Here is a 230,686-nt window from a genome sequence, read left to right on the forward strand (position 1 = left end):
CAATGGCGAAGGGCTGGTGATGGCCGCGTTGGCGGGCTGCGGTATCGTCCAGTTGCCATCCTGGCTGGTCAAGCAGCAGTTGCAGGACGGCGCGTTGGTCGAGGTACTGCCGCAACTGGCGACGCCGGGGTTTGAGGTCACCCTGGCCTGGGTCAAAAGCCGGCAAAACCAGCCCAAGGTTCGCGTGGTGCTGGAGGCGCTGATTGCCGGATTGAGTGCGCTCGAATGACCAGTGGCTTTGCGGATGGCCACGAATGCGCGATTGGCTGACACAAGATTGATCCTGATCAGGTGACCTGCCTGGCAGTGCCTCTAACCTTATGCTTCCATCAAAGGCCAGGGAGGGCTCAATGAGTGCCTCGGGTCGCGTATTCTCAAGGAAGAGTCAGCTATGCGGTCATTGAAGATCCTGTTGTTATCGTCGGCGTTCAACGGTTTGACCCAACGCGCCTGGCTGGACTTGCGCCAGGCGGGTCACGCGCCCAGCGTGGTGCTGTTCACCGATGCCGCCACGGTGTGCGAGCAGGTTGAGGCGTCAGGCGCCGATGTGGTGATATGCCCGTTTCTGAAGGACCGTGTGCCACAGCAGCTGTGGAGCAACCCGGAACGCCCGGTCGTGATCATCCATCCGGGGATCGTCGGCGACCGCGGCGCCAGTGCGCTGGACTGGGCCATCACCCGGCAGGTCAGCCGCTGGGGCGTGACCGCCCTGCAGGCGGTGGAGGAAATGGACGCCGGGCCGATCTGGTCGACGCGTGAATTCGACATGCCGGCCGACGTGCGCAAATCCGAGCTGTACAACGGCCTGGTGAGTGACGCAGCCATCGATTGCATCCGCGACGTGGTGGCAAAATTCGCCCGGGGCTTCGTCCCGGCGCCGCTTGATTACACGCAGCCCAACGTCATCGGGCGATTGCAGCCCAACATGACCCAGGCTGACCGCAGCTTCAGTTGGTTCGATTGCGCACGCTTCATCAAACGCAACATCGACGCCGCTGATGGCCAGCCCGGTGTGCTGGCGAGCATCAGGGGCGGGCAGTATTACGTGTACGACGCGCACCTGGACTCACGCCACGGCACGCCGGGCGACATTCTGGCAGTACAGGACGACGCGGTGCTGGTGGCGGCCGGCGATCACAGCCTGTGGATCGGCTCGCTCAAACGCAAAGCCCAGCCCGGTGAGGAAACCTTCAAGTTGCCGGCCCGTCACGTGCTGGCCGAAAAACTCGCAGGCATTCCCGTGCTGGACAGCACCCTCGCCAGCCAAACGTGGAATGAGCAGGCCTATCAACCGATTCGCTACCGAGAGTCAGGGCCTGTCGGCGAACTGACGTTTGAGTTCTACAACGGCGCCATGAGCACCGAGCAATGCCAGCGTCTGGTGGCTGCACTGCGTTGGGCCAAGGCGCGAGACACCCAGGTGCTGTTGATCAAGGGCGGGCGTGGCAGCTTTTCCAACGGCGTGCACCTCAATGTGATTCAGGCCGCCACAGTGCCTGGGCTGCAAGCCTGGGCCAACATCCAGGCCATCGACGATGTTTGCAAGGAGCTGCTCACGGCCCGGCAGTTGGTGGTCAGCGGCCTGACCGGCAGTGCCGGAGCCGGCGGCGTCATGCTGGCGCTGGCGGCCGACATCGTTTTCGCCCGTGAGGGTGTGGTCCTCAACCCGCATTACAAAACCATGGGTTTGTATGGCTCCGAGTACTGGACCTACAGCCTGCCACGTGCCGTCGGCAGTGAAGTGGCGCAGCGGCTCACGCAAGAATGCCTGCCGATCAGTGCCGACCAGGCCCAGCACTATGGCATGGTTCAGGCCATCGGCCCACGGTGCCCACAGGCATTTGGCCTATGGCTCATGCAACAGGCCACCCGCGCGCTCGACGACGAGCACTACGTGCTGGCGCGCGCGCGCAAGGCAACGATGGACCTGGATCAGGTTGAACGCTGTCGCGAACACGAACTGGCACAGATGCAGCAAGACATGGTGCACAACCGCCAGCAGTTCGCCGAGAGGTGCCGCAACTTCGTGTTCAAACGCAAGGCGTGCCAGACCCCGCAACGCCTGATAGCGCCATGGGCAGTGGCGCGCAAGGTGGCGTTGGTTGGTTGAGGGGGTTGCAGGTTGTGATCAGAGGCTGTCGGGGTCGCCAAAAAACATCTGAATCCGCGAGCGCAACCAGCGCTCTCCCGGATCGTTGTCCTGCGAGCCACGCCAGGCCATGTGCAATTCGAACGAGCGTACGGGCAACGGCGGGTCTTCTGCGCGCAAACCGCCCGCTGAGGTCAGTGCCTCGGCGGCGTAGTCCGGCACGGTGGCCAGTATATCGGTGCCGGCCAGCAATGTGCCCAGGCCGTTGAACTGCGGCACGGCTAGGACCACGTGGCGTTTGCGGTCGAGTTTTTCCAGCTCTTCATCAATAAACCCGCTCAGGTCGCCGGCGAACGACACCAGGGCGTGGGGGCGGGCGCAAAAGTCATCCAGGCTTAGCGAGCCGGGCACGCTGTCGGCGCGCAGCAGTTTCGGCAGGCTGCGGCGCAGAACCTTGCGCTTGGCGTTGGCCGGCAGGTCGGCGGTGTAGCTTACGCCGATGGAAATTTCGCCGGAGGCCAGCAGACCCGGCATCAGGATGTAATTCACCCGGCGCACCACCAGCACGATGCCCGGCGCTTCGGCGCGCAGGCGTTTGAGCAACTGGGGGAGCAGGGCGAATTCGACATCGTCCGACAAACCGATGCGGAACACGGCCGTGCTGGTGGCCGGGTCGAACTCGGCGGCGCGGCTGACGGCGGTGGAAATCGAGTCCAGGGCCGGGGAGAGCAGGGCGAAAATCTCTACAGCGCGGGCGGACGGCTCCATGCTGCGCCCGGTGCGCACAAACAGCGGGTCATCGAACAGTCCACGCAGGCGCGACAACGCCGCACTGATGGCCGGCTGGCCAAGGAACAACTTCTCGGCGGCACGGGTCACACTGCGCTCATGCATCAAGGTTTCGAATACGATCAAGAGGTTAAGGTCGACACGACGCAGGTCGTTACGGTTCATCTTGTGTCCTGGAAGAGTCAGCGAGCTTGACGAGAGCGGCCACATGTAAACAATGACCGGCATGAATCTTACGGGGAAAGGCTGGTACTCTGCACCGGCTAATTGAGTTTTCCTACAAGATCTGGGGTCCATTCCTCAGTTGCGGAATCAATGGCAGGCATGTCGACTATTAACGGCGACCGGTGGTCTTACCTGGAAAGCCCAGATAGAGTTCATGGCATTAGAGGTTACTTTGACGAGGTTTGCGATGTCCCGCACGATCCGTTTTCACAAGTTTGGTCCGGCCGAGGTGCTCAAGTGCGAAGAGCATGTAGCCGCGCTGCCCGCACCGGGCGAAGTGCAGGTGCGTGTCGACGCGATTGGCATCAGCTGGTATGACATTTTGTGGCGCCAGAACCTGGCGTCTTCCCATGCACGTCTGCCGTCCGGCCTTGGCCACGAGATGGCCGGGGTGGTTGTAGCCCTCGGCGACGGCGTGGATGACTTGGCGGTGGGCGATAAAGTGGCCAGTTTTCCGGCCGAGAGCCCCAATGATTACCCGGTGTATGGCGAACAGATCGTCCTGCCCCGTTCGGCCTTGACCCGTTATCCGGACGTATTGAGCCCGATTGAAGCCAGCGTGCACTACACGCCGCTGCTGATTGCCTACTTTGCCTATGTGGACCTGGCGCGGGTCAAACCCGGCCAGTTTGCCCTGGTGACCGACGCCAGCCACTGCGCCGGCCCCTCGTTCGTACAACTGGGCAAAGCCCTGGGTGTGCGGGTGATTGCCGCGACCAAAGACAGCGCGGAGCGTGAGTACCTGCTGTCCCTCGGGGCAGAAAAGGTGATTGTCACCGAAGAACAGGACTTGCTCATGCAGGTCAACAAGTTCACCGATAACCGCGGCGTTGACGTGGTGTTCGATGGCTTGGGCGGCCCACAGATGTCGTTGCTCGGTGACGTACTGGCACCGCGTGGCAGCCTGGTGCTGTATGGCCTGCAAGGCGGCAACCAGACACCGTTTCCGGCGTGCGCAGCGTTTCAGAAGAACATTCAGTTCTTTGTGCATTGCATCGGCAACTTCACCGGCAAGCCGGAGCTGGGCATCATTCAGGACCAGGTGGCCTTGCAGCGTGCGCTGCGTGATATCAACCAACTGACGGCCGACCGCGTACTGGTGCCGTTGAAAACGACGGTGTTTCCATTCAATCAGTTCGTGGAAGCGCACCGCTATATGGACGAATGCCCGTGTCGCGAACGTGTTGCGTTGCAGGTTGAAGCTGTTTGAGGTGTAGGAATATTCGCAAATGAGTCATCCGAGCCCTGGGCGTATGAGACAAATGCGCCATTTAGCAGGGCTTAACCCGCGCGTTGCATGAAACGCGCGAGCGTCTGTCGGTCCTGTAAACGATACCTTTGCCCCTGCCGCCGCCCTGATTTTCAGCGCGGCGTCTTTGTGTGCGCGCTATTTACGCGGCAACGGATAATTATCTGAACTGGTTTTCGACCGGCTTCTGTATCTGTTAATCATTATTCCAGTCCTGATAATTGAGTCTTCACGTTCAACTCAAGGACTGAGTAATGATTGATACTCTGATACCCCAGCAGGCAGTGCCTGCAACTACCCACGATAATGCGGCAACTGCCTGGACCCGAGGATGCGGGTACTTTCCAGGCGAACCTCAATCGATAAACCAGCGGAGGTCAAAGTTAGAAGATTTTTATGTGTCAGATTCATCTTCTAGTTCAAGGATAAATGAGTGTAGGGGGCCGTCGGAGCATTCCTAGGATTGCCGCATTGACGGCCTGGACGCCTCACGCACGGCCTGTTGGCGCAATGGATGCTCCAACGGTACGTCGGTGCATATTCCATGTCGGTTAATTGCAGAGTGCTAGTGTTTATTTATCGCGAACACGGTAGCGCGGGCACCCCTTCTTACAGATGCAATAGACCGGGCAGTGCGTCTCGGTAGTTGCTTGAAACTGATATTTCAACTCAGGTAGTAGAGCTATGAGCGCTATTCACGAACAAGCTATGAATTATGTTTACCAGCAAGTACTGCAACGGCTCATCGGGCACTTCAATCGTGCAGAACGCACCGCACTTCAATTGTTGATACAGCGGATTGTCGTTGCCGCTGGCGGTATGGAGCAGGTGGGCGATTACAAGGTGCTGGTGGCCCATGGCGGCGGTGAAGTGAGCAGCTACACCCTGGCGCTGTTGCGTGCCGCGCAATTGAGCATCGCCGGCCGTGCCCCCAGGACGTTCCAACTGCGGGTGGCCACCTTGCGTCACAGCGGCATGACCCAAGGCACGCTCGACACGCTTCACCGCGGCTACAGCCAGTTGTTTTTTCACGACGACCCACGGGTTGAACTGCTGATGGTGGAAAATCACCAGGTGCTGCCTTTCAACCACCAGCGCCCGGCCTCCGCCACTGGGCGGGAGGTCAGCCAGCGCAACATGCTGATGATGGGGCATCTGTCCTCCGGTGACGTTCGCGCAACACTGTGCAACGAGACCTATCTGGCCTTGGGCGACTTCTACCAGCGCGTCACCGCCTGGGACGGTGGCGTGCATGCATTGGTCAGCGGCGATTGCGCGCGCAAGCAGGGCCAGTTGCTCGCCTGGCTGAAAAAGACCGCCCAGGCCGCGGGCGTTCAGGTTCCTGCGGGCAGGCCCGCGACGCTCAATGGGCTGTTCGCGCGCATGGATCAGTGGAGTGACGACATTTATCGCGACTTGTACGGTGAGCACTATGTGGCGAAGAGCGACACCAGCCCGGGTGGCCACCGCCACCTCGCGTACATCGGTATCGCCGACCTGCTGGATGGCATTGACCGCGGTTGCGCGCCGTTGCTCACCGAGTTCATGGCCTATAACCCGGACCCATTGGGCTTTCATCTGAGTCATCCGACCTTTGCCAACCCAATGCTGATGGCGCACCTGCGCGGCCTGCAAGCCGAGAGCCTGAGGGCGCTGGATTACGAAGCGGGCGTCGAAGGGTTCATGCTGCAGGCAGCGAATTACCTGCGTCGTCGACAGGTGTGCGAAGCATTGATCACCCAAACGGTCAGCCGCGAAGGACGCGCCGTGTCGGCCCAGCACGCCCAGCGGTTTTTTGGCCTGGATGAGGGTCAGTTGATCTGTCTGCTGTTTTCGCCCTTTATCCACCACGGTGAGCGGCTGGAAGGTTATTTGCGCCAGTGCCACTCGGGCATGCTGGTGGCGCTGCCGGAACTGCACAAAGTGCTGCAGGGCAAGCCCGCTGCCGAGATGCTGCAGCAATGGGTCACCGACGCCAGCGGGCTGCCGCTGCCGTTGCTCCAGCATCTGTACCGCAAGCGGCCAATGCCGGGCGGCCCTGGCAGTACCGCTCGCGGTTGCCGTCAGGAACGGTCGACGCCCACTGCCGACATGGCCTTGCAGCTGTCCGGGCGATGACCCTGCGTGGCGTGCGGCAGGCGGATTTCGCCTATCAGGCGGTGTATCGCTACATGATCAACCTGATTGACGAGGTCAGCAGCGATAGCCGGGTGAAGCTGCCGTCTCTGCGCCAGTTATCCCAACGCCTGAACGTGTCCATCTCCACCATCCAGTACGCTTACTCGCTGCTGGAGAAAGAGGGAAGGGTGTACTCAGTGGCCAAGTCAGGCTATTACGCCTGGCCGCTTGCCGGCAGCACATCGACGTGGCCAAGCGGGGATTTGCTCGAGCGCCTCTATGTGGCCGCGCGACGCCCGGGCATGGTCGTGCTCAGTGGCGATGAGCCTGCCTTGTTGGCGTCGCTGGACAGCACACTGTTGCGCCTGGAGCGGGAGCTGGTGCGCCAGTACCCGCACCACTTGCAGCCCTGGTCCCAGCCATGTGGGGTATGGGAGCTGCGCGCGGCGCTGGCGGCGCGTTACACGTCGTCGCCGACGCGCTGCTGGCACGCCGACGACGTGTATATCGGTGCCGACCTGCGCGGGGTGCTTGATATCCTCATCGAGGTGCTTGGCCTGCCCGGTTCTACGGTAATTATCGAGTCGCCCTGCGACTGGCTGATCCTGCGCCTGCTGCAGGATGCCGGCATCCGCCTGCTCGAATTGCCCTGGGCGCACGACGGCAGCCTCGACCTGGTGTCGCTTGAAGGCCTGCTGCGCGACGAGCGCGTGAGCCTGGTGCTGCTGTCATCGACGGTCAGCCAGCCTTCCGGCGTGGCGATGGCCCTGCGCGATCGCCTCAAGGTGGCGCAATTGCTCGACCAGCATGGGTGCTGGCTGTTGGAGAACGACACGTGCGGGGAATTGAGTTTCAAACCACCCCACACGGCCTTGCGCGATCTGGTGAACCCGGAGCGGCTGATGGTGTTTTCCGCCTTCGAGAAAATTCTCGGCCCAGAAGCGCCTTATGGCTACGTGCTGTCCCGGCACATGAGCAGCCAATTGCAGCGCCAGTTTCTGCTGCGCTCGTTCCGGTTGTCGTCAATTCGTCAACGCGCGATTGCCCGCCTGTATCAGAGCGGGCAGATTGATCAGCACCTGCGTACCCTGCGCCAGTTGCTGCGCGAGCAAGCCGGGGCAATGAGTCAGCTGCTCGAGCAGCATTTGGGCGATCAAGTGACTTATCGGATGCCCGCCGGCGGCGCGACCTTCTGGTTGGGTTCGACCCAGGCAGTGGATATGCGCCAGGTGTTCCAGTATTTGCTGGCCCGGCAGGTGGTGGTGGCGCCCGGCGAGTTGTTCAGTGTCGGCGGCCTGCACCATCAGCACATGCGTTTGAGCCATACCTTTCATGGGCAGCCCAACCTGGAAGTTGCGCTGGCGGCACTGGCTGATGCCCTGCGGCAGGCTCAAACAGGTTAGATGCGTGAAATTTCTCTGAGTTTTGTAGGATCGATACCGTCGCGTAGTAGTCCAACTCTCAGTAAACTGTCGTTTTTTCCAAATCCTTCTTTTCGAGGTTCATGCATGACTATCAGTCCTTTTGCGGGCAAGCCGGCGCCAGCTCAGTTGCTGGTGGATATCCCGCGACTGGTCACGGCCTACTACACAGGCCAGCCTGATGCAGCGATCTCCACCCAGCGCGTGGCGTTTGGCACCTCCGGCCACCGCGGCAGCTCGTTTGAGCTGAGCTTCAACGAGTGGCACGTGCTCGCCATCAGCCAGGCCATCTGCCTGTATCGCGAAGCCCAAGGTATCAATGGTCCTTTGTTCGTCGGCCTGGACACTCATGCGCTGTCGACACCGGCCGGTGCCAGTGCGCTGGAAGTCCTGGCGGCCAATGGCGTGCACGTGATGCTGGCCGAGGGCGATGAATACACGCCGACCCCGGCAATTTCCCACGCCATCATCTGCTATAACCGCGGCCGCACCACGGGCCTGGCCGACGGCATCGTGATCACGCCGTCGCACAACCCGCCGCAAAGCGGCGGCTACAAGTACAACCCGCCCAATGGCGGCCCAGCCGATACTCACGTCACCAAGTGGATCGAAGCCAAGGCCAACGAACTGCTGGCCAACAAACTCGCCGGGGTCAAGCGCATCACCCACGCCCAGGCGCTCAAGGCCGATACCACGCACCGCCACGATTACCTCAACAGCTACGTGGCCGACCTGGTCAACGTGATCGACATGGACGCCATCCGCAGCGCCGATTTGCGCCTGGGCGTCGATCCGCTGGGCGGCGCAGGGGTGCGCTACTGGTCGGCGATTGCCGAGCACTACCGCTTGAACCTGGACGTGGTGAACACTGAAGTCGATTCCACCTTCCGCTTCATGAGCGTCGACTGGGACGGCCAGATCCGTATGGACCCGTCCTCCAGCTATGCGATGCAAGGCTTGATCGGCCTCAAGGAGCGGTTCGACGTGGCCTTCGCGTGCGACCCGGACCACGATCGCCACGGCATCGTCACGCCGTCCGGCGGCCTGCTGGCGCCGAACAATTACCTGGCCGTGTCCATCGATTACCTGTTCCAGAACCGCCCGGACTGGCGCGCCGATGCCGCCGTGGGCAAGACCGTGGTCAGCAGTGGCTTGATCGACCGCGTGGCCGCGCGTATTGGCCGTCGTCTGTACGAAGTGCCCGTAGGCTTCAAATGGTTTGCCGATGGCCTGTTTGAAGGCTCCCTGGGTTTTGGCGGCGAAGAGAGCGCCGGTGCCTCGTTCCTGCGCAAGGACGGCACGGTGTGGAGCACCGACAAGGATGGCTTGATTCCGGCCCTGCTGGCGGCAGAAATGACCTCGCGCAAAGGCCAGGACCCAAGCCAGATCTACCGTGGCCTGACCGACGCACTGGGCGAGCCTTTCGCGATCCGCGTCGACGCCAAGGCCACCCCGGCGCAGAAAGCCTTGCTGGGCAAGCTGTCGCCGGAACAGGTCACGTCCACGCAATTGGCCGGGGAAAGCATCCAACAGATCCTCAGCCATGCGCCGGGCAACAACCAGGCGATTGGCGGTTTGAAGGTGATGACCGAAAACGGCTGGTTTGCCGCGCGCCCATCGGGCACCGAGGACATCTACAAGATCTACGCCGAGAGCTTTGTGGGCGAGGATCACCTCAAGCAACTGGTGGAAGAAGCGCAGGTGCTGGTCGACGGCGCAATCAGCCAGTAATCACGCCATACCCGATGTGGGAGGGGTTGTTCCCTCCCACATCTTCAGGTTAACGAACGTCACTTCAAGCCAGATCGACCAGCACGATCTCGCTGTCCTCAATCGCCGTCACCCGCAACAGTTGCTCATCCTCAACCGCCACGCCGTCTCGAGCTTGCGCACGCAAGCCATTGACTTCAATCACGCCCGTCGCCGGCACCAGGTACGCGCGGCGCCCGCTGTCCAGCCGATACTCCGCACTTTCGCCCGCTTTCAGGTTGGCCGCCACCAGGCGTGCATCAGCGCGGATGCGCAGGCTTTCGCTGTCACCGGCCTTGCCGCTGGCCAGGGTCACAAAGCCCTCGCGATCCCCTTGAGGAAAGGGCTTGGCGCCCCACGAAGGCGGCAAGCCGGCCTCGTTTGGAATAATCCAGATCTGGAAAATCTTGGTCGGCGTGGCCTCCAGGTTGTATTCGCTGTGGGCGATCCCGGTGCCGGCACTCATCACCTGCACATCGCCGGCCTCGGTACGGCCCTTGTTGCCAAGGTTGTCGGCGTGGCTGATGGCGCCTTCGCGCACGTAGGTGATGATTTCCATGTCGCGGTGCGGGTGCTGCGGGAAACCCGTGCCCGGCGCGATAATGTCGTCGTTCCATACCCGCAGGTTGCCCCAGTGCATGCGCTTGGGGTCGTGGTATTGGGCGAATGAAAAGTGGTGATGGGCGTCAAGCCAGCCATGATGGGCGCCGCCCAGCGTGTTGAAAGGTCGAAGTTCGAGCATGAGAGTCTCCTGATGATGGAGGCCATGATCCGCCAGTGCATGATCGATAAAAAGCGTAAAAATTGCCGTATTCTCATCCAATTATTCGATTGGTTACAGGCGTTTCAACTTTCACTTCATCGCCTAACCGCATGACGTCAAAGCAATTGGCTGGAACTGAGCGCCGATTCCGGCGACCATGGCGCCTTCGCCAAAACCAACCTCATCGCTGGAGTCCGCGTGCCGCAACAAACGCCTGATTTGCCCCCTGAGCTTCGACCTCTGGCAGAAATGCCGCTGCTGAAACGGCTGGCCGCCCGCTTGTTTGGCCACGGCCTGACGCGTTTACGTGCGCAGCATCGGTTTTCCTGGCTGCACGGCCAGGCTGACGGATTTCGCAGCGGGCACGAAGCCGGGGTGGAATATGGCTATCGCGAAGGCAAGGCTGACGGAATAGAAGAGGGCCGTCAGGTATTGCTGATCCGTGACTTCCGTCCCGATGAGCACAAGGCGCCAGGTGTGGATGACAGCCTGTTCGACGACTGGCGGCTGCCGCTCAGCGCCGACGTGAAGAAGCGCATGAAGGCGGATGTGGCGCGTTTACTGCCGGCCCATGCACAGCCGAGCAGCGCGCAATGGAAAATGATCTTCAGCGACACGCCTTCGACGTCGGTGATCGCCGGTGCCGGTGCTGGTAAGTCCACCTCCCTGGTGCTACGGATCCTGTTGCTCACCCATTACCTGGGCTTTGAACTGAGCTCGATGACCGTGGTGACGTTCACCCGCGAATCGCGCAAAGACTTCATCAACAAGCTCATGGAAATTCTCAACCTGTGGGGCCAACCCCTTGGCAGCAAAGAAGCCCAGGCCGTAGTGCGTACCTTCCACTCGCGCATCCTGCCGATGGTGCGCAGCTTGCCCGGCTTTGAACGGCTGCAGGCGTTCGAGAACCTCAGCAGTGGTGTCGAGGACGCGGACAGCAACCCATTCGACCTGCGCATCGGCGATGCCCAACGCCAACAGATGAATGCCTGCTACCACCGGCTGCACGGCCGGCACGAGCGTTTTCGTGAGCTGATTGCACCCTTGGCCCGTCATGGCCTGCAGCTCAAGGAGCTGGAGCGCGACCATCCGGATGTGCAAAAGCGTATCGCTGTGACCGAGTTGGCCGCCAAGCGTGATGAAGAACTTTGCGATGTCATCGAAGACCTGTGGTTTCGTGCGGGCGCCTGGCCGATCAAGGGCATTGAGCCGAGCCGTCAGACCTTTGAGATCAATGGCGCGCAGTTTCACTGTCACGGCTATATTCCGCAGCTGGACGCCTGGGTGATGCTGGGCTTCGATTCACGCGAAAACGCTCAGATCAGTCGGCCGAATTCGAAGCTTTCGGTGCGCGCCGAGTGGGCAGTAAAGCGCACACTGTTTCAAGCTTTCTGTCGTAAGCCTATGATTTGGCTAGATAGTTATGAGTCTTCCAAGCGTCTATTAAGCAGCTTGGCCGGCGATGCTACCGCAGGGCCGGGCTTCGATTACAAGGTCAAAGGTGAACTCGCCTCGGCGCCGCTGCTGGACAGCTTTGTGATGGCTGCCGGGTTCATCGAGAACCTCGGCCTGGACGTGCCGACTGCCGTGGGCCAGATGAGCTTTGCCAAGGACGATCCCGACAGGTTGTTTTTTGAAGCCCTGAGCATCTTCTGGAAAGCCCTGGAAGATCACCTGCTCGATCAATCGCCGCCGATCATGACCTACAACCGGATGTTTTCGTTGTTCGGCGAAAATACCCCGGAAAATCTCAAGCTGCTCAGCGATCCGTTGCTACGGCCGATGTCGCACTTGATGATCGACGAGTTTCAGGACGTGTCACCGCAGATCGTTTCGTGGATTCGCGCCAGCCTGCGCGAAATCCGCGCTCGCGGCCCGGCGATGCACGTAGGCCGCGGCGCACAGCGTTCATCCTTGCTGTGTGTGGGCGATGACTGGCAGTCGATTTATGGCTGGCGCGGCAGTTCACCCCAATACTTCATGGCGTTCAACACCGAATTCCCATCGCCGAGCACCACCCGCGTGATGCTGAGTGAGAACTACCGCAGCCACCAGCACATCATCGACGCCGCCGAGCATATTGTGCGCGCCGCCCCGGCAATCCCCGGCAAAAAAGCCAAGGCCAGTGGCGAACCCAAGGCGTTGGTACCCGTGACGGTGCTTGAGCGCGACGACGCTGCGTTGGCTCGGCAGTTGCTGACGCACTACCAAAGAGGCGAATCGGTGTTAATGCTTTATCGAAAAAGTAGCGATAAGTTATTGATTCAGGAACATATTCAGTCTGTAGTTAATGCTGATTCTAGCTTGCCGTTACCGGACCGCAGGCTGAGACAGCTGACTTATCACAGCGCCAAAGGGCTACAGGCCGATGCGGTATTTCTGCTGGGTGATTGTCAGCATGTGACCAGCTCGCCCTACAAGAATCAGGTCTACCGCATGGCTGGCCTGGGCAAGGACGGTGACAGCGAGCCGTATGACGCTGCCCAAAAAGACGAAGTGCTGCGCCTGGCCTATGTCGGTATCACCCGAGCGGTAAGCCATTGCTATTGGTACGTGGAAAAGCCGGAAGGCCAGGGCGTGAATGTGCCCAGGGCTTCGGAACGGGTGGATGGCAAGAAAGCGTTTTTTGACGATCAGCGCGGCCAGTGAGTGCAACGTGATGTGGGAAGGCGCCAGCCGTTCCCACATGAGCTATACGTCCCCGGATAACCTGAGGTCAGGCCCGCAAGGACAGCGGCGGCACAAAACACTCCAGCTCAGCTTCGACGGCTTCGATGATGCGCTCTACATCGGCGGCATTCATCACGGTGGCACAGGGAATGCCGGCAATCGCGATCAACGTTTCGCCGCTGCTGCGATCAAACAGGCGGGCGACCATGCTGCCGGGGGCGTCCATGCTGCCCTCAAACCCCATCGGATGAAAATGCCAGCGCATCAGCTGGCAAGCGTTGGGAAATGTCACTTTATTCATGTTGCCCACCTTCTTCATTGAGCGCTTCCTTTAGCTCGCGGCAGGGGCCATGACCGTCACTGGTCAGGGCATCGAAGAAGTTCAAAATAGCACCCGTTCGCAAGCGCAAGGTGACTTTTTTGGGCCCGTTGGGCAGTTCTTTTTCAATACCTTGATGTGGGTCATCTCCTACTACAAACTAGGCAAAAGGCCATTATTCAGAAGCGCCAATTGACCATTGAAGGCTGCCCTGAAATTCGGCACTCTCCAGGGTTTACCCGCAACCGAGCCGCCCATGCCGCAGACCGCTCCGGACGATGATTGCCAACACACCCAAGCCACGGGCGATCTGGTGCTGCGTCACCACCTGTGCTGGCGCCATCGCGATCTGGATGGCGTGATGTCCTATTACCATCCGGACATTCAGTACCACGACTTCTTCCAGAACCGCGTCATCGGCTACGCCGAACTGCGTGACTACCTGCAAGCCAGCATGCCGCGCGGCGCCGACGAAGCCATTGAGCACACCGACCGCATTCGTGCCGACGGCGACACCGCGTTCATCCAGTACCGCATCACCTTGCGGGGGGGCCAGGGCCTGGTGTCGTTTCGCACCAGCGAGGCCATCACTGTGCGTGACGGGCTGATCTGGCGGGTCAACGAATACGCGTCACTGGTGCACGAACAGCCAACCCGGGCAATGCGCCCCACGGTCAGCCGCCTGGGTTTGTCGCCCCAGCAATTGGGGCACATGGCCAATGACCTGCAACACTATTTCGAACTCAAGCAGCCCTACCTGGACCCGGAACTGGACCTGCAACGGGTTGCCAAGGAATGCGGCTACAGTCGCAATCAAATTTCCTACCTGTTGAACCAGGTGCTGGGGCAGAGCTTCTACCGCTACGTCAACCAGGCCCGGCTTCAACACTTGCTGGCCGCGCTGGATAACGCCGTACCGCCGATAAAGGTCGATGACCTGGCGTTCGCCGCCGGTTTCAATTCACTGTCGGCGTTCTACAGTGCCTTTCGCCAGCACACCGGCCAGTCGCCCAAGGCCTACGTCAAACAAATTTCTCTGCGTGCACGCGCGCAAGACAGCCCATAACAGCGCGCTCTAGGATCCAGCCTATCGAAACGAGGTAGGGGAGCTTGGCATGCCGGCATGGCGCAATATCAGTTTATGGATGGACCAGCTGGACGACCCGCTGCGGGCGCGGCCGGCCTTGGAGCATGACCTGGACGTCAACGTGGCCATCATCGGTGCCGGCTACACAGGCCTGTGGACGGCCTATTACCTGAAACGCCAGGCACCCGAGCTGAAAATTGCAATTATCGAAGCCCAAACCGCAGGTTTTGGCGCCTCTGGCCGCAACGGCGGCTGGCTGATGGGCAATTTGCTCGGCGAAGATCGCCTGCTCGCCGGGCTTGACCCGCAACAACGCCGCGCCTCCTTTGACCTGCTGCACGGCATTCCCGATGAAGTGGCGCGAGTGCTGGCCCGTGAGGGCATCGACTGCGACTACCGCAAGGGCGGCGCGCTGTACTGCGCCGCGCGCTACCCCGAGCAGGAAGGCAGCCTGCGCCGCTACCTCGAAAAACTCTACGCCCAAGGCCTGACAGCAGACGATTACCGCTGGCTGAGCCCGCAACAGCTGGCCGAACAGATCCGTATCGCCAAACCCTATGGCGGCATCTACGCGCCGCATGTGGCGACGATCAACCCGGCCAAACTGGTGCGTGGCCTGGCGCGCGTCGTGGAGAGCATGGGCGTCACCCTCTACGAAAACAGCCCGGTCACCCATTGGCAGTCCGGCAGCCTGCGCACCGCCAAGGCGGGTGTGCGGGCTGCTTGGGTGGTGCCGGCGGTGGAGGGCTATGCCACCACGCTGCCGCCGCTGGGTCGCTATCAGTTGCCGGTACAGAGCCTGATTGTCGCCACCGAGCCGCTGCCCGCCAGCACCTGGGATGAAATCGGCTTGAGCCACGGCCAGGCATTCGGCGAAAGCAGCCGCCAGGTCACTTACGGCCAGCGTTCGGCCGACAACCGCCTGGTGTTCGGCGCGCGGGGCGGCTATCAGTTCGCCGGTAAATTGCGCCACAACTTCGACCTGACCGACAGCGAAGTAGAACTGCGTCGCTACCTGTTTGGCGAACTTTTCCCACAGCTGAAGAAGGTTCGGATTACCCACTCGTGGGGCGGCAACCTCGGCATGTCACGTCACTTTCGACCGCACATGCTGTGTGACCACAAGACCGGCATCGCGCTGTCCGGTGGTTACGGCGGGGAGGGCGTAGGCGCCAGCAACCTGGGTGGCCGCACCCTGGCTGACTTGATCCTGGGCCTCGATACGCCGCTGACCACCCAGCCCTGGGTGATTCGCGAACGTGGCCTGGACGCGCTCAAGGCCTGGGAGCCCGAGCCGTGCCGCTGGCTGGGCTACAACGCGATCATTCGCAGTTTTGTCCATGAAGACCAGGTATTGGCCAACCCCAATACCGCGCCCTGGCGCCGCAAGTTGGCGACCGGCGTGGCCGGGTTCATGGAAGGTTTCATGCACTAAGACGTTTCACTCACACGGGAAAACCCATGAGCATCACTCACTTCAAAGACACGCTGAATGCCCACTTGCCGGACTCCTCACCGGTGGCCGTGCCCTTGGGCGAACCCATCGCCGTGGCCTCCACCTTGAGTGTGGAACGCAGCGACGGCGTCGAAACCGGCATCTGGGCGTGCACGCCAGGGCGCTGGCGTCGGCAGATCAAGTCCCAGGAGTTTTGCCACTTTATCCAGGGCCGCTGCACCTTCATGCCCGATAACGGTGAAGTCGTCCACATACAAGCCGGTGATGCACTGATGTTGCCGGCCAACAGCACCGGAGTCTGGGATATCCAGGAAACCGTGCGCAAGACCTATGTATTGATTCTGTAACGCTTTGATCCTTGATCGCCTGCCATAAAAACAGCCCTAAAACCGCCAGGAAATCGAACCATGAAAGCCATTGCCCTGTTGCCCTTGATGTTGGTGGCCACTATCAGCCAGGCCGCCGAGACGGTGAAGATTTACAACTGGTCGGACTACATCGCGCCGGACACCACCAAGCACTTCCAGCAAGAAACCGGCATCGGTTTCACTTACGACGTGTACGACAGCAACGAAACCCTCGACGGCAAGTTGATGACCGGCAAATCCGGGTATGACGTGGTGTTTCCGTCCAACCACTTCATGGCCCGGCAAATCCAGGGCGGCGCCCTGAAAAAGCTCGACAAGAGCCAGTTGCCGAACTGGAAAAACCTCAACCCGGTGCTGCTCAAGGCCCTGGAAAACAACGACCCGGGCAACCAGCACGGCTTCCCGTACCTGTGGGGCAGCACGGGCATCGGCTACAACATCGACAAGGTCAAGGCCGTGCTGGGCGACAACGCCCCGGTGGATTCCTGGGACCTGATCTTCAAGCCGGAGAATATGGCCAAGCTGCAAAAATGCGGCGTGGCGATCCTCGACAACGGCCCGGAACTGCTGCCGGCGGCGCTTAACTACCTGGGCCTGCCGCACCACAGCAAAAAGCCCGAGGACTACAAGAAAGCTGAAGACCTGCTGATGAAAGTGCGGCCGTACGTGGCGTACTTCCACTCATCGAAGTACACCGCTGACCTGGCCAATGGCGACATCTGCGTGGCCGTCGGCTTCTCCGGCGACATCCTGCAAGCCGAAAGCCGTGCCAAGGAAGCCAAGAACGGCGTGAACATCGGCTACAACATTCCCAAAGAAGGCGCCGCCATCTGGTTCGACATGGTCGCCATGCCGGCCGACGCGCCTGACGAAAAGGCCGGCTATGCGTTCATGAACTACCTGCTGCGCCCGGAAGTGATGGCCAGCATCACCAACTACGTGCACTACGCCAACGGCAACGCCGCCGCCGACAGCCTGGTGGACCCGGCGATCAAAGCCGACACCAAGGTGTACCCGAGCCCGGAAATGATGGGCAAGCTGTTTGCACTGGAAGCGATGCCGCTGAACATCGACCGGGTTCGTACACGGGTGTGGAACACCATTCGTACCGGGCGATAGGCTTAGCTGCTGTGGCGAGGGGTTGTTGTGAGAAGCGGGCTCCCTGTGTCGAGCGGGCTTGCTGTGGCGAGCGGGCTTGCCCCGCGTTGGGCTGCGAAGCGGCCCCAAAACCTGCCGCTGAGGACTGCCTGATACACCACATTCATCCTAACTGGGGCCGCTTCGCGCCCCAACGCGGGGCAAGCCCGCTCGCCACAACAAGCCTGCCCACCACAGTAACCCTGCTCACCACAGTAACCCTGCCAGCCACAACAACCCGGCTCATCACAATCGCGCATGCAGTCAGGGGTGTTCCAAATCGTGCCCCAGCGACTGGATAAACAGCGAAAACAGCTCCGGCTGTGACGAGATATCCAGCTTCGCGTACAGGTGTCGCCGGTGCACCTTCACGGTGTCCGGCGAGATCTTCAGGCGTTCGGCCATGGCCTTGGACGAGAACCCGCGCAGCACCAGGCGCGCCACTTCCAGCTCCCGCTCCGAGAGCACACCACTGCCGAAATGGCTCAGCGCATCCCGGATCTGGCTGTCCATCGCCGGCGCGCGTTGGGTACTTTGCTGCCAATGCTGGTGCATCAACGGCAACACCCAGGCTGCCAGCATCGTCATCAACCCGGTTTCCTCAACGCTGAACCGCCGCTGCATGCCCAGCGATAACGACAAGGTCCCTGTACCCGGCACTTGCAGGATGAACTGCACCTCGTCTTCCAGCACGTTGTCGTGAAAGTAGTTGAGGAAGTATTCACTCTGGCGGAAATGATCCGGCGCGACTTCCTCCAGGCGATACACACCACTGGCATAACCCTCGCGGCAGGCCTGGTAAAACGGGTCGAGCAAGTACAGGCCATTGAGGTACACCAGCATCGACGCCGGTTTACTGCTGGGCTGGGCGTCGTATTCTTCCAGGGCCTGGGGCGGGCCGTCGGCAGGATAGAAAATCGCCAGCGCGTTATCGAACGGCAGGCATTGGTGCAGCAACAGCACCAGCTGCTTCCAGAACCGCTCGGTGCCGATATGCGCGACGGTGCGGCCCAGGCCTGCGTGCATGCCGACCTCTCTGAACAGGCTCATCTCACAGGCTCCCACCCTCAAAATATCGGCCAAGGGTTCGGCTTTTAGCGCGTACCGTCAAGGGGAGTACGCCAATAGGGGAATTGGCCTGCCTACACGCAGCGTTTACTTTCTCGACCATCCAGTGGGAAACATATCCCGCAAACGCCAGACCTTTCGTTTCTGCCTCACATCAAAAACAACGACAGAGGATAACGATATGAGTGCTTCCCCCGCGCCAGACGGCGTGCTCAAACCCACGCTGAGCGTGTTCGATGTGGTCACCATCACCGTTTCTGCGGTGACGCCGGCCAGTTCCGTGTTTGTGATTGCCCCGTTTGCTATCCAGCAAGCGGGCAGTGGTGTGTTCCTGGCGTTTGTGATGGCCGGCTTGCTCGCCTTGATGTTCGCCTTCTGCTACGCGGAGCTGGGCCGCGCGCACAACAGTGCCGGTGGCGAATACGTCTACGCCAAGCGGGTGTTTGGCGGCATGGCCGGCTACGCGACCTTCCTGACCGTGCTGGTGATGCTGCTGTTTATCCCACCGGTGTTGGCCACTGGCGCGGCGACCTACCTGAACAATGCTCTGGGCACGCAGTTCGATTCGCAAACCGTCGCCCTGGTCATCGTGGTGTGCAGCTACGCGCTGGGCATCCTCAATATCAAGCTCAACGCCTGGATCACCGGCACCTGCCTGCTGCTGGAAATCGCCGCGTTGCTGGTGATTGTGTGCATCGGCTTCGGCAACCCGGTGCAGCCGGCCAGCGTGTTGTTCCAGCCGCAAATCGTCGAAAACGGCGTGCTGCACCTGGCGCCGTGGGGCTTGGTGATCGGCGCGGTCGGTATCGGCTTGTTTTCGTACAACGGTTACGGCCCCGCCGTGTTGTTGGCTGAAGACATGAAGTGTGGCGGCAAAGGCGTGCACAAGGCGGTGCTGTGGTCACTGGGGCTGGTGGTGGTGATCGAACTGGTGCCCATCACCGCGCTGTTGATCGGCGCGCCGTCGTTGAGTGCGATGATCAGCAGCCCGGACCCGATCGGCTACCTGCTGACCAGCCACGGCAATGAAACGCTGTCGCGGCTGGTCAGTGCGGGGATCTTCCTCTCAGTGTTCAACGCGATTGTCGCCATCGTCATCCAGATTGGCCGCGTGGTGTTCAGCAGCGGCCGCGATGCGCTGTGGACGCCGCGCATCAACACACTGTTCACGCGCATTCACCCGCGCTGGGATTCGCCGTGGCTGGCAACCTTGTTCCTGGCCATCCCGTCGGCGCTGTTGAGTTTCAGCTCCAACCTGGCGGACCTCACATCCTTCAGCGTGTTACTGATCATATTGGTGTACCTGGCGGTGGCCTTGTGCGCGCTGATGAGCCGGGTGCTGCTGCGTGATCGCGAGCATCCTTATCGCATGCCGTTATGGCCGCTGCCGGCGGTGTTGGCCGTGCTGGGCGCAGGTTACCTGCTGGTGACCTTGATCTACGCGGCGTCGGTGCGCGACATCATGATCATCATCGGCTTGCTCGCGCTGTCGGTCATTTTTTATTGCATCAGTGGCCGGTTGAGTCCGGCGTATCAAAAATTGTAAGGAGTGGGTATGCGTGCACGTCAATTGGGCATTACGTTGGGGCTGGGCACGCCCGGCGAATTGAATGCCATCACCGATGTGCCGGGCGTTCGGGTCGGCCACAGTACGCTCAAGGCGTGTATCGACGGCAAACAAGTGCGTACCGGTGTCACCGTGATCCAGCCGCGCGAAGGCGAGGCGCGTCAGCAACCGTGTTTTGCCGGGTACCACGTACTCAACGGCAATGGCGATGCCACCGGCCTTGAATGGATCAGCGAAGCGGGATTGCTGACCACGCCCGTGGCCATCACCAACACTCACAGCATCGGCGTGGTGCGTGACACCTTGATCGCCCTGGAGCGTGAGCGCCTGGCGGACCCGGCGGTGTATTGGTGCATGCCGGTGGTGATGGAAACCTACGACGGGCTGCTCAACGATATCTGGGGCCAGCACGTCAAGCCTGAGCATGTACGCCAGGCGCTGGATAACGCTGAGAGTGGCCCGGTGCAGGAAGGCGCAGTGGGCGGCGGCACCGGGATGATCTGCCATGAGTTCAAGGGCGGCATCGGCACCGCCTCGCGGCGGTTGCCGGCCGAGCAGGGCGGCTGGACCGTCGGCGCGCTGGTGCAGGCCAACCATGGCAAGCGCCAGGAGCTGCGGGTGGACGGTTACCCGGTTGGCCGTCACTTGCAGGGCATCGCATCCCCCTTCGCCGCGCGCGGCACGCCAGGCATGGGCTCCATCGTGGTGATCATCGCCACCGACGCGCCTTTACTGCCGCATCAGTGCCGACGGCTGGCGCAACGCGCGTCGATCGGCATCGCGCGCACCGGCGGCGGCACCGAGGACTCCAGCGGCGACCTGTTCCTGGCCTTCGCCACCGGCAACCGCGATCTGCCGCCAGCCGATTACGGGCGCGAAGGCTCGCCACTGAGCACGGCGTTGCAGATGGTCAACAACGATCACATCTCACCGCTGTTCACGGCCGCGGCAGAAGCGGTGGAGGAGGCGATCATCAATGCCCTGCTGGCCGGTGAGGACATGACCACAGAGCAGGGGGTCACGGTGCCAGGGTTGGCGGGTGAAACGTTGCTCGAGGCATTAACCAGGTCCGGCTGGAGTGTGTCCCGGTAATAGGGGGCAACTAATAATTAATAGTGTAAGTAGTGGCTCTTTAATGTCGCCAATGACACCGTGACAATATATTGGATCCATTATTCAAGTGCGCCGCTCAAGTTGAGCGGCTTTACTGCTATTTAATATTTAAATACCACTCGGGCCGGCGCTTTTGTGCAAACGCAGTTGTCCCCAATAAACACTGCCTGCGACTTCCTTAACTTGAATCCACGTCACATTTTCGCTGCGGAAATATTTGTAGACGAAAGATTTCAAGTTGTGTCAGTTTCGATACGCCTTCAAAAGAGGCGAGTGATAGGACGATCTCGCCCGCGGGGTTCCTATCGACCAAAGACTGATGCACTTGCAAACAAGGAAGTACGTTTATGTCAAAAGTAAAAGACAAAGCTATTGTTTCTGCCGCGCAAGCCAGCACTGCTTACTCGCAAATCGATAGCTTCAGCCATCTGTATGACCGTGGCGGCAACCTCACGGTGAATGGCAAACCGTCCTTTTCCGTGGACCAGGCAGCGGACCACCTGCTGCGCGATGGCGCCTCGTACAAGGATGTGAATCACAACGGCAAGATCGATCTGACCTACACCTTCCTCACCTCGGCTTCCTCGGCCACCCTGAACAAACATGGGATCTCCGGGTTCAGCCAGTTCAACGCCCAGCAGAAAGCACAGGCCGTACTGGCCATGCAATCCTGGTCGGATGTCGCCAACGTGAGCTTTACCGAAAGCGCCTCGGGCGGTGACACGCACATGACCTTCGGCAACTACAGCGGTGGCCAGGATGGCGCGGCTGCCTTCGCTTACCTGCCCGGCACCGGCGCAGGCTACGACGGCACCTCGTGGTACCTGACCAACAGCAGCTACACGCCGAACAAGACCCCGGACGTGAACAACTACGGCCGGCAGACCCTGACCCACGAAATCGGCCATACCCTGGGCCTGGCTCACCCTGGCGACTACAACGCCGGGACCGGCAACCCTTCGTACAAAGACGCGGACTATGGACAGGACACGCGTGGCTACAGCGTCATGAGTTACTGGAGCGAAAGCAACACCAACCAGAACTTCACCAAAGGCGGCGTCGAAGCTTACGCTTCAGGCCCGCTGATCGACGACATTGCCGCGATCCAGAAGCTCTACGGTGCCAACTACAGCACCCGCGCCGGCGACACCACCTACGGTTTCAACTCCAACACTGGGCGTGATTTCTACAGCGCTACTTCCAATGCCGACAAGCTGGTGTTCTCGGTATGGGACGGTGGTGGCAACGACACCCTGGACTTCTCCGGTTTCACCCAAAACCAGAAGATCAACCTCAATGAGGCCTCGTTCTCCGACGTTGGCGGCCTGGTGGGCAACGTGTCCATCGCCAAGGGCGTCACGGTCGAGAACGCCTTCGGCGGTTCGGGCAACGACCTGATCATTGGTAACAACGCAGCCAACCTCATCAAGGGCGGTGCCGGCAACGACATCATCTACGGCGGTGGCGGTGCGGACCAACTGTGGGGCGGCGCCGGCAACGATACCTTCGTGTACGGTGCCAGTTCCGATTCCAAGCCGGGTGCTGCTGACAAGATCTTCGACTTCACCTCGGGTTCGGACAAGATCGACCTGTCCGGCATCACCAAAGGTGCGGGCTTGAGCTTCGTCAACGCATTTACCGGGCATGCCGGCGATGCTGTACTCAGCTATGCCTCGGGTACCAACCTGGGCACCTTGGCCGTGGACTTCTCCGGGCACGGCGTGGCGGATTTCCTCGTCACCACCGTTGGCCAGGCTGCGGTCAGCGACATCGTAGCGTGATGTAAAGCGCGCGGCGCTCCGGCGCCGCGCTCTATGATGGAGCAGCACATGCCGCGTTTTTCTCATTTGATCGCCTGTGCTTCACAGGTGTTGTTCGTGTCGGCAGGAGCCCACGCAATGGCTAGCAGTCTTGTTTTACCCACCACCGCCCAGTTGGCCGGCCACTGGCAGTTGCACCAGCAGGATCAAGTGTGCGCGTTGGACCTGTTGGACCAGCCTAACGCGCTGGCCGGCGATGTGGCGTGCGCAGCGCAATGGCTGGGCGATAAACCGCTGACCTGGTTGCCAACCCCGGACGGCATCTGGCTGATGAACGCCCAGGGCACGGGCATTATCCATTTGAACCGTGAAAAAGACGGCGAATATAAAGGGCAGACGCCTTCAATCCCCGAAGTTGTCCTGCAACGAACACCTTAATTAACAGTTATAAGCATATAACCCGATTTTAATAGTTGGCCGCCCTACTGTGGGGCCTGGGCAACTAGTGCGCGTAATTCGCTTCAGGGAAGATCAGAAGATATGGCGAAGTCCCATGCGGTTGCGCCCTTATTCAGGGCGTTGGGTGAATACAAGAGTATTTTGATCAGCATCGGCTGTTTTACCGCATTGATTAACCTGTTGATGCTGGTGCCGTCGATTTACATGCTGCAAGTGTACGACCGTGTGTTGTCCTCCCAGAATGAAACCACCCTGGTGATGTTGACGTTGATGGTCGTCGGCTTCTTTGCGTTTATCGGCACGCTGGAAGTCGTTCGCAGTTTTATCGTGATCCGGATCGGCAGCCAGTTGGAGCGGCGCTTCAACTTGCGCGTCTACAAAGCCGCGTTTGAACGCAACCTGCAGCGCGGTCAGGGGCACGCCGGGCAATCCCTTGGCGACCTGACCGTGATCCGCCAATTCATCACGGGGCCTGCGCTGTTCGCGTTCTTTGATGCACCGTGGTTTCCCATCTACCTGTTCGTGATTTTCCTCTTCAACGTGTGGCTTGGCGTGCTGGCAACGGCGGGCGCGGTACTGCTGATCGCGCTGGCGTGCCTGAATGAATACCTGACCAAAAAACCGCTGGGCGAGGCGGGCGCGTTTTCCCAGCAATCGACCCAGTTGGCCACCAGCCATTTGCACAACGCCGAGACGATCCAGGCCATGGGCATGCTCGGCGCGTTGCGCAAGCGCTGGTTCGCGGTGCATTCGCAATTTCTTGGCTATCAGAACAAGGCCAGCGACACCGGCTCGGTGATCACCTCGCTGAGCAAGTCCTTTCGCCTGTGCCTGCAATCACTGGTGCTGGGCTTGGGCGCCTTTCTGGTGATCAAGGGCGACATGACGGCCGGGATGATGATCGCCGGTTCCATCCTCATGGGCCGCGTGCTCAGCCCCATCGACCAACTGATTGCGGTGTGGAAGCAGTGGAGTTCGGCCAAGTTGGCTTACCAGCGGCTTGACGAATTGCTGCGCGAATTCCCGCCGGAAGTCGAACACATGGCGCTGCCGGCGCCCAACGGCCAGGTCAGTTTCGAACAAGTCAGCGCGGGCCCGCCCGGGCGGCGCGTGCCGACCCTGCATCAGGTCAGTTTCAACCTCGGTGCGGGCGAAGTGCTTGGCGTGCTTGGCGCGTCGGGTTCGGGCAAATCCACCCTGGCCCGCGTGCTGGTGGGTGTGTGGCCAACCCTGGCCGGCACAGTGCGCCTGGACGGCGCCGATATCCATCGTTGGGACCGCGACGACCTCGGTCCCCATATCGGTTACTTGCCCCAGGACATCGAACTGTTCAGCGGCAGCATCGCCGACAACATTGCACGGTTTCGCGACGCCGACCCGGAACGGGTGGTGCAGGCCGCGCAACAAGCCGGTGTGCATGAGCTGATCCTGCGCCTGCCACAGGGTTACGACACGGTGCTGGGCGACAACGGCGGCGGCCTGTCCGGTGGCCAGAAGCAACGCGTGGCCCTGGCCCGCGCGCTCTACGGCGGGCCGCGCTTGATCGTACTGGATGAACCCAACTCCAATCTCGACACCGTCGGCGAAGCCGCGCTGGCCAGTGCCATCGTGCAGATGAAAGCCCAGGGCAGCAGCGTGGTGCTGGTGACGCACCGGTCCTCGGCGCTGGCCCAGGCCGATAAGTTGCTGGTGCTCAACGAAGGCCGTTTGCAGGCCTTCGGCCCCAGCCAGGAAGTGCTGCGCGCCTTGTCGGGCCAGCAGCAGGAAGCACCACGAGAAAAGGCCGGCGTGAGCCTCAGCCGTCAGTACCAAGCCGGAAGGAATCCAGGCGCATGAGCAGCCTTACATTTGAGCAACGAGATGCCGGTTTTTTCGTAAAAATGGGTTGGCTGCTGACCATCGTCGGCGCCGGCGGCTTCTTTCTCTGGGCCAGCCTGGCGCCTCTGGACCAAGGCATCCCGGTGCAAGGCACGGTGGTGGTGTCGGGCAAGCGCAAAGCCGTGCAAACCTTCAGCCCCGGCGTGGTCAGCCGGATTCTGGTGAAGGAGGGCGAGGCGGTCAAACAAGGCCAGCCGCTGTTTCGCCTCGACCAGACCCAGAACCAGGCCGACGTGCAATCCCTGCAAGCCCAGTACCGCATGGCCTGGGCCAGCGTGGCGCGCTGGCAGAGCGAGCGCGATAACCGCTCCAGCATCACCTTTCCGGCCGAGTTGAGCGCCAACCCCGATCCGGCGCTGGCCCTGGTGCTGGAAGGCCAACGCCAACTGTTCAGCAGCCGCCGCGAGGCATTTTCCCGCGAGCAAGCCGGGATTCGCGCGAATATCGACGGTGCCACTTCGCAACTCAATGGCATGCGCCGTGCCCGCAGCGACTTGTCCGCCCAGGCCCAATCCCTGCGCGACCAACTGGCCAACCTGCAACCCTTGGCCGACAACGGCTATATCCCGCGCAATCGCTTGCTCGATTACCAGCGCCAACTGTCCCAGGTACAACAGGACCTGGCGCAGAACGCCGGCGAAAGCGGCCGCGTGGAGCAGGGCATTCTTGAATCACGGCTCAAGTTGCAGCAGCACAGCGAGGAATATCAAAAGGAAGTGCGCAGCCAACTGGCCGACGCCCAACTGCGCAGCCTGACCCTGGAGCAGCAGCTCACCTCGGCCGGCTTCGACCTGCAGCACAGTGAAATCAACGCCCCGGCCGATGGCATTGCGGTCAACCTCAGCGTGCACACCGAAGGCGCCGTGGTGCGTGCCGGTGAAACCCTGTTGGAAATCGTGCCCCAGGGCACACGCCTGGAAGTCGAAGGGCGTTTGCCGGTGAACCTGGTGGACAAGGTTGGCACGCACTTGCCGGTGGATATCCTGTTCACCGCCTTCAACCAGAGCCGCACCCCGCGCGTGCCGGGCGAAGTCAGCCTGATTTCTGCCGACCAGATGCTTGATGAAAAAACCGGCCAGCCGTACTACGTGCTGCGCACCACGGTGAGCGAGGCCGCACTGGAAAAACTCCATGGCCTGGTGATCAAGCCGGGCATGCCTGCCGAGATGTTCGTGCGCACCGGCGAGCGCTCGTTGCTCAATTATCTGTTCAAGCCGCTGCTGGATCGCGCCGGCTCCGCGCTGACCGAGGAATGAGCATGAAACCTGTGTTCATTTCACTGCTGTTGATGTGTGGCTCTGCCCAGGCTGCCATGGGCCCGTTTGATGTGTATGAGCAAGCCTTGCGTAACGATCCGGTGTTTCTCGGCGCGATCAAGGAGCGCGACGCCGGCCTGGAAAACCGCACCATCGGCCGCGCCGGGCTGCTGCCCAAGCTGTCGTACAACTACAACAAGGGCCGCAACAACTCTGAGGCGCACCTGCCGGACGGGCGCGGCGGCAACTACCGCGACGACCGCAACTACAACAGTTATGGCTCGACCTTCAGCCTGCAACAGCCTTTGTTCGACTACGAAGCCTATGCCAACTACCGCAAGGGCGTGGCCCAGTCGTTGTTCGCCGATGAAAGCTTTCGCGACAAGAGCCAGGCGCTGCTGGTGCGGGTGCTGAGCTATTACACCCAGGCCCTGTTTGCCCAGGACCAGATCGACATCGCCCGCGCCAAAAAGAAGGCCTTCGAGCAGCAGTTCCAGCAAAACCAGCACCTGTTCCAGCAGGGCGAAGGCACGCGTACCGACATCCTCGAAGCCGAGTCGCGTTATGAACTGGCCACTGCCGAAGAGATCCAGGCGCTGGATGAGCAGGACGCGTCGCTGAGGGAGTTGGGCGCGTTGATCGGTGTGCAGAGCGTCAACATCCAGGATTTGGCGCCGCTGAACCAAAGTTTTGCCGCCTTCACCCTGACGCCGGCCAACTACGACACCTGGCATGAACTGGCGATCACCAATAATCCGACCCTCGCTTCCCAGCGCCAGGCCGTGGAAGTGGCGCGCTATGAAGTGGAGCGCAACCGCGCCGGGCACCTGCCCAAGATCACCGCGTATGCCAGCTCGCGCAAACAGGAGTCCGACAGCGGCAACACCTACAACCAGCGCTACGACACCAACACCATCGGCATTGAAGTCAGCGTGCCGCTGTATGCCGGTGGCGGTATTTCGGCCGCCACCCGCCAAGCCAGTCGCGGCATGGAGCAGGCCGAGTACGAGCTGGAAGGCAAGACGCGCGAAACCCTGATCGAGCTGCGCCGCCAGTTCAGCGCGTGCCTGTCCGGGGTGAGCAAATTGCGCGCGTATCAAAAGGCCCTGACCTCGGCCGAGGCGCTGGTGGTGTCGACCAAGCAGAGCATCCTCGGCGGCGAGCGGGTCAACCTGGATGCGTTGAACGCCGAGCAGCAGCTGTACAGCACCCGCCGCGACCTGGCCCAGGCGCGGTACGACTATTTGATGGCCTGGACCAAATTGCACTACTACGCGGGCAACTTGCGCGACACCGACCTGGCGAAAGTCGATGAGGCATTCGGCCCGGTGAAATGAGCAGTTATAAAAACAATAAGGATGGTTTAGATGATCACCGATTCATCACGCTTCAAACCCTTTACCGCAGGTTCCTTGCTCCTGTTGTCCGTTGCGGCACAGGCGCAATACACCGAGACCGGTTTACTGGGTAACCCCGCCAGCTGGCGTTCGGCCGAGTTCCAGAGTGACTGGGGCCTGGACCGCATGAAGGCGAATGAGGCCTACGCCGCTGGGATCAGCGGCAGCGGGGTAAAAATCGGCGCGCTGGACTCCGGGTTCGATACCGATCACCCGGAAGCCTCCAAAGACCGCTTCCACCCGGTCACGGCCACCGGCACTTACGTCAATGGCAGCGCGTTCAGTACCACCGGCGCGCTCAACCCCAACAACGACTCCCACGGCACCCACGTCACCGGCACCATGGGCGCGGCGCGTGATGGCGTGGGCATGCATGGCGTGGCGTACAACGCGCAAGTCTATGTGGGCAACACCAACGCCAACGACAGCTTCCTGTTTGGCCCCACCCCGGACCCCAAATACTTCAAGGCGGTGTACACCGCGTTGGTGGATTCCGGCGTGCGCGCCGTCAATAACAGCTGGGGCAGCCAGCCGCCGGACGTCAGCTACCAGACCCTGGACGGCCTGCACGCCGCCTACGCCCAGCATTACAACCAGGGCACCTGGCTGGATGCGGCAGCGGATGTGGCCAAGGCCGGCGTGATCAATGTGTTCAGCGCCGGCAACAGTGGTTACGCGAATGCCAGCGTGCGTTCGGCGCTGCCGTACTTCCAGCCGGAACTGGAAGGCCACTGGCTGGCCGTGTCGGGCCTGGACAAGGCGAATAACCAGAAATACAACAAGTGCGGCATCGCCAAATACTGGTGTATTTCCACCCCGGGCGCGCTGATCAACAGCACCGTTCCCGGCGGCGGTTATGGGGTCAAGTCCGGCACGTCGATGTCGGCGCCGCACGCCACCGGCGCCTTGGCGCTGGTGATGGAACGCTACCCGTACTTGAACAATGAGCAGGCGTTGCAGGTGCTGTTGACCACCGCCACGCAACTCGACGGCTCAATTACCCAGTCACCCAATACCACTGTGGGCTGGGGCGTGCCGGACCTGGGCCGGGCGATGCACGGGCCGGGGCAATTGCTCGGTTCGATGAACGTCAACCTGGCGGCCGGGCAGGGCGATGTGTGGAGCAACGGCATCACCGACCAGGCGTTGCTCCAGCGCCAAGCCGAAGACCGCGCCGAGCACGCAGCCTGGCAGCAAACCCTGATCGACAAGGGCTGGCAAAACGGCGTGGGCGCAACTGCCAGCCAGCAGGACCAGACCGACTACGCGGTCGGCACCGCCCGTGATCAAGCCGCCGCGAACCGCGTATATGAAGGCAGCCTGATCAAATCCGGCGCCGGCAGTTTGCTGCTCAGCGGCGACAGCACCTACCGCGGCGCGACCAGCGTCAATGGCGGCCTGCTGGCGGTAAACGGCTCGCTGACCTCGGCCGTGACGGTGAACGACAGCGGCACCCTCGGCGGCTCCGGGCGCATCGGCGCCTTGGCGGTGAACAACGGCGGCACCGTGGCACCGGGCAATTCGGTCGGCACCTTGCAGGTGGCGGGCGATGTGAACCTGGGGGCGGGCTCCACCTATGCTGTGGAACTGACCCCGACCAGCAGCGACCGCATTGTCGCTGGTGGCAAAGCCGTACTGGGCGGCGGCACCGTCACCCTGGCGCTGGAAAACAGCCCGACATTGCTGAGCCAGAGCCAGGTGCAAAGCCTGATCGGCCGTCAGTACACCATCCTGCAGGCGGCGGGCGGCATCCAGGGGCAGTTTGGTCAAGTGCTGCCCAACTACCTGTTCCTTGGCGGCACCCTCGACTATGCGGCCAACGGCGTGCAACTGGACGTGGGGCGCAACGGAGCGACCTTTGCCAGCGTTGCCGCCAACCGTAACCAGCGCGCTGTCGCCGCCGCTGCCGAGCAACTAGGCGCGGGCAACCCGGTGTATGAAAGCCTGTTGCAGTCCGACTCCGTCGCAACCGCTCGGCAAGGCTTGCAGCAACTGTCCGGCGAGGTTTACCCGGCGATTGGCGCGATGCTGATCAACGACAGCCTGCAACTGCGTGATGCTGTGGGTGAGCGGCTGCGCCATGTACCGGTGAGCGGCGAAAGTAACCTGTGGCTCAAAGCGCTCGGGGCTTGGGGCAAGGCTGACAGCCGCAGCGAAACCGCGGGTTCGACCACCTCGATCGGTGGCTTGCTGGCTGGTGTGGACGGTGCGTTGGACGAGCAGACCCGCGTGGGTGTGGTCGCAGGCTACAGCGACAGCTCCTTGAGCCTGGGCAGTGGCACACACTCATCGGCGTCCATCGACAGTTACCACTTCGGTGCGTATGCCGGGCGTGAACTGGGTGACTGGCGCGTGAGCGTCGGCGGCGCCTACAGCTGGCATCGCGGTGATGTGAAGCGCGACCTGCAATACGGCGACGTCAGCGGCAAGCAAAAGACCAAGTTGGATGCGCGCACGGCGCAGTTGTTCACCGAGGCGGCGTACCGCATTCACCTGCAACCGCTGGCGCTGGAGCCGTTCGCCAACCTGGCGTACGTACACCTGGACAGTGACTCATTCCACGAAAAAGGCGACGCCGCGGCCCTTGAGCGTGGCAGTGACCGGCGTGATGCGGTGCTCAGCACTTTGGGCCTGCGCGCGTTGAAAACCTTGCCGTTGAATGACCATCAGCAGCTGGAACTGTCCGGTTCGCTGGGCTGGCAGCACAGCCTCACGGCGGTGGAATCCGAAGAACACTTGGCGTTTGTTGCCGGCGGGCCGTCATTTGCCGTGCGCAGTTCGCCGTTGCTACGTGATGCGGCGCTGGTGGGCGTGCAGGCCAGCCTGGCGTTGAGCCCGACCACACGGGTCAACCTGGATTACAACGGCCAGTTGGGTGGCCGCGAGAAAACCCAGGGCGTGGGGCTGAGCCTCAACTGGCAGTTCTAGAGAACACCGCAGGTCAAAAACGGTGGGAGCTGGCACGCCAGCGCCCGCATTAGATAGGCGGCGCTGAAGAAAAGTGATTCACATACCGGCAATAAGAAAACTAAGGAAGGTCACCGTGAACAAACGCAAGTCAGGGTTAATCACCGCCACTCACACCGGCCCGGGCTACCCGCTCAAGGCCTTGAGCTGCGTGCCATACGGCGCGTTGCTGTGCTGCCTGGCAAGCCTGGGAACCGCCCAGGCCGCACCCTATGTGGAAGCGGGCAAGCTGGGCGACGCGGCCAGTTGGCGCAGCAATGAATTCAAGGCCGACTGGGGCCTGGGCGCGGTGCATGCAGATGCCGCCTACGCCGCGGGCTACACCGGCAAGGGCGTCAAGCTGGGGATCTTCGACCAGCCGGTGTACGCGCAGCACCCGGAATTCGACAGCCCCGGCAAGGTGGTGACCATTGTCACCGAGGGCATTCGCCAATACACCGACCCCTACATTCCGGTGAAGGCGGGCGATGCGTTCCGTTATGACGGCACGCCCTCCAAGGACTCCAACGGCAAGCTGGGCAACCACGGCACCCACGTCGGCGGCATTGCCGCGGGTAACCGCGATGGTGGGCCGATGCATGGCGTGGCGTTCAATGCGCAAATCCTCAGCGCCGAAAACGGCGACCCGGGCCCGGAAGACGGGATCATCCTCGGCAACGATGGCGCGGTGTACAAGGCCGGTTGGGATGGGCTGGTCGCCAATGGCGCGCGCATCATCAACAACAGCTGGGGCATCGGCATCGGTGACCAGTACGCCAAGGGCGGCCGCGATCCGGCATTCCCCAACTTCACGGTCAATGAAGCGCAGGCGCAGTTCAACGTTATCCGGCCGATACTCGGCACGCTGGCCGGCGGTGCTTATCAAGGCGCAATCGACGCGGCCCGCAGCGGCGTGCTGACCATCTTTGCCGCCGGTAACGACTACAACCGCAACAACCCGGATGCGATGTCGGGCCTGGCCTACTTCGTGCCGGACATTGCGCCAAACTGGCTGTCGGTGGCGGCCTTGCAGCAGAACCCGGACACCGCCAGCGCTGATCCTTATGTGATCAGTACGTTCTCGTCGCGCTGCGGGTATGCGGCAAGCTTTTGCGTGTCGGCGCCGGGCACCAAGATCTTCAGCTCGATCATCAACGGCACCGACCTTTCAAACCTCACCACCGACTGGGCCAATAAAAATGGCACTTCCATGGCCGCGCCCCACGTGGCCGGCGCTGCGGCGGTGTTGATGGAGCGCTTCCCGTACATGAGCGGCGATCAGGTCTCCACCGTGCTGAAAACCACCGCCACCGACCTCGGCGCGCCGGGCATCGACGCGCTGTACGGCTGGGGCATGATCAACCTGGGCAAGGCGATCAACGGCCCGGGCATGTTCATCACCGGCGAAGATATCCCGGCCGAGTTTCGCATCGACGGCGCGTACGGCAGCGGGCAGTTCGTGGCGGATTTGCCAGGGATCGGCGCCGTGGTGGATGCCGGCAAACCGACCCAGCGTCTGTGCACCGACGTGCACTGCGGGCTGGACGTGTGGAGCAACAACATCTCCGGCCACGGCGGCCTGACCAAGCAGGGCATCGGCGCGCTGGTGCTGACCGGCAACAACACCTACAGCGGCCCGACCCTGGTCAATCAGGGCTTGCTGGCGATCAATGGCTCGGTCACCTCCGACGTCACCGTCAGCCAGAGCGGCGTGGTCGGTGGCTCGGGGCATATCGGCTCGCTGTCCGCCAAAAGCGGCGGCACCGTGGCGCCGGGTAATTCCATCGGCACCTTGAATGTGGCCGGCAATGTCACCTTCGACGCGGGCTCGACCTACGCGGTCGAGTTGTCGCCGACCAGCAGCGATCGCATCGTCGCCGGTGGCACGGCCACGCTCAATGGCGGCACCGTGACCCTGGCCCTGGAAAACAGCCCGACACTGCTGACAAACGCGCAGGCCCAGAGCCTGATCGGTCGCCAGTACACCATCCTGCAAGCCGCGGGTGGGGTTACCGGTAGCTTCGGTACGGTACTGCCCAACTACCTGTTTATCGGTGGCACGTTGAACTATGCCGCCAACGGTGTGCAGTTGGATGTGGCGCGTACCAACAGCTTCGCCAGTGTGGCCGTTACGCCCAACCAGCGTGCTGTCGCCGCGGCGGCAGACCAGTTGGGCGCCGGCAACGCAGTGTATGAAAGCTTGTTGCTGGCGCCGACTGCGGCCTCGGCGCAAGGCGCGTTCCAGCAACTGTCCGGCGAAATCTACCCGGCGTTGCAGAGCGCGCTGGTCAACGACAGCCGCTACGTGCGTGAAGCGGTGGGCGAGCGCCTGCGCAATGGCGAGATGGGCGCTACCAGCGAAACCCTCGACAGCCGTGGCAACGTGTGGGTCAAGGCCCTGGGCGCCTGGGGCAAAACCGACAGCCGCAGCGACACGGCGGGCTACACCACTTCGCTGGGCGGCATGCTCGTCGGCGTTGACGGTGCGTTGGACGAGGCGACCCGTATCGGTTTGGTCGCCGGTTACAGCGACACCTCGTTGAACATGGGCAACGACACCCACTCACGTGCCTCGGTCGACAGCTACCACTTTGGCGCCTATGCCGGGCATGAGATCGGTGCCTTGCGCCTGAGCGGGGGAGCGACCTACAGCTGGCATCGCGCCGATGTGAAGCGCGACCTGCAGTATGGCGATGTGGCCGGCAAGCAGAAAGTCAAAGTGGACGCGAGCAGCACGCAGGTGTTTGGCGAGGCGGCTTACCGCGTCAATCTGCAACCGCTGGCCCTGGAGCCGTTCGCCAACCTGGCTTACGTGCACCTGGACACCGATGGCTTTACCGAAAAAGGCGATGCCGCCGCGCTCAAAGGCCACGACGACCGCCGCGATGTGGTGTTGAGCACCTTGGGCATGCGTGCATTGAAGACCTTCAATGTGAACGATCACCAGCAACTGGAGGTGTCCGGCACCCTGGGCTGGCAGCACAACCTGAGCAGCACTGATTCCGAGCAGCACCTGGCGTTCGCGTCGGGCAGCCCGTCGTTCGCGGTGGAAAGTGCGCCGATGGTGCGCGATGCCGCGCTGGTGGGCGCGCGGGTGAGCCTGGCCTTGAGCAAAGAGGCGCGGGTGAACTTTGACTACAACGGCCTGCTGGCCAGCAAGGACAAAGTGCACGGGGTGGGCTTGAGCCTCGACTGGGCGTTCTAAAGGTTTCATCACCTTTGCATGCGGGCCAGGTGTCAGGTGGGAGCACGCCAGCTTCCACCTGACACCTGGCCCACCGCTGAAAAGTGTTTTCGCTTTCTCTACAAATCCAACAACAGAGAGGCACTACCATGGGTATCTTTGACTATAAAAACCTTGGCACCGAGGGTTCCAAAACGTTGTTCGCCGATGCCATGGCGATCACGTTGTATTCCTATCACAACCTGGATAACGGCTTTGCCGTGGGTTACCAGCACAACGGGTTAGGCTTGGGTTTACCGGCCACGCTGGTCGGTGCGCTGCTCGGCAGCACGGATTCCCAGGGCGTGATCCCTGGCATCCCGTGGAACCCGGATTCGGAAAAAGCCGCCCTGGAGGCGGTGCAGAAAGCCGGTTGGACACCGATCAGCGCCAGTGCCCTAGGCTACGCCGGCAAGGTCGATGCACGTGGCACCTTCTTTGGGGAAAAAGCCGGCTACACCACGGCCCAGGTCGAGGTACTCGGCAAATACGACGACGCCGGCAAGCTGCTCGAAATCGGCATCGGTTTTCGTGGCACCTCGGGGCCACGGGAAACCCTGATCAGCGACTCGATCGGCGACTTGATCGGCGACTTGATCAGCGATCTGCTCGCGGCCCTGGGGCCCAAGGATTACGCGAAAAACTACGCCGGCGAAGCCTTCGGCGGCTTGCTCAAGAATGTTGCCGACTACGCCGGTGCCCATGGCCTGACCGGCAAGGACGTGGTGGTCAGCGGCCACAGCCTGGGCGGGCTGGCGGTCAACAGCATGGCGGACTTGAGCAACAACAAATGGGCGGGGTTCTACAAGGACGCCAACTATGTCGCCTATGCCTCGCCGACCCAGAGTGCCGGCGACAAGGTGCTCAATATTGGTTACGAAAACGACCCGGTGTTCCGCGCGCTGGACGGCTCGTCCTTCAACCTGTCGTCGCTGGGCGTGCACGACAAACCCCACGAGTCCACCACCGATAACATCGTCAGCTTCAACGACCACTACGCCTCGACGCTGTGGAATGTGATGCCGTTTTCCATCGTCAACCTGCCCACCTGGGTCTCGCATTTGCCGACGGCCTACGGCGATGGCATGACGCGCATCCTCGAGTCCGGCTTCTACGACCAGATGACCCGTGACTCCACGGTAATTGTTGCCAACCTGTCCGACCCGGCGCGGGCCAATACCTGGGTGCAGGACCTCAACCGCAATGCGGAGCCGCACAAGGGCAATACGTTCATCATCGGCAGCGACGGCAACGACCTGATCCAGGGCGGCAAGGGGGCGGACTTTATCGAGGGTGGCAAAGGCAACGACACGATCCGCGACGACAGCGGGCACAACACCTTTTTGTTCAGCGGCCACTTTGGCAATGACCGGGTGATTGGCTACCAGCCCACCGACAAACTGGTGTTCAAGGACGTGGAAGGGAGCACCGACCTGCGTGACCACGCGAAAGTGGTCGGCGCCGATACGGTGCTCACGTTTGGTGCCGACTCGGTGACGCTGGTCGGCGTGGGGCATGGCGGGCTGTGGACGGATGGCGTAGTGATCGGCTGATCACTCACGCAACCGATCAGTGCCAGTGCTGCCCCCGCCAGCCACCGCCCCAATAGGGCCGGTGGGGGTAGCCATAGCCATAGCCGTAATAGTGATGCGGGTAGTAGTAAGGGCGTGGCGCATAGCCCCAATGCCCGTAATAGACCGGTGGAGGTGGTTGCACCACGATCACCCGCGGTGGCTGGCGAATGATGATGGTGTCGGCAAACGCTGGCGCGCAGGCCAAGGCCGCCAGGGTCAGGGGAATCAGCAAAAGAGCGCGTACCGTGCGGGACATGAGTGCCATGGCCGTCGTTCCTCCGTTGTGCCGCGTTTGAAAATAAAAGCGGCTTATCGGTTAAACGCCCAGGCGGGGAAAATCCTTCGGTAAATAAATCTTCATTGATCAGCGGCGCAGCCTTGCGACGGATTACGCGCGCCTCACGCGTTTAATCAGCACCTGCGAGATGTTTCGCGCGTCATATGAGGAGCTGAGCATGTCCCGACTTCGATTGCTGCTATGCGCCTTGGTACTGCTGGGGTTGGGCGGGTGTGCGGTGTACCCGGCCTATCCGGGCCCATGCTGCTACCGGCCGTACTACCACTCGTACTATTACCATCCCTACTATCACCCGTATTACCACCCGTACTATCGGTACTGAACCTGCAACAAAAAGCCCCGCATCTGCGGGGCTTTTTTATCAGTTTTCCTTGCGTACCGTCGCTACGTCATCGGCCTTGACGCGCACATGCTTGCCAGCGATGTCGGTGAACTCGTAGAAGCCGTCGGCCGTCTTGGTTTTAGGACTGTCCTTGGTCAAATACTGCGTACCATTTTGCAATGTCACCACGGTTTGCGTTGAGCAACCGGCCAATAGCAGAAAAGTGAGTGCAACCAGCGGCAGACCCAAATTCTTCATGTTCATAACCCTTACCTTTAACCCTGAAAAGTCCCGCAGCCTATGGGTGCGGGCCGTAAATGTTACGCCATCAACTGAGCTATCTGATCCTTTTTATTAGAAAAGTTGCGTGCGCCATTTATCTATTACCGATTGCAACAACGGGTTCGCGACGGCACTCTGTATGCATAACCAGTATTTGATCAGCGCTCGACATGGCCAACCCCCTCGAAAATCCCTTGTATTACCTGCATAACTTCCGCCAAGTCCTGCAGTGGCTGGTGCAGCGCTATGCGGATTTGCTTGATGCGGACGAACAGCATTTCATTCAGCAATTTGACAGGTTGCCGCAAGCGTCGCAGGCGCTGTTGGTGCGCATGGTCATGCGCAAGGGCGTGCATTTTCGCGCAAGCAAGCTCAATTACCTTGAGATTGGTTGCACACGCTCGGCCGCCCTGGCGTTGATTGAGCAGGGTTGGGTCGATGATCAAGGCGCGCTGTGCGTTGAAGAGCTGTTCGCCGTGCTGCAAAAAGGCGAAGTCCTCGCTGCCTTCAAACCCTGGATTGATCAACCCAAAGCCAAGAAAACCGACTGGCTGGCATCACTGACGCAGCATTTTACGCAGCAGCGCAGCTTTGCCCAGTGGTGCCCGGACCTGAGCGATGCACTGTACAGCCTCACCGTGATGGACCTGTGCGACCGCTTGCGTCTGATGTTCTTTGGCAATCTGCACCAGGACTGGTCAGAGTTCGTGCTGGCCGACCTTGGCATCTACACCTACGAAAAAGTCGAGTTCTGCGCCGAGTCCCGCGGCCTGCGCACCCGTGACGACGTCGTCGGTTTTCTATTTCTGCATCAATGCCAGCAGGCCTTTGAAGCGGGTGAGGCACTGGACGGCGTACTCGCGCAAATCGCTACGCTGTGCACCGACAACCCGTGGCTGGAAAAGCGTCGCGCCAAGCTGTTGTTCCAGATCGGCCAGTACTGCGAACGCAGCGCCGAACTCGACCTGGCGCAACGCATTTACCGCCAATGCGCCTATCCCGGCGCCCGGTCACGCCTGATTCGCGTGCTGGAGCGCCAGGAGGATTACCCGCAAGCCATGGCCCTGGCGTGCGCCGCGCAACAGGCTGCGGAAAGCGCCGCCGAACAGCAACACCTGCTGCGCGTGCTGCCACGCCTGCGCCGCAAGCTGGGGGAGCCGGCGCTGCCCAAGGCCAAGCCGCGGCCCGTCACGCGTCTGGACCTGGCGCTGGAGGTGCCGCAGCCGCTGATGTCGGTGGAGTACTGCGTGCAGGCGCACCTCAGCGAGCCCGATGCACCGGTGCATTACGTCGAGAATGGCCTGATCAACTCCCTGTTCGGCCTGTTGTGCTGGGAGGCGATTTTTGCACCATTACCCGGCTCGTTTTTCCACCCGTTCCAGCGCGGGCCGGTGGACTTGCACAGTGAAGATTTCCATCAGCGCCGCGCGCCGTTGTTCGCGGCGTGTTTCGAGCAGCTTGGCGATGAGCGTTACAAGGCCACCATCCGCCAGCGTTACGTCGACAAATGGGGCATCCAGTCGCCCTTCGTGTTCTGGAACCTGCTCAGCGAAGACCTGCTGCAACAAGCACTGGACTGCTTGCCCGCCGAACACCTGCGCTACTGGTTTGAACGCCTGCTGCTGGACATCCGCGCCAACCGTGCCGGCATGCCGGACCTGATCCAGTTCTGGCCCGCCCAGAAGACTTACCGCATGATCGAGGTCAAGGGCCCCGGCGACCGCCTGCAGGATAACCAGCTGCGCTGGCTGGAGTTCTGTGGCGAGTATCAGATGCCGGTGACTGTCTGTTATGTGCGCTGGGCGCAGTCGGCTTGAGCTACAGCGTCGCGGTGCGCGCGCTGTGTGAATTCACGGCCAAGGTCGGCGACCTCGACCTGCGCTTCACGCCGTCGCCCAGCGCCCAGGAAGGTATCGTCGGCCACCGCACCGTGGCGTCTCGGCGCAGCGCGCACTACCAGAACGAAGTCGCGCTGGAAGGCGAATACCAACAGCTCAAAGTACGGGGCAGGGCGGACGGCTACGACCCGGACAGCAATCGCCTGGAAGAAGTGAAAACCTATCGCGGCGACCTCGACGCCCAGCCCGCCAACCACCGTCAATTGCATTGGGCGCAGGTCAAGGTGTACGGCTGGTTGATGTGCCAGAAGCTTGGCCTTGGTGAAATCGACCTGGCACTGGTGTACTTCGACATCGTCGGCGAGGGCGAGACCCTGTTCAACCAGCGCTTTGCAGCGGCCGACCTCGAACTGTTCTTCAACCAGCAGTGCGCGTTGTTCCTGGGCTGGGCCCAACAGGAAATGCAGCACCGCGACGCGCGCAACAGCGCCGCCCAGCGCCTGGCGTTCCCCCACGCTGACTTTCGCCCCGGCCAGCGCGCCCTGGCGGAATCGGTCTACAAAGCCGTGAGTACCGGCCGTTGCCTGATGGCGCAGGCGCCCACTGGCATCGGTAAAACCGTCGGCACGATCTTTCCGCTGCTCAAGGCCCTGGCGCCGCAGCAGGTGGACAAGGTGTTCTTCCTCACCGCCAAGACGCCGGGCCGCAAGCTGGCCCTGGACGCCGCCCAAGTCCTCTACGACAGCAGCCCCGATTTGCCGCTGCGCGTGCTCGAACTGGTGGCCCGGGACAAGGCCTGCGAACACCTGGACAAAGCCTGCCATGGCGATTCCTGCCCCTTGGCCAAAGGCTTTTACGATCGCCTGCCGGCCGCGCGCACGGCCGCGTCCAAGGTGCGCCTGCTGGATCAGCGCAACCTGCGCGACGTGGCGCTGGCTCATGATGTTTGCCCGTATTACCTGAGCCAGGAAATGGCGCGCTGGACCGACCTGGTGGTGGCTGACTACAACTACTATTTCGACTTTGGCGCCATGCTGTTCGGCCTGGCCCAGTTGAACCAATGGCGCGCCGCCGTGCTGGTGGACGAAGCCCACAACCTGGTAGAGCGTGCGCGTTCGATGTACAGCGCCAGCCTCGACCAATACAGCCTCAAGACCCTGCGCGACAGTGCACCCGAGCCGCTGAAGAAACCCTTGCAACGCCTGAATCGCGAATGGAACGCCCTGCATAAGGACCAGCTCGCGCCATACCAGGCCTACGCCACCAAACCCGAAAAACTGCTGCAGGCGCTGAGCCTCTGCGCCAGCGCCATGGGCGACTACTTCAACGATCACCCCGAAGCCCTCAGCGGCGAGCTGCAGGCGTTTTATTTCGAAGCGCTGCAATTTGCCAAAGTCGCCGAACTGTTCAACGAACACTTCATCTTTGATATCAGCAAACGTCAGTTCGGTGGCAAGCGCAGTGCTTCAACCCTGTGCCTGCGCAATGTGGTGCCGGCCGAATTCATTCGGCCCAGGCTGACCGCCGCGCGCAGCAGCGTGTTGTTTTCCGCGACCCTGAGCCCACGCCACTATTACGCCGACCTGCTCGGCCTGCCGGCCGATACTGCGTGGATCGACGTGGAATCGCCGTTCAAGGCCGAGCAATTGCAGGTGCGTATCGTCGATGCGATCTCCACGCGGTTTGTGCACCGCCAAGCCTCGCTGGCACCGATCGTGGAGCTCATCGCCGGGCAATTCGCGCAACGGCCCGGCAACTACTTGGCGTTTTTCTCAAGCTTCGATTACCTGCAACAGGTGGCGCAGTTAATGGCCGAGCGCCACCCGCAGGTGGCGTTGTGGTTGCAGTCACGCGGCATGGCCGAGGCCGAACGGCGGGGTTTTCTCAACCAGTTTACCCAGCACAGCCAGGGCATCGGCTTTGCCGTGCTGGGCGGTGCGTTTGGCGAAGGCATTGATTTGCCCGGCGCACGCTTGATTGGCGCCTTCATCGCCACCTTGGGTTTGCCGCAACTGAACCCGATCAACGAACAGATGAAAGCGCGCATGGCGTCGATTTTCGGCTCCGGTTACGACTACACCTACCTGTACCCCGGCATTCAGAAAGTGGTGCAGGCGGCGGGGCGCGTGATTCGCAGCCAGCAGGATGAGGGCGTGGTGATGTTGATTGACGACCGCTTTGGCGAAGCGCGGGTTCGCCAATTATTGCCGCGCTGGTGGGCGCCCGTCACTCAAGCGTGATGCCGCTCAGTTGTTCGCTCAGCGCCTAGCGTTTTTCGGCTTGCTGCGGATCGATGCCCAGGGGTGAATGCCGCTGCGCGGGGTGTGATCTTCGGTGGGTGTGGCGACTTCACAGTCCTCGCAATACAGGCCGCCCATTCCTTCAAGTTGCGGGCTGACGCCACACCACACCAGCGTGGTGGCGCCTTGTGCGGGGCTTTTGTAATGGCTGGCCGCGCGCGCAGTGCCGTGTTCATCCAGCGCGCCGACGAACGCCAAGTCCTTTTTGTCCAGATGCCGAACCAGGTCAGTAAGGATTTCGCCGGGGTGCACCGATTCAACGCCTTGTATGCCGTGCAGATTGCGCTGCGCCTTTTGCGCGTCACGCGCAGTGACGATCACCCGTGCTCCGGCACTTGCAAGTGCGCGAGTGGCCTCCAGGCCAATTCCGGAGTAACCGCCGGTGACGATGGCGGTCATACCGCGCAAGTTTTTAGCGGCCAACGCTTGCAGCGCGGTGGTACTGGCACCAAAACCACTGTTGAGGGGGGCTTGTTTGTGCGTCATAGCCGTTCTCCATTTGGGGTAGGGCTATGTTCTTCTTCGGCGGTCGGACGCGGAATGCCCTAAAGTCTGTGTTTCTATCGCGATCGTCCGGAGATTTTTCTTGTGGATACTCTCTCCGAGGTATTGGCCCGCTTGAAAAGCCACCGCACGTTGTTCGCGGGCTTGAAGGCCGGCGGCACGTGGGCGGTGAATTTTCCGGCGCCGCATGGCATCAAGTTCAATGCCGTGGTGGCGGGCAACTGTTGGCTGGAAGTGGAGGGCGAGCCGGTGCCCATCGCTTTGAGCGAGGGCGATTGTTTTTTACTGACACACAACCGTCCGTGGAGATTGTCCAGCAACCTTGCACGGGAGGGCGTTGACGCGCGCGACGTTTACCGCGGGGCGGTGGGCGGCATCGCCCGCGTGGGCGACGCGCAGGATTTGTTTCTGATTGGCGGGCTGTTCACCTACGGCGATGATGCGCGTTTGTTGCTCGATGGGTTGCCGCCAGTGGTGCGTATCAGCGCCAGGTCCGAACAGGCCGGCGTATTGCGCTGGTGCCTGGAGCGGCTGGCCCTGGAATATGCCGGGCCAAGACTCGGCGCGGCATTGATGACCGAGCATTTGGCGCAAATGATGCTGGTGCAAATCCTGCGCCTCTATCAATCTTCCCTGGGTGCCAGCACTCAAGGCTGGTTGGCGGCATTGACCGACCCTCGGCTGGCACCGGTACTTGCGCAAGTGCACGCCGAACCGGCGCGGCGTTGGACCTTGAGCGACATGGCCGGCATCGCCAATCAGTCCCGTTCGACGTTTGCCTCGCGCTTCAAGCAGCAGGTCGGAATGGCCCCTCAGGAGTACCTGACCCGCTGGCGCATGCACTTGGCGATAAAGGCCTTGAACACCTCCGGCAGCAGTGTGTCCAGCATCGGCCAGGCGTTGGGGTACCAGTCGGACAGCGCCTTCAGCAGCGTATTCAAACGTCAGATGAAGTGCACACCACGCGAATACCGCGAGCGCTCCCTCCATAACCTTCACACCATCGATCACAAGGAAGCCAGTGATGAGCGATATCCAGCATGACAAGGTTCAGGTCAACGGTATTGAGTTGAGCGTCCATATCGCCGGGCCCGAGCACGGCCAGCCGATCTGGCTGCTGCACGGGTTTCCGGAGTGCTGGCACTCCTGGCGCGAGCAGATTCGCGCGCTGGCCGGCGCCGGGTATCGGGTGTTCGCGCCCGACATGCGCGGCTACGGCGAATCGAGTTCGCCTGCCGAGGTCGCCGATTACGAGTTACTGACCTTGTGTGCCGATATTCAGCAGGCCATGGACCATTTCGGCCATCAACAGGTGGTGATGGTCGGCCACGACTGGGGCGCCGTGGTGGCCTGGCATCTGGCGTTACTGGAGCCTGCGCGGGTCGCCCGCTTGATCACGATGTCCGTACCGTTTGCCGGACGTGCGCGGCGCCCGGTGATCGAGATCATGCGCGAGCTGTACGCCGATCGCTTCAACTACATCCTGTATTTCCAGGCACCGGGCGTAGCCGAGCGGGAACTGGATGCTGACATCGAACGCACGTTGCGGCTGTTCATGCAGGATCAAGACGTGTTCCTGCAGAAAAAGCCAGCCAACGCCACCTTGTTCGATGGCGTCTCGGCCCCCGGCGCATTGCCGACGTGGTGTACTCAAGCGGACTTGGACGTTTACGTGCAAACCTTCAGCAAGCGCGGTTTTCGTGGCCCGCTGAACTGGTATCGCAACTTTGAGCGCAACTGGCAGCGCACCGAGTTCCTCGCCGGCCAGCCCGTGCTGCAACCCACATTATTCCTGATTGGCGACCGTGATCCGGTCGGCGTGTTTGAAGCCCACACCCTCAAGCGCATGCCCGACGCAGTGCCCAACCTGCACCAGCAGGTGTTGGCCAACTGCGGTCACTGGATCCAGAACGAACAGGCCGAGCGGGTCAACGCGTTGATGCTCGCGTTTCTAGGGAGAACCTGAAGGTCGCCCCATGGCCTGGGCGCTCCACCAGTTGGATGCTGCGCCCGTGCAATTGCAGGATACGGTGCACGATGCGCAGGCCCAGGCCGCCATCGCGGCGTGCGCCGCCGATGGTGAACGCGCGCAGGAACAAGCCTTCGCGCAGCTGCGCGTCGATGCCCGGGCCGCTGTCGCTGACGGTCACCGCCACACAAGTAGCCTCGGGTGCCAGGATCACTTCGACTTCACCGTTTACCGGCGTGTGCCGCAAGGCGTTGTCGAGCAGGTTGGTCAGCACACGTTCGATCAGGCCCAGGTCGGCCAGCACCGTTGGCACCTGTGGCGGCAGCGTGGCGGTGAGGGTAATGGAGCGGGCTTCGGCGGTGAGTGCGAATTTCTGGAAGATGTCTTGCACCAGGTCCGGCAGGGAAAAGCCTTCGATCACCGGCTGCACAAAACCATGTTCCAGGCGCACCAGCTCCAGCAGTGACTGGGCCAACCCGCCCACCTTGCGGCTTTGGTCGAGGGCGATGCCCAGGTAGCGGCGGCGCTCGTCGGGGCTGAGGCTGGCGTCCTTGAGGGACAGGGTTTCCAGATAGCCGTGCAGCGACGCCAACGGCGTGCGCAGGTCATGGGAGATGTTTGCGACCATTTCCCGGCGCTCCTGGTCCTGATGGGTGATGGCGCGCCATTGTTCGCCCAGGCGGTTTTCCATTTGCACGAAGGCATGGTCGAGTACTGCGATTTCATCGCCGCTGTCGAGTTCGGGGGTGTTGATTTGCGCAGGTTTAGGGGCGCCGTTGATGTCGAACCGGCCCACCTTGTCGGTGAGTTGGCGCAGCGGTCGGGTGATCCAGGCGAAGGCGATCAAGCCGGCCAACAGGCAGAGCAGGGCGACCAGGCCGATGGACCACAAGGCAATCTTCAACGCCATGCCGGTCGCGTCTTTGGCGTCGTACACATCATGGGCCTCGCCCAGCAGCACCACGTACAGAAAGCCGGTTTGCTGGCCGTTGGCCTTGAGCGGCGCCGCGCTGAATACCTTGCGCCCATCGACGCTGCGCGGGTCATCGCCGAGGATCGGCAGCATCGCGCCGCTGAGGAATCGGCGCACCGGTGCGAGGTCGACCTTGTCGCGCAGCAAATGCCCGCTGGGCGCGGCATTCCCGACCACACGCCCGTCATTATCGAGCAAGTACACCTCGACACTCGGGTTGACCAGCATCAACTGGCTGAACAGATTGCGCACCGCCTCGGGCTTGAGGCCGTCGGCGTCCATCAGTTGAGTGTCGCGGGCAATATGCGCCGCCAGGTCGCGCGACAGGCCTTGCACCACTTCCAGTTCATGCATGCGGTTGGAGCGCACCTGCAGCCATGCCGAGGTGCCGCTGCAAATCACCAGCAGCACGGCGAACACCACCGACAGGCGCTGGGTCAGGGTCAGTTTCATGACGCACTCTCGGCAAACTTGTAGCCCCGGCCCCACACCGTGAGGATGAGCACCGGGTTGGCCGGGTCGGTTTCGACTTTGGCGCGCAGGCGGTTGATGTGCGTGTTCACGGTGTGTTCATAGCCTTCGTGGCTGTAGCCCCACACCGCGTTGAGCAGGTCCATGCGCGAAAACACCTTGCCCGGCTGGCGGGCGAAGAAATACAGCAGGTCGAACTCGCGCGGCGTGAGGTCCAGGCGCTGGCCTTGCAGGGTCGCATCGCGGGTCAGCGGGTTGATGAACAGCTGGCCGAGGTCGAGGCTGCCGGCGTCCATCTTCAAGTTGCGCGCCATCGCATCCACGCGGCGCAGCAGCGCCTTGACCCGCGCGACCAGCTCGGGCATCGAAAACGGCTTGGCCAGGTAGTCGTCGGCGCCCAACTCCAGCCCCAGGATGCGGTGCAACTCGCTGGAACGCGCGCTGGTGATGATGATCGGGGTATAGCGCGTCATGGCGCGGGCACGCCGGCAGATTTCCAGGCCGTCGACGCCGGGCAGCATCAAGTCAAGGATCAACGCATCCCAGCCGCCTTGTTCGAGCAGGCGCAAACCTTCGTTGCCATCGGCGCTGTGCACCACCTCAAACTGCTCGTCGCGCAGGTGCAGGCAGATCAAGTCGGCGATATGGGCATCGTCCTCGACCACCAGGACACGTTTGGGCTGATCCATGCTGAAAACCTTCGCTTGTAGTTCGCGCATTGTGCGGGTTTTGCAACAGTGTAGTTATCACGAATTGTTTAACTCTGCGTGAGGATTTCGCGACCGCCCATGGCCCAGGATCACCTCAATGCAAAGGCGCCGGTTAGGACACGACAAGCTTTTACGGCGAGCCAGATCCCCGTGGCGAGCGGGCTTGCCCCGCGTCGGGCTACGCAGCGGCCCCCAAAAAACCGGGAGCGCTACGCACGCCAACGCGGCGCAAGCCCGCTCGCCACACCAACCCTGCAGCCACACGATCAGCGCCAGCCATCAATGAGGAAAATCCCATGTATTCACGCCGACAAATACTCCTCGCCAGCGGCGGCCTGGGTGTCGCCGTCCTGGCCGGCGGCCTGCTCAAACAGCTCAACCTGGTCACCGACGCCGAAGCCGCCGAAACCTTCGAGGTCAACCACACCGAGGCTCAGTGGCGCAGCCTGCTCAGCGCCGAGCAATTCGACATTCTGCGCGAGGAGGGCACCGAACGGCCTTACACCAGCCCGCTCAACGACGAGCACCGCACGGGCACTTTCGCCTGCGCCGGCTGCGCGCTGCCGCTGTTCTCCTCGGCCACCAAATTCGACAGCCACACCGGCTGGCCAAGCTTCTGGCAGCCACTGGACAACGCGGTCGCCAGCCACGTCGACACCTCCTTCGGCGTGGTGCGCAAGGAAATTCACTGCCGCCGCTGCGGTGGCCACCAAGGGCACGTATTCGACGATGGCCCTGCACCCACCGGCCTGCGCTATTGCATGAATGGCGCGGCCATGACGTTCACGGCGGCTTAAGCCGATGATTATCAATACTTATAAGGGACGAACCCATGTGGCTTCTGGTTCTCGCGTATCTGGGCGGCGTGCTGACCATTGTCAGTCCGTGCATCCTGCCTGTTCTGCCTTTTGTCTTCGCTCGCACCGGGCAGCCGTTTATGCGCAGTGGCTTGCCGCTGTTAGCGGGGATGGCGGTGACGTTCGCCCTGGTGGCCTCGCTGGCGGCAGTGGGCGGCGGCTGGGTGGTGCAAGTCAATCAATACGGGCGCTGGCTCGCGTTGCTGTGCGTTGCCCTGTTCGGACTCACGCTGTTGCTGCCGCAACTGTCGGAACGCCTGACGCGGCCACTGGTAGCCGCCGGCAGTCGCCTGTCCGAAGCCGCTGGGGCCGACACCAAACCGCGTCCGGGCGCCTCGTTCCTGATCGGCGTGGCCACCGGTTTGCTCTGGGCACCCTGCGCCGGGCCCATCCTCGGGTTGGTACTGACCGGCGCGGCGCTGCAGGGCGCCAGCATCGGCACTACCTTGCTGTTGCTGGCCTACGCCGCCGGTGCTGCGACGTCACTGGCGCTGGCGCTGCTGGTCGGCGGTAAAGTCTTTGGCTTGATGAAAAAGTCACTCGGCGCCGGCGAATGGTTGCGCCGCGGTCTGGGCGCGCTGATGTTGGCCGGGGTGGCCGCCATCGCGCTGGGCCTGGACACCGGCGTGCTGTCGCGTTTGTCGACAGCCTCCACCGGCGGCCTGGAACAACGCCTGGTGGACACGCTCAGCGCCAAGCCCGAACAGAAGAGCGGCGCGATGATGGCTGGCGGAGCCATGATGGCGGCGGCCAACCACAGCGATTCGCTGCCCATCGAAGGCGCGTTGCCGGCGCTGGACGGCGCGGTGCAATGGCTCAACAGCCCGCCACTGAGCGCCGAAGCGCTCAAAGGCAAAGTGGTGCTGGTGGATTTCTGGACTTACTCCTGCATCAACTGCCTGCGCAGCTTGCCCTACGTCAAAGCCTGGGCTGCGAAATACCACGACCAGGGCCTGGTGGTGATTGGCGTGCACGCCCCGGAATTCGCCTTTGAACGCGACGTGAGCAACGTCGCCAAGGCCATGAAGGATCTGGGCATCACCTACCCGGTGGCGATCGACAACAACTATAAAATCTGGCGCGCCTTCAACAACCAGTACTGGCCGGCGCACTACTTTGCCGATGCCAAGGGCCAGATTCGCTATCACCACTTTGGCGAAGGCGATTACGCCGAGTCCGAACGCGTCATTCAGCAATTGCTGCGTGAGGCCGGCGCGACCAATGTCGCCGGTGGCTTGATCGAAGCCGACGCCAAGGGCGTGCAGCAAGCGCCGGACATGAACGAGGTGCAATCGCCGGAAACCTACCTGGGCTTCCAGCGGGCGGAAAACTTCGTGACCACCGGCACCTTGGGCACCGACACAGTGGTGAATTACCCGGCAGCCGGCACCCTGGCGCTGAACAACTGGACCCTGGAAGGCCCATGGAATGTCGGCGGCCAGCAAGCCACCCTCGACCAGGCTGGCGGGCGCATCGTCTACCGCTTCCATGCCCGTGACCTGCACCTGGTGCTGGGCCCGGGTGCCGATGGCAAGCCGGTGCGTTTCAAGGTGACGATTGACGGCCAAGCGCCGGGCGATGCCCACGGCACGGATGTGGCGCTCGATGGCAGCGGCACGGTGACCGAGCAACGCCTTTATCAGCTAGTACGCCAGCCCGGCGCCGTTCAGGACCGCACCTTCAGCATCGAATTTCTCGACCCGCACGTGGCGGCATATGCCTTCACCTTCGGCTGACCCATCAATCTTCAAGTGAAAACCCAATCAATGTGGGAGCAGGCAAGCCAGCTCCCACACTCGACCGCGCTCTGGAGTGAGTTTTATGAGGCTTCTCAAAATTTTACCCGCACTGGCCTTCGCCACCTTCGTCGGCCAAAGCTCGGCCTTTTCTTTCGGCGCCGCCGATGACGCGGTGATGATCGCGCCGCCCACGCTCGACCTGCCGGCCGAGTCCGGCAACCTGCAAACCGCCGTGTTCGCCGGTGGCTGCTTCTGGGGCGAGCAAGGCGTGTTCCAGCATGTACAAGGCGTGAAAAATGCCGTGTCCGGCTATGACGGCGGCGCCGCCAACACCGCTCAGTACGAGTCGGTCAGCGAGGGCGACACCGGCCACGCCGAGTCGGTGTCGGTGACCTACGATCCGAGCAAGGTCAGCTACGGCAAGCTGCTGCAGATCTACTTCTCGGTGGCCCACAACCCCACCGAACTCAACCGCCAGGGCCCGGACAGTGGCACCCAGTACCGCTCGGAGATTTTCGCGCAGAATGCCGAGCAGCAAAAAGTCGCCCAGGCCTACATCGCACAGCTCGACGCCGCCAAGGCCTTCGACAAGCCGATCGTGACCAAAGTGGAGATGGGCAAGGCGTTTTACCCGGCCGAGTCCTATCACCAGGACTTCCTCACCGAGAACCCGTCGTACCCCTACATCGTGATCAACGACCTGCCGAAAGTGGCGCAGCTGAAAAAGCTGTTCCCGGACCAATACCGCGCAGAACCCGTACTGGTAAAAAACCAATAACCAACACAAAACCCATGTGGGAGCGGGCTTGCCCGCGATGGCGTCCGCTCAGTCACCACCCATGCAACTGAACCACCGCTATCGCGGGCAGGCCCGCTCCCACAGTTTTAACCCTTGGCGTTTGCCAGATAAGGCGCCAACCGCCGCCCCATCTCCTCACCCAACGCCTGCAACCCGCTCAGCGGCCGCACCATCACTTCAAACTCAACGATTTGCCCCAACTCATTAAAACGAATCAGGTCAATTCCCTTGAGTTGCTTGTCGCCCACCCGCGCGCTGAACTCCAGCACCACACTGAGCCCGTCGGCCGTGGCCAGTTCACGGTGGTATTTAAAGTCTTCAAACACCGTGATCACGGTGTTCAGAATCATCGACACCACGGGCGCGCCAGGGTAGGGCGTGTGGGCCATCGGGGAGCGGAAGACGGCATCAGGCGCCAGCAGCTCGGGCAGCGATTGCAGATCGCGCCCGGCCAGCATCGCGTGCCAGCGTTGCAACGTCGCCGCGGCGGCGGGGGTCAGTGTCAGTTCGGACATGCGCGGTACCTGTTCTTGGGAGGGGAAGGCCTTTCACCTGCCCAACATAAGAGCGGCACCTGAGCAGGGTCAATCACCCGAACTGACAGTTAAGTGACTGCAACTCACACCACTTCCAGGTACGAGCTATGAATCGCCCGTGCCAACTCGCGCACCGTGTCGATAAAGTCTGTCAGGCGGCTGTGTAAGCCGTCCTCCAGAATCTCGTCGATCCCGGTATAGCGCAGGCGCGCCTCGAACTCGGCCGCCAGGCGCTGCGCGGTGCGCCCATAACTGCCGGGCAAGTCCGCGAGGATATGGCTCAACTCCTCGATACACGCGTGCAGCGAACGCGGCACATCACTGCGCAGCAGCAGCAACTCCGACACCGAGCGCGCATTCAACGCATTCGGGTACAGCTCGGTGTAGGCCTCAAACGACGACAACGCCCGCAGCAGGGCGCTCCACTGGTAGTAGCCGCGCGCCGACAAGTCGCTGACTTCTTCCGACTCCTCGCCAAACATTTCATAGCGCGCGTCCAGCAAGCGCAAGGTGTTGTCCGCGCGCTCGACGAAGGTGCCCAGGCGAATAAATCGGTACGCGTCATTGCGCATGATGGTGCCGGACGTCGCGCCGCGGAACAGGTGCGAACGCTGCTTGACCCAGTCACAGAAGTGGCTGATGCCGTGCCGCGCCAGGCCACCGGCGGCGATGCTGCGCATTTCCAGCCAGGTGGCGTTGAGGTTTTCCCACATGTCGGCGGTAATGCGCCCGCGTACCGCGTGGGCGTTGCCCCGGGCGGCACGCAGGCAGTTGTAGATGCTCGCGGGGTTTTCTTCGTCGAGGGCGAAGAAGTGCAGCATGAGCGTCGCGTCCAGTTGTGTGTGACGCTCCAGGTAACTTTCCAGGGTGCCGCTGCTGAGCAACGCCATCGCCAGTTCGTCCAGCCCATCGCTGCGCCCGGCCTGGGGCATCAGCGACAGCGAGTAACTGACTTCGAGCATGCGCGCCAGGTTCTCGGCACGCTCCAGGTAACGCGACATCCAGTACAGATCTGCGGCGGTTCTACTCAACATACTCAGCCCTCCACCACCCAGGTGTCCTTGGTTCCGCCGCCTTGCGACGAGTTGACGATCAACGAGCCTTCCTTCAATGCCACGCGGGTCAGGCCGCCGGGCACCAGGCGGGTTTCCTTGCCCGAGAGCACGAACGGGCGCAGGTCGATATGCCGCGGCGCAATGCCGTTTTCGACGAAGGTGGGGCAGGTGGACAGGCTCAGGGTCGGTTGGGCGATGTAGGCGTGGGGACGTGCCTTGATGCGTTGGCGGAAATCCTCGATTTCGGCGGCGGTGGAGGCCGGGCCGACCAGCATGCCGTAGCCGCCCGAGCCCTGGGTTTCCTTGACCACCAGTTCCGGCAAGTGGGCGAGCACGTGGGACAGCTCATCCGGCTTGCGGCACTGGAAGGTTGGCACGTTTTGCAGGATCGGCTCTTCATCCAGATAAAAGCGGATCATCTCCGGCACGTACGGGTAAACAGACTTGTCATCGGCCACGCCGGTGCCAATCGCATTGGCCAGCACCACATTGCCGGCGCAATAGGCGGCGACCAGCCCCGGCACGCCGAGCATCGAATCGGGGTTGAAGGCCTTGGGGTCGAGGAAGGCGTCGTCGATACGCCGGTAAATCACATCCACCGGCTTGGGCCCGTCGGTGGTGCGCATGAACACCTTGAGGTCGTGCACGAACAGGTCGGCGCCTTCGACCAGTTCCACGCCCATTTCTCGGGCGAGGAAGGCGTGTTCGAAAAAGGCGCTGTTGAAGCGGCCCGGGGTCAGCACCACCACATTGGGGTTGTCGAGGCGGCTGGAGCTTTTCAGGGTCTTGAGCAGCAGGTTGGGGTAGTGGTCCACCGGCGCGATGCGCTGCTTGGCGAACACTTCCGGGAACAGGCGCATCATCATCTTGCGGTCTTCGAGCATGTAGCTCACGCCGCTGGGGGTGCGCAGGTTGTCTTCGAGCACGTAATAGGTGCCGTCGCCGTCGCGCACCAGGTCAACCCCGGAAATATGCGAATAGATGTCGCGGTGCAGGTCCAGCCCGACCATCGCCTTCTGATAACCCTCGTTGCCCAGCACCTGCTCGGCGGGAATGATCCCGGCTTTGATGATGCGTTGGTCGTGATAGATGTCGGCCAGGAACATGTTCAGCGCATTGACCCGCTGGATACAGCCGCGTTCGATCACGCTCCATTCAGTGGCGGGGATGCTGCGCGGAATGATGTCGAAGGGGATCAGGCGCTCGGTGTCCTGCTCGTCGCCGTAGAGGGTGAAGGTGATGCCGGCGCGGTGGAACAGCAAATCGGCTTCGCGGCGCCTTTGCGCCAGCAGTTCCGGCGGCGTGTTGGCCAGCCAGCGGGAGAAATCCTGATAATGCGCACGGCACACGCCCTGTGCGTCATTCATTTCATCAAAGAAAGATCGAGCCATTCCAGTACCTTGTCAGTGCCCAGGGATGCTTGGGTGGCACTGCCGCTTTAAAAAACGCATTTTTTTATGAGCCCGTGGCTGATCGTGCCAACAGGCCTGGTCCTTACTTTCTTATGGGGTCGGCTCTGGGTCGGGGGGTAACGAATGCTCCTGAATCCGGGCAGATGAATGGATAAAGCAATGCGTGTGCCGGAACTGGGCCTTGTGTCGATTTAATCCTGCGACGAGCCGGCTGATGGTGTTAGCGGGGCATGTTGTGGCGAGCGGGCTTGCCCCGCGTCGGGCTGCGCAGCGGCCCCAGAAAAACGCAGCAACGCCGCGCACTCCAACCCGGGGCAATTCCGCTCACTACAAGGGTGCAGGGCGTGTTCCACAATGGTGCATGAACAAACTTGAACTTCACTGCTCCCCGATTCTTCTAACGAGACTCGCAACCTTGTGGAGCACCGTCGTGCCCAGAATCATCTCCCCGAACACTCCCGAAGCAGCGCTGGACGATCACAGTGAACATAACGCCAAGATTTTTGGTTCGCCCAAGGACCGCCTTGACTTCTATCGCCGCGAAATCCAGTACGAAACCTCCATCCTGGCCAACCGCACCGACGCCTACCTGACGGCGCAATCGTTCCTGGTCATCGCCTTTGTCTCTGGCATGGGCAACCTGAACCCCGAATGGGGCAAGTTTTTCACCTTGATCGTGCCGGTGTTCCTGGCCTCACTGGGGGTGCTCAGTTCCCTGAATGCCTGGCCGGGGATCCGCGCCGCGTACGAAATCATCGACCACTGGCACTACAAACAAAGTGAATTGCTGCGCAGCGAGCCGGTAATGGGCTTGGCTTATGACGATTCGCCGCTGTTTTGCGAAACCGAGTCGTCGCACAAGGGCTATCGCAAGTCGCTGCTGTTCTCCATGCGCGCGCCGTGGCTGTTCATGGTGTTCTGGCTATTGCTGGGCGTCTACGCGTTCTACATCCAGATCGACAACCCTGTGTCTTGAGCACGCTGCTTAAATCGTCGGAACTTCATCGTCCTGCGCGGGACCTTACCTTTACGCAGGATGTGTTTTCCGAAACTGCGAAGAGGTGACCCCATGAACACAAGCAATGATCCGCAAGTCAGCAACCGCAACGACCCAGCCATCGATGGTGGAGAGCCGGCCCCCGGCACTGCCGCCGACGCGCCGAAAGACCCAAAACCTGCCAGCGACCCAAAAGCCAAGGAAAACGACTACAGCCCCGACTTCAAGCCTGAGCCCGAAGCCAAGCCTGAGACGGATGCCGATATCGATACCCAAGGCGGTTAGAGGAGACGGTCATGTCAGATCCAGACGACGAAGAACTCAATGACCCGGGCAACGAAGACCCGGGTTCATTGATGGATGATGCAGAAGTGCCGCTGAACGATCTGGATGACGCGGCAGATGTCGGTCATACCGAAAATCAGGACTGAGCTGCAATTTTTTGAGCTTTCACCTTGGCACGTCGTTCATACCAGACCAGCATCGGCTGGGTACTCAGGCCATGAACGACGATGCTCAAGGCGATCACCGACACCGTAAGGTTCACCGCCACCGCACTGCTGGTGCCGATCAAGCCGTGGTTGAGCGCATAAAACAGGTAGTAGATGCTGCCGATCCCGCGGATGCCGAACCAGCCCATCAAACCGCGCTGCCGATAGTCGATCAGGCTGCCCCAGGGCACCGCCAGCACACTCGCCGGCCGGATCACGCAAAACAACAGCGCCGCCACCGGCAGCGCGCGCCAGTCCCAATGGCTGACCAGAATGATCCCCAGCAACGTCACCAGGAAAACCTCCATCGAGCGCTCCACCAGGCTGCCGAATGACAACATGTCGCCCATCATCACACCGGCGGCGATCTGCGTGTCTTGCAGTTCACTGACATCACCTTGGAGCGCGCGCGCAGGTTCGACCTCCAGATGGCCCACCACCGGTAATGCCAAGTGCTCGGAGGGCGTCTGCGAATTGCCGGTGGACCTGAACTCTGCCTGGCGCAAGCCGAGCCCGGCGGCGAACACCGACAAAAAGCCGTAGCCGCCCACGGCCTCGGCTGCCACGTAGGCCAGGGCAATCAACGCCAGCGTCAGGTAATCGTTGGGTGACAAGGTGCTGTCTTCGTTGGTGATGCGCATCCACAAGGTCACGCGGCCAATGCCCCGGCCCATCCAGTAGCCGATCAGCAACCCGGCCGGTACGGCCCACAGCAGGTTTTTCAGCGCCCAACCGCCCAGCCAGTCACCGTCAAAGCCGCCGTGCTGCATGAATAACAGCGCAAAGATCACAAACGGAAACGCCGTGCCATCGTTCAGGCCGGCCTCGCCCGACAGGCCAAAACGCAGCGCGTCATAGTCCTGCGCATTGTTGACCTGAACCAGACCGGCCAGTACCGGGTCGGTCGGCGCGAGAATGGCACCGACCAACAGCGAAACGCCCCAGGAAAGGTCGAACAGGTAATGCAGCGCGAGGCCGCTGCCCAGGATAGTCAGCAACATCACCGGGCCAGCCATGCCAAACGCAATGCGCCAGGTGCGATGCCGCAAGGGCAGGCGCAGCTTCAGGCCGCTGACGAACAGCGAAAACAGCACCGCCACTTCGGTTAAGTGCTCCATCCAGCGTGCGGAGGCCTTGATGTCCATCTGCAGCAGGTCCATGCCCAGCGGGCCGATGGCGATGCCCAGCAACAGGCAGACTGCCGAGGTTGTCACCGGCATCCAGCGCAGGTAGGAGGAGGTGAGGGCGAGGGTCAGCAATACCGCGCCGAGTACGGCCAACCAAAGAATAAAAGTCATCGAACGTGCACCGTGGCCGTGGTTTGTAGCCGTTGGAGGACCACGACCCGGTACTGGTTCAAAGTTGTTGGGTCAGGTGTTGATCCACGAGTGATCGGCGCCGATGCTGATGTGGAACCGGTAGCGCAGCGGGTAGTGGTGGTGTTTGATTTTTTGTATCTGCTCACGCAGGTGATCCGGTGGCGCAAGCCCTTTGCTGGCGTAGACGCCAAGCACGTCGTTTTCAATGTCGACGATAGGCCCGGACGAGACGAGGCTGCCGTCGACCAGCTTGGACTCTTTGGCTAATCCATCCAAACCCAGGTCGTACAGGTCGGGCCGGTTCGACTTGAGGATGTCATTGAATAGATTCGGGCCAGCGGTCTCGAATATCTTGCGTTCATACGCGGTGAATTCGGGCGTGTAGTGCACCCGGCCATCGGCGGTTTTCGTGGCAGTAGGGCGGTTGGCCGCGAAGTACGCCTTGTTGGCCTTAAAGCGTTGGTTCATCTGCGTGATCATCGCTTCGATGACCGGGTTGCCAGGGCGTGTCGCGAAGTTACTGGTGTTATAGAACGGCGTGTAGTCGGTCAGGCTATGCACGACCGGCGCGCCGAGCAGAACATCGTCAGGGCCGGCGAGCAATGCGTCGGTGCCGATGTTTTTTTGAATGACGTCATCGGTGTCCAGATACACGCCGCCGTGCTTGTTCATGATGGGATAACGCGCAACGTCCGAGGCGGCCGCCAGGTTTTTGCCTTGTCCCTGCCGAAAGTAGTCGTACATTTCGCCGCGCCTGAGCTGCTTGAAGACTTCGTCCTCATGCAGGTTCACCACCTTCACGCCGGGAGCCTTGCTCTGCAGCGTGGTTTTTATGCGTTGAAACACCGCCGGGCTGTCGGCATCGACGTGAAGGATGGAGGTGTAGCCGGGCGCTTGAGTGGCGTTCCTGGCAACGTTGTCGGCCAGGTGCGACGGTATTTCCTGGCCGGCCCAAAAATAGTGCAGCGCCTTGGGCAGCGGTTTCACCTCGTTTGGTACCTTCAGCACCGACGGCGGGGAGACATCAATAAAGGTGTACTGATGCGCGTCGGCTTTTTTAGCTTTGCTGAACTCCTCAAGCGTTCCCCGTTGCCACTTGCCCTTGGCACTTCGCCAGAAATACCTCGCGGGCGTGTCATCGATACCGGTGGCGAGCGTGGTCTCTTTCCACGCGCCGGCCGAGCTGTCGAAGATGACGCTGTGTTCGGCGCCTTTGTGATTGAGCCTGAACGGCGTGGCTGCATGTTCGACGACTTGGATGTCATCCATCGGGACCACGTAAGTGCTGTCGCCAAACTTCCAGGGCGTGGGTGTGTCATGGGTGCCACCCAGCAGCCGGACGGACCTGGAGGTGGGTTCCCAGCCGGACGCGCCGAGGTCCCTGATAGCGATCTCTGGCCGCGTGCCATTGGGGTGCCGGATGACTCGCTGGCCCGCCTTCAACCGTGACTCATAGAGTGTGCCGTCGACCCTTACATATTCTTTTTTACTGCGGCCTACGTACACGTTGCCCTGCAAGCCCTTGGTCGAAAGCGCGTCGGGGGCTATGTGTCTGGCTTCATAACCGCGCAGGTTGGCATCCAGTGTGCGGGTCTCGCCACTGGCCGCCAGGCGCTTGGGCGTGAAGTCTTTGAGCGGGGGGCCAAAGGGGTATTTTTTCACCGCGTCGTATTGATGCCAGTGACCTTGGAACAGCACGGCATGACCTTCGACGGTCTGTTGCCCGACCTTGAACGTGCCGTTTGCCGCCAGGCCCTGTTGCCGTTCGGCGATTTTCACCAGGTCATCGCCGCCGAGGGCGTGCAGGCTGCTGGCGTCGTTTGAGTTGGAGCTGTCGACGACAAAGTTGTCCAGCGCTTTGCCGTACGCCTGTTTCGTGCGCGGATCAAAGGCGTACCAGTTTTGGGTTGCCTCATCGAATGTCGCCAGCGCTGGGGTGCTCTGCGCACGGTGAGAGGCCCTGAAGGTGCCTTGCGCGATATCGGGCTTTTTCGCCAACTCGAGCAGGTTGACACTGCGGTAAGACCCGCGCAGGTGCTTGAGGCCTTTATAGGCGGTGCCGGTCCAGCTGCGTACGCCATTGGCGACGCCGCGAGCCAGGTCATCCACTCCGCTCAGGGGGTTGAGCGAGCCGACCGCCGCACGCCCGATGATCTTGAACGTCTGGCCGAGTTTGGAAATGGCCGAAGCGCCGGCCAGTGCGCCTTTCGCGCCCTTGGCCGCAGCCCCCAGGCCCACCGCGAAACCAAAGATATCGAAGGCCAGATCGACGATACCTTCCTTCACGTTGCCGTCGATGAAATGCTTGATGGCTGACCTGAACGGGATCAGATTCAGCGCTACTTCCTCAACCACCTTATAGGTCGGCACTTCAGTGTCGAAGGTCGTCACGCCTCTGGCGCTGCGGTGCACCGCAGGCAGGTTGATGTCTTCGATCAGCGCATCGGCGATGTACCGGGTTCGGTCACTGGCGAAGCTATCAGGCACGGTGTGCGCACCTTGGCGCTCATCCAGCAGCGCCGATGAGTATTCACCCGCAGGCTTTACGGCATCGTAGCGTTTGCCGGGTGACGGATACCAACCGCCGGCCGGTGGGTACTCTTTGTAGGTCTGGCCCGGCCGCCGGGTCACCGTGCCCTTGAGGCGGTCGACTGCATAGGTCATGGTCTTGCCCTTGCGCTGGGTCTCGACCAGCAGCACTCCTTCTGCAACGCGGCGATCGTCTCGGCTGTATTCAATTTCCTTGCGCACGCTTATTTTGCCGAATTCCAGGTTTTGCCGGTCTTGCAGCGGCAGCCTGGCTATCAAGTGCTTGAGGTGCGCAGCGGTGGTCTTTTTTACGCGGTTGGCGTAGGACGCAAACGCTTGATCAAACGCATCCTGCGGACTCGGCAGGTCTTTAAGCGTTGCCAGAGCGGCGTTGATGCTGATCGCATTCGATGACGCTACCCAAGCCCCCGGCGCGCCATCGGTGGGCAAAGAGACGTTGCCCAACGTCACCGCGCTGACCACAGCGCGACCGGCCCGGCCCCAATCGTCGGACGAGTCGGGAGCGACGAGCAGGGCTCTGCCGTCGATAAACAGATCCAGCAGCGAGTAAGGCCCCGGAAAGTGCCGGCTGGCGGGCTGCGAGGTGATGCATTTTTCTTCAAACAGGTTCGGGGCCATTGCCGGCAAGGCGAGTTTCAGTTGCGCCAGCGCCAGGGCTTTTGTGGTCGGCATCTCGCCGATTTGCGTTTCGGCGGCCTCTTTCAACTCACTGACCTGGGCACTGAATCGCTGACGCACTTCGGCCATGGCCGCATCGGTGGTCGGGTAGTGCAGGCCATTGCCAACGGCCCAGTCCTTGATCGCTTCATGCTGGGCGGCATATTCAATGCGGCGCTCGTCATCGGTCACAGGTGCAACGCTGGCCTCCAGCATGACGCGCGCATAGCTCATCGCCGCTGTTGCCCCTGGCGCTTTTGCCTCGATGCGCGCGACCGCCGTGGCAAAGCTGACCCAGCTGTGGGTGCCCACGGCCACCTGATCGGGGATGTCCTTGACCAAAAGCGCCGGCGCCCGGCTGGCAAGCAAAAGGTGAGTCAGCACTGAGGCGGTGGCCGGGGAGGACGCTCCGCCGGTGGTCACCAGGTGTTCTTCCAACTCCCTGATGATGGTAGACGCGGACTTGCCGGCGTTTTCGGCGCAGAACAGCGTGTAACCTTCAATGCTCAGTGGCGTGTCTGGCCGCGCAGCGCCAAACGGATCGGTCACGCTGACACGCTCCACGTTCAATGCCGCCAGCAGCCAATCGGTGGCACTGCCCTTGATCGACCGTGCCTCGAAGCCGGCCTGGATGGCCTCGCCCAGTGCCTTGCCTCTGGGCGTGTTGAGCAACTCGTCGAGTAAGCGTCGCGGCTGGCTCAGCGTTGAGGGCGTGAGGGGCCTGTTGTCGAGCAGGTACTCCAGAACATTGTTAAACGGACGCACATCAATGTCGCCCAAGCCGCCTGCGTACAGGCCGGTACTCAACAGTCGCTGGTTGCGCTGATCCAGGGGGTGCGGCCAGCTCAGCGCACCGCCAAGGTTCCCATGCTTGGGGGTATAGGGCGGTGGCGTGGTGATCGCTTGGGCAAGGTTGTCCATGTCTTCGCGGCAGGTCGGCACATCCCAGCCGTTATCTTCCAGGAACTGCTTGAGGCTGACCTCGGCCCACGCCTGTGTGTGATCGCTGCGGTAAGTGCTGTCGGTGCCCAGTTGAAGGGTGTTTGCCTGTAACTCATCGGCGATGTCGGCATTTGATCGCGTGCCGTCTTTCAACTGCGCTGACAAGTACCGCAACGACGCTGCGGCCTGGTGCTGCGCATGCGTATCGTCGACTACGGATTTCTGGCTTTGCAGGGCACTTTCGCTGCGCGATTCGATCAAGCCGGGAAAGGCCACAGGGTCGAGCCCGGCGAAGCGGCGCTCGCGGCTGAGTGCGTCGGCACGCTGCTTTAGGGCCGTGCCCGAAAGGTGGGGCGGTTCTTGATAAAAATTGCCCACCAGTGCCAAGGGCGCGATGTGCTCGTTTGTAACGCCCGGCAGGGTGAAGGTCGCATCCGCCTGGCCGGCTGCAATGATACGTGCCGCCTGCAGAACCGGGCCGCTGATGGCGCCCCAGTGTCTGTCGTCGAGCCCCAGCGTGTGCAGCGTCTGCGCGGGATCCAGGTGGCGCTTGAGCGTGAAGCAAATCTGCCCGGACGTCGGGTTCAGGCTGATCGAGTGGCTGTCTATGCCCTGGTCATGGACCCACTGGGCCACATCCGGTGATCGCAAGGCGTTGGCCAGCTGCGCCCACCACTGGCCGAAGGTCGAATGCGGGGGAATGGGCCAGATTTTCTGGTCAGCATCGCGGGCGGCTACGCCGGTTATGCCGCGCAGTGCGGCGCCGTACTGAGCCGCCAGCTCGCGATCACCGTGGGCCCGGGTGCCTTCAATGGCTGGCTGAATGGGCGCGCCGGGCTCAGCGGTGAGCCTGGGCGGTGCAACGTTGCTGTCAGGAACCTGCGTTGGCTGCACGTGCGCAGCGTGGGGGGTGGAAATACGCGTCATAAAGTCTGTCACCTGGGCAGGGGAATACGCCACGGCACAGTGGCGTGGCATCCCCTTGTGGCAGTATTGCGTGCAGCGATTCCGGCGCCTGACGGCGATAATCTTTACCCCTCATTTCAACCTTCGTGCTGAGTTGTCAGGGGTGTCCGTTCGGCTACATCAACGGCTGACACCCCTTACAGGCTCAAGGGCGGCTGCGCGGCACCGTTACTGTTGTGCCCCAGGCGAATCCGTTCGGCATCGGCCAATTTCGTCAGGGCCGACTGCTGGGGCGCTTTCACGACGCCACCGGGCAGAACTTCAACCGCGCTTTCGACCACTCACTGGCCATGGAGCGCCCGGCGAGCAACCTGGCGCAGTGGCAAAAGAGCCTGGTGCAGTTCGCCGCCGACGCCGACCTGGTGCCGGACTCCTGAAATGCTGCCCGTACACGCCCCTCCATGTGGGAGCGGGCTTGCCCGCGAAGAGGGCGTATCAGCCGACCTCTTCAGTGAATGACACTGCGAATTCGCGGGCAAGCCCGCTCCCACAGTTGTATCGCAGCGCGTCAGGTGATTTCGATAGGCCTCACCAACCCACGGACTTGAACAGCTCAGGCACGCGGTCCAGGTGCGGGCTGGCGCAGATATGCGTGTGTTCGTGATGATCGTAGGCGCTGAGCAAGGTATCCCGGTCGACCTGATGATCACCTTTTTCGTCGAGGATTTTATCGATCGCGGCGCGCAGGCCTTCATCCCACTGGATCAGCGTGCCGTAGCAGTCAAAGGTCAACCAGAGTGGGCGAGGGGTGTTCTCAAGGGGCATGCGGCACCTGTACGGAAAGTGAGTGACCCTCGCAGCTTAGGAAACGTGGCCGTCAGTTGGAAATTAAATCAGCCTCTGCCACACGGTTGAATAGTCGATATGAAGGTCGCCGCCATATTTGATCTCGAACTCGCTGGTCAGTGGCGCGGGGCGATTGAGTTCGACACACCGCGGGCTGATCGAGTGTTTGCGCGACGAGATTTCAGATCCGCAGCATTCGCTCCAGTAGCAGGCGTTCCAGCGTGGCTGCGGGCAATGGCCGGCTGAACAAGTACCCTTGAATCTGATCACAGCCGGCGGCCTTCAGAAACGCCAGCTGATCCTGGGTTTCGACACCTTCGGCAACCACTTGCAGGCTCAGGCTATGGGCCAGTTCAATGATCGTGCGGGTAATGGCCGCGTCTTGCGGGTTGGTGGTGACCTCGCGAATAAACGCGATGTCGATCTTCAACGTGTCGATGGGAAACCGGCGCAGATACGCCAGGCTTGAATAACCGGTGCCGAAGTCATCGATGGAGATTTTCACGCCCATCGTGCGCAGCCGTTGCAGGCTGGCAATGGTGTGCTGGGTGTTTTCCATCAATGAGCCTTCGGTCAGTTCGACCTCCAGCCAGTGCGGCGCCACCCCGGTTTGCCTCAAGGTGCGTTCGATATCGGCAATCAGGTCGCCCTCGATCAATTGATGACCGGAAACGTTGACTGAAACCTCTACGGCGCCAATCAGACCGCGTTGCCACACGGCGATTTGCTGGCAAACCGTATCAATCACCCAGCGCCCGACCGGCACGATCAGGCCCAGGCTCTCGAGTATCGGCACAAATACCGCCGGTGAAACCGCGCCGTAGCCTGGCCGCTCCCAGCGCAGCAGCGCTTCGAGTGCGCATATCTGGCCACCGGCCAGCTCGACCTTGGGTTGGTAATGCACGCTGAATGCATTGGTTTCGACCGCCAGGCGCAGGGCGTTTTCCAGATCCTGGCGCGCCAGGTCGTGCACGCTCATGCCCGCCGGCTCTCCCGTTCGCTGCTGCAGTTGCTGCTCGAGCATCAGGTTGTGGACTTTCAAATGATCGCCGCGCGCCTTGAGCCGCAGCAGGTTGCGCACCCGCAGCCACAACTCGACACGCTCCACCGGTTTGCTGATGAACTCCTCGGCGCCGGTTTCCAGCCCGGTGACGCGCGCGCTGGGCTCACTGAGGGCCGACAACATGATGATCGGAATACTCGCCGTGGCTTCGTCGCCCTTCAAGTGGCTGGCCACCTCGTAGCCGTCCATGCCCGGCATCATGATGTCCAGCAGGATCAGGTCGGGCGGTTGCTGCGCCACCAACTGCAAGGCTTCTTCACCGCTGCTGGCACTCAGGGTCTGGTAGCCCTCGTGCTGCAGCAGGGTTTCCAGCAGCTTGCGAACCTGGGGTTCATCATCAACGATCAATAGCGTTGCGGGTTGGCTGGCCATGGAGAGGACTCATAGGAGTGGGCTGATATGTTGTTGCAGCAAGGTGTCGATGGTCTGGTAAAGCTCTTTGTAGCGCAGCGGCTTGATGATGTAGGCGTCGCAGCCGGCCAGTCGGGTCTTTTCGCGGTCTTCCTTCATGGCCATGGCGGTCAGGGCGATCACCGGAATGTGCGCGGTGCCGGGGTCTTGCTTGAGCAGTCGGGTGGCGGCAAGGCCGTCCATGCCCGGCAACTGGATATCCATCAGGATCAGCGCCGGCTGTTTTTCACGCGCCAGCGTCAGCCCGGTTTCTGCATCCGCCGCCCACAGCACGCTGTGGCCGGCATTGACCAGCAACAGCCGAGCCAGGCGCATGTTCGCCTCGTTGTCTTCGACGATCAGGATTTCGGCCATGCGGCCTCCGAGGCACGGTGCAGTGGCAGCCACACCACAAAGCGGGTGCCCAGGCCCACGCGGCTGGCGACGGCGACGCTGCCGCCATGCAGGTCGGTCAATTGCTTGACCATCGCCAGCCCCAAACCCGTGCCTTCAAATTTACGCGCCAGGCTGCTGTCGATCTGGCTGAACGCCTTGAAGAGCTTGCTCATGTCGTCCTCGGCAATGCCGATGCCGGTGTCGCTGACGCTCAGTTCGAGGAACTGCGCGTGGGGGCTGGGCTGCAGGGCGAAGCCATGGGTCGGCCAGTCGCCAGGGATCTGCCCGACCTGGGCGCGACTGACCTCGCGCACCGCCAGGGTCACGGAGGCGCCGTGTTCGCTGAACTTCACCGCATTGGCCAGCAGGTTGTAGATGATCTGCTTGGTTTTGCGCAGGTCCAGTTCCAGGGTGCCGAAATCGCCGTCGCTTTCCAGTTTCAACTGGATGCGTTGCAGGGCGGCTTTTTCGCGCACGATCAACAGGCTGTTGGCCAGCAAGCCGGCGAGCTCCACGGCCTCAAGCTCCAGGTCCATCATCCCGGCCTCGACCTTGGACAGGTCGAGAATGTCGTTGATCAGTGACAGCAGGTGCTGGCCGCTGGTGAAAATATCGCCGATGTATTCACGCTGCACCTCACTCATGTCGCCGACCAGGCCATCCTTGAGCGCCTCGGAAAAGCCGATCACCGCGTTCAACGGCGTGCGCAACTCGTGGGACATGGTGGCGAGGAACTCGGACTTCATGTGGTTGGCGTGTTCCAGTTCCAGGTTCTTTTCTTCCAAGGCGCGTTCGAAGCCTTTGCGCTCGGCTTCTTCCTGCTTGCGCGCGGTGTTGTCGGTACCGATCAGCAAGTAGCCGATGATGGTGTCGTGGCGGTTGCGCAGGGCCGTCACCGAGACCATGGCCGACAGGCGACTGCCGTCCTTGCGGATGTAGGTCAGCTCGTAAATGTCTTCGATGCCGCGCGAGGCTTTGAACACCAGGGCTTCGAAGCCTGGCGTGATCGGTGTGTCGAGCTCCAGGCTGAGGGCGGCGGCGCGGGTGATGAGTTCGGCGGGGTCGGAAATGTCGGCGGGGGTAATGCGGTTCAGCACGTCGTCGGCGGCGTAGCCGAGCATGCGTTCGGCGCCGACGTTGAAGATCTGGATCACGCCTTTTTCGTCGGTGGCGATACTTGAAAAATACGCGCTGTTGAAGATCGCGTCTTGCAGGGCGCCGGTCTTGAGTAGGGTTTTCTGGCGTTTGAATTCGACGATTTTTTCGGCCCGCGATTGCGGTTCGAGGGGTCGTTCGGTCGGGTTTTTATCCATCGCGGTGGCGTTCCATGAACTTCAGGCCCGCCATCATTGACAGCGCGATGGCGCAGAGCATGCTCACTAAGATCGCACGAGGGCGACGAGGAGGAGATGAGGTCTTTGGACGATAGCAGAGATTAAGGCGTTTTGATGCTTGGCAGCTTTGACTTGGCGGGTTTTGGAGGGATTGTTGGGCGGGGGCATATCCGTTGCTGCGCTCAGGGCGGCTGGCGGTTGCGCTCTTACAGCGGGTCACTTTTGGCAAATTCCCGAAATGCCGGAGCACAGCAACACACGTCTATCTGATGCACAAAGCTCCAAATGTGGGAGCGGGCTTGCCCGCGAAGGCGGTGGGTCAGCCAGCTCATGTGACACTGGCACACCGCATTCGCGAGCAAGCCCGCTCCCACAAGTTGACCGAGTGCAGCCAGCCAGTACCGCAGTGCTTTGCCTTTCTGTGGGAGCTGGCTTGCCCGCGAATGCGGTGGGTCAGCCAGCTCATGTGTCACTGGCACACCGCCTTCGCGGGCGAGCCCGCTCCCACAAGTTGACCGAGTGCAGCCCGCCAGTACCGCAGTGCTTTGCTTTTCTGTGGGAGCTGGCTTGCCTGCGAATGCGGTGGGTCAGCCAGCTCATGTGTCACTGGCACACCGCCTTCGCGGGCAAGCCCGCTCCCACAAGTTGACCGCGTTCAGCCGCCATTGGGAATACCAGATGTAAACGACAACGCCTGCGTTGGAGGTCATGACGCATCCTGATTTCTTCCAATGACTGCTGGCAGAACGCACGGGCGCAGGGTTTTATTCCGCTGGCGTATAAATTTCATTTCATGCACCTGCCGATGTGCGGGTTTCGCGCTTGTGTGCTTGGTGAAACGTTTAATCAATCGATAAACGGCGCGCGCAAGCGCTTGCGTAAGGAAATGTAACTGGACTAGAGTCGGCAGCACTCGACTACAAAAATAATAATTCCAGGAGCTCATCCATGAGCCTTGAACCCTTGCTTGAGATGCAGGGCATCAGCAAAACCTTCAACGGTTTGCGCGTGCTCAAGAATGTCGGCCTGAAGGTCTACCCCGGTGAAATCCACGCGTTGATGGGGGAGAACGGCGCCGGCAAATCCACCCTGATGAAAATCCTCTCCGGCGCCTACCAGGCCGATCCCGGCGGTGAAATCCGCATCGACGGCCAGCCCGTCGCCACCTTCGACCCCGCCACTGCCAAGACCCTCGGCATCGCCGTGATCTACCAGGAACTGAGCCTGTGCCCCAACCTGAGCGTGGCCGAGAATATCTACCTGGGCCGCGAACTGCGGCGCGGCTGGACCATCGACCGCAAGGGCATGCAAGCCGGCTGCGTCGAGGTGCTGCAACGCCTGGGCGCCGAGTTCAAACCCACCACGCCGGTGAGCAGCCTGTCGATTGCCGAGCGCCAGCTGGTGGAAATCGCCCGTGCGCTGCATGCCCACGCCAGGATCCTGGTGATGGACGAGCCGACCACGCCGCTGTCATCGCGTGAGACCGACCGCCTGTTTGCCTTGATCAAACAGCTGCGCAGCCAGGGCCTGGCGATTATCTACATCAGCCACCGCATGGCCGAGATCTATGAGTTGTCGGACCGCGTCTCGGTGCTGCGCGACGGCCAGTACATCGGCGAGCTGACGCGCGAAGCGCTGTCGGCCGAAGTGCTGGTGAAAATGATGGTCGGCCGCGATCTTTCCGGGTTCTACAAGAAGGAACACGCCGCCTATAACCCCGGCAACGTGGTGATGCGCGTGCGTGACATGGCCGATGGCAAGCGTGTGCGCCAGTGCAGTTTCGACCTGCATGCCGGCGAGGTATTGGGCATTGCCGGGCTGGTTGGGGCAGGGCGCACGGAGCTGGCGCGGCTGATCTTTGCGGCCGACCCGCGCACCAGCGGCACACTTGAAGTGGTGGGCAAGACCGTCACCCAACTGCGTAACCCGGCTGACGCGATCCGCGCCGGCGTGGTGTACCTCACCGAGGACCGCAAGGCCCAGGGCCTGTTCCTCGACATGAGCGTGGCCGACAACATCAACGTCTGCGCCTGTGTGCCGGACGCGCATGCCGGTGGCGTGCTGGATCGCGGCCATGCTGCCCAGCGTTCAAATGACGCGATAAAGTCGCTGTCGATTCGCGTGGCGTCGGGCAAGGTCAATGTCGGCGCCTTGAGCGGCGGCAATCAGCAGAAAGTGCTGCTGGCGCGGCTGCTGGAGGTCAAGCCGCATGTGCTGATCCTCGACGAACCGACACGGGGCGTGGACATCGGCTCCAAGTCCGAGATCTACCGCATCATCAATCAGCTTGCGCTGGCCGGTGTTGGCATTGTGGTGATCTCCAGTGAGTTGCCGGAAATCATCGGCACGTGCGACCGCGTGTTGATCATGCGCGAAGGCCAGTTGGTGGCCGAAGTCGGCGGGGCATCCGGCCACGTCATTTCTCAGGAACGTATTATTGACCTCGCCACCGGTGGCGATCAGGTGGCTGCCCATGGCTGATTCAAACAACCACACACTTGCCCTTGCGCCCGTCGGTAAAGCGGAACGCGTTCGCGAGCTGATGCGCACGGTCGGCATGCTGCCGGTGCTGATATTGCTGCTGGTCGGGTTTGCCCTGGCCAGTGAAAACTTCCTCACCGTGCAAAACCTGTCGATCATCACCCAGCAGGCTTCGGTGAATGTGGTGCTGGCGGCGGGCATGACCTTTGTGATTCTGACGGCGGGCATCGACTTGTCCGTCGGCGCCATTCTCGCGGCGTCCGCCGTGGTCGCGTTGCAGGCCTCAATGTCGCCACAGTTCGGCATGTTCGGGATTGCTGCCGGCATCGGTTTCGGTCTGTTGCTGGGCCTGGTCAACGGCGGGCTGATCGCCTTCATGCGCCTGCCGCCGTTTATCGTCACCCTCGGCGCACTGACCGCCATGCGCGGCCTGGCGCGGTTGCTGGCAGATGACAAAACCGTGTTCAACCCCGACCTGCCGTTTGCGTTTATCGGCAATGACTCGGTGCTGGGCGTGCCGTGGCTGGTGATCATTGCCGTCGCTGTGGTGGCGCTGTCGTGGTTCATCCTGCGCCGCACGGTCATGGGCGTGCAGATCTACTCCGTCGGCGGCAACCCGGAAGCGGCGCGCTTGTCGGGGATCAAGGTGTGGAAAGTGCTGCTGTTCGTCTACGCCATGTCCGGTGCACTGGCCGGGCTGGGCGCGGTGATGAGCGCCTCGCGCCTGTTCGCCGCCAATGGCCTGCAACTGGGGCAATCCTATGAGCTGGACGCGATTGCTGCGGTGATTCTCGGCGGCACCAGTTTTACCGGCGGCGTCGGCACCATCGGCGGCACGCTGATCGGGGCGCTGATTATCGCGGTGCTCACCAACGGCCTGGTGCTGCTGGGTGTGTCGGATATCTGGCAGTACATCATCAAGGGCATTGTGATCATCGGCGCGGTGGCGCTGGATCGCTATCGCCAGTCCGGCGCACGGACCTGATTTCACTCCAACAACAATCACAAGAGAGTCCCGCATGAACTTCAAACGCCTCTTTCCTGTTATGGCCTTGGCTGCCCTGATCTCCCACACCGTAGAAGCCCGCGAACTCAAGGCCCTCGGCATCAGCATGGGCTCGCTCGGCAACCCGTATTTCGTGACCCTGGCCGATGGCGCCACGGCGCGGGCCAAAGAGCTGAACCCCAACGTCAAAGTGACGTCGGTGTCGGCCGACTATGACCTGAGCAAGCAGTTCTCGCAGATCGACAACTTCATTTCGTCCAAGGTCGACCTGATCCTGCTCAACGCCGTCGACCCATCGGCCATGGCCTCGGCCATCAAGAAAGCCCGGGATGCCGGCATTGTCGTGGTGGCGGTGGATGTGGACGCCAAGGGCGTGAACGCCACCGTGCAAACCGACAACGTCGAAGCCGGCAAACTGGCGTGCCAGTTCCTGGTGGACAAGCTTGCGGGCAAGGGCAATGTGATCATCCAGAATGGCCCGCAAGTCACCGCCGTAACCGACCGCGTCAAAGGCTGCAAGGCTGCATTGGCCGGTGCGCCGGACATCAAGGTGCTGTCCGATGACCAGGACGGCAAAGGCTCGCGCGAAGGCGGCTTGAACGTGATGCAGGGTTACCTCACGCGCTTCCCGAAAATCGACGGCCTGTTCGCGATCAACGACCCGCAAGCCATCGGCAGCGACCTGGCGGCCAAGCAGCTTAAACGCAGCGGCATCCTCATCACTTCGGTGGACGGTGCGCCAGACATCGAAAATGCGCTGAAGACCGACACGCAAATCCAGGCCTCGGCCAGCCAGGACCCTTGGGCCATGGCGCAAACAGCGGTGAATGTGGGCAACGACATTCTCAATGACAAGGCCCCGGCCGCAGCGGTTACCCTGCTCACGCCAAAACTGATTACCCGCGACAACGTGGCTACGTACAGCGGTTGGTCGAGTAAACATTGAGTCATTGAGCAAAGGGGAACGCGTCGTGGTCACCATGGATGACGTGGCAAGCAGGGCGGGGGTGTCGACGTCGACCGTGTCCCACGTGTTGAACGGCACCCGCAAAGTCAGCGAAGCCACGGTGCAAGCGGTGCAGCGCGCAATTCAGGACTTGGGCTACATCCCCAATACCCTGGCGCGCTCGCTGGCCCGTTCCAGCACCAGCACGATTGGCGTGGCGATCTCGGCGCTGTCCAACCATTACTTCAGTGAAACCGTGCACGCGATTGAAACCGAGTGCGCCAAGCACGGCTACATGATGCTGTTTGTCGACCCCCACGACGACCCGGAGCAGGAGCTGCGGGTGGTCACGGCGTTGCATCATCGGCGGGTTGACGGGATTTTGCTGGCCCCGTCCACTGATTCCAGGGCCCTTAAGTATTTGCAGGCAAATGAAATGCCCACGGTGCTGGTGGACCGCATGATGAGTACGCAGTTTGACCAGATCGGGGTGGAGAATACCCAGTCCACCCAGGCCCTGGTCGCGCACTTGATTGAACACGGGCACCGCCGCATCGGCTTTATTGCCGGGCGCGCGGGGCTGGGCACTACCGATGAGCGCGTGGCGGGTTACCGGGCTGCGTTGCAGGCGGCAGGCGTGGCGTTTGATCCGCAGTTGCTGGTCAACGGTGGCTCCAACAGTCAGCCGGCGCGCGCTGCGACTGCGCAGTTGCTGGCCCTGAGCGCGCCGCCTACGGCGATCATGGCGGGCAATAACCTGATGACATTGGGCGCCATGCATGCCCTGCGTGACGCACAGATTGAGGTGCCGGGGCAGATCGCGCTGGTGGGTTTTGATGATTTTGACTGGGCGGATTTTTTCGTGCCGCGCCTGACCTTGATTGCCCAGCCGGTCAAGGAGCTGGGCGTACGCGCGGTGCAGATGCTGCTGCAACGCATGGCCTCGCCGGCCGCGCCGGTACAAAGCGTACGCCTGGCGCCGAGCCTGCAATACCGTAATTCATGTGGCTGTATTTGATTGGAATGACCCACGTATGAGCAGTCCTGTTTCCCTCGGTATTGATCTGGGCACCTCCGAACTCAAGGCGATCCTGATGGACGTCGACGGCGCCGTGCTGGCCCACGCCGGTGTGCGCTTGAGTGTTTCGCGACGTCACAGCGGCTGGTCCGAACAGGCCCCGCAAGACTGGTGGCAGGCCTGTTTGCAGGCGCTTGAGCAGTTGCGTGCGCACGCGGCTTTCAGTCGCGTGGTGTGCATCGGGTTGTCGGGGCAGATGCACGGCGCCGTGTTGCTCGGGGATGACGACCGCGTGTTGTACCCGGCGATCCTGTGGGACGACTCGCGTGCTGTCGCCGACGCTGAGCAACTCGGGCCCGGCTTCGCCGAAGTCACTGGCAGCCTGCCCATGGCCGGGCTGACCGCGCCGAAACTGCTGTGGCTGCAACAGCATGAACCCGAGGTGTTCAAGGCCATTGACTGCGTGCTCTCGCCCAAGGATTACCTGCGTTTACGCCTGAGTGGCGAGCGCATCAGCGAGATGTCCGATGCGGCCGGCACACTGTGGCTGGACGTGGCGCAGCGCGAATGGTTCGCGCCGATGCTGGGTGCCACGGGGCTTGCGCCTGCGCAGATGCCCAGCTTGGTGGAAGGCGGTGCGCCGGCGGGTTACGTGACGGCAAGCGGGCTGGGTTTGTCGCCCGGCGTGGTGATTGCCGGTGGCGGCGGCGATAACCCGGTGGCGGCCGTCGGCATCGGCGCAATCAATGCCGGCGACGGTTTCATCACCCTGGGCACCAGCGCGGCCATCGTCGCTATCACCGATCACGCCGCCGGCAACCCGGCCAGCGCCGTGCACAGCTTCTGCCACGCGCTGCCTGATCGCTGGTACACGATGGGCGCCATGCTGGCCGGTGCCAGTTGCTTGCGCTGGGTGACGCGCCTGACCGGTATGCCGGACGAACAAACGCTGCTGGACCAGGTGCAGGCGCAGTTGCCGATGGGCCAGCCGGTACCATTGGACACACCCCTGTTTTTGCCCTATCTGGCCGGTGAACGCACGCCGCATAACGACCCGTTGCTGCGCGGCGGCTTCATGAACCTGGGCCACGATTGCACCCCGGCGATGCTCGGTTACGCCGTGATGGAAGGCGTGGGGTTTGGCTTGCTCGACGCCTTGCGCGCCGTGCAATCGGCCGGCGCCAGCGTCGGCGCCTGCGCTCTGGTGGGCGGCGGCGCGCGCAGCGAGTACTGGGCGCAGTTGTTGGCGAACATCCTGCAGCGCGAGATCTTTACCTTGCAGGGCAGCGAATTGAGCGCGTGTATTGGGGCGGCGAAGCTGGGGTTTGTGGCGATCGGGCAGGGCGCGTCGTTGTTGCAAGCGGGCCTGCCGGTCAAGGCGCGGTATTGGCCTGATGCGACGCAACAGCCGGTGTTGGAAGCGCGTTATCGCAAGTTCCAAGGGTTGCTGGTGGCGGCGAAGGCGCTGCACGACTGATCAGGCTTGTTGTGGATAGCGGGGCTGTTGTGGCAAACGGGCTTGTTGTGGCGAGCGGGCTTGCCCCGCGTTGGGCTGCGCAGCAGCCCCAAACCCGTCACCGCGCTTTTCCAGGTGAATTGAGTCGGCAGGTTTCGGGGCCGCTTCGCGCCCCAACGCGGGGCAAGCCCGCTCGCCACAGGAATCCCGTCCACCACAGAAAGCCCGCTTGCCAAGCGAATCTGCAGCGTCACAACCACGCCGCGTCCCACAACGGATAATCGCCAATATGCTCGACCAGCCCGGCTCGTAGAGGGTTGGCGATCACGTAGCGGGCTATTTTCCTTACGTCTTCCTCGGCCCGAATAGCATGGTCGTGATAGCCGCGCTGCCAGAATCTTTCCCGGCTGCCTCGGGCTCGATTGATACTCAGCGTACTGCGCGATTTGGTCTGGCGCATCACATCGGGCAGGGTCGAGTTATGCAGGTCGAACAACCAATGAAAGTGATCCGGCATGATCACCCACGCCAGTGAGTTGACCTGGCCCGCGTCGTGGGTTCGTTTGAATTCTGCTACCAATAATCGTCCCAGCTCAAAACTGTTGAACAAGGGTTGGCGCTGATGCACCACGACGGTAACCAAATAAGCACGCCCTGATTCTGAGTAGCGACCGCGGCGTAACCGGTGAGAGTTGGGCTGACGAGACAATCCGTTGCTCCTTGCATGGATAAGAAGCTGTGACGCTAGCAGTGCCAGTGGATTGACCGTGTTGAGTTCGGTGTCCCTATATTTCCAGTGGGCACGGGCTTGTTGTGGACAGCGGGGCTGTTGTGGCGAGCGGGCTTACTGTGGCGAGCGGGCTTGCCCCGCGTTGGGCTGCGCAGCAGCCCCAAACCCGTCACCGCGTTTTTCCAGATTAATTGAGTCGGCAGGTTTCAGGGCCGCTTCGCGCCCCAACGCGGGGCAAGCCCGCTCGCCACAACCAGACCGCTCGCCACAGAAAGCCCACTGACGACAACAGTCCATCGGCTTACAGCGCATCCCATTGCGGTGCAAACGGGGGCTGCACAAAGCGTTGGTCTTTGGGCAGGCGCGCGATGGCTTGCATATCCTGCTCATCGAGTGTGACGTGCAGCGAATCGAGGTTGGCTTGCTGGCTTTGCGGACGCTGGGCTTTGGGAATCGCCGCCACGCCTTGTTGGCGTAACCAGGCCAGGGCGACTTGTGCTGCGCTGGCGCCGTGCTTGGCGCCGATTTGTGTCAATACCGGGTCAGTGGCCGCGCGACCCTGTGCCAACGGTGCATACGCAACCATCGGGATGCGTTTGCCGCGCAGGTAGTTGAGCAGGCGGCTCTGGTCGAGGAACGGGTGGTATTCCACCTGTACCGCGGCAATCGGCGTGCCCAGCACATCGATCGCCTTGCGCAGCATCGGCATGTTGAAGTTGCACACACCGATGTGCTTCACGCGGCCACTGTCGCGCAGGGCCAACAAAGCGTTCATCACGCCGGGCAGGTCCATGTTGGCAGCCGGCCAATGCACCATGAACAGATCGACGTAGTCCACCGCCAGCTTACCGAGGCTCAGCTCAAAGGCTTTTTGCAGCGCGGCCGGCGCCAACTGGTCATGCCAGACCTTGGTGGTCAGGAACACCTCGTCGCGGGGGATGCCCGAGTGTTTGATCGCCTGGCCAACGGCGGCTTCGTTGTCGTACAGGGCGGCGGTGTCGATATGCCGGTAACCCAGCGCCAGGGCACTTTCGACCACTGCCCGGCAGTCATCGCCGGGCATACGGAAGGTACCGAAACCCAATTCAGGCAGGTTCATCAGGCATTCGCCTCCGCGGTTTTATCTGCCAGCTCGCGCAACACCGTGAGCAGGGAAGTTGTGCCCTTGAGCACCTGATCGTGCTCGAAACAGATCCAGCCTTCGTTGAAGCCATCGACCATGCGCATGCGCGGCAGTGGGTTGTGTGCGCCTTGGGCGCGCAGCAACGGTTCCCAGGTATCGCGCTCAACCACCTCGGCGCGCACGTCACGGCCGAGCACTTGCGCCAGGGTCTGGGCGATGTCGTTCGGGCTGACCCACTGGCTTTCCAGTTCAACTACTCGGTGGCCGGCCCAGTCTTGCTGCAACAGTTGCGCGGCAAGTGTGCCGATGTCGGCCGTGGCAACCATTGGTACGCGTTTGTCGAGCGGTTGCAGGAAGCTGTGGATCACGCCGGTGTCACGCGCACTGCTGACGTCGTAGGCGGCGTTTTCCATGAACCAGCCTGGGCGCAGGAAGGTTACAGGGATGTCCAGGGCGCTCAACGCCTGCTCCATCAGCGTGCGCTGGGTCAGCAGGTTGAGCTCCTTGGCTTGCGCGCCGATGGTCGACAGGCACAAGATTTTTTGTGGCGCGGCGGCCTTGAGGGCCTGGCTGACAGCCGCTATCACGGCACGCGCTTCAGGAAACCCAGGCAGCGGATCGAAGCCCGGTGGCGGCAGGATGAACACAGCGGTCGCGCCCTTGAACGCTTCGGTCAGCGCCTGTGCATCTTCCATCGCGGCAAACGCGATTTCGCAGCCCTGGTCGGCCCAATAGGCCGCTTTGCCGGCGTCGCGAATGACGGCGCGAACCGGCAGGCCTGCCTTGAGGAGGTTATGCGCCAGGGCGCCGCCGACTTTGCCTGTGATGCCAGTGATTACGTACATGCGCTTTACTCCTGTGGGTTCCAATGTGTGGAGCCCAGCATAAAGTTCGGCCTGCGATGACAGAATAGCGATTACGTCACTGCGTTAGTGACGCAAAATCACGAATCGGCCAGTGGCGGCAAACGCCGTTTGACTGGGGTTTTCTTGACGATGGCGGTGTTGGTTTCGGCATAGGCGTTTAGCCGGTCGAGCAGGGTGTCGAGCTGGTCCATGGTGCGCACGTGCAGGCGCGCGATAAAGCAGTCCTCACCGGTGACTTTGTCGCACTCGGTGAACTCGGGAATCGCCTGGATCTGGCGCTCCACCTCCTGCAATTTGCCGGGCAACGGGCGGATACGCACGATGGCTTGCAGCAAATAGCCGAAGTGCTTGGGGTCGATGTCGACGGTGTAGTGGGTCAGCACGCCGCGCTCCTCCAAACGGCGCAGACGTTCGCCCACGCTGGGCGAAGACAGCCCGGTAATACCTGCCAACGCCTTGAGCGACAGGCGCGAGTCGTCCATCAAGGCGGCGATCAGTTGCTGGTCGATAGAGTCAATCATGCTGCCTGCCTAATTTAAAAAGGTAATTGAGGGGTTTTGCCTACTTTAGTCGCTGGAGGCGCCGATCAGCAGATTGCCATAATTGAGCCTCACTTGAGGAGCTCCATCGTGGACACATCTATTCGTCGCGGGTCGTGGGAAATGGTCGCCGCCATGCTGATTTCGGGCACCATCGGCTGGTTTGTGCTGGTGTCTGGCGTGTCGGTGATCGAAGTGGTGTTCTGGCGCTGCGTGATTGGCGCGCTGACGCTGTTGCTGGTGTGTGCCTGGTTGGGCTATTTGCGCCGAGACCTGCTGACCTGGGCCAAGCTCGGCCTGGCGATGCTCAGCGGTGTGGCCATCGTCGGCAACTGGTTGCTGTTGTTCGAATCCTATTCACGTGCGTCGATTGCCATCAGCACCGCGGTGTACAACGTGCAGCCGTTCATGTTGGTGATGCTGGCGGCGCTGTTTCTGGGTGAGAAGATCACCGTGCAGAAGCTCGCGTGGTTGAGCGTGGCGTTCCTCGGCATGCTGGCGATTGTCACCGCCCATGGCGAACAGCAAAGCGCTGGCGGGGATTATCTGACCGGTATTGCCCTGGCGTTGGGCGCAGCGTTTTTGTATGCGATTGCCGCCTTGATCATCAAGCGCTTGAAGGACGTTCCACCCCACTTGATGGCGTTGATCCAGGTGATTACCGGCGCACTGTTGCTGGCGCCGTTAGTGCCTTGGCACAGCTTGCCTGCCGCGACCCAGGCCTGGGCTGCGCTGATCACGCTGGGCATGGTGCACACCGGTTTGATGTATGTGTTGCTGTACGGGGCGATCCAGAAACTGCCGACCGCGATTACCGGGGCGCTGTCGTTCATCTACCCGATTGCGGCGATCTTTGTCGATTGGATCGCCTTTGGGCATCGCCTGGGTTGGCTGCAATGGCTGGGGGTTGTTGCGATTCTGCTGGCGGCAGCGGGGTTGCAGCGGGGCTGGTGGTGGCCCCGCTCCCCAAGGGTCAGTGCGTGCCCTGAAAGATGATGTTTTCCGGGTTGAAATGGCCCACGCCGCTGCCCGGCTGTGGCAAGCCAAGGATGTGGCCCTTGATCTTGCCCACCACGTGCATCTCGCACGGCTTGCAGTCGAACTTCAGGGTCAGTACTTCATCACCGTGGATCAGCTGCATCGGCGCCACTTTGGTCTTCACACCCGTCACGCCCTTGGCCTGTTTAGGGCACAGGTTGAACGAGAACCGCAGGCAGTGCTTGGTGATCATCACCGGCACTTCGCCAGTTTCTTCGTGGGCTTCGAAGGCGGCGTCGATCAGCTTCACGCCGTGACGGTGGTAGAAGTCCCGGGCTTTCTGGTTGTAGACGTTGGCCAGGAACGACAAATGCGCTTCCGGGTACACCGGCGGCGGCGACGTCTCAGCCTTGCGTCCACCCCGTGGGTGAGCGGCAACGCGGGCGGCGGTCAGCGCCTCGATCACTTCACGGCGCAAGGCTTTAAGCTGCGAGTTGGGGATGAAGAATGCCTGCGGCGCATCCAGCTCGATGTGCGTGGCGTGGTACTCGGTGGTGCCGAGTTGGCCAAGCAGGTCGCGCAGGGTGTCGAGCGCCTGTTCCGGCTTATTGGCCACGCCGAACGGGCCGGGCAGGGTGACGCTGGCGCTGATGCCTTCTTCGCTGGTCGCGGTCACGTCTAACTGGTCTTCACGCAGGCGCGCGACCCACTGCAGGCCAATACGGCGCTCGGCCGAGGTCTTGAGCAGGGCTTGTTGCCAGTTGTGGTCGAGGTTGCGGTTCAGCGGATGGTTGGGCCGCAACTGGTGCAGGCCGGCCGGCATTTCATTGGGCTCGACGCGGTAGCGGTAGCGTTTCTCGCCGTCTTCTTCGAACTCGCCTTTGGGTTCGGCGATGTTGGCGCGAAAACCCACGACTTCGCGCTTGATCAGCACATTGAGGCCGTCGCCGTTGGACAACGGCTCATGGGTGACTACCTGCAAGTCGCGCTTGCCGGCTTTTTCCACCACACCCACCGGCAGGCCGGTGAAGGTGGGCGTGTCGAAGGCGCCGATGTCGATCTTGCGGTCGGTGACGAAGTAGTCGGTGCTGCCCCGGTGGAAGGTTTTTTCCGGGTCGGGCAGGAAGAAATGCGCAGTACGGCCGCTGGAAGCGCGCGCCAGGTCAGGGCGGTCTTCGAGGACGTCGTCGAGGCGTTGGCGGTAATAGGCGGTGATGTTCTTCACATAACCCATGTCCTTATAGCGGCCTTCGATCTTGAACGAACGCACACCGGCTTCGACCAGCGCGCGGATGTTGGCGCTCTGGTTGTTGTCTTTCATCGACAGCAGGTGTTTTTCAAAGGCCACCACGCGGCCCTGGTCATCTTTCAAGGTGTACGGCAGGCGGCAGGCCTGGGAGCAATCGCCACGGTTGGCGCTGCGGCCATTCTGCGCGTGGGAGATATTGCATTGCCCGGAGAACGCCACGCACAGGGCGCCGTGGATAAAGAACTCGATGGCGGCATCGGTTTCATCGGCGATCGCGCGGATTTCCTGCAGGTTCAGCTCGCGGGCCAACACCAGCTGCGAGAAACCGGCCTGGTCTAGAAACTTGGCGCGGCCCAGGGTGCGGATGTCGGTCTGGGTGCTGGCGTGCAGCTCGATGGGCGGAATATCCAGCTCCATCACGCCCAGGTCTTGCACGATCAACGCATCGACACCGGCGTCGTACAGCTGATGGATCAGCTTGCGCGCGGGTTCCAGTTCGTTGTCGTGCAGGATGGTGTTGATGGTGGTGAACACGCGGGCGTGGTAACGGCGGGCGAATTCGACCAGTTGAGCGATGTCGCTCACCTCGTTACACGCGTTGTGGCGTGCGCCGAAGCTTGGTCCACCAATGTAGATGGCGTCGGCGCCATGCAAGATAGCCTCGCGCGCGATGGCGACATCGCGGGCCGGGCTGAGCAATTCCAGGTGATGCTTGGGCAAGGACATAGTTTTTTTAGTCAGGCTTGTCACGGTTGAGGCGGGCATTGTAGCTGTGAAATGCTGGGTGGGCACCTACCGCAGGGCTGGCTGGGCGAATGGGGTAGGTAGATTGGGAGCATATCCGTTGCTGCGGTAACGGCGGCTGGCGGTTCCGCTCTTACAGCGGGTCACTTTTGGCAAACGCCCGGAATGCCGGCCCAGCCAAAAGTAACCAAAAGGTCTTTGCCCCACCACTCGGTGCCTCGCCTAGGTTCGGCCAGCGTGGTTGACGGGGCCTGTCAGATCAAAATCAAAATCAAAAGCAAAGCATGGCGGCCTGACAGCCGACCTGAGTGGTAGAAGCAAAAGCACAGCAACACATTTCTATCTGATGCACAGAGATCCAAATGTGGGAGCGGGCTTGCCCGCGAATGCGGTGGTTCAGCTAAACATGAGTTGACTGACCCACCGCCTTCGCGAGCAAGCCCGCTCCCACAAGTTGACCGCGTTCAGCCTCCAGCACCGCACTGCTTTGCTTTTCTGTGGGAGCTGGCTTGCCTGCGATGCAGGCACCTCGGTCTATCTGACGCTATCGCGGCAACCCTTGATGTGTATTGCCAGCGATAACTCAGGCCTTGGCTGCCATCGCGGTGACTTCCACGCGCATGCCTTTAACGGCCAATGCGGCCACGCCTACTGCAGCGCGAACCGGCCACGGTTTGGCGAAAAAGCGTTTGTAGACTTCATTGAACGCGGCGCGATCAGCCATGTCGGTGAGGTAGATGGTCAGGTGCATCACCCGGTCCATGGAACTGCCGGCTTTTTCCAGCGCGACTTTCAGCGCTTGCAGGGTGCACTCGCTTTGCAGGGTGATGTCGCCGAGTTCGAGGCTGCCATCGGCGCGGGTCGGGATCTGGGTAGAGACCAGGATGCCGTTGAAGCCGACGACGTCGGAGGAAATCGAGTCGGCATCCGGATCGGGGGTGTAGCTCAGGTCGTGGTTGGCCATGGGCGCCTCTGGTTGGCTGTAGCAGAAGGCGCACATGGTCCCCGAAAATCACAGCAGGGGCAAACCGAGGGTTATGCCCAGCGGCGGAACAGCACGCTGGCATTCACGCCACCAAAGCCGAAGCCGTTGGACAGCGCATATTCAATCGGCATGCGCCGTGCTTCGCCGCGCACCATGTCCAGGCCGTCGGCCAGCGCGTCCGGGTTGTCCAGGTTCAGCGTCACCGGGGCGACCTGGTCGCGCAGGGCAAGCACGCTGAAGATCGCTTCGATGCCGCCTGCGGCGCCCAATAAGTGGCCGGTGGCAGACTTGGTTGAGCTGATGGCCGGGCCGCCATGGGCGCCGAACACGGTCTTGATGGCGGCCAGTTCGCCTTTGTCACCCACCGGCGTCGAGGTTGCATGGGCGTTCAAGTACTGGACCTGGGCCGCCTCGATGCCTGCCTGACGCAGTGCCTGGGTCATGGCCCGCCGCGCGCCATCACCGTCTTCCGGCCCGGCCGTCATGTGGTAGGCATCGGCACTGGTGCCATAACCCACCAGTTCGGCGATGGGCTGCGCGCCGCGTGCCAGGGCATGCTCCAGTTCTTCGATGACCAGGATGCCGGCCCCTTCGCCCATCACGAAGCCGTCACGTGCCTGATCGAAGGGCCGCGAAGCCCGTTCTGGCGTGTCATTGAAGTCGCTGGATAACGCCCGCGCCGCCGCAAAACCGGCCAGGCTGACCCGGTGAATCGCCGCTTCCGCACCGCCACACACCGCCACATCGATTTCCCCGGCACGAATCATCCGTGCTGCGTCCCCAATCGCTTGCACACCGGCTGCGCAGGCGGTTACCGGCGCGCCCAGCGGGCCTTTCAAGCCGTAGTTGATCGACACATGCCCGGCCGCCATGTTGCTCAGGAACGAGGGAATGGTGAAGGGCGACAAACGTCGCGGGCCTTTGCTGTCTGTGGTGCGCACGGCATCGGCAATCGCCGGAAAGCCACCCACGCCAGAGGCAATGATGGTCGCCGTGCGTTCCTGTGCCTGCGGCGTTTGAGGCGCCCAGCCGGCTTGCTTCAAGGCTTCATCGGCCGCCGCAAGGGCGAAGAGGATAAAGCGGTCCATCTTGCGCTGTTCCTTGGCGGCCAGCAGTCGATCAGGGTCAAACCCGGCCTCAGGGTCTTGCAACACGCTTTGCACTTGGCCACCGATGCTGATGGCGAGGTCACCGATCAATGCTTCAGGCAGACGGCGTATGCCCGACTGCCCATTCAACAGGCGTTGCCAGGTGGATTCCACGCTGGCGCCCAGCGGCGTCAGTGCGCCCATGCCTGTCACGACGATACGTTTACTCATGATCAATCGACTCCGGTTGCGTTGAGGGTACAGACCCTATGGACGTCACTATCATGATGAAAGTAACATGGCGTCACACAACTTTGTACCGGCACCTGGGAACCCTTATGCAACGCAAGTCTCTCGTCAGCGACGAATGCCCGATCGCCCGCAGCCTTGAACGGATAGGGGAGTGGTGGAGCATGTTGATCATGCGCGATGCATTGCATGGCTTGCGTCGCTTCGATGAGTTTTCACGCAGCCTGGGCATCGCGCCGAACATGTTGACGCGCCGCTTGAATGGCCTGGTGGACGCCGGGATGCTTGAGCGCCGCGCCTACAGTGAGCGGCCGCCACGGTATGAATACGTGCCGACGGCCAAGGGCGAGGATTTGCGCATGGTGCTGATGGCACTGGTGGCGTGGGGCAATCGGCACTATGCCGAAGAGGGTACCAGTGTCGAGGTGGTGGAGCGCGAGACGGGCAAGCCGGTGCAACCGATGATGGCAACGGCCGAAGGCACACTCGTGCCGTTGGATGCTTGCGTGGTGCAGGCCGGTCCAGCCGCCAGCGCAGGCATGCGCCAACGGCTGGAGCCTGGGGTGGTTACAGCAGAGTGAACGGGTAGTCGACGATCACCCGCAGCTCGTTCAATTTGCCGTCGCGCTGATCCGCGTTTGACGAAACCATCGCATCGCGCACGCGCAGCGACAGGTTTTTCGCCGGGCCGCTTTGCAGCACGTATTTGGCCTCCACATCCGTCTCGTGATGGTCGCCGTCGGCACCGTAGTCGCCGACGTAGGCGCTGTTGGCCGGCGTGTGCGTGCCGTTGATGTCGGAGCCGTTGACGTAGCGGGTCATGAAGCTCAAGCCTGGCACGCCGTAGCTGGCCATGTTCAGGTCATAACGCACGCCCCAGGACTGCTCGCCCGGGCCGTTGAAGTCGCCCCACTGAATCGAGTTGGCCAGGAACACTGAATCGCCGCCTTCACCCGCGCCGTTGTTGCCGGTGCCGATGTAGTCGAACGGCGTGTCGCCGTGCACCTTCTGGAACGACAGCGTCAGCGTGTGGGCCGCCAGGAACGAGTAGGCCGCCGCCACCGAATACGTGGTGTTGTTGATGGCCCCGGCCTTGGCGCTGCCGGTGTCGAGGGTGCGGTACAGGTTGCCGTCCAGCGCCAGCGACTGGTCATGGCCCAACGGCAACACGTAGTTGAGGTTGGTGTAGTACTGGCGCCAGATATCTTCCAGTTCACCGGCGTACACGGTTGCACTCAGCGAGGGCGTGAAGGTGTATTTGCCGCCGACGAAACTCGCACTGTTGGCCGCGACGTTGGCGTAGGTGGCATAGATATCGTGGTCATGGTTGCTGGTCATGCCGCTGTTGGTGCTGGTGAAATGCCCGGCTTCCAGGTCCAGCCCGGCGATTTCGCTGCTGGTCAGGTCAAACCCGGTGGCGGTCTGCGGCAGAATCCGCGTGCCGCCGGTGGCAAAGACCGGCGCCGTGGGTTGCATGTCACCGAACTTCAGTTGGGTCTTGGACACCTTGATTTTCACCGCGGCGCCGACGGAGCCATAGCCGTTTTCCGGGTCGCCATGGCGGTCGGTCGGCAGGTCACCGGTGCCGGCATCCGCGTGGGTGGCGTCGAGCTTCATCGCGCCATAGGCGTAGGCGTCTACGCCAAAACCAATGGTGCCTTGGGTAAAGCCCGAGGCGTAGTTGAGCATTGCGCCTTGGGTCCAGTCGCGGTTGTCTGCCTTGCCACTTTGGCGATCGCGGTCGAAATAATAGTTGCGCAACAGGCCCGTGATGCTGCTGCCGTCAATAAAACCCTTGGAATCGGCCTGGTCGCTGACAGACTCGGCAAAGGCCACTTGGCTGACACTCGCGCACACTGCCAGTGTGAGCAGGCTGCACTGTCTAATCATGGGTTTGATCATGGTGTTTACTTCCCCGGAATAAGTAACGCGCGCGCAGAAACATCGCAATTGTTATGGCGCATACAGTGTTGTGGGCAGATGTTTTCAGGTGAGCGTAGTGACGGTTTTTATTGTGTTCGACAGGGTTGCCGAAGCCGATTTTTATCATATTTTTCGCGGCTTGCAGCGGTGTGGCGGATTAAACTCGATTAATTAAACTTCACGTCTTTTAATCACGAGCGGGTGTAGCGTTGATAGGGTCTTAGCCGCTCTGCTTCGACAAAAACCTTTGGTTTGCCGCCGCAGGCTCTGCGGCGGATTTTTTAATGCTTAGTTATATAAAAGTTCATGTACGCCGCCGTCGTTCAGTGGTGGCTATATGATTGCGCTTGATTCAATTTCGCCCATGTAACAAGACTGTTGCACTTGCCCTTTAATAATCCTTTCTCCCACGCCAGATCAGGAGACAGGCCATGCAAGTCAATCAGCTTCGTCAGGTTGATAGCACCCCCAACGCGGGCGACAACCCCAACTGGAATAAAGCGGTGTCGAAAGCGCTAGGCAATCAGCCCGACGACAACCGCCTCGGCCCCGATACAAAGCGGCCCCAAGGTGACTTTCGCACTGCGCAGCAGATCATCGACGACAACCCGCTGCTCAAGAATCTCGGCAACCAGAGTGGCGTGAAAGACAAATTACGTGAACGCGTTGGCGACTTTGAGCACGATCCGGACGCCGCTTACCGCGCGAGCCGGGTGCTGGAGCACATCGAAAAACTCGACGAGAACGGCAAGCCCACCGTCAAGCGGCCAGAACTCAATGAAGCCGGCAACGGCAAGGTCGACGGCTTTACCAAAGGCGGTGACGCTCGGCACGGCACCGAAGCCGGGCGCCTGCAGGATTTCGGCAAGTACGGCTGGGACACCCTTAAAGGCGAGCTACCGCAGAGCCCACCCAGCACGCCGCCCAAGGGCGATGCGCCGTCCAACCATCTGCCGTTGCCGGGTGAAGGCCGGCCGATGGGCGACAACCGCAGTGCCGAGCAAATCATTGAAGACAACCCGTTGCTGAAAAACCTCGGCAACCAGAGCGGGGTCAAGGACGCTCTGCGCGAGCGTGTCGGCGACTTTGAACACGACGCCGATGCGGCCTGGCGTGCCGCGCAGGTGCTCAACTATGTCGAGAACTACGACGAGACCGGCAAGCACATCGCAGGCGGCAACCTGGGCAATGGCCGCATCGACGGCTTCACCAAGGATGACGAAGCGCGCCACGGCACGGAAGCGGGGCGCCTGCAGGACTTCGGCAAATACGGCTACGACAACCTCAAGGGCCTGGACGGCAACAGCGCGGATGACCAGATCAAGGACTTGAATGCCAAGGCCACCGAAGACGCCGTGAAGGCGGCCGGTGGTGACGCCTCCAAGGTGGGCGCTGACTATTTCGCCACGGGCAACACCAGCGCCAGCGGTGCGGACAAGACTGCAGCGATCATCCAGCTGTCCACGGGCCTGGCCAACTACAAGGCGGGTGCCGATGCGTTTGCGCACCAGGGGCCGGATGCGGCCAATGAGTGGTCAGGCGACGGCCCGTCACCGGGCCAGCAACGCGAAGACTTTATCAAGGATGTGCAAGGGCGCATCGACACGCTCAGCAAAGACCCGGACGTGCAGCAGTTCCTCAACACCCAGGGCACCGAACAGTTGCAGAAAATGGTCGCCGCCGACCCAGCCTTGAAAGCCGAGATGGAGCGGCGCCTGGACGCTTCATCCAGTTGCGACGCGCTGCAGAGCGCGTTTGCCGCCAAGGGCGCCAGCACCACCGATGCGCTGTCGAGTTTTATCAAGTACCCGGACTTCTACGCCCAGGCCCTGGGCAAACAGCCTGACTACAAGAAAGCCCTGGAAAACGCCCCGCAAGCCATCAAGGACAAGGTCAACGCCGAGTACGCAGACATCACCTCCGGCAAGCAGATCAACGACCTGATCGCCAGTGGTGTGCCGGCAGACAAGGCGGTGATTCAGTCCGGTGTGAACAAGGCAATCTTTGACGCGGTACTTGACGACAAGACCGTGCAGGCGGGCAGTTCGAGCTTCAACGACGTCGCCGCCAAGCTGGGGCGCGAAGACCTGCTTAAAGGCCAGTCGATTGACGACTTCTACCGCGGCCTGGGCGTTACCGGCGCCAATGACCCGCGCCTTGAGCAAGTGATCAACGACAACATCGCTGCATTCACGCCACCGGGCGAGGCCCCACCGAAAACCGCCGATATCATCAGTGGCATTCGGGCGGTGGACGACGCCATGCGCGGCGGCGCCAAGTTCGACGATGCGATCAAAAAAGTCCAAAGCACCTGGGGCGGCAAGCTGCCGGCCGGGGTCAGCGCGGCTTACAAGGCCGGGGTGATGCACGGCGTGTCCGGCGTGTTGTTGGCGGGCGCCATCGGTACGCGCATCGCCAGCGGCAAGGGCGGCAGCACCGCGCAGACAGTGGGGCAGTCGTTTCAGGCGGCCGGACTGTTCCTGGAAGGTGGCGCCAAGTTTGTCCAGGACCAGTTCGATCGCACCCAGCAGGGCACGTACAAGTTCGACGCGGCCAAGTACGTGAAAGACGTGGAAAACGTCGGCAAGAGCCTGGGCGGCGTGGCGGGTAACGTACTGGGCTTGGTCACCGGGGCCATTTCCGCGAAGAACTCGGCCCAGAGCGGCGACAAGGTCAGCGCCGGCTTCCAGGGCACCTTCGCGGGGCTTAATGGCCTGTCGGCCGTGGCCGGCATGGTGGAGGTCGCCACCTATGTGGTGCCGCGCATAACCACGGTGGCAGCCGGCGTTGCAGAAGCGGCCGGCGTGATTGGCGGCGCGGCTGGCGCCCTGGCGGGTGCCGTGGGCGGCATCGCGGCGGTCGGTGGCTTGATCTACGCGATCATTGCCGACATCAAGGCCGACAATGCGCGCAAGAAACAGCAGGAAGAGTGGTACACCGGGCTCAAGGATCAGCTCGATGACTTCGGCGTTACGCCGCCGCCATTGAATGTGATCATTGCGCCCAAAAATGGCTACGTGGACGTGGGTAATCCCAACGCCAATTACTGACCGAAGTCGGCGGCCAGTCGGAACTGGCCGCCGATTGACTGAGGCTTACTCTTTCACGTCCATGAATTCTTCCGCCCACGCCACGTAGCTTTCCGGCAGCGTGTAGGTATGCGTCAGTTCAGTCGCGCTGAGGTTCGAGGTGCTGCTGGTCAACTTGCGTTGCGCACGCAGGCTGTCGTAAGTCGCCTTGATCGACGCAAAGTAGGCGCCGTGGCCGGCCACCACAATGCGCACACCCAGCGCGGCCAGGCGTTCGCTGTCATTGAGCTGCGGGTTGCCGTAAGTCACCAGCATCAACGGCACGCTGAGGTTTTCTGCGATCTTCTCAAGGTGGTCGAAGTCTTTGACGCCCACCATGCAGATGCCGTCGGCGCCGGCTTTTTCATAAGCTTTGGTGCGGGCGATGACGTCTTCGGTCGGCAACACGCCAGCGTTGGTGCGGGCGACGATCGACAGCTCTGGATCGACCCGCGCTTCAAGGGCGGCCTTGACCTTGCCGATGCCTTCCTCAACCGAAATCAGGTCGGTGGATTTGCGCCCGAACTGCGCGGGCAACAGCGTGTCCTCAATCGTAAGTGCCGCAACCCCGGCGCGCTCGAGCTCTTCGACGGTGCGCATCACGTTCAGGGCATTGCCGTAACCGTGGTCGGCGTCGGCGATGAACGGCAGTTGGGCCACACGGCCAATGCGGGTGGCCTGTTCGACGAACTCACTCAGTGTGATCAACGCAAAATCGGGTGCCGCGAGGACCTGCAACGATGCGACCGAACCGCCGAGGATACCGACTTCGAAACCCAGGTCGGCGGCGATGCGCGCAGACATGGGGTCAAAGACGGAGGCGGTTTCAACGCAGATTTGTTTGGCAAGCAGTTCACGGAAGTTGCGGCGCAGTGTTGAGTGAGAAATCTTTGGCATGTTCTTTCCTGGCTCTGGTCATCGTCAAGTGACGATCAATGTCTATTCATGGTGGCGCCAGATTACCACGCAGACGAACGGGGGATTATGACGTTTGAGCATGAGACAGATGCCTGACACATGGATCATCGGTTCACGCTTTGGCGATGGACAGGCCTTTCGCACCATCCAGGAGCGTAGCCGCCCCATCTTGCACAACTGCTGTGCCAACCGAGTGCTTAATCGCGGTGGGCGCAATGCCTATAGTTGTTTCAAACCAGCCCAAGACTGAGGTGAACCATGAACAGCGAATTCAAGCCCGACCTGAGCGTTGATGCCCCACGCGAACAAGTGGATGCCGAGTATTTTGAATACAGCAAGGCAGCCAACCCGATCAGCGCCAATCTGATTACCCGAATTCCTTACCACAGCTTCCCGGCCTCGCTGTATGCCAGTGGCCCGTCGCGGGTGGTCGCGCTGGACCTCAGCGCTGCGCTGGGCTGTGAGGGCCCGGCAACCGGGCCTGGGCTGTGTGCCAACTTCATCCGCCTGAACGCCGACGACACCTTGGAGCTGCACCCCAATGCCACCTCTCAAGTGTTTTATGTGATCACCGGAGAGGGCAGCGTCGTTCAGGGCGAACACCAGATCGAATGGTCGGCCGGTTGTTTTATCGCGCTGCCAGGCTTGCTGCCAGCCCGGTTCCGCGCCTCGCAGGATGCGCGCCTGTACTACGTGCACGATGAGCCGCTGTTGCGCTACCTGGGGGTTACGCGCAGCACCGACCGTTTCGCGCCGACGCTGTATCCGGCCGCACTGGCCAACCTGAAGTTGCGTGAAGCCGCCGATGATCCACGTGCCCAGGACCGCAGCCGTATCAGCATTCTGCTGGGTAACCGCAACTTTCCACAGACCCGAACCGTCACGCATGTGCTGTGGGCCATGTACGGCATCCTGCCGCCCGGCTCGATCCAGAAGCCGCACCGGCACCAGTCGATTGCACTGGACTTCATCATCGACTGCCCCACGGGCTGCTACTCGCTGGTAGGCACCGAACTGGACGCCGACGGGCAGATTCGCAACCCGGTACGCGTCGACTGGTCGCCGGGTTTGGCGTTCGTGACCCCGCCGGGGTACTGGCACGCGCACTTCAATGAGTCCGACCAGGAGGCATTCCTGATCCCTATCCAGGACGCCGGGTTGCAAACGTACTTGCGCGCGCTGGATATTCGCTTTAGCTGATGTGATGAGACCCTAATGTGGGAGCGGGCTTGCTCGCGAATGCGCTGTGTCAGCAAGCTCATTTTTAACTGAACGACCGCCTTCGCGAGCAAGCCCGCTCCCACAATTTGACCGAGTTTAACAGCCATCCTTTAGGTCGGCTGGGCACGGACAGCTCTGGCGCTTCCAATCAGGTGTGTCGCCCAACTGCTCAACGATGAAGTCGATAAAGCACCTGACCTTCGACGACACGATCTTCTTGGGTGGATAGACGAACCACACAGAAAATGCCTGCTCGGCACCGAGGATGTTCCATTCTGGCAGCCACACCTGTAACGCGCCCGCTTCGATACTGGTCGCCACCAACCAGTCGGGTAACAGGGCAAACCCCAGCCCCTGGCGCACCGCGATCAGCTGCGCATCGAGGTCGTTGATACGGACACAGTCGTGAGGGACCAGCGGCACGACTTCATCAGCGGATGCAAACGCAAAATCATGCTGACTCAGTACCGCCGGCAGGCGGGCCAGCTCTGCCGGCGTGGAAGGGGCAGGGTGCGCAGCGCAAAAGCCCGGGCTGGCCACCAGCAGGTAGTTGCCCGCGCAGATCTTGCGCGCCTTGAGCGTGGAATCAGCCAGCGCGCCAATGCGAATCGCCAGGTCGACGCCGGTATGAATCAGGTTGACTTGGGCGTTATCCAATACCAGTTCCAGCTTGATCTGCGGGTAGCGAGCCACAAATGTATTCAACAGCGGCAGGATATGGTGACGGGCAAACGCTGGCGGCAAGTTGAGCTTGAGCAGCCCACGAGGCTCCTGGTTCAGCGCCGACGTCGCCGCCTTGGCCTGTTCAAGCTCATCCAGCACTCTGCGCGCATGCAGCAGAAACGTCTGGCCGCCCTCGGTCAGGTGCAGCGTGCGCGTCGAGCGGTTGAACAGGGCGATGCCCAGGTCCTGTTCAAGGTCCTTCACGTAGCGAGAAACGGTTGACGCCTTGATACCGAGCCGCTCGGCGGCGCGCGAGAAGTTGTTGCCTTCGGCGGCTTCGACGAAGGCGGTCAGCGCGGTGAAATAATCCAAGTGTGACCTGCCGGGCTTGGGTTTATGTTGTCCTCAAGTCTGAGCCTGGGAGTGTCTGCGGTGTTTGCTGATGGTGCGTTTCCCCAATAAACATATACATCGCCGGCACCATGAACAACGTCAGCAGCGTACCAATCGACAACCCGGCGAAGATCACCAGCCCCATGTCGTGCCGCCCCGCAGCACCGGCGCCGGAGGCCCACACCAACGGCACCACGCCCAGCACCATCGCGGCCGTGGTCATCAGGATCGGGCGCAGACGCACGCCGGCGGCCTCTTCTATGGCTTCGCGCTTGCTGTGACCTGCGCGCTGCAGTTCGTTGGCGAACTGCACGATCAGGATCCCGTGCTTGGTGATCAACCCCAGCAGCGTCACCAGGCCCACTTGGGTGTACACGTTGATCGACGCGTAGCCCATGGTGATGAAGGCCAGTGCGCCAAACAGTGCAGGCGGCACCGAGAACAGGATCACCACCGGGTCGCGAAAGCTCTCAAACTGGAAGGCCAGGGCGAGGTAGACGATCAGAATCGAGAACATCAGCAAACCAAAGAACCCACCAGACTCCTGCATAAATTGGCGCGACTCGCCGGCAAAGTCCGAGGTGTAACCCGAGGGCGCCACGTTGGTCAGGATCGTGTTGAGTTTGCCCAGCAGCTCACCTTGGGCCACGCCGCTGACGCCTGACAGGGTGGCCGAGTTGAGTTGCTGGAAGTGGTTGATCGATTCGGGCTGCGTCGAGGTCTCGATATGCGCGACGGTGCGCGCCTGGATCATCGCGCCGGACGGGGTACGAATGTAGTAATCGAGGATCTGCTCCGGGTTGAGGCGGTTGACCTGCAGCACTTGGGGAATGACTTTGTAGGAGCGGCCGGCGGTCGAGAAGTAGTTCACGTAGTTACCGCCCAACGCCGCCGACAGCGCCGCGCCGACGTCGGCCTGAGTCAGGCCCAATGCGGCGATCTTCTCCCGGTCCACCACCAGCCGGGCTTGCGGCTTGTCGAGTTTCAAGTCCATGTCGGCAAACCAGAACAACTGCTGTTTCTGCGCCTCGGCCATCACGGCCTGCGCGACCTCATTGAGGTTTTCCACGGAGTCGGTGGTGGTGATCACAAATTGCACCGGCAAGCCCTGGGCGCCCGGCAGCGACGGCAGCGGAAAGGCCGCGATGGTGGCGCCCGGCACCTGATTCCACTTTTGCTGCAGGTCGAGTATCAGCTGGGCCTGGGAGCGCGTGCGGTCGCCCCAGGTTTTCAGCAGCACGCCGCCCAGGCCTTGATTGAGGATGGGCAGCCCGGTCAGCTGGAACATCTGCGCGTATTCCGTCTCTTTACTGGCGATCTGGAAGGCCTGGTCGGCAATACGTTCCATCTGCTGGGGCGAGGCCGTCGGCGGGCCTTTGATCTGCATGAACACCAGCCCCTGGTCTTCGGTGGGCGACAGTTCACTTTTGGCGGTCATGCCACTGGCGGCCACCAGCAGGAACAGCACAAACCCAAAGGTCACCAGCACCGGCCAGATGTTCAGCCCGCCAGACAACACACGGTGGTAACGCCCGCGCAGCCAGTCAAAATACTGGTCGAGCTTACGCGCAAAACGACCTTCTTCCTGCCCGGACTTGAACAGCTTGGACGTCATCATTGGCGAGAGGGTCAACGCCACCACGGCCGACACGGTCACGGCGCCCGCCAGCGAGAAACAGAACTCCTTGAACAGCGCACCAGTGAGCCCGCTGCGCAGGCCGATGGGCACGTACGCGGCGATCAACACCACGGTCATCGCGACGATCGGGCCACCCAGTTCCCGCGCCGCGATCAGCGCGGCCTCCAGCACGCCTTTGCCTTCTTCCTTGATATGCCGGTCGACGTTTTCCACCACGATGATCGCGTCGTCCACCACCAGGCCAATCGCCAGAACCAGCGCGAGCAGGGTCAGCAGGTTAATCGAGTACCCCAGCAGGTACATGATGAAGAAGGTCCCGACCAGCGACAGCGGGATCGCCACCAACGGCACGATCACCGCGCGGAACGAGCCGAGGAACAGGTAGATGACCACCGAGACAATGATCATCGCTTCGACCAGGGTCTTCACCACCTCGTAAATCGAGGTATTGATGAACTCGGTTGAGTCGTACACGATCTCGCCGCGCACGCCAGTGGGCAGTTGCGATTGCAGCTCGGGGAAGGCCTCACGCACGCTGTCGGCGACGGTCAGGATATTGGCGGTCGGCGCCGCCTTGATGCCGATGAACACCGAGCGCTTGCCGGAAAACGCCACGCTGCTGTCGTAGCTTTCGGCGCCAAGGGTGACGGTGGCCACGTCCTCCAGATACACCAAGGCGTCGCCTTTCTGCTTGATCACCAGTCGTTTGAATTCATCCACCGTGTGCAGATCGGTGCCGGCCGTGAGGTCGACCGTTACCGTTTGCCCGCGCGTCGAGCCCACGGCAGACAAGTAGTTGTTGTTGGCCAGGGCCGTGGAAACGTCCTGCGCCGTGACGTTATGCGCGGCCAGCTTGTCCGGGTCCAGCCAGGCGCGCAGGGCGAATTGGCGCCCGCCGAGAATCTCTGCGGTCTGCACGCCCTGGATCGAATCCAGTTTGGGCTTGACCACCCGCACCAGGTAATCGGTGATGTTGTTGGTGGGCAGCGTGTCGCTGTAGAACCCCAGGTACATGGCATCGGTGGTCTGCCCGACGGCAATGGTGAGTACCGGTTCCTGGGACTGCGCCGGCAGTTGGTTCTTCACCGAATTGACCTGGGTATTGATCTCGGTGAGGGCCTTGCTGGCGTCGTAGTTCAGCCGCAACGTCGCGGTAATGGTGGAGACACCGGTGATGCTGGTCGAGGACAAATAGTCGATGCCCTGGGCCTGGGCGATGGCCGACTCAAGCGGCTGGGTGATAAAACCGGCGACCGTGGACGCATCCGCGCCGTAGTAGGCGGTGGTAATGGTGACCACGGTGTTTTCGGTGCGCGGCCATTGGTTCACCGGCAACTCGAAGATCGAGCGCAGGCCCAGGATCAGAATGAACAGCGAAACCACCACTGCCCACACCGGTCGCTGAATAAAGGTATCGGTAAGCTTCATGGGACACCTTTACTGTTCTTGGGGCGTTGGCGCCGGGTCGTTCAGCGGCGCAGCACTGTTATCGACTTTCACCGGCGAGCCATTCTTGAGCTTCATCTGGCCGCTGGTGATCAACAGATCGCCTTCCTTCACACCCGACAGGATCGCGACCTGATCGCCACGGGTCGGCCCGGTCTTGATGAAGGTTTGTTGCGCGGTGAGTACTTCATCGCCCTTGTCGTTTTTGCTCGACGTGGCGATGAACACCGTGGTGCCGTAAGGGTTGTAGGTCACTGACGTCTGCGGCACGGTGAGGTAGCGCTGGGTGGTCCCCGAGTTGACTACCGCACGGGCGAACATGCCGGGCACCAGGCTTTGCTTGGGGTTCTCAACGGTCGCCTCGACGGTGACGTTGCGCGTGGTTGAGTCGAACTGGGTGTCGATGGTGCTGATCCGGCCGGTGAAGGTCTGCTTTGACAGGCCGTCAGCCGTCACCGAAACCACTTGGCCGATGGCAATGGCCTCCAGTTGGGTCTGCGGCACCGAGAAATCGATGTAGATGGGATCAAAGGTCTGCAACGTGGCGATCTTGTCGCCGGGGTTGAGGTATTGGCCGGGGTTGACGCTGGTGATGCCGATGCGCCCGGCAAAGGGGGCGCGAATGGTCTTTTTCGCCACCAGCGCGCGCTGTTGTTCGGCAGCCGCGAGTTTGGCCTTGAGGTCGGCGGTGTCGGTGTCCACCTGGGCTTGGGAAATGGCGTTGACCGCCAGTTGCGCCTTGTCGCGCTTGAGCACGATACCGGCCAGGTCCGCGGTTGCCTCCAGGGAATGCAATTGGGCGATGTCCGAGTCGGCGTTCAACTGCACCAGCAGCGCCTGGGCCGCCACCTCTTGCCCGGGCGTGAAGCCCAGGGTGCGCACGATGCCGCCGACTTCAGTGGTCACATCCACACCGCGCACCGCCTTCATCGAGCCCACGGCGGAGACGCTCGGTTGCCAGTCACTGAACGGCACCCGCAGGGCCGTCACCACGGCGGCCGGCAAGGGCGCTTTGGATTGGGCGATCAGCGCCGAAATCTGCACGAATTTCACCCCGGCAATGATCGCGACAATCACCAGCACCACCACGATCATGATCAGCATCGGCCGCCACAGGCGACGCTTGCGCGGTACTCCGGGCTCGGGGGGCAGGGCAGAGGCAGTCTGAACGTCAGCCATGGGGTTCTCACTGTTTCAATGATTCAAGTCGGGAGCGGCTTTACTGTGAGCCGGCATGATCTCTTGCCACGACGGCAGGCCGAAGCGGTCCGGCGTGCCCTGGGTGGCGGGGTCCACATCCGTGCGGTTCCACCAGCCGCCGCCCAATGCCTGGAACAGCGCCGTGGTGTCGCTGTAGCGCGCGGCCTGGGCTTTGACGCGGGCGAGCACAGTGTTTTGGTAGGTTTGCTGGGCCGTGAGCAAGTTGATGTACGCCACCGCGCCTAGGCGGAACTGGGCTTGCACCAGGTCCAGGTTGGCTTGTGCGGAGTGTTCGGCCACGACCTGCTGATTCAGCGCATCGGCATCCGCCTCCAGCGCCCGCAGCGCGTTGGCGACATCCTGGAATGCGGTAATCACCGTACCGCGATAGCGCGCCGCCGACTCGTCGTAAGCGGCCACGGCCGCACGTTTGCGGTGTTCGAGTGCACCGGCGTCAAAGATCGGCTGGGTAATCGAGCCCGCCAGGCTCCAGACACCGCTGCCCGCCGAAAACAGCTTGGTGCCGCTTGCCACCGTGGAACCCAACGACCCGGTAATGCTGAATTGCGGCAACTGATTGGCGACGGCCACGCCAATGTTGGCGCTGGCTTGATGCAGTTGCGCCTGCGCCGAACGCACATCCGGGCGCTGGCCGACGATGGCCGAGGGCAGGCTGACCGGCAGCGCTTCTGGCAGATGCAACGAGGCCAGATTGAAGCGTTCGCCTTGATCCTGGTTTGGAAAGCGCCCCAGATACGCCATCAATTGGTTGCGGGTCTGTGCCAATTGCTTTTGCAGCGGCGGCAAGGTCGCGCGGGTTTGCGCCAGTGCGGTTTGCTGCGTGAGCACGTCGCTGTCGCCGATGGCGCCCAGTCGGCGCTGAGCTTGCAGCAGGTCGAGCTGACCGCCCTGCAGTGTGATGATTTCTTCGGTGGCGGCCACCTGATCACGCAACGACGCCAGGCTGACCGCGGTGTTGACCACATTGGAGGTCAGGGTCAGGTAAGTCGCCTCCAGCTGAAAGCGCTCGTACTCGGCTTGCGCGGTGGTGGATTCGATTTGCCGGCGCGTGCCGCCAAACACGTCCGGCGCATAGGAAACGCTCAGCGACGCCGAACTCACTGTGAGAATCGGCGACTCCGGGATGCCCGAGGTAACCCCGGAGACTTTCTCGCGGGCTTTTTGCACATTGGCGCTCACCGACGGAAACAGTGACGCCTGGTCGGCGTACACCAGCTCGTTGGCCTGGCGCAGTGCCGCTTGCGCGGCGCTGACGTCCGGGTTGGCACGCAGGGCTTCTTCGACCAGCGCATTGAGGGAAGGCGAGCGGAACAGCGTCCACCATTGCCCGGGAATATCCATCCCGGCGATCAGCCGCTGCGCCGCGCCACCGGCGTCAATGTCCGCCTGGGCGGTGGTCGTCAGTGGGTCCGTTGCAAAGCCGGCATTGGCCGGTACATCGGGCCGTGCAAAGTCGGGCCCCACGGTACAGCCGGCGAGGGCGAGGCACAGCAGGCTCAGCGGCGCCAGCAAACAGGCATGTCGAAACGGGGTGCGGATTGGCACCACTGCGGGTGCACGCTGGCGAAGCTGCTCTTTCATATTTACTCGGATTAATCAGTTGGCCAACGGCTGTAACGGTTGAGCGATGCGTGCGGGTGCGTCCGGCCGGGCGGCTTGAGAAGGCCGCGGGGTGTCGGGGTTTCAACCAGTGTAGGTGGCGTAGGGCACTGTGCAATGTGCGGGTGCAACGCGTGCGGCCTGAAAATGCCTAAGTTGCATTATTTTTGAATTAGGTTATGCGTTATCAGTATTTTACAGGCGGTATTTATAACCGCATCGTATGAACCCCTACGAACACTGCCGAGACCGCACGCGCGGATCGACTTGCATGCCTGACCAGGCATCTGGAGACGAACGTGCGTTACCTGACAACACTGGCGGCCGGGTTGGCCGCCACCTTGCTGTGCCTGACCGCGAACGCGCAAACGCTGGTGGTGGGCGACCAAAGCTACAACGCCCAAGCCGTGATGGAGGCGGCGGGCGTGCTGGAAAACCTGCCGTACACGCTTGAGTGGAAGCAGTTCACCGCAGGCTCGCCGGTCGCCGAAGCGCTGAATGCCAACAGCCTGGATATCGGCTTGCTGGGGGACGCGCCGGTGCTGTTCCTGGGCGCATTGGGTGCGCCGATCAAGGTGATTGCCGTCAGCCGGCAAAACCTCGACGGCGTGGCCATCCTGGTCAGGAAGGACTCGTCGATTCACAGCCTGGCCGACCTTGCCGGCAAACGTGCGGCGCTCTGGAAGGGCTCCTGGAGCCAGCAATTGCTGCTCACCGCGCTGGACAACGCCGGCGTCCCGCGCGACTCACTCGAGCTGCGCTACCTCAGCGCACTCGACGCTTCCCATGCGCTGGAAGGTGGCTCGGTTGACGTCATCGCCACCTGGGAACCCTACGTCACGCAACAGGAACGCCAAGGGGCGCGGGTACTCGCAACCGCGGAGGGCTTGATCCCGGCCCAGAGCTTTATTGCCGCCAACGCCAAGGCTGTCGAGGCCAAACGCGCGCAAATCAGTGACTTCCTCCAGCGCCTGAAAAAAGCCCGTGACTGGACGCGCCAAAGCCCGGCCAACGCTGACGCGTATGCCGATGCGTGGGCCAAGCGCACCCGCGCCGACGCCGACATCGCCCGCGCCTGGTTTGCGCGTGCGCGCACCACGGTCGAACCGCTCACGGCCCAGTCGCCGGTAGAAGCGCAAAAGACCGTGGACTTCTTCGCCAGCCTTGGCCTGGTCAAGTCTTACTCCGCAGCGAGCCTGTTCGATGATTCCTTCTCGGCCTCGCTGCAACCCGCCGTCGCCCAGACCCAGCCGTGAACGTTTCAAGGAACTCTTCTGATATGACCCAACGACAGCTCAAACTCGGCGCCTTGACCATGGGTTGCGGCGGGCCGGGCCGCCACAATCTATGGCTGGACCCGCACTTGCCGGCCGACGCCAGCGTCAACGTCGACTGGTACATCGACATTGCCCGCCAGGCCGAGGCGGCGCTGTTCGACCTGATGTTTATCGTCGACAGCCAGTTCATCACACCGGGCTCGCCGTCCCATTACCTCAATCGCCTGGAACCGCTGACGCTGCTCTCTGCGCTGGCCGTCAGCACGCGGCATCTGGGCTTGGTCGGTACGCTGACCACGTCTTACAACTCGCCCTATAACGTCGCCCGGCGCCTGGCCTCACTCGACCTGATCAGCAAAGGCCGCGCCGGCTGGAACGTGGTCACCAGCGGTGACGCCGGCACTGCCGGCAACTACAGCCGCGACGAACATTACGATTACGACACGCGCTACAGCCGCGCCGCCGAGCACGTCCAGGTGGTGCAAGGCCTGTGGAACTCCTACGAGGAAGACGCTTTCGTGCGTGACCGTGCCACCGGCCAGTTCCTTGACCCCAGCAAACTGCACAGCCTGAACCACAAGGGCGAACATTTTTCGGTAGTCGGCCCGCTGAATATCCAACGCTCGCCGCAAGGCCAGCCAGTGATCTTCCAGGCCGGCGACTCAGAGCAAGGTCGCGACCTGGGCGCCGCCACGGCGGACGTGATCTTCACCCACGCGGCCAGCATCGAGCAGGGCCAGGCGTTTTACCGCGATATAAAGGGCAGGGCGGCGCAACACGGTCGCGACCCGGAGCAACTGCTGGTCATGCCCGGCGCCGAGATCTATGTGGGCGACACCGATGAGCACGCCCGTGAAATCGAGCAGCACTACCATCACGCCGATCACAGTTTCGAGCTCGCGCTGAAGGAGTTCGGGCGTAATTTCGGCTGGCATGATTTCAGCCAGTACGACCTCGATGCGCCGTTTCCACAGGAGAGCCTGGAAGCGGCGCGCAGCAGCTTTTTCACCAATGCCAAACGCATTGCCGACCAGGCGCGGGACAAAGGTTTCACGCTGCGCCAGGCAGTGGAGTTTGGCCGCCAACTGCGGCCGGGCGCGTTTGTGGGCACGGCGGACACGGTTGCGCGCAAGATGGAGGAGTGGCTGCAGGCGCGGGCGGTGGATGGGTTCAATATCTATATTGGCCATCCGCAGCAGTTCGCGCGGTTTACGCAGGAAGTCATACCGTTGCTGCAGGCGCGTGGGGTGTATCGCACGGCGTATGAAGGGACGACGCTGCGGGAGAGTTTGGGGCTGGGGATTTCCCGGTTCAAGCACCACGGTTAGCTGCCCTGGCTGGGAGCAAAGGTGGGCGCGGGCTTGCTCGCGAAGGCGCCGGACCAGCAAGCAGTATTCAGGCTGTGCTCCCGGAAAACAAAGGGTTTTAGGCTTGCATCCTTGTGAGCCAACAACGCTACAACACCTGTCTACGTCAAAGACGCGAGCACTTGAAGCAGCGAAGGACTTCGGTGCGTACCTTTGTTCGCGAGCATAAAAAAAGATTGAATATTCACATCAATTGTTATTTAAATAACACCACAATAGCGTCACGACCGCCCTGGACGTGCTCGCAATAAGATGGGATGGCCCTGTGCATGACAATTGAAGAGCGTTTGATGGAACAGGCAAAGCGTGCCGCCCAGAGCACGTACTCGCCTTATTCCCATTTCCCGTGGGCGCGGCATTGCTGACCGCCGACGGTGAGGTGGTACAGGGTTGCAACGTGGAGAATATCTCCTACGGGCTGACCAACTGTGCCGAGCGCAGCGCGTTGTTCAGCGCCATCAGCCAGGGCTATGCCCCGCGCAGTTTCAAAGCCATGGCTGTTTATGCACCCAATGTTTCACTGATAAGCCCTTGCGGTGCCTGCCGCCAGGTGATGCTGGAGTTGATGGCCAAGGATGCAGTGGTGATTTGTCAGGGCAGTGACCCGACCGCCACGCGCACCTGGACCCTGGAGCAATTGCTGCCGGGCGCCTTCGACGCTTTCTAATCCTGGGCAGGCCTTCGGGTCTGCATTCGCGTGGTCCATTGTTGAGACGCCTGCATGATCAGTCTTGTCGGAATAGCGACCCTTATTCTCATTGCCATTGCTTTATCTCATCAACGACGCTCGATCAACTGGCGCACCGTTTCGGTGGCGTTTTTGATCCAGGTCTTGATTGGCGCCTTTGCGCTTTACGTGCCGTGGGGCCAGACGGCGCTCGCCTCGCTGTCAGGCGCGGTGGCATCGCTGCAGCTTTACGCTAACAAAGGCATCGAGTTTCTGTTCGGCGGCCTGAGTTCACCGCACATGTTTGAAGTGTTCGGCAGTGGCGGGTTTGTGTTCGCCATCCGGGTTTTGCCGATGATCGTGTTCTTCGGCAGCTTTATCTCTGTGCTGTATTACATCGGTGTGATGGGCTGGATCATTCGGCTGGTGGGCGGCACCTTGCGCCTGTTGCTGGGCACCAGCCGCATCGAGTCGATGGTGGTGACCTCGGCGATCTTCATCGGCCAGTCGGAAGTGCCGCTGGTGGTACGGCCCTTCATCGCCAAGCTGACGCGCTCTGAGTTGTTTGCGGTGATGGTCGGTGGTTTCGCCGCAGTGGCCGGCTCGGTGCTGCTGGGCTATGCCGGGCTGGGCGTGGAGCTCAAGTACCTGATCGCGGCGTGCTTCATGTCGGCGCCGGGGGCCTTGCTGATGGCCAAACTCATGGAGCCGGAAACCGAAGCCGCCTGCACCGAACAGGTGATCGAGGAGCTGGGCCAGGCCGAGAATCGCCCCACCAATATTATCGACGCCGCCGCCGATGGCGCCCAGGTTGGCTTGCGCCTGGCCTTGGCGGTGGGTGCCATGCTGCTGGCGTTTATCGCGTTGATTGCGCTGCTCAACGGGCTACTGGGCTGGGCGGGCAACTGGTTTGGCTACCCGCAATTGACCTTGCAACTGGTTCTCGGGTACGTGCTGGCGCCCATCGCGTTTCTGCTCGGGGTGCCGTGGCATGAAGCAGTGATGGCCGGCGGTTTTATCGGCGAAAAACTGGTGCTCAACGAGTTTGTTGCCTACGCCGACCTGGCTAACTACCTGACCCCGGCCAAGGCTGCCGAAGCCGGCGTGCCGCTGCTGTCGGTGCACACCCAGGTGATCGTGACTTTCGCCCTGTGCGGCTTTGCCAATCTGTCTTCGATTGCCATTCAGCTGGGCGGCCTCACGGGTATCGCCCCGCAACGCCGTGAGGAACTCGCGCGGCTGGGCTTGCGGGCCATGATCGGCGGCACGCTTTCCAACCTGATGAGCGCGGCGATTGTCGGCTTTTTCATTTCGCTGTAAGGAGCACAGTATGTGGTTGCCACAAGAAGTGATTCGGCGCAAACGCGACGGGCACGCCCTGGCCGCGATGGACATTCAACGCTTTGTCGCCGGCATTGCCGACGCCAGCCTCAGCGATGGGCAGGTGGCGGCGTTCGCCATGGCAGTGTTCATCAAGGGCATGGACGTGAGCGAACGCCTGGCCTTGACGGAGGCGATGCGCGACTCCGGCCAAGTGCTGAAGTGGGACCTGCCAGGGCCGGTCGTGGACAAGCATTCCACCGGCGGTGTCGGCGACATGATCAGCTTGCTGCTCGCGCCGTTGCTGGCGGCCTGCGGTTGTTACGTGCCGATGATTTCCGGGCGCGGGCTGGGGCATACCGGCGGCACCCTGGACAAGCTCGAGAGCATTCCCGGCTACGACTGCCAACCCAGCCCCGAACGCCTGCACGCGGTGGTGGCCGACGTCGGTTGCGCGATCATCGGCCAGACCGCCAACCTGGCGCCGGCGGATAAGCGCTTGTATGTGATCCGCGACGTGACCGGGTCGGTGGAGTCGATTGACCTGATCACCGCGTCGATCCTCGGCAAAAAACTCGCCGCCGGCCTCGACGTACTGATCATGGATGTGAAAACCGGCAACGGCGCCTTCATGGCCGAGCCGGAACAGGCGCGCGAGCTGGCCGCCAGCATCGTCGCGGTGGCCAATGGTGCCGGGGTCAACACCCGCGCGCTGATCACCGACATGAACCAGCCGCTGGCCCGCAGTGCCGGCAACGCCCTGGAGGTTGGCGAAGCAGTCGCTTTGCTCAAGGGCGAGGTGCGCAGTGAGCGCCTGTGGGCGGTGACCTTGGCGCTGGCCACCCAAGCATTGACGATGGCCGGTTTGGCGCGGGATGACGCCCAGGCCTGTGATCAATTACTCCAGGCCTGGCAGAGCGGGGCAGCCTTGCAGCGCTTCGAGCAAATGGTCGTCGCTCTGGGCGGCCCGCCGGGCTTTACGGCAGACCCTGAAGCGTATTTACCCAAGGCCGCCGTGTCGGTGCCGGTGTGGGCCGAGGAAGAGGGCTGCGTTACCGACATCGACACCCGGGCGGTGGGCTTGGCGGTGGTGGCATTGGGCGGCGGGCGTAGTCATCCCGACGACGTGCTGGACTTGTCCGTGGGCTTCAGCAAGTTGGCCTTTGTGGGTGAACAGGTGAACGCGCAACGGCCTCTGGGCTGGGTGCACGCACGCAACCCAGAGCAGGCCGAGCAGGGCGCATCCGCTTTGCGCGCAGCCTATCGGTTAGGCGGTTCGAGCCTGGCCGCAGGTGATTTGATCCAGGACATCCTATGAGCAAAGCCATCGTATTGGTGCTGGACTCGTTGGGCATCGGCGCCAGTGCCGACGCTGCTGTTTTTGGCGATGCCGGCGCCGACACCTTGCGCCATATCGCCGAGGCGTGTGCTCGCGGTGAGGCCGATGGGCCAGTGCGCCGGGGGCCTTTGTGGCTGCCAAATCTGGGTCGTCTGGGCCTGGGCGCCGCCGCGGCGGCCAGCGGTGACGGACCGTTGCCGGGCCACTGGGGCGACGCTGCACCGGTCGGCGCCTACGGCCATGCGCGCGAGCAATCCTCAGGCAAGGACACACCGTCCGGGCACTGGGAAATGATGGGCGTGCCGGTGTTGTTCGACTGGGGTTATTTCGAGCGGCCGGTTGAGTCCTTTCCGCCCAGGTTGCTGGCCGACCTGATTGAGCGGGCAGGGCTGCCGGGTGTTCTGGGCAACTGCCATGCCTCTGGCACTACGGTGCTGGACGAGTTGGGCGAAGCACACATCCGCAGCCAGCAGCCGATTTGCTACACCTCGGCCGACAGCGTGATGCAGATCGCCGCCCATGAAAGCCATTTCGGGCTCGATGAGCTGTACCGGGTGTGTGAAATCGCGCGCGATTTGTGTGATGAATACACGGTCGGCAGGGTCATTGCCCGGCCGTTCACCGGCGAGCACGCGGGCGAGTTTCGCCGCACCGGCAATCGCCGCGACTACACCGTGCCACCGCCGTCGCCGACGCTGCTGGATCATCTGTGCGAAGCCGGCGGCAGCGTGCATGCGGTGGGCAAGATCGGCGATATCTTCGCGCACCGCGGCATCAGCCGGTTGTACAAGGCAGACGGCAACGACGCGCTGTTCGATGCCACGCTCAAGGCTTACCAGCAAGCGCCAGACAACAGCCTGGTGTTCGCCAATTTCGTCGACTTCGACATGCTTTACGGGCACCGCCGCGACCTGGCCGGCTACGCTGCCGCGCTGGAAGCCTTCGACCGCAGGCTGCCGGAATTATTGGCGTTGATGGACCCGCAGACGTTGCTGATCATCAGCGCCGACCATGGTTGCGACCCATCGCGTCCGGGCAGCGATCATACCCGTGAGCATGTGCCGGTCCTGGCTTACGGGGCAGGCATTGCGCCCGGCTGGCTGGGTGAGCGCGGCAGCTTTGCCGATATCGGCCAGACGCTGGCCACGCATTTGGGCGTGGCGCCGTTGGCGTGGGGAAGTTCTTTTCTGCTCAGGGAGCATCATTGATCGACGCTTTCAGTAATGTCTGTTCCTATGGGCGCTGCACTCGATTCGCATCGTCGCGCCAGGCGACTCCAGCGAAGAGCAGCGCCCAATGAACCGCTACCAATCATGATGTGAAGTATGAGTCGTCCACTCTTTGTATCTCTCGATGGCCCCAAGGGAACGGGTAAAACCACGCTTTTGGAGGCCGTGACCCAAGTGCTGAGGGCAGACAAGCAAAAGGTGATCCGGCTCAGCGAGCAAAAAAGCGATCCCCATAGGGCTGAAACAATGGCCCTCGTTAACACTCTCGTCAGAAACCCCAGCCGGGAGTTGGAGTTGAGGGTGTGTGAGCGCTTTGCCGATAGCCGCGCCTGGATTTCCCGGCACGTACTGGCCAAACAGCCAGCCGGTAGCATCATCTTGATTGATCGCTGGTACCCCTCTGATGCAGCGTTTCGCCGGATCGTCGGGTTTGCAGACATCCTGCAGTTAAACATTGATCGAAACGTGCAAGTGCCCGACCTGCATGTCGGCGTGGTCACCGCCCCTGATATTTCATGGGCCAGAGCAGCCGAACGACGGCGTGGGCTGAGCAGTACGGTGATGCATAAGCTGGAAGAACATGTCGCGTGTACTCAGGCGTTCGAGCGCGCGATTAGCGATCACGGCTGGGTTTTATGCCGCAATGAAACAACGATCGAGGACGCCACGGCCCAGGTGGTTTCTGAGATCTACAGCGTCCTTCGATGTGCGTAGCTTTGTACGATCAGGGCTGCAAACGCCGCACCCTCCAGCCCGTATCGCTGCGGTCATAGCGCAACCGCTCATGCAGCCGCTCTTGCCCATTCCCCCAGAACTCCAGCGATTCAAGGCGCAACTCAAACACACAATAGCCCTCGGGACGCGGCAGCGGACCTTGGCCTTCGGCCAGTTCGCGAGCGGCGTTGCGCATGGCCTGAACATCCTGCAGTTCTTCGCTCTGGCGAGACACCGATGACATCGGATGCGTGGCATACGGGCGATTGAGCCACGCCTCATCCGCCTTGGCGTCCGGCAAGCGCACGGCCTGGCCATTGAGGATGATCTGCTGACTGGTTTCGCGCCAATACAGCACGCCTGAGGCCCACGGGTTTTGGCTCAGCTCACGGCCTTTCTGGCTGCCGGCATGGGTGCTGAACAACAGCCCCGTGTCGCTGATCTCACTGATCACCACGATGCGCGTCGAGGGCCGGCCCTGGCCGTCGGCGGTGGCCAGCGCCAACGCCCTGGGTTCGCGGATGCCCACGCGCCGTGCACGCTCCAGCCAGTTGCGCAGCACGCTCATGGGGTCGGTGGGCAGTGTCTGGTACTCGGGGAACGGTGCATCCAGTGTGCCGGTGAGCGATTCGGACATGCCTTTACCCAGCAGCGGCTTGCCTTGTACTGAAAGGTTCATAGCACGATGGTCCCCCGCCCGAAGGTGACGCCATTACCGGAGACTTCGACGCGCGTCAGTTGAATTGCGCGGCCCTCAGCCCTGGCGAACATCAGTGAAGGGCGGCCGATTTCCACGCCCTGCAAAATCTCCACCTGCTGGCCGAACTCGATTTGGCCATGGCGCGCCAGATGAATCGCCAACGGCCCGGCTGCCGAGCCGGTGGCTGCATCCTCGACCACGCCGTAGGCCGGAGAGAACATGCGGCTGCGCCAGCGCCGCCCGGCGCCGGCGAAACAGTTGATCGCCATGTCGTGGAAGTTCGACAGCGCACGGTGGTCAGGGTGCAGGGCCGACAAGGCGGCGATGCTCGGCAGGCCGACAAACACATGGCGTGGGCCGTTGTGATAGATCTCGATGGGAAAGGTCGAGTCGCTGATGCCCAGGGCCTTGAGCAATTCGGCATCCCGGCCCAGGGCCGTCCAGGTCGGTATCGGCTGGTCCATGCTGGCGGCGATCACGCTGCCGTTCTGGCGTTCCAGTTCAAAGGCGATGGTGCCCATCTGGGTTTCCAGGTACAGCCGGTGATTGTCGGTGTGCGCCCCCAGCGCGATGGCCGTCCCCAGCAACGGGTGGCCGGCAAAGGGCAGTTCGTTGACCGGGGTGAAAATCCGGATCAGCGCATCACCGCCGTTGCGTGGCTTGAGCACGAAGGTGGTTTCCGACAGGTTCATCTCGCGGGCGATGCGTTGCATTTGCGGCGCCGGCAAATCATCGGCGTCGAAGAACACCGCAACCGGGTTGCCTTCCAGCGGGACGCTGGCGAAGGCGTCGATGATCACGTAGTTGTGCATGGTTATCTCCCCGCCGCCGACACGTTGCTGTCGACCGGTGTGTGGATGAGGGCGTGGCGCAGCAGGTCGGCGATGATGCGCGGGCCTTCCTGGGTGAGCAGCGACTCGGCATGAAACTGCATCGAGGCGAACGACGGCCCACGCAGGGCATGCACCTCGCCGGTCTCGCTGTCGCGACTGATCTCGACGGTGCCGATGCCGTTGATGTCCAGGCGGTCACTGGCACTCTGGGCGGCGAAGGTGTTGTAGAAACCCACCCGCTCAGCGTTGCCGAACAGGTCGATCTGTTTTTGCACACCCTGGTTGGGAATGGCCTTGCGTTGCAGCTCCAGGCCCAGGCACAGGCTCAACACCTGATGGCTCAGGCACACCGCGAGGAATGGCCGTTGCTGGCTGAGCAAGGAACGGATGGCCACGTGCAGATGGTCGATTTTCGGCAGCTGGACATCGCTCGGGTTGCCAGGGCCAGGGCCCATGATCACCAAGTCGTAACCGTCGAAACTGTATTCATCGCTGAAGCTGCACACCGTGACTATCAGGCCCAGGGCCCGCAGCTGCTTGGCGATCATCGAGGTGAAGGTGTCTTCGGCATCGACGATCAGCACCTGGCGCCCGCTGAAATCGGCCTGGGTCTGTTGGCGTTGCTGGCTGTCCATCAACCAGAAGTCCGAGACGTAGGCGTTGCGGCTGGCCAGCGCTGCGCGTACCTGCAGGTGGCTGCCAAAGCGCGAGGGCGCCTGGTTTTTCAAGGCAGCAATCAGGCCGGCGGCCTTGGCGCGGCTTTCGGCGGCTTCGGTCATGGGCTCGGAATGACGCACGATGGTCGAGCCCACGCTGATGCGTACCTGGCCGCTGTTATCGATGTCGGCGGTGCGAATCAGGATGGCCGAGTCCAGGGAGCGTCCACCTTTGCCATCGCTGCCGATCAGCGCCGCCATGCCGCTGTAGTACGCGCGGCCTTGCGGCTCATAGCGCCGGATCACCCGGCAGGCGCTTTCCAGCGGGCTGCCGGTGACGGTCGGGGCGAACAGGGTTTCGCGCAGGATGTCGCGCACGTCGCGACGGGTCTTGCCCTCAATGAAGTACTCGGTGTGGGCCAGATGCGTCATTTCCTTGAGGTAAGGGCCGAGGACGTGGCCGCCGTCTTCACAAATGCGCGCCATCATTTTCAGCTCTTCATCAACCACCATGTACAGCTCATCGGCTTCCTTGCGGTCGGCCAAAAAGGCCATGACGTCCGTCAGACAGGGGCCAGCCGGCGGGTAGCGGTAGGTGCCACTGATGGGGTTCATCACCGCGAGCCCATCCTTGACGCTGATGTGCCGCTCGGGCGAGGCACCCACGAAGGTGCGGCTGCCGGTGTGAATGATGAAGGTCCAGTAAACACCTTTCTCGCGCTCCAGCAGATGGCGAAAGAAGGACAGCGCGCTGGAGGGGCCGTACTCGCTGATTTCCGCCATAAAGGTGCGTTTGATCACGAAGTTGGCGCCTTCCCCAGAGCCGATTTCGTTGGCGATCACCTGGCTGACGATCTCGGCATAGCGGGCGTCGCTGAGGTCGAAGCGTTCGCCGTTCAGCTGGATCGGCACGTTTGGCAGCAACCCCAGCAACTGTTCAATGCCGATGGATTGTTGCTCGGTAATGTTCATCGCCAGCAGCGGCGACTCATCGTCCACCGCCTCGAAGCCGCGTTCGGCGATCTGGCGGTAGGGAATCAGCGTGAGTACATCCAGGCGCGGGGCACCGATTGAAGGCGCAGGCAAGTCGATATCGGCCAGGACCTGCGGCTGCGACATCTGCCCAATCAGCACATCCAGCAGCCCCGGGCCGCTGGATTCCGGACGATACAACAGGGCAAACGGCTCGGGCACCGGTTGCAGAATGCGTTCCATAAGGCGGGCGGCAGCTTGGCTCATAGCACCACCTCGTCGGTGGTGACGACCATGGCGCAACGGCTGGCGGCGTATTCGATCGCCATCCAGTGGTGCGCCTTGCTGAAGTCAGCAATCGCGTCGGCAACCAGGAAGGGCTGGATATCGTTGGAGTAGGCATCCACGGTAGAAATCAGTACCCCGACATGGGCATACACCCCGCACAGGATCAACTGATCGCGCCCGTTGGCGTGCATGCGCTCCAGCAGGTCGGAGTTGAAGAACGCGCTGTAGCGCCATTTGGTCAACAGCCAGTCACCCGGCTTGGGCGTCAGCGCGTCGACCACCTCGCGGTCGGCGGGGCTGGCCTTCATGCCAGGGCCCCAGAAGTCCTTGAGCAGCCCGCGCTGTGCCTCGCTCATGCTGCCTGGCTGGGCGGTGTAAGCCACCGGCACGTCGTGGTCGACAGCCCACTGGCGAATGCGCGCGGAATTAGCCACGACGGCTTCACGTAGGGCATCGGGCAAGGGCCGCAGGAAGTAGCGCTGCATGTCATGCACCAACAGCACGGCGCGCTCGGGGTCGACGCGCCACTGCGCGAGGTTGACGGGCAGGTCGCGGGCTGTAGGCAGGGCGTACGGGGCAATCGATGGAATGCCAGTCATGACGACAAACTCCAGTCAAAGGTAAGCAAGGGTGGAGGAGGGCAGGTTTTTCCAGGCCATCACTGCAGTGATGGCTTGCCAAGGGGTCAGGCGCGGGTCGCACAGGCTTTTGTAGTGGCTGGCCACCTGGCTCAGGCCGGCCGCGTCGGAGGCGCACTCGCTGACGTCATCGGGGGTGGTTTCCAGGTGCAGGCCGGCAGCCACGCCACCGGCCGAGGTCACGGCATGTTTGAACGCGGTGATTTCCTCGGTGATGGTCTGCACCATGCGGGTCTTGTTGCCGCAGGGCGCGATGATGGTGTTGCCGTGCATCGGGTCGCTGAGCCAGATGATCTTGTGGCCGGCATGGCGCACCGCTTCAACCAGCGGTGGCAGGCGATCAGCGACTTTGTGGGCGCCCATGCGCGCAATCAGGGTCAGTCGGCCGGGCTCGCGTCGTGGGTCCAGGCGCTCGCACAGGCTCAATAACTGGTCTTGGGTGATGTCCGGGCCGACCTTGCAGGCCACCGGGTTGAGCACTTCGCTGAGCAGTGCCACGTGAGCGCCCGTCAACTGACGGGTACGTTCGCCGATCCACGGCCAGTGGGTTGAGCCGAGAAACACCCGGCCCTGTTCGTCCTTGCGCACTTGCGGCAGTTCGTAGTCGAGCACCAGCATTTCGTGGCTGGTCCAGGCGGGAGAGCCGCTGAGCTGTTCCTTGCTGGCCGGTTCCTTCCAGCCCAGGTGGTGCATGATGTCCTGCGCGGCGCGATAGCCTCGTACCAGGCGTTGTGCATCATGCTGGCGATGGTTGCAGACCGCTTCGCGGCCGTTGACCATGTCGCCGCGGTACACCGGCAACTCGACATCGCCGATGCGCTCGCTGTTGTTGGAGCGCGGCTTGGCGAACTGCCCGGCAATCCGCCCGACGCGCACCACCGGTTGCTGGGTGACCAGCCGGAACGCACCGGCGAGGATATCCAGCACCGCGGCCTTGCGGGCCACGTGGCTGGGAGCACTTTCATCCATGTCCTCGGCGCAGTCACCGGACTGGATGATCATCGCTTCGCCCGCCGCCACCCTGGCCAAGGTGGCACGCAGCACCAGGATGTCTTCGACGCGAATCAGCGAGGCACTGTCCCTGAGGTAGGCCTGCGCGTCATGCAATTGTGAGGGCTCGCTCCATTGAGGCTGCTGGAACGCTTCACAACTTAGAACCCGTTTCAGTAAGTCTTCCATGATGCGATTACTCTCCCTAAGGATTAAGTAGGAATGCCTTCACGCTTGATCTGCGGCACGGGAATACCCAGGGCGCGCAGTTGTTGAAAGACGTTCATGAACTCGCGATTGCGTTTTACTTTGCCGTCTTGCAGCTCGAAGGAGTGCAGGAAGTGGTTCTCGTAATACCCTTCCGGGTAACCTGGAAAGAGGATCTTGCCGTGGCCATCGCACTCGACCCAAAAATGGTTGGGGTCGTCGGTTTCAAATACGTTGACGTTGTACCATTCCCAATCCGGGAAGCACTTGAGTGACCAAACAGCATGTTCGGCCAACTTGGCTTTGCCACTGATTACAATGGGTGCGCCGGTGTCTGTGGTCCACAAGCCACCCGAACCGTCCTCGGTAAACAGTTCATGGCGGCGCAGGCGATCCTGGCCTTTGGTGCGCATATATTGCTCGACCGTGGCGCGGTTTTTGCGGCGAAGTTCGCTGCTGTCGTCAGCGGTTAGTTGTCGCGCTGCATGAGTAGGCATGTTCACTCTCCAATAATGAAAGGGCTTATGAGGCGGGAATACCTTCACGCTTGATGCGTGGCACCGGAATGCCCAAGGCGCGCAGTTGTTCGAAGGGGTTCATGAATTCACGGTTTTGCTTGATCTTGCCGTTGTCCAATTCGAAGGAATGGATGTAATGGTTTTCGCAATACCCTTCCGGGTAACCGGGGACCAGGGTCTTGCCACGGCCATCACTTTCGACCCAGAAGTGGTTGGGGTTGTCGGTTTCAAACACCCGCACGTTATGAAACTGCCAGTCTGGAAAGCACTGTTCCAGCCACACGCCAAGGGCTGCAAGTTTCGCGTGGCCTTTGAATACCAGGGGTTCACCGGTTTCGGTGTTCCACGAACCGCCGCTGCCATCCGGGGTGAACAGTTCATGCCGACGCAGGCGATCTTGGCCATGGGTGCGCATGTACTGTTCGACGGTGGCGCGGTTTTTACGGCGAAGTTCAAGCTGATCATTAAAGCCGCTGGCGGAAAGCGAAACCGACATAAGCCGTATCCTCCTTAGTTGAATTAAGGTTTTTCGAAAATCAAGTAAATATTTAGTTAATTGGGCGCACCAGCACTTACAGGTTTAACTTTGTATATTGAGAGCGTGCTGAGGCGTGTTGTTTATACACCTGCACTTCTCGCGGCAGGAACTACCAGATCTTGTAGCGGCTCGGCCATGGAGGGGGGCGGATGCGGTCCATCGGGTAGTGTGTTGCACTATTATGAATCAGCAGGTTCATTCGTCGGCCAAGCCGCAACGATGGCCCGCTAACATCGCCTGGCTATCAATGGCCTATGGCTAGTTAGTTGGTTAGGCACAATAAACCCTTCGCTATTGCGAAGTGGTCTATAACCGTTGAATTTTGTGTATTGACATGAGTTCAGGTTGGTCTAGTCTCACGACTCGTTTCCAACTCTAGTGGTGTTCAAATGGAATTAGGACAGCTGTTGGGATGGGATGCTTATTTTTACAGTATCTTTGCGCAAACTATGAACATGCAGGAGTTTACTGCTGTTGCATTGAGGGCTTTACGTGAACTGCAGTTTGATTTTTTCGCTTACGGCATGTGCAGTGCGACGCCGTTCATGCGACCGAAAACCTATATGTACAGCAATTATCCCAAGGACTGGATAGCGCGATATCAGGCAGCGAACTACGCCGCGATCGACCCCACGGTGAAACACAGTAAAGTCTCGTCAGCCCCCATTTTGTGGAGCAATGAGCTGTTCAAGGGGTGCCCGGACCTGTGGTCCGAGGCCAACGATTCGAATCTGTGCCATGGCCTGGCGCAGCCTTCGTTCAACGTCCAGGGCCGGGTAGGGGTGTTGAGCATCGCACGCAAGGACAAGGTCATCAGCCTTCAGGAGTTCGAAGCCTTGAAGCCGGTGACCAAAGCGTTTGCCGCGGCGGCCCACCAGAAAATTTCTGAGCTGGAGAGTGACGCGCGTGTGTTCAATACGGATGTCGAGTTCAGCGAACGGGAGTGTGATGTGCTGCGCTGGACCGCAGATGGCAAAACCTCCGAGGAAATTGGCGTGATCATGGGCGTGTGCACCGACACGGTGAATTACCATCACCGCAACATCCAACGCAAAATCGGCGCCAGCAACCGTGTACAGGCGGTGTCTTACGCGGTAGCGCTGGGGTATATCTGAGGTTCATCGACTGCCGCCGAGCCCTCCCAAAAGGATGACTCGGCCGGTATCAAGCGGTGTCTTTCAACAATGCGGCGGGCATGAAGGCTGAAGGCGGGCGGGCGCCTCGATGGTGTTCACGGTGAGCCGAGAGCTTGATCGCGAGGATTTTTTCGTCCTGGTGCACGGTGACCGGTCCCAATCGCTCGTAGTTGACCCCGTTGATTTTGTAATAGCGCTCCATCGTGCTGTTGACGATGCCGACAATGAAATCGGCGCCTGCCAGGCTGGCGGTCTTCAGGCTTTTCCAGAACAACGGCATGGCCAATTGCGGTTCACGGGTGGTGAAGCGTGTCATTTCCCAGATGGCAGGCTCCTTGGGCGGCGTGCCAGCACAGGTATGGCTGAAAACACCTTCCAGCAGGTTTGGCAATGTGGTGGGTATCAGACGCGCGCAGCCAACGATGTCGCAGTACTCGTTGAACGCCAAGAGGTAGCGCGCATGCTCGGTGTCGTATTGATCCCATTCACAACCCGCCGGGTGCGGATGGCCAGGCAGCCGCCAGCCGAGTTTCTCGACAAATTGCTCGTGCCGAAAGCGGCCTAGCCTGAGTTTGAGCTCGTCGCTCATTGCGCTCAGCGTGTGCTCTTCCATGTGCATGGCTGGGAGTTCCTGGGGGATGGGGGAAGTGCGGGGTTTTATAGAGGACTTGTTCAGGCTTGGCACCTACAAGATCTTGTAGGCCGCGTTGGCACGCGGTTCGCTGGTTTGATTCCTCGGTCAGTTTTTTGTAACAGCTTGTTTGCGGCTGACGCATAAACCTATAAAGTTAACCTTTCGGTCAGCTTTGCACTGCCACATACAGCCTTTTGTTCCGGCAAGAGCGCTTCTGCCAGACCCGAGATCCCCAGAACATAACCATAAGGGCGGACCTATAACCGCCCAGAGGATGATCCATGTCCAACCGTGATATCTCCCGGCGCTCGTTCCTTCAGGGCGGGCTGGTGGCGGGTGTGAGCGTGACGCTTACACCGCTCAGCACCCAGGCGCTGGCTGCGTTGATGGAAAACAGCGTGACCGTGCCGTCCGAGCAATGGCTCGGCAACAATGGCAAGGCGCGCTCGCGTAACGACGCCTTGTCCAAGGTCTGCGGCAGCAAAGTCTTTGCCCGCGACATCCGTTCCAAAGACATGCCGGGCTGGCCGCAGCAACAGGGTCATGCCATGTTGCTGAAAGTCACCAAGGCCGACCGCATCTACGCCGGCTACGATCTGTCGTGGCTTGGCGCCGACCTGCAACCTGACCGCATCGTGACGGCTGCCGACCTGGACAAAGACGGCATCGTCTTCCCGGAAGAGCACGCGCCGGATCCGCTGTTGCCGCAAGGCCAGGTACCGATGTTCATCGGTCACCCCGTGGCGATCCTGATCTGGAATGACTTCGAGCGGTTCCGCCAGGCCAAGGCCAAACTCAAATTCAATGACAAAGCGATCCGTTACGGCGCCCCAGCGCCGTACTACGAGCGTGATCCATATGGCAGCTTCCGCTATGTACGCGTCGGCGGTGCGACCTCGGCGGACGAAGATGAATTCGCCAGCCTCAAGGATTCGATTCTGTTTCCGATGCTGAAAAACCGTCGCCCGGTGTGGAATTCCCAGCCGGACCTGCACGGCAATCTCACCGAGCGCGGGCTGTTTTACGCCGACCGGATGAAGCAGCAGATCGACGCGCCGCCCGACCACTGGCTGGTGTTCGACGAGCGCTACAAAACCCCGTCGATTGAGCCGGCCGCGATGGAACCGGACAACGGCAACGGCTGGTACGACCCGGTCACCAAGACCTTGCACTTTGTCGTCGCGACCCAGTGCCCGCTGGAAGCCGCCACCGAAACCGCGAAGATGATCGCGCCCTCGCGCTTCGGCCTGGCGAATCTGAACATGCACCCGGGCTACACCGTCGGTTACGGCTCCAAGGACCACAACATTTTTGTCTACTACGCAGCCCTCGCCGCGTTGTACGGCGCGGGTGTGCCGGTGCGCCTGGCCAACGACCGCTATGAGCAGTTTCAAAGCGGCATCAAGCGTCACCCGTTCGATATCCGCTACCAATTGGCGGTAGACAAAAACGATCACAGCTTCCAGATTTTTCGCGCCGAGATGAACGTCGATGGCGGCGGGCGCATCAACTACAGCCCTTCGGTGGCCGCGGTTGGCGCCACGGCAGCGCAGTCGATCTACTACATGCCGCAGAACGATCTGCAGGTCACGGCCTACCATTCGCGCGCGGTTGAAGCGGGCTCGATGCGCGGTTACGGGACCCTGCAAAGCATGGCGTCGACCGAGATGATGGTCGACGAAATCGCTGATCGTCTGGGTATCGACGCTATCGACCTGCGCAAGAAAAACGCCCTGCTGTCGGGCATGAAAAACACCCAGGGCGCGGTGCCGGCCGGTGCATTGCGCTTGCACGAGATTCTCGACAAGGCGGCTGCCCATGATGTCTGGAAAAACCGCGACCAGATCAAAAAGACGCGCGAAGCCGCTGACCCGGATAACTGGTATGGCGTCGGTTTTGCCATCTGCCAAAAAGACTTCGGCACCGGTTCCGAGGCGCCGATGGCCAGCATCGAATTCACCGCTGAAGGGCACGTGACGTTGCGCCATATCGGCATTGAAATCGGCACCGGCATGTCCACCTCGCAAGCGCTGGTGGTGGCGGATTTCATCGGCATACCGGCCACGCAAGTGAAGACCGGCGAAACCGAATGGAAAGAGTTGCAACTGACCACGGGCGGCAACCCGTACACCATGAGCCAGGCCGAACAGGATGGTTTTCTGCGCAATCCGCGTTGGGTCGGCAAACTGGCGTCGGCCTCGTCGGCGACCAACTCCGCGTACTACTTCAGCCACGCCACCCGTGAAGCCTCCCGAGTGCTGTTCAACCACGGCTTGTGGCCGGCGGCGTTGCAGATCTGGGGCCAGGGCCCTTACGGCGGCCAGGCTAACCCGTACGTGGTGCGTCGCGAAGATGCGCATTGGGTCGACGGCAAACTCACCGCCAACGGCATGCAGCCGCTGAGTTTTGAGCAATTGGCCAAACACGCCCATGAAAAGGGCCTGGTGACCGGCGCTACCGTGCACGGCTTCAACCGCTGGAGCTGGGCCGAGGCCGAGTACAGCATCGACGGCGTGCGCGAGCGTCTGCCCCTGGATGGTCTGGCGGTGAAGTACGGTGACGGCGCGCCGCAGGCGAAACGGGCACAGATGACCAGCAACGGTTTCCACCTGCTGGATCGCCAGAACGTCCACTACCCGGACACCCAGTTGAACAACGCGGCGGTGACTTACTACAGCCCGGTTGCGACGCTGGTGGAGTTGAAAGTGAACAAGGGCTCCGCCGATGTGCAAGTGCTCAACCACCACTCGTGGGTCGAGTGCGGTCGGGTGCTGGTGGAAGAGCTGGTCAAGGGGCAGCTCGAAGGCGGGATCGCCATGGGCATCGGCCATGCGTTGATGGAAGAGATGCCGCTGTACGAAGGCGGGCCGGGGGAGGGTGACTGGAATTTCAACCGTTACCGCTTGCCGATGGCCCGACACGTTGCCGTGTGGAACCAGACGGCTGAAATCCTGCCGCCGTTGTCGCCGAGCGACCCGTCCAAGGGCATCGCAGAAGTGGTGATGATCCCGATCGTCGGCGCTATCGGTAACGCCGTGGCCCACGCCATCGGCAAACGTGTCCGCGACCTGCCTATCACTTCTGCGCGCATCAAGGAGGCCCTCAATGGCTAACCGTCCGTTTCAACTGACCCTCAACGGTCAATCCGTCGGCCCGGTGGACATCCCTGATGACCTGCCGATGATCGATTACCTGCACGAATACAAAAACCTCACCGGCTCGCGGCTCGGCTGCGGCCAGGGCATTTGCCACGCCTGCGTGGTGATCGTCGACAACCCGGACGGCACCAGCGAAGAAGTGCGCACCTGCATCACCGGCGCCCACTATTTCGAAGGCAAAAAAGTGCGGACCATCGAAGGCCACGCGACCCGCGACGAGCAGGGCAACGTCACTGAGCTGAACCCGATCCAGCAGCGTTTCGTCGATGAATTCGCCTTCCAGTGCAGCTATTGCGCGCCGGGTTTCGTCAATGCCGCGACCTTACTGGTCGAGAAGCTGCAGCGTCAGCCCATCGTCAACAGTCAGCTGGAAAAAGTCATCGAGGACAGCCTCGGTCACCACATCTGCCGTTGCACAGGCTACGTGCGTTACTACAACGCGACCCGTAACGTGCTCACCGATCTCGGCCTGGTCAAGGAGGGTTAAGCATGAAGCCTCTACTGTCCCGCCTGGCATTGGCAGTTGGTCTGGCTGCGCCGGTGTTGTTGGTGCACGCGGATGATCAAGTCAAGCGCGGCGAATACCTCGCCCGCGCCGCTGACTGCATGGCCTGCCACACCGCACCAGGCGGCGCGCCGTTTGCGGGTGGCCTGCCGATTGTGTCGCCGTTTGGCACCATCTATGGCACCAACATCACCCCGAGCAAAGCGCACGGCATTGGTTTGTACAACGATGACGAATTCTTCGCCGCGCTCACCGAAGGCAAACGCCGCGATGGTGCGAACCTGTACCCGGCGATGCCGTACACCTCCTATCACCTGATGCCGCGCGCAGATTCGGACGCGATCCATGCGTACCTGAAAACCATCGAGCCGATTGAACGTGCGGCGCCGGTCACTCGCCTGAGTTTCCCGTTCAACGTGCGCCTGGGCCTGATGGGCTGGAACCTGCTCTACGCCAAAGACGTGAAACTCGCGCCGGCCGAGGGCAAAAGCGAAACCTTCAAGCGTGGTGAATACATGGTCGAAGTGCTCGGTCACTGCGGCGAATGCCACACCCCACGCGGGTTGCCTGGCGCCATGCAGCAGGATAAACGCCTGACCGGCGGCCTGCTCAACGGCTATTTGGCACCGAGCCTGTTGGTCACTGACCTGGCCGCTCGCGGCTGGAATCAACAGGACCTGAGCACCTTCCTCAAGCACGGCATGAGCGCCCAGGGCACGATGTTCAACGAGATGTTCCCGGTGTTCCACAACAGCACCCAGGGCCTGAGTGACCCGGACCTGGCGGCAATGGCCACTTACCTGCTCGGCGATCCCGCCCCAACCGCCGCAGTGTTGACCGAAGTGCCGCTCGACAAAATGAGCCCAAGCGCCCAACGCGGTCGTCAGGATTACCTGAACGTGTGCGCCGGTTGCCACGCGCCGAACGGCGAGGGCAAACCGCACATCGCCGTGGCCATGCGCGGCAACACCACGCTGCGCCTGGACGATCCGCGCAACCTGTTGCGGGTGATCGAGGACGGCATCGGCGAGCAGACATTCACCGGGTTCGAACGCATGCAACCGATGCCGGGCTTTGCCGACAAGCTCAATCAGGCACAGCTGACCGATCTGCTCAACTATCTGCGCCAGGGTTGGGGCGGTCAGTCGAGTGAGCTGGCGGTCAGCGACGTGCAGAAGCTGCAGGCCGATGCACCACCAGCCGAGCACAAGGCGCACTGACATGCAGCATCTGGATCTGCAAGTCATTCGCCGGGCGCTGGAATGGTCGACGGCCGGCCAGCCGGTTTGGCTGTGCACGGTGCTCGCCACCTACGGCTCGGCGCCCCGTGCGCCGGGTTCGTTGCTGGCAGTGAACGTGAGCGGGCAATGGATCGGCTCGCTGTCGGGCGGCTGCGTTGAGGAAGACTTTCTTGAGCGGGTAGCCGAAGGCGCGTTCGAACAGGCAGTCAACGCCGTTCGTTACGGCGAAGGCGAGGACCCGCGCTCGCGAGTCAGCCTGCCCTGTGGCGGCGTGCTTGATGTGCTGGTGGAAAAGCTTGCGCCGGACTGCGAGGTCCAGGCCCATCTGCGCGAGCTGGAGTGCGCGTTGCTGGGCCAGCGCCGATTGATCCGCGAAGTCGAGCTGGCCAGCGGTGCGCGCCGCGTGTGTGCAGACAGCGAGCAGGGCGCGCGCATCGAGCGCGAGATCGACCGGGTGCGTGTGCGCGTCGGCGCGGCGCAGCGTTTGTTGCTGGCGGGCTATTCCAGTGTTGCCCAGGCTTGCGCCGAGTTTGCCGTGGGCCTGGGGTTTGAGGTGATTTTGTGCGATCCCCGCGACGAGGTGCTCGAAGGCGTGGTGCTGCACAACGTCGAGATGCGACGCCAGCTGCCGTCGGTGTTCATCGCTGACGGCGGCTGCCACAGCGACACGGCGGTGGTCGCGTTGACTCATGATCCGCGTATTGATGATCTGGCAATGATGGAGGCGGTGCGCACCGACGCGTTTTACATCGGCGTAATGGGTTCGATGCGCACCTCACAAAAGCGCTTCGAGCGCCTGCGAAGGATTGGCGGGTTGGGCGAGGCCGAATTGGCGCGCATCCATGCGCCTATCGGTTTGAACCTGGGCAGCAAAACCCCGGCGGAAATCGCGTTGGCGGTGCTGGCCGATATTCTTCGCACGCGTAGCGGCATCGCGCGGGATCGACTCTGACCGGCGCTTCCAAGGGTAACGGCGCGGCGATTGCCGAGCAATTGGCCCAGGACGGCGCCAGCGTGATCGTCAACTACGCCAGCAGCCGTGAGGGTGCCGACCGCGCATTACCTGGGGTTGCCCTATGACAGCCTATGCGATTGATCCAGTTGAGCTTTCAAGCTGGCGACTTGCGCTTCAAGTTCGCGCACGCGTTCGCTGGCCGCAACTTCGACGCTGACATCCTTCTGGATGCCGATGTAATAGGTGAGCTGATCTGCCTTGTTAAACACGGGAGTAATCGATAGCTCATTCCAGAAGGCACTGCCGTCCTTACGGTAGTTGCGAATGATCTGCCGGCAGGGCTGATGCGACTTGATCGCCTCGCGGATCGCAACCAAGCCCGCCTGGTCTCGGTCGTCACCCTGCAGGAAGCGGCAGTCCTGATACAGCGTTTCGTCAGTGCTGTAGCCGGTAAGGCGCATAAAGGCGGGGTTAGCGTAGATCAGGATATGCTCATCGCCTTCCTGCTCCGCAATGACAATGCCATCGTCCGAGGTTTCAATCATCAGTTTCAGCAGTTCTGCATCGATCATTTTTAGCGCCTCGGCGAAATTCAGATCATTCTAGGACAACTTGGCGGTTGAGCGCGTTCGGGGCGTCACTGACGAGCGGTGGTCATTAAAAGTGGAACTCCGACTCTTCACCACCGGTCAACTTTTCTGTCCACATCCCTTGGCTGCGATGGTGTTGAACGTGGCGCCATCGCAGTGGGTTTTTTTGAGCGTCCCACTGACACGAAGGTTTATGAATATGAAGAGTGAACAGGTAGAAGGTGTTGCAGAGAAGTTGGCCGGCAAGGCGCAGAGCGCGGTCGGAAAGCTGATGGGTGATTCGAAGCTGCAAGCTGAAGGCGCTGGACGTCAAGCTTCTGGCCAGCTGACCCAAACCTATGGCGATGCACTCGACAGCGTGTCTACGTTCGTTAAGGAAAAACCGGTTGCTGCACTGGCCATCGGCGCAATAGCCCTGCTTGTACTAGACCGTCTCTTGCGCCGCTAAGCCGCAAGGACAGGGCTTCTACAGCTTTCCCTCGCACTGCCCAGGGCGTTTGCTTTGGCTGTGCGAGGGCCTGATATTCCCAAGTGCTTATAGGCCTGCAAGCCTGCCCATATCTATTTATTGGTAAGGCGCAGCGCAATGGATAAGACAATCACTCGGATCAACTGGCCACCGACCTTAGGTCAATCACCGAGGCATGGCTCGGCGGGGCGCATACCCAGCTAGCCAAGGCGTCGAACGTGACTGCTAAAGCATTGGCGTGAATCGATCGAGGAACAGATCTGTTTATGCCCATTAACGCTGGGTCAAACAAATGCAATGATGCCGCCATTGCCTCCACCGCATCTAGGAATGCCCATGTTCGAACATCTCGACCTCAACGCGCTGATTGCCGTCTACGGCTACTGGGTCATCTTCGTGGGCTGCCTGCTGGAAGGCGAAACAGTTTTGCTCCTCGGCGGTATGGCTGCACACCAGGGCACTCTGCAATGGCTGCATGTGATCGGCTGGGCCACGTTGGGCGGCATACTCGGCGATCAGTTACTGTTCTGGACCGGACGTTATTCCGGGAGTCGCCTGCTGCCCAAACTGAAGCGTCACCAGTCTGCCATTCAACGGGTGGAGCGCCTTATCCATCGCTACCCCATGACGTCTGTATTCGCTGTGCGCTTTCTCTACGGAATGCGCTTGGTGGGGCCTATGGTGATCGGTGCAAGCGGTCTGGCACCCTGGCGTTTCGCCCTGATCAATGTTTTGAGTGCGGCGATCTGGGCCACTCTGTTCGTCAGCGCCGGCTATTGGGCTGGCGAAGCATTGCAGCATTTCTTTGGCGATCTGAGACCGTATCGCCTGCCAATCTTCATCGGGGTGGTAGCACTTGTAGCCCTTGCGGCGCTGGTGCGGTATTTGCGCCGCCGGACCAAGGCGTTGCACCGCTGAGGGAGTGGTCATCCAGGCTCTTCGTCGGCCCATGACTAAGCAAAGCGTTCCAGGTGTGCTTTTTTTCGATGTGGGCTGCTCGTCTGAGCCGGGGTTGGAAGCAGGCACCGCGCAACGGCTATCGACACAGCGGCGGACACTGTCTGGGCGAGGTAACTTTTTTGCTGTGCTGCGTACGGTCATGCTTACTGTCATGAACGGGTCGCCTGCGCCTTCGATATCAAGGTGGTTGGTGATGCAAAATAATCAAAAAGAAAGGCCGCCCATGAGATGAGGGGCGGCGTTGTTGCTCTGTCGGGTCGACGCTCAATTGCCTCTGTAGGTAGAGAAACCGTAGGGGCTGAGCAGTAATGGGATGTGGTAGTGCGAAAGTGTCCCGTCTACCTCAAAAATGACCGGTACCTCCGGAAAGAAACTTGCAACTTTGTGCGCTTTGAACCACTCCCCGGTTTTGAAGGTGACACGGTAGGTGCCTTTCTCCAGCGCCTGACCATCGGGGTACAACCCGGGAATACGCCCTTGCTCATTTGTCGCGGCGCTGTTGAGCATGTTCCAGCTTTTGCCGTCCTGTTTTTCCAGCGTGACATTGACGCCAGGGGAGGGCAGACCATCTTGTAAGTTGAGTACATGCACGCTGAGCGGGTTTCCTGCCGCTAACGCCAGTGACGATACGACACTCAATACAAGGCCCGCGAAGAACGTTTTTAATCCAGTCATGATGATGTCCTTAGTTTTTGACGGTAGGTAAGATTTTGTTGATAGCGGCCGATGCGCAACCTTCATCGTTTGCTGCACCACCGGCACCGGCCACGCCGATCGCGCCAATGACTTGCCCTTCAAACAGCAACGGCACGCCGCCGCCCAGCAGCAATAGCTCATGCAGGGTGTTGAGGTTTTGCGCATCGGGGGTGCTGCGGGCACGCTCTGCCAATAGTCGTGTTGGCGTCTTGGTCGATAGGGCGGTATAGGCCTTGCGTTGGGCGGCTAATGTGTTGTGTGGGCCCACGTTATCGTCACGCTGTAAGGCGACCAGATTGCCCCCACGGTCGACAATGGCAGCAACACCTGTACGGCCATCGGCATGACAGGCTGTCAGCGCGGCGTTCAGCAAATCATTGGCCATTGCCAGTGACACGTCGTTGCGCTGCAGCACTTGATCCGGGGCTGCAACGGCGAGCGCTGAGTTCATTGCGAGTGACATCAGCAATGAGGTCGATAGGCGTATACGCATGCTTTGTCCTTTGATTGGTCTGGCTGAGTCATGGCCAGGCATGATGCCCCGTGCACTCCGTCAGAATGATTGCCTGATGATTACCAAGATGTAATGTGCCAAAACGCGCGGGCGCGCTAGCCTATGCGCCAGTTCCGGAGGAAAAGATGCGTATCCTGGTTGTAGAAGATGAAGCGAAAACAGCGGACTACCTGCACAAAGCCCTGACTGAATCGGGTTACGTGGTGGAAGTCGCCCTGGATGGCCTGGAGGGCCAGTATCTGGCGCAGGAAAGTGAGTTCGACCTGATCATCCTGGACGTCATGCTGCCGGGCCTGGACGGATGGCAATTGCTGCAGATTATTCGGCGCAAGTGGCAAACCCCGGTGCTTTTTCTGACTGCCAGGGACTCTGTGGAGGATCGGGTCAAGGGGCTTGAGTCAGGGGCCGATGATTACCTGGTCAAACCTTTTTCCTATGCCGAGTTGTTGGCGCGCGTACGTACTCTGCTGCGCAGGGGGCCGCCACGTGAGGTCGAGCAGTTCCTGGTTGCAGACCTGAGCCTGGATCTGTTGCGGCGTAAAGTTACGCGCGGGGGAGAGCGCCTTACCTTGACCAACAAGGAGTTTGCCCTGTTGCACCTGCTGGTCAGCCGTGAAGGGGAGGTGCTATCGCGCTCGTTGATTGCTTCGCAGATCTGGCAGATGAACTTTGACAGTGATACCAATGTGGTCGACGTCGCCATCCGGCGACTGCGCGCCAAGGTTGACGATCCTTACCCGCTCAAGTTGATACAGACAGTGCGTGGCATCGGCTACATGCTTGAGGTGCAATCCTGAAACTGTTTCCGCGCGCCCTGAGCCTGCGCCTGGCGGTCATGTTCGCGTTGGTCAGTGCGCTGCTGCTGGGCTCCATTGGTTTTTATCTTTATCAGTCGTTACAGCGAGAAATCGCCTGGCGCGATGACCAGGCCCTGCTCGGGCGCCTGGAGCGCATGCAGGCGTTGATCAACGACAGTGTCAGCGTCGAGCAACTCAGAAATCGGCCCAAGCTATACGAAAACATGCTGGGCAATCGCGACAACCTGCTGTGGATCATCGATGACACAGGCCAGGTGCTGATCGAAATCAACCCCGTCAGCATGAGCTTGCCCAGGTTACCGGCTGCAGCCCAGGCTCAGGTGGGTGACGGTGACACTTCGGTGCCGGTGCGGCTTGCCTGGCAGCATGTCATGCAGGGTGATCGCGGCTTGACCCTGATTGCTGGCAAGTTGTTGAACGAGCGCGAGCAAATGCTGGGGGCTTACCGACTCAAGCTCTGGCTCGCGATGTCGGTCGGCGCGCTGCTGGCTTTTGTACTCGGCGGGTGGGTCAGTCAGCGAGGCTTACGACCTGTGCGCCTGCTGGCCAAGCGTGCTGCTGCCATTGATGCACACCATCTGCATTTGCGGCTGGATGAGTTCAACGAATTCAGTGAACTGCAAGTGCTCAGCCAGGCGCTTAATCAAATGCTCGCACGCCTTGAAGAGGGCTTCGCCCAGCTCTCACGATTCTCAGAGGATCTCGCCCATGAAATGCGCACCCCGCTCACTAACCTGATGGGGCATACCCAACAATCGCTCAGGCATGGTCGTTCAATTGAGGACTACCAGAACCTGCTGGTTTCCAATCAGGAAGAATATGAGCGTCTGGCGCGAATGATCGACAGCATGCTGTTTCTCGCTCGTAACGAGCAGTCGCATGCATCGGTGAGTGATGAGCTCATCAACCTGCACGATCTAGTCCAGCAACTGTGTGAGTATTTTGAAGGCGTGGCGCAAGAGCGTGACGTCACGCTGATCAATCAGGCCCATGACCACGTGCGTGCTGATCCGGCCCTGGTCCGTCGAGCATTGGCTAACCTGCTGTCCAACGCGCTGCGTTATGGCGCTACTGCTAGCGCAGTGACGATTAGCAGTGTGGTGTGGGAGGACAGGATCGAAGTCACTGTGCACAACCAAGGCCCGCCGATTTCGGCGCAACATCTACCTCGGTTGTTTGAGCGCTTCTACCGGTGCGACCCGTCACGCAATCAGCCGGACGATTCTGGTGGCTTGGGGTTAGCAATCGTCCGTTCAATTATGCAATTGCATGGCGGGCGGGTAACCGTTGAGAGCACTGGAGCAGGTACACGCTTTTGCTTGGTGTTTGTGCTACAGAAGGCTTAAGCGAATGCCCTTAAGCCTATCCGTTGTGGCACGACCTAGGGGATCAAGCGCATCTTGCGGAGTTTGTCGAACACATCGAAAAATGCTTGATCGCTCGCCTGGTAGGCGGTGAAGCCCATTGCACGGCTTTTCGACATATCAGTGACGACTTCGATGGGTCGACCAAGGTCTGCATCGGTATGCCATGGGGATATCAGGCGACCAATATCAGCTTCTTTCAAGCCGTGCTCCGCGACTATTTGCGTCCACACCGCTTGGTCGTCAGCCATTTGCTGCTCAAGCGGTGAGAGTGAGGCAGGATAATCGGCAGCAGGCACGTCGAAGTATTCGGCAATTCGGCCCCACATCCATTTCCAGCGAAACACATCGCCATTAGTCACGTTGAATGCCTGGTTGGCTGCCGCCGGCGTGGTGGCCGCCCACAGTTGTTGTTTCGCCAACTGCCGTGCATCCGTCATATCGGTGAGGCTGTCCCACTGCACTCTTGATCCCGGAAATACAAAAGGGCGATTCGTCTGTTTGCAAACCGAGGCGTAGACGGCGAGGGTGGTCGCCATATTCATTGCGTTGCCTACGGCAACCCCGGTGACGGTATGCGGGCGGTGAACGCTCCAGGTGAAGCCGTCCTTTTCAGCCGCGGCGAAAAGTTCGTCCTCCTGGGCGTAATAGAAATTCTCGACATTCAGACGATCCTGCTCTTCGCGAAACGGTGTTTGCGGAAGGCTGCCTTTACCATAGGCTTCGAACGGGCCGAGGTAGTGTTTCAGGCCAGTAACCAGTGCTACGTGCTCAACGCTCTTGGCGGGTCGAACGGCGGCCAGCACGTTGCGAACCATGGCGGCATTGACGCGAATGTTTTCCGCCTCCGTGGCTTGCCGCGACCATGTGGTGATGAACACATGAGTAGGTTTCAGATCCGCAAGCGCATGTTCCAGCGAGGCAGGATCCTGGAGGTCTGCCGCGATGGGGATCACGCCTTGCGATTGCGACGGGTGCCTTGATAGCGCGGCGACCTGCCACTTGTTGTCGATCAGTAACTGAGTGATGGCGCTGCCAACGATGCCGCTGGCGCCGACGACTAAAGCTGTTTGGCTCATGAGTTCCTCCTAGATTTAGAGTTGGGAGTCCACCTGAGCAACGGAGGTTCAATCTAAACTGGAGTGCGCGCAAGTAATCGTCGAATGGCGGCAAGCTCAACACCAATATATAAGCCCTTTGCGGGTCGCCTCCGTTAATGGTGGTCCCTGGGGCTCAGTGTTTGGGGCTCGCGACGCCCTCTGAGGCCCGTGCCAGCGCTTGCGTGTCAACATATTCCCGGATGTTGGTCAGCTTTTGAAGAGCGCGCCGGGTTCTCGCATTATCGCGGCGGTCCGCAATCCTGCGAAGGCACAAGACCTGGCTGAACGCGGAGTGGTTGTACGCGAGGCAGACTACGCAAGGCCTGAAACATTAGCCCGCGCGTTTGAGGGAGTGGAAAAGCTTATTTTGATTTCCTCTAGCGAAGTAAACGGGCGGCTGCCTTTACACCGTGCCGTCATTGATGCGGCGAAACAGGCGGGCGTTTCACTGCTGGCTTACACCAGTATGTTACACGCCGATTCATCGACCGCTCAGCTCGCGATAGAACACCGACAAACTGAAGAAGCGATCGCTGCGTCCGGGCTTCCAGCCGTCATCCTGCGCAACGGTTGGTACACTGAAAACCACTTATACGCGTTGTCTGCTGCACTTGAGCATGGTGCATTCGTAGGCTCTGCAAAGTACGGACGCTTTTCCTCGGCGGCGCGTAAAGATTACGCAGCGGCGGCAGCGGCGGTCCTGACCAAAGGCAGCCATGCAGGCGAAATATATGAGCTGGCAGCCGATCAGGCCTTCACCCTGGCCGAACTGGCGGCTGAGGTCTCCCGTCAGTCCGGCAAGCCTGTGGTCTACAACGATCTTCCTGAGCAGGACTACGCAAAATTGCTGGTTGATTTTGGGCTTCCTGCTGATCTTGCCGCCCTGCTGGCTGACGCAGATGCCGCGGCGTCCCGCGGAGCGCTGTTTGATGATGGAGGTGTTTTATCAACGTTGATTGGCCGTCCATCGATACCGATGAAGGAATTGGTCGCGTTGGCTCTTCGCGCTTAATTATTAGTAGATCCTTCGCGCCGCCACCACATTTTAAGGGGGTGGCGCTTGTTGAAGGTTGGCTCACAGAGTCATGGTCCTGTCGTGGATGGGCATGGCCTGGTTGCCGTAATGAGCTGCTCAATGGAGGTGGTTGTTGCAGGAGCTCTCAGTCGGTTAGCAGGGTAAGGGGCTCGTGAGGAAGCTGCTCGGGCGAAGCGGACTGTTCGATAGCAAAGAGGGTTCCATTCCCTTGAAGACAAGCGCGCTTGGTTGACCAGATCTGCACGCAGAACTCCTCCTTCAGCAGTATCATCACTGAGTACTGCATCAAGCATTCCAGCCACATTCTGCACTTTTATTGTTGTTCAAAGCGATTGTCGTCGCTCGAACTGTGCGCGTAATAGCTTGGCGCTCAAGTCCTCCCAATGCTCGACAAACGCTGTACGGGCTGTTTCGAAGTCGCGACTGCGAAGGCAGGCTATCAAGTGCTCATGGTCCTCGACGATTTGCTTGGGGTCCTCATAACAGGGCTGTTGTAGTACTAGCAGCAGCTCAATCTCGCTCTCCAGCATGGCATAGCTGCGCTGCAGGCGTGCGCTGCCACTGGCGCGGATGATGGCTCGGTGGAAGTCACCATCGGCGGTGACAATGTCTGAGCGTGGAGTGTCGGGTGCGGCATTGCGCAATCTTTCAACGGCGTCCAGCGCGTCAGCTGGAACCGTGCCATTGAGGATAATCATGCGCACCGCTTCAGTTTCCAGTACCCCGCGCAGCCGAGCAATATCGACGATGTCATCCGGGCCGAACTCGGGTATGCAGAACCCGCGATGAGGTACTTTCAGCAACAAGCCGAATGACACCAGCAGCTGTGCTGCGCTGCGAAACGTGTTGCGCGCCACTTCGTACTCATCCGCCATCTTGACGTCTCGCAGGAATTCGCCTGGCTCGAAGTCACCGTTCAGGATCCTGGCCTTGAGCTTTGCAGCCAGAGCTTCGACCGCTGAGAGCTTGACTGGGGATGTTTCAATGTTCGTGCTGGAAAAAATCATGTTAACCACGACGAGGGTTGGGGCTCGGTAGAGCGAGCGATTCTAATACGCTCGCGGTGACGCTCACCAGCGAGGTCGCTAGCCTTCTTATAAGTTGTGCAACAACTATATTTTTTTTGAGTTTTTAAAACAATCATAAACTATTGATTATTATTGTTTTTTTAAATTTCTCACCTGAAATCCAGCTAGAGTCTCGAAATATTTCCTTCCAATTAAAATAATTGTAGCACAATATATTTGCATCGATGTCGTGCCATGCATGGCTTTCCACGCCCAGGAGTCCGGCAATGCAAGTAATTGGGAAAGATGAGTCCAGCGAAAGCCTTGTCGCCTTACAGGGAGATTTGGCGGCGCCTTTCACGCCAGTGTCGCTTGAGGAAGGCCGGCGTATTGTGCTGGAGCAGTTTGGTATCAGCGCGCAGTTGACGCGATTTGCCACGGAAAAAGACGATACGTTTCGCTGCGATTGTTCAAGCGGCCAATCCTACGTGCTCAAGATCGCCAACCCGCAGGAAGCGCCCGTTGAGCTCTCGCTGCAAATCGAAGTGATGCAGCATATTGGGCGCAGGGCGCCTCAGTTACCGATCCCCAGGGTTTACCCCGCACTGGACGACAGGTACCTGACCACCGTAGTAACTGAAAGTGGTGAGTCAAGGCAGGTGAGGCTTCTGAGCTTTATGCCAGGCACACCATTGGATAAAACCACCCTCAACTCCCTGGGGCGCGAGCAGATCGGCCAATTGCTTGCGCACCTGAGGCTGGCCACTGCCGACTTTACCCACCCGGCAGAATCGCGCAAGGTCTGCTGGGATGTGCAGCACCTGCGGATGCTTGAGCCGATGCTCAACGGTGTCGTCGAGCCCGCGCGCCGGCACTCGCTGGAGCGGGCACTCGAACGCTTTGGCGAGGTGGAGGGCTTGATCGCTGGGTGCCGACAACAAGTGCTGCATAACGACTTCAATACCTCGAACATCGTCATCGATGCGCATCGCCCGCAATGTGTCGGAGCGATCATCGATTTCGGCGACACGGTCAAGACCGCTATTGCCATCGATGTGTCTACAGCCATGATGAACCAGTTGCTCGCGGTGCAACCCGGCCAGGACCTCGATATTTTTGCCCCCGCCAAGGATCTGCTCAGAGGTTACCTGCGGGTCGCCGACCTGACGCCAGAGGAGCTGGCCCTTATCCCGCACCTGGCCATGGCACGCCTGGTTGCCAGAGCGTTGATTACCACCTGGCGCTCGCAGCTTTTCCCGCAGAACAGCGCCTACATCTTAAGGAATGCCGCTCCGGGATGGGGCCAGTTGGATTGGATGCTTAACCGGTCACCGTCACAGATGTCAGCGCTTTTGATGCACTTCGCCGACTGATTCATCCATTGCTTAGGGGGGTTTAAATGAGCAACTCAAATATCCGGGCTGTCCGTGGTGACATGCCTAACGGCTTCAACCCTGCCAACGCCGATCGCCTGGACCCTGCTGCACGTGAACATATTCAGCGTCGGATCGATTTGCTGGGGCCCGCCTATCGGTTGTTCTACAACGAGCCGGTGGGGGTTGTGCGTGGCGAAGGGGCTTACCTGTACGATAAGGACGGCAACGAGTACCTGGACGCCTACAACAACGTGGTGTCGTTGGGGCATTGCCATCCGCGCGTTATCGCTGCGGTCACTGAACAGATGAATAAGCTGTGCAGCCACACTCGGTACATGCAGGACGGCATTCTTGACTACGCCGAACAGCTGCGCGCCACGGCGGACGGAGAGATGGCCGCCGAAGGGCACTTGATGTTCACCTGCAGTGGTTCGGAAGCCAACGATCTTGCCATCCGCATTGCACGGCATCACACCGGCAATACGGGCGTCATCGTCACCGCCGAGGCCTACCACGGCAACTCGGCGACCGTGGCAGCCTTTTCGCCGTCGCTGGGTATCAATGCCAAGCTCGACCCGTTCGTGCGCCGGGTGCCTGCTCCGGATTCCTATCGCATCCCACGTGAAGCACTGGGCCGCTATATGGCCGACCAAGTGGCGGCGCAGATCCGCGATATCCAACGCCATGGGGGGGGAGTCGCGGCGTTCATTGCCGACTGCCTGTTTTCGTCCGATGGCCTGTTCTGTGATCCGGTCGATGTATTCGGGCCGATCGCCGAGGTGGTGCGCAAGGCGGGAGGCCTGTTCATCGCCGATGAGGTCCAGTCGGGGTTTGGTCGCAGCGGCACGCATTTCTGGGGGCATCAACGCCACGCGGTGGTGCCGGACATCATCACCATGGGCAAACCCATGGGCAACGGCTACCCAGTGGCGGGATTGATGGTGCGTCCGGAAGTGGTCGCAAGCTTCGGTCGCGACATGCGCTATTTCAATACGTTTGGCGGCAACAGCGTCGCGATTGCGGCCGCTCAGGCGACGCTGGATGTCATTACCGAAGAGCAGTTGATGGCCAACGCCAACCGTGTGGGCAGCCTGATCATGGCGGGTCTCAACGACCTGGCTGCCCGGTACGAGCAGATTGGCGACGTGCGAGGCACCGGCATGTACTTCGCGGTCGAGCTGGTAAAGGACCGGGCCAGCAAAACGCCGGACATGCAGACCGCTTTGCGCCTGGTCAACCATCTGCGGGACAAACGCGTGCTCATTTCTGCGACCGGACCCGATGCGAGCATTCTGAAAATTCGCCCGCCCTTGATCTGGACAGCAAGGGAGGCGGGTCGGCTGCTGGACGCCTTGGAAAGCGCTTTTGCCGAGTTGTAAAGCCCACCCCGGTGCCTCGATAAAGCTGCTGGGGCGTGCCTTTAAAACGGTAGTTTGTACCAAGTAACCCCGCGTTTAAGCGCTTATGCACGGCCTCATGGTGATGTAATAAATTCATGAGGGCCGGATGCTCGGCACCCCACAGCGGCTTGCGCCGTAATGACTTCAGCACTGATTAAGGACCGCATTCATGAGCGTTCTTCGCCCCAAGTACATTACCTTCGACTGCTACGGCACATTGACCAACTTCAAAACCGCAGCCCTGACGCGCGATCTGTTTGCCGACCGCATCCCGGCTGAGCGAATGGACCAGTTCATCAAGGACTACGCGGCCTATCGCTTGGACCAGGTCATGGGTGACTGGCTGCCTTATGACCAGATTCTCAAGATAGCCTTGGCGCGCACGTGCAAGCGTTGGGGCATCGAATACCGCGACGAAGGCCAGGTGTACTACGACGCCGTGCCGACCTGGGGACCGCATCCCGACGTGCCGGCGGGTCTGGCGAAAATCGCCGGCAAGATTCCCCTGGTGATTTTTTCCAACGCCATGGACGAACAAATCATGTCCAACGTCGACAAGCTCGGCGCACCGTTTCACAAGGTCTTCACCGCCCAGCAGGCCCAGGCCTACAAACCACGTCTGGCGGCTTTCGAGTTCATGCTCGATAACCTGGGCTGCAGGCCGGAGGATGTGCTGCATGTTTCATCGAGCTTTCGCTATGACCTGATGTCGGCCCACGACATGAAGATCAAGCACAAAGCCTTCGTGGCCCGGGGGCATGAACAGCCGGCCAATGCTGTATTCGGCTACCACCAGATCCCGGATATCGGCGGGCTGGCCGGACTGGTCGGGCTTTAGCAACAGGTCACTCTTCTGACCCCATTTGGATAACTAGAACATGCCAGCACCCTTAATTCCCGTGCATACCTCTGCCGATCTGCCGGCAGAGGCTGATGTGGTCGTGATCGGCGGCGGTATCATCGGCGCCTTCACCGCCTATTATCTTGCCAGACGCGGCATGAAGGTCGCCCTGGTCGAAAAGGGCCGCATAGGCGCCGAGCAATCAAGCCGTAACTGGGGCTGGTGCCGTCAGCAGAATCGCGATGCGCGTGAGTTGCCGATGGCCACCAAAAGCCTGGAACTGTGGGAGCAATTCGCCGCGCAAACCGGTGAGCAGACCGGTTTTACGCGGTGCGGCTTACTTTACCTAAGCAACAACGACGAGGAGCTGGAAGGGTGGGCGCGCTGGGGAGAGTTTGCGCGTACGGTCAACGTGCAAACCCAGATGCTCACCGCCGAGCAGGCCGCAGAGCGTGGCAGGGCGACTGGCACGTCTTGGAGGGGTGGAGTGTTTGCGCCCACCGATGGCATAGCCGACCCTTCCCGCGCAGCCCCCGCGGTCGCATGCGCGATCATGGCACTGGGCAGTAGCGTGCACCAGGATTGCGCCGTGCGGGGCGTCGAGACCGAAGGCGGTCGATTGTCGGCGGTGATCACCGAAAAAGGCACCATACGCACCCGGCTCGCGGTGCTTGCCGCCGGCGCCTGGGCTTCGTCGTTCTGCCGCCAATACGGTATTCGGTTCCCGCAAGCGACGATTCGTCAGACCGTTCTTTCGGTCACCGCTCCGAGCCAGGAAATTCCCAGTGCGCTGCATACCGCTGGCGCGTCCATGACCCGCCGCTTCGATGGCGGTTACACGCTGGCGATCAGCGGACGAGGTCGAGTCGACATCACTCCGCAGTTGCTGGGGTTCTCTACGCAATTCTTGCCGATGTTTCAGCGCCGCTGGCGCAACCTTGCGCTTGGGGGGCTGGAAGGCTGGCACGCAGGCCACGAAAGCTTGAAGCGCTGGCGCCTGGACCAGCCCACGCCGATGGAGAGAATGCGAATTCTCGATCCAAGCGCTGATGCCTCGACAGTTGCGTTGACTTACAAGCGCGCGGTGCAATTGGTGCCGGCTTTGCAAGGAACGTCGATCAAGGCGTCCTGGGCCGGCTATGTGGACAGTACGCCGGACGGTGTTCCCGGTATCGGCGAAATGGCCAGCCTGCCAGGGTTGGTGATCGCGGCAGGGTTTAGCGGGCATGGTTTTGGTATTGGTCCGGGCGCGGGTCATCTGATTGCCGATATCGTCAGCGGTATGACCCCCATTGTTGATCCGCGTCCTTATCACCCAGACCGTTTTCAGACGTCCGCCTGGGGTAAGGTGGCGGACTTTTGAGTTGAAGCCGTTTTGTTGAAATGTATTGAGAACGCGCCTTCGCGTTTCAAGTATCCGCTGGAACCGTTTCTTGTGCGAAATGAACACCACCCGTCGACCGCCATTGACCGCGTTCTTTTTTATTGCAGGCTGAATTCGGCTTGTTGGCCAGGCTGTTCAGCCCGTGATTAGCGTCCGTCGCTATCGAAGAAACTGGCTCGAATTTTGTCAGCCAGCGCCATCAATGGTTTGGCATATTGAGCGATCACTGCTTCAATCGACTTAGGGGTCGATACGCTGATATTCAATATGTGGTCCTGATAATTACGTATGCCAAGTGGCGTGGAAATGGCCACAACTTCGGCCTGCCAGGAAGCAGCGCAATACCCTCGAAGTCGCACGCTTTCGCAGGCGTCAGCAATCTCCGTTTCCTCGTACACCAGCATGCCGCTGCGGATAAGCGTCTGGGTCAGGCGACTGGTCGTGGACTTGGACAAACCTGTACGTTCGCTAATGTCGCCATTCCCCAAGTACTTCGGGCCTTCAACAATGACGCCGGCATGAGCGGCGAGGTGCAACAAGCCTAATCGGAGTTGGTCGGTTTCGGCCCCTATGCGATAACTGCGTGCGAAGCACAGGAATTTGGCAACCTGGGCCGCACCAAGGATCTCAACTCTTGGAGTATCGCCGCCTTGGCCACGTGCATATCTGCCTACACCATGTATGGGGTGCCAGGGGTCGAGTGTTCGAATCACTCCGTCCCGACCCTATAACTCAATGACTTAGCCCAAACGGTAACGCTTGGGCTTTTCCATGCCTGCAAAATTAAGCCCTCGCCACAGGCCCATGACTCATTCACCAAATCCAATAATAGCCTTGGTTTCCAAATACTCCTCAAACCCCTGCACGCCATACTCCCGACCATTCCCTGAGCGCTTGTAGCCACCAAACGGCGCCATCGGATTCCACGCGGGGTAGTTCAGGTGCACTTGGCCCGCACGAATACGCGACGCCACGGCACGTGCCTGCGTCAAGTCGTGGCCCTGAACGTGGGCGCCCAAACCGTATACCGTGTCGTTGGCGATGGCGACGGCTTCATCCACCGTCTCATACGCAATGATGCACAGCACCGGGCCGAAGATTTCTTCCTGGGCAATGCGCATGGCGCTGTTCACGTCGGAGAAAACCGTGGGACGGGTATAAAAACCCTTGTCAAAACCCAGCACACGCCCAGGCCCACCGCACACCAGTTTCGCACCCTCGTCGAGGCCTGCCTGGATCATCGCCTGGACGCGATTGAACTGGGCTTCGTTGGCGATGGGCCCCAATTGCGTGTCTTCCGATTGCGGGTCGCCAACCATGAGCGCATTTGCAGTCGCCGCCGCCAGGGCTTCGACCTCGGCCAAACGGTTTTTTGGCACGATCATGCGGGTCGGAGCGCTGCACGATTGCCCGACGTTGCGAAACGCGGACATCACCCCCAGCGGTACAGCCTTAGCGAAGTCGGCGTCGGGCAGCAACACATTCGGCGACTTGCCCCCCAGTTCCTGGGTGACGCGTTTCACCGTAGGGGCTGCCGCTTGGGCAACCAGCGCGCCTGCGCGGTTGGAGCCGGTGATTGAGATCATATCGATATCCGGATGTGCCGCCATGGCTGCGCCAACCTGGGCACCGCTTCCATTGACGAGGTTGAACACCCCGGGCGGCAGGCCTGCGTCATGCACCAGTTGTGCAAACAGCAGGGCACTCAGCGGCGACAGTTCGCTGGGTTTCAAGACCACGGTGCAGCCTGCGGCGATGGCCGGGGCGACTTTGGCGGTGATCTGATACAACGGCCAGTTCCACGGCGTGATTAGACCGCAGACGCCTATGGGCTCGCGCTGGATGGCGGTACCGCCTTCCACCGTCTGGAAGCGATAGCTGGACAGCAAATCACGAGCGACCCGAACGTGTTCGGCCGCCAACGGCACTTGCATTGCCCGAGCGAAGCCGATGGCGGCGCCCATTTCCAAGGAGAGCGCCTGTGCAAGCTGCTCTTTGCGCTCAAGGATAAGCTCGTGGATTTTCCCAAGCACCAACGCCCTAGATGCCGCGGGCGTTGCAGACCAACCGGCGAACGCCGCACGTGCTGCCGCAACGGCACGATCCACATCCTCGGCAGACCCGCTTGCGACCTGTGCAACCACCTCCTCATTGGCCGGGTTGACCACCGGCAAACTGGCGGCAATGGTCGGGGAAACCCAGCAGCCGTCGATATAAAGCTGCTGAGACGTTTTGTTCGACGCGTGTATGGTCATCCAACTGGCTCCCTGGAGCGGCAATAGGCGCTGCGAACAGCAAGGCCCGGTGTCTCGCTAAGCTAGCAAAAGGTTTCAGCCCGAAGATGCCGTTATTCAACGCTGCAAGGGATAATCTGCTGAATCTGGCAGGCTGGCTTTGCGACCTAGCCGATTGCTTGCGTCACCAGCGCAAACTGGTTGATGCCGCCGCTTGATTGCGGGGGCACACCCCGTACCATTCGCGGCGCTTTGTCGACGCATGGCAGCCCCAGGCTCTCCAGCCAGTCGGCCAACCCGCAGGCGGTGGGAATGTCGAAGCGCACGAACTGACCCGGGATCAACCGCAGCAGGTGAGTGATCAACTGTTGGGCCTGTTCCTGATTGTGTGCAACGACAGGACCCACGATATGGCCCCGACCAAATCGGCGGAGCAGGGCGCAACCATTGAGTTGCCCTTCGACCTCAATGCCGACCACGTGCTCGGCCGTAGACAGCAGGTCGTTGAGTACCTGGGTGCGGTCCAGGCCGCTGCCGGCATTGGCCAGTTCGATCACCGTGGGGTAATCAGCCAGGCTCAATACGCGACAGTGCGCATGCCGGGTCAACGGCATTGGTGCCGGAGCGTGCGGTACGCCCTGATGTTGCTGAATGTGCGCAAAGTCGACGAAGCCCAGGCTGGTGTACAGCGGCGCCCCTGATTCGGTTGCGTTGAGGATCGGCGTACGCGGGCCCGTAGCGTCCAGGCACAGGTTCATCAGCTGGCGCCCGATGCCTTTGCCTTGGTGTTGATCACTCACAATCACCAGACCGATGGAGGAATAAGCCCCCTGATGGCAGGCGAACGCCACGCCCACCAGCTTACCCTCATGTTCGGCGACAAAGCCTTCGGACGTGCGCTGCACCATCGCCCAGTCTTCCTCGCGGTGAGGCCATTTCAGGTGCACGGACAGTGCGTGGGCGGCGGGCATGTCGGCGGCGGTGACTGTGCGATAAACGTAGGAGTGGCTCATATCAGTTTTCCTGTAGTGGGGGCGTTTGCAGGCACCGTAGAAGGTTGGGTAAACCGCCGGATATCGAAGGGGCTGATCAAGGTGCTGGTGCTGCCGGTGCTGATCAGCTCGGCCATTACATCCCCCACGCCCGGGCCGAGCTGGAAGCCGTGCCCACAGAAGCCGAAGGCATAAAACAACCCGTCCACGCTGCCGCTCGGGCCCATCACCGGTAGGGAGTCCGGGGTGTAGCTCTCGATACCGCTCCACACACGAATGATGTTCAGCTTCTCGGCCCCCGGTAACAGTCGCCGCATTTGGCGCATCTGGTTGAGCAGGCTTTCGGGTTTGAAAAACGCCCGTCGGTTGATCATGTCCGGCGTACAGCGGTTGCCGCCGCCGATGATGATGTTGCCGCGCGGGATCTGGCGGAAGTAGATCACCTCTTCCTTGATTTTGGTGAACACACCGATCACGGTCGGCAAGGCGTAGGGCACCGGTTCCGTGACCGACATCTGCGGGCCGTTGGGCTCCAGCGGTACCGGCTCACCAAAGCGCTCGGACAAGCGGGCAGCCCAGGCACCGGCTGTAATCAACAGCTGCTCGGCGACGAACAACTGCCCGTCGGTGGTGGTGACCTGGAATAAACCATTGACCTTTTCCACGTCGGCGACTTCGGTCTTTTCCTCGATTCGTGCCCCGAGACGCCGGGCTGCACGGGCAAACGCCGGCGCTGCGAGGCGCGGGTTGGCGTGACCATCGTGAGGCGCATAGGAGCCGCCTTTCACCTCTGGGCCGAGGAAACCAAAGCGCCGGTGCAGCTCGGCGCCGCGATAGATTTTCAGGTCCAGTTGCGCGGCTTCCGACGCGGCGGCGTAGGCCTCAAGTTCAGCGATTTCATCTTCGCGATAGCACACGCGCATGTGGCCACTGGGGATGAACTCCAGGTCGTCATCGATCAGCTCGGGCAGGCGTTTCCACAGCGCCCAAGAACGATTGGCCAGCTCCAGTTGCCCCAGGTAGCGGCCCTGGCGGCGCACGTTGCCGAAGTTCACACCGCTGGCGTACTGACCGATCTGGTCGCGTTCCAGCAGCGTGACCGAGCAGCCGCGCCGCCGCAGGAAAAACGCCGACGAGGCGCCCATGATGCCGCCACCGATAATCAGCACCTGGCTTTTCGAACCTGATTGATTACCAGCCATGGAGGCGGCTCCAGATGTGTACGCCGCCTTTGGCGTCCACGGCGTGATAGTCCGGGAACTGCGCGCCGGTGGCGCAGGCATGGTTGGGGAGGATGCGCAGCCGGCTGCCGATGGGGAAGCGCGTAACAAGGTCGTCAATGGCGGCGGAGCCCAGGGTGACGATGCCATGTTCCTGGTTGGCGCCCGTGACCAGCGCACCGTCGATCCAGTCGCCGGCTTCGGTACACACTTGGCCATAACCGAAGTCCTGGCGCTGGCGCTGTGTGCCACGGTCACGGCTCATGGCCATCCAGCCGGCGTCAGTAATGATCCAGCCTTTGTCCGGCTGATGGCCGATCACCGTGGTCAGTACGCTGAGTGCCAACTCGTCGGCCCGACACACGCCAATGTTACGCATCACCAGGTCAAAGAACACATACACGCCCGCCCTCACTTCGGTGACACCGTCCAGGTTCAGGGCCGAGAGGGCCGTGGGGGTTGAGCCGATACTGACCTCGGCGCACGCCAGCCCGGCTTCGCGGATGGTGCGGGCGGCGCTGACGCAGAGGGCACGTTCCTGTTCGGCCAGCGCCTGCAGGGCTTCGAGGGTGTCCAGCTCGTAACTGGAGCCCGCGTGGGTCATCACCCCCCGCAGGCGCATACCGCCGTCGTTGAGCAGGTGCGCCACCTCAATCAGCACAGGGTCTTGCGCGGCCAGGCCTGAGCGATGGCCGTCGCAATCGATCTCGATCCATACGTCGAAGCGTTCGTCATATTGCTGTGCGAACGCGACGATGGCGCGAGCGCCTGAGACGCTGTCGGTGAGCAGGCTCAAGTTGCAGCCTCTGCGCCGCAGGGCCAGGGCCTGAGGCAGTTTGCCCGGCGCTATGGCAACGGCGTAGAACACATCGCTGATGCCTGCGGCGAAACAACGCTCGGCCTCTTTGAGGGTGGAAACCGTGACGCCGCTGGCGCCTGCGTCAATCTGTGCCTGGATCACCGGCAAGCACTTGCTGGTTTTGATGTGCGGGCGCAAACGTACGCCAAGGGTGCCCATGCGCTCTTGCATACGCTGGATGTTGTGCTGCATTCGCGTAAGGTCGATGAGTGCGACAGGTGTGTCTAGGGAGGCAATCTGCATGGACATGGCGGAACTCGAGTGACTGGGTACAGGCGGCACTCTACTCAGCTGTCCTTAAGTTGTGGTTCAATCATGACTAATCAATCATTAAGTAAAATTGAATGATTTCTATCGAAGACCTGCGTCTGGCCGTCACCCTTGCGCGCTCTGAATCACTGAGCGCTGCGGCCCGAGCCCTGAACGTCACTCCGCCGGCGCTCTCCATGCGCCTGCGTAAACTGGAGACCTTCCTGGGGCTGACCCTGGCCAATCGCGACGCCCGACGCCTCAGCCTTACGGCAGATGGCGAGCGGTTCTCGCGAGAAAGTGCGCTGCTGCTGGAGCAGCTCGAAGCGCTGCCGGAGTCCTTCAGGCAAAAGGACGAAACGCTGGTGGGCACCTTGAGGTTGGCGGCGCCATTTGGCTATGGTCGGCAGCGAATCGCACCGCTGTTGGCGCGCTTTGCCAGGATGCACCCCCAGCTGTGCCTGCACCTGGATCTGCGCGAGACCCCCTGGCCTGATCGTCATGACAGCGATGCGGTGATTCACATCGGCCATCTCAACGACAGCCTGTGGACGGCGCGGTCGCTCACGCCAAACGAGCGTTGGCTATGCGCGAGCCCAGCCTACCTGCAAGCCCACGGTGTACCGTCATCACCGGACGAACTGGCGTCCCATCGCTGCATTTGCATTCGTGAAAATGATGAGGACGTTACGCTCTGGCACCTGCGCAAGGGGCAGGGCCGCAAGACGCTGCGCGTGGAGCCGGCGTTGCTGAGCAATGATGGAAGCGTTGCCCGGCGATGGGCCGAGCAAGGCTTGGGGTTGGTGTTGCGTTCGCAGTGGGATGTCAGCGACGCCGTTGCCAGCGGCAGCCTGGTGCGCGTGTTGGCAGACTGGAGTTTTGACAGTGCGCCGATCATCCTCCTGGTGCCGTCGCGAAAGCTTCGCAGCCCGCGCGTCCAGGCATTGGTGGCGTTTATGGAGGAGGCGCTGAAAGTCTGATTTGCGCCTTATTTCACGGCGTAGACCTTGCGTACATACACCGTGCTGTTCCAGGCACACGGCGCACCTTTGGCCACGAATACCGTGTCGCCACGGTTGACCGTCACCGCAACTCCCTCGTCGTCTTGCAGCGTGACGCTGCCTTCGAGCAGGTGCATCAATTCATGCAGTTTGTGCGGGCGGCCGTGGCGGGCGTAGGGCGTCGAGTCCCAGATGCCGATGCGCAGCTCAGTGACCTCATCATCGAACAGGTTGAACGCGCGGCACTGCGGGGTAGGGCCGATCAGGATCTGTGGTTCGGGCGCGGCGGAGGGATTGAGCAGGGTATGCGGGGCAAGCAAGGTCAGGCCCGGACGCGCCGGAGCATCGGCTTGGTCGACGGCGCAGAACGCCCATTGGCTGCCTGCGCTCGCCTGCACTGTAAGGCGTGTGCCACGACCGATCACGGCGCTGCTGCCGACCCCCAGCTCCAGTGTCTGGTCTGCGCTGCCGAGCAGCACATGGCCTGCGTGTACCACCAGTGTTTCGCTGTGGGGGAAGCCTTCGATCACGGCTTCGCCGCTGAATGTCACCAGCCCTGCGGACACGCCATCATCGCCCAGCCAGGCGAGTTGGCGGGTGTCGCCGAAGGGGTCCAGCGCGCTCAAGGCGCCGGTATTGAAAGACGTGGCAACGCGGCTGCCGTCGGCGCGAGCCAACAGCAGGATACGGGGAGATGACATGGGGAATGCTCCGGGAGGAAAGTCAGCCGATCGCCTGAGTGATCAGGGCAAAGGGGTGTACGCCGTGGCTGGCCCGGGGCGGCGTGCCCAGAGCCATCTGCGCGACGGTGTCGATGTTCTTCAGCCCGGCGTATTCGAGCCAGTCGCTGAGGCCGCATGTGACGGGAATGTCGATGCGGACAAAGGCATCCGGCACCTGGGCCAGCAGTACCGCGATCAAGTGCTTGGCCTGATCGATGTTTTCGGCAACCACCGGGCCGATGCAGCGCCCACGACCAAACGGCCGCAGCAGGGCGAAGCCGCGTAGCTGGCCATCGCGCTCGATGCCCACCGCGTGCTCCACCTGCAGGTCGCGCAGTACTTCGCGGCGGTCCAGGCCACTGGCGGCTTTGGCCAGCGCGAGCAGGCTGGGGTGGTCGTCGGCGTGCAGGGCGCGGCAGGTTTCGCCATCGGCCAGTCCCGGCAGGGCGGGCACCAACGCCTGGCCCTGATGCTGTTGCACTCGCCCAAATTCGACGAACCCCTGGCTGGTATACAGCGGGGCGCCGGCGAGGGTGGCGTTGAGGACCGGCGTGCGCGCATCGCAGGCGGCGAGGGCTTTTTCCATCAAACGACGGCCGATGCCCTGGCCCTGGTAGTCATTGCTCACGATCACCAAACCGATGGTGGCGTAGTCGCCCTGGGGGCAGGCGAAGGCGCTGCCGATCAGGCGCTCGCCATCCATCACCACGAAACCGTCGCTGACACGTTGCAACATGGCCCAGTCTTCCAGGCGGTGCGGCCATTTGAGTTGCACCGACAAGGTATGGGCGGCCGGCAGGTCGGCCGCGGTCATGGGGCGGTATACATAAGCAGGGTGTGGCAGGGCGGACATGGCGAGCCTCCATAGAGCGTATTGTTCAGCACGAGGATGCTTGTATCCCACCTGTTTTAGAGGCTGGCAAGTGGGTCGGGAATATTCGGCAGATTCCTTGGGCTGTGTGTTGCGCGGCCACAGTTACTACTTAATTGGGGTAGGGGGGCAGCAGCAAATGCCAAGGGTGTTTTCCGGGTACATCTCCATAGCGCGGTCACGGCCATGCAAGCAATCGGGGCCAGCCACACTTTCTGCCGCCCCCACCCCCGTCCTTAAGCCGTTCTGCCCCTCAAAGCCCCCTAAAAGCGCACAAACACAGGCCCTGCCCAAGCCTGGCGCGTACCGCAAAGTCTGCTGAGCCCGGCCACCAAAACGGTGGTTTGTATTGAGCGAAGGTCTTTTTAGACGGCATATGCTGATTTCACAGTGGTGTAATGAACCTGTGCTGCAACGAGGCGAAGCCGCCGCCAGGGCAGTGAACGCTTGTCACACTCAACGAACTTCAGGACCGCACTCCATGAGCTTTCTTCGTCCCAAATTCATTACGTTCGACTGCTACGGTACGCTGACCAACTTTCATATGGGCACCATGACCCGCGAGCTCTTCGCCGATCGTATCCCCCCTCAGCAGATGGACCAATTCGTCAAGGACTTCTCGGCCTACCGCCTCGACCAGGTCATGGGCGACTGGCGCCCCTACGACGAAATTCTCAAGACCGCCCTGGCCCGTACCTGCAAGCGCTGGGGTATCGAGTATCGCGAGGAAGGCCAGCTGTATTACGACGCCGTGCCGACCTGGGGCCCCCACGCGGACGTGCCGGCCGGCCTGTCGAAGATTGCCGACAAGATTCCCCTGGTTATCTTCTCCAATGCCAGCGACAGCCAGATCATGTCCAACGTCGACAAGCTCGGCGCGCCATTCCACAAAGTATTCACTGCCGAACAGGCCCAGGCCTACAAGCCGCGCCTGGCCGCCTTCGAATTCATGCTCGATAACCTGGGTTGCGGCCCGGACGACATCTTGCATGTGTCTTCCAGCTTCCGTTATGACCTGATGCCGGCCCATGACATGAAGATCAAAAACAAAGCGTTCGTTGCCCGTGGCCACGAAGTGCCAGGCAATGCGTTTTACGGTTACCAGCAGATCACCGATATCGGTGGGCTGCCAGCGTTGGTCGGTCTGTAACAGCACACCAAGGGGTAAAGCATGGGCAGTGAATCCTATTGGCTCGACACCGCACCGGCGTTCACCGGTGCCCAACTGGGCAGCTTGCCCGGGCAGGTCGATGTGGCTGTGGTAGGTGGTGGCTTCACTGGCCTGGCGGCGGCGCGTGCGTTGGCGAGCAAAGGGGCGAGTGTGGTGGTGCTCGACGCCGGCCGTGTGATCGGCGAGGCCTCTGGGCGCAACGGTGGCCAATGCAACACCGGCGTGGCCCAGGATTATGCCGGGCTGCACGCCAGCCTCGGTGCCGCCAAGGCGCGCGCCTATTACCAGGCCTATGAAAGCGCGGTGCAGACCGTCGTTTCGTTGGTCGAGCAGGAAGGGATTGCCTGCGACCTGGTGCGCAACGGCAAGCTCAAGCTGGCGGCCAAGCCCCTGCATTACGAAGGCCTGGCCCGCACCTGTGAGCTGATCCGCCAGGAGGTGGATGCCGATGTCGCGTTGCTCAGCGCCGAACAGACCCGTGCAGAAGTCAACTCGACCCAGTTCCACGGCGGCTTGCTGCAGCGCAACGGCGTGCAGATGCATGTCGGTCGCTTCGGGGTTGGCCTGGCCGAGGCGGCCGCGCGGCGCGGCGCGATGATCTACGAGCACACTACCGTCAAGGATTGGAAGGCCCAGGCCGGTGGCTATCAGGTCAACACCGCCAAAGGCTCGCTGCACGCCGGGCAAGTGCTGCTGGCCACCGGCGCCTGCCAGCATGGCGACCTCGGTTGGTACCGTCGGCGCATTGTGCCGGTGGGCAGTTTTGTCATCGTCACCGAAGTCTTGCCCCAAGCGTTGATCGATCAGTTGCTGCCGCTGCGCCGCGCCTACGTGACCAGCCGCATGATCGGCAACTATTTTCGCCTGACCCCGGACAACCGCCTGCTGTTTGGCGGGCGTGCCCGGTTTGCCATGTCTGACAGCGTCTCCGACGCCAAGAGCGGCAAGGTGCTGCAGGCGGCGATGCTGAACATGTTCCCGCAGTTGGCGCACGTGAAGATCGACTACTGCTGGGGCGGCCTGGTGGACATGACGTCCGACCGCCTGCCCCGCGCCGGCCAGCACGGCGGCGTGTTCCATTCCATGGGCTATAGCGGCCATGGCGTGCAGATGTCCGTGCACATGGGCCAGGTCATGGCTGACGTCATGGCGGGCAACGCGGCGGCCAACCCGTGGGGTGAACTGGAATGGCCGGCGATTCCCGGGCATTTCGGCAAACCCTGGTTCCTGCCGTTCGTGGGCGCCTATTACCGTTTCCAGGACTATTTGCACTGAGTTGCCGTTGTTGCGTGACCGTCGTTTGCGTTTCCAGGACGCTCCGGACATCCGTGAGCACTCGATTCTTCCGATTATCGACAGGTAGCCTTGCTATGACTGACAACAAAAACACACCCGAGCTCATCTCCGGCCAGGAAAGCCTGCGGGTGTTCGAAAGTCTCAACCGTGGCATGTCGCGCCGCAATGCCCTGCAAATGCTCGGCGTTGCGGGCGTCGCCGCCGCTGGTGCGGGCAGCCTGTTCGGCGCCGCCGGCAAATTGTTCGCCGATGAAGCGGCCACCGAGGGCAAAGGCAAGCCGGGCGGCAAGATCCGCGTGGCCGGCATGTCCAGCTCCACCGCCGACACCCTCGACCCGGCCAAGGGCGCGCTGTCCACCGACTATGCACGCCACTACATGTTCTACAACGGCCTGACCCGTTTCGATAAGCACCTGGTGCCGCAACTGGAACTGGCTGAGCGCATCGACAATACCGACGCCACGGTGTGGACCATCACCCTGCGCAAAGACGTGACCTTTCACAATGGCAAGGCCCTGACCGCCGCCGACGTGGTGTTCTCCCTGAACCGCCACAAAGACCCGCTTACCGGCTCCAAAGTCATGCCGCTGATGGAGCAGTTCGCCGAGATCAAGGCCAGCGGGCCGAACGAGGTGCAAATTCGCCTTAGCGCGCCCAACGCCGAGTTGCCTTCGATCCTCGCCGTGTCGCACTTGTTGATCGTTCCCGAGGGCACCACCGACTTCAACAAAGGCATCGGCACCGGCCCGTTCACTGTCGGTGAGTTCAAGCCGGGTGTGCGCTCGATTGCCGTGCGCAACAAGAACTACTGGAAACCGGGCTTGCCGTACCTCGACGAGATCGAGTTCATTGCCATCGCCGACGAGCCATCGCGGGTCAACGCGTTGCTGTCGGGCGACGTGCACATGATCAACGAGGTCAACCCGCGTTCCACCACGCGCATCGCCGCGAGTACCAAGCACCGAGTCGTGGATGCGCCGTCGGGCAACTACACTGACTTGATCATTCGCCAGGACCAGTTACCCGGCAAAAGCCCGGAATTCACCCAGGCCATGAAGCTGCTGCTCGACCGTGAGCAGGTCAAATCTGCGGTGTTCCGTGGGTTTGCCGTGGTGGGCAACGACCACCCGATCGCGCCGGGTTCGCGTTACTTCAACGCCGATCTGCCGCAGACGGTCTACGACCCGGAAAAAGCCAGGTTCCTGCTGAAGAAAGCCGGCATGGAAAGCATCACCATGCCGGTCATGGCATCGCCTGCCGCCACCGGTTCGGTGGACATCGCCGTGCTGTTGCAGCAGTCGGCGAAACAGGCCGGGCTCAAGCTGGACGTGAACCGCCTGCCGAGCGACGGCTACTGGTCCAACCACTGGATGAAGCACCCGTTGAGCTTCGGCAACATCAACCCTCGGCCGAATGCCGACGTGATGTTCTCGCAGTTCTTCCAGTCCAAGGCGCCGTGGAACGAATCCGGCTGGCAGAACGATCAGTTCGACCAGCTGTTGATGCTGGCCCGTGGCGAAAACGATGACGCCAAGCGCGCCAAAATGTATGGCGACATGCAGACCCTGGTGCACGACCACTGCGGTATCGGCGTGCCGGTGTTCATCAGCAACATTGACGGCGTGGACCAGCGCGTCAAGGGATACGGCACCAACCCGCTGGGCGGTTTCATGGGCTACATGTTTGCCGAGCAGGTGTGGCTGGACGCGTGAGGAGGGCAGTGCGATGAATGGCAATACACTGTGGTTGATCGCCCGGCGTTTCGGCGCCGGGGCCGTGACCTTGTTGATCGTGTCCATGGTCGTGTTTGCGATCACGGCGGTGCTGCCGGGGGACGCGGCGCAGCAATCCCTCGGCCAGTTCGCGACCCCTGAGCAGGTGGCGGCACTGCGCCTGAAGCTGGGGCTGGACCAGCCCGGTGTATTGCGTTATTTGCACTGGTTGATGAGCCTGCTCACCGGCGACCTGGGCGTGTCAGTGTCCAACGCCATGCCGGTGGGTGAACTGATGGCGGGCCGGGTGCCCAACACCCTGATGCTGGCGGGCGCCACGGCGCTGGTCTCGGTGCCGGTGGCACTGGTACTGGGTATCGGCTCGGCGATGGGCCGTGGCGGGCGCATCGACAGCTGCCTGAGCTTTATTACGCTGGCGATGGTCGCGGTGCCGGAGTTTCTGGTGGCAACCCTGGCAGTGCTGATTTTCGCGGTCAACCTCGGCTGGTTGTCGGCACTGTCTTACGCCAGCGACATCACCTCACCGCTGCAATTCATGCGTACCTATGCCTTGCCGGTGATGACGCTGTGCTGCGTGATCGTCGCGCAAATGGCCCGCATGACCCGCGCCGCGGTGATCGACCAGCTCGACAGCGCCTACGTGGAAATGGCCCGACTCAAAGGCGTCAGCCCCATTCGCATTGTGCTGCGCCATGCCCTGCCCAATGCGATCGGGCCGATCGCAAATGCCATCGCCCTCAGCCTGTCGTACCTGCTGGGCGGGGTGGTGATCGTCGAAACCATCTTCAATTATCCCGGCATTGCCAGCTTGATGGTCGATGCCGTGACCAACCGTGACATGGCGCTGGTACAAGCGTGCACCATGTTGTTCTGCGCGGCCTACCTGGGGTTGGTGCTGATCGCCGACCTGTGCGCAATCCTGTCCAATCCGAGGCTGAGAAACCAATGAACCCGGTCATTGCGAAATCCAAGCCTGTGTCTTCCGCGCTGGCCCTTGCCAAGGTTTCCAGCGGCCCGTCCTGGTTGGGGCTGGTGGGCGCCGTTGTGTGCGTCGTCTGGTTGCTGGTGGCGCTGTTCGGCCCCTGGCTGGCACCCCACCCGGTGGGTGAAGTGGTGTCCGATAACATCTTCGAAGGCTTCAGCCTCACTCATCCGTTCGGCACCGACTACCTGGGGCGTGACATGCTCAGCCGGGTATTGGTAGGCGCGCGATTCACCGTCGGGCTGGCGCTGGTGGCGGCGCTGTTGGCCAGCACCTTCGGCACCGGGTGTGCGCTGCTATCAGTGGTCTCGCCCAAGTGGCTGGACGAGATCATCAGCCGCATCATGGATGCCTTTATCTCGATCCCAAGCAAAATGCTTGCGCTGATCATGGTCTCGGCGTTTGGCTCGTCAGTGACGCTGCTGATCTGCACGGCGGTTATCAGTTATATCCCAGGCTCGTTCCGCGTCGCCCGCAGCATGGCGGTCAATATCGAGGCCCTGGAGTACGTGCAGGTTGCGCGCACTCGCGGCGAAGGCCGTTTGTACGTGGCGTGCATGGAGATCCTGCCGAATATACTCAACCCGGTATTGACCGACCTGGGCCTGCGGTTCGGCTACATCGTGCTGTTGCTCAGCGGCATGAGTTTTCTCGGCCTCGGCGTACAACCGCCAGACGCCGACCTCGGCTCGCTGGTGCGCGAAAACATCGGCGGCCTCAATCAGGGTGCGCTGGCCATCATCATTCCGGCGTTGGCCATTGGCACGCTGACCATCGGTGTGAATCTGCTGATTGATTACTTGTCATCACGACGCAGTCGACGCACGGGAGGCCATTGAAATGACCCAATTGATTCGCGTCGAAGACCTGCGTGTCGTTGCTGGCGACGAAGGCAGTGAGGTTGAGATCGTCAAGGGCGTGAGCTTTTCCCTGGAAAAAGGTGAAGTGCTGGCGCTGATTGGCGAGTCCGGCTCGGGCAAGACCACCATCGCCCTGGCGTTGCTCGGCTATGCAAGGCGCGGCTGTCGCCTGTCCGGCGGGGTGGTGCAGGTCGGTGAACACGACATGCTTGCCTTGAGCGAAAAACAGCTGCAGGGCCTGCGCGGCAATCGCGTGTCCTATATCGCCCAAAGCGCCGCAGCGGCTTTCAACCCGGCCAAGAAACTCATCGACCAAGTGGTGGAAGGCGCGTTGATTCATGGCCTGGGCACCCGGGTCGAGCTGGAAGCCAAGGCCATCGGCTTGTTTCGCGACCTGGCCCTGCCCAATCCCGAACGCATTGGCCGGCGTTACCCGCATCAAGTCTCCGGCGGGCAACTGCAGCGGGTGATGGCGGCGATGGCGCTGATCAGCGACCCGGTGCTGGTCGTACTCGACGAGCCGACCACGGCTCTGGACGTGACTACCCAGATCGATGTGTTGCGCGCGTTCAAACGCGTGGTGCGCGAGCGTGGCGCCACGGCGGTGTATGTGTCCCACGACCTGGCGGTGGTTGCGCAAATGGCCGACCAGATCGTGGTGCTCAACGCTGGGCAAATCCTCGAACAGAGCGCCACCGCGCCGCTGCTCAAGACCCCTGCCCACGAATACACCCGCAGTTTGCTGGCCGCCGCACGGCCCGACACGACCATCCGCCCGCCCAGCGGGATTGCCGAAGACGTGCCGCTGCTGACCATCAGCGGCCTCACCGCCGGCTACGGCAACAAGAACATGCAAGGCATGCCGGCGATTCGGGTGCTGGAAGATATCGACCTGACCGTGCGTCGTGGCCAGGCCATCGGTGTGATCGGTGAGTCCGGCTCCGGCAAGTCCACCTTGGCGCGCGTGGTCGCGGGGCTGTTGACCCCGGCCCTGGGGGGGCTGACGTTCGATGGCCAGCCGCTGGGCGGCCACCTGTCTGAGCGCACGCCGGAGCAGTTCCGGCGGATCCAGATGGTGTTCCAGAACGCCGACACCGCGCTTAACCCGATGCACAGCGTGGCGACCATCCTCAGCCGCCCGCTGAAGATGTATTTCGGTCTCAAGGGCGCTGCCTTGAAGGCGCGCGTCGGTGAGTTGCTGGACCTGGTGCGCCTGCCGCGCACCCTGGCTGAACGTCGTCCCAACGAGCTGTCCGGCGGGCAAAAGCAGCGGGTCAATCTGGCCCGCGCGCTGGCGGCCAAGCCCGACCTGATCCTGTGTGATGAAGTGACCTCGGCCCTCGACACGGTGGTGGGCGCGGCGATCCTCGAACTGCTGCGGGACCTGCGCCAGCAACTGGGGGTGTCGTACCTGTTTATCAGCCATGACATCTCCACCGTGCGTGCGTTGTGCGATGACATTGTGGTGATGTACAGCGGCCACAAGGTGCAGGCCGGCAACCGCCAGTCGTTTGCCGAGCCACCGTTCCACCCCTACACCGACCTGCTGATTCACTCGGTGCCCGAGTTGCGCCAGGGCTGGCTGGAAACCTGCGGCACCACGTGCGAAACGCTGCCAGCGATTGGCGAGCGGGCCAATGTGCCGGAGCTGTGCACCTTCCTCAATCGCTGCCCGGTACGCGTCGACGGCCTGTGCAACCGCACTGCGCCGAGTCGCCGAGCCCTCGACAACGGCGTTGAAATCCTTTGCCACCACGACAGCGCCCAGTTGCTGAATACCCAGCGGGGCGTCACCACCACCAGCTTGGGAGCCTATGCATGAAGGGGCGTTTTGTGAGGTTGGCCGAACAGGGCCGGCCGACGGTCAGCCTGACCGTGGATGGTGCAGCCATCGAGGCCTTGCAGGGCGACACCTTGATGGTGGCGCTGCTGACCCAGGGCAATGCGCTGCGCCAGTCGGAATTCGACAGCGGGCGCCGCGCCGGTTTCTGCCTGATGGGCGCGTGCCAGGACTGCTGGGTATGGACCCGCAGCGGTGAACGCCTGCGTGCCTGCTCCAATGAAGTCCGTGACGGGCTGGACATCGTTACCACACAACCGGAGGCGACATGGCCACTGCACGGGTAGTTATTGTGGGCGCCGGACCTGCCGGGGTGCGCTGCGCCGAAACCCTGTTGGCGGCGGGTATCAAGCCGATCCTGATTGATGAAAATCGCCGTGACGGTGGCCAGATCTACCGCCGCCAGCCCGACGGGTTCACCCGCGACTACACCACCTTGTACGGCAGCGAGGCTGCCAAGGCCCAGGACCTGCACCAGAGTTTCGATCGCCTGCGCGGCGCCATTGACTACCGCCCCGACACCCTGGTGTGGAACCTCACGCCGGGGCAACTGTGCTGCGTGAGCCAGGGCCGCCATACCACCGTGGAGTATGACGCACTGATCCTGTGCACCGGCGCCACCGACCGCTTGATGCCTGTCGAGGGTTGGCAACTGGCGGGCACCTATAGCTTGGGCGGGGCGCAGATCGCCTTGAAAAACCAGGCCGTGTCCATCGGTCATCGCGTGGTGTTCATGGGCAGCGGGCCGTTGCTGTACCTGGTTGCCAGCCAATACGTGAAGGCCGGCGCCGAGGTGGCGGCCGTGCTTGATACCTCGCCACTGAGCCTGCGCCTGAAAGCCATGCCCAAACTGTTGGCGCGGCCTGGCGTGCTGTTCACCGGGATCAAGCTGCTGGCGCAACTGTACCGTGCCAAGGTGGCGGTGCACCTGGGGATCAAGCCGCTGCAAGTCATGGGCGACGCCGCCAAGGGTGTAATGGGCGTGCGGTTCACCACGGGCAGTGGGCGGGTGGTCACGGTGCAGGCGGACGCCGTTGCGCTGGGTTATCACCTGCGCCCCGAGACGCAATTGGGCGATCTGGCCGGGTGCGCCATGGCGTTTGATCAAGCCTCCAGCCAATGGTGGCTGGCCACCGATGACGCCGGACGCACCTCGGTGAAGGGCGTGTATGCAGCCGGTGACGGTTCGAAGATTCGCGGCGCGGATGCCGCCGAGCACGCCGGGCGCCTGGTGGCGTTGGCACTGCTGGAAGACCAGCAACAACCGGTGGACACCGGCGTGCGTGATGAACAACAACAGGCCTTGGCAGTGATGGACCAGTTCCGCCTCGGCCTGGCCCAGGCGTTCCCTTGGCCCAGTGAACAGGCCAGGGCCCTGCCAGACAGCGCCATCGTGTGCCGCTGCGAGATGATCAGTGCCGGCGAGTTGCGCCGCACGGTGAAGGAGAAGGGCGCCTGCGAGGTCAATCGCGCCAAGGCGTTCAGCCGCGTGGGCATGGGCCGTTGCCAGGGGCGTTATTGCTCCCAGGCCGGGGCTGAAGTGATCGCCGCCGCTGCCGGCGTGCAGGTCCAGGAGGTGGGGCGCCAGCGCGGCCAGGCGCCGGTCAAACCCTTGTCGATGCTGATCACCGAGGAGGTGCCTTCATGAGTGTACAAAAAGCCGATGTAGTGATTGTCGGTGGCGGCGTGATGGGCTCGGCCACCGCGTTTTTTCTGCGGCGTCGCGGGCTGTCGGTGATCCTGCTGGAGCGCGACCAGATCGGCCAGTACGCCAGTGGCGTCAACTTCGGCAACGTGCGCCGGCAAGGGCGCTTCCTTGGTCAACTGGCCCTGGCCAACCGCTCCTGGGCGCTGTGGAAGCGCCTGCCGGAACTGATCGATGATGACCTGGAGTTCATTCCCAGTGGCCACATGCGCGTGTGTTATCGCGAAGATGAAATCGCCGAGCTGGAAGCCTACGCGACCGCGCCGGAAGCTGAACAGCTGGACCTGAAAATTTATCGTGGCGCCGAGCTGCATCAACGCTTCGGCTTCCTCGGCCCGGACGTCAAGGGCGGCTCCTATGCGCCCCACGATGGCCACGCCAACCCGCGCCTGGCCGCACCAGCCTTTGCCCGGGCTGCACGACGCCTGGGGGCGCAAATTGAAGAACGCACTGAAGTCGCTGAGGTGCAGAAGGTCGGCGCTGACTTTCATGTTTCCACCACCGACGGTCGCCAGTTCCACGCCGCGCAACTGTTGATCACCGCCGGCGCCTGGGGTCAGAAACTCTCGGCGCAGTTCGGTGAACCGGTACCGCTGGACACCCACGGCCCGCAAATGGCGGTGACCGAGCCGGTGCCCTACGCATTGCCGACAGTGATCGGCGTCTACACCAAGATCCCGGAAGAAGTGATCTACTTCCGTCAGATTCCCCGGGGCAATATCGTCATCGGCGGCGGTTACCGTAGCAAGCCCGACATGCTCAACCGCCGTGCCTATGTGGAACCGCGCAGCATCCTCAACCAAGTCAGCCAGATGCGCCGCCTGCTGCCGGGCGTGGGTAACCTGAATATCATCCGCGTGTGGAGCGGCATCGAAGGCTACCTGCCGGACTCGCTGCCGGTGATGGGCGCCAGCGGCACCGTCGACGGTCTGTTTTATGCCTTCGGTTTTTGCGGCCACGGCTTCCAGCTCGGCCCGGGCGTCGGCGATGTGATGGCCGAACTGCTTGGCACCGGGAGCACCAGTACCCCGATCGAACCGTTCTCCATCACCCGGTTCGCCCCACCTGTCGAGCAACGGAGCCAAGCCTCATGAAACCCCGGGTTCTCGAGATTCTCAAACAGCTGATGGCTTTCGACACCGTGTCGTCGGAATCCAACCTGGCCCTGATCGACTACGTGCGCGACCTGCTGCTGACCAAAGGCATCGAGTCGCTGATCGTCAAAGACCAGAGCGGCAAGAAGGCCAACCTGTTCGCCAGCACCGGGCCCAAGGAGCAGCCAGGAGTGTTGCTGTCCGGGCACACCGACGTGGTACCGGCAGCGGGGCAGGCCTGGACCTTTCCCGCCTTCGCCGCCACCGTGCAGAACGGGCGCATCTATGGGCGCGGCAGTTGCGACATGAAGGGCTTTATCGCCCTGGCCATCGACGCCATGCTGGATGCCGCCGACCACCGCCTGAACCGCCCGCTGCAACTGGCCCTTTCCCATGACGAAGAGATCGGTTGCGTCGGCGTACGGCGCCTGCTCGACGTGCTGCACCTGGCGCCGGTGCGGCCGTTTCTGTGCGTGATCGGAGAGCCGACCAATATGCAGTTCGTGCTGGGCCACAAGGGCAAGGGCTCTTACCGCACGTATTGCCGGGGCCAGGAAGCCCATTCGTCCCTGGCGCCACGCTCGGTCAATGCGATTCATGTGGCGTGCGACTTTATCGCTGCCCTGCGCGAGAGCCAGCAGCAACTGCAACGCCACGGCGCACAGGACAGCGACTACGACGTGCCCTATAGCACCGTGCACGTAGGGCAGATTGTCGGCGGCAAGGCGCTGAATATCGTGCCTAACCTGTGCACCCTGGATTTCGAAGTGCGCAACCTGCCGGCCGACGATCTGGAGCAATTCCTGGAGCAGATGCGCGAGCGCGCTGAAGTGATCGTGCGCGAGGCACAGAAGTTGTCCAGCGTAGCGGCCATCGAAATCGAAACCGTCAATGTGTATCCCGGCCTCGACACCCACCCCAGCGTCGAAGCCGTGCGTTTTCTCAAGCAATTCGCCGCGCCAGGCACCGGCACTTCCAAGGTCTCGTTCGGTACCGAGGGCGGCCTGTTCAAGCAGCGCCTGGATGTGCCGGTGGTGGTGTGCGGGCCGGGTTCGATCGAGCAGGCGCACAAGCCCGACGAGTTTATCGAGATCAGCCAAATGGACGCCGGCGAGCGCTTTTTGCAAGGTTTGCTGGGTTCGCTTACGGCCTAGCAGAGCCTGCCGTCCTGGGGCCAATTTCAGCACGGGACGCTGCTTAAGCTGCGCTTTCGGCATCCTGATTCGCGGCACCTCCCTAGACTGGAGCGTGTCTCGGATCAGGACTCGACCATGCTCAATAATCGCTTGCAAGACCCCAGCCTCCTGGCTGAACTCGCCTATGTGGATGGCCAGTGGATCGCTGCCGACAGCGGCGCCACCCTGGACATCCACGACCCTGCCACCGGCCACCTGCTGGCGCGGGTGCCGGCCATGGACGCCGTGGATACCCACCGCGCCATCGCCGCCGCCGAAAGGGCCTGGCCCGCCTGGCGCGCACGCCCGGCAGCAGAGCGTGCGGCACTGCTGGAACGTTGGTTCCAGGCCATGCTCGACAACCTCGATGACCTGGCGCTGATCATGACCTGGGAACAGGGCAAGCCGCTCGCTGAAGCCAAGGGCGAGATTCGCTACGGTGCCGGTTTCGTCAAATGGTTCGCCGAGGAAGCGCGCCGGGTCTATGGCGAAACCATGCCGGCGCCCAGCGGCGACCGACGCCTGCTGACCCTCAAGCAGCCGGTGGGCGTGTGCGCTGCCATTACGCCGTGGAACTTCCCCAACGCGATGATCACCCGCAAATGCGCACCGGCGTTAGCCGCTGGTTGCCCGATCATCGTCAAGCCGTCGGACCTTACCCCGTTGTCGGCATTGGCCCTGGCGGTGCTGGCTGAGCGAGTCGGCATTCCGGCCGGGGTGTTCAACGTGATCACCGGGTTGCCTGCCGGCATCGGCGAGGCGCTGACCGGCAACCCGGCGGTGCGCAAGATCTCCTTTACCGGTTCCACCGCCGTTGGCCGCTTGCTGATGCGCCAGAGCGCCGAGCACATCAAGCGCCTGAGCCTGGAGCTGGGCGGCAATGCGCCGTTTGTCGTATTTGACGACGCCGACCTGGAGAAGGCCGTGGCCGGGGTGATGCTCAGCAAGTTCCGCAATGCCGGGCAAACCTGCGTGTGCGCCAACCGCATCCTGGTACAGGCCGGTATCTACGCGCGTTTCGCCGCGCGCCTGGTGGAGGAGGTGAGCAAGCTCAAGGTCGGTAACGGTCTGGAGGAGGGCGTGACCATCGGCCCGCTGATCAACCCGGCGGCGGTGAACAAGGTCGCACGGCATATCGACGATGCCCTGAGCCAGGGCGCGAAGCTGTTGTGTGGCGCGATCCCCAAGGGTGACAGCCAGTTTGTGCAGCCCACGGTGCTGAGTGACACCCACGCCGGCATGTTGCTGGCCAATGAAGAAACCTTCGGCCCGGTGGCCCCGCTGATGCGCTTTACGGATGAAGCCGAGGCGCTGGCCCTGGCCAATGCCACGCCGTATGGCCTGGGCGCCTACTATTTCACCCAGGACCTGCAGCGCTCGTGGCGTTTTGGCGAGGCGTTGGAGTTCGGCATGGTCGGGCTCAACACCGGGATCATCTCCATGGAAGTGGCGCCGTTTGGCGGTATCAAACAATCGGGCCTGGGCCGTGAAGGCAGCAAATATGGCCTGGATGAGTACCTTGAAGTCAAAGCCTTCCACATCGGCGGGCTCAACTGAATTCCCACGAGCCATGCACCATGAGCAAGGCATTCAGAATCGCCGCGATTGCCGGCGATGGCATTGGCAAGGAAGTGCTGCCCGAAGGGCTGCGGGTACTGGAACGGGCGGCCAGTCTCTGGAACTTGAACCTGAGCATCGAGGTGCTCGACTGGGCCCACTGCGATTACTACCTGGAGCACGGGCAGATGATGCCTGAGGACTGGTTTGAGCAGCTCAAGGGCTTTGACGCGATTTACTTCGGCGCCGTAGGCTGGCCGGGCAAGGTGCCCGACCATATTTCCCTGTGGGGCTCGTTGCTCAAGTTCCGCCGCGACTTCGACCAGTACGTGAACATCCGCCCGGTGCGGCTGTTCCCTGGGGTGCCGTGCCCCTTGGCCGGGCGCAAGCCGGGGGACATCGATTTTGTGGTGATCCGCGAAAACACCGAGGGCGAATATTCGTCAGTGGGCGGCAAGATGTTCGAGGGCACCGAGCATGAATTCGTGCTGCAGGAGTCGGTATTCACGCGGCGCGGCGTCGACCGCATCCTCAAGTTTGCCTTCGACCTGGCCCAGTCCCGCCCGCGCAAGAAGCTCACGGCGGCGACCAAGTCCAATGGCATTTCCATCAGCATGCCCTACTGGGATGAGCGCACCGCATTGATGGCCGCCAACTACCCCGAAGTGAGCTGGGACAAGCAGCACATCGACATCCTGTGCGCGCGGTTTGTGCTGCAACCGGACCGGTTTGATGTGGTGGTGGCATCGAACCTGTTCGGCGACATCCTCTCCGACCTCGGGCCGGCGTGCGCCGGGACGATCGGTATTGCGCCGTCGGCCAACCTCGACCCCGAGCGGCGCTTTCCGTCGTTGTTCGAGCCGGTGCACGGTTCGGCCCCGGATATTTATGGGCAGAACATTGCAAATCCCATAGCGATGATCTGGTCGGGGGCGTTGATGCTGGATTTCCTTGGCAATGGGGAGGCGCGGTATCGGGCGGCCCATGACGGGATCCTGCGGGCGATTGAGGCGGTCATTGCCGAGGGCGTGGTGACGCCAGATCTGGGCGGGAAGGGCTCTACTCAGGATGTCGGGCTGGCGATTGCCCAAAGGCTTCAGATCTAAAGCGAGCAAGCTCGAAAATGTGGGAGCGGGCTTGCTCGCGAATGCAGGGGGCAGTTGAAATATCTTTAACTGACACCCCGCATTCGGTTGATCTGGCGCCGGGGCACGGCGTCGCAGAGTTTGAACAGTTTTGTGCGGTGGCTGGAGGAGCGCGGCCTGGCACTAACACCGTAGCAGCTGCCGAGCCCCAGCGAAGCTGCGATGACGTCGGCACAATCGACATCGATATTGCGTGACCCACCGCTATCGCGGCCTCGCTAAAGCTCCACGGCTCCCACATCAAGACAGGTGCTCCCGCATTTGGATCTCCACGCGTCAATAACCCTTGCGCCGATCCACCTCACCCACCATCTGTTCCCCACGTTCATAACGCCGGATATTCTCCAGCAACACCCCAAACGCACTCGCCGGCTGGGTCATCGCTGCGATATGGGGCGTCAGCACAATCTGCGGGTGATCCCAGAATCGATGATCCGCTGGCGCAGGTTCCTCCTGCAGCACATCCAGCACTGCACCGCTCAGTTGCCCACTGCCCAATGCCTCCAGCAAGTCTTCCTCCACCAGGTGCCCGCCACGGCCCATGTTGATCAGCGCCGCCCCACGCGGTAACTGTGCAAACAGCTGCCGGTCGAGAATGCCTTGGGTCTGCTCGGTCAACGGCAGCACACACAACAGAATATCGCACTGGCTGAGAAACGACGGCAATTGGTGTTCACCGGCGTAGCAGTCCACACCTGGCAACTGATGAGCACTGCGCGCCCAGCCCGACAGCGCAAACCCCAACGGCGCCAACGTTGCCAGAATCTGCTGGGCCTGGGTGCCCAAGCCCATCACGCCGACCCTGCGATTCACGGCCGGTTGCAACAGGTGTGCCTGCCAGCAGCGCGCTGCTTGCTGCTGGCGGTAGCGCAACATATCGCGGTGCAGGCTGAGCACCGCCCAACTGGCGTATTCGCACATGCCGCGGGTGATGCCCGGGTCGAGCAGGCGCACCACGGGCAGGCCGGGCGGGAGGCGGGAGAGGTCCAGTTGGTCGACCCCGGCCGACAAAGCAAACAGCACTTTCAGGTTGGGCAGTAATTGCATTAGGTTGTCGGGCGCCTGCCAGGCGGCCAGGTAGTCCACGTCTTCGGCATTACCGATGTCGGGCCAGGCGCGCCATTCAATCTGCGGCGCGTGTGCGGCGAACAGTGCCTGCCAATGTTGGCCGCGCACCGGGTCAGCTTTGTAGAGCAAGGCCATGGGCATTTCCTGCAGGGTTTGGGTAGCCCTCATCATCCCCCAAGCCCGGCGCAGGATCTGTTGAAAGGTGGGGGCAAAACAGTCGATCCGAATTTCTCACGGGCCAAGTTCGGCGTAGTTGGTTGCCTGCAAGCCTTACTCTGAACCACATCGCAACCACTTTCCGGGTTGCTGCATTCACGATGGGAACTGCCATGAATAGCAAGGTCGACGAAACCCCTCATTTGCTCCGTCAGCGCGATCAATTCGTTCCCCGTGGCCTGGTGACCGCTCACCCGCTGGTGATTGACCGTGCCCAGGGCGCCGAGTTGTGGGACGTGGATGGCAAGCGTTACCTGGACTTCGTCGGCGGGATCGGCGTGCTGAACATCGGGCATAACCATCCCAAGGTGGTGGCTGCGGTGCAGGCCCAGTTGCAGAAGGTCTCCCACGCCTGCTTCCAGGTGGTGGCCTACCAGCCATACCTCGACCTGGCACAGCGGCTGTGCGAAATGGTCGGCGGGCAGGAAGCCTATAAGGCCGCCTTTTTCACCTCCGGCGCCGAGGCTGTGGAAAATGCGGTGAAGATCGCCCGCGCCCACACCAATCGCTCGGCGGTGATCGCCTTTCGGGGCGGCTTCCATGGTCGTACGCTGCTTGGCACCACGCTCACCGGTATGAGCCAACCCTACAAACAGAACTTCGGGCCGTTTGCACCGGAGGTGTTCCACACGCCGTATCCGAATGCTTATCGCGGGGTGACCAGCGAGCTGGCACTCAAAGCCCTGGATGAACTGCTGGCGACCCAGGTGGCGCCAGAGAGGATCGCGGCAATCATCATCGAACCGGTGCAGGGTGACGGCGGCTTCCTTGCCGCGCCTGTGGAGTTTCTCCAGGCACTGCGAGCGTTGGCGGACAAGCACGGCATCGTGTTGATCCTGGATGAGATTCAGACCGGTTTCGGCCGTACCGGGACCTGGTTCGGCTACCAGCATGCGGGCATCCAGCCTGACCTGGTCACCGTGGCCAAGAGCCTGGCCGGTGGCTTGCCGTTGTCCGGTGTAGTCGGCAAGGCGCACATCATGGATGCACCGCTGCCTGGCGGCCTGGGCGGAACCTACGGCGGTAATGCGTTGGCGTGCGCGGCGGCACTGGCGGTGATCAGCGCGTTCGAGCAGGAGCAACTGCTCGAACGCGGCCAACGGCTGGGCGAACGCCTGCGCCGAGGCCTGCTTGGTTTGCAGGCGCGCTACCCGCGTATCGGGGATGTGCGCGGCACCGGCTTCATGTTGGCGATCGAGCTGATCCAGGATGACCCGGCGCGCACGCCGGATGCCGACCTCAACCAACGGCTGATCGATGAAGTCCGCGCTGGCGGGTTGCTGGTGATCAAATGCGGCGTGCATCGCAACGTGCTGCGCTTTCTCGCGCCGTTGGTGGCCACCGAGGCCCAGGTCGACGAAGCCTTGCAGATACTCGACGGCGCCTTGGCACGGGTCTTGAACTGAGCCTGTGCTTGTTCAGGGTGGACTGCATCATTGGAGACTTGACCCCACATGGGACTGACAGATTATCGAGCGCTGCTGATCGATTGCGATGAAGTGCTGGTGGACCGCGACTCGGGTGTGTTGGCCGCCTTGCAACCGCTGCTCGACAGCCGTAGCGGGCAGCCGCCCAGGGAGCAGGTGCTGGCCGAGTACAACACGGTGGTCGCGAATCTCTACCCGCGCTTCGCCGAGTTGGGCTTCAGTGGCCTGCTGTGTTTTGCCCACCGCCAACTCGCCGAACGCTGGGGGCTCCACGCCAGTTGGGAGGAGGGCATGAGCTTTGCCCGCAGCGTCGGCAGTTGGGCGCTGTTCGAGGATGCACCGGGGGCTATGCTGTATTTGCGCAAGTTCTATCGGCTACTGGTGCGTGGCGACCGTGACGCAGAGGATCGTGGTGTGTTGTGTGAGCGGCTGGGTATTGCACCGGAAGATTTCATTTCCCTGGCCGATGACCTGCAATGGCTCAGCGAGCAAGCGGAGGATGTGCATCCCGTGCTGCATGTGACACGACCGTCGGTCGCGGCGCACGGGAGGCTGGACCGCTGTTTGATCGGCCGCCAGCGGCCCCGGCAGCCTTCGCGGTGCGCGGCGGATTACTGCATCAGCAGCATGGCGGATCTGGTGGCTCAGCATCAGCTGTCTTTACGGCGCTGATTTTGCTAGAAGATTGTCTTACAAACGGCAGTCAAGAGGTACGCAATGGAAGGGCAAGTGAAACTGGACCGGATCGATATCAGTATTCTGGTTGAACTGCAAAAGGACGGCCGGATGACCAATGTCAGTCTCGCCGACGCCGTGGGCTTGTCTGCCAGCCCGTGTTTGCAACGGGTCAAGCGGTTGGAGTCGGCGGGGTATATTTCCAGCTACAAGGCGCACTTGAACCTGGCCAAGATTACCGATTCGGTCACGGTGTTCACCGAGATCACCCTCAGCGACCATAAACGCGAAGACTTCGCCAAGTTCGAATCCAATATCCGCCTGGTAGACGAAGTGCTCGAATGCCACCTGATCAGTGGTGGTTACGACTACCTGGTGCGCTTCATGACCCGCAGCATCCAGCATTACCAGGAAGTGGTGGAGAGCCTGCTGGACAAGAACATTGGTATCTCCAAGTATTTCAGCTATATCGTCATCAAGTCGCCCGTGCTCAAGGACGGCGTGCCCCTGCGCAAACTGCTGCGCCACTGAAGTCACCTCCAGCTTGCCAAGTCACCTGCACTGCCGATGAGGAGGCGGTGTGGGGATTGGCGTTGCACCACCGATCGACTGCATTTCGACTGAAGCCAATGAGCCGAAGCGCAACGCAGGCTTTCCAACTCATGAAGGGCTCGACCCGCGTTACGCATATTGTCCGTGGCCTTATCAAAGTCACAAGCTAACCAGCGTCGGACTGCGGCATAGGGGGCACGCCGACGCAGAGACTCACAAGGCATGACATATAATTTAACATAATATACATTATGCGTAATATCATGTTACATAATCAGGGGCAGTGCCCGTCAGATTTCAACGGGCAAAACCCCTATTGGCTTCAAACCTGAGCAAACCCTCCATCCACGAACATTTCACTGCCGGTCATGAAGCTGCTTTCATCCGATGCCAGAAATAACGCTGCAGCCGCAACTTCTTCTGCCTGGCCGATGCGCCCCAGGGGAACCTGTGCAGTCATGCCGTCAATGATCGCATCCTTCTGACCAGTGCCTGACAACGCCAGGTCCAGGCCAGGCGTCGCGATCGGTCCGGGCGAAAGTACGTTGACGCGAATGCCGGTGCCTTTGAGGTCCAGCGCCCAGCTTCTGGCGAAATTACGCAGCGCGGCCTTAGTGGCGCTATACACGCTGAACGCTGGTGTGCCCATGGTGCCTGTGGTTGAACCCGTCAAGATTACCGAGCCTCCGGCGCCCATCAATGCCAAGGCCTTTTGCACGGTGAACAAGGTGCCTTTGACGTTGATGCCGAACGTACGGTCAAACGATTCCTCCGTGATCGATCCAATCGGCTGGAAATCCCCCAGGCCCGCATTGGCGAACAACACGTCAATTCGGCCTTTTGCAGCTTTGACTTATGTGAAGATGCGATCCAGGTCGTCCAGGTTTGAAATATCGCCCTGAATGGCAATGGCTTCAGGGCCGATTGCGGCCCTGGCGGTGATTGGCGGGAAATGGAAGCCGTTGGTTCTTTATCATCTGGCAAAGAACGTTCACCGCTATGGTGAGCTACGGCGTGCGATCGGTGGCGTGACTGATAAGGTACTTATCCAGCAACTCAAGGAGCTGGAGCGTGATGAGATCATCGCGCGCGTCGACTATCAGGAAATCCCGCCGAAGGTTGAATACTCGCTGACGCCGTTCGGGCGCTCGCTGGCCACGGCACTGGGGGCGCTGTGTGTGTGGGGAACAGAACACATGGACGCGGTTGAACGCATCAGCGAGCGTCGAATGGCTGCCCTCGCCTGTCTTGAAAGTCGCCCCTCAATATAACTAAAACGCATAACTCAACTAAATAGATATTTAGTTGAGTTATATTTAAACCATTCAATAACCGCTCGACGCCGTCGTTGCCCCACCGACTATCGCAATCCCCGAACTGCTGCCCAGGCGTGTAGCCCCGGCCTCAATCATCTTCACCGCCGTCGGATAATCACGCACGCCGCCGGATGCTTTTACGCCAACGCCGGCGCCCACGGTTTTGCGCATCAGCGCCACGTCTTCTGCTGTCGCGCCGCTACGGCTGAACCCGGTGGACGTCTTGACGAAGGCCACACCCAGGTCCCGGCAGATTTCACACGCCTGGACTTTCTGTTCGTCGTTCAACAGGCAGGTTTCCAGGATGACCTTCAACGGCACGGCGCCGCAGGCCCTGTGGACCGCGGCGATGTCTTCACGCACCGCCTCGAGCAGCCCTTCTTTCAGCCAGCCAATATTGAGCACCATGTCGATCTCCCCTGCCCCGGCGGCAATCGCCCGTTCAGCTTCAAAGGCCTTGGTGTCGCTCAAGCCGGCGCCCAGTGGAAAGCCCACCACCGCACAGATCACCACGTTCGTGTCAGTCAGGCATGAGGCGGCGTAAGGCACTTGCGCGGAGTTCAGGCACACTGAATAAAAACCGTGCTCCATGGCCTCCTCGCACAAGGTGCGGATTTGCTCACGGGAGGCGTCGGGCGCCAGTAAGGTGTGATCGATGTACTTGGCCAATGCTGCGGGTTGAAGAGAGTTCATTTAACGTGCCCTTGCCTGTATGTTGCCAATGATCGTGGGACGCGGTTGTCACAATGCCCACATTTATACGTTACAATAATATCATTAAATGTTACTTATCTAACACCAACAATCAAGCCCTGGAATACGCGTGGACAGTAAAAAAGCCGAGCGACTCAAGCTTATCCAACAAGCTTTGCAGGACCAGAACGCCATCCACCTGCGGGAAATGGCTGCGCTGCTGGAGGTGTCCGAGATGACCCTGCGCCGCGACCTCAACCACTTCTCCGAGCATGTGCGCCTGTTGGGCGGCTACATCACCCGGGTCAGCAGCGAGGCCAGCGATTACCGCGTAGCCGACCAGGACACGCGCCACGTCGAAGAGAAACGCCGTATCGGCAAACTCGCTGCGCGGCTGATACAGCCCGGCGACACGGTGTTTTTCGACTGCGGCACCACCTCGCCCTTTGTCATTGATTTCATCCCCGATGAGTTGGAGTTCACCGCCGTGTGCAGTTCGTTGAACGTGCTGCTCAGGCTGCAGAACAAAGCCAACTGCCACATCGTGCTGTGCGGCGGTACTTTTCACCGCAAGAACCAGGTCTTTGAAAGCAGCGCCGAGAGCAGCATCCTCGACAGCGTGCGCCTGACCTGGGCCTTCGTGACTGCCGCCGGCGTCAGCCAGGCGTTCGGCGTGACGTGCTTCAACTTCAATGAAGTCGAGGTCAAACAAAAGGTTCTGCGCCAGGCCCAGCAACGCGTGTTGCTGGCCGACTTCAGCAAGTTCGACACGGTGCGCACCGCTCACTTCGCCAACCTGGAAGACTTCCAGTACGTGGTCAGCGACAAGAAAATCCCGCGCGCCTATAAAGAAGTCATCCAGGCCAGCGGCGCGCAGCTGCTGATCTAACCCAATAATGTCTGGCGTTCCTGCGCATTCAAGTAACCGGTGGTCACGCTGAACGAGGCGCTGGCCCCGGCCGCCAGGCAGCGCACGTGGCCTTTGGCTTTCTCGGCGTTATAGCCCTCGGGTTCGCAGGTCGATGGCAGCACGAACGCCGCCACTTGCTGATCCGGCGTGTACAGAATCCAGCGTGCCGCGTGCGCGAATTGTTCGGGGCGGTAACGGGTGTAGAACGCCGTGCCCGCCGGATGGTCCAGCAAAAAATGCGCATAGCCCGTGGCGTCTGTGCCCACGTCGTCGAAGAAAAACACGACCTCAGGGTCGTACAGCGCAGGCGTGTCGAGGCTGGCCAACTGGGTTGGATGCTCGGCCAGTTGCGCCATGTAGGCGCTCCAGTCCGGCGTCGGCTTGACGTGGTCCGGCACACTGGTGCGCAGGCGCAGGCGCTGCATGCCCAGTGGCTCGACGAATCGCGCGCCGTCCACGTATGCGTAGTTCATGTGGGCCATGTACATCAGGTCCATCGGCTTGCCGGCCAGGTTCGTCACGTCCATGTCGATATCGAACAAGGCTGAGTCGGCGCGCAGCGTCACACTGGGGCTCGCCCGGTAGCGATCGCCGAATCCCTTGGCGTATTGATACGAGCCGCCCAGGCGCATAAAGCCCTCGCCGAGTTCCAGCCAGGCCGTGTCCATGGGCGCGCAGGGCATTTCGCCGTGCAAGGCATGCGTGTCATCCGGCGCTGGGCATCCGTTGCGCAACAGGCCACTGTGAAACATGAAGCAGCCGTAAGTGTCGATGACCGTCGGGCTTGGCCGGGGCTCGTCGAACAGGTTGCGCATGGTCAGGTCGCAGCCGTCAAATACGGCCGACCAGATCATCTGCCCTTGATACGGCAACACGACCAGACGTCCACGGCTGTTCTCCATGCTCACCGCCAGCACGCCGGACGGATAAGTCCAGGCGCTGACCTTGAAATCCTCAGACTGCAAAAGCACCCTTTCCTGCTCGGCAAACACCGCCCGGTACAACGGGATACGCGTATTCATGAGGCCACCGCCGCGGCTGCATTTGAGGGCAACGCGCCCGGCTGGCGAAGGCATTTGACCGCGTACATCACAATCACGATAAAGCACAGCAGCGGCACGCTGTAGGCCAGCTGCATATTGCCACCGCTGGCGTCGGACAACAGGCCCTGGAAGATCGGAATTACCCCGCCGCCAACAATGCTCATCACCAGCAATGAACCGCCGACACCGGTGTCTTCACCCAGGCCATCGATGGTCAGGCCGTAAATGGTCGGCCAGCACGGACCGAGAAAAATACTCACGCCGACGGCGGCGTACACCGCGGAAATATTCGGCACCAGAATGGTGTAGGCCAGCAGCACAATGCACAGCACCCCGTAGATCGCCAAGACCTTGGCCGGGTGCAGACGCCGCATCAATAGGTTGGCGATCAACTTGCCGACAAAGTAGGCGGCAAAGGTGGTCAGCAGAAACCATGAAGCGCTGCGCTCGTTCATGCCGCCCATTTGCATGGCCAGGCGAATGGTGAAACTCCATACGCCTACCTGTGCGCCCACATACAGAAATTGCGCCAGCACGCCAAAGGTAAACCGCGGGTTACGCCACAGCCGCGCCAGGCTTTTGCGCAAGCTGCCCGAGGTGTTGTCCACGGGTGCGTTGCCTTTGCAGGCCGGGAAACGGGTGATGGCGATCAGGATGAACATCAACACCAGCACGGCGATCATCCACTTGTAAGGCAACAGCGTGGACTGGATCATTTGCAACTGCTGCACCGCCGCATCGGTGGCACTCATCTGCTTGAGCTGTGCAGTGGTGGCATCGGTGTCCTTGAACATCACAAAGCTGCCCACGTAAACCCCGGCCATGGCGCCGAACGGGTGAAAGGTCTGCGAGATGTTCAAGCGCCGCGTCCCGGTTTCCCGTGGGCCCATCAACGTCGAGTAGGTGTTGCACGCGGTTTCCAGGAACGACAGCCCGGCCGCGATCACAAACAGCGCCAGCAGGAACATGCCGTACTTGGCCGTCGACGCCGCCGGGAAAAACAGCAAACAGCCCAGCATGTACAACGACAGGCCGATCAGGATCGTACTTTTGTAGCTCAGGCGGCGCACCACCATCGCTGCCGGAATCGCCACAAAAAAGTAGCCCAGGTAAAACGCCGATTGCACAAAGGCGGTCTGGAAATCGCTGAGCAAAAACGCTTTCTTGAAGTGTGCGATCAGCACGTCGTTCATGCTCGCCGCCGCGGCCCACAACGCGAAGATGCTGCACAGCAGAATAAACGCGAACCAGGGCGTGCGGTTCAGGTAGAACCCATCGGGTGTCTGTTGCAGCGCAGGTTTGTTCATTATTGTTCTCCGGGCTGGATTAAGGAGCCGAGTTAGACGGCTTAGCGCTGTTGCTGGAAGCGCGTGAACGCTTCGCTGTCGGGATAGGAGGTCTGCGTACCCAGCGCCGTCACCGAGCACGCGGAATACGCCACGGCCTGCTCCATGGCATGACGAATATCGCCGTCAAGGGTCCAGTGCTGAATGAAACACCCGATAAAGGCGTCGCCGGCACCGGTGGTGTCACGGGCGACAACCCGCTGGCCCGGCACCTGGAATGTGCCCTCCTCGCCTACGTACAACGCCCCCTGCTCGCCGAGCGTGACGATGACGTGGCGAATGCCGCTGGCCACCAGGGTTTGCGCGGCGACGCGGGCCGAATCCGGTGAGTCGACGGTCAGGCCGGTGATCAGCGCCAGCTCCGACTCGTTAGGGATCAGAAAGTCCAGTTTTGCCAGGTAATCGGCCTCCAGACCAGGCAGCGCCGGCGCTGGATTGAGCAGCACGGCAATGCCATGTCGGTGGGCGAATTCGATGGCGTAGTAGACCGTCTGCAGGTTGATCTCCAACTGCAACACAATCAGCGTGCAGTCACGCAAATCAGCCGCCGCCGCCTCGATGTCCGCCGGCGACAAATATGCATTGGCGCCTTTGACGATCAAGATGCTGTTGTGGGAGTCGGCCCGTACAAAAATCGGCGCCACACCACTGGAAACACCAGGCACCCGTTGCACATAACGGGTGTCGATGCCAAAGCGCTGGAAGTTGGCCAGGGTGTTGTCGGCAAACATGTCGTCGCCGACCTTGCTCAGCATCAACACATCGGCCCCAAGCTTGGCTGCCGCCACCGCCTGGTTGGCGCCCTTGCCGCCACACCCGAGGGCAAACCCCGGCGCTTCGAGGGTTTCGCCCTGGGCCGGCATGCGGTCGATGTAGGTAATCAGATCCACCATATTGCTGCCGATGACTGCGATCTTGCTCATTGCTCTTCCACCTTGTTGCAGCACGACCAGGCAGGTCGTGGCGCTTTTGTTTTGTTATTTAAATAACATTAAGTGTGAATATTCAATCTATTTTTCAGCGCAAAGATCAATGGTCAGCCCGAATGGGCCGTCGCGACAGGCTCACTGCCAAAAAATGTAGCGCCTGTGTAAACGCCACCTTGTAACCCCTCGGGCGGCTCTCTAAGCTGGCCGGTCTTTCGCCGTCACCCGGAACACCCCATGTCTCGAAGCATCGCCCACCTCGCCCTGTTGCTGGGGTTGATCACCGCCATCGGCCCTTTCGCCATCGACAGTTACCTGCCCGCCTTGCCCACCCTGGGCGCGAGCCTGCAGGCTTCGCCGGCGGCGGTGCAGATGAGCCTGACGGTGTTTTTCATGATCATCGGCGTATGCCAGCTGTTCTACGGTCCGCTCAGCGATGTGTACGGGCGCAAGCCGCCGATCTATGCCGGCCTGGTGATTTTCGCCGTGGCCAGTGTCGGCTGTGCCCTGGCACCGAGCATCGAAGTGCTGATCGGCTTTCGCGCCCTGCAAGCCTTCGGCGCGTGCGCCGGCATGGTCATCCCGCGGGCGATTGTGCGTGACCTGTACACCGGCCACGAAGCCGCGCGCCTGATGGCCTTGCTGATGCTGGTGATGAGCGTGTCGCCGATCCTGGCGCCGTTGGCCGGCAGCGTGGTGATTTCACTCTGGAGTTGGCGCGAAGTGTTTGCCGTACTGGCTGTGGTGTCCGTGCTGTGCCTGGTGATGACCATTGTGCAGTTGCCGGAAACCCACCCGGCCGAGCGCCGATTGGGCAAGACCCTGGGCGACGCCATCGGCAGCTACGGCGCACTGCTGCGCGACCCGGTGTTTATCGGCTTGGCGGTGGTCAGCGGCTTTGGACTGGCCACCTTCTTTGTGTTCATCGGCAGCGCGCCGTTTGTGTACATCGAATATTTCGGCCTGACGCCGACGCAATTCAGCCTGTGCTTTGCGCTGAATGCCGCGTCGTTCTTCGCCATGAGCCAAATGACCGCACGCCTGAGCGCGCGCTTTGGTCTGGCGCCGGTGATTCGCTGGTCGGTCATGGCGGTGGCGGCGATCATGGTGCTGCTGGCCGCCACCACGCTGTGGGGCAATCACCTGGCGGTGATGATGACGCTGCTGTTTATCGGCTTTGGCTTTCTCGGCCTGCTGTTGCCAGCGGCCGGCGTGTTGTCCCTGGAGGACCACGGCGCCGTCGCGGGTTCTGCGTCGGCCCTGCTGGGCGCCATCCAGATGATCACCGCTGCCGTGTCCATGACCCTGATTGGGCTGTACGCCGACCATACGCCGGCACCGATGCTGATCGGCATCGCCCTCTGCGCAGTCGCGGCAATGCTGACCACCTGGTGGACACTGCGCCGTTTGCCCGCACATCTACAGCCTTCGCCACGACGCTGATACGCCTCGTCATCCCAGCAGCCAACGCCCTGAATGCACGATTCCCATCAGGGCCACGGCCAGCAGCACCAGGCATGCCACGCGATTGATACCCACGCGGTATTTGAGCGCGAACGCCTGGCGCGCGAGGGCGATGTACCCCGCCAGCACCATAAAGTCGATAAGCACCCACAGCCCGGTCAACCACGCCACGCTGGCGCTGAACGAGTCCGCCACGTGGATGAATTGAGGGAAGAAGGCGACGAAGAAAATGATGTCCTTGGGGTTGGAAATTCCCACCACAAACCCCGTGCTGATACCGCTTCGCGCGCGGCGGGCCTGGATACCTTGCCCAGGTGGATAACGCAACCCCTGGACCGCCAGGTGCAAAATGAATAGGCAGCCCAGAAAGCTGATCGCGCTCAGCACACCTGGACTGACGGAAAAACTCCCCGACAAAATCAGTACCGCCACCAGGGCCAGGATCAGCGATGCCAGGTTGGTGCCCGCTGCCGTCAACAGCGCGCGCCGGCTCCCAAATTGCAGGCTGGTATTGATGATCAGCGCCACCACCGGCCCGGGCGTGACGATCAGGGCCAACACACTGAAGACGTAAATCAGAAGTAACGAGCTATTCATCGCGCTAAAACGCCTCGTGAGGTAAGGCGTGCGAGCTTGCGCCAGGCCGCGCGCGTTGAAAAACGTAAAAGCCTGTGCCCTACTATGAGTATTAATCACAATGAATGACGTCCATGGCCGAACGCCTTCCACCGCTGTATGCCCTGCGCGCCTTTGAAGTGGCGGCCCGTACGTCTTCGTTTACACGCGCGGCGCAATCCCTGTCATTGACTCAAAGTGCGGTTAGCCGCCATATCAAAACCCTCGAGGGCCTCCTCGATTGCCGCTTGTTCGAACGCCATGGGCCTCGACTGAAACTCACCGTTGCGGGCGAACGGCTCGCGCAGGAACTCAAGGTCGGCTTTCGCATCATCGAGCAAGCGTGCGCGCCCTTCCGCGCAGGCACTGGCGATTTACGTTTAAAGGCCCCATCGACGCTGACCATGCGCTGGCTGCTGCACACGCTTGACCTCCTCAAGCTCAGCGAGCCTGAACTGGCGATACAGCTGGCCAGTGTCTGGATGGATTTCGACAGCGTGGATTTTTACGCAGAGCCTTACGACTGCGCGATTTTGCTCGGCAACGGTCAGTTCGGCGCCGATATGCACGCACACAAATTGTTTGATGAATGGTTGATCCCCATTTGCGCGCCTGGCTGGGTGGTCACTGACCTGGCCGAGGCCGAACTGATCCACCCCACTGCCGATCGCCGGGACTGGCGACGCTGGCTGGCCGCCCAGCCGTCTCACGCGCGTATCGACCTGGACCGTGGCAAGGTCTTCGATACGCTCGACCAGGCGATCTCGGCGGCCATGCGCGGCCATGGTGTTTCGATCGGCGACCTGCACCTGGTGGCCAACGATGTGCGCGACGGCCTGATCAGGCTGCCCTGTGCAGCGGCCGTCGCCTCGGGCGATGGCTACTATCTGGTCTGGCCCAGGGAGAGCCGCCACTCACCCAAGTTGCGTGAACTGTACGAGTGCCTGACCGCACTCGTTCCAACCCTGAATTTGCCAGGCCTTGAGTTCTTGCCTGCGGCTGGCTGAAACCATTCGTCGGGCTCGCCCGACATTCACTACAACTATCGCCGCCGGCAAAACTACTAACTCCATAGCACCCTTAAAGACCTATGGAGACTGAGATGACTGACTACCCTCGCCCACCCTTCGCCCCACAAGCCCAATCCGTACCCGGTTCCCAGAAAAAAATGGACCCGTACCCCGACTGCGGCGAGAAGAGCTACAAGGGCTCGGGCCGGCTGGCCAACAAAATCGCACTGATCACCGGTGCCGACAGCGGCATTGGCCGCGCAGTCGCCATTGCGTTTGCCCGTGAAGGCGCCGATGTGGCCATCGCTTACCTGGACGAGCATGAGGACGCCAGGGAGACTGCACGCTGGGTTGAAGAAGCAGGCCGCCAATGCCTGCTGCTGCCCGGCGATATTGCGCAAAAGGCCACGTGCCAGGCGCTGGTCGACAAGACCGTCGAGCAGTTCGGGCGCATTGACGTTTTGGTGAATAACGCCGCGTTCCAGATGACCCACGAAACCCTGGAAGAGATCGAAGACGAGGAATGGGTACGCACCTTCGATATCAACATCACCGCGATGTTTCGCATCTGCAAGGCCGCCCTGCCGCACATGAAAGCCGGCAGTTCGATCATCAATACCAGTTCGGTCAATTCCGACATGCCCAAGCCGACGCTGCTGGCCTATGCCGCCACCAAGAGCGCCATCGCCAACTTCACCGGCGGCCTGGCGCAATTGCTGGGTGACAAAGGCATCCGCGTCAACAGCGTGGCCCCGGGCCCGATCTGGACACCGCTGATCGTGTCGACCATGACTGACAAAGACGTGCAGAGCTTTGGCAGCGAAACCCCGCTGGGTCGCCCTGGCCAGCCGGTAGAGGTGGCGCCGATCTATGTGTTGCTGGCCTCGGATGAAGCCAGCTATATCTCCGGTTCGCGCTACGCGGTCACCGGCGGCAAGCCAATCCTTTAAACCCGGTACACAACCAAGTAAAGAAGGGGGCTTGCTCCCGATAACGGAGGGTCAGTCAGTGAGTCGCTGACCCTGCGTCTTCGGGAGCAAGCCCCCTCTCGCATTTTTGGCTGAAGTTATAAATCAAACCGGTCCACGGCCCGCCGCCGTTCATTGTCGTCGCGTACGTCATAGCTGGCGGTAGTCTGGATATTGCTGTGGTGCGCGAGTTTCTGCGCAATTGACAGGTCATGTTCCTCAATCACCCGGGTGATGAACGAACGCCTGAAATCATGCGGCATGATTTTCACGCCAACCTGTTCGCCGCGTTGACGGGCGATGTAATAAATCGCGTGTTTGGTAATGCGCTCACGGGTGATATGGCTGCCCCGGCGAATGCGGTTGAACAGGAACGTATCGTCCTGCTCGCCGTCCTTGAGCTGCTCGCGACGAAAGTCCAGCCAGGCTGTCAGCTTTTCAAATGCCCAAGCGGGCGCGTACTTGATCAACGCCTTGTTGCCTTTGCCGGTCACGCGCAGGCTGCGCTCTTGGAAGTTGATCTGCGTCAGGTCGAGGTTCACCGACTCCGACTTGCGCATGCCCGACCCATACAAAATGCCGATCACCGCCGCATCCCGCAGGCCCTGTGGGCGTGGGTCGGCGGCGCAGACTTCCATCAGTTCGCGGATCAGGCTGCGACGCAAATTGCGCCCCTGGCCCAGCCGGGTACCGGGAGCCGCCTTGACCGAGCGCATCTTGAGCAGGTGATCCTGGCTGATCAGGCTCATGCGCCAGGCTTCGTTCATCACCCCACGCACGGCATTCACGTACAGCGAAGAGGTGTTGGGTGCGTAGCCGTCCTCGCGCAGTGCGGCGACCAGGGCAATCACGTGTTCAGGCTGCAGCAGGTGCCAGTCGATGTCCTCGAGGTTGATGTCTTCGAAGCCCAGGCGGTCAGCGGCGTCCTGCAACACATAACGCATGGTCAGCTGGCTGGAGGGCGCCAGGCGGGTGAGATAAAGGGTCAGCGGGTTGCGGATAGACTCAGTCAAGGGAGATCAGCCTTTGGATTAAATACCTCAATCAAGCCATTGTTTAATCGAGGTATTTAGTGAATTGGCGAGGGCCGAGTCTAGCGCAGGACCGGCCCTGGCACAAAATCACGGGGCCGTTTCGTCATCCCCGGTAGGGTCGTCGGGCTGAGGCTGGGTCTGGGATTGACTCCACTCGGTGTCCTGCTTCTGCATGAGCGCGAACCAATGCTGGCGCATGAACGCCAGGTAGCTGTCCGGCGCCTTGGCAAAGTCCTTTTCATCGCCATAGCAGCCCGGCAGAGGTAACTCGGTGCCCTGCTCCTTGTACTGACTGACCAGCGCCTGTTGCGCCGCCACGCTGCAATCCTTGGGCAGTGGCATGCCCCGCAAGGCGCCGGCCTCCTCGTCCCACCAGCTCGCGCCAACGCGATCGACGCCGCGCAGGCGGTACTTCTGGGATTTGCCGACGTGCATGATCAGCTTGAATTCGTTCGGGCTGACATCGCTGGTGCAGGTACGCGAATAGCCCACAGTGGCCTGGGTGATGCCGTCGCCGGTGAGGTCGGTGACTTTGGTGGCGGCCATGTCAAAACGCAGCGCGGCGTCGAACTGGCAATGCTGCACATCGTCGTAAAGCATCCACACGCGCTTGGGATGATCGCCAGCGAGCAGGTACTGGGCCGCGTAGACGAACGCCGACTGGGTGCCATCGTCATCGCGTTCGCTGACCTGCTCGGCGAGCACCAGCAGGTTCTTGCCCTGGCTGTCGTCCCAGGTGTAGGCCGCGACCTGTTTGCCACGCACTTCGACGCCTTCGGGCACCTGATCGACCGAGGTGAGCGCCACGCCATCGTCGGCGCGCACGGTTGTGACGCAGGCCACAGCCATCAACAATCCCATCAACGCGGGCCGCAATTGGCCGCGTAAAAGCTGCACGCTATTCATCCGAGTACCCTGGCAAGAGATGGCTTACTTTACCGGCACTTGAGGGGCAATGCAGAGAAGTTTGTTGAATAAAACAGGCGGCACACTGCAAGCTGCAAAAAACGCCGCGGTTTTACCTGTTCAAGGTATCCCCTGGCGCCTCAGTTAGTTAGCTGAACCCTAGCTGTCTACCTGTCAAATAAACGAGTTTTTCATCCGCCTTTCATATTCGTTCAACATTTTTCCGCTTAATCTTGGCCCCAGGACTTGAGAACGAGGCGCGTGTTATCGAACTAACTTGTTGATTACGCTTTACCTTTGAGACATTTCGTCTTTACTACGCTTGCCCATGGAAGAAATTATTGCCAGTCTCAGGAAGGTCGAATGAACACCGCAAACCCACGCTATGTTTAATCAGTTTTCTGAACCTTCAGCCGCTGATGACTGCTGTTTTCACGCGCCAACCTGCTCTAGCCCCGAGGTCATGAATCTTTGAAACCCTACCCTATTCATTGCGTGTCGATCGTCATCCCGGTCTACAACGAACAAGAGAGCCTGCCTGAATTGCTGCGTCGCACAAGCGCAGCCTGCAAGCAACTGGCCTACGAATACGAAATCATCCTGGTGGATGATGGTAGTCGCGACAACTCGGCCCAATTGCTGGAAGACGCTGCCGCGCAAGAAGGCAGCCATGTAGTGGCGGTGATCCTCAACCGTAACTACGGCCAGCATGCGGCGATCATGGCCGGCTTCGAGCAGTGCCGTGGCGAGGTGGTGATTACCCTCGACGCCGACCTGCAAAACCCGCCGGAAGAAATCCCGCGTCTCGTCGAGCAAGCCGCTCTGGGCTACGACGTGGTCGCCACCGTACGCAACAACCGCCAGGACTCGGCCTTCCGCCGCTGGCCCTCGCGCCTGATCAACCTGGCCGTGCAACGCTCCACCGGCGTGGCCATGACCGACTACGGCTGCATGCTGCGCGCTTACCGACGCACCATCGTCGACGCCATGCTTGCCTGCCGCGAGCGCAGCACCTTCATCCCGATCCTGGCCAACGGTTTTGCCCGCCACACCACGGAAATCCTGGTGCATCACGCTGAGCGTGAGCACGGCGAATCCAAATACAGCGCCATGCGCCTGATCAGCCTGATGTTCGACCTGCTGACGTGCATGACCACCACGCCGCTGCGCCTGCTGTCGATTGTCGGTTTCAGCCTGGCCGCCCTGGGCGTGCTGTTCGCCTTTGCACTGGTCGTCCTGCGCCTGGCCTTTGGTGCTCAGTGGGCCGGCGATGGCATGTTCGTGCTGTTCGCGGTGCTGTTCGTGTTCACTGGTGGCCAGTTCATCGGCATGGGCCTGCTGGGTGAATACCTGGGTCGCATGTACAGCGATGTGCGCGCCCGCCCCCGTTTCTTCATTGAAAAAGTGCTGCGCAACCAACCGGCAGCACCGGCACCCGTGGTCGTTGTTGACGGCCTGGTGTCCTCCCATACCTCCACTTCTACTTCTCCTTCCGATCAGGTTTCGTCATGAATTCAAAAGCTGTTGTCTTCGCTTACCACGATATTGGCTGTGCAGGCATTGAAGCCCTGCTGACCGCCGGCTACGACATTGCTGCCGTGTTCACCCATGCCGACGACCCCAAGGAAAACAATTTCTACGGTTCCGTCGCCCAACTCTGCGCCCGCAACGGCATCCCGGTGCACGCACCGGAAGACGCCAACCACCCGCTGTGGATCGAGCGCATCGCCAAGCTGAACCCGGATTTCATCTTCTCGTTCTACTACCGCAACCTGCTCAGCGAAGCCTTGCTGGCCACCGCCAAAAAAGGCGCGTTCAACCTGCACGGCTCCCTGCTGCCGCAATACCGTGGCCGTGCACCGGCCAACTGGGTGCTGGTCAACGGCGAAACCGAAACCGGCGTGACCCTGCACCGTATGGTCAAGCGCGCCGATGCCGGCCCGATCCTGGCCCAGCAGAAAGTCGTCATCGACCGTACCGACACCGGCCTGACCCTGCACGCCAAGCTGCGTGACGCCGCCACCAGCCTGCTGCGCGACGCACTGCCGCAACTGGCCCAGGGCAAACTGGCTGAAACCGCACAGGACGAGACCAAGGCCACCTACTTCGGCCGTCGCACCGCTGCCGATGGCAAGCTGGACTGGAAAAAGCCGGCTGAAGAGCTGTTCAACCTGGTTCGCGCCGTCACCCAACCGTACCCGGGCGCCTTCTGCGCTGTGGGCGAGCACAAACTGATCGTTTGGCACTCTGAAGTGGTCAAGGGCAACGAAGGCCTGGCACCAGGCCGCGTAATCAGCGTCAACCCGCTGCGCATTGCCTGCGGCGAAGACTCGCTGGTGGTCAAGTTCGGCCAGCGCAACGAAAACGGCCTGTACCTGGCCGGCCCTTCCCTGGCCGATGAATTGGGCCTGGTGGACGGTTCCGTGCTGCGCGGCGCCGAGTCCGGCCGCAAGCCACGCCGTACCCGTGTACTGATCCTGGGTGTGAACGGCTTTATCGGTAACCACCTGTCCGAGCGCCTGCTGCGTGACGACCGTTACGAAATCTACGGCCTGGACATCGGCTCCGACGCCATCGAGCGCCTGCGCAGCCACCCGAACTTCCATTACGTGGAAGGCGACATCAGCATTCACTCCGAGTGGATCGAGTACCACATCAAGAAGTGCGACGTGGTCCTGCCGCTGGTGGCCATCGCCACGCCGATCGAATACACCCGCAACCCGCTGCGCGTGTTCGAACTGGACTTCGAAGAGAACCTGAAACTGGTTCGCTACTGCGTCAAGTACAACAAGCGCGTGATCTTCCCGTCGACCTCCGAAGTCTATGGCATGTGCCAGGACCAGTACTTCGACGAAGACACCTCCAACCTGGTCGTCGGTCCGGTCAACAAGCAACGCTGGATCTACTCGGTCTCCAAGCAACTGCTGGATCGCGTGATCTGGGCTTACGGCGACAAAGGCCTGAAGTTCACCCTGTTCCGTCCGTTCAACTGGATGGGCCCGCGCCTTGACCGTCTGGACTCTGCGCGTATCGGCAGCTCCCGCGCCATCACCCAGTTGATCCTCAACCTGGTGGAAGGCACGCCGATCCGTCTGTTCGACGGTGGCGAGCAGAAGCGCTGCTTCACTGACATCGCCGACGGCATCGAAGCCCTTGCGCGCATCATTGATAACGACAATGACAACTGCAACGGTCAGATCATCAACATCGGTAACCCGGAAAACGAAGCCAGCATCCGTCAGTTGGGCGAAGAACTGCTGCGTCAGTTCGAAGCTCACCCGCTGCGCAGCAACTTCCCGCCGTTCGCCGGTTTCCGCGACGTAGAGAGCAAGGCGTTCTACGGCACCGGTTACCAGGACGTGGCACACCGCAAGCCAAGCATCGAAAACGCCAAGCGCCTGCTGAACTGGGAGCCTACCGTTGAGATGAGCGAAACCATCGGCAACACCCTGGACTTCTTCCTCAAAGAAGCCATGCTCGAAATCGCGGACAAAAAGTAATGAAGGCAGGCTTGCGCATTGACGTCGACACCTACCGTGGCACCCGTGAAGGTGTGCCGCGGTTGCTCGAATCCCTGGATGAAGCCGGGGTTAAAGCGACGTTCTTCTTCAGCGTTGGGCCGGACAACATGGGGCGCCACTTGTGGCGCCTGATCCGCCCGCAATTTCTGTGGAAGATGCTGCGTTCCAATGCCGCCGGGCTGTATGGCTGGGATATCTTGCTGGCCGGCACCGCCTGGCCGGGCAAACCGATTGGCCGTGACCTGGGGCATTTGATGCGCCAGGCCAAGGCTGCCGGCCATGAAGTCGGCCTGCATGCGTGGGATCACCACGGCTGGCAGGCCAACACCGGGCGCTGGAGCGAGGCACAACTCATCGAGCAGATCCGTCGTGGCGTTGACACCCTGAGCGACATCCTGGGTGAACGCATCGACTGTTCAGCTGCCGCCGGTTGGCGTGCCGATGAGCGTGTGGTGCAAGCCAAGCAAACGTTCAATTTTCGCTACAACAGCGATTGCCGGGGCACCAGCCTGTTTCGTCCGACCTTGGCCGATGGCAGTGCGGGCACCCCACAAATTCCGGTAGACCTGCCGACCTTCGACGAAGTCGTCGGGCCGGTAGTGGCTGCCAAAGACTTCAACAGCTTCATTCTTGACCGGTTTAGCGCGTCGAAGCTGAACGTCTACACGATCCACGCAGAAGTAGAAGGGATTCTGATGGCTGATGATTTTCGCCAGTTGCTTGCCCAGGCCGGGCAGCGCGGCATCGACTTCCAACCCCTGGGCGAGCTGCTGCCTGCGGATGTGACCACCCTGCCCCAGCAACATTTGGTGCGCGGCGTGTTGAGCGGCCGCGAGGGATGGCTCGGAGTGCAGCAGGCATGATCCGGCGCTGGGCATTGCCCCTGCTCCTGTTGGCGTTTGGTGTGTTTTACCTGTTACCGCTGGCCAGCCACGGCCTGTGGATTCCCGATGAGACCCGGTACGCGCAGATCAGCCAGGAAATGCTGCTGACCGGCAAATGGGCCTCGCCGCATTTCATGGGCATCCGCTACTTCGAGAAACCCGCTGCCGGCTACTGGATGATCGCGCTGGGCCAGGCGATCTTCGGTCAGAACCTGTTCGGCGTGCGCTTTGCCTCGGCCTTGAGTACCGGGCTGAGCATTGTGCTGGTTTACCTGGTGTCGCGCCGCTTGTGGAATGAGCCGCAAAAAAGCCTGGTCAGCACCGTGCTGTACATGAGCTTTGTCAGCGTGGCCTTGCTGGGTGGCTACGCCAACCTGGACCCGCAGTTCACCTTCTGGGTCAATCTGACCGGCGTTGCGCTGTGGTTCTGCTTTGACAGCAACACCCGCCAGGGCCGCCTGTGGTCCTGGGCGTTGCTGGGTTTTGCCTGCGGCATGGGGTTCATGACCAAGGGGTTTCTGGCCTGGTTGCTGCCGGTGTTGATCGCCCTGCCCTATGCGATCTGGCACAAGCGTTTTCGTGAGCTGCTCGGGTACGGCGTGGTTGCCGTGGTCGTCGCCATTATCGTCAGCCTGCCCTGGGCGCTGGCCGTGCACCTGCAAGAGCCGGATTACTGGAACTTCTTCTTCTGGCACGAACATATCCAGCGTTTTGCCGGTGACGACGCCCAGCACGCCGAGCCGTTCTGGTTCTACCTGCCGCTGATGGTCGCGTTCTCGCTGCCGTGGATTGCCCTGTTGCCGTCCACTATCAAACAGGCGTGGCTGCAAAAGCGCCTGCCGCAGACCGCCTACCTGTTGCTGTGGCTGCTGATGCCCCTGGCATTTTTCAGCCTGGCCAAAGGCAAGCTGCCGTCGTACATCATGCCGTGCCTGCTGCCGTTGGCCTTGTTGATGGGCTCGACCCTGAGCGACAAGCTTGCCCTGGGCCACGGCCGCGCATTGCGCATCAACGGCGGGTTGAACCTGGCGCTGGGTGTTCTGGCGGTGCTGGCGCTCAGCTGGTTCCAACTGAAAAAGCCCATGTATGAACACGGCGAAGAAACCTTCAGCCTGGTGCTGCTGTTCACCTTCCTGTTCGGCTGGATCGTGGTCAACCTGCTCCAGGCGGCGCGACCGCTGAAGCTGTGGGCCGCGCCGGTGATCGGCAGCTGGTTGCTGGTGGCATTGGTGCCCGCCGCGTTGCCGCATTCGGTGGTTTACAACAAGACCCCGGACCAGTTCATCATCGATCACCTGGACGAACTGCAACCCACTGCCTCCCTGCTCAGCAATGACCTTGGCGCGGCATCGGCGCTGTCGTGGCGCATGGGGCGTCCGGACGTCAGCCTCTACAACACGGTCGGCGAAGTGAAATACGGCATCGCCTACCCGGACACCGCGCACCGCAGGATCGACACCAACGAAGTCCAGCAATGGATGAGCGAGGCGCGCAAGAAAGGTTCTGTCGGTGTGGTGATGCGGGTCAAGGGTGACGATGAAGTCGCCGAAGTCAACCTGCTGCCCAAGGACGGTAAACGCTATGAGCAAGGCAACATCGTGATCCTGATTTTCCCACAGGCCGCGCAATGATCACCCTGCTTCTATTGCTGGGCGCATGCCTGCTGACGTGCATGGGCCAGGTCTCGCAAAAGTTTGCCGTCGAAAGCTGGCGCGACCAGCCAGACGGTTGGGCGCCCAAATTGCGCTCGCCGTGGCTGTGGTCGGCGCTGGTGTGCCTGGGCCTGGGCCTGTTGGTCTGGCTGCTGGTGTTGCAGCGTCTGGAAGTGGGCATCGCCTACCCGATGCTCAGCCTGAATTTTGTACTGGTCACGCTGATGGCGCGCTTTGTTTTTCATGAACACATCGACGGCCGGCACTGGCTGGGCGTGGCGCTGGTGATCGGCGGTGTGGTGTTGCTGGGGCGTCACGTATGAGCCGGGCTCAAGGCTTTGCCCTGGCCCTTGGCAGTGTCGGCCTGGTCAGCGCCGCCCAATTGGGCATGCGCTGGAGCATGACGCGCCTGCCGCTGCCAGCCGACTGGCTGAACGCGTTCAACAGCAATGCCATCGACCTTGGCGCCTTGGGCGTGGTGATCCTGGCGATCATCGCCTATGCGCTGTCGATGCTGTGCTGGCTCGGCGCACTCAAGCATTTGCCGCTGGGCCGCGCCTATTCGCTGCTCAGCATCAGCTACGCGTTGGTCTACCTGCTGGCTGCCAGCCTGCCGGTGTTCAACGAAGCTTTTTCGCTTTCAAAAACCCTGGGGGTGGCGTTGGTCATCCTCGGTGTTCTGGTTATTAACTCTCGTCGTGCTAGCGTTGCAAGCCCCAGGAATGCCCCATGAAAATCAGTGTATTTGGTAGCGGTTACGTCGGTCTGGTGCAGGCCACCGTATTGGCCGAAGTCGGTCACGATGTGATCTGCATGGACGTGGACAAGAGCAAGGTCGAGTCGCTCCAGAAAGGCCATGTGACCATCTTCGAGCCGGGGCTTGCGGCCATGGTCAAGGAAAACCTGGAAAGCGGGCGCCTGCACTTCACCTTCGATGAAAAGCTCGCGGTCGAACACGGTGAAGTGCTGTTTATTGCCGTGGGCACGCCGTCGGACGAGGACGGCTCGGCCGACCTCAAATACGTGCTGTCGGTGGGTGATGCCGTGTCCCGCCACCGCGTGGAGCCGGTGATCCTGGTTGAAAAATCCACCGTTCCCGTCGGCACCGGCGACACCCTGCGTGCGCACATCGAAAAGAACCTGCGCACCGCCGGCCGGCACCTGGAGTTCGATATCGTCTCCAACCCGGAATTCCTCAAGGAAGGCTCGGCCGTCGCCGACTGCCGCCGTCCGGACCGCATCATCATCGGCTGTGAGCGCGAGGAAGTGCGTGAAGTGATGCGCGACCTCTACGCGCCGTTCAACCGCAACCATGACCGCATCATCTTCATGGACCTGCGCAGCGCCGAACTGACCAAATACGCCGCCAACTGCATGCTGGCGACCAAGATCAGCTTTATCAACCAGATCGCCGAGCTGGCCGAACACCTGGGCGCGGACATCGAAGCCGTGCGCCTGGGCATCGGCGCCGACTCGCGGATCGGTTACCACTTCATCTACCCCGGTTGCGGCTACGGCGGCTCCTGCTTCCCCAAGGACATGCGCGCCTTGATCCACAGCGCCAAGCAAGCCAACTGCTCCAGTGACTTGCTGGAAGCCGTGGAAGCCATCAACCAGCGCCAGAAGAGCAAGCTGTTCGAGCGCATCAACGCTTACTTCCAGGGCAACCTGCAGGGCAAGACCTTTGCCTTGTGGGGCCTGGCGTTCAAGCCCAACACCGATGACATGCGCGATGCACCGAGCCGCGTGCTGATGGAAGCCTTGTGGGCCGCGGGCGCCAATGTCCGCGCATTTGACCCGGAAGCCATGCAGGAAACCCAGCGCATCTACGGCGACGAGTCACGCCTGACGCTGCTGGGCACGCCGGAATCGGCCTTGAGCGGCGCCGATGCGCTGATCGTCTGCACCGAATGGCAGCAGTTCAAGGCGCCGGATTTCGACCTGATCCACGCTCGCCTGAAAAACCCGGTGATCTTCGACGGTCGCAACCTGTATGACGGCGAACGCCTGGCACGCAAAGGCTTCAAGTACTTCCCGATGGGCCGTGGCGACTCGTGTGAACTGCCGATCCCTCAGCAAAACTGGGTAGAGCAGGTCAAGGAAGCCTGATACGTGAACAAAGCTTATCCGCCCCTGCTCACTGCAACGATCCGTCACCAGTCGCTGGGGCTTGGGCTCCTGGCGCTGGTGCTGTTTATTGCCGGCAACTGGCACCAGGCGATTATCGGGTTTGACTCGCGCTTCGTGGTGTTTGCCCAGGAAATGCTGCGTCATGGGCCGAGTTTTTTCCCCACGACCTACGGGCAGCCCTACGCCGATTACCTGGCCACCTCGACCGTGTTGACGTGGCTGTTCTCGTTGCCCCTGGGCCAGGTCACCAGCTTGACCGCCTGGTTGCCCACGGCCATCGCTTCGGCGCTGATCGTGGTGCTGGTGTATCGGCTGACGGCGCCCTACTCCGTGCGTTGGGGCCTGCTGAGTATTGCGATGCTGCTGCTCAGCAGCACGTTCATCAGTGAAACCCGGGCGGTGTCCCTCGACCAGATGCTCGCGGCGGTGGCCTTGGCGGTGTTTTACCTGGGTTATGCGCATGATCATTTCGCCAGCCCGAAACGCCTGCACTGGTTGTTCCTGTTGCTGATCATCGGCTTCGCCATCCGTGGGCCGATCGGCCTGGTAATTCCAACGGGCGTGCTGTGCAGCTATTACCTGCTCAACCGGCAGTGGCGCCAACTGTTCACCTTCGGCCTGATTGCCCTCGCGTTGCTGGCGGCCTGTGTGGGCCTGTTGCTGCTGCTGGCCAAGCTCAGCGGTGGCGAAGACTTCATGCAGGACGTGATCCGCATGCAGTTTCTGGGGCGCATGGATGGCACCGAAGGTTCCAGCGGCGCGCTGTATTACTTCACCAGCTCGCTGGGCAATTACGCCCTGGCCTATCCACTGGCACTGTTGGTGCTGGTGGCGGTGGCCGCTGGCGGGCGCCGCACGCCAGACCCGGCCTTGCAGCTGGTGTTGTATTGCGCAGCGGCCGGGTTGCTGGTGATGCTGGGCTTGTCGGTGCCTCAGGCAAAAAAGGCGCGCTACATCCTGCCGATGTTGCCGATGGCGGCGATCCTGGCGGCCTACCCGTTCCAGGTCACCCAGGGGCGGCTGTTTGCAGGGCTGCGCGCCTTGATGCTGGGCATCTGGACGCTGATGCCGGCACTGCTGGCCGTCGGGCTGGTGGTGGCGCGCCGGCGTTACGCAGAGCAACTGGGCAGCCTGGGGGTGATCTTCGGCGTACTGGGCGTGCTTCAGGTAGTGGCGCTGCTGGCGGTCTTCAACGTGCGGATACGCGCAACGGGGTCGGCCTTCGCTGCGGTGCTGGCGCTCTGGACGACTTACATCGTGGTGGTTGAACCCTTGGAGCGCGCGCTTTACGACACGCGCACCTTCACCCTTGCGGTCAAAGACCAGATCACGCAGCAGCCGGCGCCTGTGGTACTGCATGGTTTGGGCAAGGATGCGAAAGCCATCAAGTTCATGGTCAACTTCAACTGTGACAAGGTGCCGTTGTTTACCCATTCCTCAGCAGACCTGGCGCCGCTGCAAGGGCCTGCCTGGCTGGTGATGAGCGCGCAGGATTTCGAAAACCTGCAGGATCCGCGCTTGAAATCGGTTACGCCGACGCTCACCGGGGAGTTCGACAAAGACCCTTATGTGTTGCTGCATCTGGAGAAAACCCCGGCGCCCTGATCGCAGTATTGGCCCCGTGTACAAGACGACGCCCACTTCAACAAGAGTGGGCGTTTTCATTATCGCAACCGAGAAAGCACCTACACAGCTATGCGTAATGGCTGGTGCACTTTGTCTTCCGGCGCCTGGAACCCAAATGTAGACTCGTTTGCCAGGTGCGGTAACCCATTACAGCCCCAACGTGTGGCTTATCTCGCCAGCTCGAGGCTGGCGCACCCTGGATAACAAGGACGCAGTAGGCTGCCCATACACACGGCGGCTTACGCATACGAGGGCAATGCCGTGGCGGAAGATCCGATGTCAATTCCCGTGCCGAGGCTGGATCGGTTGATGGCGCTGCGCGACGCCCTGGTGGCGTTGAAGGGGCCACTGGCCAGCGACCTGACACTGCAGCAAAACCTGCAAAAACAGCTGTTCAATGAAGAGATCGACAGGCGCGTACTGGGCCATATCAGCCCACCCTTTGCGCAGATGACGCGCCTGATTCCTTTCGGCGAAGTCATTTAAGCTCACTCAAAGCGATTTGAGTTCAATAAACTTGCACTCAATCCTCATTAATATGCAGTGGAGCCCATCAGCAAAGGTCGGCACACTGTGCAGGTTCCTCCCCAAACGTTGGAAAGGGCTTTTCCGGGCAACCAGGCAAGCCTTTTTTTTCGCCCGCACTTTCAGGACCCTTTGAATGCTTACCCGTTGGTTACCTGCTGCAATCAATACCCGCCCTGCTGAATGGAGCCGTGCCGCGATCGGCATGGCCTTGGGCACGCTGTTCAGTGTCTGGCTGTGCGCCCAAGTGTTTGGCATGCAGGTCGCGCTGCACCTGCTCGGCCCGCTCGGTGCCTCGGCTGTGTTGCTGTTTGCGGTGTCTTCCGGTGCGCTGGCTCAACCCTGGTCGATCATCGGCAGCTATTTGTGCGCGGGCGTGGTGGCACTGCTGGTCGCCCGTGTATTGGGGCGTACGCTGGGCAGCGCGTGCCTGGCGGCGGGCATGACCGTTATCCTGATTTGCTGGCTGCGTTGCCTGCACCCGCCGGCCGGTGGCCTGGCGATGACGCTGGTACTGGCAGACCCGGCCTCCATGGCCCTTGGATGGCAGGAACTGGCGCCGGTCATGCTCGGCGCGGGTGCGCTGCTGACGTGTGCACTGGCATATAACAACGCCACGCGCACGCGCTATCCCAGGGGTGCGGTCGAGTCGCCTGCGGCGGTCATTGGCAGTGCGGCGGCCGCAACAGACCCGGCAATCACGGCGGCCGACTTGAAGCTGGCGCTGGCCGAGATGGAGCAGTTTTACGATGTGCAACCTAGCGAACTCGAACAGTTGATCCATGCCGCAGAAGGCCATGCACGACGCCGCAGCGTCGGCGAAGTACTGGCCCGTCGCGCCGCCTGAGCCTGCGTGCATAAATGCAAAAACGACCTGCATGATTCCGGGTTGTACTGGGCAAATTTGCACTGGTACGATCGCGAGAGGGTTCCTCCGCGAACATCTTGATAAAGAACAATAAAAGCAGGGAGTTACAGATGACTGCTCAGGTTTCATCCGAAGCAAGCCGCGCCGAAATTCTTCAGGACGAAGTGCTGGCCGACGTTCGCAACCACATTGGCCACCTTACCCTCAATCGCCCCGCTGGCTTGAATGCCATCACCCTGGACATGGTTCGCAGCCTGACGGCGCAGTTACAGGCCTGGGCGGATGACCCGCAGGTCTACGCCGTGGTGCTGCGCGGCGCTGGCGAAAAAGCCTTTTGCGCCGGTGGCGACATCCGTTCGCTGTACGACAGCTTCAAGAACGGCGACAGCCTGCACGCCGACTTCTTCGTCGAGGAGTACGCCCTCGACCTGGCCCTCCACCATTACCGCAAACCCGTCCTGGCGTTGATGGACGGGTTCGTGCTCGGCGGCGGCATGGGCCTGGTGCAAGGCGCTGATCTGCGCGTGGTCACCGAGCGCAGCCGCCTGGCGATGCCGGAAACGGCCATTGGATATTTTCCGGATGTGGGCGGCAGCTACTTCCTGCCGCGCATACCCGGCGAGGTGGGGATTTACCTGGGCGTCACCGGCGTACAGATCCGCGCGGCCGACGCGTTGTATTGCGGGTTGGCAGACTGGTATCTGGAGAGCACCCGGCTCACTGACCTGGACCAGAAACTCGACCGCCTGCAATGGCAGGACTCGCCGCTCAAGGACCTGCAAGGCGTGCTCGCCAAACTGGCCGTCCAGCAATTGCCCGACGCGCCGCTGGCAGCATTGCGCCCGGCTATCGACCATTTCTTCGCCCTGCCAGACGTGCCAAGCATCGTCGAGCAGTTGCAGCAAGTCACCGTCGCCGACACCCATGAGTGGGCGCTGAACACCGTCGCCCTGATGCAGACCCGCTCACCGCTGGCGATGGCCGTTACCCTGGAAATGCTGCGCCGTGGCCGCCGCCTGCCGCTGGAGCAGTGCTTCGCGCTGGAATTGCACCTGGATCGCCAGTGGTTCGAGCGCGGCGACCTGATCGAAGGGGTGCGCGCGTTGATCATCGACAAGGACAAAACGCCGCGCTGGCGCCCAGCCACGATCCACGACCTGGACGCCAGCCATGTGGAGAGCTTCTTCCACGACTTCAAGCAGTTTGGGAGATAAGCCATGCAAGATATTGAATATACTGAAGAACAAGTGATGATTCGCGACATGGCGCGCGACTTTGCCCGCGGTGAAATCGCGCCCCACGCCCAAGCGTGGGAGAAAGCCGGTTGGATCGATGATGCCCTGGTCGCCAAGATGGGCGAACTGGGCCTGCTGGGGATGGTGGTGCCCGAAGAATGGGGCGGCACCTATGTCGATTACGTCGCCTACGCCCTGGCGGTTGAAGAAATCTCGGCCGGCGACGGCGCCACCGGCGCCCTGATGAGTATCCATAATTCAGTCGGTTGCGGGCCAATCCTCAACTACGGCACACAAGCGCAGAAAGAAACCTGGCTGCCCGACCTTTCCAGTGGCCAGGCCATCGGCTGCTTTTGCCTGACCGAACCCCAGGCGGGTTCCGAAGCCCATAACCTGCGCACACGCGCCGAACTGCGCGATGGCCAGTGGGTGATCAATGGCGCCAAGCAGTTTGTCAGCAACGGCAAACGCGCCAAGCTGGCCATTGTGTTTGCGGTGACGGATCCGGACTTGGGCAAACGCGGCATTTCCGCGTTCCTGGTGCCCACCAGCACGCCAGGGTTTGTGGTTGACCGCACAGAACACAAGATGGGCATTCGCGCGTCGGATACCTGCGCCGTCACCCTCAACCAGTGCACGGTGCCCGAAGCCAATTTGCTCGGTGAGCGTGGCAAAGGCTTGGCCATTGCCCTGTCCAACCTCGAGGGCGGGCGCATCGGCATTGCTGCCCAGGCCCTGGGCATCGCCCGCGCGGCCTTTGAGGCGGCGCTGGCGTATGCGCGCGATCGCGTGCAGTTCAACCAGGCGATTATCGAGCACCAGAGTGTCGCCAACCTGTTGGCCGACATGCAAACCCGCCTGAATGCCGCGCGGTTGCTGATCCTGCACGCCGCGCGCCTGCGCAGTGCCGGCAAGCCGTGCCTGTCGGAAGCGTCCCAGGCCAAGCTGTTCGCCTCGGAAATGGCCGAAAAGGTCTGCTCCTCCGCGATGCAGATTCACGGTGGGTATGGGTATCTGGAGGATTATCCGGTGGAGCGTTACTACCGGGATGCGCGGATCACGCAGATTTACGAGGGCACCAGCGAAATTCAGCGGATGGTGATCGCGCGCGAGCTGAAAAACTACCAGCTCTAAGCCAATACCGGCTGTGTAGGCGCTGGCCTGCCGGCGATGCAGGCACCTCGGTTCACGTGCCGGACCGAGGTGAGGCTATCGCAGGCAAGCCAGCTCCCACATCAAGCGCTCACCAGGCTAATCAACACGCCGCAAAACCAAAGTGGGAGCGGGCTTGCCCGCGAATACGGCGTATCAGTCAGCGAATGGATCGACTGATCCAGCGCATTCGCGAGCAAGCCCGCTCCCACAAGTTGCGTTTCAGTAGTCCTGAAGCCGGTTACTTATCTTTGAACTCCGGCGCGCGCTTGGCCACAAACGCTGCCATCCCTTCCTTCTGATCCTGCGTTGCAAACGCCGCATGGAACACCCGGCGCTCAAAGCGCACGCCTTCGGAAAGGCTCACTTCAAACGCGCGGTTCACGCTTTCCTTGACCATCATGCTGATCGGCACGGATTTGCCGGCGATCAGCGTCGCCACCTTCAGCGCCTCTTCGAGCAGCTCATCCGCCGGCACGATACGCGCCACAATCCCGCAACGCTCGGCTTCCACCGCATCGATAAAGCGCCCGGTCAGGCACATTTCCATGGCCTTGGCCTTGCCCACCGCGCGGGTCAGGCGCTGGGTGCCGCCCATGCCCGGCAGCACGCCGAGGTTGATTTCCGGCTGGCCGAACTTGGCGCCGTCGCCGGCAAGGATGAAGTCGCACATCAACGCCAGTTCACAGCCGCCGCCCAAGGCAAAGCCGTTGACGGCGGCAATAATTGGCTTGCGGCGGTTGGCCACGCGGTCGCTGTCGCTGAACAGGTCGTCCAGGTAAATCTGAGGGTAGGTCAGCTCGGCCATTTCCTTGATGTCGGCACCGGCGGCGAAGGCTTTTTTCGAGCCGGTCAGCACGATACAGCCGATTTGCGGGTTGGCTTCCAGGCTGTCCAGCGCCTGGTTCAACTCGCTGACCAGTTGCGCATTCAAGGCGTTCAGGGCTTGCGGGCGATTAAGGGTAATCAGCCCGACGCGGTCCTGGACCTCGAGCAAAATGGTTTCGTAACTCATCTAATGGCTCCTTAAAGATTGCGTGAGATGACCATGCGCTGGATATCGCTGGTGCCTTCGTAAATCTGGCAGACCCGCACATCGCGGTAGATCCGCTCCAAGGGAAAGTCGCTCAGGTAACCGTAACCGCCCAAGGTTTGCAAGGCGGCCGAGCAGACTTTTTCGGCCATTTCCGAGGCGAACAACTTGGCCATCGAGGCCTCGACCAAGGCTGGCTTGCCGCTGTCACGCAGGGCGGCGGCGTAATGCACCATCTGCCGGGCGACGGCAATTTGCGTGGCCATGTCCGCCAGGCGAAACGCCACGGCCTGGTGTTCGATCAAGGTTTTGCCGAAGCTTTCGCGCTCGCGTGCATAGTCACGCGCGGCTTCAAATGCCGCGCGCGCCATGCCCACCGATTGCGAAGCGATGCCGACGCGGCCGCCTTCAAGGTTGGCCAGGGCGATCTTGTAGCCTTCGCCCTCCTCGCCCAATCGGTTGGCAACCGGCACCTTCACGTCTTCAAACAGAATCTGGCAGGTGTCGGACGCATGCTGGCCGAGTTTGTCTTCGACCCGCGCCACGGTGTAACCGGGGGAATCGGTGGGCACGATAAACGCGCTGATCCCGCGCTTGCCGGCGGCCGGGTCGGTGACCGCAAACACAATCACGATCCCGGCGTTTTGCCCGGAGGTGATGAACTGTTTGCAGCCATTGAGCACGTAGTGATCGCCGTCCAGGCGCGCGCGGGTTTTCAGGCTGCTGGCATCGGAACCGGCCTGCGGTTCGGTCAGCGCAAAGGCGCCGAGCATGGCACCGCTGGCCAGCGGCTTGAGGAACTGCTCTTTCTGCTGATCGTTGCCGAATTTTAGAATCGGCACGCAGCCCACCGAGTTGTGCACGCTCATGATGGTCGAGCAGGCGCCGTCACCGGCGGCGATTTCTTCCAGCGCCATCGCATAGGCCAGGTAACCGGTGTCGCAGCCGCCCCACTGTTCCGGCACCAGCATGCCGAAAAAGCCCAGCTCGGCCATTTCGCCGATGGCTTGCTTGGGAAAGCGGTGCTCGCGGTCCCACTCGGCAGCGAAAGGTTTCAAGCGCTCCTGGGCAAATTGCCGGGCCGCGTCGCTGATTTGCAGTTGTTCGTCATTGGGCAGCATAAAAAGTCCTTAATACACGCATTCGACGGCCATGGCCGTGGCTTCACCGCCGCCGATACAAATGGCCGCAACGCCGCGCTTGAGGCCTTTCTGGCGCAGCGCCGAGAGCAAGGTCACCAGGATGCGCGCGCCCGAAGCGCCGATCGGATGCCCCAGCGCGCAGGCGCCGCCGTGAATGTTGACCTTGCTGTGGGGGATTTCCAGCTTGCTCATGGTCACCAGGCTGACCACCGCAAAGGCTTCGTTGATCTCGAACAAATCCACGTCGCCAAGGTGCCAGCCGGTCTTGCTCATCAGCTTGCGAATCGCCCCCACCGGCGCCACCGGGAACAGCCCCGGCTCGTCGGCGAACGCCGCGTGCCCATGAATGATTGCCAGCGGTTTGTGCCCACGCTTTTGCGCTTCAGACTGACGCATCAGCAGCAGCGCCGCCGCGCCGTCGGAGATCGAACTGGAGTTGGCCGCCGTCACCGTACCGCCTTCGCGGAAGGCCGGTTTCAGGCTGGCGATCTTGTCCAGCTTGGCTTTGGGGGGCTGTTCGTCATGCAGGATGGTTTTTTGCTCTTTACCGACGGTGACCTGCACCGGGACGATTTCGGCGGCGAAGCTGCCGTGGGTGATTGCCTCTTGGGCACGGGTCAGCGAGGCGATGGCGAAGGCGTCCTGGGCTTCACGGGTAAAGCCGTTGTGCTCGGCACAGTCTTCGGCAAAGGTGCCCATCAGGCGGCCCTTGTCGTAAGCGTCTTCGAGGCCGTCGAGGAACATGTGGTCGAGCACCTTGCCGTGGCCCATGCGGTAGCCGCTGCGCGCGCGGTCCAGCAGGTACGGCGCGTTGGACATGCTTTCCATGCCACCGGCCACCACCACCTCGACGCTGCCGGCCAGCAGTGAGTCGTGGGCGAGAATGGTCGCCTCCATGCCCGAACCACACATTTTGTTCAGCGTGGTGCAGCGCGTGGCCTTGTCCAGCCCGGCGCCCAATGCTGCCTGACGCGCAGGCGCCTGGCCGAGACCTGCGGGCAATACGCAGCCAAACAGCACTTCATCCACCGCGTCCGGGGCGATGCCGGCGCGTTCGACGGCGGCGCGAATCGCGGCGGCCCCCAGTTGCGGCGCAGTCAGGCCCTTGAGGTCGCCCTGGAAACCGCCCATGGGCGTGCGGACGGCGCTGACGATAACAATCGGATCGTGCATGAAAAATTCTCCTTACTTGGCGGCCATGCGCAAGGCGCCGTCGAGACGGATGACCTCGCCATTGAGCATGCTGTTTTCAATGATGTGCCGCACCAGCGCGGCGTACTCGGCCGGTTTGCCCAGGCGTGGCGGAAATGGCACGCCAGCGGCCAGGGAATCGCGCACCTCTGGGGTCATGCCGGCCATCATCGGCGTTTCGAAAATGCCCGGGGCGATGGTCATGACCCGGATGCCGAAGCGCGCCAGTTCGCGAGCAGCAGGCAGCGTCAGGCTGGCGATGGCGCCTTTGGACGCGGCATACGCCGCCTGGCCGATCTGCCCGTCAAAGGCGGCCACCGACGCGGTATTGATGATCACGCCGCGCTCGCCGTCGGCATTCGCCTCGGTTTCAGCGATAGCGGCGGCGGCCAGGCGCAGCAGGTTGAAGCTGCCGACCAGGTTGACGTTGATCACGTGGGCAAAGCTTGCCAGCGCGTGCGGGCCGTTCTTGCCGAGGATTTTTTCGCCACGCACCACACCGGCGCAGTTCACCAACCCATGCAAACCGCCGAACGCGGCGACGGCGGCTTGCACGGCCGCTTCGGCAGCCGCTTCCTGGCTGATGTCCGCCACGGCGCTGCGGGCGTTATCGCCCAACTGCCGGGCCTTGGCCGCGACGGCTTCGGCGTTGAGGTCCACCAGCATCACCTTGGCGCCGGCGGCTACCAGCATGTCAGCGGTGGCCGCGCCGAGGCCCGAAGCGCCGCCGCTGACCAGGAATACCTTGTTTTCAATCTGCATCTTGATTTCCTTTGAAAGGGATCACGCCAAGGCTGCTTGAGCCTTGGCGATTTCCTGATTACGCAAAATAAAACGTTGCAGCTTGCCGCTCGGGGTTTTCGGCAAGTCGCTGACAAATTCGATTTCTCGCGGGTAGGCATGCGCGGCGAGGCGCTTGCGCACGTGCAGGCGCAGCTCTTCGGCCAACTCAGGCGTGGCGCGGTATTGCTCGTTGATCACCACAAAGGCTTTCACCAGCTCGGTGCGTTCCGGGCAGGGCTTGCCGACCACGGCGGCTTCGACCACGGCCGGGTGCTCGACCAAGGCGCTTTCCACGTCGAAGGGCCCGACGCGGTAGCCAGAGGTGGTGATCACGTCATCACTGCGCCCGACAAAACTGATGCTGCCGTCCGGGTTCAGCTCCACGGTGTCGCCGCTGAGGTAGTACTTGCCGACAAAGGCCTTGGTCTTCACGCCGTCGTAACCGGCGAACCAGCACATCGGCGACTGTTCGCGGTCAATGGCGAGAATGCCCGGCTGGCCGGCGGGCAGTTCCTGATGGTTGTCATCGAGCACCACGATGCGGTGCCCCGGCGAGGCAAACCCGGCTGAGCCGACATGCACCGGATGCGCCAGGCCGTGGTGGTTGCACAGCACCATGCCCAGTTCGGTCTGGCCATAGTGGTCGTGGATGGTCACGCCCAGGTTATCGGCGAACCAGCGGATTACTTCCGGGTTCAGGGGTTCGCCGGCGCTGCTGACAATGCGCAGCTTGCCCTTGATCGCGCGGGCGAACTGCTCACCGCCGGCGATCAGCAGGCGGTACGCGGTCGGCGAGCCCGTCAGGTTGGTGATGCCGTACTTGTTGATCACCCGGCAGGTGCTCTCCAGGGTGAACGGCCCATCGTAAAAGGTGATCGGGTGGCCCATGGACAACGGCCCGGTCACGCCAAAATAGATGCCGTAAGCCCAACCCGGGTCGGCAACGTTCCAGAACGCGTCTTCGGGGCGAAGGTCTACTGCGTCGCGGGTGTAGCGCTGAAAGGCAACGATGGCCTTGAGCGGCACCGACAGGGCTTTCGACGGGCCGGTGGTGCCCGAGGTGAACATCAGCAGAAACGGCGCGTCACCGTCCAGCATCACCGGCTCGCAGGCGTTGGAGTAATTCGGCAATTCAGCCCAGAAGCTGTAGTCGCCGCGCACGATGCCTTCGCCTTTGGGCCCGGCGACGGTGACGATAGTCGGGCAACCTTCCACGTCCACAAGCTTGGGCCGGTTCACCGCGTCGGTGACCACCAGCGCGGCGCCGGAGCTGCTCAAGCGATGTTCGATGGCCTTGGGCCCGAAGGCGGTAAACAGCGGCTGATAAACCGCGCCGATACGCCAGGTGGCGAACACCACCACCAGCAATTCTGCGGTGCGCGGCAGCAGGCCGGCCACCTTGTCGCCGCGTTTGACGCCCTGGGCCAGGAGGAAATTGGCGAAGCGGGCGGCCTGGTCCTGCAAGTCGGTGAAGGTGGACGTGGCGCTGCGCCCGTCCTTGCCTTCCCAGAACAGCGCGATGCGGCCCGGCAGTGCGTGCCGGTCGCAGCATTCCACGCAGGCATTGAGCGCCTGCAGGTTGCCGGCCAGTGCGGCGTCGACGGTGTGCTGGTAATCAAACTCGGTAGTGGCAGCCAAATACTCACGCATCGCTTCAAATCCTTGTGGTTTTTATTTTCAGGACGTTTTTGAGCACGTAAACCGTGGAAATAGTCGCTCTGCAGCGTTACAGCAGCAATGGTCAAAGCCTTCAACTTGGCTGACTGGTTTGGCCAATCATTGATCGCGCTGATCAGCCGGTCAGTTCAAGTGATTGGACGCTCGCCGGGGTTGCTTCTAACCTTGGGGCCTGCGCCACCGAAGAAGCTTGCCTGCAATGATCGTTCGTCCCAAACCCAACCTCCTGGGTATCCTGTTTTCCCTCAAGGGCTCGATTGCCAAGCGCATCGCGCTGCGCAGCCTGCTGGTGACCTTGCTGGCCTCGGTGATCGTGCTGGTTGAAACCCTGCACCCGGCGTACTTTTCCAAGGTCAACGCCACGCCGTTCACCTTGCTGGGCTTGTCGTTGTCGATCTTCATGAGCTTTCGCAACAACGCCTGCTATGACCGCTGGTGGGAAGGCCGCAAGCAGCTGGGGCAAATGATCATCGATGTGCGCTCGCTGATCCGCGAAACCCAGGTGCTGACTGAACCGGTTGAGCGCAGTGGGTTACTGCGCGGCTTGTGCGGTTTTGCCCATGGCCTGATTGCGCGCCTGCGCCATGAAGACGAGGCCGGCGCCATCACGCCGTGGATCGGCGTTGAGCGCGCGCACCCAAACTTGCCTGACGCTGTGCTGCAACAACTGGGCGCGCGCTTTTGCGGGCTGGCCGAGCAAGGCATCATCAGCGAATGGCGCTACACCCAGCTGGAAACCCGACTGGTCAGCCTCAGCCAGGTGCAGGCGTCGTGCGAGCGGATCAAGCACACGCCGCTGCCCTTCCCTTACACGCTGCTGCTGCACCGCACCATTTACCTGTTCTGCATTCTGTTGCCGTTTGCCATGGCCGAGCCGTTGGGCTGGCTGACGCCGGTGTTCACCGCCATCGTCAGCTACACCTTCTTTGGCCTGGACGAAATTGGCGACGACCTGGAAGACCCGTTCGGCTTTGATGAAAACGACCTGCCGAGCAATGCCATCGTGCGCACATTGGAGCGCGAGATCCTTGCCGCTCTGGGCGAAAGCGACTTGCCGCCGGCCCTGGAACCCGTTGATTACGTGCTGAGCTGATGCGGGTTTGACACTCGCCGTGGTCTGACCGAAGCTGATGGCTTTGCACTAGCTGCCACCAGCTTTTGGACGCCTGCATGTCAAAGTCACGCCGTTACTCCATCATCGGCCTGTGCGCCCTGTTGTTGATTGTGTTGCTCACCTGGTTTTTCTCCCGCTCAACCCCGGTGGCCGTGCCGCCGGCGATTGCCCATGGTTACGCCAAAGCCTTGAAGCAGGCGCATAACGGCGAACCCGGCGCCGCGCGCGTGCTGTATCAACAGCTCGGCCGGCCGGACCTGTCGCCTGAACGTCGCGCGGCCTTGCACGCCGAATTGCCCAACTACCCAAGCCCGCAGGCGCTGAAGCTCGCCGACAAAGACCTGGCCAATGATTCGCCAGTGGTACGCGAGGCGGCGATCCACAGCATTGTCGGCCTGGTGCCCAGCGGCCAACGCGTCTTGTTGCTGGGGCCGGTGCTCGACGATCCCGAACAGGCGGTGCGCTTTGCTGCCGCCAATGCCTTGCTCGGTCTGTCGCCGGACACCCTGGGGCTGTACTTCGGGCCGTTGCAGCAAGTGCTCGATGAGTTTGTGAAAACCCTCAAGGGTCAGCCGGAAACGGCCGAAGGCTGGATTCAACTGGCGCGCCTCTATATACACAGTGCGCTGCTGCCAGACGCACAAAATGCCCTCGAACAGGCCATGCGCTTGCAACCGGACAACCTGCAGGCAGTGGTCGCGCAAATCGAACTGCTGGACAAACAAGGCAAGACCGATGAATCACGGCAACTGCTGGCACGTCAGTTGGCGGCTCACCCCGACTCGGCTTACCTGCAGCATGCGCTGGGCATGTGGCTGTTGCACCATGGCGAGCGCCCGTACGCCCTGCTTGGTTTGTCCAAAGCGGTAGAGCTTGAACCGGACAATCAGGATTACCGTTACGACCTCGCCACGACCCTGCACGCCCAGGAAGAGTTGGAAGCCGCCCAGCGTCAGCTCGAAGACATCATTCAGCGCCACCCGGCCAACCGCAAGGCGCGGGTGCTGCTGGTCAATTACTGGAAAGAAAGCGGCCAGCTGCAAAACGTGCAGGTATTGCTTGCGCAACTTGAGCAACAGAACCCGGATGACCCGGCGTTGCAGCAAGGCCTGTAGGGCGTTGCAAAAAGTTGTAATCGATACTGGGGCTTGTACAATTTTCGCGAAACGTTGAACCGCTACGGGCCTCCACGGTCAAGTGAATATGGCGCGTCCGAGGCGGCGCGTTCCTCTATTTGTACGTGACCTGAGGGCACTTCTTGTCTACATCCAACGAGCTGTTCAGTGAAAAGGCGGCCACCGGCATTGAAGGTCTTGATGACATTCTTTCCGGGGGGTTATCGCGCAGCCACCTGTTCCTGCTGGAAGGCGAACCCGGCACGGGCAAAACCACCGTTGCGCTGCATTTTCTGCAGGCCGGCGCGAAAAACGGTGAGCGATCCCTGTACATCACCCTCTCCGAAACCGAGCGCGAATTGCGCCAGGGTGCCAAGTCCCATGGTTGGGACCTGGATGACAATATCCACATCTTCGAGCTGACCCCGCCAGAGAGCCTGCTCGACGCCAATCATCAGCAAAGCCTGCTGTACTCCTCCGACCTGGAGCTGGGCGAAGCCACACGGCAGATTTTTGAAGTGGTGGAGCGGGTCAAGCCGACCCGCGTGGTCATCGACAGCCTTTCGGAGATCCGTCTGCTCGCGCAAAGCTCACTGCGTTATCGTCGGCAGATCCTGGCAATCAAGCATTACTTCGTGCGCTACGACGCCACCGTGCTGCTGCTGGATGACCTGACCACCGAATCCCTGGATAAAACCGTACACAGCGTGGCGCACGGCGTGATCCGCCTGGAAGAACTGACGCCCAACTACGGCGCCGAACGCCGCCGCGTGCGGGTGGTGAAATACCGTGGCCAAAAATACCGCGGCGGCTTTCACGACTTCACCATCATGGGCGACGGCGTGCATGTATTCCCGCGCTTGGTCGCGGCCGAGCATCGCGGCGGGTATGTCCGCCAGACCCTGAGCAGCGGTATTGTCGAACTGGACAGGCTGATGGGCGGCGGCGTCGAAACCGGCTCCAGCAGCTTGATTCTTGGCCCTGCGGGCACCGGTAAATCCCTGATTTCCATGATCTTTGCCGCAGCGGCTGTGGCCCGTGGCGAGAAAGCGGCGCTGTTTATCTTCGACGAAGAACTGGGGTTGTTGTTCGAGCGCATGAAAAACATGGGCATCGACCTCGCCGCCCTGCAGGACACCGGCAACCTGCTGATCGAGCAGGTGGACGCGGCCGAGTTGTCGCCCGGCGAGTTCTCGCACCGAGTGCGCCGTTGTGTTGACGAACGCGGGATCAAAACCGTGGTCATCGACAGCATCAACGGCTACCAGGCGGCCATGCCGGAAGAAAACGCGCTGATCCTGCACATGCACGAACTGCTGCTGTACCTCAATCGCCGGGGTGCCGCCACGTTCATGACCGTCGCCCAGCATGGGCTGGTCGGTGACATGCAAGCGCCCGTCGACATTACCTACCTGGCCGATACCGTGATTTTGCTGCGTTACTTCGAAGCACTGGGCAAAGTGCGCCGGGCCATTTCGATCATCAAAAAACGCACCGGCACCCATGAGTCGACGATTCGCGAGTACCGCATTGGCAGCCGTGGCATGACGGTGGGCGAGCCGCTCGACAACTTCCAGGGCGTGCTGCGCGGCATCCCGACATTCAACGGCAGCGGCTCACCTTTGCTCAAGGAAGAGGGATCGTGATCAGCGTTTCCTCTGCCTCCGAGCGCGCGATTATCCTGGCGCCAATGGGTCGCGACGGCTCACTGGCGCTGATGATGCTGAACGAAGCTGGCTACAGCGGCATTGTTGCCAGCAATCTGGCAAACCTGTGCGAATTGCTGGAAGAAGGCGCCGGCTTGTTGGTGATCGCGGCGGAAGCGTTGCGCGGCGTGGATCTGGAGCCGTTGCTGGAGCACCTGCATCAGCAGCCGGCGTGGTCCGACTTGCCGATCGTGCTGATGACCCATCACGGCGGCAGCGAGCAGAACGGTTCGTCGCACTTGAGCGGGCTGCTGGGCAACGTGACCTTTCTGGAGCGCCCCTTTCATCCCATCACTTTGATCAGCCTGGTGAGCGCGGCCCTGCGTGGCCGACGCCGGCAGTACGACGCTCGCGACCGCTTGATTGACTTGAGCGAGAGTGAGCTGCGCCTGCAACGCACCATGGAAACCCTTGAGCAGCAAGTCGAGGAGCGCACCGCGCAATTGCGCAGCAATGAAGAAGCCTTGCGCCAATCGCAGAAGATGGAGGCCGTAGGTCAATTGACCGGCGGCATCGCGCATGACTTCAACAACATGCTCACCGGGATTATCGGCAGCCTGGAGCTGCTGCGACGGCGCATTGCGCGCGGCAAACTCGATGATCTGGACGGCCTTATCGACCTGGGCGTGACCTCGGCCAACCGCGCGGCCGGGTTGACCCATCGCCTGTTGGCGTTCTCCCGTCGCCAATCGCTGGATTCCAAGCCCGTGGGGATCAACCAACTGGTGACCTCCATGGGTGAGCTGCTGCAACGCAGCATCAACGAAAGCATTGCCCTCGACATGCGCCTGGACGCTCAGCTATGGACCGCCGAAGCTGACCCCAATCAACTCGAAAGCGCCCTGCTCAACCTGGTGATCAACGCGCGGGACGCGATGCCGGGCGGCGGCAAGTTGGTGGTTGAAACCTCCAACCGCCACCTCGACAACGTGTTTACTGCGGCCTACGGCACTTTAAAGCCCGGCGACTATGTAGAGCTGAGCGTCAGCGATACCGGCTGCGGCATTCCAGAGCACCTGATGGGACGCGTGTTCGATCCGTTTTTTACCACCAAGCCCATCGGCCAGGGCACAGGCCTTGGGTTATCGATGATCTATGGCTTTGCCCGCCAGTCCCATGGCCACGTCACCATCCACAGCGAAGTGGGCAAAGGCACCACGGTAAGCCTGTTCCTGCCGCGTTTTGTCGGTGAAATGCAGGCGCCGGAATACCTCAATCCTGCGTTGACGCCCTATGCCAATGCGGGTGAAACGGTATTGATCGTCGAGGATGACCCGGCGGTACGCGTGCTGGTCAGCGCCGTGCTCAAAGAGTTGGGTTACGCCTTTGTCGAAGCCGGTGATGCGGACACAGCGCTGCCGATCATCGAGTCCGACCAGCGTATCGACTTGCTCATCAGTGACGTTGGCCTGCCGGGCATGAACGGCCGGCAAATGGCGGAAATTGGTCGGCAGATCCGCCCTCAGCTCAAGGTCCTGTTCATCACCGGTTATGCCGAACACGCGGCGGTGCGCGGTGGCTTCCTTGATCCTGGAATGCAACTGATCACCAAGCCATTTACCTTTGATTTGTTGACAGCGAAGGTGCGGGAAATGATTCAGGCGTGAGCCAGTGACTGCACGTTTCCGCAATATCTGGTGGCTGACAGGCCGGAACCGGCATTGAGGGATTGGACACGAAGTTTCAAATCGCGACGCATGAAAGGTGCCCGTGGTTAACCTGAAACTTACCTCACGAGTCCCATCATGATCGCTTCGCGCAACGTTGATCCCCTGCATCAATGGCCGCTGAATGCAGCACCCGAGCCCCCCACAATACGCCGGCCACGCTTGGCGGATCGGCAGAGCAACCCGGCGGCGCCGCACGCAGCCGACCGTACGCAAGTCGAAGGCGACAGTGAGCTGGCAGGGTATCTGGCGCAAACGCTGCGCACCGCGGCAAGTACCGGACGACTGGGCGACATCGACCACATTCCGCCCGCCTCTGCCTTCGGCCAATGGTGGTCACACCTGCACGATTTGATGAAGAGCCCGCACTTTGTCAGTTGGGCAAGGCGTCAGCAGATTGATCTTTCAAAGCCTATCGAGATCAATCCCCGAGACAACCTCATCAGCGCGTTCGTTAGCGGTCAGCGCAAACCCTTTTCAGGCTTTGAGCATGGCCATCTCTGGACCTCGATGATGGCGCCGATCATGCGGGCGGCAAAAGCCCTGACGTCAGACTCTGGCTATATTCTCAGCCCCTCAAGTAGCACATCGGCGCCTTACCGGGCGGTCGCGGACTTTTATGGCGAAGCAATCACTGGGCAAACCCGGGAATCCGCTGAAGCCCGTGCAGCACAGCTCGAAGCGGCTAAAGCGTTCAACCCTTCCCAGTCCAGGCCAGAACGCTCTGCGCAGGTGCTGCAACACGAACGTGCCAAGCTGGCCAATGCCCATGACCACACCAACGTGGCCTTGAAACTGATCGCTATCATTCAGGAAATCGACGATTTATCCGAACAGTGGCTATACCGCACCACCAAAGATCCCCTGGACAGCTTGTACCTGCCACCCGCGTATGTTCAAAGCCGGATTGAGCAACTTATCCGCGACAAAATGAGCAGCACCCACATCACCTTGCATGCCGATTCGCCCATCAGGTTGTTGCAGGCGGCCCCCACGGTCAGCCTGGACACACACCTCAGCGACAACGGCTGGGACAGGCCCCGCAGCCGGGACGAACTGTTCAACCTGGGACGGTTACTGACAACACCAGCCCTTTCCCAGCTTCCAGACGGCAATCTCGGTGGAGCCTTGTCCTGGCCAACGCCATTGAGTAATGACGATTGCCGCAACCTGAGAAATTCCCTGCGCCAGAACACGCTGGGGCTCAGTGGTCTGCAAGATTATGACGAGGGCACCGGTGCACTCGGTTACCTGACGCGCAACCAGCGTTTTGCCCCGTCCGAACTGCATGACCCGCGGCGGTTTATTCAAAGTCTTCTCGCTACGCCTGATGCCCAGGCGCTGGGGCTGGCGCTGCAGGAAAAATTCAATGGCGTCTCGACCCCGCAGAGCCTTAACGACTGGACGCTGGCAGCCCTTGGCGCGACCCTGGATAAAGAATTCGAGGCAGCAAACACCGGGGCGCCTGCCAGAACCGGCATTGCCGGTTTTGATATCGCCGATCATCAACATTGGGGCCAGCATCCTTCAACGGTGGTTGCGGGGCTAGTGACACACTTGGTTTCCATGGGCCGTGCCAGCGCCGAGTTAGCACCTGTTGCGGCCCATCTGTTGTTGTCACGCCGAGCCCCCGCTTTTTTGGTCGCCGACATTCCCGACAAGGTGACGTGTGGCTCACACACCTGGGTCAGCTTCAGCACGGCGGTAGCGCGCCTTGAGCGCCAGGCGCCCGGCTCAACGGCGCGTATGACCTTTGCGCAGGTCATGCAGCGAGCCGACCTGGCACCTGTTACCGACCAGGACCGGCAGGTTGAACGCAGGGCGCAGCGCGATGCACTCAAAGATTGGGGGGTTGCCCAAGGCTTGATCGCGCTGAACACCCTGGATGACTACACCGACGAGCAGATGAACCGCGTCTCTGGCGCCTACAGCGCGCGAATTTCAGCATTGGGCCAAGCCTCACAAGCCCACTCGACCGCAATGCCCGAGCGCAGGGAGATGGCGCTGAAGGAACTCGAGCGTGTGTATGGTGACCTGCCCTTCGAGAAAAAATGCATCACCCCACTTGATCAGAGTCGCGACTTCCCCGGCGCGTACTCGGTGCTGGACCTTTACCTGCACGGGCAACTCGAGGCAACGGCATGGACGTCATCGTCCGGTGAGGTCGACACACGCACGATTGCGGGCCATGTGAACAAGCTTTCCGACATCAATGCTCTGTTCAACACTGAACTTCAGCGCTACTTCCATGCGGCAGAACAGGCGACGAGCACGCACGTCAAACACCTGATCGCCACACTGCCTCTGGAAGATAGAAAAGCCATCGAGTGCGGGAAAGTGACCCTGCTCACCGAGCACAGCATCACTCATACCGCCTTCAGCCAAAGCCGTGTCGAAACCAAAGTGCCCAATAGCCTGCTGCTCAAAACAGAGCTCGACGGCGTCGTCACTGTTTATGAAGTCAATGTAAGAGACAACAGCATCCGCCGGCGCGAGGAGCTCAAAGACCACCCGATCGGGCGCCAGACCAATGAAGCCGATAAGTGGCGCTATTCGAAAATGCTGCTGGAGGTTAAACCTTCCGGCCGTTACTCGCCGCATGTCGCTGAGGAAAAACATCGAGCGGGCACACCCGACAGCTTTGCCAGCGAAAGGACTCGCTACATTGCCGACGCCTTGGTGCAAAACCTGGACATTCGGGCGCTGGAGACTGAGGCGCGGGGTGTGACGACGTTTGACACCGAGGTGCCGTTCTACAAAAAAGCCCGCGAATTCATGCTGAACCTGATTCCCCTGCGCTCGGCAGTCCAGAATTTTCGAGCCGGCGCCGTGGGTGACGGCATCCTTGACTTGGCGTTCGACGCCTTCGGTTTTGTCGTGGGCCTAGGCGTTGCAGCCAAAGGCGCCAAGGCCCTGCAAGCAGGTACCAGCGCGGCGGCCAGGCTGGCCCAGGGCGTGAAGATCTTGGGCCGTGCAGCACTTGGCGCACTCAACCCGCTGGATGGCGTGGGCAGCCTGGTTTCCCGTACCGCGCGTGGGGTGCAAAAAGGCGGGCTGCATGCCTACAACACACTGCGCGGCAGTGCCGACAGTTACAGCCTGATCCATGCAAGTCGACATTTTGAGGCCAGCGCAGTGGGCACCTTCAAACTGGGTGGCGCCATCGCTGAAGGGCCGGCAGTGCTTCAACGTGGCAAGTGGTTTGCCTTCGATACGCTGAGTGGCCAGCCGTACGGCAAGGCTCTGGAGGATTTTCAACCCTCGATCAGGGCCAGCGGGGAATTACACGAGGCTCAGCAGACGGCCGGTGCAAGCGCCTGGACCGCCTGGGTTGAACAACAGAAAAACGGTGCAAACAGCGTGCAGTTCAACCATGGGTATACCCAGGTCGACCCGCTGACGATCAGCGGCTATCACGCCGGGATGAAATCCGCCGAAGTGATGGCGCTTGCGCGCGCGCCTGGCCGCACACCGGCCGAGGTCGGCGCGCTGGTACGCCAGCGCGAGCGTTTGGCGGTGCAGCACAGCTTCAGCGGGGTCAATGCGTTTTACCAGCACATCAGCGTGGGCGGCGGCACGTTCACCCCTGTTCCTCAGCTGTTCTATCTCAGCCAGACCACCCCGCTCAGCAAAGGCCAGTGTGCGGCAATGTCGCGCGTCATGGCGACGGCCATGGAGCAAGGCAAGCACACCCGTTTCGCCGCCAATTTGTTCAGCGCTGCGGCCAACCCCACCGCCGCCGAGTCCAGGCAGTTCGTGGCGAACCTGACGCACATTCAAAAGCAACTGGATACACCCACGCAGTTTCATGCCGGTGCGCCCGTTCGCAAAATGGGCTATGCCCAACTGATGGATGAAATCGCTGACGCCAGCGCCCCCAAAATCATGATGATCGGCACCGCCGATCACGCGATGATGATCGGCACGCAGGGCGAAGGCGTCGCGAAGCGGTTTTTTTATTACGACCCCAACTACGGCCTCGCCGAGTTTGCGAGCGCTGGCGCCATGAAGAAGAGCCTGGGCAAGCTATTTACCGACAAACACCTGCCGTTGCCCTACAAAACCGCGGGCAGCGACCCGACCAGGCTGGAGTTCAACGTCAGCACTCACAGTGATGCGTGGAAGAAAACCAACCATATTGCTGACACACATGTTCAGTCGCTGCTCGACGACGCCCTGGGCGCGAAGCCTTCAGTCGCTGATGCGCCTGTGCAACCACCGCTCAAACCCAATAGCGCCAGTAAGCCCGCCGTGCCAAACGTTGAAGTGTTCATGGCCGAGGCGAAAACCCTCAATGACCCCACCAGCATCCTCAGCACCAACGGGCTCGGTGACTGTTCGGCACTGGTGGTGCTGAGCGATCTGCACAATGGGGTTTACCGCAAACGCACCTTGGTGCACTTGAACGGCAGCAATCTGGAGGCGCCTGTGGGGTCTGAGCACAATGCCTTCGCTCTGCTCCAGCAGTTGGACAGCGCATTGGAGAATGGCGGCAAGGTCATTTTTGTCGGCGGCACGGCAACCCGCTCACCGCTGATGGTCGGCAGGGTCATAGGCCAAGTCGATAGCAACGGTAACAAACCGTTGTTATCGATCCTGCAAAAGAACGATGTGTCGGTGACCTATGCCAGCTCCGTCGGGGTAGAAGTCTATCCCGATGGCAATTTCAAGCTGCGCGATGATGAGGGGGCGGGCGTCTTTGACCGCGCAAAGATCAACGAAATTCTGGACTGGGCGCGTGACTGAAGCCGGTGAATGCTGCCGGGGACGGTGATACGCGCCCCTGGCACAACCCGTACTCAAGCCAACAATCGCTGGATATGCTCCTGCAGCGTATCCAGATCAAACGGCTTGGCCAGGATCGGCGCGTTGCGCGTGATCGGGCTGTTGCAGTCGAGGATTTCCTGCGGATAACCGCTGATAAAGATCACTTTCAATTCCGGTCGCAACTTGATCGCCGGTTCAGCGATCTGCACCCCGGAAATCCCGCCCGGCAGGCGGTAGTCCGTGACCATCAGGTCCAGGTGCGGCTTGGTCGCGAGGATTTCGAAGGCTTGCTCCCCATCAATTGCCTTCAGTACTCGATACCCCAGCCCGGCCAGGTATTCACCCAGCACGAACATAATCGATTCGTCGTCCTCGACGATCAGAACAACATCTTGTGCATCTTCACTCATGGGAAGCCTTTGTCCGGTCAATTGCTGCAGTTACGACCATTGGGTCACGCAGAGGTTGCGTCGAGCTGACGATAGATTTCACGCCGGCGTCTCAAGGGGCAGGCACACCCGAAACAAGGCGCCCTCGCCTATCTGGCTTTCTACCTCGATGGTGCCCCCGTGGGCCGCCACGATCTGCTCGGAAATAAACAGCCCCAGGCCCAGGCCAGCCGCCACATGGCTGGCAGAAACGCGCTCGAACTGCTGGAAAATTCGCTTTTGGTTGTCTGCGCTGATGCCGATCCCGTGATCACGCACCTCAACCCTTGCCTCACTATGCTCGGTATACACCCGTACTTCCACCGGGCTTTTGGCCCCGTAGCGCAGCGCATTGGTCAGCAGGTTGGAAATCACCTGCTCGATGCGGAACTCGTCCCAGTTGCCTTCTACCGGCCCTTGAACCTCCAGGTGCATCGACGACTCGGCGGCGGCCACTTGCGGCGCGAAGTTTTCCACCAGGTTGTGCACCAACTGGGTCAGGTCAAAGCGCGCCGGGCGAATCGACAGCTTGCCGGTGCGGATGCGTGACACATCGAGCATGTCTTCGATCAGCCGAATCAGGCTTTTGATCTGCCGCTCATCGCGATCGACCATGGCGTGCATCTTGTCCAGGGTGAACGCGGCGGCGTTGTCCCGGGCCAGGTGCATTTTGCGCAGTTGAGTCTCCAGAATCAGCCCGTTGAGCGGCGTACGCACCTCATGGGCGACGATCGACATGAAGTCGTCACGCATGCGCACCGCCTGCTCCAGCTCGGCCTGGGTGGCCTGCAGGCGGGTCAGCAAGAGTTCCTGCTCACGGCGGCTGCGTTCCAGCGCTTCGACCTGCAGCTTCATCGCCTTGCTCTGGCGGTACAGGTCGACGAACACGTTGACCTTGCTCTTGACCGCATGGATGTCCAGCGGCTTGTGCAGGAAGTCGACGGCGCCGCTTTCATAGCCCTTGAAGGCGTAGTTGAGTTCACGGCCGGCGGCGCTGACGAACACAATCGGGATGTTTTTGGTCTTTTCGGTGCCGCGCATCAGTTCGGCCAGCTCGAAACCATTCATGCCGGGCATCTGCACGTCGAGAATCGCCATGGCGAACTCGTGCTCCAGCAACAGTGACAAGGCCTCGTCGGCGCTCAATGCCTTGTAGACCTGGCGGTCCTCGCGCTTGATCAGCGCTTCGAGGGCCAGCAGGTTTTCCGGCAGATCGTCGACGATCAGCAGTTTGGCCTGGACGGTACTTAACATGGGGAAGATTCCAGCAAAGCCAGCAACGAGCCAATTTGGCTCAGAGTCAGAATATAGTCAGGTGTGTGCAGGGCCAGGGCCGCCAGCGGCATCACGGCGATGCGTGCATCCTTGGGGTCTTGTACAACGGTCGTCCCGCCAGAGCGCTTAACGTGCGCCAGCCCGCGGGCACCGTCCTGGTTGGCGCCGGTCAACAAAATGGCCAGCAGACTTTCGCCGTAGGCATCGGCGGCCGACGCAAACAGATAATCAATCGAGGGCCGCGAATGGTGTACGCGGTCTTCCTGGCTCAGGGACAGGCTGCGGTCATGCTCCACCGAGAGGTGATAACCGGGCCCGGCGAAATACAAGGTGCCCGCCTCGATCACTTCTTTGTCACGCGCTTCACGCACCGGGATTCGCAGGCGCCGGGCAAAGACTTCCGCCAACTGGCTGCGGCGTTCGTCCGGCAGGTGCAGCACGGCGACGATCGGCAAGCCAAAGCCCTGGGGCAATCCGCCAAAAATAGTCAGCAACGCCTCGACGCCGCCAGCAGAAGCGCCGACGACGATGGCTTCAATCCCGACAATCGGGTTGGCTGCAACGTCGGTCATGATTTGCGGTAGATCCGTTCCTGCTTGACCAGGGGTTCGAACTGTTTGCTGTAGGCGGAAAAATCCAGGGTTTCCTTGCTGCCCAGCACCAGGAAGCCGCGATGACACAGCGACTCGTGGAACAGTCCAAACGCTCGATCCTGCAATTTTTTATTGAAGTAAATCAGTACGTTACGGCACGAAATTAATTGAGTTTCTGAGAATACACTATCAGTCGCCAGGCTGTGGTCGGCGAAGGTCACGTTCTCACGCAGGGATTTGTCGAAGATCGCGTAATCGTAGGCCGCGGTGTAGTAGTCGGCAAATGAACGCTGTCCGCCGGCCTGCTGATAATTGGCGGTGTAGGCGCGCACGTTCTCCAGGGAAAAAATACCTTGCTTGGCTTTGTCCAGCGACGCCGGGTTGATGTCCGTGGCGTAAATGATCGTGCGCTCCAGCAACCCTTCCTCACGCAGCAGGATCGCCATGGAGTACACCTCCTCGCCCGTGCTGCAGCCGGCAATCCAGACCTTGATCGACGGGTAGGTTTTGAGCAGCGGCACCACTTCGCGGCGGATCGCCAGGAAGTGCGACGGGTCGCGAAACATCTCGCTCACCGGGATCGTCAGGAACTGCAGCAACTGCATGAACGCTGACGGGTCGTGCAGTACGCGCTCCTGCAACGCCGAGATCGTGGCGCAATCGAACTGGCGCAAGGCATGGGCCACGCGCCGTTTGACCGACGCACCGGAATAGTCGCGAAAGTCGTAGCTGTACTTGAGGTAAATCGCCTCAATCAACAGGCGCAGCTCAATATCGCTGCTTTTATCCAAAAAACGTTGCTCCACTTAAATACGTTCCATCTTCGGTAGCCAGACGCGAATCAGCGAGAACAGGCGGTCCAGGTCAATCGGCTTGGCCAGGTAATCGTTGGAGCCCGCCGCGAGGCAGCGTTCCTGATCGTCCTTCATGGCCTTGGCCGTGACCGCAATGATCGGCAGCTTTTTCCAGCGCGGATCCTGGCGAATCAAGGCGGTTGCCTCGTAACCGTCCATCTCCGGCATCATCACGTCCATCAGCACCAGGTCGATGTCGTCAACTTCATTGAGTTTGTCGATGGCTTCACGGCCATTACGCCCGATCACCACCACCGCACCTTTGTGCTCCAGGGCGCTGGTCAGGGCAAAGATGTTACGCACATCGTCGTCCACCAACAGGATTTTGCGGCCCTCGAAGACCTTGTCGCGGCTGCGGGCGGTCTTGAGCATCTTCTGGCGGTCATGGGACAGCTGGGATTCGACTTTGTGCAGAAAGAGTGTCACTTCATCCAGAAGGCGCTCGGGTGAGCGCGCGCCCTTGATGATGATCGAGCGCGAATACTTGCGCAGCTCGGCCTCTTCATCGCGGGTCAGGTTGCGTCCGGTGTAGACAATCACCGGCGGGAACGAGCAGATGTCCTCGGTGGCCATGCGCTTGAGCAGCTCGTTGCCGAGCATGTCCGGCAGCTTGAGGTCGATGATCATGCAGTCGTAGACATTGGTGCGCAGCAGGTCCAGGGCGGCCTGGGCGTAACCGACGTCGGTGATTTCAATGTCATCGTCGCCGATCAGGCGGGCAATGCTGTCACGCTGCAAATCGTCGTCTTCCACCAGCAGCACGCGCTTGACCTTTTGCGTCAGCTTGGCCTCCAGGCGCGCAAACACGTCCTTGAGCTCTTCGCGGGTGGTGGGCTTGACGGCATAACCGATCGCGCCCATGTGCATGGCGGCTTCGACGCGGTCTTCTACGGAAATCACATGCACCGGAATGTGGCGGGTACTGGCGTGTTCTTTAAGACGTTGCAGCACGGTCAGCCCGGAATGGTCAGGCAGGCGCATGTCGAGCAGGATCGCGTCGGGGATGAATTCCTCGGCCAGGCTGTAGCCTTCGTCGGCACCGTGCGCCACCAGGCAGTTGTAGCCCAGCTCGTGGGCCAGGTCGAACAGGATGCGCGCGAAATTCGGTTCGTCTTCCACCACCAGAATGCATCGGGTGGTGAACGGCGCTTTGTCGCGGTCATCGGCAAATCGCGGGATCTGTTTGACGTCAGCCACCGGCAGTGGTGAGACCGCCACGGGCTTGGGCGCAGGGGCGGCCACGGCCTGGCGCGGTTGCTCGACAGGCGCAGCGCCCTCCTCGCGTTCGACGTACTGCTCTGGCAACACCAGGGTGAACACACTGCCCTTGCCCGGCTCACTGCTCACGCTGATATAGCCGCCGAGCAGCGTTGCCAGGTCGCGGGAGATCGACAAGCCCAGCCCGGTGCCGCCGTAACGGCGGTTGGTGGTGCCATCTGCCTGGCGGAACGCTTCGAAAATGCTTTCCTGCTGGTCCGGGGCGATGCCGATGCCGGAGTCGCGCACCGTAAAGGCAATGCCCTCGCCCGGCGCGCGGGACACCGACAGGCTGACTTCGCCCTGCTCGGTGAACTTGACCGCGTTGGACAGCAGGTTCTTGAGGATCTGCTCCAAACGCTGGCGGTCGGTGAACATCAGGGTCGGCGCATCGGCCTGAACCTCCACCTGGAAACCCAGCTTGCGGTCGGCGGCCAGCGGCTCGAACATGCCGCGCAGGCCGTCCACCAGGCGTACAACGCTGGAGTTTTCCGGGCGCACTTCGAGTTTGCCGGCTTCCACCTTGGAAATATCCAGGATGTCGTTGATCAGGTTGAGCAAGTCATTGCCCGCCGAATAGATCGACTCGGCAAACTTGACCTGCTCGGCGCTGAGATTGTCCTGCGGGTTTTCCGCCAACAGTTTGGCCAGAATCAACGAACTGTTCAGCGGCGTGCGCAGCTCGTGGGACATGTTGGCGAGGAACTCGGATTTGTACTTGCTGGAGCGCTGCAGTTCGTCGGCGCGGTCTTCGAGTTCAAGCTGGGCCTGGTTCAGCTCGACGTTCTTGCGGTCCATGGCGTCGCGCTGCTCGGCCAGGGTTTGCGTCTGCTCGGCCAACTGCTCGTTGGTCTGCTCAAGTTCGGCCTGCTGGGTTTCCAGGTGGGCCTGGGATTCCTTGAGAATGCGCGACTGCTCTTCGAGTTCTTCGTTGGCGGTCTTGAGCTCTTCCTGCTGCACCTGCAGCTCTTCGTTGAGCTGCTGGGTCTCGGCCAGCACTTCCTGCAGGCGCTGGCGATAGCGCGCAGCTTCGATGGAGGTGCCAATATTGCCGGCAATCAGCTCCAGCAGTTCGACGTCGCGCTCTTCCAGTGGGCGCAGGAAACCCAGTTCGATCACACCGTTGACGCGGTCATCGTCGCTGGTCGGCATCACCAGCACGCTGCGAGTGGCCCCTTCGCCCAGGCCGGAACTGACCTTGAAGTAATCCACCGGCACATCGTCCAGGCGAATCAGGCGATCGAGCTGGGCGGCCTGCCCAACGATGCCTTCGTCGCTGTAGATCGACTGCTCCTGCTGTTCCTGTTCGCGGGAGAAACCATACGTGGCCACACGCTTGAGGCCACCGTGTTCTTCACGCACATACAGCGCGGCGACCGCCGAGCCCATGTACTGGGCAAAAAACTGCAGGATGTTACGGCCCAGCATGTTCAGGCTGAGTTGCCCCAGCACTTGTTCGGCCAATTCGGTCTGGCCGTTGCGCAGCCAGGCTTGTTGTTCCAGGCGACGCGCAATCGTTTGTTGTGACGCGAGGTTTGCGCTGTAACTGTCTGATAAAGCGATTAAATTTTTGCGGCCCACATAGGCAAGGAAGCCGCTCAGACCGAGCACAAAGACCAGGTACAACGTGACGCTGACAATCGTAGTACGGGTGACGTCCTGGTTGCGGGTCACACGGAACTGCTGCTCCATGTCCACCGCGTTCGCGTATTCCTGGCGAATCGCGTCGGTCAGGCTCTTGCCCCGGCCGGCCTTGACCGCGGCGCGGTAGTCACCGCTCTGGCGCTGCAGGTCAACCATCGATTGGGCGTATTTGTTCCATTCGACCTGCATGGCCTCAAGACGCTTGAGGCGATCCACCTGTTGAGGGTTATCCGCCACCAGCTCCTGCAAATTGCGCAAATCGCCAATGATCCGCGGCTTTGCGACTTCATACGGGTCCAGGAAATGCTCGTCGCCGGTGATCAGGAAGCCGCGCAGCCCGGTTTCCAGGTCCACTGTCAGCTTCGAAGACTCATTGAGGTTATTGATGACCCGGTCGGTGTGCTCTACCCACTGGATCACCGACAACAGGTAGCTGATCAGCACGACGAAAAACACCGCGCTGACCACGCCCACGCTCAAAGGTAGGGCCACGTTGCGGCTCAGGAGTTTACGAAAGCTCTTTTCATCGACAGACGACGCGGGAGTCATGGGCATGCCTTGGCCAGGAACGGAAAAACTGGGAGTTTGCCCGAATATCGACGGCCAAGGCTATGTTTCTGCATTGATTTGAGGTGACTTCCTACGCTCTAGACGTGAATTTCCAACGGATTCTGTCCGAATTCATCATTTCATTTACACAAATAAATACAGGTACGTGGCGCCGTTCTGGAACGAAATTTCCTCGTTTCAGCACTCAGGTGTGCGCCTCAGGAACACGGAAGATCTTTTGGGAAGGCGTCTTTTTAACCCAGCAAGGTAAACCAGATGACCAACACGAATGCAGTACAGCAAACCTTCAGGCCACAGTTGGCGCCGATGGCCAAAGCGCCTATACCGGCTGCGCTGAACGCCGCGCACGGCGCCGCGAACGATGACGTAACGCTGCTCGCCGAATATATCGCTGGCCTGCAAAACAAGTTGAAAGGCATCGATGAAAAGATCGAGGTGCCAAAAAACACGCTGTTGGGGCAGTGGTTGACCCTCTATCACACCCAGCTTGAGCGTCCGGTTGTACAGGAGTGGATGCGCCAGCAGCACATCGATCCCGCCACCGTCAGCATCGTTGCCAGCACAGGCGTGTTGCATGCCACGGTCGATGGCGTAGCCAGAAGATTTACCCTGAGCGACACCCCGGGCTGGAAAGCTATCGCCGAGCCAATATTGGCAGCGGCGCGCGTTATAACGCCCACGCCGGAAACCCCGTTGCACCTGTCGTTCGAGAATGGCGTCCTGAAGGTGCCTCTGGCGGTGGTCGGCGATTTTTATGGCCAACCGCGCATCGACGATGACGAGGTTCAGACAGAACGTGAAATTAAGATACTGATCGCCACCAAGCGCTTGCGCCCTATCTCTGCAGGCGACCCGTTGCGACCTGCCGCGACCCGCTCTGCGCAGGCCCTTGCAGATCAACGTTTAAGTGCTGAAACGTTTTATGCCGCCAAACCCCAGGACAGCAGCGCCACAGCCACCAGGGTACAGACCAAAACGGTAAAACACCTCATAGCAGACAAGGCAGACCTTTACGATTTGGCTGTCAAGCTCCGGTACGCGGCCACCCAGGGTGATGGCCAGCCTGCTACCCCCGCCCAGATCGAATACAGTTTGAACAACGAACGGTTAGTCCCTTTCGTAGGGTCGTCATATGCCATGGCGCAAGGCCCGGCGCCAACATTGGCAGTAGCGCTGAACGACCTCGGCATTGCTCTTCCGCGGACCATGGAAGAGCTCAATGCGTTGGCGACCACGTTGGAGCAGCGGTCGCTATTGAGCCCGCTGGGCAATCTGGGCGGCGCACTGTCCTGGCCAATCCCGATGTCGCAAACCGATCAACAAAAAATGTTGGATTTCCTCTACAGCGCCGAGCCCGGTGCGCCAGGCGGGGCATTGTCACCTGACAGCCAGGCGACGCTCGGTTACTTGATCAGAGGCAGTGCGTTGACGGCGAGCGATCTGCAGGAACCGGAAAAGGCCCTGCAAAAACTGCTCGACACGCCCAGGGCCCAGGCGCTGGGTGAAACTCTGCAAACGCAGATGAAAGGCGCCTCCTCGGACACCAGTATCTACGACTATCTATTGACCGCGCTCAACCTTGGAATGGATCCCAAGTCCTCTGTTTCGCGCGAACGCAACGTAGTGGGCGAATTTGACCTGGCGGACTCACAGCATTGGGGTCATACACCCTCCTCGGTCATTGAAAGCCTTAGCGAGCATCTTGTCGCCACCCAAAAAGCAACGGTAGATACCGCTAAGCTCGCCACTCACCTGTTGCTAGGCCATACGGCACCGCAGTTTCTGATTAAAGATATTCCCGAGAACCTGACCGTCGGCAGCCAGGCGTGGGCTTTCCTGTCGATTGCAGCGGCAACTATAGAAGCCGAGCGACCTGGCGCTGTGAGGCACATGACGTTCGCGGAGGTCATGCTGGAGTACAACGCCTCCAAAGGCCGCTCGCCCGCCACTGAATACGCCCAAAGTACCGCGCTGGTCGATTGGGCTGTCGCCAACGGCGTAATCGCAAAAAGTGCTGACGACAACTACACCCCGGCCCAACTTGACAGCATAAAAGCCAGCTTCAACCAACAACTGGAAGAACGACTCTCCGGTTCCAAAATGCTCTACGAAGCAATCCCTACACGAAAAGAAATTGCGCTGGCCAAATTAAAGGAACGCTTCGGGGATCTTGGTCCGGTATTCGAAAAGAAAGTACTGGGTACTGATAGTTATCGAGGCACCGCAGGCCAAACTGGGTTGGTCGGCCTACATTCGATGTTGGATATCGCCATGATGGACATGCCGAATCCGCGTCCTTGGTGGTCAGACGACCCCAGCATCCCATTGGAGCAGCTCAATGCAGCCCCGATAGTGGGTGTACAGAAAGCCTTCGATCAGCAGTTCACCCAAGCGATCTGGGATAAAAAGACCGGCATTAACGCAACGGTCAGGCATATGATCGCGCAGCTTCCACTCGAAGACAGACAAAACTTTGAGTTTGGAAAAGTCACTGTCTTTGAAGAGAGTTCACATCGGCTGGGCATGGGCTTTTTACCCAATAACACAGAGCACCAAAAACAACCGGGCTGTTATTCCGAACCGAACTGAATGGCCAGTCTCAAGCCTACGAAATCAATTTAAATGAAAGCACGATCAAACAGATCAATCTGAGCCGGGCAAAAACCAAGGTGTCGAGAGCAGCCAACCTGGTGTCTGAGACTAAGGAAATCACGTTCAACCATCACGTGCATGACTTGGGTACCGAACGTGGCGTGCTGGCGGCACCTATGGATAGCTTTAACAGCATTCGATCCAACTTGATTGCCAGCGCATTTGTCGAGCACCTCGAACTTGATGACCCCAGCATCAAAGAAGAAGCCCGCGGGCAAACCACCCTGGATGAGTTACAAGGCGGTCCCAAGCCACTTGACGAATTTTTATTAAATCTGATCCCGTTCAGATCAGCCATTGTCAATTTCAATAGCGGCAACTACGGTGAGGCAGCCCAAGACCTCACAATGGATATATTCGGCTTTCTCACTGCCGGCGCTGCAGTCGCAGGCAAGCTGATCAAGATCGGTCGCTCAGCGCTGTCCATAGGTTCCAAGGTACTGAAGGGCACCCGAATCATCGGCGCCGAAGCCATTTCCCTACTTAACCCTTTCAGTGGCTTGAATGAACTGGCGGCGCAGGGAGGCAAACTGCTGCTGAAAGGCGGACGTTACGCACTGAACAAAAGTCTTGAAGCCGTTAACAAACTCAAAGGGGCTACCGGCAGCTATGACTTGCTTAAAGCCGCGAGTAAAAGTCAGGGTATAACAGCAACGGGCACCTACAAGTTTTTAGAGCAAAGGGTGGACGTGGGTGCGACCCTGCAAAACAATAAATGGTATGCACTTGACCCCATCAGCCAGGAGCCCTTTGGGCAACCGCTGCTTGACTTCAAACCCGTCACTGTTGCGGGGAATGGTGAGATAAACCACAACTTTCTTAACTGGTTGTCCACGTGGGTGGCGCCAACCCCCGGACCCCTAATCTTCGCGAAGCGTTTAAGAGGACCATAGAGGACGTCAAGCTTAACGATATCGCTGGTTACAACCGTGGCTACGCAAACCCAAAGGGCCAAACCATAGACGGCTACGACCCCTCCATGAACGTGCTTGACCTTAAAGAGTTGGCCATCCTCCCCCGCCGAACCCCCGAAGAGACAGGCGCACTGGCCAAACTGATAGAAGATCTGCAGACCAAAAACAGTCTTGAGTACGCCAGGATATTTAGCGAAGAAATAACAAAGGCAGGCGGTAAAGCCACCGGTATGCCGCAAAACTTCTACCTGGCTTCAAACGACCTTACGTCATCAGGAGAATGTGCTGCGTTGGCCAACACCATGGCGTTGGCTATTCAGTATGGTAAAGAGCGCGTACTGATCGATAATTTCTTCAAAGCCAGCTTAAATTCCATCGACCCCACCATTGCTGGTTTCCGCCGACAACTGAACAGCATGCACCAAGTGCTTAGCGTGAACTTTCACGGCACCAAACCGGTTTCCCGGCTAGCGTACACCGACATTATTACTGACCTCAGTAATAGACCGACATCAACCACCTTCAAGATCAGCACCCAAAATCACGGGCTTCTGGCGGGCGTCATTGTCAATAACAACCAGAAGGAATGGTTTTTCTTTGATCCCAACTTTGGCCTGGCGAAGTTCCCGGACGAAGCTTCAATGCGTCGGGGTCTGGACGCTACCTTGAATAGCGGCTGGAGCGCCGGCACGCTTCAACCGGTCGCCATTAACCGCGGCATTCCGGAGTACGACGTCAGCACCTTCAATGACTTCGACTTTCTGGCGACGGTTCCTTACAACAACCCGTTCGCACTGTTCAATACAGCGCTCTGACCCACCTGTGACGCCCTTGCGTGAATGGCACTGTTGAACGGTGCCATTCACGCATCACGTCATCCCCCGTGCCACGGACTTGCACGCGACATTTGCGCCCATTCCCTTCACAATGCCTGCACCTACGGAACTTGCCGAGATTGACGCGACTCATTAGAGAATGGTCTTTCAACCGCCAAAGACCTGCCCATTTCATTTTTTCGGGAATTTTGATTATGTCCGCCACCCCCTCCACCCTCCTTGTAGTCGAAGACGACGCCATCGTGCGCATGCTGATCGTCGACGTACTCGAAGAATTGGAGTTCACAGTGATCGAAGCGGCGGACGCTGAAGAAGCTTTGAAGGTGGTCGAAAACACCGCTCAGGTGATCGACCTGATGATGACCGATGTCGGCCTGCCCGATATGGACGGTAAACAACTGGCTGCCAAGGTGCGTGAGCTACGCCCTGACCTGCCAATCCTGTTCGCCAGCGGCTATGCCGAAAGCATTGATGTGCCGTCCGGCATGCAGGTGATTGGCAAACCCTTCTCGATCGATCAATTGCGCGACAAAGTCAAATCAATGCTGCCCCACGCCTAGTTCCTTATCGGCCTCAGGCCGCCTGATACGGGCGGCCCTTGAGGCCTCAGCGTCATTCGTCTTCCCTTGGCACTCAAGCGCTCATTTGACTGAGCCACTCGCGCGTCAGGGATTTGCTGCTAGCTTCAATCGATATCATCCGTGAAGGCCCGAGCGCGTCATCGTCAACACCTGTGTCGAACCGCAACAGACAGGGGCGTGCCAAGGCGATGATTGGCCTCAGTTGACCTGGTTTGCAGGGATTAACGTGACGTTCGGGAAATAAAACTGGAAACTCGTCGCCTTCAACTCCCGTCAGTCAAAAGAACTCTGGAAGGACGCAACAACATGATTGGAAAACCGACGCGCCTGCTGTTGGCGAGCCTCTCGATATTCATGAGCACCGGCGCCTGGGCTGACTTCACGGCAACCCCCGCCGAAGCGCGGGCGATTGCCAAGGAAGCCTACCTGTATGGCTACCCGGTCGTGGCAATGTACAAGACGCTCTACACCCAGGCCGTCGATAAAGGCGGGGCCAATTTCAAGGCGCCGTTCAACCATATCGGCAACACCGCGCAGGTGTTCACCCCCAAGGACACGGCGTTCGCCACACCGAATTCGGACACGCCCTACTCTTTCGTATGGATGGACCTGCGCAAAGAGCCGTTGGTGTTGACCCTGCCCAAGATCGAAGACAACCGTTACTACTCGGTGCAGTTGATCGACCTCTATACGCAGAACATCGCCTACCTGGGCACCCGCAGCACCGGCAACAACGGCGGCCACTACATGATCGCCGGCCCGGACTGGAAAGGTCAGCAGCCGGTTGACGTGGACCGCGTGGTGTACAGCGAAAGCAATATCGCCTACGCCCTGTACCGCACGCAGCTGTTTGATGAAAAGGACTTGAACAAGGTCAAGCAGATCCAGAACGGCTACAAAGTGCAGCCCCTGAGCAGCTACGTGAAACAGCCTGCGCCGGCTGCGGTACCGAAGATTGAATGGCCCAAGCCGATGGCCACGATGACCGAAGGCCCGCAGCTGTTTCGTTACCTGAATTTCATGTTGGCCTTCGCGGCCCCTCAGGACAGCGAAAAAGACCTGCTGGCGCGCTTCGCCAAGATCGGCATCGCCCCGGGTGCGCCGTTCAAGGTCAAGGACTTGACCTCAGAACAACGCAAAGCCCTGGAAGACGGGATTGCCGACGGCCGAGCAGAATTCGCCGCCTTCAAGAAAGACAAAATCGACACCCATCAAGTGACCAGCGGCGACCTGTTCGGCAGCCGCGACCGCCTGAAAAACAACTACCTGTACCGCTACGCCGGTGCGGACCTGGGAATTTTCGGCAACTCCCCCGATGAGGCCATTTACCTGAGCTACTTCGTCGACAGCGAAGGCAAACCGGCCAATGGCGCACGTCACAGCTACACCGTGCACTTTGACAAGGACCAACTGCCGCCCGCCGAAGCGTTCTGGTCGCTGACCATGTACGACGCCAAGACCAAGCTGCTGGCGCCCAACCTCAAGAAGCGCTACCTGATCAATTCGCGGATGTTGCCCAACCTCAAACTGGACGCCGACGGCGGCCTGACCCTGGCGTTGCAGCACCACGAGCCACCGAAAGCCGAACAGAACAACTGGCTACCGGCACCGCCCGGCCCGTTTTACGCAGTCCTGCGCATTTACCTGCCCAAGCCTGAAGCGAGTAACGGCCAATGGAAATTGCCACCGCTGACGCCGCTCAAATAATCCTCGGCTAACAGCAACGTGCCCGTTCGCCACCGGTTTGCGACCGGGCACGCACCCTCCGGATCTTCCAAGCGCTTGCACCAGGCACTCCAGCAAGACCGCGCCCTCCCTCACTCCCACTGGTTCAGCGGACACGAAACCGGGTAAGGTGCGCGCGTTATTTATGGAGTTGTACCGCACATGACTTGCTGGGATGTCCTTGGCCTATCCCCGAATGCCGATAGCCGCACGATCAAACGCCAATACGCCACCCTGCTGAAGAAAACCCGACCGGATGATGATCCGCAAGGCTTTCAACGCCTGCGTGAAGCGTACGAACACGCGTTGAGTTGGCAACAATGGGCGCAGGAAGACGACAGCGCCGAGCGGGCAGTGGTAACCGTGCCGACGGCCCTGGCCGATGACACCTTGCAAGCGCACTACAGGCTGGCAAACCGCCTTCGACACCTTGCCGCTGTTGCACGCGATTGTGCTGGGCTGCCTCGTCGGAGCGCTGTTCCAGTCGCCCTGGCAAGCGGGCGCATTAGTGGACGCTGCGGGCGACGCATTGGCCTGGTCGATGGCCTACATGGCCGTTGGCGCACTGGCCTGGCAGGTGTGGCGCCCGTTGGCGCATTGGCTGCGCGTGCTGGATGAACGTCTTGGTGCGAAACTACCGCGCGGGTTGAGCCCCACCCGCCTGCCATTATTGCCGGTGCGCGACCTGATTCCGGGTGCGGCCATGAGCATTGCCATCAGCGCTCGGTTCGGGCCCGTCGCCGGCCTGACACTGGTGGCGGTCCTGGCTGCCGTCGGCGCGTACAAGCGCCAGGCACGCGTGCGTTGACCGAGACACACGGCTGGCCTACCAGCGTCAGCTCAACTGAGCAACGGGCTGTGCTGCAAGCGCGTCTGGGCAGGATTGCGCCGGAGCACCCGGCGCTGAGCGAGCCCACTCAAGCGCGATCGCGCGGGATCAGGCTCTGCAACTGCGACGCCAGGAAATTAGCGTCGAAGGCAAACGTGTCCGGGTCCTTCAGGCCGTTGGTTTTTTTCCACAGCCAGTCGTTTTTATCAGCCGGCAGCACCAGCGATACGCTGCCGTGCCGGGCGGCGGTCAAGCCCATCACCGACACGGCAATCGAGCCGCCCGCCCCCATCACGTCCGGCACGAACTCCACGGTTTTGCCGGTGATGTGCACCGTCAGTTTCTCGGTTTTGAAGGTTGAGGTTTCAACCGGCAGGCTCGGGCCACTGGCGACATAGGCCTCACGATGGACTTCCAGCAGGCCAGTGGTCTTGACGGGTTCCAGCCACTGCTCGATCTGCCCGAACAGCTCACCGAGCTTCTGCGCCCAGCGCGCGGACTGCAGGTCGAATTGCTGTTTTTTGTGCGCTTCGCTGTCGGCGTAATGACGAAGCATCTCGCCCAATTGCTGTACATCGTCCATTGCGGATTTCCTTGGGTGGGCCAGGTTGCGAACGGTGATCATGGCAGATGCGGCGGTTCAGCGTGCGGCTTAAAACTGCACCGGTCATTTGGCCGGCAACTGCGTATGACTAATGCGCAGCCGATGGGTAAGGTGAGTCGACATCCCCTGTCAGGAGCATCGCATGCGCACCATCGGCCTTATCGGCGGCATGAGCTGGGAGTCCAGCGCCGAGTATTACCGCATTATCAACCAGCGCGTGCGTGACCAGCTGGGCCCGCTGCGCTCGGCGCAACTGTTGATGTACAGCGTGGATTTCGGCCCGGTCGAACAGGCCCAGCATGCCGGCCGTTGGGATGACGCCGCGCTGATCCTCGAGGATGCGGCGCGCCGCTTGCAGGCCGGCGGTGCGGACTGCGTAGTGCTGTGCACCAACACCATGCATCGGGTGGCGCCGCGTATCGAGGCGGCCGTGTCGATTCCGTTCCTGCATATCGCCGATGCGGCCGGTGCCGCTGCGGTAGAGGCCGGTACGCTGACTGTCGGTTTGCTGGGCACGGCATTCACCATGGAGCAGGATTTTCTCACCGCACGCCTGACCGCCCAGGGCTTGACCGTGTTGGTGCCCGACGCAGACGAGCGCCAGGCCGTGCACCGAATCATCTATGAGGAGTTGTGTGTCGGCGTGATCAGCGCCGCGTCACGCCAGGTCTATCAGCGGGTGATCGAGTCGCTGGCCGCACGTGGCGCCCAGGCGATCATTCTGGGCTGCACGGAAATCGGTCTGCTGATCAAACCGCAGCACAGCAACCTGCCATTGCTGGACACCACCGAGCTGCATGCGCAGGCTGCGGTGGCGTTTGCGCTGCAGGGTTAAGCCGACTGACGCAGGCGCGCCATGCTCAGGGTGTCGACGAAGACGCCGTCACGCAGGGCGTAATCGCGCATCCGGCCTTCGACCTCGAAGCCGAACTTGCGATAGAGGTTATGCGCTGCTTCGTTGTCGGCGTACACCGTCAGTTCGACGCGGCGCAAGTTCATCCAGTTGTCGGCCACGTCCAGCGCGGCCGCCAACAGCCTGGAGCCGACGCCCTTGCCTTGCCAGGCGGTGGCGACGCCCATACCGAACGAACCGACATGGCTGCGCCGCACCCGCAGGGTTTGCTCCAGGCCAAGCTGGCCGATCACTTCCCCTGCATGCATCGCCACCAGCTGCAGCCGCCGCTCGTCATCCAGCGCCAGTTTGTTACGCCAAGCCTGCACCGATTGGAAAGGCATTTGCAGCACCTGACGGCACACAGCCGGTTCGTTGTAGAGCGCAGCGACGCCTTCAAGGTGGGCCTCGGTGAAGCGCTGGATCACGATAGGGGATTCAGGTGTGTGCATTGCGTTTCTTCCTTGGAAAAACAAGTGGCCGCCCAGTGTAGAGGCCAAGCCCGCAGGCTGGCTAGGGTGCTGGCACTGTCGTCCACAGCGACGGCCAATCGCCGTAACCTACCCCATTGCAGCGCGGCATCTGATGCAACTCGCGCAGCTGGAAAGCCTTGCCGTCGAACACCCAGACACCGCCCTCACCGCAATCACCCACGCCACGCAATTTGTAAAAATAGCTCAAGGTGCCGGTGGTTGGGTCGTAGCCCACCGACCCTTGCAGCGCAGCGCCGTCCACAGGTAACGGTTGAATGCTCAAGGTGGTTTCGGAGTACGGCGCCTTGCGCTCGCGGCTGCTGACTTCGTACTCGCAGGTGTAGGCCGCGCAGTCATAGCGAACCACTGTCAGGGCTTGAGCCTCGCTCAGGGCGCCGACTTCGGCCTCGGGTTTCATCGCGGTGTCGGTGCTGTTGATCGCCTTCACCGCTGCGGCGGCCAGTGCGGCCTGTTCCTGGTGGTTGAGCGCTGGCGCCGACGTGAACGGGCGCAGCACCGGTGGCGACAAGCGTGCCGGCACGTCGCTGGCCGCGCCCTTGCCAGGCCGCGCGAGTGCGGTGACGTTATCCACCCGCCCTTGCACCGCGTCCATCAACAACAGCGAGGCACTCAGCCCGCTCAGGGACACATGCGCGGTGTCATCGCCAGGTAACTGCAAACGCTGGCCGTTGCGCAGGCGCTGCAGCCAGAGCCGCGCCGGCGCGTCCTCGATCACGCCGTAAGACTGCATTTGGGGATCAACACGCTGATCGTCCAACTGCACCTCCAGGCTGCGCGTCAGTGCCTGGCCCAGGGGCTTTCCATCCAATTGCAGGGTCGAAAGGTCCAGCGCCTCACCGCGATGATCAACGCGCAAACGCAGGTAGCCTTCGGGGCCGGCCTGATGCCAGATATGCAAGGTCAGGGAACTGTCGTCTTGCTCATCAACGCCACTGGGCGCGCTGAGGGCGTGACAATTGCGCAGGTTGTCGCAGCCGGTGACCCAATTCTTGATTTCCCGCAGCAGCGGGACGGTTTCAGTCGTGGGTTGAGCGAGGGCCGGGGCGCTGATGCCAGTCAGCAACAGGGCCAGGAATGCGGTGCGCAGCATGGGGACTCTCCGTGTCGAAAAACGGCGCGGATTGTCCCATGTTCACGGCGTTGCGTCAGCGCCCGGTCGCGGTACGCCACAGTCGCGCAATATCTGCCGCACGCTCGCGCAGCAGGCGCGGCGCGTCGCTGCACGCCTGTTCGAGGCTCATCGGCCCGGACGGCAAAGCGAATGCGGCGTTCACGCCGTGGCTGTACATGTGCTCGTAGCCCTCGCCCAGGGTGCCGGCAATCACAATGACGGGCACGTTGTGCTGCTGGGCGATGCGCGCCACGCCGAAAGGGGTTTTGCCGCGCAGGGTCTGGGCGTCGAAACGGCCTTCGCCGGTGACCACCAAGTCAGCCCCCTGCACCGCTGCGTCCAAACCAACCAGTTCGGCCACCACCTCCACACCGGCGCGAAATTGCGCACCAAGAAACGCTTTGGCGGCAAAGCCCAGGCCACCGGCGGCGCCGCTGCCGGGTTCATCGCGCACGTCTTTGGGCAGGACCTTGGTGCAGTGATCGGCAAAGTGACCAAGGGCTGCGTCCAGTTGTTCGACCTGCTGCACGCTGGCACCTTTTTGCGGGCCGAAAATGGCAGATGCGCCGTGCGGGCCACACAGCGGGTTGTTCACATCGGCAGCAATGTCAAAACGCACCTGAGCCAAACGTGGGTCCAGTTGCTCAAGGCTGATCCGCGCAAGCCGCGCCAGCGCCAGGCCACCCGGGGCAAGTGTCTGATCTTGCGCATCGAACAGTTGCACACCCAGCGCCTGCATCGCCCCGGCACCGGCATCGTTGGTCGCACTGCCGCCAATCGCCAGAATGATGCGCTGGGCACCGGCGTCCAAGGCTGCACGGATCAGTTCGCCCGTGCCGTAAGTGCTGCTCGAACAGGCATCGCGCTTGCCCGGCGCCAGCAGTTGCAAACCACTGGCTTCGGCCATTTCGATAATCGCGGTATGGCTGTCGGCCAACCAGCCCCAGCGAGCTTCAACCGACGCGCCCAAGGGGCCTCGAACCGTCTGGCTGCGCAACTCGCCATTGCAGGCGGCAAGCACCGAATCCACCGTGCCCTCGCCACCGTCCGCCATCGGGCACTGCACCAGATGTGCCTGCGGCCAGACCTCGGCCAAGCCTTCGGCGATGGCCTGGGCGACGCCTTCGGCGCTCAGGCTGTCCTTGAACGAGTCGGGGGCGATGATGATTTTCATGGGCGTTCTCCGGTTTTTATGACGCCCATGCTGCCAGTTGGCTGCGGCAATGACGCCGGTCCGATGCACAAGTGTGGCGCAGGTTTGTTGTTCATTCCGACAAAGCCTGGGGCAAAAGCTGTACGCCAAGGTACAGGGCCAGCATGCCGTCGAGGGTCAACGGGTCGACGCCGCTGAGCTCGGCAATGCGTTCCATGCGGTAGCGCAAGCTGTTGCGGTGGATGCCCAGCGCATCGGCGCAGGCCTGGCTCTGGCCGTCGTGGTCGCACCAACTGCGCAGCGTGGCAAGCAGTTGGCCATTGGTGTCCTTGGCCAGGACTTTGCGCAACGGGTTCAGCAGTTCATCCAGCGCATCGTCGTTGCGGTGGCGCCAGAGCATCACCGGCAGGCGATAGCGGTTGAGCGTCAACAAACGCGAGTGGGGCAAGATGTCACGACCGTAGGCCAGCAGATCGCCGACCCGGCGATAACACCGGCGCAAGCCCGCCAGGCCATCGGCTTGCCCACCGACGGCAACCCGCAGGATGTTCCAGCCCAGGCCCTGAAGTTTTTCCAGCAGCCGAGGGTTGTCCACCTGCACGGCCGCCGGCCGGCACCACAACAGAGAGAATTGCGCAGAGCTGACACACCAACTGTCCGGATAACGGCTGGTCAGCCAGGCGCTCAGCGCTTCGGCCGACTGACCCACGCCCAGCTCAAACAGGTACGGCGTGCGCGGCATGTGCGGCTTGAGCCCCAGTTGCTGGGCCTCGTCCACCAGGCGCGGCGATTCACCGCGTTCGGCCAGCAATAACGCGAGCAGGTCGTCGCACCGCTGGCGTCGCCATTGCTGCTCGGCCTGCTGATGACGGTGGCTGACCAACATCTCGGCGGTCATGCGCACCAGTTCGGCGTAGGTGCGCAACAGCTCGGGTTCGCCGGTAATGCCCAGCACGCCGATCAGACGTTGGTCGTGCATCAAGGGCAGGTTGATGCCCGGCTGCACGCCCTTGAGGTGCTTGGCAGTCTGGCCGTCGATCTCGACTACCCGGCCGTTGGCCAGCACCAACTGCGCGCCCTCATGGCGGGTATTGATGCGCTCCGGCTCGCCGCTGCCCAGAATCAGGCCCTGGCTGTCCATGACGTTGACGTTGTAGGGCAGGATCGCCATGGTGCGATTGACGATATCCTGCGCCAGGTCATGATCCAGCTCGAACATGGGGCTAAATTCCTGAAAAAAGCGAGTTGGTCATAGGCACAGCGCAAAGCGTGCTTGACTGTGCGCAAGCACAAAGACAGCACCCCGCAAGGTGGCCGAGACTCATTGGGCGATCAACGTTACCTTCGCATCGCGAAAAATCATAATAAAGAGAGACTGACATGTCACAGAGCGCCGCTGCCACACTGGCCACCGATGACGATAAAAACGCCATCTACAAGCGCATTACCCTGCGCCTGATCCCCTTCATTTTCATCTGCTACCTGTTTAATTACCTCGACCGGGTAAACGTTGGTTTTGCCAAGTTGCAGATGCTCGATGCGTTGAAATTCAGTGAAACGGTGTACGGCCTGGGGGCCGGGATTTTCTTTATCGGTTACGTACTGTGCGGCGTGCCGAGCAACCTGGCGCTGACCAAGTTCGGCCCGCGGCGCTGGATTGCGCTGATGATGATCGTGTGGGGCACGCTCTCCACATGCTTGCTGTTCGTGACCACGCCGACACACTTCTATGGCCTGCGCCTGTTGACCGGTGCCGCTGAAGCCGGGTTCTTCCCAGGCGTGGTGCTGTACCTCTCGCAGTGGTTCCCGACCTTCCGCCGTGGGCGGATCATGGCGTTGTTCATGTCGGCAATCCCGGTGTCCGGCCTGCTCGGCAGCCCGTTTTCCGGCTGGATCCTCAACCACTTTGCCGCCGGCCAGGGTGGCCTGGCCGGCTGGCAGTGGATGTTTGTGTTGCAAGGCATCCCGACGGTGATCCTGGGCGCGCTCGCCTATTTCCTGCTCAGCGACAGCTTTGCCAATGCCAAGTGGCTTACGCCGCATGAGCGTGCAGTGCTGGAGGCCGACCAGGCAACGGATCTGGCGAACAAGCCGAAAACCACCACAGATTCGCTCGGCGAGGTGTTCAAGAACCCGGCCATTTGGGCGTTCGGCCTGATCTACTTCTGCATCCAGAGCGGCGTGTACGCGATCAACTTCTGGCTGCCGTCGATCATCAAGAGCCTGGGCTTCAGCGATAACCTGGTGATTGGCTGGCTCAGCGCGATTCCGTACCTGCTGGCCGCGGTGTTCATGTTGCTGGTGGGCCGCTCCGCCGACTTGCGCAAGGAGCGTCGCTGGCATTTGGTGGTGCCGATGTTGATGGGGGCTATCGGTTTGGTGATCGCCGTGAATTTCGCCACCACCCCGGCGATTGCGATTCTCGGCCTGACCATTGCCACCATGGGCGCCCTCACCGGCCTGCCGATGTTCTGGCCGGTACCGACCGCCATGCTCAGTGCCGGCGCTGCGGCCGGTGGTTTGGCGCTGATCAACTCCATGGGCCAGATGGCCGGCTTCCTCAGCCCGTATATCGTAGGGTTTGTGAAGGATGCCACCGGGTCCACGGATGTGGCGTTGTACTTGCTGGCGGCGGTGATCGTTGCCGGCAGTGTGCTGGCGCTGCGCATGACGCGCGCATTGAAGGTATAACGCGCGCCCGGCAGCAATCAGTTCAATGTGGGAGCGGGCTTGCTCGCGAATGCGGTGGTTCAGTCGATACATTCGGTGACTGACGCACTGCTTTCGCGAGCAAGCCCGCTCCCACTTTTGTTTGCCGGGTTTACAACAGGCCACCGCCGTCGATGTCGATCACGGTGCCAGTGACAAAGCCATTCTCCATGGCCAGCACGTACCCCGCCGCCACTTCGTCAGCCTGCCCCACGCGCCCCACCGGCAACGCTCCACCGGTCTTGGCAAACATCGCCTGGCGCTGTTCTTCTGCCAAGCCTGCATAAGCAGGCGTGTCGATCACGCCCGGGCTGATCACATTGACCCGCCGTGGCGCCAGTTCCTTCGCCAGTTGTTTACCCAGCGCCTCGGTCGCGGCATTGATGCCGGTCTTGATGAACTGGCCGGGCGCCAATTTACGGCCCAGTTGGCCAGAGGTCAGCGTAATGCTGCCGTGCTCGTCGAGAAATGGCAGCGCCTGTTGAATCGCGCGCAGCGAGCCCCAGAGCTTCACGTTGAAATTGTCCTGGGCTTCATCCAGGTCAGTGTCGAGCAAGGGTTTGGCGCGCACCGACGGCCCAGAGGTGTAGACCAGATGGTCAAAGCGCCCCACCGCCTCGAACAAGCGTTGCAAGGACGCAGTGTCGGTCACATCCACCGGCTCGCTGCGTACGCCGCCGGCGACACCAGACGTCAACCGGCGCCCGGCCAGCACCACCTGTGCGCCTCGCGCCGTGGCCGCTTTGGCCACGGCGGCGCCGATACCGCTGCTGCCGCCGATGACGATGACGGTTTTACCGCTGAGGGAAGATGCCATGGGTTAACTACCTGACTAAGAAAGTGAGCGTTGATCTTCTCAGCTTGGCAATCAGCGAAAAATCCCGGTAAAACGACAAGATCTTTAAAGGATTTTTACAAATGAGCTCAACCCTCGACCTTGAAGTGTTCGTGCGCACCGCCGACACCGGCAGCCTGTCAGCGGCTGCGCGCAGCCTCAACCTCACACCGGCTGCGGCGAGCATTGCGCTCAAGCGCCTGGAAACCCGGCTGGGCATCCGCCTGCTGGCCCGCTCCACGCGCAGCATGCGTCTGACCGAAGAAGGTCGGCGCTACTTGGACAGCGTTCGGGTCGCCCTGGAAGCCTTGTCGGAAGGTGAGCAGGCGATCAAGCAACAAGGCCAGAGCCTCAGCGGTTTATTGCAATTGGCGGCGCCCTCGGATTTTGGCCGCAATGTGCTGCTGGGCTGGCTGGACGAATTCAAGCTCGAACACCCGAACATCCGCTTGCAGTTGTTGCTCAACGACAGCAACGCCGACTTATTCCGCGACACCGTCGACATTGCCCTGCGCTTTGGTGTGCCACGCGACTCCAGCCTGGTCGCGCTGCCGGTGGTGCCGGGCCACCACCGCATTCCCTGCGCCAGCCCCGACTACCTGGCGCGCCATGGCACACCGCGCACGCCGGCAGACCTGGCGCAGCACAGCACGCTGCGCTACATGCGCCGTGGGCAGGCCAACAACACCTGGTACTTTCGCCAGGGCGCACTGCTGCAGGAAGTCGAGGTGACGGGCGATTACCTCAGCGACGACGGCGAAATTGTGCGGCGCTGGGCGCTGGCCGGCCATGGCATTGCCTACAAGGCCAACCTGGACATCGCCAGTGATATCAAGGCCGGGCGCCTGGTGCCGCTGTTGCCCGACTGGCAAGGCGAACCCACGCCGTTCAACCTGATGTGCCCGCACCGCCTGCAAGTGTCGGAACGGGTGAAAGTGCTGCACCGATTTCTGCAGACACGCTGTCAGGCCTTGCTCAGTGCATGAAGAAACACGCGCCGGGCTTGTTCCAGAGCCCTTGAGTCTGGTATTGCAGGGTTCACGTTTCCCTGCCATGAGGAGCTTTGCATGATTTACCGCACATTGGGCCAGTCCGGGTTGAAGGTCAGCGCACTGACACTGGGCACCATGATGTTTGGCGAACAGACCAACACCGAAGACTCGCTGCGCATCATCGACAAGGCCTGGGACCAGGGCATCAATTTTATCGACACCGCCGACGTCTACACCGGCGGGCGTTCCGAAGAAATCGTCGGCGAGGCCATCGTTCGTCATCGCCAGGACTGGGTGGTGGCGTCCAAGGTCGGCATCGGCCCGGCCGACGGCGTGCCGAATCGCAGAGGGTTGAGCCGCAAGCGCATTTTCAACGCGCTGGAAGCCAGCTTGACGCGCCTGGACACCGACTACCTGGACATCTATTACCTGCACCGCGAAGACCATGACACGCCGCTGGAAGTCACGGTGTCGGCGATTGGCGATCTGATCCGCCAGGGCAAGATCCGCTATTGGGGCCTGTCCAACTACCGGGGCTGGCGCATCGCCGAGGTGATGCGCGTGGCCGAGCGTTTGGGCGTGGACCAGCCGATCATCAGCCAACCGCTGTACAACATCGTCAATCGCCAGGCCGAGGTCGAGCAGCTCACCGCCGCAGCCGCCTACGGCCTGGGCGTGGTGCCTTACAGCCCGCTGGCGCGCGGCGTGCTCAGCGGCAAGTACGCACCCGACGTCACGCCCCAAGCTGGCAGCCGTGCAGCGCGTCAGGACAAGCGCATTCTGGAAACCGAATGGCGCGTGGAGTCACTGCGCATCGCCCAACAGATTCAGCAGTACACCCAAGGGCGCGGCGTCGGCATTGTCGAGTTTGCGATTGCCTGGGTGCTGAACAACGCGGCCGTGAGTTCGGCAATTGTCGGGCCGCGCACCGAAGCGCAGTGGGACGCGTACACCGGCGCGCTGGAAGTGAAGATCAGCGCTGAAGATGAGGCCTTCATTGATTCGCTGGTGACGCCGGGGCATTCGTCCACACCGGGGTTTAATGATGTGGGCCATTTTGTCTCGGGCCGCGTGGCGCGCGCCTAGCGCCTGCAACGTGTAGGTGTGTGGCGAGCGGGCTTGCCCCGCGTTGGGCTGCGAAGCGGCCCCATCCGGGTCACCGTGTTGTGTCTGACACACTGCGGTGTCTGGTTTTGGGTCTGCTTCGCAGCCCAACGCGGGGCAAGCCCGCTCGCCACGCTATGCCCGCTTGCCTTAGGCGATTTGGCTGAACCTGGTGTGGCGAGAAAATTTCCTGCAAAACGCCCCAAAACAGCGCAACCGTCTGCCGCCAAAAGCACCATAATCCCCTCCTGAAATATCCCCCCTCTTTTGTAGCTATTCGTTTTCGCGAGGACAGTGTGTCTAAAGGTGTTGTGTTGTCGGTATTGGCCTCGGTGTTGTTTGCCGTGATGTATTACTTCACCTCGCTGCTCACGCCATTGAGCGGCCTGGAAATTTTCGGCTGGCGCATGCTGCTGACCGTGCCGTGCATGACCGTGTTCATGATCGTCAGCGGCGAATGGCGGCGGGTATGGGAGCTGGTGCGGATGCTGGCGGCCAAGCCGCGGCTGATCGGCGGTGTGCTGCTGTCGTCGGCGTTGCTCGGCGTGCAACTGTGGCTATTTATGTGGGCACCGCTCAATGGGCGCAGCCTGGATGTGTCGGTCGGCTACTTTCTGCTGCCGCTGACCATGGTGTTGACCGGGCGCCTGGTGTACGGCGAACGCTTGTCGCGCCTGCAGCAGATCGCGGTATTTTTTGCCGCGCTCGGCGTGCTCAACGAGCTGTATCAGGCCGGTGGTTTTTCCTGGGCAACCCTGGTGGTGATCATTGGTTACCCGATCTATTTTGTGGTGCGCAAATACCTGACCACTGATCATCTGGGCGGCTTGTGGCTGGACATGGCGCTGATGCTGCCCGTGGCCTGGTGGTTTGTGCAACACGGCGAACAAGGCTTTGCCGTGATGGACAGTCATCTGAAGCTGTATGCATTGATTCCGATGCTGGGTGTGATCAGTGCCTCGGCGCTGGTCAGCTATATCGTGGCCAGCCGGCAGCTGCCTTTCAGCCTGTTCGGGCTGCTCAGCTATGTGGAGCCGGTGTTGCTGCTGGCGGTGGCGCTGATATTGGGCGAAGGCATCAAGGGCGGCCAGTGGCTGACCTATATCCCGATCTGGCTGGCGGTGATGGTGCTGGTGTACGAAGGCTTCAAGCACTTGGTGCGTCAGCGCAAAGCGTGATGCGCAGGCCATAAAAAGCCCGGCCGAGGGTTATCTCGGCCGGGCTTTTTTACGCTTAGTCGGCGGTCAATACACCACGACGCACCTGGTCACGCTCGATCGACTCGAACAGTGCCTTGAAGTTGCCCTCGCCAAACCCATCATCGCCCTTGCGCTGGATGAATTCGAAGAACACCGGGCCCATCAGGGTTTCCGAGAAGATTTGCAGCAGCAGGCGCTTGTCGCCGGCAATCGACGAACCGTCGAGCAGAATGCCGCGCGCTTGCAGTTGGTCCACCGGCTCGCCGTGGTTGGGCAGGCGGCCTTCGAGCATTTCGTAGTAGGTGTCTGGCGGCGCGGTCATGAAGCGCATGCCGATGTTCTTCAGCGCGTCCCAGGTCTTGACCAGGTCGTCGGTGAGGAACGCCACGTGCTGGATGCCTTCGCCGTTGAACTGCATCAGGAACTCTTCGATCTGGCCCGCGCCCTTGGACGACTCTTCGTTCAGCGGGATGCGGATCATGCCGTCCGGAGCGCTCATGGCCTTGGACGTCAGGCCGGTGTATTCGCCCTTGATATCGAAGTAGCGCGCTTCACGGAAGTTGAACAGCTTCTCGTAGAAGTTGGCCCAATAGACCATGCGCCCGCGATACACGTTGTGGGTCAGGTGGTCGATGACCTTGAGGCCGGCGCCCACCGGGTTGCGGTCCACACCGTCTAGGTACACGAAGTCGATGTCATAGATCGAGTTGCCTTCGCCGAAACGGTCGATCAGGTACAGCGGCGCGCCGCCAATGCCCTTGATGGCTGGCAGGTTCAGCTCCATCGGGCCGGTTTCGATATGAATCGGTTGGGCGCCGAGTTCGAGTGCGCGGTTGTAGGCCTGCTGCGAATCCTTGACGCGGAACGCCATGCCGCATACCGACGGGCCGTGTTCGGCCGCAAAGTAGGAGGCCAGGCTGTCGGGCTGGTTGTTGAGGATCAGGTTGATTTCGCCCTGGCGATACAGGTGCACGTTCTTGGAGCGGTGGGAGGCGACTTTGGTGAAGCCCATGATCTCGAAGATCGGCTCCAGGGTGCCCGGCGTTGGCGATGCGAATTCGATAAATTCAAAGCCCATCAGGCCCATTGGGTTTTCGTATTGGTCTGCCATGGTGGCACCTCATCATTCTTGTAATTAACACAGGGTTATTTGCGAGCAAGGATGAGGTTGCAGGGTGGCGCGCAGGACAGGCCTCGCACGCTGCGCGCGAGGAAATCACCAAAGATGAGGGGGGAGCCGAGTAGCTTCATGGTTACATCAGTCTCTGACGGCCGAGGCTTGCGTGAGCGCAAGTCCATATTCTTGTATGCGTAAATCGATTCTACACAGCGTAACAGGGTTTGTCCGCACTCTTATCAAATCCCCAATGGCTTGGGCTGCGCAAGGGGTTTGTTGCACAGATGGATGCCCAGCAGGATCACCGCCCCGCCCACCAGCATCGGCGCGCTCAGGTGCTCATCCAGCAGCACGGCGCCGCAGATCACCGCTGTCAGCGGGTTGAGTGCGATGAACACGCCGGCGCGGGTCGCGCCGATGCGGCGAATGCCGTCATACCAGGCGATGTAGGCCAGCGCCGAGCCGAACACGCCCAGGTACAGCAGGCTGAGCAGTTGCGGTAAGTGGATCGCGCTCAGCGCATTTACGGTGAGCTTGCCACCGATCAGCGTGGTGAGCGTCAACATCGCCGTGCCCAGCAAGATCGACCAGGTCACCGTCTGCAATGGCCCCAGGCTCTGGTTGAGGCTGCGGGAAAACAACGAGTAGGCGCCCCACCCCAACACGCAGCCAAAAATCAGCAGATCGCCCGCCCAGGTGTTGGCCGCACCCTGCAGCGCATGGGGATTGCGGCTGAGGATGACCGCACCCGCGCCGCCCAGGCACAAGGCAATGCCCAGGCATTTGGCCGTGCCTAGCCGCTCCTTGAACAGCCACCACGAACCCAGGCCGATCACGGCCGGGTTCAAGGCCACGATCAGGGACGCCCGCGACGCATTGATGTAATGCAGGCCATAGAAGAAACACAGGTTGTAGAAAAAGATCCCGCAGAACCCCAGCATTGCCAACTGCGCAAGTTGCGTGACGCTGGGTCGAGCCAGGCGCACGCGTGCCAGGGCCATGAAGCCCAGCAGCGCCGCGCTGGCCAACACAAAACGCAGCGTGGCAGCCAGCATCGGCTCCACGTCGGCTGCCAGGTAGCGGCCGGCCACAAAGGTCGCGCCCCAGATCATGGTGACAGCGGCAAGTTTGAGGTAAGTCAGGCGATCGGGAGAGGACGTCATTGGTGAGGCTCTGTGAATGTCAGGATTGGGATATCCTGTGGCTAATGACTGATCATCGTAAAATGAGTAATTGCTCATGACCCTTACGCAACTGCAAATCTTCTCGCGGGTGGCCGAGCTGCAAAGCTTCACCCACACCGCCCACCGCCTGGGCATCAGCCAGTCAGCCGTGTCGCACGCCATCAAGGCCTTGGAGCAGGAATTGGGCGTCGAGCTGTTTCGGCGCCATCAGTCCCAGGTGGAACTCAGTGATATCGGCCAGCAATTGCTGATGCGTGCGCGCACCCTGCTGGGCGTGGCCGACACCCTGCAACAGGAAGCCTCGGATGCGCGAGGCATGAAGCGCGGCACGCTGCGTATCGGCTCTTTTGGCCCGACGTCATCCAACCGCCTGCTGCCGCGCATTCTCGAGCCATTCAGGCGTCAGCACCCGGGCATTGAGGTGCACGTGGACGAAGGCCCGGACCGCCAAGTGATCCAGTGGCTGGACGAGCGGCGCATCGACGTGGGGTTTGTGGTGCTCGAACAGGAGCGCTTCGATACGTTTGCGCTGTTCAACGACCAGATGGTTGCCCTGCTGCCCGCTGCGCACCCGCTGGCTGCGCAACCTTGCGTGACCTTGAAGGCGCTGTGTGACGACCCGTTCATTCTCACCGACGCCGGCTCGCAGGAGCTGGTCTCGCGGTTGTTCAGCAGCGCGCGTCTAACCCCAAATGTGCGTTATCGCTGCTCGCAACTGCTCAGTACGCTTGAGGCAGTGAGCCGCGGCGACGGCGTGAGTGTGGTGGCGCAGGCGTCCTTGCCGCAGACGCCGGACGCACGTTACCAGGTGCGCCCGCTGTCGCCACGGGTGGGCCGTGATATTGGCCTGGCGGTGCTGGACCAACGTCAGTCGACACCCGCAACCCTGGCGTTCATCCAACTGGCGCAGACGCTGAATTTCCAGCGGTGCTGACTCATCTGACCGCCAGGTACAGCGAGCTTATTTCGCACGCGCCATCTATCATTTGATCTATCTGAACAGCCCTTCGGGGCTTTTCCCATCCTGCGACAGGCCGTCTCTCCATGCCCCTGACCGTAAACGGCCCGCGAAAACGCGCCACCCGCTATTTGATTACCACCCTCAGTGGCCTGCTGCCCATCGCATTGGGCATGGTCATTCTGCACTGGCAAGCCGAACGCACCCTGCAACAAAGCACTGCGCAAACCGCCCGCGAAGCCGTGCGCCAGTTTGACCTGATGCTCGATAACACCACCCTCGCCGCCCAGGCCTTGCTGCCACTGGCCGGTCAGCCGTGCGACAACGGCGCGCAGCTGGCACTGCGTGAACAGGTCACGCGCCGGCCCTTTGTGCGCGCGACAACGTTGTCCTGGCAGAAAAACATCTATTGCAGCTCGCTGTTTGGCGATCACTACCAGTCGGCGGTCAACCCGGATGACTACGTGGACGGGAATCTGTGGTTGATGAATGGCAACCCGGTCACACCGGATACCGCGCTGCTGGTTAACCGGTTGGTCGAAGGCGACAAGGCCGCGTTCGCCTCGATTGATGGCTTTCACCTGGCCAACGTCTTGCGCCTGATCAGCCGTTACGCACACTTGGTGCTGCAAGTGGGCCCCAACTGGCTGGATGCCGACGGCAAGGTGCACAACACGCCCGTGCCGGTGTTCGAGGTGGCCCATCACCACCTGGCCTCAGAGCGCTATCACTACAGTGTCGACGCCGGCATGCCGGCCGGTGAAGTGTGGCGGTACATGGAAGCGCGCTATCCGGCACTGTTCAGCCTGCTGGTTTTTTTTGGCGTGCTGTCGGGCGTGCTTGCGCACTGGCTGCAAAAGCGCTCGTCTGCGCCCACCCATGAACTGCAACGCGCCTTGGGTGCCAACGAGTTCATTCCGTACTTTCAACCGGTGGTGCGCGGCGACACGCGTGAGTGGGCCGGCTGTGAGGTGCTGATGCGTTGGCAGCACCCAAAAGAAGGCCTGGTGCGTCCCGACCTGTTTATCCCGTTGGCGGAGCATTCCGGCCTGATCGTGCCGATGACCCGCGCCTTGCTGCGCCAGACCGCCGCGCAGTTGGCCCCGCATGCCGCGCGTTTCAGTCCGGGCTTTCATGTTGGCGTGAATATCACGGCACGCCACTGTGAGGATCTGGACCTGGTGGAAGATTGTCGAACGTTTCTCGCCGCGTTCGCCCCAGGCCAAGTGACGCTGGTGCTGGAGTTGACCGAACGTGAACTGATCAAGCCCACGGATATCACGCGTCAGCTGTTCGACGCCCTGCATCAACTGGGGGTGATGATTGCCATCGATGACTTTGGTACCGGGCACTCCAGCCTCGGTTACTTGCGCAACTTCAATGTCGATTACTTGAAAATCGATCAAAGCTTTGTGGCCATGATTGGCGCTGATGCACTTTCACGGCATATCCTCGACAGCATCATCGAACTCTCCGGCAAGCTGGACCTGGGCATCGTGGCCGAGGGCGTGGAAACAGCAGAGCAATGTGAATATCTGGCGGCGCACGGTGTGGATTTTCTGCAGGGTTACCTGTTTGGCCGACCACTCCCCGGTGAAGAGTTCATTAAGTCGCTGGCCAGCCGTTGAATAGCCACTCATTACCCTTGATGAAATAATCTTATTTAGGTAAACGACGTGATTTACTCGTGGGGCATTAACTACTACAATTTTTCCTGCCTGTGCTGAACTCGCAGAAAGGCCTCTTTCTTTGAGTCACTTTATAAGCGCTTGGCTTATAGCTTTGTCTGCAGTTGATATCAGCAAACTACATTATTGGAGTACAGATTTTGTCCAGACTCGCCGAATTTCGCGCAGCAGAAAAAGCCCTTCAAGAGCAGCTGGCCCAGCTGGAATCCCTGAAGAACGACGCCGGCCTGAAGAAAGAAATCGAATTCGAAGAAAAGCTGCAAGGCTTGATGAAACACTACGGCAAAGGCCTGCGCGACATCATCGCGATCCTTGACCCACACCCTGCCAAGGCCGGTGCTGCAACGTCCGCCGCCCCCAAACAGCGCCGCGCGCGTGTGGTCAAGGTCTACCACAACCCGCACACCGGCGAGCTGATCGAGACCAAAGGCGGCAACCACCGCGGCCTCAAAGCCTGGAAAGAACAGTACGGCGCCGCCACTGTAGATTCCTGGCTTCGCGGCTGATCGCATTGCACTAACAAAAAGCCCCGCTGATGCGGGGCTTTTTTTGTTTAAGGATTCGAAAACGAACTTAACTAACATTTCATTTTGTTCAAATCCGATCAATCTGACACCTTCAAAGTTTCAGGCTGTCGCGTACCGATCCGACTTCGTTCTGGCTGGCCTCATAGGCTTGGGCTTGGCCGGCGTATGAAAAAACATAGGCTGTGTCGGTATCTAGCGCACCGACTAATGTTTGCGACAACACGTGTCGGCCATTCTCGGTAATCACGCAAGTTGTTTCCAACGCATCAAGACGGCTCAATGTGGTTGGGTGCATCTTGGTGCACACGCTTTGATAACCGCTGCCGGCAAAATCTTTCTGGATGGATTTACGCATTTCCAGCAACACGCCCTGAAGATTAACTTTATGACCCGCCTCGATCGGTGTGCCGGTCAACTCCATGACCATCAAGGTATTGCCATTTTCGTCGTTCTTGATCGCGCGCTGGCGAGACACGGCCTGGGGTTTTACCGGTGCTTCGCCGTCCGGCTCCACTTCCTCGACTTGCCAGCCACTGGGCCAGTGAATTTCCGGGTCGGCCGCCAGTACGAACGGGCTAACCAGCAGTAAACACAACGAGCTCAACAGCGATTTACGAAATTCGATCATTGCAAAAAACGCCCAAGGTTCAAGCGTCAAAGTTTGAGCCCGGCACCCGCTGGTCGCAAGCGCTGCGTGACCTTTTTCATTTGGCGCACTGGGCGGCCCTTGCGTATCATGGCTCGGCTGCATGGACGCTTGCCGCAAGCCAACGGACCGCGCCTATCATTTCAAGTCGCGTTTGCCCCATTTTTTTCTGGAGGGCCCATGAGCCTGCACGAACTGAACACTTTCCCGGGCGTCACTGCCCAGCCTGACACCGCCACCACGAACTTCGTGTTCAACCACACCATGCTGCGGGTCAAAGACATCACCAAGTCGCTGGATTTCTACACCCGCGTCCTGGGGTTTTCCCTGGTTGAAAAGCGCGACTTCCCGGAAGCCGAATTCAGCCTGTACTTCCTGGCCCTGGTGGACAAGGCTCAGATCCCGGCCGACGCCGCTGAACGCACCCAGTGGATGAAGTCGATCCCGGGCATCCTGGAACTGACCCACAACCACGGCACCGAAAACGATGCCGACTTCGCGTACCACAACGGCAACACCGACCCGCGTGGCTTTGGCCACATCTGCATTTCGGTGCCGGATATCGTCGCTGCGTGCGAACGCTTCGAAGCCCTGGGCTGTGACTTCCAGAAGCGCCTGACCGACGGCCGCATGAAAAGCCTGGCCTTCATCAAAGACCCGGATGCGTACTGGGTCGAGATTATTCAACCAGCACCGATGTAAAAGCCTCGCGCCATAAAAAAACCCCATGATCGTTCATGGGGTTTTTCATTTCCGGGTCCGACTTTACGCAGGTGCGGACGTGCGGATCAGGTGATCGAACGCGCTCAGGGAAGCCTTGGCGCCCTCGCCTACCGCAATCACGATTTGCTTGTACGGTACGGTCGTTACGTCACCGGCGGCGAATACACCTGGCAGCGAGGTTTCACCACGCGCGTCGACAATGATCTCGCCACGCGGGGTCAGCTCCACCGTGCCTTTGAGCCAGTCAGTGTTGGGCAACAAGCCGATCTGGACAAAGATGCCTTCCAGGTCAATGGTCTTGAACTCGCCACTGTCGCGGTCCTTGTACGCCAGGCCTGTGACTTTCTGGCCATCACCTTTGACTTCACTGGTCAGCGCACTGGTGATCACGTCAACGTTCGGCAGGCTGTAGAGCTTGCGCTGCAACACGGCGTCGGCGCGCAGCTTGCTGTCGAACTCGAGCAAGGTCACATGGCTGACGATACCCGCCAGGTCGATAGCCGCTTCAACGCCGGAGTTACCCCCGCCGATCACTGCCACGCGCTTGCCTTTGAACAGCGGACCATCGCAGTGCGGGCAGAAGCACACGCCCTTGGCTTTGTATTCCTGCTCGCCCGGCACACCCATTTCGCGCCAGCGGGCGCCCGTGGCCAGGATCACGGTCTTGGACTTGAGGGTCGCACCGCTTTCGAAGCGAATCTCGTGCAGGTCACCGGCGTTTTTTGCAGGGATCAAGCTGCTGGCACGCTGCAGGTTCATGATGTCCACGTCGTACTGACGCACGTGGGCTTCAAGCGCGCTGGCCAGTTTCGGCCCTTCGGTCTCCTGCACCGAGATAAAGTTCTCGATGGACATGGTGTCCAGCACTTGCCCGCCGAAGCGTTCAGCCGCCACACCAGTGCGGATGCCCTTACGTGCGGCGTAGATAGCGGCCGCCGAACCGGCTGGGCCACCGCCGACTACCAGGACATCAAAGGCGTCTTTGGCGCTGATTTTTTCTGCGGCTTTTTCGATACCGCTGGTGTCGAGCTTGGCGAGGATTTCTTCCAGTCCCATGCGGCCCTGACCGAAGTTCACGCCATTGAGGTACACGCTCGGTACCGCCATGATCTGGCGCTCATCGACTTCAGCCTGGAACAGCGCGCCGTCGATGGCGACGTGGCGGATGTTCGGGTTGAGCACGGCCATCAGGTTCAGTGCCTGGACCACGTCGGGGCAGTTCTGGCAGGACAGCGAGAAGTACGTCTCGAAGCTGAACTCGCCTTTGAGGGCGCGGATCTGTTCAATCACTTCGACACTGGCCTTC

The 230,686-nt window shown here is 61.2% G+C and carries 192 protein-coding genes and 5 pseudogenes (2 of these 197 running past the window's edge); 117 read left to right on the top strand and 80 right to left on the bottom strand.

What is annotated here, in order from left to right; all coding sequences use genetic code 11:
• Positions 1-229 carry the end of a LysR family transcriptional regulator gene (locus tag AB5I78_RS13905; RefSeq protein ID WP_369302230.1) on the top strand. 683 nt of this gene lie to the left of the window's left edge, so 229 of the gene's 912 nt are visible here — the last part of the coding sequence; its start codon lies beyond the left edge, outside the window; the stop codon is at positions 227-229.
• Positions 230-391: 162 nt separating this feature from the next.
• Positions 392-2,110, top strand: coding sequence for a hydrogenase maturation protein (locus AB5I78_RS13910; RefSeq protein WP_369302229.1), 1,719 nt, complete (start codon positions 392-394; stop codon positions 2,108-2,110).
• A gap of 18 nt (positions 2,111-2,128) precedes the next feature.
• Here AB5I78_RS13910 and AB5I78_RS13915 read toward each other — a convergent pair whose 3' ends face one another.
• Positions 2,129-3,043, bottom strand: a complete 915-nt coding sequence (locus tag AB5I78_RS13915) for a LysR substrate-binding domain-containing protein (protein WP_028616088.1) — start codon at positions 3,041-3,043, stop codon at positions 2,129-2,131.
• 247 nt (positions 3,044-3,290) lie between these two features.
• Between AB5I78_RS13915 and AB5I78_RS13920 the strand changes: the two genes are divergently transcribed.
• The 4 genes from AB5I78_RS13920 to pgm all read left to right on the top strand — a co-directional run bounded on the left by AB5I78_RS13920 (position 3,291) and on the right by pgm (position 9,622).
• Entirely contained in the window at positions 3,291-4,313 is a 1,023-nt protein-coding gene (locus AB5I78_RS13920) for a zinc-dependent alcohol dehydrogenase family protein (protein WP_106578091.1), read from the top strand.
• Between the two features lie 723 nt (positions 4,314-5,036).
• Positions 5,037-6,470 carry a hypothetical protein gene (locus tag AB5I78_RS13925; RefSeq protein ID WP_369302228.1) on the top strand — a complete coding sequence of 478 codons (1,434 nt, stop codon included), beginning with the start codon at positions 5,037-5,039 and terminating at the stop codon, positions 6,468-6,470.
• Complete coding sequence (locus AB5I78_RS13930; protein WP_369302227.1) at positions 6,467-7,873, top strand: PLP-dependent aminotransferase family protein; 1,407 nt, start codon at positions 6,467-6,469, stop codon at positions 7,871-7,873. The genes AB5I78_RS13925 and AB5I78_RS13930 overlap by 4 nt, the downstream gene beginning before the upstream one ends.
• A gap of 105 nt (positions 7,874-7,978) precedes the next feature.
• On the top strand, positions 7,979-9,622 hold the full coding sequence (gene pgm, locus AB5I78_RS13935) for a phosphoglucomutase (alpha-D-glucose-1,6-bisphosphate-dependent) (RefSeq protein WP_106578094.1): 1,644 nt from the start codon (positions 7,979-7,981) through the stop codon (positions 9,620-9,622).
• Between the two features lie 64 nt (positions 9,623-9,686).
• Here the strand turns inward: pgm and AB5I78_RS13940 are convergent, their stop codons facing one another.
• A complete protein-coding gene (locus tag AB5I78_RS13940; RefSeq protein ID WP_369302226.1) occupies positions 9,687-10,382 on the bottom strand; it encodes a pirin family protein in 696 nt (231 codons plus the stop codon).
• A gap of 219 nt (positions 10,383-10,601) precedes the next feature.
• Between AB5I78_RS13940 and AB5I78_RS13945 the strand changes: the two genes are divergently transcribed.
• Positions 10,602-13,052, top strand: a complete 2,451-nt coding sequence (locus AB5I78_RS13945) for a UvrD-helicase domain-containing protein (RefSeq protein WP_369302225.1) — start codon at positions 10,602-10,604, stop codon at positions 13,050-13,052.
• A 67-nt stretch (positions 13,053-13,119) separates the two neighbouring features.
• On the opposite strand, the gene AB5I78_RS13950 is transcribed toward AB5I78_RS13945, so the two are convergent.
• Complete coding sequence (locus AB5I78_RS13950; RefSeq protein WP_145160542.1) at positions 13,120-13,392, bottom strand: DUF1652 domain-containing protein; 273 nt, start codon at positions 13,390-13,392, stop codon at positions 13,120-13,122.
• Between the two features lie 256 nt (positions 13,393-13,648).
• Here AB5I78_RS13950 and AB5I78_RS13955 point away from each other — a divergent pair, with 256 nt between their 5' ends.
• The 4 genes from AB5I78_RS13955 to AB5I78_RS13970 are packed head-to-tail and all read left to right on the top strand — an operon-like array spanning position 13,649 to position 17,422.
• Positions 13,649-14,458 carry a helix-turn-helix domain-containing protein gene (locus AB5I78_RS13955; RefSeq protein ID WP_369302224.1) on the top strand — a complete coding sequence of 270 codons (810 nt, stop codon included), beginning with the start codon at positions 13,649-13,651 and terminating at the stop codon, positions 14,456-14,458.
• 49 nt (positions 14,459-14,507) lie between these two features.
• On the top strand, positions 14,508-15,914 hold the full coding sequence (locus tag AB5I78_RS13960; RefSeq protein ID WP_369302223.1) for an NAD(P)/FAD-dependent oxidoreductase: 1,407 nt from the start codon (positions 14,508-14,510) through the stop codon (positions 15,912-15,914).
• 26 nt (positions 15,915-15,940) lie between these two features.
• Entirely contained in the window at positions 15,941-16,282 is a 342-nt protein-coding gene (locus AB5I78_RS13965) for a cupin domain-containing protein (protein WP_369302222.1), read from the top strand.
• Between the two features lie 60 nt (positions 16,283-16,342).
• Positions 16,343-17,422 (top strand): polyamine ABC transporter substrate-binding protein, encoded by a 1,080-nt coding sequence (locus tag AB5I78_RS13970; RefSeq protein ID WP_242196897.1) that lies wholly within the window; start codon positions 16,343-16,345, stop codon positions 17,420-17,422.
• A gap of 282 nt (positions 17,423-17,704) precedes the next feature.
• On the opposite strand, the gene AB5I78_RS13975 is transcribed toward AB5I78_RS13970, so the two are convergent.
• Positions 17,705-18,490 carry a helix-turn-helix transcriptional regulator gene (locus tag AB5I78_RS13975; RefSeq protein WP_145160552.1) on the bottom strand — a complete coding sequence of 262 codons (786 nt, stop codon included), beginning with the start codon at positions 18,488-18,490 and terminating at the stop codon, positions 17,705-17,707.
• 199 nt (positions 18,491-18,689) lie between these two features.
• Here AB5I78_RS13975 and AB5I78_RS13980 point away from each other — a divergent pair, with 199 nt between their 5' ends.
• The 10 genes from AB5I78_RS13980 (at position 18,690) to AB5I78_RS14025 (ending at position 35,660) form a co-directional block, all read left to right on the top strand.
• Entirely contained in the window at positions 18,690-20,054 is a 1,365-nt protein-coding gene (locus AB5I78_RS13980) for an APC family permease (protein ID WP_145160554.1), read from the top strand.
• A gap of 9 nt (positions 20,055-20,063) precedes the next feature.
• Complete coding sequence (locus AB5I78_RS13985) at positions 20,064-21,167, top strand: P1 family peptidase (RefSeq protein ID WP_369302221.1); 1,104 nt, start codon at positions 20,064-20,066, stop codon at positions 21,165-21,167.
• A gap of 368 nt (positions 21,168-21,535) precedes the next feature.
• Positions 21,536-22,969, top strand: coding sequence for a serralysin family metalloprotease (locus AB5I78_RS13990; RefSeq protein ID WP_106578104.1), 1,434 nt, complete (start codon positions 21,536-21,538; stop codon positions 22,967-22,969).
• Positions 22,970-23,017: 48 nt separating this feature from the next.
• The gene (locus AB5I78_RS13995; protein ID WP_106578105.1) at positions 23,018-23,386 is read left to right on the top strand and encodes a protease inhibitor Inh/omp19 family protein; all 369 of its coding nucleotides are present in this window, start codon (positions 23,018-23,020) and stop codon (positions 23,384-23,386) included.
• Positions 23,387-23,488: 102 nt separating this feature from the next.
• Positions 23,489-25,243 carry a type I secretion system permease/ATPase gene (locus AB5I78_RS14000; RefSeq protein ID WP_242196885.1) on the top strand — a complete coding sequence of 585 codons (1,755 nt, stop codon included), beginning with the start codon at positions 23,489-23,491 and terminating at the stop codon, positions 25,241-25,243.
• Positions 25,240-26,541 (top strand): HlyD family type I secretion periplasmic adaptor subunit, encoded by a 1,302-nt coding sequence (locus tag AB5I78_RS14005; protein ID WP_145160560.1) that lies wholly within the window; start codon positions 25,240-25,242, stop codon positions 26,539-26,541. The genes AB5I78_RS14000 and AB5I78_RS14005 overlap by 4 nt, the downstream gene beginning before the upstream one ends.
• Positions 26,542-26,543: 2 nt before the next feature.
• Positions 26,544-27,878: a TolC family outer membrane protein gene (locus tag AB5I78_RS14010; RefSeq protein WP_145160562.1), complete on the top strand. Its 1,335-nt coding sequence runs from the start codon at positions 26,544-26,546 to the stop codon at positions 27,876-27,878.
• A gap of 30 nt (positions 27,879-27,908) precedes the next feature.
• Positions 27,909-30,866 (top strand): autotransporter domain-containing protein, encoded by a 2,958-nt coding sequence (locus AB5I78_RS14015; RefSeq protein ID WP_369302220.1) that lies wholly within the window; start codon positions 27,909-27,911, stop codon positions 30,864-30,866.
• Between the two features lie 115 nt (positions 30,867-30,981).
• Entirely contained in the window at positions 30,982-34,089 is a 3,108-nt protein-coding gene (locus tag AB5I78_RS14020; RefSeq protein WP_369302219.1) for an autotransporter domain-containing protein, read from the top strand.
• 128 nt (positions 34,090-34,217) lie between these two features.
• Positions 34,218-35,660 (top strand): lipase, encoded by a 1,443-nt coding sequence (locus AB5I78_RS14025; RefSeq protein WP_369302218.1) that lies wholly within the window; start codon positions 34,218-34,220, stop codon positions 35,658-35,660.
• Between the two features lie 16 nt (positions 35,661-35,676).
• Here AB5I78_RS14025 and AB5I78_RS14030 read toward each other — a convergent pair whose 3' ends face one another.
• Complete coding sequence (locus tag AB5I78_RS14030) at positions 35,677-35,946, bottom strand: hypothetical protein (protein ID WP_262209443.1); 270 nt, start codon at positions 35,944-35,946, stop codon at positions 35,677-35,679.
• Positions 35,947-36,136: 190 nt separating this feature from the next.
• Here AB5I78_RS14030 and AB5I78_RS14035 point away from each other — a divergent pair, with 190 nt between their 5' ends.
• A complete protein-coding gene (locus tag AB5I78_RS14035; protein ID WP_164487936.1) occupies positions 36,137-36,301 on the top strand; it encodes a hypothetical protein in 165 nt (54 codons plus the stop codon).
• A 39-nt stretch (positions 36,302-36,340) separates the two neighbouring features.
• On the opposite strand, the gene AB5I78_RS14040 is transcribed toward AB5I78_RS14035, so the two are convergent.
• A complete protein-coding gene (locus tag AB5I78_RS14040) occupies positions 36,341-36,565 on the bottom strand; it encodes a YgdI/YgdR family lipoprotein (protein WP_145160571.1) in 225 nt (74 codons plus the stop codon).
• A gap of 188 nt (positions 36,566-36,753) precedes the next feature.
• On the opposite strand from AB5I78_RS14040, the gene AB5I78_RS14045 reads away from it, so the two are divergent.
• Together AB5I78_RS14045 and AB5I78_RS14050 are read left to right on the top strand one after the other, a co-directional pair.
• Entirely contained in the window at positions 36,754-38,400 is a 1,647-nt protein-coding gene (locus tag AB5I78_RS14045; protein WP_369302217.1) for a VRR-NUC domain-containing protein, read from the top strand.
• Complete coding sequence (locus AB5I78_RS14050; protein WP_369302216.1) at positions 38,397-40,661, top strand: ATP-dependent DNA helicase; 2,265 nt, start codon at positions 38,397-38,399, stop codon at positions 40,659-40,661. Before AB5I78_RS14045 ends, AB5I78_RS14050 begins: the two co-directional genes overlap by 4 nt.
• Before the next feature lie 18 nt (positions 40,662-40,679).
• Here the strand turns inward: AB5I78_RS14050 and AB5I78_RS14055 are convergent, their stop codons facing one another.
• On the bottom strand, positions 40,680-41,207 hold the full coding sequence (locus tag AB5I78_RS14055) for an SDR family NAD(P)-dependent oxidoreductase (protein ID WP_369302215.1): 528 nt from the start codon (positions 41,205-41,207) through the stop codon (positions 40,680-40,682).
• Between the two features lie 102 nt (positions 41,208-41,309).
• Here AB5I78_RS14055 and AB5I78_RS14060 point away from each other — a divergent pair, with 102 nt between their 5' ends.
• Both AB5I78_RS14060 and AB5I78_RS14065 read left to right on the top strand, forming a co-directional pair.
• The gene (locus AB5I78_RS14060) at positions 41,310-42,269 is read left to right on the top strand and encodes an AraC family transcriptional regulator (RefSeq protein ID WP_369302214.1); all 960 of its coding nucleotides are present in this window, start codon (positions 41,310-41,312) and stop codon (positions 42,267-42,269) included.
• On the top strand, positions 42,250-43,191 hold the full coding sequence (locus tag AB5I78_RS14065; protein WP_369302213.1) for an alpha/beta fold hydrolase: 942 nt from the start codon (positions 42,250-42,252) through the stop codon (positions 43,189-43,191). Before AB5I78_RS14060 ends, AB5I78_RS14065 begins: the two co-directional genes overlap by 20 nt.
• On the opposite strand, the gene AB5I78_RS14070 is transcribed toward AB5I78_RS14065, so the two are convergent.
• Positions 43,154-44,620, bottom strand: a complete 1,467-nt coding sequence (locus tag AB5I78_RS14070; protein WP_369302212.1) for a sensor histidine kinase — start codon at positions 44,618-44,620, stop codon at positions 43,154-43,156. The two genes, AB5I78_RS14065 and AB5I78_RS14070, sit on opposite strands and share 38 nt — an antisense overlap.
• On the bottom strand, positions 44,617-45,327 hold the full coding sequence (locus AB5I78_RS14075; protein ID WP_369302211.1) for a response regulator transcription factor: 711 nt from the start codon (positions 45,325-45,327) through the stop codon (positions 44,617-44,619). The genes AB5I78_RS14070 and AB5I78_RS14075 overlap by 4 nt, the downstream gene beginning before the upstream one ends.
• Before the next feature lie 317 nt (positions 45,328-45,644).
• On the opposite strand from AB5I78_RS14075, the gene msrB reads away from it, so the two are divergent.
• From msrB to msrA, 3 genes are all read left to right on the top strand, one after another.
• A complete protein-coding gene (msrB, locus tag AB5I78_RS14080; protein WP_369302210.1) occupies positions 45,645-46,145 on the top strand; it encodes a peptide-methionine (R)-S-oxide reductase MsrB in 501 nt (166 codons plus the stop codon).
• A 35-nt stretch (positions 46,146-46,180) separates the two neighbouring features.
• On the top strand, positions 46,181-47,941 hold the full coding sequence (locus AB5I78_RS14085; protein WP_369302209.1) for a cytochrome c biogenesis protein DipZ: 1,761 nt from the start codon (positions 46,181-46,183) through the stop codon (positions 47,939-47,941).
• An 85-nt stretch (positions 47,942-48,026) separates the two neighbouring features.
• Positions 48,027-48,722 (top strand): peptide-methionine (S)-S-oxide reductase MsrA, encoded by a 696-nt coding sequence (gene msrA / locus AB5I78_RS14090; protein ID WP_369302208.1) that lies wholly within the window; start codon positions 48,027-48,029, stop codon positions 48,720-48,722.
• Positions 48,723-48,829: 107 nt separating this feature from the next.
• On the opposite strand, the gene AB5I78_RS14095 is transcribed toward msrA, so the two are convergent.
• The 3 genes from AB5I78_RS14095 to AB5I78_RS14105 form a co-directional block, all read right to left on the bottom strand.
• Positions 48,830-49,258, bottom strand: coding sequence for a nuclear transport factor 2 family protein (locus AB5I78_RS14095; RefSeq protein ID WP_369302207.1), 429 nt, complete (start codon positions 49,256-49,258; stop codon positions 48,830-48,832).
• A 104-nt stretch (positions 49,259-49,362) separates the two neighbouring features.
• The gene (locus tag AB5I78_RS14100) at positions 49,363-50,313 is read right to left on the bottom strand and encodes an alpha-E domain-containing protein (protein WP_242196846.1); all 951 of its coding nucleotides are present in this window, start codon (positions 50,311-50,313) and stop codon (positions 49,363-49,365) included.
• A 2-nt stretch (positions 50,314-50,315) separates the two neighbouring features.
• The gene (locus AB5I78_RS14105; RefSeq protein ID WP_242196845.1) at positions 50,316-51,725 is read right to left on the bottom strand and encodes a circularly permuted type 2 ATP-grasp protein; all 1,410 of its coding nucleotides are present in this window, start codon (positions 51,723-51,725) and stop codon (positions 50,316-50,318) included.
• 451 nt (positions 51,726-52,176) lie between these two features.
• Here AB5I78_RS14105 and AB5I78_RS14110 point away from each other — a divergent pair, with 451 nt between their 5' ends.
• The 3 genes from AB5I78_RS14110 (at position 52,177) to AB5I78_RS14120 (ending at position 53,174) form a co-directional block, all read left to right on the top strand.
• Entirely contained in the window at positions 52,177-52,722 is a 546-nt protein-coding gene (locus AB5I78_RS14110) for a hypothetical protein (protein WP_145160597.1), read from the top strand.
• 93 nt (positions 52,723-52,815) lie between these two features.
• The gene (locus tag AB5I78_RS14115; RefSeq protein WP_145160599.1) at positions 52,816-53,028 is read left to right on the top strand and encodes a hypothetical protein; all 213 of its coding nucleotides are present in this window, start codon (positions 52,816-52,818) and stop codon (positions 53,026-53,028) included.
• Positions 53,029-53,039: 11 nt separating this feature from the next.
• On the top strand, positions 53,040-53,174 hold the full coding sequence (locus AB5I78_RS14120) for a hypothetical protein (RefSeq protein ID WP_256676416.1): 135 nt from the start codon (positions 53,040-53,042) through the stop codon (positions 53,172-53,174).
• Here the strand turns inward: AB5I78_RS14120 and AB5I78_RS14125 are convergent.
• Both AB5I78_RS14125 and AB5I78_RS14130 read right to left on the bottom strand, forming a co-directional pair.
• Positions 53,165-54,532, bottom strand: a complete 1,368-nt coding sequence (locus tag AB5I78_RS14125; RefSeq protein ID WP_145160601.1) for a sodium:proton antiporter — start codon at positions 54,530-54,532, stop codon at positions 53,165-53,167. The two genes, AB5I78_RS14120 and AB5I78_RS14125, sit on opposite strands and share 10 nt — an antisense overlap.
• 72 nt (positions 54,533-54,604) lie before the next feature.
• A complete protein-coding gene (locus AB5I78_RS14130; protein WP_369302206.1) occupies positions 54,605-59,629 on the bottom strand; it encodes a glycosyltransferase in 5,025 nt (1,674 codons plus the stop codon).
• 179 nt (positions 59,630-59,808) lie between these two features.
• Here AB5I78_RS14130 and AB5I78_RS14135 point away from each other — a divergent pair.
• Positions 59,809-60,039 (top strand): annotated as a pseudogene (locus tag AB5I78_RS14135) (succinylglutamate desuccinylase); the annotation flags it as partial.
• A 199-nt stretch (positions 60,040-60,238) separates the two neighbouring features.
• Here AB5I78_RS14135 and AB5I78_RS14140 read toward each other — a convergent pair.
• From AB5I78_RS14140 to AB5I78_RS14155, 4 genes and pseudogenes are all read right to left on the bottom strand, one after another.
• Positions 60,239-60,433: pseudogene (locus AB5I78_RS14140) on the bottom strand (haloacid dehalogenase type II); the annotation flags it as partial.
• A 202-nt stretch (positions 60,434-60,635) separates the two neighbouring features.
• Positions 60,636-61,889, bottom strand: coding sequence for an EAL domain-containing protein (locus AB5I78_RS14145; RefSeq protein WP_369302205.1), 1,254 nt, complete (start codon positions 61,887-61,889; stop codon positions 60,636-60,638).
• Positions 61,890-61,898: 9 nt separating this feature from the next.
• Positions 61,899-62,282 (bottom strand): response regulator, encoded by a 384-nt coding sequence (locus AB5I78_RS14150; RefSeq protein ID WP_145160607.1) that lies wholly within the window; start codon positions 62,280-62,282, stop codon positions 61,899-61,901.
• Positions 62,267-63,616 (bottom strand): sensor histidine kinase, encoded by a 1,350-nt coding sequence (locus AB5I78_RS14155; protein ID WP_369302204.1) that lies wholly within the window; start codon positions 63,614-63,616, stop codon positions 62,267-62,269. Before AB5I78_RS14155 ends, AB5I78_RS14150 begins: the two co-directional genes overlap by 16 nt.
• A 969-nt stretch (positions 63,617-64,585) precedes the next feature.
• Here AB5I78_RS14155 and AB5I78_RS14160 point away from each other — a divergent pair.
• From AB5I78_RS14160 to xylB, 5 genes are read left to right on the top strand one after another with little or no spacing between them, the layout of a single operon-like run.
• Complete coding sequence (locus AB5I78_RS14160) at positions 64,586-66,118, top strand: sugar ABC transporter ATP-binding protein (RefSeq protein WP_242196830.1); 1,533 nt, start codon at positions 64,586-64,588, stop codon at positions 66,116-66,118.
• Positions 66,111-67,103 carry a ribose ABC transporter permease gene (locus AB5I78_RS14165; RefSeq protein WP_242196827.1) on the top strand — a complete coding sequence of 331 codons (993 nt, stop codon included), beginning with the start codon at positions 66,111-66,113 and terminating at the stop codon, positions 67,101-67,103. Before AB5I78_RS14160 ends, AB5I78_RS14165 begins: the two co-directional genes overlap by 8 nt.
• A gap of 34 nt (positions 67,104-67,137) precedes the next feature.
• A complete protein-coding gene (locus AB5I78_RS14170) occupies positions 67,138-68,070 on the top strand; it encodes an ABC transporter substrate-binding protein (protein ID WP_369302203.1) in 933 nt (310 codons plus the stop codon).
• A 25-nt stretch (positions 68,071-68,095) separates the two neighbouring features.
• Positions 68,096-69,088, top strand: coding sequence for a LacI family DNA-binding transcriptional regulator (locus AB5I78_RS14175; RefSeq protein ID WP_145160617.1), 993 nt, complete (start codon positions 68,096-68,098; stop codon positions 69,086-69,088).
• A gap of 16 nt (positions 69,089-69,104) precedes the next feature.
• Positions 69,105-70,565: a xylulokinase gene (xylB, locus tag AB5I78_RS14180; protein ID WP_369302202.1), complete on the top strand. Its 1,461-nt coding sequence runs from the start codon at positions 69,105-69,107 to the stop codon at positions 70,563-70,565.
• A 229-nt stretch (positions 70,566-70,794) separates the two neighbouring features.
• Here the strand turns inward: xylB and AB5I78_RS14185 are convergent, their stop codons facing one another.
• The 4 genes from AB5I78_RS14185 to AB5I78_RS14200 form a co-directional block, all read right to left on the bottom strand.
• The gene (locus AB5I78_RS14185) at positions 70,795-71,253 is read right to left on the bottom strand and encodes a transposase (protein WP_369302201.1); all 459 of its coding nucleotides are present in this window, start codon (positions 71,251-71,253) and stop codon (positions 70,795-70,797) included.
• Positions 71,254-71,575: 322 nt separating this feature from the next.
• Complete coding sequence (locus tag AB5I78_RS14190) at positions 71,576-72,373, bottom strand: aldo/keto reductase (protein ID WP_369302200.1); 798 nt, start codon at positions 72,371-72,373, stop codon at positions 71,576-71,578.
• Positions 72,373-73,242 carry an NmrA family NAD(P)-binding protein gene (locus AB5I78_RS14195; RefSeq protein ID WP_369302199.1) on the bottom strand — a complete coding sequence of 290 codons (870 nt, stop codon included), beginning with the start codon at positions 73,240-73,242 and terminating at the stop codon, positions 72,373-72,375. The genes AB5I78_RS14190 and AB5I78_RS14195 overlap by 1 nt, the downstream gene beginning before the upstream one ends.
• 98 nt (positions 73,243-73,340) lie before the next feature.
• Positions 73,341-73,784 carry an Lrp/AsnC family transcriptional regulator gene (locus AB5I78_RS14200; protein ID WP_145160627.1) on the bottom strand — a complete coding sequence of 148 codons (444 nt, stop codon included), beginning with the start codon at positions 73,782-73,784 and terminating at the stop codon, positions 73,341-73,343.
• A 108-nt stretch (positions 73,785-73,892) separates the two neighbouring features.
• Here AB5I78_RS14200 and AB5I78_RS14205 point away from each other — a divergent pair, with 108 nt between their 5' ends.
• On the top strand, positions 73,893-74,798 hold the full coding sequence (locus tag AB5I78_RS14205) for a DMT family transporter (protein ID WP_369302198.1): 906 nt from the start codon (positions 73,893-73,895) through the stop codon (positions 74,796-74,798).
• On the opposite strand, the gene AB5I78_RS14210 is transcribed toward AB5I78_RS14205, so the two are convergent.
• The 3 genes from AB5I78_RS14210 to fabF all read right to left on the bottom strand — a co-directional run bounded on the left by AB5I78_RS14210 (position 74,776) and on the right by fabF (position 79,077).
• Positions 74,776-76,755 (bottom strand): U32 family peptidase, encoded by a 1,980-nt coding sequence (locus tag AB5I78_RS14210; RefSeq protein WP_369302197.1) that lies wholly within the window; start codon positions 76,753-76,755, stop codon positions 74,776-74,778. The genes AB5I78_RS14205 and AB5I78_RS14210 overlap by 23 nt on opposite strands.
• Positions 76,756-77,356: 601 nt before the next feature.
• The gene (locus AB5I78_RS14215; protein ID WP_369302830.1) at positions 77,357-77,737 is read right to left on the bottom strand and encodes a RidA family protein; all 381 of its coding nucleotides are present in this window, start codon (positions 77,735-77,737) and stop codon (positions 77,357-77,359) included.
• 71 nt (positions 77,738-77,808) lie between these two features.
• Positions 77,809-79,077, bottom strand: coding sequence for a beta-ketoacyl-ACP synthase II (fabF, locus tag AB5I78_RS14220; RefSeq protein WP_369302831.1), 1,269 nt, complete (start codon positions 79,075-79,077; stop codon positions 77,809-77,811).
• Between the two features lie 107 nt (positions 79,078-79,184).
• On the opposite strand from fabF, the gene AB5I78_RS14225 reads away from it, so the two are divergent.
• A complete protein-coding gene (locus AB5I78_RS14225) occupies positions 79,185-79,676 on the top strand; it encodes a helix-turn-helix domain-containing protein (protein WP_145160638.1) in 492 nt (163 codons plus the stop codon).
• Here the strand turns inward: AB5I78_RS14225 and AB5I78_RS14230 are convergent.
• Positions 79,663-80,985, bottom strand: coding sequence for an OprD family porin (locus AB5I78_RS14230; protein ID WP_145160640.1), 1,323 nt, complete (start codon positions 80,983-80,985; stop codon positions 79,663-79,665). The two genes, AB5I78_RS14225 and AB5I78_RS14230, sit on opposite strands and share 14 nt — an antisense overlap.
• A gap of 464 nt (positions 80,986-81,449) precedes the next feature.
• On the opposite strand from AB5I78_RS14230, the gene AB5I78_RS14235 reads away from it, so the two are divergent.
• On the top strand, positions 81,450-84,068 hold the full coding sequence (locus tag AB5I78_RS14235; RefSeq protein ID WP_369302832.1) for a hypothetical protein: 2,619 nt from the start codon (positions 81,450-81,452) through the stop codon (positions 84,066-84,068).
• Positions 84,069-84,113: 45 nt separating this feature from the next.
• On the opposite strand, the gene AB5I78_RS14240 is transcribed toward AB5I78_RS14235, so the two are convergent.
• Positions 84,114-84,983 (bottom strand): oxaloacetate decarboxylase, encoded by an 870-nt coding sequence (locus AB5I78_RS14240; protein ID WP_369302833.1) that lies wholly within the window; start codon positions 84,981-84,983, stop codon positions 84,114-84,116.
• 279 nt (positions 84,984-85,262) lie between these two features.
• On the opposite strand from AB5I78_RS14240, the gene AB5I78_RS14245 reads away from it, so the two are divergent.
• On the top strand, positions 85,263-86,204 hold the full coding sequence (locus AB5I78_RS14245) for a cupin (RefSeq protein ID WP_242196792.1): 942 nt from the start codon (positions 85,263-85,265) through the stop codon (positions 86,202-86,204).
• A gap of 117 nt (positions 86,205-86,321) precedes the next feature.
• Here AB5I78_RS14245 and AB5I78_RS14250 read toward each other — a convergent pair whose 3' ends face one another.
• The 4 genes from AB5I78_RS14250 to AB5I78_RS14265 form a co-directional block, all read right to left on the bottom strand.
• Positions 86,322-87,260: a LysR substrate-binding domain-containing protein gene (locus AB5I78_RS14250; protein WP_369302834.1), complete on the bottom strand. Its 939-nt coding sequence runs from the start codon at positions 87,258-87,260 to the stop codon at positions 86,322-86,324.
• A gap of 22 nt (positions 87,261-87,282) precedes the next feature.
• Positions 87,283-90,348: an efflux RND transporter permease subunit gene (locus AB5I78_RS14255; protein WP_145160651.1), complete on the bottom strand. Its 3,066-nt coding sequence runs from the start codon at positions 90,346-90,348 to the stop codon at positions 87,283-87,285.
• Between the two features lie 9 nt (positions 90,349-90,357).
• On the bottom strand, positions 90,358-91,470 hold the full coding sequence (locus tag AB5I78_RS14260; RefSeq protein WP_370004761.1) for an efflux RND transporter periplasmic adaptor subunit: 1,113 nt from the start codon (positions 91,468-91,470) through the stop codon (positions 90,358-90,360).
• Positions 91,471-91,560: 90 nt separating this feature from the next.
• Positions 91,561-93,168 carry an efflux transporter outer membrane subunit gene (locus AB5I78_RS14265; protein ID WP_369302836.1) on the bottom strand — a complete coding sequence of 536 codons (1,608 nt, stop codon included), beginning with the start codon at positions 93,166-93,168 and terminating at the stop codon, positions 91,561-91,563.
• 317 nt (positions 93,169-93,485) lie between these two features.
• On the opposite strand from AB5I78_RS14265, the gene AB5I78_RS14270 reads away from it, so the two are divergent.
• The 7 genes and pseudogenes from AB5I78_RS14270 (at position 93,486) to AB5I78_RS14300 (ending at position 101,099) form a co-directional block, all read left to right on the top strand.
• Complete coding sequence (locus tag AB5I78_RS14270) at positions 93,486-94,442, top strand: ABC transporter substrate-binding protein (protein WP_369302837.1); 957 nt, start codon at positions 93,486-93,488, stop codon at positions 94,440-94,442.
• Positions 94,443-94,465: 23 nt separating this feature from the next.
• A complete protein-coding gene (locus AB5I78_RS14275) occupies positions 94,466-95,791 on the top strand; it encodes an LLM class flavin-dependent oxidoreductase (protein WP_369302838.1) in 1,326 nt (441 codons plus the stop codon).
• Positions 95,792-96,087: 296 nt separating this feature from the next.
• Positions 96,088-96,497: pseudogene (locus AB5I78_RS14280) on the top strand (cytidine deaminase).
• A gap of 54 nt (positions 96,498-96,551) precedes the next feature.
• On the top strand, positions 96,552-97,817 hold the full coding sequence (locus tag AB5I78_RS14285) for a NupC/NupG family nucleoside CNT transporter (RefSeq protein WP_262209505.1): 1,266 nt from the start codon (positions 96,552-96,554) through the stop codon (positions 97,815-97,817).
• A 10-nt stretch (positions 97,818-97,827) separates the two neighbouring features.
• Positions 97,828-99,135 carry a thymidine phosphorylase gene (gene deoA, locus AB5I78_RS14290; protein ID WP_369302840.1) on the top strand — a complete coding sequence of 436 codons (1,308 nt, stop codon included), beginning with the start codon at positions 97,828-97,830 and terminating at the stop codon, positions 99,133-99,135.
• Positions 99,132-100,364 (top strand): phosphopentomutase, encoded by a 1,233-nt coding sequence (locus tag AB5I78_RS14295; RefSeq protein ID WP_369302841.1) that lies wholly within the window; start codon positions 99,132-99,134, stop codon positions 100,362-100,364. The genes deoA and AB5I78_RS14295 overlap by 4 nt, the downstream gene beginning before the upstream one ends.
• A gap of 117 nt (positions 100,365-100,481) precedes the next feature.
• The gene (locus AB5I78_RS14300; RefSeq protein ID WP_369302842.1) at positions 100,482-101,099 is read left to right on the top strand and encodes a dTMP kinase; all 618 of its coding nucleotides are present in this window, start codon (positions 100,482-100,484) and stop codon (positions 101,097-101,099) included.
• Positions 101,100-101,109: 10 nt separating this feature from the next.
• Here AB5I78_RS14300 and phzG read toward each other — a convergent pair whose 3' ends face one another.
• Genes phzG through AB5I78_RS14335 form a run of 7 tightly spaced genes read right to left on the bottom strand, consistent with a single transcriptional unit; the run spans position 101,110 to position 107,397 of the window.
• On the bottom strand, positions 101,110-101,778 hold the full coding sequence (gene phzG / locus AB5I78_RS14305) for a phenazine biosynthesis FMN-dependent oxidase PhzG (RefSeq protein WP_369302843.1): 669 nt from the start codon (positions 101,776-101,778) through the stop codon (positions 101,110-101,112).
• Positions 101,775-102,611 carry a PhzF family phenazine biosynthesis protein gene (locus tag AB5I78_RS14310; protein WP_369302844.1) on the bottom strand — a complete coding sequence of 279 codons (837 nt, stop codon included), beginning with the start codon at positions 102,609-102,611 and terminating at the stop codon, positions 101,775-101,777. The genes phzG and AB5I78_RS14310 overlap by 4 nt, the downstream gene beginning before the upstream one ends.
• 2 nt (positions 102,612-102,613) lie before the next feature.
• Positions 102,614-104,503: an anthranilate synthase family protein gene (locus AB5I78_RS14315; RefSeq protein ID WP_370004763.1), complete on the bottom strand. Its 1,890-nt coding sequence runs from the start codon at positions 104,501-104,503 to the stop codon at positions 102,614-102,616.
• 20 nt (positions 104,504-104,523) lie between these two features.
• Positions 104,524-105,147 (bottom strand): isochorismatase family protein, encoded by a 624-nt coding sequence (locus AB5I78_RS14320; protein ID WP_242196738.1) that lies wholly within the window; start codon positions 105,145-105,147, stop codon positions 104,524-104,526.
• Positions 105,148-105,162: 15 nt separating this feature from the next.
• A complete protein-coding gene (locus AB5I78_RS14325) occupies positions 105,163-106,365 on the bottom strand; it encodes a 3-deoxy-7-phosphoheptulonate synthase (RefSeq protein ID WP_369302846.1) in 1,203 nt (400 codons plus the stop codon).
• A 23-nt stretch (positions 106,366-106,388) separates the two neighbouring features.
• Positions 106,389-106,880: a PhzA/PhzB family protein gene (locus AB5I78_RS14330; RefSeq protein WP_242196730.1), complete on the bottom strand. Its 492-nt coding sequence runs from the start codon at positions 106,878-106,880 to the stop codon at positions 106,389-106,391.
• Positions 106,881-106,905: 25 nt separating this feature from the next.
• The gene (locus tag AB5I78_RS14335) at positions 106,906-107,397 is read right to left on the bottom strand and encodes a PhzA/PhzB family protein (protein WP_145160687.1); all 492 of its coding nucleotides are present in this window, start codon (positions 107,395-107,397) and stop codon (positions 106,906-106,908) included.
• A 497-nt stretch (positions 107,398-107,894) separates the two neighbouring features.
• On the opposite strand from AB5I78_RS14335, the gene AB5I78_RS14340 reads away from it, so the two are divergent.
• Entirely contained in the window at positions 107,895-108,554 is a 660-nt protein-coding gene (locus AB5I78_RS14340) for an autoinducer binding domain-containing protein (protein WP_370004690.1), read from the top strand.
• A gap of 49 nt (positions 108,555-108,603) precedes the next feature.
• On the opposite strand, the gene AB5I78_RS14345 is transcribed toward AB5I78_RS14340, so the two are convergent.
• The gene (locus AB5I78_RS14345; RefSeq protein WP_369302848.1) at positions 108,604-109,194 is read right to left on the bottom strand and encodes an acyl-homoserine-lactone synthase; all 591 of its coding nucleotides are present in this window, start codon (positions 109,192-109,194) and stop codon (positions 108,604-108,606) included.
• A 296-nt stretch (positions 109,195-109,490) separates the two neighbouring features.
• Here AB5I78_RS14345 and AB5I78_RS14350 point away from each other — a divergent pair, with 296 nt between their 5' ends.
• Genes AB5I78_RS14350 through AB5I78_RS14365 form a run of 4 tightly spaced genes read left to right on the top strand, consistent with a single transcriptional unit; the run spans position 109,491 to position 115,065 of the window.
• Positions 109,491-112,322 carry a xanthine dehydrogenase family protein molybdopterin-binding subunit gene (locus AB5I78_RS14350; protein WP_369302849.1) on the top strand — a complete coding sequence of 944 codons (2,832 nt, stop codon included), beginning with the start codon at positions 109,491-109,493 and terminating at the stop codon, positions 112,320-112,322.
• Positions 112,315-112,854, top strand: a complete 540-nt coding sequence (locus tag AB5I78_RS14355; protein WP_369302850.1) for a (2Fe-2S)-binding protein — start codon at positions 112,315-112,317, stop codon at positions 112,852-112,854. Before AB5I78_RS14350 ends, AB5I78_RS14355 begins: the two co-directional genes overlap by 8 nt.
• A 2-nt stretch (positions 112,855-112,856) precedes the next feature.
• Positions 112,857-114,092 (top strand): cytochrome c, encoded by a 1,236-nt coding sequence (locus AB5I78_RS14360; protein ID WP_369302851.1) that lies wholly within the window; start codon positions 112,857-112,859, stop codon positions 114,090-114,092.
• A 1-nt stretch (position 114,093) separates the two neighbouring features.
• The gene (locus AB5I78_RS14365) at positions 114,094-115,065 is read left to right on the top strand and encodes an XdhC family protein (protein ID WP_369302852.1); all 972 of its coding nucleotides are present in this window, start codon (positions 114,094-114,096) and stop codon (positions 115,063-115,065) included.
• Between the two features lie 122 nt (positions 115,066-115,187).
• On the opposite strand, the gene AB5I78_RS14370 is transcribed toward AB5I78_RS14365, so the two are convergent.
• Positions 115,188-115,640, bottom strand: coding sequence for a PAS domain-containing protein (locus AB5I78_RS14370; RefSeq protein WP_369302853.1), 453 nt, complete (start codon positions 115,638-115,640; stop codon positions 115,188-115,190).
• Positions 115,641-115,857: 217 nt separating this feature from the next.
• Between AB5I78_RS14370 and AB5I78_RS14375 the strand changes: the two genes are divergently transcribed.
• On the top strand, positions 115,858-116,106 hold the full coding sequence (locus tag AB5I78_RS14375; RefSeq protein WP_145160703.1) for a CsbD family protein: 249 nt from the start codon (positions 115,858-115,860) through the stop codon (positions 116,104-116,106).
• Between the two features lie 357 nt (positions 116,107-116,463).
• Positions 116,464-117,045, top strand: coding sequence for a DedA family protein (locus tag AB5I78_RS14380; RefSeq protein ID WP_242196705.1), 582 nt, complete (start codon positions 116,464-116,466; stop codon positions 117,043-117,045).
• 306 nt (positions 117,046-117,351) lie between these two features.
• Here AB5I78_RS14380 and uraH read toward each other — a convergent pair whose 3' ends face one another.
• Together uraH and AB5I78_RS14390 are read right to left on the bottom strand one after the other, a co-directional pair.
• Positions 117,352-117,762, bottom strand: coding sequence for a hydroxyisourate hydrolase (gene uraH, locus AB5I78_RS14385; RefSeq protein ID WP_145160705.1), 411 nt, complete (start codon positions 117,760-117,762; stop codon positions 117,352-117,354).
• Between the two features lie 10 nt (positions 117,763-117,772).
• Positions 117,773-118,276, bottom strand: coding sequence for a heme-binding protein (locus tag AB5I78_RS14390; RefSeq protein ID WP_369302854.1), 504 nt, complete (start codon positions 118,274-118,276; stop codon positions 117,773-117,775).
• A gap of 146 nt (positions 118,277-118,422) precedes the next feature.
• Here AB5I78_RS14390 and AB5I78_RS14395 point away from each other — a divergent pair, with 146 nt between their 5' ends.
• Entirely contained in the window at positions 118,423-119,094 is a 672-nt protein-coding gene (locus tag AB5I78_RS14395; protein WP_369302855.1) for a heavy metal response regulator transcription factor, read from the top strand.
• Complete coding sequence (locus tag AB5I78_RS14400) at positions 119,091-120,461, top strand: heavy metal sensor histidine kinase (protein ID WP_369302897.1); 1,371 nt, start codon at positions 119,091-119,093, stop codon at positions 120,459-120,461. Before AB5I78_RS14395 ends, AB5I78_RS14400 begins: the two co-directional genes overlap by 4 nt.
• A 35-nt stretch (positions 120,462-120,496) precedes the next feature.
• On the opposite strand, the gene AB5I78_RS14405 is transcribed toward AB5I78_RS14400, so the two are convergent.
• Entirely contained in the window at positions 120,497-121,558 is a 1,062-nt protein-coding gene (locus tag AB5I78_RS14405) for an SDR family oxidoreductase (protein WP_369302856.1), read from the bottom strand.
• 199 nt (positions 121,559-121,757) lie between these two features.
• Between AB5I78_RS14405 and AB5I78_RS14410 the strand changes: the two genes are divergently transcribed.
• Positions 121,758-122,591, top strand: coding sequence for an NAD(P)H-binding protein (locus AB5I78_RS14410; protein WP_369302857.1), 834 nt, complete (start codon positions 121,758-121,760; stop codon positions 122,589-122,591).
• A 347-nt stretch (positions 122,592-122,938) separates the two neighbouring features.
• On the opposite strand, the gene AB5I78_RS14415 is transcribed toward AB5I78_RS14410, so the two are convergent.
• A complete protein-coding gene (locus AB5I78_RS14415; RefSeq protein WP_145160716.1) occupies positions 122,939-123,622 on the bottom strand; it encodes a GntR family transcriptional regulator in 684 nt (227 codons plus the stop codon).
• Positions 123,623-124,014: 392 nt separating this feature from the next.
• Here AB5I78_RS14415 and AB5I78_RS14420 point away from each other — a divergent pair, with 392 nt between their 5' ends.
• From AB5I78_RS14420 to AB5I78_RS14435, 4 genes are all read left to right on the top strand, one after another.
• A complete protein-coding gene (locus AB5I78_RS14420) occupies positions 124,015-124,995 on the top strand; it encodes a phosphotransferase (RefSeq protein ID WP_256676421.1) in 981 nt (326 codons plus the stop codon).
• Positions 124,996-125,021: 26 nt separating this feature from the next.
• Complete coding sequence (locus AB5I78_RS14425) at positions 125,022-126,377, top strand: aspartate aminotransferase family protein (RefSeq protein WP_369302858.1); 1,356 nt, start codon at positions 125,022-125,024, stop codon at positions 126,375-126,377.
• Positions 126,378-126,567: 190 nt separating this feature from the next.
• On the top strand, positions 126,568-127,236 hold the full coding sequence (locus tag AB5I78_RS14430) for a haloacid dehalogenase type II (protein WP_369302859.1): 669 nt from the start codon (positions 126,568-126,570) through the stop codon (positions 127,234-127,236).
• Between the two features lie 40 nt (positions 127,237-127,276).
• Entirely contained in the window at positions 127,277-128,602 is a 1,326-nt protein-coding gene (locus AB5I78_RS14435; RefSeq protein WP_145160723.1) for an FAD-binding oxidoreductase, read from the top strand.
• A gap of 167 nt (positions 128,603-128,769) precedes the next feature.
• On the opposite strand, the gene AB5I78_RS14440 is transcribed toward AB5I78_RS14435, so the two are convergent.
• The 5 genes from AB5I78_RS14440 to AB5I78_RS14460 form a co-directional block, all read right to left on the bottom strand.
• Positions 128,770-129,162 (bottom strand): helix-turn-helix domain-containing protein, encoded by a 393-nt coding sequence (locus AB5I78_RS14440; protein ID WP_369302860.1) that lies wholly within the window; start codon positions 129,160-129,162, stop codon positions 128,770-128,772.
• Positions 129,163-129,432: 270 nt separating this feature from the next.
• On the bottom strand, positions 129,433-130,878 hold the full coding sequence (locus AB5I78_RS14445; protein ID WP_145160725.1) for an aldehyde dehydrogenase family protein: 1,446 nt from the start codon (positions 130,876-130,878) through the stop codon (positions 129,433-129,435).
• Between the two features lie 146 nt (positions 130,879-131,024).
• The gene (locus tag AB5I78_RS14450) at positions 131,025-131,870 is read right to left on the bottom strand and encodes a GNAT family N-acetyltransferase (RefSeq protein ID WP_145160727.1); all 846 of its coding nucleotides are present in this window, start codon (positions 131,868-131,870) and stop codon (positions 131,025-131,027) included.
• Positions 131,867-133,051, bottom strand: coding sequence for an FAD-binding oxidoreductase (locus AB5I78_RS14455; RefSeq protein WP_242196679.1), 1,185 nt, complete (start codon positions 133,049-133,051; stop codon positions 131,867-131,869). The genes AB5I78_RS14450 and AB5I78_RS14455 overlap by 4 nt, the downstream gene beginning before the upstream one ends.
• Positions 133,041-134,177, bottom strand: a complete 1,137-nt coding sequence (locus AB5I78_RS14460) for a DSD1 family PLP-dependent enzyme (RefSeq protein WP_369302861.1) — start codon at positions 134,175-134,177, stop codon at positions 133,041-133,043. The genes AB5I78_RS14455 and AB5I78_RS14460 overlap by 11 nt, the downstream gene beginning before the upstream one ends.
• A gap of 95 nt (positions 134,178-134,272) precedes the next feature.
• Here AB5I78_RS14460 and AB5I78_RS14465 point away from each other — a divergent pair, with 95 nt between their 5' ends.
• A complete protein-coding gene (locus AB5I78_RS14465) occupies positions 134,273-135,157 on the top strand; it encodes a LysR family transcriptional regulator (protein WP_369302862.1) in 885 nt (294 codons plus the stop codon).
• Between the two features lie 8 nt (positions 135,158-135,165).
• On the opposite strand, the gene AB5I78_RS14470 is transcribed toward AB5I78_RS14465, so the two are convergent.
• Together AB5I78_RS14470 and AB5I78_RS14475 are read right to left on the bottom strand one after the other, a co-directional pair.
• Entirely contained in the window at positions 135,166-135,879 is a 714-nt protein-coding gene (locus tag AB5I78_RS14470; RefSeq protein ID WP_242196673.1) for a cupin domain-containing protein, read from the bottom strand.
• 22 nt (positions 135,880-135,901) lie between these two features.
• A complete protein-coding gene (locus AB5I78_RS14475; RefSeq protein WP_369302863.1) occupies positions 135,902-136,753 on the bottom strand; it encodes a GNAT family N-acetyltransferase in 852 nt (283 codons plus the stop codon).
• 499 nt (positions 136,754-137,252) lie between these two features.
• On the opposite strand from AB5I78_RS14475, the gene AB5I78_RS14480 reads away from it, so the two are divergent.
• From AB5I78_RS14480 to AB5I78_RS14535, 12 genes are all read left to right on the top strand, one after another.
• Positions 137,253-137,921: a haloacid dehalogenase type II gene (locus AB5I78_RS14480; RefSeq protein WP_369302864.1), complete on the top strand. Its 669-nt coding sequence runs from the start codon at positions 137,253-137,255 to the stop codon at positions 137,919-137,921.
• A 21-nt stretch (positions 137,922-137,942) separates the two neighbouring features.
• Positions 137,943-139,217 carry an FAD-binding oxidoreductase gene (locus AB5I78_RS14485; RefSeq protein ID WP_145160739.1) on the top strand — a complete coding sequence of 425 codons (1,275 nt, stop codon included), beginning with the start codon at positions 137,943-137,945 and terminating at the stop codon, positions 139,215-139,217.
• A 95-nt stretch (positions 139,218-139,312) separates the two neighbouring features.
• The gene (locus tag AB5I78_RS14490) at positions 139,313-140,950 is read left to right on the top strand and encodes an ABC transporter substrate-binding protein (protein ID WP_145160741.1); all 1,638 of its coding nucleotides are present in this window, start codon (positions 139,313-139,315) and stop codon (positions 140,948-140,950) included.
• Positions 140,951-140,963: 13 nt separating this feature from the next.
• A complete protein-coding gene (locus tag AB5I78_RS14495) occupies positions 140,964-141,920 on the top strand; it encodes an ABC transporter permease (protein WP_242196658.1) in 957 nt (318 codons plus the stop codon).
• Entirely contained in the window at positions 141,917-142,792 is an 876-nt protein-coding gene (locus tag AB5I78_RS14500; RefSeq protein ID WP_145160744.1) for an ABC transporter permease, read from the top strand. The genes AB5I78_RS14495 and AB5I78_RS14500 overlap by 4 nt, the downstream gene beginning before the upstream one ends.
• A 1-nt stretch (position 142,793) precedes the next feature.
• Positions 142,794-144,635 carry an ABC transporter ATP-binding protein gene (locus AB5I78_RS14505; RefSeq protein WP_369302865.1) on the top strand — a complete coding sequence of 614 codons (1,842 nt, stop codon included), beginning with the start codon at positions 142,794-142,796 and terminating at the stop codon, positions 144,633-144,635.
• Positions 144,632-144,940 carry a (2Fe-2S)-binding protein gene (locus AB5I78_RS14510; RefSeq protein WP_076014590.1) on the top strand — a complete coding sequence of 103 codons (309 nt, stop codon included), beginning with the start codon at positions 144,632-144,634 and terminating at the stop codon, positions 144,938-144,940. The genes AB5I78_RS14505 and AB5I78_RS14510 overlap by 4 nt, the downstream gene beginning before the upstream one ends.
• Positions 144,922-146,301 (top strand): FAD-dependent oxidoreductase, encoded by a 1,380-nt coding sequence (locus AB5I78_RS14515; protein ID WP_369302866.1) that lies wholly within the window; start codon positions 144,922-144,924, stop codon positions 146,299-146,301. The genes AB5I78_RS14510 and AB5I78_RS14515 overlap by 19 nt, the downstream gene beginning before the upstream one ends.
• Positions 146,298-147,452 carry an NAD(P)/FAD-dependent oxidoreductase gene (locus tag AB5I78_RS14520; protein WP_369302867.1) on the top strand — a complete coding sequence of 385 codons (1,155 nt, stop codon included), beginning with the start codon at positions 146,298-146,300 and terminating at the stop codon, positions 147,450-147,452. Before AB5I78_RS14515 ends, AB5I78_RS14520 begins: the two co-directional genes overlap by 4 nt.
• A complete protein-coding gene (gene argE, locus AB5I78_RS14525; RefSeq protein ID WP_369302868.1) occupies positions 147,449-148,606 on the top strand; it encodes an acetylornithine deacetylase in 1,158 nt (385 codons plus the stop codon). Before AB5I78_RS14520 ends, argE begins: the two co-directional genes overlap by 4 nt.
• Before the next feature lie 117 nt (positions 148,607-148,723).
• Positions 148,724-150,184 carry an NAD-dependent succinate-semialdehyde dehydrogenase gene (locus AB5I78_RS14530; RefSeq protein ID WP_369302869.1) on the top strand — a complete coding sequence of 487 codons (1,461 nt, stop codon included), beginning with the start codon at positions 148,724-148,726 and terminating at the stop codon, positions 150,182-150,184.
• 20 nt (positions 150,185-150,204) lie between these two features.
• Positions 150,205-151,290, top strand: coding sequence for a tartrate dehydrogenase (locus AB5I78_RS14535; protein ID WP_369302870.1), 1,086 nt, complete (start codon positions 150,205-150,207; stop codon positions 151,288-151,290).
• A gap of 315 nt (positions 151,291-151,605) precedes the next feature.
• On the opposite strand, the gene AB5I78_RS14540 is transcribed toward AB5I78_RS14535, so the two are convergent.
• Positions 151,606-152,532 (bottom strand): glyoxylate/hydroxypyruvate reductase A, encoded by a 927-nt coding sequence (locus AB5I78_RS14540; protein WP_145160758.1) that lies wholly within the window; start codon positions 152,530-152,532, stop codon positions 151,606-151,608.
• Between the two features lie 194 nt (positions 152,533-152,726).
• Here AB5I78_RS14540 and gabT point away from each other — a divergent pair, with 194 nt between their 5' ends.
• The 3 genes from gabT to AB5I78_RS14555 are packed head-to-tail and all read left to right on the top strand — an operon-like array spanning position 152,727 to position 155,246.
• Positions 152,727-154,019, top strand: coding sequence for a 4-aminobutyrate--2-oxoglutarate transaminase (gene gabT / locus AB5I78_RS14545; protein ID WP_145160760.1), 1,293 nt, complete (start codon positions 152,727-152,729; stop codon positions 154,017-154,019).
• A 48-nt stretch (positions 154,020-154,067) separates the two neighbouring features.
• Positions 154,068-154,712, top strand: a complete 645-nt coding sequence (locus tag AB5I78_RS14550; protein WP_369302871.1) for a 2-haloalkanoic acid dehalogenase — start codon at positions 154,068-154,070, stop codon at positions 154,710-154,712.
• Positions 154,713-154,757: 45 nt separating this feature from the next.
• Positions 154,758-155,246, top strand: a complete 489-nt coding sequence (locus AB5I78_RS14555; protein WP_010449292.1) for an Lrp/AsnC family transcriptional regulator — start codon at positions 154,758-154,760, stop codon at positions 155,244-155,246.
• 343 nt (positions 155,247-155,589) lie between these two features.
• Here AB5I78_RS14555 and AB5I78_RS14560 read toward each other — a convergent pair.
• A pseudogene (locus AB5I78_RS14560) lies at positions 155,590-156,192 on the bottom strand (SDR family NAD(P)-dependent oxidoreductase); the annotation flags it as partial.
• Here AB5I78_RS14560 and AB5I78_RS14565 point away from each other — a divergent pair.
• On the top strand, positions 156,176-156,538 hold the full coding sequence (locus tag AB5I78_RS14565) for a winged helix-turn-helix transcriptional regulator (RefSeq protein WP_369302872.1): 363 nt from the start codon (positions 156,176-156,178) through the stop codon (positions 156,536-156,538). The pseudogene AB5I78_RS14560 and the gene AB5I78_RS14565 overlap by 17 nt on opposite strands.
• A gap of 54 nt (positions 156,539-156,592) precedes the next feature.
• Here AB5I78_RS14565 and deoC read toward each other — a convergent pair whose 3' ends face one another.
• Positions 156,593-157,276, bottom strand: coding sequence for a deoxyribose-phosphate aldolase (gene deoC / locus AB5I78_RS14570; RefSeq protein WP_369302873.1), 684 nt, complete (start codon positions 157,274-157,276; stop codon positions 156,593-156,595).
• Between the two features lie 130 nt (positions 157,277-157,406).
• Here deoC and deoR point away from each other — a divergent pair, with 130 nt between their 5' ends.
• Positions 157,407-158,165 (top strand): DNA-binding transcriptional repressor DeoR, encoded by a 759-nt coding sequence (gene deoR / locus AB5I78_RS14575; protein WP_145160769.1) that lies wholly within the window; start codon positions 157,407-157,409, stop codon positions 158,163-158,165.
• On the opposite strand, the gene AB5I78_RS14580 is transcribed toward deoR, so the two are convergent.
• Genes AB5I78_RS14580 through rbsK form a run of 3 tightly spaced genes read right to left on the bottom strand, consistent with a single transcriptional unit; the run spans position 158,162 to position 161,498 of the window.
• The gene (locus AB5I78_RS14580) at positions 158,162-159,208 is read right to left on the bottom strand and encodes an aldose 1-epimerase family protein (protein WP_369302874.1); all 1,047 of its coding nucleotides are present in this window, start codon (positions 159,206-159,208) and stop codon (positions 158,162-158,164) included. The genes deoR and AB5I78_RS14580 overlap by 4 nt on opposite strands.
• On the bottom strand, positions 159,205-160,536 hold the full coding sequence (gene fucP / locus AB5I78_RS14585; RefSeq protein ID WP_369302875.1) for an L-fucose:H+ symporter permease: 1,332 nt from the start codon (positions 160,534-160,536) through the stop codon (positions 159,205-159,207). The genes AB5I78_RS14580 and fucP overlap by 4 nt, the downstream gene beginning before the upstream one ends.
• 41 nt (positions 160,537-160,577) lie before the next feature.
• Positions 160,578-161,498 carry a ribokinase gene (gene rbsK / locus AB5I78_RS14590; RefSeq protein ID WP_242196619.1) on the bottom strand — a complete coding sequence of 307 codons (921 nt, stop codon included), beginning with the start codon at positions 161,496-161,498 and terminating at the stop codon, positions 160,578-160,580.
• A 240-nt stretch (positions 161,499-161,738) separates the two neighbouring features.
• On the opposite strand from rbsK, the gene AB5I78_RS14595 reads away from it, so the two are divergent.
• The gene (locus tag AB5I78_RS14595) at positions 161,739-162,944 is read left to right on the top strand and encodes a multidrug effflux MFS transporter (RefSeq protein WP_145160777.1); all 1,206 of its coding nucleotides are present in this window, start codon (positions 161,739-161,741) and stop codon (positions 162,942-162,944) included.
• Positions 162,945-162,953: 9 nt separating this feature from the next.
• Here the strand turns inward: AB5I78_RS14595 and AB5I78_RS14600 are convergent, their stop codons facing one another.
• The gene (locus AB5I78_RS14600) at positions 162,954-163,562 is read right to left on the bottom strand and encodes a LysE family translocator (protein ID WP_369302876.1); all 609 of its coding nucleotides are present in this window, start codon (positions 163,560-163,562) and stop codon (positions 162,954-162,956) included.
• A gap of 113 nt (positions 163,563-163,675) precedes the next feature.
• Here AB5I78_RS14600 and AB5I78_RS14605 point away from each other — a divergent pair, with 113 nt between their 5' ends.
• Together AB5I78_RS14605 and AB5I78_RS14610 are read left to right on the top strand one after the other, a co-directional pair.
• Positions 163,676-164,587: a LysR substrate-binding domain-containing protein gene (locus AB5I78_RS14605; protein ID WP_369302877.1), complete on the top strand. Its 912-nt coding sequence runs from the start codon at positions 163,676-163,678 to the stop codon at positions 164,585-164,587.
• Between the two features lie 95 nt (positions 164,588-164,682).
• Positions 164,683-165,540 (top strand): SDR family oxidoreductase, encoded by an 858-nt coding sequence (locus AB5I78_RS14610; protein WP_145160784.1) that lies wholly within the window; start codon positions 164,683-164,685, stop codon positions 165,538-165,540.
• Positions 165,541-165,656: 116 nt separating this feature from the next.
• On the opposite strand, the gene xerC is transcribed toward AB5I78_RS14610, so the two are convergent.
• On the bottom strand, positions 165,657-166,571 hold the full coding sequence (gene xerC / locus AB5I78_RS14615; RefSeq protein WP_242196608.1) for a tyrosine recombinase XerC: 915 nt from the start codon (positions 166,569-166,571) through the stop codon (positions 165,657-165,659).
• Positions 166,572-166,679: 108 nt separating this feature from the next.
• Positions 166,680-167,498, bottom strand: coding sequence for a M949_RS01915 family surface polysaccharide biosynthesis protein (locus AB5I78_RS14620; RefSeq protein WP_242196605.1), 819 nt, complete (start codon positions 167,496-167,498; stop codon positions 166,680-166,682).
• Positions 167,499-167,969: 471 nt separating this feature from the next.
• Between AB5I78_RS14620 and arnC the strand changes: the two genes are divergently transcribed.
• The 12 genes from arnC to AB5I78_RS14680 all read left to right on the top strand — a co-directional run bounded on the left by arnC (position 167,970) and on the right by AB5I78_RS14680 (position 181,073).
• A complete protein-coding gene (gene arnC, locus AB5I78_RS14625; RefSeq protein WP_145160790.1) occupies positions 167,970-169,010 on the top strand; it encodes an undecaprenyl-phosphate 4-deoxy-4-formamido-L-arabinose transferase in 1,041 nt (346 codons plus the stop codon).
• Positions 169,007-170,998, top strand: coding sequence for a bifunctional UDP-4-amino-4-deoxy-L-arabinose formyltransferase/UDP-glucuronic acid oxidase ArnA (gene arnA / locus AB5I78_RS14630; protein ID WP_369302878.1), 1,992 nt, complete (start codon positions 169,007-169,009; stop codon positions 170,996-170,998). Before arnC ends, arnA begins: the two co-directional genes overlap by 4 nt.
• Positions 170,998-171,882, top strand: coding sequence for a 4-deoxy-4-formamido-L-arabinose-phosphoundecaprenol deformylase (gene arnD / locus AB5I78_RS14635; RefSeq protein ID WP_369302879.1), 885 nt, complete (start codon positions 170,998-171,000; stop codon positions 171,880-171,882). Before arnA ends, arnD begins: the two co-directional genes overlap by 1 nt.
• Positions 171,879-173,534 (top strand): lipid IV(A) 4-amino-4-deoxy-L-arabinosyltransferase, encoded by a 1,656-nt coding sequence (gene arnT, locus AB5I78_RS14640; protein WP_369302880.1) that lies wholly within the window; start codon positions 171,879-171,881, stop codon positions 173,532-173,534. The genes arnD and arnT overlap by 4 nt, the downstream gene beginning before the upstream one ends.
• On the top strand, positions 173,531-173,878 hold the full coding sequence (arnE, locus tag AB5I78_RS14645; RefSeq protein WP_056860014.1) for a 4-amino-4-deoxy-L-arabinose-phosphoundecaprenol flippase subunit ArnE: 348 nt from the start codon (positions 173,531-173,533) through the stop codon (positions 173,876-173,878). Before arnT ends, arnE begins: the two co-directional genes overlap by 4 nt.
• The gene (gene arnF / locus AB5I78_RS14650) at positions 173,875-174,288 is read left to right on the top strand and encodes a 4-amino-4-deoxy-L-arabinose-phosphoundecaprenol flippase subunit ArnF (protein ID WP_145160797.1); all 414 of its coding nucleotides are present in this window, start codon (positions 173,875-173,877) and stop codon (positions 174,286-174,288) included. Before arnE ends, arnF begins: the two co-directional genes overlap by 4 nt.
• Complete coding sequence (locus AB5I78_RS14655) at positions 174,285-175,664, top strand: UDP-glucose/GDP-mannose dehydrogenase family protein (RefSeq protein WP_369302881.1); 1,380 nt, start codon at positions 174,285-174,287, stop codon at positions 175,662-175,664. The genes arnF and AB5I78_RS14655 overlap by 4 nt, the downstream gene beginning before the upstream one ends.
• 3 nt (positions 175,665-175,667) lie before the next feature.
• Entirely contained in the window at positions 175,668-177,290 is a 1,623-nt protein-coding gene (locus tag AB5I78_RS14660; RefSeq protein WP_369302882.1) for an ArnT family glycosyltransferase, read from the top strand.
• A 297-nt stretch (positions 177,291-177,587) separates the two neighbouring features.
• Positions 177,588-177,797 (top strand): type VI secretion system contractile sheath small subunit, encoded by a 210-nt coding sequence (locus AB5I78_RS14665; protein ID WP_277933606.1) that lies wholly within the window; start codon positions 177,588-177,590, stop codon positions 177,795-177,797.
• Between the two features lie 175 nt (positions 177,798-177,972).
• On the top strand, positions 177,973-178,683 hold the full coding sequence (locus AB5I78_RS14670; RefSeq protein ID WP_369302883.1) for an HPP family protein: 711 nt from the start codon (positions 177,973-177,975) through the stop codon (positions 178,681-178,683).
• A gap of 131 nt (positions 178,684-178,814) precedes the next feature.
• Positions 178,815-179,918 (top strand): enoyl-CoA hydratase/isomerase family protein, encoded by a 1,104-nt coding sequence (locus AB5I78_RS14675; protein WP_369302884.1) that lies wholly within the window; start codon positions 178,815-178,817, stop codon positions 179,916-179,918.
• A gap of 3 nt (positions 179,919-179,921) precedes the next feature.
• Positions 179,922-181,073: an acyl-CoA dehydrogenase family protein gene (locus AB5I78_RS14680; RefSeq protein ID WP_369302885.1), complete on the top strand. Its 1,152-nt coding sequence runs from the start codon at positions 179,922-179,924 to the stop codon at positions 181,071-181,073.
• A gap of 259 nt (positions 181,074-181,332) precedes the next feature.
• Here AB5I78_RS14680 and AB5I78_RS14685 read toward each other — a convergent pair whose 3' ends face one another.
• The 5 genes from AB5I78_RS14685 to AB5I78_RS14705 are packed head-to-tail and all read right to left on the bottom strand — an operon-like array spanning position 181,333 to position 186,890.
• Positions 181,333-182,106: an enoyl-CoA hydratase gene (locus AB5I78_RS14685; protein WP_145160811.1), complete on the bottom strand. Its 774-nt coding sequence runs from the start codon at positions 182,104-182,106 to the stop codon at positions 181,333-181,335.
• Positions 182,107-182,117: 11 nt separating this feature from the next.
• On the bottom strand, positions 182,118-183,245 hold the full coding sequence (locus AB5I78_RS14690) for an acyl-CoA dehydrogenase (protein WP_145160813.1): 1,128 nt from the start codon (positions 183,243-183,245) through the stop codon (positions 182,118-182,120).
• A gap of 9 nt (positions 183,246-183,254) precedes the next feature.
• Positions 183,255-184,439 carry an acetyl-CoA C-acyltransferase gene (locus AB5I78_RS14695; protein WP_369302886.1) on the bottom strand — a complete coding sequence of 395 codons (1,185 nt, stop codon included), beginning with the start codon at positions 184,437-184,439 and terminating at the stop codon, positions 183,255-183,257.
• A gap of 12 nt (positions 184,440-184,451) precedes the next feature.
• Positions 184,452-185,219: an SDR family NAD(P)-dependent oxidoreductase gene (locus AB5I78_RS14700; protein WP_145160817.1), complete on the bottom strand. Its 768-nt coding sequence runs from the start codon at positions 185,217-185,219 to the stop codon at positions 184,452-184,454.
• 21 nt (positions 185,220-185,240) lie between these two features.
• On the bottom strand, positions 185,241-186,890 hold the full coding sequence (locus tag AB5I78_RS14705; protein ID WP_262209620.1) for an AMP-binding protein: 1,650 nt from the start codon (positions 186,888-186,890) through the stop codon (positions 185,241-185,243).
• A gap of 226 nt (positions 186,891-187,116) precedes the next feature.
• On the opposite strand from AB5I78_RS14705, the gene AB5I78_RS14710 reads away from it, so the two are divergent.
• The 5 genes from AB5I78_RS14710 (at position 187,117) to AB5I78_RS14730 (ending at position 197,265) form a co-directional block, all read left to right on the top strand.
• Positions 187,117-188,010: a bestrophin family protein gene (locus AB5I78_RS14710; protein ID WP_369302887.1), complete on the top strand. Its 894-nt coding sequence runs from the start codon at positions 187,117-187,119 to the stop codon at positions 188,008-188,010.
• 77 nt (positions 188,011-188,087) lie between these two features.
• The gene (locus AB5I78_RS14715; protein WP_145160823.1) at positions 188,088-189,146 is read left to right on the top strand and encodes a tetratricopeptide repeat protein; all 1,059 of its coding nucleotides are present in this window, start codon (positions 188,088-188,090) and stop codon (positions 189,144-189,146) included.
• A gap of 143 nt (positions 189,147-189,289) precedes the next feature.
• The gene (locus AB5I78_RS14720) at positions 189,290-190,792 is read left to right on the top strand and encodes an ATPase domain-containing protein (RefSeq protein ID WP_145160825.1); all 1,503 of its coding nucleotides are present in this window, start codon (positions 189,290-189,292) and stop codon (positions 190,790-190,792) included.
• A gap of 44 nt (positions 190,793-190,836) precedes the next feature.
• A complete protein-coding gene (locus AB5I78_RS14725; RefSeq protein WP_370004766.1) occupies positions 190,837-192,459 on the top strand; it encodes an ATP-binding protein in 1,623 nt (540 codons plus the stop codon).
• Between the two features lie 138 nt (positions 192,460-192,597).
• Positions 192,598-197,265: a hypothetical protein gene (locus tag AB5I78_RS14730; RefSeq protein ID WP_369302888.1), complete on the top strand. Its 4,668-nt coding sequence runs from the start codon at positions 192,598-192,600 to the stop codon at positions 197,263-197,265.
• A gap of 53 nt (positions 197,266-197,318) precedes the next feature.
• Here the strand turns inward: AB5I78_RS14730 and AB5I78_RS14735 are convergent, their stop codons facing one another.
• The 5 genes from AB5I78_RS14735 to AB5I78_RS14755 form a co-directional block, all read right to left on the bottom strand.
• Positions 197,319-197,696: a response regulator gene (locus AB5I78_RS14735; protein WP_003217591.1), complete on the bottom strand. Its 378-nt coding sequence runs from the start codon at positions 197,694-197,696 to the stop codon at positions 197,319-197,321.
• Between the two features lie 78 nt (positions 197,697-197,774).
• Entirely contained in the window at positions 197,775-198,968 is a 1,194-nt protein-coding gene (locus AB5I78_RS14740; RefSeq protein ID WP_106579185.1) for a hybrid sensor histidine kinase/response regulator, read from the bottom strand.
• Positions 198,962-199,561, bottom strand: coding sequence for a chemotaxis protein CheB (locus AB5I78_RS14745; RefSeq protein ID WP_145160831.1), 600 nt, complete (start codon positions 199,559-199,561; stop codon positions 198,962-198,964). Before AB5I78_RS14745 ends, AB5I78_RS14740 begins: the two co-directional genes overlap by 7 nt.
• Entirely contained in the window at positions 199,558-200,388 is an 831-nt protein-coding gene (locus AB5I78_RS14750; protein ID WP_177410116.1) for a protein-glutamate O-methyltransferase CheR, read from the bottom strand. The genes AB5I78_RS14745 and AB5I78_RS14750 overlap by 4 nt, the downstream gene beginning before the upstream one ends.
• Positions 200,389-203,886, bottom strand: a complete 3,498-nt coding sequence (locus AB5I78_RS14755) for a response regulator (RefSeq protein ID WP_369302889.1) — start codon at positions 203,884-203,886, stop codon at positions 200,389-200,391.
• Positions 203,887-204,162: 276 nt separating this feature from the next.
• Here AB5I78_RS14755 and AB5I78_RS14760 point away from each other — a divergent pair, with 276 nt between their 5' ends.
• The 7 genes and pseudogenes from AB5I78_RS14760 to AB5I78_RS14790 all read left to right on the top strand — a co-directional run bounded on the left by AB5I78_RS14760 (position 204,163) and on the right by AB5I78_RS14790 (position 211,423).
• Entirely contained in the window at positions 204,163-206,496 is a 2,334-nt protein-coding gene (locus tag AB5I78_RS14760; RefSeq protein ID WP_370002929.1) for a hypothetical protein, read from the top strand.
• Between the two features lie 101 nt (positions 206,497-206,597).
• Positions 206,598-207,452, top strand: a complete 855-nt coding sequence (locus AB5I78_RS14765; RefSeq protein WP_370002931.1) for a hypothetical protein — start codon at positions 206,598-206,600, stop codon at positions 207,450-207,452.
• A gap of 86 nt (positions 207,453-207,538) precedes the next feature.
• Complete coding sequence (locus AB5I78_RS14770) at positions 207,539-208,288, top strand: hypothetical protein (protein ID WP_370002933.1); 750 nt, start codon at positions 207,539-207,541, stop codon at positions 208,286-208,288.
• A 215-nt stretch (positions 208,289-208,503) separates the two neighbouring features.
• Positions 208,504-208,869, top strand: coding sequence for a response regulator (locus AB5I78_RS14775; protein WP_145160837.1), 366 nt, complete (start codon positions 208,504-208,506; stop codon positions 208,867-208,869).
• 327 nt (positions 208,870-209,196) lie between these two features.
• Positions 209,197-210,597, top strand: coding sequence for a DUF1254 domain-containing protein (locus tag AB5I78_RS14780; RefSeq protein ID WP_369302891.1), 1,401 nt, complete (start codon positions 209,197-209,199; stop codon positions 210,595-210,597).
• Between the two features lie 180 nt (positions 210,598-210,777).
• Positions 210,778-210,855: pseudogene (locus AB5I78_RS14785) on the top strand (J domain-containing protein); the annotation flags it as partial.
• A 142-nt stretch (positions 210,856-210,997) separates the two neighbouring features.
• A complete protein-coding gene (locus tag AB5I78_RS14790) occupies positions 210,998-211,423 on the top strand; it encodes a hypothetical protein (RefSeq protein WP_369302898.1) in 426 nt (141 codons plus the stop codon).
• Between the two features lie 109 nt (positions 211,424-211,532).
• On the opposite strand, the gene AB5I78_RS14795 is transcribed toward AB5I78_RS14790, so the two are convergent.
• The gene (locus tag AB5I78_RS14795; RefSeq protein ID WP_262209635.1) at positions 211,533-212,027 is read right to left on the bottom strand and encodes a hypothetical protein; all 495 of its coding nucleotides are present in this window, start codon (positions 212,025-212,027) and stop codon (positions 211,533-211,535) included.
• Between the two features lie 163 nt (positions 212,028-212,190).
• Here AB5I78_RS14795 and AB5I78_RS14800 point away from each other — a divergent pair, with 163 nt between their 5' ends.
• Positions 212,191-212,883: an aspartate/glutamate racemase family protein gene (locus AB5I78_RS14800; protein ID WP_369302892.1), complete on the top strand. Its 693-nt coding sequence runs from the start codon at positions 212,191-212,193 to the stop codon at positions 212,881-212,883.
• Here the strand turns inward: AB5I78_RS14800 and AB5I78_RS14805 are convergent.
• The 4 genes from AB5I78_RS14805 to AB5I78_RS14820 form a co-directional block, all read right to left on the bottom strand.
• Positions 212,880-213,392 (bottom strand): GNAT family N-acetyltransferase, encoded by a 513-nt coding sequence (locus AB5I78_RS14805; protein ID WP_369302893.1) that lies wholly within the window; start codon positions 213,390-213,392, stop codon positions 212,880-212,882. The two genes, AB5I78_RS14800 and AB5I78_RS14805, sit on opposite strands and share 4 nt — an antisense overlap.
• Positions 213,393-213,453: 61 nt before the next feature.
• Positions 213,454-214,524, bottom strand: coding sequence for a DUF1176 domain-containing protein (locus AB5I78_RS14810; protein ID WP_369302894.1), 1,071 nt, complete (start codon positions 214,522-214,524; stop codon positions 213,454-213,456).
• 55 nt (positions 214,525-214,579) lie between these two features.
• Positions 214,580-215,719, bottom strand: coding sequence for a glycerate kinase (locus tag AB5I78_RS14815; RefSeq protein ID WP_369302895.1), 1,140 nt, complete (start codon positions 215,717-215,719; stop codon positions 214,580-214,582).
• Between the two features lie 91 nt (positions 215,720-215,810).
• Complete coding sequence (locus AB5I78_RS14820; protein WP_145160854.1) at positions 215,811-216,917, bottom strand: sugar diacid recognition domain-containing protein; 1,107 nt, start codon at positions 216,915-216,917, stop codon at positions 215,811-215,813.
• A gap of 161 nt (positions 216,918-217,078) precedes the next feature.
• Here AB5I78_RS14820 and AB5I78_RS14825 point away from each other — a divergent pair, with 161 nt between their 5' ends.
• On the top strand, positions 217,079-218,389 hold the full coding sequence (locus AB5I78_RS14825; RefSeq protein WP_369302896.1) for an MFS transporter: 1,311 nt from the start codon (positions 217,079-217,081) through the stop codon (positions 218,387-218,389).
• Between the two features lie 130 nt (positions 218,390-218,519).
• Here AB5I78_RS14825 and AB5I78_RS14830 read toward each other — a convergent pair whose 3' ends face one another.
• On the bottom strand, positions 218,520-219,224 hold the full coding sequence (locus AB5I78_RS14830; protein ID WP_369302899.1) for an SDR family oxidoreductase: 705 nt from the start codon (positions 219,222-219,224) through the stop codon (positions 218,520-218,522).
• Positions 219,225-219,325: 101 nt separating this feature from the next.
• On the opposite strand from AB5I78_RS14830, the gene AB5I78_RS14835 reads away from it, so the two are divergent.
• The 3 genes from AB5I78_RS14835 to rarD all read left to right on the top strand — a co-directional run bounded on the left by AB5I78_RS14835 (position 219,326) and on the right by rarD (position 222,516).
• Positions 219,326-220,228 carry a LysR family transcriptional regulator gene (locus AB5I78_RS14835; RefSeq protein WP_242196536.1) on the top strand — a complete coding sequence of 301 codons (903 nt, stop codon included), beginning with the start codon at positions 219,326-219,328 and terminating at the stop codon, positions 220,226-220,228.
• Positions 220,229-220,309: 81 nt separating this feature from the next.
• The gene (locus AB5I78_RS14840; protein WP_369302900.1) at positions 220,310-221,320 is read left to right on the top strand and encodes an aldo/keto reductase; all 1,011 of its coding nucleotides are present in this window, start codon (positions 220,310-220,312) and stop codon (positions 221,318-221,320) included.
• Positions 221,321-221,634: 314 nt separating this feature from the next.
• Complete coding sequence (gene rarD, locus AB5I78_RS14845) at positions 221,635-222,516, top strand: EamA family transporter RarD (RefSeq protein WP_369302901.1); 882 nt, start codon at positions 221,635-221,637, stop codon at positions 222,514-222,516.
• A 55-nt stretch (positions 222,517-222,571) separates the two neighbouring features.
• On the opposite strand, the gene hppD is transcribed toward rarD, so the two are convergent.
• Together hppD and AB5I78_RS14855 are read right to left on the bottom strand one after the other, a co-directional pair.
• Entirely contained in the window at positions 222,572-223,648 is a 1,077-nt protein-coding gene (gene hppD, locus AB5I78_RS14850) for a 4-hydroxyphenylpyruvate dioxygenase (protein ID WP_145160866.1), read from the bottom strand.
• Positions 223,649-223,893: 245 nt separating this feature from the next.
• Positions 223,894-224,817, bottom strand: coding sequence for a DMT family transporter (locus tag AB5I78_RS14855; RefSeq protein WP_369302902.1), 924 nt, complete (start codon positions 224,815-224,817; stop codon positions 223,894-223,896).
• Between the two features lie 76 nt (positions 224,818-224,893).
• Between AB5I78_RS14855 and AB5I78_RS14860 the strand changes: the two genes are divergently transcribed.
• From AB5I78_RS14860 to AB5I78_RS14870, 3 genes are all read left to right on the top strand, one after another.
• On the top strand, positions 224,894-225,772 hold the full coding sequence (locus AB5I78_RS14860; RefSeq protein WP_262209649.1) for a LysR family transcriptional regulator: 879 nt from the start codon (positions 224,894-224,896) through the stop codon (positions 225,770-225,772).
• Between the two features lie 110 nt (positions 225,773-225,882).
• The gene (locus tag AB5I78_RS14865) at positions 225,883-227,424 is read left to right on the top strand and encodes an EAL domain-containing protein (protein ID WP_369302903.1); all 1,542 of its coding nucleotides are present in this window, start codon (positions 225,883-225,885) and stop codon (positions 227,422-227,424) included.
• A 200-nt stretch (positions 227,425-227,624) separates the two neighbouring features.
• The gene (locus AB5I78_RS14870; RefSeq protein ID WP_145160874.1) at positions 227,625-227,990 is read left to right on the top strand and encodes a histone-like nucleoid-structuring protein, MvaT/MvaU family; all 366 of its coding nucleotides are present in this window, start codon (positions 227,625-227,627) and stop codon (positions 227,988-227,990) included.
• Between the two features lie 112 nt (positions 227,991-228,102).
• Here the strand turns inward: AB5I78_RS14870 and AB5I78_RS14875 are convergent, their stop codons facing one another.
• The gene (locus AB5I78_RS14875; RefSeq protein WP_369302965.1) at positions 228,103-228,639 is read right to left on the bottom strand and encodes a DUF4946 domain-containing protein; all 537 of its coding nucleotides are present in this window, start codon (positions 228,637-228,639) and stop codon (positions 228,103-228,105) included.
• Between the two features lie 198 nt (positions 228,640-228,837).
• On the opposite strand from AB5I78_RS14875, the gene gloA reads away from it, so the two are divergent.
• Positions 228,838-229,359 carry a lactoylglutathione lyase gene (gloA, locus tag AB5I78_RS14880; protein ID WP_106579161.1) on the top strand — a complete coding sequence of 174 codons (522 nt, stop codon included), beginning with the start codon at positions 228,838-228,840 and terminating at the stop codon, positions 229,357-229,359.
• A gap of 63 nt (positions 229,360-229,422) precedes the next feature.
• Here the strand turns inward: gloA and ahpF are convergent, their stop codons facing one another.
• Positions 229,423-230,686 carry the 3' portion of an alkyl hydroperoxide reductase subunit F gene (gene ahpF / locus AB5I78_RS14885; RefSeq protein ID WP_145160876.1) on the bottom strand. The gene runs 302 nt beyond the window's last position, so only the last 1,264 of its 1,566 coding nucleotides appear in the window; its start codon lies off the right edge, out of view; it ends in the stop codon at positions 229,423-229,425.

The sequence above is a fragment of the Pseudomonas sp. N2-3-1-14 genome, from assembly GCF_041228395.1.
GTDB lineage: Bacteria > Pseudomonadota > Gammaproteobacteria > Pseudomonadales > Pseudomonadaceae > Aquipseudomonas.

Coding starts and splice junctions, on each gene's coding strand:
- AB5I78_RS13910 (WP_369302229.1), top strand. CDS start 392: ATGCGGTCATTGAAGATCCTGTTGTTATCGTCGGCGTTCAACGGTTTG.
- AB5I78_RS13915 (WP_028616088.1), bottom strand. CDS start 3,043: ATGAACCGTAACGACCTGCGTCGTGTCGACCTTAACCTCTTGATCGTA.
- AB5I78_RS13920 (WP_106578091.1), top strand. CDS start 3,291: ATGTCCCGCACGATCCGTTTTCACAAGTTTGGTCCGGCCGAGGTGCTC.
- AB5I78_RS13925 (WP_369302228.1), top strand. CDS start 5,037: ATGAGCGCTATTCACGAACAAGCTATGAATTATGTTTACCAGCAAGTA.
- AB5I78_RS13930 (WP_369302227.1), top strand. CDS start 6,467: ATGACCCTGCGTGGCGTGCGGCAGGCGGATTTCGCCTATCAGGCGGTG.
- pgm (WP_106578094.1), top strand. CDS start 7,979: ATGACTATCAGTCCTTTTGCGGGCAAGCCGGCGCCAGCTCAGTTGCTG.
- AB5I78_RS13940 (WP_369302226.1), bottom strand. CDS start 10,382: ATGCTCGAACTTCGACCTTTCAACACGCTGGGCGGCGCCCATCATGGC.
- AB5I78_RS13950 (WP_145160542.1), bottom strand. CDS start 13,392: ATGAAGAAGGTGGGCAACATGAATAAAGTGACATTTCCCAACGCTTGC.
- AB5I78_RS13955 (WP_369302224.1), top strand. CDS start 13,649: ATGCCGCAGACCGCTCCGGACGATGATTGCCAACACACCCAAGCCACG.
- AB5I78_RS13960 (WP_369302223.1), top strand. CDS start 14,508: ATGCCGGCATGGCGCAATATCAGTTTATGGATGGACCAGCTGGACGAC.
- AB5I78_RS13965 (WP_369302222.1), top strand. CDS start 15,941: ATGAGCATCACTCACTTCAAAGACACGCTGAATGCCCACTTGCCGGAC.
- AB5I78_RS13970 (WP_242196897.1), top strand. CDS start 16,343: ATGAAAGCCATTGCCCTGTTGCCCTTGATGTTGGTGGCCACTATCAGC.
- AB5I78_RS13975 (WP_145160552.1), bottom strand. CDS start 18,490: ATGAGCCTGTTCAGAGAGGTCGGCATGCACGCAGGCCTGGGCCGCACC.
- AB5I78_RS13980 (WP_145160554.1), top strand. CDS start 18,690: ATGAGTGCTTCCCCCGCGCCAGACGGCGTGCTCAAACCCACGCTGAGC.
- AB5I78_RS13985 (WP_369302221.1), top strand. CDS start 20,064: ATGCGTGCACGTCAATTGGGCATTACGTTGGGGCTGGGCACGCCCGGC.
- AB5I78_RS13990 (WP_106578104.1), top strand. CDS start 21,536: ATGTCAAAAGTAAAAGACAAAGCTATTGTTTCTGCCGCGCAAGCCAGC.
- AB5I78_RS13995 (WP_106578105.1), top strand. CDS start 23,018: ATGCCGCGTTTTTCTCATTTGATCGCCTGTGCTTCACAGGTGTTGTTC.
- AB5I78_RS14000 (WP_242196885.1), top strand. CDS start 23,489: ATGGCGAAGTCCCATGCGGTTGCGCCCTTATTCAGGGCGTTGGGTGAA.
- AB5I78_RS14005 (WP_145160560.1), top strand. CDS start 25,240: ATGAGCAGCCTTACATTTGAGCAACGAGATGCCGGTTTTTTCGTAAAA.
- AB5I78_RS14010 (WP_145160562.1), top strand. CDS start 26,544: ATGAAACCTGTGTTCATTTCACTGCTGTTGATGTGTGGCTCTGCCCAG.
- AB5I78_RS14015 (WP_369302220.1), top strand. CDS start 27,909: ATGATCACCGATTCATCACGCTTCAAACCCTTTACCGCAGGTTCCTTG.
- AB5I78_RS14025 (WP_369302218.1), top strand. CDS start 34,218: ATGGGTATCTTTGACTATAAAAACCTTGGCACCGAGGGTTCCAAAACG.
- AB5I78_RS14030 (WP_262209443.1), bottom strand. CDS start 35,946: ATGGCACTCATGTCCCGCACGGTACGCGCTCTTTTGCTGATTCCCCTG.
- AB5I78_RS14035 (WP_164487936.1), top strand. CDS start 36,137: ATGTCCCGACTTCGATTGCTGCTATGCGCCTTGGTACTGCTGGGGTTG.
- AB5I78_RS14040 (WP_145160571.1), bottom strand. CDS start 36,565: ATGAACATGAAGAATTTGGGTCTGCCGCTGGTTGCACTCACTTTTCTG.
- AB5I78_RS14045 (WP_369302217.1), top strand. CDS start 36,754: ATGGCCAACCCCCTCGAAAATCCCTTGTATTACCTGCATAACTTCCGC.
- AB5I78_RS14055 (WP_369302215.1), bottom strand. CDS start 41,207: ATGACGCACAAACAAGCCCCCCTCAACAGTGGTTTTGGTGCCAGTACC.
- AB5I78_RS14065 (WP_369302213.1), top strand. CDS start 42,250: ATGAGCGATATCCAGCATGACAAGGTTCAGGTCAACGGTATTGAGTTG.
- AB5I78_RS14070 (WP_369302212.1), bottom strand. CDS start 44,620: ATGAAACTGACCCTGACCCAGCGCCTGTCGGTGGTGTTCGCCGTGCTG.
- AB5I78_RS14075 (WP_369302211.1), bottom strand. CDS start 45,327: ATGGATCAGCCCAAACGTGTCCTGGTGGTCGAGGACGATGCCCATATC.
- msrB (WP_369302210.1), top strand. CDS start 45,645: ATGTATTCACGCCGACAAATACTCCTCGCCAGCGGCGGCCTGGGTGTC.
- AB5I78_RS14085 (WP_369302209.1), top strand. CDS start 46,181: ATGTGGCTTCTGGTTCTCGCGTATCTGGGCGGCGTGCTGACCATTGTC.
- msrA (WP_369302208.1), top strand. CDS start 48,027: ATGAGGCTTCTCAAAATTTTACCCGCACTGGCCTTCGCCACCTTCGTC.
- AB5I78_RS14095 (WP_369302207.1), bottom strand. CDS start 49,258: ATGTCCGAACTGACACTGACCCCCGCCGCCGCGGCGACGTTGCAACGC.
- AB5I78_RS14100 (WP_242196846.1), bottom strand. CDS start 50,313: ATGTTGAGTAGAACCGCCGCAGATCTGTACTGGATGTCGCGTTACCTG.
- AB5I78_RS14105 (WP_242196845.1), bottom strand. CDS start 51,725: ATGGCTCGATCTTTCTTTGATGAAATGAATGACGCACAGGGCGTGTGC.
- AB5I78_RS14115 (WP_145160599.1), top strand. CDS start 52,816: ATGAACACAAGCAATGATCCGCAAGTCAGCAACCGCAACGACCCAGCC.
- AB5I78_RS14120 (WP_256676416.1), top strand. CDS start 53,040: ATGTCAGATCCAGACGACGAAGAACTCAATGACCCGGGCAACGAAGAC.
- AB5I78_RS14125 (WP_145160601.1), bottom strand. CDS start 54,532: ATGACTTTTATTCTTTGGTTGGCCGTACTCGGCGCGGTATTGCTGACC.
- AB5I78_RS14130 (WP_369302206.1), bottom strand. CDS start 59,629: ATGACGCGTATTTCCACCCCCCACGCTGCGCACGTGCAGCCAACGCAG.
- AB5I78_RS14145 (WP_369302205.1), bottom strand. CDS start 61,889: ATGGCCAGCCAACCCGCAACGCTATTGATCGTTGATGATGAACCCCAG.
- AB5I78_RS14150 (WP_145160607.1), bottom strand. CDS start 62,282: ATGGCCGAAATCCTGATCGTCGAAGACAACGAGGCGAACATGCGCCTG.
- AB5I78_RS14155 (WP_369302204.1), bottom strand. CDS start 63,616: ATGGATAAAAACCCGACCGAACGACCCCTCGAACCGCAATCGCGGGCC.
- AB5I78_RS14160 (WP_242196830.1), top strand. CDS start 64,586: ATGAGCCTTGAACCCTTGCTTGAGATGCAGGGCATCAGCAAAACCTTC.
- AB5I78_RS14165 (WP_242196827.1), top strand. CDS start 66,111: ATGGCTGATTCAAACAACCACACACTTGCCCTTGCGCCCGTCGGTAAA.
- AB5I78_RS14170 (WP_369302203.1), top strand. CDS start 67,138: ATGAACTTCAAACGCCTCTTTCCTGTTATGGCCTTGGCTGCCCTGATC.
- xylB (WP_369302202.1), top strand. CDS start 69,105: ATGAGCAGTCCTGTTTCCCTCGGTATTGATCTGGGCACCTCCGAACTC.
- AB5I78_RS14190 (WP_369302200.1), bottom strand. CDS start 72,373: ATGAACCTGCCTGAATTGGGTTTCGGTACCTTCCGTATGCCCGGCGAT.
- AB5I78_RS14195 (WP_369302199.1), bottom strand. CDS start 73,242: ATGTACGTAATCACTGGCATCACAGGCAAAGTCGGCGGCGCCCTGGCG.
- AB5I78_RS14200 (WP_145160627.1), bottom strand. CDS start 73,784: ATGATTGACTCTATCGACCAGCAACTGATCGCCGCCTTGATGGACGAC.
- AB5I78_RS14210 (WP_369302197.1), bottom strand. CDS start 76,755: ATGTCCTTGCCCAAGCATCACCTGGAATTGCTCAGCCCGGCCCGCGAT.
- AB5I78_RS14215 (WP_369302830.1), bottom strand. CDS start 77,737: ATGGCCAACCACGACCTGAGCTACACCCCCGATCCGGATGCCGACTCG.
- fabF (WP_369302831.1), bottom strand. CDS start 79,077: ATGAGTAAACGTATCGTCGTGACAGGCATGGGCGCACTGACGCCGCTG.
- AB5I78_RS14225 (WP_145160638.1), top strand. CDS start 79,185: ATGCAACGCAAGTCTCTCGTCAGCGACGAATGCCCGATCGCCCGCAGC.
- AB5I78_RS14230 (WP_145160640.1), bottom strand. CDS start 80,985: ATGATTAGACAGTGCAGCCTGCTCACACTGGCAGTGTGCGCGAGTGTC.
- AB5I78_RS14235 (WP_369302832.1), top strand. CDS start 81,450: ATGCAAGTCAATCAGCTTCGTCAGGTTGATAGCACCCCCAACGCGGGC.
- AB5I78_RS14240 (WP_369302833.1), bottom strand. CDS start 84,983: ATGCCAAAGATTTCTCACTCAACACTGCGCCGCAACTTCCGTGAACTG.
- AB5I78_RS14245 (WP_242196792.1), top strand. CDS start 85,263: ATGAACAGCGAATTCAAGCCCGACCTGAGCGTTGATGCCCCACGCGAA.
- AB5I78_RS14255 (WP_145160651.1), bottom strand. CDS start 90,348: ATGAAGCTTACCGATACCTTTATTCAGCGACCGGTGTGGGCAGTGGTG.
- AB5I78_RS14260 (WP_370004761.1), bottom strand. CDS start 91,470: ATGCTGATCATGATCGTGGTGGTGCTGGTGATTGTCGCGATCATTGCC.
- AB5I78_RS14265 (WP_369302836.1), bottom strand. CDS start 93,168: ATGAAAGAGCAGCTTCGCCAGCGTGCACCCGCAGTGGTGCCAATCCGC.
- AB5I78_RS14275 (WP_369302838.1), top strand. CDS start 94,466: ATGACCCAACGACAGCTCAAACTCGGCGCCTTGACCATGGGTTGCGGC.
- AB5I78_RS14285 (WP_262209505.1), top strand. CDS start 96,552: ATGATCAGTCTTGTCGGAATAGCGACCCTTATTCTCATTGCCATTGCT.
- deoA (WP_369302840.1), top strand. CDS start 97,828: ATGTGGTTGCCACAAGAAGTGATTCGGCGCAAACGCGACGGGCACGCC.
- AB5I78_RS14295 (WP_369302841.1), top strand. CDS start 99,132: ATGAGCAAAGCCATCGTATTGGTGCTGGACTCGTTGGGCATCGGCGCC.
- AB5I78_RS14300 (WP_369302842.1), top strand. CDS start 100,482: ATGAGTCGTCCACTCTTTGTATCTCTCGATGGCCCCAAGGGAACGGGT.
- phzG (WP_369302843.1), bottom strand. CDS start 101,778: ATGAACCTTTCAGTACAAGGCAAGCCGCTGCTGGGTAAAGGCATGTCC.
- AB5I78_RS14310 (WP_369302844.1), bottom strand. CDS start 102,611: ATGCACAACTACGTGATCATCGACGCCTTCGCCAGCGTCCCGCTGGAA.
- AB5I78_RS14315 (WP_370004763.1), bottom strand. CDS start 104,503: ATGGAACGCATTCTGCAACCGGTGCCCGAGCCGTTTGCCCTGTTGTAT.
- AB5I78_RS14320 (WP_242196738.1), bottom strand. CDS start 105,147: ATGACTGGCATTCCATCGATTGCCCCGTACGCCCTGCCTACAGCCCGC.
- AB5I78_RS14325 (WP_369302846.1), bottom strand. CDS start 106,365: ATGGAAGACTTACTGAAACGGGTTCTAAGTTGTGAAGCGTTCCAGCAG.
- AB5I78_RS14330 (WP_242196730.1), bottom strand. CDS start 106,880: ATGCCTACTCATGCAGCGCGACAACTAACCGCTGACGACAGCAGCGAA.
- AB5I78_RS14335 (WP_145160687.1), bottom strand. CDS start 107,397: ATGTCGGTTTCGCTTTCCGCCAGCGGCTTTAATGATCAGCTTGAACTT.
- AB5I78_RS14340 (WP_370004690.1), top strand. CDS start 107,895: ATGCAGGAGTTTACTGCTGTTGCATTGAGGGCTTTACGTGAACTGCAG.
- AB5I78_RS14345 (WP_369302848.1), bottom strand. CDS start 109,194: ATGCACATGGAAGAGCACACGCTGAGCGCAATGAGCGACGAGCTCAAA.
- AB5I78_RS14350 (WP_369302849.1), top strand. CDS start 109,491: ATGTCCAACCGTGATATCTCCCGGCGCTCGTTCCTTCAGGGCGGGCTG.
- AB5I78_RS14355 (WP_369302850.1), top strand. CDS start 112,315: ATGGCTAACCGTCCGTTTCAACTGACCCTCAACGGTCAATCCGTCGGC.
- AB5I78_RS14360 (WP_369302851.1), top strand. CDS start 112,857: ATGAAGCCTCTACTGTCCCGCCTGGCATTGGCAGTTGGTCTGGCTGCG.
- AB5I78_RS14365 (WP_369302852.1), top strand. CDS start 114,094: ATGCAGCATCTGGATCTGCAAGTCATTCGCCGGGCGCTGGAATGGTCG.
- AB5I78_RS14370 (WP_369302853.1), bottom strand. CDS start 115,640: ATGATCGATGCAGAACTGCTGAAACTGATGATTGAAACCTCGGACGAT.
- AB5I78_RS14375 (WP_145160703.1), top strand. CDS start 115,858: ATGAAGAGTGAACAGGTAGAAGGTGTTGCAGAGAAGTTGGCCGGCAAG.
- AB5I78_RS14380 (WP_242196705.1), top strand. CDS start 116,464: ATGTTCGAACATCTCGACCTCAACGCGCTGATTGCCGTCTACGGCTAC.
- uraH (WP_145160705.1), bottom strand. CDS start 117,762: ATGACTGGATTAAAAACGTTCTTCGCGGGCCTTGTATTGAGTGTCGTA.
- AB5I78_RS14390 (WP_369302854.1), bottom strand. CDS start 118,276: ATGCGTATACGCCTATCGACCTCATTGCTGATGTCACTCGCAATGAAC.
- AB5I78_RS14395 (WP_369302855.1), top strand. CDS start 118,423: ATGCGTATCCTGGTTGTAGAAGATGAAGCGAAAACAGCGGACTACCTG.
- AB5I78_RS14405 (WP_369302856.1), bottom strand. CDS start 121,558: ATGAGCCAAACAGCTTTAGTCGTCGGCGCCAGCGGCATCGTTGGCAGC.
- AB5I78_RS14415 (WP_145160716.1), bottom strand. CDS start 123,622: ATGATTTTTTCCAGCACGAACATTGAAACATCCCCAGTCAAGCTCTCA.
- AB5I78_RS14425 (WP_369302858.1), top strand. CDS start 125,022: ATGAGCAACTCAAATATCCGGGCTGTCCGTGGTGACATGCCTAACGGC.
- AB5I78_RS14430 (WP_369302859.1), top strand. CDS start 126,568: ATGAGCGTTCTTCGCCCCAAGTACATTACCTTCGACTGCTACGGCACA.
- AB5I78_RS14435 (WP_145160723.1), top strand. CDS start 127,277: ATGCCAGCACCCTTAATTCCCGTGCATACCTCTGCCGATCTGCCGGCA.
- AB5I78_RS14445 (WP_145160725.1), bottom strand. CDS start 130,878: ATGACCATACACGCGTCGAACAAAACGTCTCAGCAGCTTTATATCGAC.
- AB5I78_RS14450 (WP_145160727.1), bottom strand. CDS start 131,870: ATGAGCCACTCCTACGTTTATCGCACAGTCACCGCCGCCGACATGCCC.
- AB5I78_RS14455 (WP_242196679.1), bottom strand. CDS start 133,051: ATGGCTGGTAATCAATCAGGTTCGAAAAGCCAGGTGCTGATTATCGGT.
- AB5I78_RS14460 (WP_369302861.1), bottom strand. CDS start 134,177: ATGTCCATGCAGATTGCCTCCCTAGACACACCTGTCGCACTCATCGAC.
- AB5I78_RS14465 (WP_369302862.1), top strand. CDS start 134,273: ATGATTTCTATCGAAGACCTGCGTCTGGCCGTCACCCTTGCGCGCTCT.
- AB5I78_RS14470 (WP_242196673.1), bottom strand. CDS start 135,879: ATGTCATCTCCCCGTATCCTGCTGTTGGCTCGCGCCGACGGCAGCCGC.
- AB5I78_RS14475 (WP_369302863.1), bottom strand. CDS start 136,753: ATGTCCGCCCTGCCACACCCTGCTTATGTATACCGCCCCATGACCGCG.
- AB5I78_RS14480 (WP_369302864.1), top strand. CDS start 137,253: ATGAGCTTTCTTCGTCCCAAATTCATTACGTTCGACTGCTACGGTACG.
- AB5I78_RS14485 (WP_145160739.1), top strand. CDS start 137,943: ATGGGCAGTGAATCCTATTGGCTCGACACCGCACCGGCGTTCACCGGT.
- AB5I78_RS14490 (WP_145160741.1), top strand. CDS start 139,313: ATGACTGACAACAAAAACACACCCGAGCTCATCTCCGGCCAGGAAAGC.
- AB5I78_RS14495 (WP_242196658.1), top strand. CDS start 140,964: ATGAATGGCAATACACTGTGGTTGATCGCCCGGCGTTTCGGCGCCGGG.
- AB5I78_RS14500 (WP_145160744.1), top strand. CDS start 141,917: ATGAACCCGGTCATTGCGAAATCCAAGCCTGTGTCTTCCGCGCTGGCC.
- AB5I78_RS14505 (WP_369302865.1), top strand. CDS start 142,794: ATGACCCAATTGATTCGCGTCGAAGACCTGCGTGTCGTTGCTGGCGAC.
- AB5I78_RS14510 (WP_076014590.1), top strand. CDS start 144,632: ATGAAGGGGCGTTTTGTGAGGTTGGCCGAACAGGGCCGGCCGACGGTC.
- AB5I78_RS14515 (WP_369302866.1), top strand. CDS start 144,922: ATGGCCACTGCACGGGTAGTTATTGTGGGCGCCGGACCTGCCGGGGTG.
- AB5I78_RS14520 (WP_369302867.1), top strand. CDS start 146,298: ATGAGTGTACAAAAAGCCGATGTAGTGATTGTCGGTGGCGGCGTGATG.
- argE (WP_369302868.1), top strand. CDS start 147,449: ATGAAACCCCGGGTTCTCGAGATTCTCAAACAGCTGATGGCTTTCGAC.
- AB5I78_RS14530 (WP_369302869.1), top strand. CDS start 148,724: ATGCTCAATAATCGCTTGCAAGACCCCAGCCTCCTGGCTGAACTCGCC.
- AB5I78_RS14535 (WP_369302870.1), top strand. CDS start 150,205: ATGAGCAAGGCATTCAGAATCGCCGCGATTGCCGGCGATGGCATTGGC.
- AB5I78_RS14540 (WP_145160758.1), bottom strand. CDS start 152,532: ATGGCCTTGCTCTACAAAGCTGACCCGGTGCGCGGCCAACATTGGCAG.
- gabT (WP_145160760.1), top strand. CDS start 152,727: ATGAATAGCAAGGTCGACGAAACCCCTCATTTGCTCCGTCAGCGCGAT.
- AB5I78_RS14550 (WP_369302871.1), top strand. CDS start 154,068: ATGGGACTGACAGATTATCGAGCGCTGCTGATCGATTGCGATGAAGTG.
- AB5I78_RS14555 (WP_010449292.1), top strand. CDS start 154,758: ATGGAAGGGCAAGTGAAACTGGACCGGATCGATATCAGTATTCTGGTT.
- AB5I78_RS14565 (WP_369302872.1), top strand. CDS start 156,176: ATGGCTTCAGGGCCGATTGCGGCCCTGGCGGTGATTGGCGGGAAATGG.
- deoC (WP_369302873.1), bottom strand. CDS start 157,276: ATGAACTCTCTTCAACCCGCAGCATTGGCCAAGTACATCGATCACACC.
- AB5I78_RS14580 (WP_369302874.1), bottom strand. CDS start 159,208: ATGAATACGCGTATCCCGTTGTACCGGGCGGTGTTTGCCGAGCAGGAA.
- fucP (WP_369302875.1), bottom strand. CDS start 160,536: ATGAACAAACCTGCGCTGCAACAGACACCCGATGGGTTCTACCTGAAC.
- rbsK (WP_242196619.1), bottom strand. CDS start 161,498: ATGAGCAAGATCGCAGTCATCGGCAGCAATATGGTGGATCTGATTACC.
- AB5I78_RS14595 (WP_145160777.1), top strand. CDS start 161,739: ATGTCTCGAAGCATCGCCCACCTCGCCCTGTTGCTGGGGTTGATCACC.
- AB5I78_RS14600 (WP_369302876.1), bottom strand. CDS start 163,562: ATGAATAGCTCGTTACTTCTGATTTACGTCTTCAGTGTGTTGGCCCTG.
- AB5I78_RS14605 (WP_369302877.1), top strand. CDS start 163,676: ATGGCCGAACGCCTTCCACCGCTGTATGCCCTGCGCGCCTTTGAAGTG.
- AB5I78_RS14610 (WP_145160784.1), top strand. CDS start 164,683: ATGACTGACTACCCTCGCCCACCCTTCGCCCCACAAGCCCAATCCGTA.
- AB5I78_RS14620 (WP_242196605.1), bottom strand. CDS start 167,498: ATGAATAGCGTGCAGCTTTTACGCGGCCAATTGCGGCCCGCGTTGATG.
- arnA (WP_369302878.1), top strand. CDS start 169,007: ATGAATTCAAAAGCTGTTGTCTTCGCTTACCACGATATTGGCTGTGCA.
- arnD (WP_369302879.1), top strand. CDS start 170,998: ATGAAGGCAGGCTTGCGCATTGACGTCGACACCTACCGTGGCACCCGT.
- arnT (WP_369302880.1), top strand. CDS start 171,879: ATGATCCGGCGCTGGGCATTGCCCCTGCTCCTGTTGGCGTTTGGTGTG.
- arnE (WP_056860014.1), top strand. CDS start 173,531: ATGATCACCCTGCTTCTATTGCTGGGCGCATGCCTGCTGACGTGCATG.
- arnF (WP_145160797.1), top strand. CDS start 173,875: ATGAGCCGGGCTCAAGGCTTTGCCCTGGCCCTTGGCAGTGTCGGCCTG.
- AB5I78_RS14655 (WP_369302881.1), top strand. CDS start 174,285: ATGAAAATCAGTGTATTTGGTAGCGGTTACGTCGGTCTGGTGCAGGCC.
- AB5I78_RS14665 (WP_277933606.1), top strand. CDS start 177,588: ATGTCAATTCCCGTGCCGAGGCTGGATCGGTTGATGGCGCTGCGCGAC.
- AB5I78_RS14670 (WP_369302883.1), top strand. CDS start 177,973: ATGCTTACCCGTTGGTTACCTGCTGCAATCAATACCCGCCCTGCTGAA.
- AB5I78_RS14675 (WP_369302884.1), top strand. CDS start 178,815: ATGACTGCTCAGGTTTCATCCGAAGCAAGCCGCGCCGAAATTCTTCAG.
- AB5I78_RS14680 (WP_369302885.1), top strand. CDS start 179,922: ATGCAAGATATTGAATATACTGAAGAACAAGTGATGATTCGCGACATG.
- AB5I78_RS14685 (WP_145160811.1), bottom strand. CDS start 182,106: ATGAGTTACGAAACCATTTTGCTCGAGGTCCAGGACCGCGTCGGGCTG.
- AB5I78_RS14690 (WP_145160813.1), bottom strand. CDS start 183,245: ATGCTGCCCAATGACGAACAACTGCAAATCAGCGACGCGGCCCGGCAA.
- AB5I78_RS14695 (WP_369302886.1), bottom strand. CDS start 184,439: ATGCACGATCCGATTGTTATCGTCAGCGCCGTCCGCACGCCCATGGGC.
- AB5I78_RS14700 (WP_145160817.1), bottom strand. CDS start 185,219: ATGCAGATTGAAAACAAGGTATTCCTGGTCAGCGGCGGCGCTTCGGGC.
- AB5I78_RS14705 (WP_262209620.1), bottom strand. CDS start 186,890: ATGCGTGAGTATTTGGCTGCCACTACCGAGTTTGATTACCAGCACACC.
- AB5I78_RS14710 (WP_369302887.1), top strand. CDS start 187,117: ATGATCGTTCGTCCCAAACCCAACCTCCTGGGTATCCTGTTTTCCCTC.
- AB5I78_RS14715 (WP_145160823.1), top strand. CDS start 188,088: ATGTCAAAGTCACGCCGTTACTCCATCATCGGCCTGTGCGCCCTGTTG.
- AB5I78_RS14725 (WP_370004766.1), top strand. CDS start 190,837: ATGGGTCGCGACGGCTCACTGGCGCTGATGATGCTGAACGAAGCTGGC.
- AB5I78_RS14730 (WP_369302888.1), top strand. CDS start 192,598: ATGATCGCTTCGCGCAACGTTGATCCCCTGCATCAATGGCCGCTGAAT.
- AB5I78_RS14735 (WP_003217591.1), bottom strand. CDS start 197,696: ATGAGTGAAGATGCACAAGATGTTGTTCTGATCGTCGAGGACGACGAA.
- AB5I78_RS14740 (WP_106579185.1), bottom strand. CDS start 198,968: ATGTTAAGTACCGTCCAGGCCAAACTGCTGATCGTCGACGATCTGCCG.
- AB5I78_RS14745 (WP_145160831.1), bottom strand. CDS start 199,561: ATGACCGACGTTGCAGCCAACCCGATTGTCGGGATTGAAGCCATCGTC.
- AB5I78_RS14755 (WP_369302889.1), bottom strand. CDS start 203,886: ATGACTCCCGCGTCGTCTGTCGATGAAAAGAGCTTTCGTAAACTCCTG.
- AB5I78_RS14760 (WP_370002929.1), top strand. CDS start 204,163: ATGACCAACACGAATGCAGTACAGCAAACCTTCAGGCCACAGTTGGCG.
- AB5I78_RS14770 (WP_370002933.1), top strand. CDS start 207,539: ATGAACGTGCTTGACCTTAAAGAGTTGGCCATCCTCCCCCGCCGAACC.
- AB5I78_RS14775 (WP_145160837.1), top strand. CDS start 208,504: ATGTCCGCCACCCCCTCCACCCTCCTTGTAGTCGAAGACGACGCCATC.
- AB5I78_RS14780 (WP_369302891.1), top strand. CDS start 209,197: ATGATTGGAAAACCGACGCGCCTGCTGTTGGCGAGCCTCTCGATATTC.
- AB5I78_RS14790 (WP_369302898.1), top strand. CDS start 210,998: ATGACACCTTGCAAGCGCACTACAGGCTGGCAAACCGCCTTCGACACC.
- AB5I78_RS14795 (WP_262209635.1), bottom strand. CDS start 212,027: ATGGACGATGTACAGCAATTGGGCGAGATGCTTCGTCATTACGCCGAC.
- AB5I78_RS14800 (WP_369302892.1), top strand. CDS start 212,191: ATGCGCACCATCGGCCTTATCGGCGGCATGAGCTGGGAGTCCAGCGCC.
- AB5I78_RS14805 (WP_369302893.1), bottom strand. CDS start 213,392: ATGCACACACCTGAATCCCCTATCGTGATCCAGCGCTTCACCGAGGCC.
- AB5I78_RS14810 (WP_369302894.1), bottom strand. CDS start 214,524: ATGCTGCGCACCGCATTCCTGGCCCTGTTGCTGACTGGCATCAGCGCC.
- AB5I78_RS14815 (WP_369302895.1), bottom strand. CDS start 215,719: ATGAAAATCATCATCGCCCCCGACTCGTTCAAGGACAGCCTGAGCGCC.
- AB5I78_RS14820 (WP_145160854.1), bottom strand. CDS start 216,917: ATGTTCGAGCTGGATCATGACCTGGCGCAGGATATCGTCAATCGCACC.
- AB5I78_RS14825 (WP_369302896.1), top strand. CDS start 217,079: ATGTCACAGAGCGCCGCTGCCACACTGGCCACCGATGACGATAAAAAC.
- AB5I78_RS14830 (WP_369302899.1), bottom strand. CDS start 219,224: ATGGCATCTTCCCTCAGCGGTAAAACCGTCATCGTCATCGGCGGCAGC.
- AB5I78_RS14835 (WP_242196536.1), top strand. CDS start 219,326: ATGAGCTCAACCCTCGACCTTGAAGTGTTCGTGCGCACCGCCGACACC.
- AB5I78_RS14840 (WP_369302900.1), top strand. CDS start 220,310: ATGATTTACCGCACATTGGGCCAGTCCGGGTTGAAGGTCAGCGCACTG.
- hppD (WP_145160866.1), bottom strand. CDS start 223,648: ATGGCAGACCAATACGAAAACCCAATGGGCCTGATGGGCTTTGAATTT.
- AB5I78_RS14855 (WP_369302902.1), bottom strand. CDS start 224,817: ATGACGTCCTCTCCCGATCGCCTGACTTACCTCAAACTTGCCGCTGTC.
- AB5I78_RS14860 (WP_262209649.1), top strand. CDS start 224,894: ATGACCCTTACGCAACTGCAAATCTTCTCGCGGGTGGCCGAGCTGCAA.
- AB5I78_RS14865 (WP_369302903.1), top strand. CDS start 225,883: ATGCCCCTGACCGTAAACGGCCCGCGAAAACGCGCCACCCGCTATTTG.
- AB5I78_RS14875 (WP_369302965.1), bottom strand. CDS start 228,639: ATGATCGAATTTCGTAAATCGCTGTTGAGCTCGTTGTGTTTACTGCTG.
- gloA (WP_106579161.1), top strand. CDS start 228,838: ATGAGCCTGCACGAACTGAACACTTTCCCGGGCGTCACTGCCCAGCCT.